Source organism: Fulvivirga ligni, assembly GCF_021389935.1.
In the GTDB taxonomy this organism is placed as follows: domain Bacteria; phylum Bacteroidota; class Bacteroidia; order Cytophagales; family Cyclobacteriaceae; genus Fulvivirga; species Fulvivirga ligni.
Window position 1 is genome coordinate 5,660,626 of the sequence record NZ_CP089979.1, and the last position, 186,875, is coordinate 5,847,500.

Below are 186,875 nucleotides of genomic sequence, written 5' to 3' on the forward strand. Positions count from 1 at the left end.
GATTTACGTTAAACGATGGATCAGCGGTAGAAAAACAGAAAGTAGAGGAAATTCAGACTATTGAACTAGGCTACAAAGGCAAATTAAATAACAGATTATATACTGACATTAATGCTTACTACAACAAATCCAAGAATTTCCTAAGCCCGGTAACCGTAGTTGGAGTAGCCACCGAAAGGGGTGATCAACCTATGTCAGAGGTACAAGATGGCTATGGTGTATACGGCGGACTAGTAGCCACTTACGTGAATTTTGGAGAAGTAAACACGTTTGGCTTTGATATAGGATTGAACTACCAATTGATGAATCATCTAACTCTTGATTTCAATTATTCATTCTTCGATTATTCTGTGGATGAAGATGATCTGGACAACGATTTTGACAAAGATGGGAAGGTAACTAAACTTGACATTCTGGTTAACTCTCCCAAGAACAGAGCAGGATTAGGGTTAAACTACTCAGGTAATAAGTTTTTCGGAACCGTCTTCGCGCGTTGGGTTGAAGAATATGATTACTTCTCTAGTTTCCAAATTGCTGCCAAGTCGCAACCTGAGTTGAGTTACCGTGGAGTTCCTATCAAGGAAAATGCTAGAAGCGCTGATACCTGGAACTATGGTCCCTTAGGAGGATTTGTAGACGTAGACCTCTCTTTAGGCTATCATATTATTCAGAATAAGCTAAGCTTATCAGGACAGGTGACCAACCCATTTGATGCAGAGTTCAGAGAATTCACTGCCTCTCCATTCATAGGCCGATTATATAGCGTACAGCTGAAACTGGACTTACCAGCGATAAGTAAAAAAACAAGCAAGTAAAAAGAATCCCAACCAACCTTTAATAATAATTGGTATGCTGTTCTTATGAGTCTTGAACTCTAAGTATAGCGTACCTTTTTTTATAGTCCCCCATCCAGAAAACTACCCTATTGTATTTGAGAGGAATTCTCTACTGATAAAAGTAGCTCCACATCAATTTCAAAACTTCGGATTTGCTACCTAATTGGTTGTATTTTAAGGTGCCTTAGAGAAATCTAATAGATGATAAAGACAGCAGCTAGGTCTTAGAAGAAAAGATATTGGAATGTAATTACGATTCAGAAAACCGACAGTGTCTTAGGTTGGCTGGAAGGTATTCCTGACATGGTTAAAATCAAAAATCTACTCCATATAAGTACAGAGTAGACAGTTAATCTTAATTGAACGTTAGTTCTGAGAAATGAATAGGCCAGTAAAGAGGAGTAAAATTACTCCTCAAATAATGCCTTTATCTTTTGAAATTTACTTTCGTAATTCTGCTTTTTTCTATTGATGAATAGCGTTACACCAATTAGTGATAACATTACAAATGCGATAGAGCTTCCAGCAAACTTCAGCACCGTCATACGCTCAGCTTCTAATTTAGCCTGCTTCACTTCACGGTGATGCGCTTCCACCTCTTTATCAAGCACTACCTGCAGCTTTTTAAAATCCAGCTGATCAGCTAACTCTGCTTTCAATTCTTCTTGATGCTTACGAAGATCCTCAACTCTAAAAATATCCTGATGATCCACTCTGGCATTTTCAGACACTAGAGCTCTTTGAGATTTAGAAATGAGGTCTAATGTACTTACGAAATACTCATTAATCACCTCTTTATCAGCTAATTCAATAGCTTGATTAAAAACTTCAATAGCTTTTTTATGATTTCCCTGTAGTTGGTAGAATTCGCCTTCTATGTTACGGCTTTCAATAATTGACTTTTGACTTAGATTAATTTCACCTTGCAATTTCTTTCCTTTAGATATCCAATTGCTAGCTTCGCTGAAGTCCCCTTTATACATATAAGCGTTGGCGAGGTTATCATATGTCTTATATTTCTGCTCACTTGATATTTCTGAGAAAGCTAAGGCTTTTCGATAGTTTTCTATTGCTTGATCATATTCTTTTTCTAGGTAATAAATATTACCAAGCTCTGTATAAAATACCGACAAATCTTCACTATTATCAGTATTAATGTTAATCACCTTATTTTGAAATACTTTCGCATCATCCCATCTTTCCAGTTTCAAGTAGCATGTCGCAATATTTGAATACGCATATGAAAGGTATTTGAAATCTTTTTCATTATGATAAATTTTAGCTGACTTTTCAAAATAAGGAAGTGCTTGATTATATCCTTCCACTTCCAAAAAGATCAGTCCTATGCTGTTTAATGCATCTGCTACTCTAACAATATCATCAACTTGAGAATACAAATCATAAGCAATTAAGTAATGATCAAGCGCTGCCTCATGATTACCATCTTTTCTTAATAAAGATCCCTTCACAAATTCTGATCGACCTTGATACTCAATATTTTCAACTTCTATCGCAAGTGTGTTTAGTTTATCAATATAAATTAGAGCGGTTTCAGGATCGGATGATTTATAACTTTTGTATAAATTGAAATAAACATCCATGCGATTCAAATCAGTTAAATTAGGATCATTTAATAATCCTTCCAGAGATTGTGCATCCTCCGGTATTGTGTTGATGGAAACATCATCACTTTGATCAGCACAAGCACTAAAACAAAGTGCTATCATCAAGTACACAAATATCTTTCGTGGGTTTAGGTTAGTCATTACTTTAATATTAGGTTGACACTGACTAATTAATTTATTTATAAGTTGATCTAATTTAGGCTTATCCATCTCTATCAACTTCATGCCCCTCATTCCCATGAGGCTCTGTATTCTTAGGATTTACATCCCCGTTAGGATCACTACAAGACGCTAAGCAAAAGCTAGATATGGCAGCTACAAAAAGTATTCTTTTTAAAATTCTCATAGTATCGTTAATTTAATTTAGTGACATATTTTACAATATAGCTAAATATTTATTATTTGTCACAATATATCCATAACAGGTAAAGCCACTTATATACCATTTGAATTAAAAGACTAGCTTCGAACTTAATCTCTCTCAGCCACCTGACCTTCGTCCCCATGAGGATCAGTATAGGTTTGGACATCTTCTCTTTCGCCAACAGGCTCACCCTCATTACCATGTGGATCAGTATAGGCTTGAACATCTTCACGTTCACCAACTGGCTCTCCCTCATTACCTGATGGAGTAGTATATTTTTCAGATTCAAAATTCGGATCACTACAAGATGTGGCTAATGAAAAAAAGCCCGCCATAGCGACAATAATAAATACCTTAGATAAGATCTTCATTTTCATACAGGTTTAGTTGAACTCTTAATGCTCGAGGTGCAGTTGAGATACACAACGATAACATAAATATAATAATTAATTTAATTAGTTATATTCTCAGTGGTCCCGGCATATGTTCACGGGGTCATTTATTTCACATTTTGCAACTTTCTCTCTTATTTAATTGCAAAATCTTACGTCTACTCCATTTTATTATGAATTTAAATGTCAGCCAGAGAAGCTCAAAAACCGTTAAATAAAGCCATAAGGCTGACTAACTACTATGTCTAGCCCGTAATTTGGGGTATTTATATTACCTGACTTAGTAAATGATAATTATGCTCAAAGTGTGATAGAGTGGAGGAATTTAAAAAAAGGCTCTGCATAGCTCCTCCTCACTGATATTACTGAAATATTCGCTGCTTTTAAGATCATTTAGCGTACTTGAAACCACTTCTTCTCGGTGTTCCTTTCCTATTAAAGCTTCTATTATAGGTTCTATGTCTTTATTTACAAAGTAATCTCCATAGATCTCTAAAGCAGTAATTATGCCTTTATCCACATTCATATGTACCTCCACATGCCCTCCAGGAGTTTTAACTCCGTGCTTTAAGGCATATTTCGGAGAATGTCCAAAGTTCCAGTCCCAGGTGCTATATTTATCATCAGCTAACTTTTGTATCGCTGCCTTATCAGCTTCTGTTAGCACATAAGGTTGAGCATCAGGGTACATATTTATGATATGATCCATAACCAATTTTCTAAACTGATCTACTCCGATATCTTCCTTCAAGTGTGATGAAATGTTCGTAACCCTGCTGCGAACCGACTTGCGGGCCTTATCCTGGAATTTCAGAGGGTTCACTTTCAGTGCATCTGAAATATCCTTTATCTCAGAAGAATATAATAGTGTTCCGTGATGTAAAACCCTTTTCCTTTGATGGAATATGTGCTCAGCATTCCCTGAAAACTTCTGATCATTAATTAGTATGTCATTTCTCCCAGAAAAATGAGCTTTTACACCCAAAGAGGCTAGCACATCTATAATGGGTTGGTTATACTTTTTAAAATCTACCTTCGCTCCCTCTTCACCAAAACCCATGATGAATGTATAATTGATATTACCCAAATCATGAAAAACTGCCCCTCCCCCGGTTAGCCTTCTCACCACCTTAATGCTTTTCTCTTTTACATGATCTACATTAATCTCAGCGATAGTATTCTGATGTTTACCTACTATGATTGCATTATCATTCCGCCAAAGCATGAATATATTTTCATCGAAATTCTTTAGAAAATATTCTTCGACGGCCTGATTAAAATAAGGTTCTATGCTGGGGTTATCTATGCATATCATAATTTAAATATTTCATAATACAACTTAGGAATGTCTTGCGGCTAATTAATCAGATACAAGTTCTTCTACCTTATTCCTTATACTCTCCATATTCTTTTCGGAAAATCCTGTAAACACCGACCTGACAATACGATTCTCGTCTAACAAAACAAAAAACGGCACTCCTTGAACCCCATATTGCTCAAGCAAATTAATATCTGGCAGTAGGTATGGATATTCAATACTATTCTTTTTTAAGTACTTACTAATTGCATCTTTATCATTTCTATACACTTCAATACTTATCACCGAAAAGCCTTTGTCAACAAATTCATTTTGGATTTTCTTTAACCTTGAAAGCGATAAATGGCAGGGCCCACAACTAATAGATGTAAAATCGATCAGAATTACTTTTTCACTCACCCCCTGGAGAGGAAACTCTCTGCCGTCAAGTTTTCTCAACCCCAATTCAGGTGCTTCATCTCCTATATTAATGGTAGGCTTACTGATTCTTTCATTTTTTATGCTGAAATTTTGTGGAATTTCGGCTAAAGCATCGATCGGGTTCATATTTGATTTACCGATTTGACTTTTAACAATTTCCACAATAGAGGCATGATGCTCTTGTTTACGATAGAGTTTGTAAGGGAGTAAAGATTTTTTATCAAACCAAACAGTATAAGTAGAATTAGCATACCCCTTTCTTCCCTGCACAACTATTAGATTACCCTGAACTTCAATTCTATGAGAATTAAACTGAAGATCTATCTGCAATATACTATCATTATCGGCCGTTACTTTGTATCGATGTACTTCCTTCTCAATGTCAACTTCTCCTTCATCAGAATTTTGCCACAAAATTTGCTGATGACCACGACCTGGATACAAAAAATACTCTAAAAGCGTTTGCACCTGTAGATAAAATGCAGCGTGTAAGACAAACCTTTCCTCTGGTTTTATAATGACGTCTTTTAAGATTACTTCCTTTTTTGACCAGTTAAAATCCGCAACAAACTTGCCATCGTATACCTGAGTCACCAAGGTCGTGTCATTCAAAAACCTTTTATAAGTGTAACCCACCACTGAGTCTTCCAAATTTCTATAGCCTTGAAATTTCTCAACATAACTGTACACAAAATTAGTGGTATCAAAAGGCGCTGAATCTTTACCGTTCAATACATATTCACAATTTTTTATTTGAGACAACTCATTTATAGCATTCTGCAAGAACTCACCAGGCTGTTGAGCGCATAGATTAGTTGCAGGCACTGCAATACATAAAACTGCAAATAGAGAAAAACGATAAAGACTTAACATATTAGCATTTATATTTTATGCCAATATAATATTAAAATATAAGAATCAATTACTGACTTACACTCTAAGAAAGCTCATCAATCTTCACTTTTTTGGTGTTTTCTGTCACCAAAAAGTCATTCTTAGATTTATGCATGGTAAGGATAGCTTTAAGCTGTTCCATCATGAAAATGTGAGATTTAGACAGTGCTCTCCAAATATCTTTAGAGGCACCTGCTAGTTTTAGTACCCATACAAAATTAACAAAGAACATGAATACAGAGAAAACGAGCACTGCTGTAAGTATTGGTGCTACAAAAAGACAAGCTACAGCAAGAAAAAATGCCGCTGCCATAAGTAGGAACAAGGGAGGAAGTCCACTATAGATACCAAATAGCATTTTCACGAATCTTAGTCGGAAGAAACCACTAAGAATGATACCCAAAGAATATCTTAAATTAATAAAGTATGATTTGAACCATCTAATTCTCTGATTCTTTATCTGATCTTTATTCTCAAGTTTTTCATCATACACGATAGCTTCGTATTCATAAGCTATCTTATGACCTTGCTCAATAATATAGTTAGCAAAATATTTATCCTCTCCATATATCACACCCTGCTCCTCTTTTTTGGTTATATCACCATAAAGAAACCCCTTCAATAATGAGGTTGTAAAAGCCATTCCCGAACCTGATAAGGTAGAGGATGCTCTTAAGCGAAATGGAACATATTTATCTACATAATTATGATACATTTCACCAGCTGCATCTAAGGCAGCCACTGTTGTATCTAAATTTTTCGCCATTCTTCTACCCTGCACAGCTTCGTAATGGTATCGAAATGTGTTTATTTTTTTAAGAAAATCACTTTTAATGAGGTTGTCAGGATCAAGTATAATAGAGGTATCATGATCTCTTACATAACTCTCTACAGCATATCTGATGGACTTTAATTTTGAGTTCAGCGGAGCACCAGGTACAGCAATAGTTAGCTTTTCATTTGGTGCTATATCAATTTCTTTATCGTAATTATCCACTACCAAATAAATATGATAGTTAGAGTAATCCGATCGATATATGGAGTCTAGTATTTCAGAAATAGTATTAATGCTTTTATAAGCTGTAATGATGAGAGCCATATCCTTTTCTACCTTCTCTTCGGGAAAGGAAATTTTAGGCATGACTAAAGAAAAGAGAGTGGTTAAGAAACTGAATAATAATAAGAAGGCAATGATGACAGTAAGTACTGTAAGAAATATAATCATACTTTTTTCAATTGTTAGAGGCTATGCAGCTTATGCTGAAAAGCACTCTTGTCTCAAATTTTAAACAAACTCAATTCTAAAGTCTCTTATTCAAAGTGACCTGAGTCCTCTCAATTTAGCAAAACTAATCAAAACTCAGAGTTGATACCTTTTAAGGTATTTTTAATTTTTAACACTAAATATATTGATTACTTAAAAAGTCTCAGCAAGAATTAAACACACTTTGAACAGAATGGTTAAAACCACCACCGGCGTTCAATGAACTGCTATATCTACAGTTTGAATACTACAATGAGAGCAAACATAACCTCGTAACGGCTAACATAATATAAGTCGAAATTATTAGACCTTCCGCCAATTGCTTGGCAACAAGGTTTTATCAAAACTGAAAATGCCATGAGAAAAGCAATAAAGTAACCACTGAAAACAAATACTTACAATTAATTTCTTATTGAATTATAAATAGTTAAATTAAATATTAGTATTTAAATATTATTGATAATGTAGGATAAAGGAACCATCAACCAACCCCCTTAATGCTATATCAAGATTTTTCATTGAACGTGGACAATTGTGACAGAGAGCCGATTGATCAACCTATGGCTATACAAGACTATGGGCACATGTTGGTTTTTCTCGAAGCTAATCCTAACTACCTTTTTGCAGCAAGTGAAGGGAGTATAGAACTCTTTAATCTTAATTCAAGTCAAATGTGGTCCACCCACGTTAAAAGATGGCTACCTTCTTCGCTGTTAAAACTTCATCAAAACATTGATAATTACAAAGCCTCAGTTATTCATAATCCTATTCTAATCAAAATTGATAAGAATGATTGGAATGCCATCATACACCATTGTGATGACAAGCTTTTTATTGAGTTAGAGCCTGTTCGGAGCGATAAGAAAGAATATTCATTTCACAGCATGATAAGAATGGTGTCTGACCCATTAACGTATATAAATTCTGAAGAAATGGCTTGCCGTGAGCTAGTTACGCAATTAAAGAGAATTACTGGCTACAATCGAGTAATGATTTTTCAATTTATCGCTGACAATCATGGACATGTGATAGGTGAAGCCAAAGATGAAGGGCTCGAGTCTTTATTAGGCCTACATTTCCCTTCATCAGACATCTCCACTGAGGTGAGGGAATCCTTTCTATCTAATAAAAGCAGAATTGCTCCAAACCTTCAATTAGATACAAAAAATCTGGTCTTTAATCCTGATGCTGATGAATCAGAGCTATATATCAATTTTTCAAACTCAGAATTAAGGCCTATACCAGATTCCCAGGCTGAATATCTGACAAGGATGGGAGTCATCTCTACCTTCACCGTTTCGATAATTTCTAATAACAAATTATGGGGAGTCATATCATGTCATCATTTAAGCCCTTACTTCTTATCCTATAAAGTGCGTAAAGCCTGTGAAATCATTGCTCAGCGATTCATTCACAGGTACACTGAAATTACAGAAGAGAAAAGGGACAAGGTTCTTGCTAAAAATGACAAAAATATCAATCGGCTTATAAGCAGCATAACTATTGACAAGGACATTGAAACGCAGCTCTTTGATGAAATTGACAAGATTCATTCTAGTCATATAGCAGATGGAGTAGCTGTAATAGGTTCTAATTCAGAAATAAGCACCATGGGTCTGGCTCCTGGCACCGATCAGCTTTTAAAACTAAAAAAATGGTTTTATGATAGTAGAATTAACTTTTTCATCACCGATCAAATAGTCAATGACCTGCCACTGAACCTTCAGACTGACAAGCTTATTAGCGGCTTGATCATGGCTCAAATAGGTGATTTTAATGATGCTATGGTCCTATGGTTCAGAAAAACAGAAACACAAAGCACCATTTGGAGTAATCCACCTGAAACTAATAACCGAACTAGCGTTAAACCAAAATCTTTCAAGAGATGGCAACAATTAGTTGATTCTCAGTGCGCTCCATGGAATGAAGCTGATATTATTTCTATTAAAAAATTACATGAAGCTCTTCTTCTAAAAGACACCCAAAGAAAAGCTGATCACGCTAACAATATGAGAAATGAGTTTGAGAGACTTACATATATCGCTGCACATGATTTACAGGAGCCTTTGAGAACCGTAACGAGCTATCTCACCCTAATTAAGGAAGATTTAGAGCAAAGTGATGAGGATAGCAGTTCTGCCTATATAGAGCGAGCATGTGAAGCTGCCAATAGGATGAAAATGATGGTAAGTGACATGCTTACATACAGTAAAATTGGACACAGCACCAGCATAGAATGGGTGAGTATACCACGAGTTATCAACGAGGTAATGAATGACATGATGGATATGATTAATGCAAAAGATGCATCTATCAAATGTGGTGCTTTACCTGAGATAAACGGCTCACACTATGAGATATTCCAACTATTCTACAACCTAATTAACAATGCTATTAAATACCAACCGAAAGGTAATGTGCCCATCATAAACATAAAAGCTAAGAGAGAAGGTAATTATTCTATCATAGACATCAAGGACAATGGTATTGGGATAGACAGTAAAAACACGGAGAAAATATTTCTTATGTTCCAGCGCCTGCATCGGAAAGATGAATATAGCGGCACTGGAATTGGGCTTGCTCAGTGTAAAAAAATTATGGATTCTCTCAAAGGAGATATCTGGGTTACGTCCACCTTAGGGCAAGGCAGTACTTTTCATTTAAAAATTCACGAATCTAAAATAAAGCATTAATGGACCTGATCTTATTAATAGATGATGATAAGGATGATAATTTTCTTCATACCAGAACTATCAAAAAAAGTGATATCACTAAGGAAGTTGCCTCATTTTTAGATGCGGAAGATGCTTTAGCATACTTGAAATCTGCAGAAACTAAAAAGCCAGATTTAATATTTTTGGATATAAATATGCCAAAAATGAATGGATGGGATTTCTTAAATGAATATACTAAACTTCCAGATGACAAAAAGGGCTCTATTGTAGTAATGCTCACAACCTCCGTTAACCCGGATGATAAACATAAGGCACTGAGCTTTCAGAATGTGGTTTCCTACACTAATAAACCTCTAACTCAAATGGAATTGTTGGATCTTATTAAAAAAGTAAGGCCTTAGAGTATTATAATTTTTTTTCTGTATAAGAATCATAAATAATTTTTCCATCCAGATAGTCAAAAGCTATTTTCATAGAATCAGATTGAGGAATTTCTATATGATAAACTTTATCAAAGGGAACTTTGGGAAAGTTTTTAATAGTATCTCCATTTTTAAAGAAGTACATATCAATTATGAGGGAGTCATAATAATATAGCGCAGACCTGAATTGCTGGCCAGAAGGATAATAGCTTATGGAATTCTGATGCTTTTTACCTTTTTTATATCTGGTTTCTGCAGCCTTCCGTGCATAATCATAGTAATCGACTCTGAGTTGCTCTTTGTTTTTCTTTTTGTGGTATCTTGTGATGAAATAACTATTTTCAGGCTTAGGAAATCTTTCAGGAGCATTTTTAAATACGAAGTAAGTACCTATGGCTCCTATAATAATTGCCCCCAATAAGGTAACTGAAAATATTCGGGATTTAGCCGAATGGCGTTTTTCTCTTTGTAAATGAAGTCTAACCCGCTCTTTTACATCATCTTTATTAATGTGATCAGGCTCCTCCTCTGCAGATCCTGCAGTAAGTATATCTTTTAATGACTTCCTGCCTTTCCTCACCTCTCTATTATATTTTAGAGAATCATTCATACCCTTTAAAAAGCCACCCATCATAATTATCGTAAGATTTGATTGTTGATAAAACTATAAATAATATCACTATCAGTCAACACATTGAACATTCGAAATAAAAGATGCAAATGTGTACAACAAAAAAAACCGGAACTAAAAGCTCCGGTTTTCTATATTCTTTAGATCTATTTTAATGATCAGCTTCACAGCTACATCCTACTTTCATATAGCTTTCAGCAGTTTCGTGCCAATCGAAAGCTTGGTTGTACTTATTGTTTTCCCAGTAGAATTTAGTCCTGGATTTCTCGTGATTTCCCAATTCATTCATGGTGTTGGCATCATATAAACGGCCATTAACCATAGTGTATATAACTGTATTACTGTTAGTTATACCTTGAAGAGGATTCTTATCCAAAACAATTAGATCAGCAAGTTTACCTTCTTTCAATGATCCAACTTGCTCATCAATACCCAGATAGTTTGCTCCGTTAATAGTGGCGGCCTTTAAAGCTTCCATATTACTCATTCCCCCTTGCTTTAGCATCCACAGTTCCCAGTGAGCGCCCAGGCCATGAAGCTGTCCGTGGGCTCCAAGGTTCACTTTCACACCATTATCAGCTAATGCTTTACAGGTTTCTGAAACCAGAATATGGCCATTTTTATATTCCTCTTCAGGTGCCATAGTTCTGTATCGGGACCTGGAATCAATCATTCCTCTAGGATAGAAAGTAAGGAGTTTCTCATCTTCCCAAACATTATAGTTCTGATAGAAATAATACTCACCATTCAGACCTCCGTAATTTACAATCAAAGTTGGTGTATAACCTGTATTGCTATTTCCCCAAAGCTCTAAAACATCCTTGTAAACTGGTGCTACTGGAATGTTATGTTCTATTCCAGTGTGCCCGTCCATGATCATGCTCATGTTATGATAGAAAGTGGAGCCACCTTCAGGCACCACAAGCATGTTTAGCTCTCTGGCAGCTTGAATTACCTGCTGTCTTTGGTTTCTTCTAGGCTGGTTATAACTCTTCACTGAAAAAGCGCCGAAAGCTTTAGTTCTTCTCAATGCGGAGCGAGCGTCTTCAAGGTTATTGATCTTCGCTTTAAAATCGCCATCGGCACCATAAAGGATAATACCTGTTGAGAACAGTCTTGGACCGCTCATTTCCCCAGACTTGATCAGCTCTGATAAGGCAAAAACTGTTTCAGTATTGGCCGAAGGATCATGCGCAGTAGTAACACCATAGGCCAGATTCGCATATAGAGGCCAGTGTTTTTGCGGTGTGATACCATAACCAAAAGCACTTACGTGAGCATGCACATCTACCAACCCAGGCATGATGGTTTTGCCCTTCACATCATACACCTTAGCTCCTGCAGGAATAGCGGTAGAAGCATCGCCAATGGCTTCTATTTTATTGCCATTAATAACGATTATACCATTTTCAATTACCTGCTCACCTTCCATGGTGATAATGGTAGCCCCAGTAAAAGCTACATATCCATCAGGATTAAAAGATCTGGCATTCAGTGCCACCTTCACTCCTACTGTATCAATGGGAGGAATGCTGTCTGGAGAACCTTCAAGGAAGGTAAATCTTTCTTTGATGTCATTGGTAAAGTATTCGTCACCTAAAGTCCAATGGATTTTCTTGCTATCGGCTGACCAATGGAGGTTAATGCCGGCATCACGCGTGATAGGAGCAACTGGCACAGATTTACTATTAGGATCAATGTCCAGCGTTTTACCAGTTAAAGGAAGCGGCGCAATGTATGCTTTATGTAAGTTAATGAATGCCACCCACTTATTATCCGGACTTGGAATAAGACGGTTGGCATACTTAGACTCCACATGTGTATGCTCATCATTACCTGCCAGATTCACACTTTTCAGCCTTTTAGTTAAGTTTCCGAAGAAATAACCACCCGTTTGGAAGAAAATACGATCTCCTTTTACACTGAACTGAGGATACTCACCATCTTCTGTCACCAGCTTAGCTTGCCCCCCATCCGCTGAAATAGTATAGATCCCCGAGTTTTTATCAAATGTGCCACCCAAAATGCTGTTGCCTGATTCTTTCACAAAAACCACCCTTTTGCCATCTGGAGAGATCGCAGGAGTACGGTATATCCCCTTTTCATTGGTGATACTAACTGGCTCTTTCTTTTTACCTTTTAATGAGATCTTCTTTACAGCTCCCATAGCTTCATCATCCCATGTTACATAAACCAGGGTACTGCCGTCAGCCGAGAAGACTGGCTCAAACTCAAACTCCTTGGCCGTGGTAATTCTCATGGGAGCGCCGTTAGGTAATTCTTTTTTATAAAGATGCCCTAGAGCATTAAATACCAGCCATTTACCATCAGGGGACGTGATAGCATTTCTGATATCTTTCACCTCAAATTCATCAGAGTCAATATCTCTTTTAAACTTGAGTGCTTCGGCTATTTTAATCGTATTTTGTACTTCAAAAGGTATATCTGCAACTTGAAGTGTACTTACATTAAGCTTTTTGATTTTACCTTCAGCCCAGAAATAGATATACTGATCATCTGGAGACCAATCGAAGTTAGGGTAAGTACCAAAAATAGCCCATGCCTCTTGCTGATCCTTATTTAATTTGTCATAAATAGGCCATTCTTCACCTGTAGCCAGGTCATGAAGAAAGAGTACGGTTTTAGTTCTTACTCGCTTTACGAAAGCTAAATATTTACCATTATTAGAAATGGTAGGTCTGCAGGCACCACCTGGTCCGCCGGTGATGGTTGTAGTTTCACCATCTTCAATTCCATAGCGTTTTACAGCATATATCTGGCTATTAGGGTCTTTGTTATACTGAAAATAACCCCCTGGATAAACATCTTCACAGTAATATAAATATTTGCCATTTGGCGACACATACGGCTCATTTACATCTTGCTGATCATTCTTTCTTTTGGTAAGCTGCATACCACTACCGCCTGTAATGTGGTACATCCACATTTCACCAGCACCTAAACTACGGCCAGAGGTAAAGTGCTTTCTGGCAATAAGATAATCACCATCAGGAGTCCAGACAGCATTATTTAGCAGCCTAAAATCTTCTTTTGTAATCTGCTTAGCGTCAGATCCATCTGTATTCATTACCCAGATATTATCTCCTCCACCGGCATCGCTGGTGAACGATATTTTCTTGCCATCCGGGCTAAAGCGAGGCTGCACTTCGAAGGGCAAACCTGATCTTAGGGCCGTTGCCTTTCCTCCCGCGGCTGGCATAATGTAGATATCACCGAGTAAGTCAAAAGTGATCTGACTACCATCAGGACTAACATCCAGATTCATCCAGGTCCCTTCTGTGGTAGAAAGTTCCATTTCTTTAAAATTCCACTCACCTTCAGGTTCGGCTACATTCCATTCTTTCTTGTCCTGGGCGCCTACCATACCGGCGATGCATAATAACACACTGAGGTATAAGTATTTCATATTTAGGTTTTTGTTTTAAAAAAGATTTGCAATATAATGGTTATCAATTAAGTAAGGAAAGAAGTATTTATGAGCGGTCATGGTATGTTATAACCTCCAATACCTTAATCTTCCTCAAGGCCCATTTCCTTAAGTTTTTGGTCCAGCTCCTGAGCTTGTCTAAGACTAGTTTCGTAGCCACGAATTTGCTGATCAAGCAACATGATATACCCCATGTACAGGTTTATAAATTTAAAATTTCTGAGCGCTTCTGTGTTCGACTTATTTTTTTCAAAGAAATTAAAATTGTCAAAAAAGAAAGGGGTAACAAAATCAGTGGAGTAATCCAGAAGCAACTTTTCCATGGCAACAGCATTATCGAATGCGGCGTACGTAGAAATGATCTGATTACGGATATCTACTTTTTGAAGCAGCTCAAACTGACCTGAAGCTTTAATGTTCTCCATAGTAGTATTATTAGGGTAGAATTGGGCGAAAGTCATCAGATTTTTAGATAAGCCATAAATATCTGCATTGGCCAGCTTGGTGTCTGATGTTAAGACTACTCTCCCACTGTCAATGTCCTGTTTCTTATTTTTACATATCTCGATGATACTTGCCAGGTTGTCGATATTCTCATCATTCTCTTCTTTAAAACTTTGCAGGTAATTCTTTAATTCGGAATTCTCTTTGATGGATTCATTCCAGGTATTCAACTTAAAGGCAATTGTGATTCCTATAATTACAATTAGCAGATCAAGTAATTTAGACTTCCAGTCAATGGTTGATTTATGTTTTCCCATCTTACATTACAATTAGATCTCTTAATCTAATCATTTTCTAACTTTTTTAGAGAGAAAGACATATGGATTAACGAACTATTCTGGACTAATAATAAAAAACAGTATTCATTGATTAAAGCCAACGAATACTGTTTTACTTTAATTAGCCAATAAATCTAAGTCCGACGTAACAGAAGCGTCAAGATTGGACAATGATGGCTGACCATTTTGGAAGAAGCTCACTATATCATCCGCAACGTGCTTAGGGAGTCCCCAATGCAAGTTGTGGCCGACCTCTAAATCATCTTTCCCGGCCCTTTTATACGTTTTGAAAAACACTGGGACTGAAGACTTGCTTTGAGCTTTGCTCAGGGTTGCCTTCACCAAATCCTGATCTGGGTGTTCTTGAAAAATAGCATCATCACCACCCCATATGACCATTACAGGTCTATCGATGTCACTGAGGCGATCACTATGATCTACATTGGAAAGCATCTCCAATGATTTATACCAGGTTATCAGCGGTGTATTCACCGTTTCAGTATAAATTTCATTTAAAAAATTCTGATCTGCTCTGGCTTCGGTCACCCAGTATTGCTTTAAGAAATCGGCTACACTATCACCCAAATCCGATGGTGTCAATTTATCCAACTGACTGCTCCAATGATCATTAGCTTTCTCTTCAAGAATTTGCTTCCATTCTCCATACAGCATGCTTTCACTTAAAAACTGCTGTACTACAGGGTTCTTATCTGTACATGTGAATGTGCCAATAAGAATTACATCTTCAACTTTATCAGGCCGAGCCAGAGCAAAATCCTGAGCGATAATACTCCCCATAGAATGGCCTACCAGATGCACTTTATCTATGTCTAGTTTAGCCAGCAAACTCAGAATATCATTTCTAAAATCGCCTATTTCATAAGACTGATTCTCAGGTACTGAAGTACTTCCATGGCCTCTTAAATCAGGCGCTAGTATACGCAAAGATGTATCTTGGTCGACTATTTGATCAATCACCTTTTTAAACGACCTTGAGGTATCTGTATAACCATGCAACAGCAAAATCACCTCTCCTTTTGGATTACCCGCATCAATATAAGCCATAGAAATACCTGTGGAGAGCTGCAGGCGAGATTTAGCCATTTCAAATCCGTCTACCACCGGCTTTGTAAAACCGATTAAGACAGACATTGTCAAAACTACTTTTAGATAGAAGTTCATGACTTTGCAGACTGATCTGAAACATCCTTAAACATCAGCATATCTTTTATTCTGGCAGAGGCACCATCATAAAAGCCTGTTTCATTTTCAAAGCCTTTAGGATTTTTAAAGGTGCCGAAAATGATGTCATATAGCGATATGTCAGAGTAATTATAAGCGTGAATTCCTCTGGCATGATGCAATGCATGGGCCTCTGGTCTTTGTATAAAATAACCGATCCATTCAGGGGTTTCAATGTTACTATGCTGAAATACCGATAAGAAGGTGGTTCCCAATATAATAAGTGTAGATGCTTCCGGCGTGAAACCAGCTAAAACCACCAAGCATAAACTACCCAGAAATGTGAAGCCAATCATATCCATAGGACTGAAATAAAAAGCGCCATAAGTATCCAGGCGCTCGGCACTATGATGCATCTGATGAAAGACCTTCCACAAATTATCATTTTTGTGCATCGCAAAATGCCAGGCATATAAACCCAACTCATAGATCATAATACCTACAATAGCACCCCACCAGCTCCCCAAAGCTGTAAGGTCAAACACCTGATACTCGGCCAGATACTGATCCCAGATCATTGGTAAATAAGAAGACAAAAAGAAGAAAATGGCAAATGAAACCATACCCCTCAGCTTCCAATTTTTAACATAGGGCAACTGACGTGCAGGAAACAAAGCTTCCCACAACATAAGACTACCATACATAGCAAATACAATTAAAGACACCGAATCCAATACCAACTCTATTGGCGTCGGTAGATTACTCAAACTTTCCATAATATTTAATTAGTTAATAAATTATGGTCAGCACCTGCGCAGGATTATGGCTGACAAACTTGAGTACAAAACTATATTGGGGATTTACTAAAGCGTAATTATACCAAAGATGTGAAGTTTACCACTAGCAGATAATAGGTGAACACCTCAAAAATACAGGTTAACATGAGGTAGACAAAAGATGTAAAATACTGATAATCAAATACTAAGAAATGGATGACAGAAACTCAAACAAGTCGTCTTCCTGGTTAATATCCAGCTTTTTTCTTAATCTATATCGTGCTGTTTTAGTGCTTTCGGGTGAAATGCCCAGAATACGGGATGACTCTTTGATGGATAAATTCAAACGACACAGGGCCGCCACTTTGAGATCATTACCACTTAGGTCTGGATATTTGCTTTTTAATGACTTGAAAAAATCATCATGGACCTGTTCAAAGTGAACTTTAAAATCTTCCCATTCACTATCCACAGATCTGTTCTGCTGAAGAATCTTTTCCATTTGCTTGAGAAGTTTCTCCTGCTCCTGAGGTTTGGCTGCTTTAATCTCTTTCAGCTTATCCTGTAGCTCTTCAAAAATTTCATTCTTCTGAACAAAGTTTAGCGCATATGAGGTGAGCTCCTTGTTTTTATCGTGAAGTTCACTAGATAATTCAGATTGCTTAAGCTTTTCATTTTCCAGCTTTATCATGGCCAGATCGTTTTCTGACTTTAAAAGTTCTTTTTCCCTTTTACTTCGCACCTTCAAACTCTTCACCAGAAAAAAGGCTAACAGTGATATTATCCATATACCTCCGATTAGTACCCATTTTATCATGTTGTTGAGCTCATCACTTTCCTTTAGGTATTCAAGTTCTAAATCTTGCTCAGTCAATTCATTTTTAAACTCAATTGCTGCCACCTGTTTCACCTTAGTACTGTTAAATAGTGAATCTTTTAAATTAATGTAGGAGTCATAATAGTAAAGTGCACTATCATAAAACCCTTGCTGCTTCTTTAGGTTTTTCAGCTCTATTAAGGCCTCTAATTTGTAATGAGAAAGTGCTTTTTTATCGGCCCGCCCCAGTGCTAACTTCAAATGCCCATCTGACATTTCATCTTCTCCTCGCAGCCTTAAAAGTTTACCAAAGAGGATTAGATTACTTATCAACCCATCTTCATCATTAGCTTCCCTGCCTTTTTGGATAGAAATCCTTAAATGATGATCTGCCAGCTCTAACTTACCTTGATTGATGTATAGCTTTCCTAATCGGTTATGAGCTTCTGATATTCCATAGGCAAAGTTATTTTTAGTATGAATGTCCAGTGCATTCTGGAGGTATTTTTCAGCGTCGTAGTAATAGCCCTGCTCCAAAAGAAGTGTTCCTAACTTGGTGTAAGTGGTGGCTACCCTTCCTGTGAGATTTAGTTTTGAAAAAATGGTAATCACCTGATTATAAAGCTCAAGAGCCTTTTCGTAGTCATGTATTTCGGCATATACCATTCCCGTATTTAAGATAGCATTAGCCATACCCTCCTCATCCTTGAGCACTTCATATTCGTCAGTAGCGGCATATAAGTTCTCTAAGGCCACACGTGGCTGCCCTATAGTCCAATACGCAACACCCAGCACTCTATGAGCAAAAGCACGTCCCTCCAGATATTCTAATTTTTTAGCAAGCTCCAAAGATTTTTCAGCATACTCGATCGACTTTTTAGAGTCTATAATCCAGTATTCATAGCCAATATGGTTAAGTAAGTCTACTTTTTGTGAGGATTTAGGGGCAGCTTTAGCTAATTCTTGCTGTAAAGAATCCATTGAAGACTGTGCAAGGGTGTTAGTCTGATATACCAGACAGAGGAGCAAACCGATGATTCTTACTTTCATGCTAACATAAAAGTAAAAAAATTATAATTCCTCTGGTGAATTTTATAAATAAATTGATTGCTATTACGTGCTCAAATCCAGAGTAATAGCTCTTCTTTCATTTCTATCTTCATTGCCAGTGACGATGCTTTCAACCAGCTCTGGCATTTCTTCTGGCGGCAGAACATAATCCGGATGATCATAAATAATGCTTTTTAAAGGCATACTCTCAAAAATGGCAGTACTAGGATCTTGTACCAAAACCACTCCGTTGTTTTTTTCAATGCATTTACAACCTTCGGTGCCATCACTACCGGTGCCGGACATTACAATACCAATCATCTTTTCCTGTAAATGACCTGCCAGAGCTGTAAAGCTTATATCAATGGTTTTATTAATTAAATCATCGTCTTCACGCTCTACCAATTTAAATTTATTTCCCTTTAGTCTCACCGAATGTGATGGCGGACATATGTAGATTTTATTCCCCACTAATTCCATATTTTCTGTAACAACTACAGATTCCACAGGAGTAACCTGTGCCAAAATTTGAGGCAATAAACTTTTATGCGATCTTAAAGAATGCTGGATTATGACATAAGCTTCTCCGCTGGATGCATCTAAGTTAGAAAAATATGATTTGAGAGCCTCCAGACCACCTGCCGAAGCTCCTATCCCGATAACATAAGTGAAATTTTCCATAACATGTTTGTTCATAAGAGCACCTACCATTTCTTATATAGATGCAATTACAAATAAATTGCTCAATATTTATGCCTCAAATTATTGTAACAACTTTGATGAGCCCAATGAAAACAGATATTTTAGTAAAACTTAAATCGAATCTTCCATCTATGCCCCGGCTCTATCTCATCGTATTGTTCTCATTAATATTCATAACTGCCCCATCTATGGTAAGTGCTCAACTATCATTACCTGAAATTTTTAGTGACAACATGGTTCTGCAGAGAGATAAGGAAATTCCGCTTTGGGGCAGCGCGGCTGCTGGGTCACTCATTACAGTAGAACTTAATGGCGTTCGACAATCTACCACTTCAAACGCTGACAAAAGCTGGGAGCTTCATTTTCCAAAACAAAAGGCCGGTGGTCCACACTTGCTCACCATATATCAGGATTCAATAGCAGCCATTTCCTTCAAAAATGTGCTCATTGGAGATGTTTGGGTGGCTTCAGGACAATCCAATATGGAATGGCAAGTACAACAAGCCAAAGATGCTTCAGAAGAAATCAAAAATGCTCAACATCCTGAAATACGCTATTTCAAGGTTGATCATGCGAAAAGGACACAGCCTCAGGCTGATGTAGCTGGTGGATCCTGGCAAGCGATAGATAGCAATACGGTTAAGGAATTTTCGGCTGTAGCCTACTATTTTAGCAGAAAGATTCAAAAAGACATCAACATCCCCATTGGCATCATACAATCGACCTGGGGCGGAACCCCGGTTGAGGCCTGGACCAGCAAGGAGCAATTACTTTCTTCTCCTGCTGCCCGGAACAGAACGTTGGCCAATGACACCATTTCTGAGGAGCATTTCGTTAAAGATAGCTTGGACTTGATCAGGTTCTGGAATATTGTCTATACCCCTGAGAAAAAAGTGCAGAAAGAGATTATAAAACGAAACTATAATGACGAGGACTGGTCCATTATAAAAATGCCCTCTACGCTAAAAGATGGAGCAATTTCTTATTACGAGGGCATAGTTTGGCTAAGAAAAGAGGTCACTATACCTCAATCTATGATGGGTAAAGACCTGACCATCAGCCTCGGGCATCCTGAAATGAACTACACACTATTTTTTAATGAAGAAAGAATCTGCAAAAATGTGTGGAATGCTAACGAAACACATGATTACCCCATTCCCAAAACCCTGGCTAAAAAGCATAAGAATATCATTACTATTAGAATGGCCTATTTGTGGGGTGGTGGCGGTTTCAATCCACCAGCAGATGAAATGTACATTTCTGATGGAGATAGCAAAATAACCCTCAGCGGCGACTGGAAATACAAAAAAGGTTTGGAGCCTGCTATTCCTGAGATAATGAATTATCATCAATACCCGTCCTTTTTATATAACGGCATGATCAACCCCATTATTCCATATGGCATTAAGGGCTTTATCTGGTATCAAGGGGAGAACAATGTGGAAGCCGCTAGCGATTATGCAGAGCTATTTTCGCTGCTCATTAGTGACTGGCGAATAAAATGGCAGCAAGGTTATCTACCTTTTATATACGTGCAGCTAGCCAACTACATGAAGGAGAATGAAAAACCATCTGAGAGTGATTGGGCGCTGTTAAGAGAGGCTCAAACCAAAACACTCAAACAACCTAATACTGCAATGGCTTGTATTATAGACATTGGTGAGGCAGCGTCTATCCACCCTCTAAATAAGCAGGAAGTAGGCCGCAGGCTGGCATTGCTGGCGGAAAGCATGGTCTACCAGCAAAAAGTACAGGCCTACGGCCCGATATATAAAAATCATAAAATTGAAAAAGGTAAGATTATCATCAGTTTCTCTGAAATAGCAGATGGTCTTGCCATCAGTGAAGGGACAGAGTTAAAGGGTTTTGCCATAGCCGGAGCAGACCAAAAATTTTATTGGGCTAAGGCCGAAATCAGAGAAAACGAGATAGTGGTATCTAGCGATGATGTTCCAAATCCTATTGTGGTGAGATACAATTGGGCTGATAACCCCAATGGTAATCTGACCAACAGCAGCGGACTACCTGCGATACCTTTTAGAACTGATGACTGGGTTAAAAAAGAAAAAAGTGGAGCAGATAAGGAGTGAGTTTGAAGTGCATGGCCCTATGCCAGATAATGATTGGCAGCTATTCGCCAGCAAGCTGAAAAAAGTGGAACTGAAAGCTAAAAAGCCCTTACTAAACGTTGGAAAGATCGAGAATTACCTGTCATTTATAGAGAGTGGCACCGTACGTCTTTACATTCCACAAGATGAAAATGATCTTACATTCGGTTTTGTCTTCGAAGGAGGATTTGTAAGCGCTTATGATTCCTTTCTTACTCGCACGCCATCATTGTATGCCATAGAAAGCATCACTACAACTGTCTTATGGAGAATTAGTTATGATAATTTACAAACCATTTATCAAGAGACTAGCGTAGGCAATCTCATCGGGAGAAAAGCCAGTGAGAATCTGTTTCTCATTAAATCCAGAAGAGAACTATCATTCTTAACCCAAAGTGCGGAAGAAAGATATCTGAGTCTTTTCTCCGAAAGGCCAGAACTCATCAGACAGATTCCGTTAAAATATATAGCCAGTTATATTGGAGTAACTCCCCAAGCATTAAGCAGAATAAGGAAGCGCATTTCTTAACCCAGGTTCATTGCCTTAGAGTGTATATTATTCAAATTTTGTAAGTAAAAAGATGAAACCATTATATGTACTCCTAGGCTCATTTGCTATCAGCAACCATATCATTTTCATAGTTAATAAAACCATGAACTGGTCTTTGGCAGGCAATATTGCTATGGGCATTATGCTCATTTTCACGGCTATCGGTCATTTTGCTTTCACCAAGGGCATGTCAGCCATGATTCCTGATTTTACACCTTACAAAGCTCCTTTGGTTTACCTCACCGGGATATTGGAGATAATTCTGGCTGTAGGCCTACTGATTCCTCAATACAGAAAAGCTACCGGTATAATATTGATAATATTCTTCATTCTCATACTACCAGCAAATATTAAAGCTGCCGTTGAAAATATAAATTATCAGACAGGAGAGCATGACGGCCCTGGATTATCATATCTATGGATCAGAATACCCATGCAGGTACTTTTTATAGCATGGGTCTTTTTCTGTGCTGTTAAAGATTAATTTACTTTTTCAAACGCAATGGCCTGATTAAATGTCTTCACTATCTGGTCATAGTAAAACTTTATCCTCGGGTATTCATGAGACTCATAAACGGCCTTTTTAAAGCTATATGAAGCTTCCGTAAACACCTGATTGCCATCTTGCTTATAAGTAATGTTAACCAAAGCCAGATCATCCACCACATTGTAGCCTTCTGGAAGAGATACTGGTTGATACCCATCTGGTATTTGAATAGAAGAACTGTATTTTATGACTTTGGCGTATTCCATATCCACAGGATAAGTGCGGGTCTTCTGTTGCAGCCTGTTTCTCTGAATGGGCATTTCGAGAAAAGGTTTTACTACTATCCTGGAAGCAATGACATCTACATCACTATTTCCTTTTACCACCATGGTATATGGAATATCATTTCTATCATAATTCATGGTCGAAACCTCATCCACATTTTTAAAACCCTTATCCAGAAACGCATCTTTTAATTTCGACTCGTCATCATCGTAACTGAATTTATAATTAAATGCCTCATATTCATTCGCCTGCAAATTCACAGAACATTCTGATTTCAGTGTTTCCACATTAGGAATAATAGTGAACTGGGCTGATAAAAAACTTGGGGCATTGTTTTCAAGACTTACCCAAAATGGCTTATCCTCTCTGATTACCAATCCTTTTTCATTCAGACACCAAATGGGTAGCTTGTCATATGATACAAAACTTTGGGTGCCATCCGCCAAGAACATATTATCATCTGCCTCAACTAGTACCGCCGTGTAATTAAAGAAATGGTCAAACGGATAATCCGCTGCAATTTTACCATGACTACGTGTGCTCAGGATTACCGGAGAGGCAGTAATTCCAGCCTGACGAAGCAGACCTATTAAGAACAGGTTAATCTCCCCACTGGTACCGGAACGTGTTTCTAAAAGCTCCTTTGGCGAATGATATGCATATTCTGTAAACGTCTTGTTCCAATTGATATGTTGGCGAACATAGTCAACCAGTACTTTTGCCTTCTGCTTATCGGTTTTTCCTGCTAAATTCAAGTCTTCCAATATGTCTTTAGCCTGTTTTTGAGCTTTCTTTACATACTTCCCAAAATTGTCATTATCAAGCAGCTCTTCAGTTAACTTGGGCCAGGTAGAAATAATTTCTTCACTACCACCAGTAGGTCTATGAAATTTGGCCAGCTGAAAATCCAGCTTCATGATATAATCATTTTTAGAGGTAATGAATCCTTCATCTTTAAATGCAGGCACATCTTTCATTACATAGGTGTGAATTACATCCTTAAACTTGAAACCATTTCCCATAGTCTGACCATAAGCTTCAGAAACATTACCATACTTCCGCTCCACTCTGCCCACTTCTGAATTCTGATAGTCAAATTTCTTTATCCCTTGTGCTATGAAAACATATTCGTAGAAGGGAATCATATTTACTTTATACTCACTATATATGGTCGGGATCTCATCTTGAAAGGTCCAGTCTGGCATTTTGCTTCTAAATGGCGTTTCCAGCACGTACTTATATTCAATTACAGAACCTTCTTTCACATCTGGGAATGCAAATTTCATCACCTTCCATCTGTCATTAATGGTCTCTTCGTAAATGGCTTTTTTAGAAAGCTCTTTAGTGGTAATCACACCATTTTCCTCATTATAGGTGTAAGCTTCAATGCTTCTCACTATTTCGGTTTTCCCATACCCATCAACATAATAAGGGATGGAAATCTCTGCATAATGCATTGCAGAGGCTTTAAATATTTTTATTCTCTTTATTTCCGTGAACTCTATGTTATAATTACCATCCAGGAACACTGAGTGTCCTACGTTAAATAAGACCACAGCATCCGCTTCCGGGTCCTTTTCATAGAATTCCAGATCCATCTCCGGACTTCCAATCACAGAGAATCGCTTGGACAGTTCCTGTGATTTACCACTGATCACAATTGTGAAAAGAAAGACAGCTAAGAATAAAAGTCTCTTCATATTTATGGTGTTATAACGGCTGCAACCTTCTTCTCCGCAGCTTCTATATTTTCAAAAAATTCGTAAAATTTTGGATATTCAGCCAGGGAATATGTCCGGGTGTAAAGTTCAAATCGGCGAACAAAAAGTATCTGATTACCTTTTTTCTCACATTTTAAAGAAAAACTTCCGTAATCAGAATCCACTGATACTGGGGCAGGTATCTCTACTTTTCCGGACTCTAACCACGACAAGTTATAAACCATAGAGTCTAGCTGATTTACAGGATAATTGATTTTCACTGGTAATTTCCGGGAGGCCGGACGCTCAAACGAAAGGTTCATGGTATGAGGTTGCACTACCTTCATTCCTGCAATATCCTGCACCTGATCTTTTACCTTACAAGTTAAATTGGCTCCGATATATGTACTATCTCGGTGGTTTTCAGTTAGTTCGAAATTTTCCAATTCGGTACCTGAATTATGAACAACTCGAGATAAATATTTCTGCTGATCTGCCGCATTAACATTTCTATTTAAGGCATTGTACTGCTCAAAAAATGCTCCTGTCAAATGCTTTTTTATATGCAATTCTCCATTACCCTCATGATCTAATGTATAGTTATAGGTAGTAGCGCTCATGGAATTGTCTGAAGTCAAAGATGGTGTTTTCACAAATTTGGAGTTACTACCATCCACCACAAAAGCATATCTACCTTGAGTAAAGGTTCCCATATAGTTAAAGGGATTGATCTGAGACGTATTCTCAAGCCATACGGTATCTTTCTCAAAGGGCACCATGAGCACAACATGATTAAACTGCTGACTTGGAAAATCAAAATCCACATCATCAAACTTATCCCCCGCGTCAATTAAGGTGTAGTAAGAATTTATACCTACATAAGACAGCATAGCCTTCATATAAATAGTTAACCCTTTACAGTCTCCATACTTTTTATCACAGACATAGCTGGCGGGAAATGGCTTCAATCCGCCTGTTTCAAGGCTTACGTTGATATATCTGGTATTGTCCTGAAGATAATGGTATAAGATTTTTACAATTTCCTTTCTATCACTTACGCCCTTTATCAGTTGATCTATCTTTTGCTGTTCTGATACTGGTAGTTCTTCCAGTTTGTAGATCAAATCATTGATCCAAGTACCAAATGAGCTCCAGGAGTTCTGATAGCCCATGGTTTCATAATAAAATTTGGCTGGCACCAACTTTACACTTGGCGCTATCTCAGTAATTAATGGGCTAAATTTTTCATATCCCTCAAATGCTGGTAAGTCGTGTGCCTCCCAGGTTTCAACCACCTCTCCGGCAAAGGTGGAATCATATTTTAGCTCCGGTGAAAAAGATTTTAGCACCTTGAAATTCTTCGGATAATGAAGGGATAGTTTGGCGTTTTTCACCGAGACATTTGACGAATAGTAAGGTAGCCAATGGGCGATATAAAAATAATCTTTAGTGGTCCGCTGGTATTTGTACTCTAATCTGTAAGGATATTCATGACCTTGAAGTGTAAACTCCAGCACCAACTGATCATCATGAAAGGTATCTGTGGTAAGATCACTATGAACTGAAATATCTTTTTTCTTGAGTTTACGAGTAATATTTCCTCTTGTATCAAGAATATTTGCTTCTAAAAGATCTAAGCTCTCATCTTTAGAATATGGTAGACTTACCTCTCCGAGCCAGTTATAATCACTACTATAAATTTCATAAGCTACAGACACCTGCTCCACCATATCACCATTGCTTTTGATGATAATATCTGTATCATAGTTCAGTAATATAGCATCTGACTGAGCAAAGGATTGCCCGGCAATGAAAAACAATGCCATTACAACTAAAAATCTCATAAAGCCTACCTATTAAACCTCAAATATTGCACCTCTAATAGTTAAAACAAAATTTTATTAAAATTTTCACATTACTTTATTGAGAGATTATATTTTAGGTTAAGCCCTCACACTATGAAGTCGCTCTGGTCCAGCCCTTTAGATTAGTATTAACTGTTAGTCGCAATCTCTTAACAAACCGTTAACCCCACATTTTTGGCACAGCTGATCCACCATGCTAATTTCGGCACTTGAAATACCACGTGGATTTTTTATTAATCAATCTTAACCCAAATGTCTGAGTACCTATATAAGCTAAGGCCTGCCTAAAAAGCACTTCGGCATTTAAAACAAATACCAAATCAATGCAAAATCTGAATCGTATTTCATTATTCAGCAAGGCTATATTTGCCCTGTGCTTTATCACCATCATTTCATGTAAAGACAGTATGCTGGAAGAGGTCAGCTCTACTAAAACTGAACAGGAATCAGTCTTAAATAAAACAAGCTCTACAGCTCGCTTTTCTGATGACCTGGCTAAAAGATGGGCACCTATTCACTACATGGATGTAGACGCTTCCGGCACTTATGCTGAAGGCGGGAAATCTGATTACATTTCGGCTATTAACTATGATGGCGACTGGAATGCACTTAACAACTGGGAAAACGTATCTGCTTACGGCAATTCTCTGTATGCTCATGTATACTATTCTGTAGTAGAAACCTCTACGCACTGGTACCTTATATATGCTTTCTTTCACCCAAGAGACTGGACAGACAATCCTTTTTTATACAGCCTGGATCAGCACGAGAATGATCTTGAGGGTATTTTAATGATGGTTCAAAAGAATGGAAGCACATATGGGTCATTACAAGGTGCGGTTACAGTGAGTCATTCTGATTTCTATTCATACACTACTTCAGGTAGTCCATTAACCAATGGTAAAGAGAATATTGATGGCACATTACAATTAGCTAACCACGCTGGAGCTATGCACCCGGTAACTGCGCAAGAAGCTAAGGGTCATGGTCTTAAAGCATGGCCTCAAAATAACATCAACGGTGATGGCATCATCTATTATCCTTCTATGAGTGATGTAGCTCAGAAACCAGCTGACAATTATGATAACTATGTAGAATATAAGCTGGTAAACATATTTGAAAATGGCGGACTTTGGGCTCAGAGATTTAACACTAACCTTTTTTATAATGCAGGCGGTGGCTTTAAAGGAAACAACTTTAAAGATGGCGGCGCTAATGCTCCCTGGGCCTGGAATGATGGTAATGATGGAATAGTTCAAGGAGGTGAAATGGCTACTGATCCGGCCAAACTTTTTGACAATTACTTTGATGGCATCGGCAATATATCGCATGTGTATACCAGCAATACTTACAACCCGAATGGCGGCGGTGTAGCCACTCTTTATCAGGATTGTGACTTTAAAGGCTATGCTGTATCTCTTCCGGTGGGTGATTATACACTTGGCCAACTAGAGAGCTTAGGATTATCTAATGATGATGTTTCTTCTTTAAGAGTAGAAAGCGGTTATAAAATAGTTTTATACTGGAATAATAACTTTTCAGGAAGCACACTTACCAGAACTTCTAATGACAACTGTCTTGGAAATGAAGGCTGGAACGACGAAGTGAGCTCAGTAAAAGTAATGCACCAGTAAGCATTTTCTTTAAATAAAATTAGAGTTTCACAGCATTTTAATCGGGTAAGACCGCTACCTGATTGAAAGCTGTGAAACTCTTGTATTTTTAAACATGACAAAGACAAAGGTTTTACATGCCCTCCTGATCTTGGCATTAGGATTTTTCTTTTCTTACTGCACCTCTCCTCAAAAAGAGCTAGCACACCCCACACTATTGAGAAGCCCCTATTTACAGTGCGCCTTCCAGGATAGCATTACTATTTTATGGCGAACGGACACCGCCGAAATATGTCATGTAGAATATAAAGATGACTCAAGTTCCGAATGGCAAAAAGCAACCGGTACTACCAGGCTTACCAACACGGGAATAACTGAAAATGAGGTGGTTATTAAAAACATTCTGCCTAACAGTAAATATGATTACAGAATATTCTCCAACAACATTCAACTGAAAAGCTCTGAGTCCTATTGGTTCCGGTCACCCATTGCTGATAATGATACTTCCTTCACTTTCTTTGCTGTGGGTGATATAGGTGAGCCTGTAGATTATGGCGGAACACCTGATGTTTTGGCCAAAGCCCTGGCCCCACATATCGACTCATTAGAATTTGGTGTATTATTAGGTGATATTGTTTATCCTGACGGCCGCAGTGAACTGTATGACGAAAACCTTTTCCAATACTTTGATCAGGTATTTCCATATGTACCGACCTATGCGCTACTGGGCAACCATGATTGGCATGAACCAGATAGCAATTATGTAAAAGAATGGAAACTACCTCATAATGAGCATTATTACAGTTTCAACTATGGTAAAGTGCATTTTATAGCACTCGACACAAAATTTGGTGAGCTCTATGAGTATGAAAAACAAGTAGAATGGCTGAAACAAGACCTTAAAAGCCGCCCTCAAAATAGCGAATGGACACTGGTATTATTACACCATAATGGTAAATCATGCACCTACAAGCAAGACTATGAAAATGTGATGAGCCTTTATCCTGTTTTTGATTCTGCCAGGGTAGATCTTGTGCTCAATGGTCATGCCCACACCTACGAAAGGTTGAACCCAATGGATGGCGAAGGAATGCCGATAGCCGAATATATTGGTAAAATCGTTACTTATGAAATGCCTAAAGGCTTTATCAGCATTACAGTAGGCAGCGGCGGAAAGTTACGAGGAATAGGATCGGACCCAACTCCTTACACTCCAGACCCTGAGAATTGCCGACATCCTAATTTGGTAGCCAAGGCCGATCACCTGTGGGCTTATTTACAGCTAAACATTTGCGGAACAACGCTTAAAGCCAAAGCTCTGGGCACAGAGACAGGTAAAATAGTTGATGAATTTACCATCATAAAATAACCTTTTGCTCATAACTATTGGATAATGAAATCTGACCTTTTAAATTGAGTCGCTAAAATTATTGGTATATGCAAACGGCCATTTTCACTTTGATAGGCACAATATTAGGAGGTCTGATTTCTTATTTTTTACAAAGGCAAAAGTTTAATCATGACTTACAAATAAGACGTGAAGCCGATAAAACTGATTTTATAGCAGAAACTACGGCCCGTCACTTCCTGAGTCATAAATCATATACAGATCGTTCTTTTGATACTTTAAAGAAGCATTTGGGCGGCTTTGAAGATGATGAACTACGCAAAATACTGGTACGTGCCGGTGCCATTAGAGACTACCGCAGCGATGGCTCAGAATGGTGGCGACTACTCTCCAGAATGGATGAATATATTGAAAAAAAGAAGGCCGAACAGGACTAATAGACCAAAGTAAAAAGCACGATAAGCACACAAAACAAGGCCGAATAAAAACCTATTGCTTTAAGCATCTTCATACTTACACTTTTATCCGCACGGATATTTTTTATAGCCGCAGCATCGAGTAAAAATAAGATTAATGATTCCATAGTGTTTTTCTTTACTAGTGTGATGAGGCCATGGTTTATTACAAATTATTTTATCACAATATCATATTTACCCAACAGACCGGCCAGTGACTCCTTAGAAAATTTGGTCTTTTTAAGCTTATTGTTCTCAGGATCAATCATAAAGTTAAAAGAGGTGGTCATGTCTGATTTATCAAGATTAGTTCGGTCAAAAGTAGCTCCTGCAAAATCACACTCATGGAATAAGCTCTCAGACATATCAGCCTCTACCAAATCCACTTCATGCAGTGAACAGTGGGCAAGCCGGGTTTTCTTTAATGACTTTTTATAAAATGATGAGAAGTTTAAAAGGCAATTTTCAAATGATACATCGAAAAGAAAGTCATTGCAGGCATCAAAGTGAATACCCATCAGTTTACAGTTTTTAAACCGCACTTCTCTTAATGCCACATCCGCCATTTTCACATTGCTGAGGTCACAGCCATCAAAATCGCAATCCATAAAAGTAATACGGCTCAGGTCAGCCTCTGAAAATATACATTGGGTGAAACTACAACCGTCATATTCGGCAGCTTCTAATCCTCGGGTAAAATCTTCTCCTTTAAAACGTTGATCCTGAACCGTATCCATTATCCTTATTCTTTTATTACCATATCAATACACATTACCGCAGCTAAAATAAGTATACGCAACGGATGATCCTGCGGCACTTTCTCATCTATTTGAAGCATGTAATTATCAGCAGTAGTAAAGAGCTCCTTCCCTATACCTGCCCATTTTTTGTTGATTCTGGCAAACTCTTCATTGCCACTTACGAATTTAAAATCCCAACTGGTCCACTTTCCTTTCAACATGCACAACTCTTTTTCGTTCGCATCCAGCACCTTGAACTTCCCGCCTATAGAGAAGAACTTCTGTTTGAATTTACCCACCAGCTTATCCTGGCCGTCATACACCTCCACAGTACTTAAAAAAAGAGAAATACCTCTACGAACGCTCAGCACTTTTTCACCAGTTCTGGTCTTGATTTCTACATGAAAAGGAGTCATCCTTTTATAATCAGTAAACCTGAACATTTTGGTAAAAAAATTAAGCCCATCCTCTCTACAGGTCATGATCATCTCCTGAGTCTGAGGATTGTAAATATCATAGTTATTGGCCGCTTTAAACATGCCCACATGCTCTTTAATCAAGAACAGATTGTGGTTTAACACTGGATTCATGTAATAAGATTTGAGGTTTCAGAATAGAAAAACTATCCCTTTAGTAAGTTTTAAAGCGTGCAATCTAATACAAAAAAGTAAGAATCAATATTAAATTTGAGGGAGTGCAACTATGACTCCGACTTAAAAATTAACCACATTTTGCTTGGCGCAATGCTGTAAGTTCACAAATAGCCCAAATGATGAGAAAATGAATGGGTGACTGATTTCTTATTCTAAATGAGTTATTCAATACCGTGTTAGAGACACTTGTCAATTCGCTAACTGCCCGCTATGCCGTTTAGTTGATGTTGGACGTAGCTTTTTAGTTAATATTTTCGCCATGTAATAGTTACAAAGTAGAATAACTGCAGGAACAGCTATAATTGAAAATCTGCTTATGAATATCAACATGAGCGTCATAGCTAGCCCTGTCAAAATGAATAGCGATAAAAAGTGAAAAGTCAAAGTTTTGATATTAGCACTTCGAAAGTAGAACAAACCGAATGTAAAAAAGGTCAATGTTAATTGAAGCAGGATTGGAGGAATAAACCATAAAGGATCCCCTTTAAACTGAATATGAGTGTCAATGATAAATTCTTTGAATGCTATTTCGTTTTGCTGTTGATCGTTAGTCAAATCTGATAATTGAAGTGACTGCATTCCTATTGGAGAATAAAAATAGAGCTGTGTTGTCGGTCGATATTTGGTAAAAAAACTGAATTCACCGAATTCATCGTGCTGATATACGCCAACAAAAAGAAAAGAAATTACAAGAAATGTAACCCCTAAAAGTAAGTATATGTATCTCTTAATCATCTAACTGTTACCTATAACGTTTTAGACAAACTGCATTTTAATGCAGTTTAGGTTTTGTTGTGTACAAGTTTTACTTCTTGTCAAATTTTAATGAAACCTTTGGAAATTGAGCATCCATAAACATTTTGCTTCTTCCGTAAAGGCTTATTTTTCCAACTTTATCGAAAACGTTTATTTGTCCTTGAGCATTTATCAAAACCTCATCACCACAAATACCGCTTTGATGATTTTCGTTTATGTACTCCCAATTGCTCTCTATTTCGTCCTTAAACACGATTGTAAATGCTGGTTGAGTATACTCGATTAAGTAGTTGCCATCGTCCATCTGCCTTGGGTTGAAATCAGGGTGAGAATTGTAGATCTTATCCAAGGTCAGTTTAGCCGATGATACTATATCGGTTTCCCATTCGCTTCTTCTTAGGGCATAGAACCACTTTGTTTGACCCAAAACTAACGTATCACCTTTAACAAAGGTAGTAGTCGGCATATCATCTACAAATCCATTAATGTAGGTGTCAATAAATTCCTTGCCACTTTCCATCTCTGTTAAACCTTGTCCAATTTCTCCGACTTTTTGATCAGTATAATCATAGAATACTCTATGACTTAGTTTCCACCCTTTAGGAAGATTAAATGATACGTTTTCTTCTTTGATGACTGTAAAGACTGTCATCCATATTTGCTCTTTCTTATTTTCTTTTTCAGTCATGCAGTAATTGATGTCAACATCCATATAAGAGACACATAACATTCTCTTATCTCTTTAATGGGTCAATCTAATTAATTTAATTTTTAAAATGAATAGCAGGGTTTAATCAATGGCTGACTGATTTCCTATTCTAAATGAGTTATTCAATACCGTGTCAGAGACACTAGTGATCATTGAAAAGTTCGTAGTCACAGACTACGAAAAGCTAGCGTTTTAATATTATATATAATCATCTATTTCTGGTATTATTGGACGGAAAAATGATTTCAATTTTTTAAGACTTTCTTCGGTTGTCCCATAGATTTTAATTATATCAATTGGACGCTTTCCGGTATTATCCATTAAATTAATATTTGCGCCATTATCAATAAGTAGCTTTAATTTTTCAATGTCTTCAGGATAAGGTTGATCCCTCTCACTTTGAATCATGCCATCTATTACATAATCAAACATCAATCTGGTTGGATTCCCCATGTCAATATTAACATCAGCTCCTTGATCTATAACAAACTGTAAAACTTCTGTTTTATCTGAATTTATTGCTGCTATAATTGGTCTTGTGTCATAATCATATTTCACATTTATATCTGCGCCCATCAAAATTAATCTATTTGCTTCATCTAGATTTCCTTGATGAATATATCCACTGAGTCCTATATTTTTATCCATTTTATTGGTCAGATCAACATCTAGTTCATCACCTGATGCTTAATAATTATACTTTTTAATGACTTACAACGTTTAATTTAAAATGCGTTTTAATGCATTTTCACATAGTGCTGTGGTGTCTTTTACTTTTCTTTTAGTTTAGTTTCAGTTCTCTGGATAACAATATTCCCTTTTTCATCTAATTCATTTGCATGCTTAACCTCAACAGTTAATTCATCACTGATAAGCAATTTCAGTGCTGCCTTAGATTTTTCTCGAAGGATATTCCAATCATCTTCATGTTTTTCCATTTCAAACCAAAATTCATCGTCTTTTTCTTTACTCCATTTGTCAGTGAGTGAGTCGAAAACCTCTGAAACCCGCATGCACTATACACATTGTTAGGGTGTCGTTCTTCTATTCACATAATTTCTTCAATTCCTTTTTATTCTCTACCCTTTTTAGTGTACTTATATTATCCATTAAAAAGTCTCGAATATCTTCAAATTTTTGGTCAATAAATTGAGGACTTGCTAATCCAAAAATCTTGTCGTCCATAATAATACATGCAAATAATTGATTTGATACTTCTTCATTCATTCCATCAGGCATCTTGTACCACCAAATAAGGACATCCTTATCACTTGATAATGGGGCTTTTTGCATCTGTGCCTCAAGTTTTGTTTGGAACTGTCTCGACATATAATTTACTTCACTTGAAACATAATTTGCGAGAATCTGTAATTCTGTTAATGATTTTCCTTCAATCACATAATTGGCAGTATCAACTATCAAATATTGAAGAGCATACATATCCACCGATATTACATTTTTTCTTTCAGTAGTTTTTACATCGCCTAGTATCTTAATAGTATAAGTTGATTTATCTTTTTCGATAATCCAGAATGCTTTTGTTGAATCACATCTCTCAACTGTCTGTCCAAACAAATTGCAAACTGTTAGAATTAACGTAATTGCACCAAATAATTTCTTCATTTTTTCCTTTTTTAAAACCAGGTTTATCTCTAATTAGTAATCATTTCTAATATCAATTTTATGCTCTATTCTTCCAAACTGTGTCTTAATGAATGCACCCTAACGATTTGTATATGGCAAGTAGGGCAGTAAAAAGCACTGAACTATCGAGTTGCTCCGAGCCAAATGGTTTATTTTGTTTTTAATTTATTCATTCTTAAAAGCCAAATCAATGATTTGGCGGTGTTTCAAATAACTATGTTTGGTAACGCCAAGGCTAGCCATCAGGCCGGGCACTTGTTTGCGTTTTCTTTTCAAGTTACAATTTCCTATCGTTAGAGCAACTAGCTTCCAGGCTCTGTTTTCCACCCGGTTGTGGCTAGCTGATGTTGTAGGCTGGCTTTGCTTCTCAAAAACTCGATCAGGCTAATTAGATTATTATTGATTTCCTGATTCGAATTCCATTCAAGTTTTTTATCCCCTAATTCAAATTGGCAGAACAATCCATCTAGCGTAATTCCGCCCCAATTGGTTAGCTCCAAATCTAATTTTAATAGCCCTTCAAGCTTATTTAACTCAACTGGATTCAATGCTATATCATGATTTGTAACTGCGAGTCGATCAAGATTATAAATCCCTTTGTCAAATCTCTTATTGTCAAATTCAGCGTTCCAGATTGCGAGTTTCAGGCTGCTTGTTTTTCCTTCAAATTGAGTAATTGAAAATGCATGAGTCAGAAGCTGTCCAAGTTCAATGTATTGGAATCGCAAACGTTGAGATTTAATATCTTTTCGGTTTGACAATTCTTCAATTATCTGATTCCAGTATTCTGTTCTGCTATTTGAGAATTTTTCCATTCTAATTTGCTAGCCTACAACATCCGTATAAGAGACACAAAACATTCCCTTATTTCTTTTATGGGTCAATCTAATTAATTTCATTTTAAAAATGAATAGCAGTGTTTTGTGAGCCTTTTAATATCCTTTAATAATTGGCGGCTGTGCTAAAAAATGTAATAATTATACCACCATGCCAAGCATGGCAGCAACAGGTGTAAGATTTATTGTTCTTGACTTAATCTGAATAAAAGTTCGTGAAGCTCTAGTTGTTCGCACTGGTACTCGTTAATAGTACCATATTCAAAATAATCGGATATATTAAAGCCTTCTTCTATGTCATTATACCAAATAACTTGTGAACCAAGAATTGCAACTACCCAAAAGCCTTCTCCTTCCTGACCATATTCATTTTCTTACCATTTTACTAGTGGAATTTGAATGAAGCTCCAGAAATGTTGAATTTGGTTGTTTAGCCTATTTTCCGACTGTTTGATTAAGTCGAGCACTTCCTCTTTTGTAATTGGAGTCCATTCCATAAAAAAATAAAATTTTGATCAAATTACCGTGTCAGAGACACTAGTGATCATTGAAAAGTTCGTAGTCGCAGGCTACGAAAAGCTATGAACAGCTAATATTAATTGAAATGCTTTTGATGTAATTCCCCTCCACCCTGGCTCAAACACTAATAAGAAAGCATTAGTGAAACCGCTGAAACTACCAGGCTCATTACAAACATGGTAAATGGCACTAGCATGATCAGCTTTACATAGGAAGGAAATACGTCGAGCATGGTCCTTAGTTTTTGAAAGTAAGGGGCACGCTTAATCCATCTGTGTAAGCCAAAGAGAATGGCTGCTGTAAATAAAGAAATGGGAATTATAAGGACCTTATAATAACCCACATCTCCTTCTAATAAGATCATAGGTTAGAGAAATTATACTCTAACCTACGAATTTTTCACTAAACAAATCAAGTATTTTTAGCTATTCGCTTCTCAAAGACTTCACGGGATTAGAGCGTGCTGCCCCCCAAGCCTGGTTCGCCACTATCATTACTGCAAAGGCAAGTGCTATGCAACCAGTGGCTGGGAACACCCACCAATCAATGTCTGTACGGATGGTGTAGCGCTGCAAATATGAGTTGAGCAGCCACCAGGCTAATGGTGCAAAAATCACGAAAGAGATGATCACCAGCTTAGAAAACTCTGCCGAAACCAGCGCTACCAAACTGCTCACTGATGCACCCAAGACTTTTCTTATGCCTATTTCTTTAGTACGCTGCTCTGCTGTGAAACTAGCTAAACCAAACAGCCCCAACCCAGTGATGAATATGGCTAGGCCGGCAAATATGGCCGCTAGTCTACTAGTAAGATTTATGGTGGTAAATTTCTTGGCAAAGTCCTCATCTACAAAGCGATACTCAAATGGATAGGCCGGATTATACTTTTCAAAAATAGACTTTACCTGAGCTACTGACGCCTGCAGATCGTTAGTTTTGCTGAGCCTCAAAGTAACCAAATTATCGCTCCACTCTCTATCAATTACTATAAACATGGGTTTTACAGGATCATAGGGAGAACCCATAAGCGTATTATCCACCACACCTATTAATGTTCTTTTACTGCCCCATAAGTCAAGCTGAGTACCAATCGGCTCTTCCAGATCCATTAAATCTAAGGCTGCTTTATTGATAACTATGGCTGAAGTATCGCTTTTAAAATCCTCTGAAAAATCACGTCCTTCCAGCACTTTGATGCCCATCGTTTTAGTATAGTCATACTCAGTGGCAATGGTGGTGAAGATCACTTTTAAATCTTCCGGCTTACCGGGCCAACCAAGAAAGTTATTAGAATTGATGGAGGTAATAGAACTATTAGACTTTGTAACCGACTCTACCAGTCCTGAACTTTGAAGTTCTAACTTCAGTGGCCGGTAGTTCTTTATCATTTCATTGTTCATAGGTATGCTAAGCAAATTTTCCTGCTCATACCCTAAATCTCTGCTTTGTACTAGCTGTATCTGCTTATAAATCACGGCAGTACCGATGATGAGCAATATGGCAAAGCCAAACTGTAACGTAACCAAAACCTTTCTGGGTGTACTGGCATTTTTACCTACTTTAACTTTCCCCTTCAGCACCTTAACCGGCTGAAAAGAGGATAAGTAAAATGCCGGATAGCTCCCAGCCACAACACCTACCAGGACTATAAAGCCCAATGAAACCATCCAAAATTCCAGAGATAAATAATCTATAGTTAAATCCTTCTCTACCAGCTGATTATAATAAGGCAATAGAAGTTGAGAAACCAGAATAGCTAAAACATAGGAGATGAAGGTAATAAAAACCGATTCGCCTATAAATTGAAGTATCAATTCTATTCGTCCAGAACCTACGCTCTTTCTTACCCCTACTTCTTTTGCCCTTCTCTCAGACCTTGCAGTGGCCAGGTTCATGAAGTTGATACAGGCAATCAACAAAATAAACACCGCGATAATGGTAAATAATTTAACATAATCGCCCATACCCCCGGTGGCTTCGCCATTTTCAAAATTTGAATTGAGCCTCCACTCTGATAATGGGAGCAAGAAAAATGTTCTAGGCATATCATCCTGACCATTTTCAGTAAGCATAGGCGCTACTGACTCACTTACAGCCTCTTCATGGTCCGCATCATCAATTTCCACATAAACCTGAAAAGAATAGTTACCCCAGTTATCCTGATTATTTACTACCCATTCTTCCACAATAGCTCTAAATTTCCAGGGGAAGAGATATTCAAATTGAAAAGAAGAATTACTAGGGATATCCTTTAAAATTCCTGTAACCTTCAAATCATTTGCATCATCTATTCGCACCAATTTACCCATGGCGTCTTCCTTACCGAACAAGGCTTTCGCCAAAGATTCTGTAATAACTATGGAATAAGGATCATCCAGAACGGTAGACGCATCTCCTTCTAATAAAGGGTATTCAAACATTTCCAGGAATTCCTCACTTACTGCATAGCCATCTTTATTGAACCTGGTGTCTTCCCATTTCAGCAAATGTGTACTCCCCCACCCTGCTACAGCAGAATTAACAATGTTCACATGCCTATCCTTCAGTGCTTCATACGTAGGTAGCGGCACCGAACGCCAGCTATTAATCTTGCCATCAAAGTCTGCATTAGCCCATACCTGATATAGCCGATCTTCCTTTGGAATGAATTTGTCAAATGATGTCTCATGCTGCACCCATAGAAGTATTAGCACCGCACAAGCTATACCTATGGCAAGACCAGTGATGTTAATAAATGAATAAACACGATTTTTAAGGAGGTTGCGAATAGTAACCAGTAAGTAATTCTTAAGCATGGTGGTCGATTTTTTTAAGGTATACTCAAGATTTTCAGAATGGTAACAAAAAACCGCTGAAAATCAAGTTCGCTTAAAAGACCAGTGCTCTATTTAAAGGTTGCATGCATTTCAGGAAATAAATTATTTCCAATCCACATTCAGCTGTTGTAGTGAATTTTTAAGAAGGGGAAGCGAATCTTTGGCTACAATCTGAGTATTGATAGTCATGGATTTATCATCAGTAGACAGTATGTAATCGCCAGCAAATTCTCTTATCTGTTTAATTTTATCTAAAGCCAGCTTTTTACCAAAAGGACCATTTTCATTGATGAATCCGTTTTCTATGGTAACGTACTTAAAATATCTTTGATAAAAATAAACTGAAAACGAAATCAATGAGAACAAACACCAGGAAATTATATTGCCGGAGAATTGCTCTCCCGAAACTATGGCAATGACAATGGGAAGTGCCAGAAAAATGGCAGAGTATAAAGTTATGTTAATATGTTTTTTACTATATGCGATTCTCATACCCTTAAATTAATAATTTTTGACAATAAAATATAACTCAAGTCAATCTATTTATCTTCTTCCTATACTAAATCTCTAACTATCAGCTGTTAATTGAGTATTTTTGCTGGCGTTGATTCTATATTAGAAACTTATTAGTGGGTCAGAATGTTCGATCATCATGCCTAAGACTGTGTTATTTAATCGAGATGAAGTACTGGAAAAAGTCACCGACCTTTTCTGGAGAAAGGGCTACAATGGCACTTCCATGCAGGATTTGGTGGACACCACTGGTCTGAACAGATCCAGCCTGTATAATTCCTTTGGTGACAAGTATCAGCTGTATATGGAATCTTTAAGTCACTACCAGTGCCATCAAAGCGAGCTATGGCAGAATTACATAAAACAACAGGAATCACCTAAGGCCGCCTTAATTAACTTCTTCCAAAGCATACGCGATGGACTGATGGAAGAGCAAAATCATAACGGCTGTTTTTTGGCCAATTGTACCTCCGAATTAAGCAGCGTAGATCCACAAGTGCATGAGTTTTTAGTAAGCAATAAAGAAAAGCTGACTAGTTTCTTTACGAGTCTGATTAAGAAAGCACAGCAACAGAACGAAATTGATCCTTCTAAAGACGCTAAAGCACTCGCCCTCTACTTATTCTCTAGTATTCAAGGGCTTATGATCACCAGTATGATTGCGAAAGAATGTTCTGAAATTCAGATCATTACAAAACAAATATTAAACAACCTCTAATTTTTTTCATCTTATTTGAAACGTTCATTTCAATATACCGTTATTTGAAATGAACATTCCAAATAAAATTAACTATGAAAAGATTAGAAGGAAAAGTGGCTTTAATCACTGGTGGCAATAGCGGAATAGGCTTAGCTACCGCCAAGCTTTTTGTACAAGAAGGTGCCAAGGTGGTAATCACCGGCAGAAGACAAGAAGCTCTGAATGAGGCCATTAAAGAAATAGGTGGAGATGCGGTGGCTGTACTTGCAGATGCTAAGGACATTCCTGCCAACAAAGAGGCGGTAATAAAAACCGTAGAAGCATTCGGAAACATAGATATTTTGTTTCTAAATGCTGGTGTAGCTAAGTTCTCACCGATTTTAGACATCACCGAAAATCACTTTGATGAGCATTTTAACATTAATGTAAAAGGGCCATTCTTCACCATTAAAGAAGCCCTTCCTTATATGAATGAAGGAGGTGCTATCATCAGCACTACTTCCGTGGTAGGCCAGAAAGGTTTCAGCGGATCAGGGGTGTATTCTGCCACCAAAGCAGCACTAAGATCATTAAGCAGAGTATTGGCTAATGAGCTGGCTGAAAAGAAAATCAGAACGGTAAGTGTAGCGCCCGGCCCTATAGAAACTCCAATCTTCAGTAAAATGGACATTCCGGCAGATCAGGTAGATGAAATGGGTAAAGGTTTTGCACAACAAGTGCCTCTTGGTAGAATGGGTAAATCAGAAGAAATAGCAAAAACAGTTCTGTTTTTAGCTTCTGATGACGCCTCTTTTATCAACGGAGTTGAGTTTGAAGTAGACGGCGGCTTAAGTCAGGTTTAGCATTTATAAATAAGTAAATCCTGCGCTTACGCCGGATTTACTTATTTCATATTGGTGTAATATTTTAAATTTTAATAAAAATAATCATATAAATTACGGTTCATCTCACACGCCTACATGATTTTGTCCTATTGGTATGTCTCCACCTCGCCATCCTCCACAGTGATCTGATTGAATTTTAGCAGAAATCATTCATCGCTAGGCAATTAATCGGATTGCTTTTTTACTGCCTTTAATGTTCAGGAACTTTATCTAATACACTTAAATACAATCTGAATGGACACATTAAAAGGTAAAGTTGCTCTAATTACTGGCGGGAATAGTGGCATAGGCTTAGCCACTGCGAAATTGTTTATAGAAGAAGGCGCAAAAGTGGCCATAACCGGTCGGCGGCAAGAGGCCTTGGATGAAGCTCTGGAAAAAATTGGAGGCGATGCCATAGCCATACTTGCAGACGCGGGCAATCTTGACGCTAATAAAACAGCTATCCACAAAACCATAGATACTTTTGGTCACCTGGATATTCTTTTTCTGAATGCAGGAATAGCCAAATTCAGACCCATAGGACTCATCTCTGAAGATCATTTTGATGAACACTTCAACATCAATGTAAAAGGGCCATTTTTCACTATCAAAGAGGCGCTTCCCTTCATTAATCCCGGTGGTGTAATTATTAGTAATACCAGCGTAGCAGGATGCAAAGGTTACACCAATACCAGCGTATATGCAGCCACCAAAGCGGCGTTAAGATCGCTAAGCAGGGTGCTGGCTAACGAGCTGGCTGAAAAAAATATAAGGACTATAAGCATAGCGCCCGGGCCGGTGGAAACTGAGATATTCAGGAAAATGAATTTGAGCAGCGAAGAATACGACGCCATGGGTCGAGGGTTCACCGAGCAAGTACCATTAAAGCGGTATGGCAACTGCGATGAAATAGCACAATCGGTACTATTTCTGGCTTCAAGCGGAGCCACCTTTATCAATGGGATAGAACTAAATGTAGATGGTGGTATGAGTCAGGTTTAATGGGTTTAGTGCCTTAAAACATTCTTTTTAAGGCACTAAATCTTATTCATTCTCTCTAAAATACTCGAATGCATCTATAATGTCCAGATAAACACCATTAAAGCCAGCGGTTAATATTTTATCCAAATAGGCATTTTCATTTCCATAAATTACTTGTTGCCATTCTTCTTGCCAGTATCTCACTTTATAATTCCCTTCCCAATCCGGATTTTCCGCAGCAATAAATTTAGGGTTGCCAACCTGCCATGATTCATTCCAATAATATCGATAATCTTCAGCTTCCCCAATGCTCATATAACATAGCAGCAAACGCTTACCACCATTCTTCTTCGTTCTTATTTGCTGCAGTTCCTGAGTGTTAAATGCTTCTTCATTATGAAAAAGATCCATGATTACAGCATCATAATTAGTCTCGGCGATAGCCCCTAAAAAATCAGCCTTAGTATTATAATTCTCGCTATTGATCAGATAGAGAAAATTCCTAGCCTCTGAAATGTTGGTAATATCATCATCATTCTCATTATAAGGAGTTTGTGGGTATGCTGGAATACTATTGAGATCACGCTCATCTGCTGCAAATGAAATAAAGCCATTGGCCTCATTCTTTGCATACGAATCGTCCATTTTAGCTGGGGTTGAGCAATAATCTGTGGTGAGAACTTCTACTCCATTTTGCTCGAACAATAGACAAAAATCTAATAAATACTGCTTCTCATCTTCAGGAGTTTGTTCATCATCATTATCATAACCATAAAACATATCCTCCCTGCCGGTGGCATCAATGGCATTGACATAGTCCATTTGCACGTCGTTCTCCACATTACCAAACTCGGTAATTAATTCCTGACCATTTTGTGGTATAACTATAAAATTAGGATCAGAAGCTTTAGCATACTTACTGATGCCGATTACAAAATCTCGCATTTCCTGATCATACAGAACAATCCCCAATTGCTCGGGGCTGTCACTATCGCCGCACGAAGTAATTGAAATAATGGAGGTCAATAATAAGCTGATAGATAAGGATTTAGATGTTAATCTCATAGACATTAAAAACAGTTTAATATGATATTAGAAACTTGAAACGCCTCTAATATCATATTATTACTTTATCAGAAGTTATAAGTAACCGATAACATCCAGCGCTGTTTGCTCTCAATACTGGCCACATCATCGCTATTAAACTTCTGGCTTAGAGGATACTTATAATTCACCCCAACGGAAATTCTCTTCACATAGGTTTCTAACCCAGCGGTAAGCAGCATAGCACTTCCACCTGTGTTGGCCTGTAGTACTTCACCATCCTGATGCCTTTCAGCACTTTCATAATACAGACCTGCATTTGGCAATAAGGCTACGCTTTTCACATTTTGCCAATAGAAAAACTGACCGGAAGCATGAAACTGATTCCCAAATAGATAATCATCTGAATTTCTGGTATTTATCTTATAACCTGTCTCTGCGTTAAACCCTATTTTATTATACCGTACGGTGTATACAGAGGACAGTAAAAAATCGGTGCTCCCCGTGCCCAACTGAAAGTTTCTATTAACCAGGACACCATTATCCTGAAAATCATTTTCTCCGGTGGGTAGCTTTACTCCTCCCCCGACCATCCAGGTGTGTTTCAACATTTTCTGATCGTCATCACCGGTATTTAAAATCATGTAATTAGCCAATAATGTAACGTCACCCAAGCCGCTATTACTCACCTTCTGCTCGGTGCCATCCATGTTATTATAGCCATAAGGAACGAAGGCCATTACCTGTAATTTCTTGCCCACATAGAACCTGCCCCACAACTCTACTTTGCTATAGGTATCATGAGAATACTCCTCATTTAAGTATTCGCTGTTATGATTCATGTGTGCATAAAATTTAGCCTGACTCCACCGGAGACCGATGAAATTTTTATTATACTGAGGCAATATTCCAAAGTAATTGCCGCCCAAAGAACAGCCACAAACATCACAAGCTTTAGCGGATGTTAATGCCAGCCCGATGAGTAGACATATGATTATGATATATTTTTTCATGCTTGAATTAGTTAGGATCAAAAAACCTGGAATCGCTGACAAACTCACGATCAGTAAGGGTTTTCAAAAAAGTGATAATATCTGATTTCTCGTCATCCGATAGCCCGATGCCCGGCTGTTCACCTTCTTTCAATAATGACGCATCCAATGTTTTACTGGGCTTCACCCGTCCTGCATAATGGTCAAGCACTTCTTCCAAAGTGCTGAATCTACCATCATGCATGTATGGGTTGGTGAGCTGCACATTTCTTAATGATGGTACTTTAAACTTGCCTTCATCTCCCTCGTATTCCGTGATTCTGGCTCGGCCCAGGTCATTGGTGAAATCATTATCAAGGCCATTATTTCTAAAGCTTTCATCAGTAAATAATGTGCCGCTATGGCATTCGGTACAGTTCTTTTCAAATAGCAACATGCCTCTGCTTTCGGCAGCAGTAAGCTCATATTCACCTCTGAGATATTTATCATAAGGCGATTGATCTGAGACCAGCATCATCATAAACTGAGAGAGCGCGTGGAGTACCTGTTGGCTATCAATGGAGTCTTTTTGAAAAACATCATTGAAACGGGACCGATATTCTGGTAGCTCATTGAGCTTTTGAACTACTCCGGCTACCGTTTCATCCATCTCCAGCTCATTGGTAATAGCATTTACCGGCACAAAGTCCAGATGATTCACCCCACCATCCCAAAAGAAATGATTTTGAAAGGCCATGTTAAATATTCCTGGAGCATTGCGCGTGCCATGCCTGCCTTCTACCCCTACACTTAAGGTGTGTACCGGATCGGAAAAAGCTTTTAAGGGCTGATGGCATGTACCACATGACACAGTACCATCACTAGAAATTCTGGTTTCGAAAAACAGCATTCTTCCTAGTTCAAAGCCTTTTTCTGTCACCTCATTATTATCCAAAGGGTAAACCATTTCAGGAAAATAATCGGGTGCATCTAATTGCCATGAAGCCTCCACCTCTTCACTGGAAGAGCAGGCTGTGAGCCAGAATAATACACTGACGCACAGCACTCTCCATAGGTTGTTAGTCCGCATGAATGTGATCTAAGACAAAGGCATTGACATAATTTTCTGCTATCTCAGCCGCTGCTGCAGGAGAATGTCTGCTGGCATTTGAGCTAAAGTCTATTACGTTAGGGCTGTCAAAGAATTTCTTCACATCTACTACAATATGCGCTTGTGGCTTAAGATTAGAAGCTATGGTAAACTCACCAGACAAAGTGGTCATCTTAATGTTATCTACCAAGTTTGGGTTGTCAGGGTCTGACTTATAGCCGCCCATATGATACTGAAGCACCTGACCATCTTCTGTAGATTCTGGTGACTCACCCTCAAATTGCATAAAAATGTAGCCCATATTCCAGCCCCAAAACATGTTATTAGTTACATCAAGGGCTCCGGTTTGTGCCCCTTCCTTAACGCGATCGGCATCTACACCAATGGTGAAGGTAAAACCAGTGTAATCACCCTCAGGTATATCTGATAAAGTAATTTCTGTACTAGCTGGCTGTGATTCATCCACCAAATAGTAACCTTCTGCGCCGTCTTCTGAAAGTGGCATGGTGAAAGAGGTACCATCAGCGTTATGCAAAATGAAGTTGCTGATATAGTATCTCAGCTTAGTCACTTTAAAGCTTTGATCCAGGCTATTCATATATGGATAATCGGTAGTGTTGAGTGAAAGGTTAGTTCCTGCAACTCTGTTATCAAACTCGATAACCATTTCACCAGAAGCAGCATTATTCTCACCGCCATCATCATCCCCACAAGCTATGAATAAAGGAAATAGAAGAAGTATATATAAATATTTTATCGTTTTCATGTGTATTTAGTTAATTATCATTGATCACATTCAATGCCGCACAAGTCTGTTCAGCCTTAAATTGAAGGTCAAAAAAACTCCTGCCATTGAAGTGAGTTGCTACAAATAGAAAGTACAAAGCATGCATCATTGCCTGCATTTATCTGCTACCTGAAGCAAAATATTTAAATTAGAATTACAGTAAACAATTGATTATAAACCGTTTACCGATGACTTTGAATCAAAACGAAATTCTACAAGTCTGTAAATTATACTTTTGATAAAGCCTATAAATCTGAAATGAATAATTAGCTTTTAACCCCGGGGTGGGACAAAGAAATCCGAAATAAATGAAGAGACTAGCTGGTCAGCGTAGGTGGTATTGCCTTCATCATGGGTAATACGAAACTCACGATCCTGTAAGGTCAGGAAATCATGAATGCAATAAACAGACGTTTCCACTTTCAGTCTTTGAGGTGCGGTAGACTTACCAGCCTCCTGATCAAAAACCACTTGTAAATCTTCTTTAAGAACGCAGCTACCACGACAAACCGTGATAGGTTCATAGCGATTTTCACAAAGATTAGCTGCAATGTAATCTTGCTGAATTTTGAAAGCCATGTATACAATAGGTGCTTGAAAGGCCTGTATAAATAACAGCCCGGCTAATACATATGCTCCTATGATACTTGCTAACTTCATGGTTAAGCTGCAATATTAAATCAGGAATTTTTAACCACAAATAAAGAGCAGTGGATTTTAAATTATTCCTGACATAAATCATCTAAATCTTTCCCAATGTTGAAGGCCTTCTGCAGATGAGCTTCTCCTACCTGGTCCATATCCAGTGTTCCTCCCAGGATAATCATCTGTTTCTTTTCAAATCTATTTCCTAAACGGTCATCTACCATAACATTTCGCATGCTCTCTGCTATGCCTATTTGGTCTAGAAATTCATTGGGATGACCAGCGGTACATAAGGCCAGCCCCAGCCTGGGCTTATTCATCCTGATCAGTTTATGACCCTGCTCATCATAGCCGTAGGCATAACCCACTGTGTAGATCCTATCAAACCAGCCCTTTAATTTCGCAGGACAGTCGCTCCACCATACAGGATAAACGAAAATGATGACATCAGCCCATTGGATTTTCTCCTGCTCTATCTGCACATCTACAGGTATCGGCAGATCAGTATTAGCAAAACCCTCCCGCTCATACTCTACCTCCGACATATCCGATTGAAAACCCATCTCATACAAATCTGACACTTCTACAGCGTGTCCGCCTGCCTTTAGACCATCTACAAGATGACTCAAAACCTGATAAGTAAAGGACTTTTTACTGGGGTGAGCGTAAACAATAAAAGCTTTCATGGTTAGTGAATTATACCTAGCGACAGTTTTACTTCGAAGACTTCTGGAAACCACTGGTTATGGTTATCTCCTCTTTCTTGTTGATTTTTACGAATGTTAGGGTTATAAATTCTTATGCTTTCCCTATAGAAACGATTGATTTTAATGGAACCCGATAAATTCAAAGAGTATTTCTGTTTTAAGATAAATAGACAATGAGCATTAATTTCAGTATATAGATTATAAAACCGCAGGTGACGATCATAAGTACTTTCATTAGTTGGCCGAGAAAAATAGGAAGTATATTCTGGAATTAACCCAATTGAAAAATATGGCAATAAACTTCCATTATTAGTTAATGGAATACCAAATTCGTATTTAATAGATATATTAGTCTCCTTTATTTTCGTGTCATAAACATATCTTCCACTATTTACTCCTTCAAAATACTTTTCCTTTAACCATATTTCTCTGACCGAAATCCCGTGAATAAAAGATTTCTTGGTAATAAAAGTGACACCCAGATTAGGCCTGATATTAAAATCCGATTCCAAAGTAGTACTGTCCATATTTAGAAAAAATGCAGTAGCTCCCACTTCGTAAATTTTCTTTCCTGCCAGATTTTGGGCTTGAACTCCATAAATAGTAATTAGCATTAAAAATGCTGCAATGCGTATTCTCATTTTATTCTGTCTCCTTTGGATTAAATGCCGTGAAAGCCTGATAAGCCGCCTTATGAAGGATTGTTGCATGGTCTTCTTCTAATATGGGCTGAAAGTAATACTCCAGCTTATCATTTCCAGAATTTTTTATGGCCGATACTAGCTCCTCTGCCACTTTATGCATGGTAGGGTGCTCTTTTCCTAAAGAGACGAAAATCCTCTTTTCCAGCTCTTGATGAGTTTTAAAATATGAAGCTGCTTTACCTATCATTTGCTCCTTATCCCACCATAATGAAGGGCTCACTATGATGTAATCGTCAAATAAATCTGGCTTTTTCATTAAAATTTCGGTGGCTAAAAGTCCGCCCAGAGATTGGCCTATTATGGTTTTATCAGAGTTAACCTTGTAGTTTGCCTCGATAAATGGCTGTAATTCTTCACTTACAAATTGAATAAACCTGGGTGATCCTCCACCGGTGGGCAGGTCTCTTAAATCAAGATCGTCAGTGCTGGGATAGGTGAAATCCCGGTAACGATCTACATTAGCAATTCCTACTACAATACTTTTGGGCATGAGATTGTACATATTCATAAACTGAACCAGCCCTGCTATATGCGGAAAGTCCTCATTTTGAGAACCATCCAAAACATAAATGACAGGATAAGTTTGAGTAGAATCAGGGTGGTAGCCTTGAGGCAGATAAATGTTCAAGGTCCGCGTTTCATCTAAAGCCTTAGACTCTAATCTTTCTATCACCCCAAACGGAAATACCTCCTTACCTTGATACCTGGGCTCCAGATCTTGTGCTTTTGAATAGAATCCAATAAAAAGCAATAAGCAGCAAAAACAATTTTTCATAAGTATATTAATATTATGCCAATATAAGTGATTTAGAGCATATATCATTAACTATCCTAAATTGACTAGACCGATTTGATTTCTAAAACGTAAGCATTATTATTTCCACCTGCCCATCCTACAAAAACCCTCCTATTTCAGCGGCATTTAAGATTATACTAATTTTTTAGCTAAACCGTTATAGCGTAGACTATTACAATTTTTAAATAGATTATTGATAGTCTCTTTTAATTTTTTAGATTTAAGTAAATATTACTCAGATGTAATGCTACAGAGGCCAACCTCACATACTACTGCACCTCATAGCCAAACCTTTGAGCAGATATACCATAAGCATATTGATGCCTTGTACCATTATGGTATTAAGTTCAAAGCCAATCAGCAATTGGTGGAAGACTGCATACAAGATTTGTTTGCGGACCTATGGCAACGCCCTGAAAGCCTGTCAAGGGTTAAAAACATGCGCCCTTACCTGCTCGGTGCATTAAGAAGGAAGTTACTAAAGAGAATTTATGCTGAAAAAGAAGCGCCTTACCCTGAAGAAGAGCTGAATACTTTTTTTGAAGTTAGATTTGCTGATAACAGTGAGGTACAAAAGCTTTTTGATCAGGAACACCTTCTGATAATACACTCGGCTTTTTGCAAGCTTACAGAAAAGCAAAAAGAGGTGATTTATCTCCGTTTTTACAATCAGCTCAGCTTTGAAGAAATAGCAGAGGTGATGTCTGTTCAAACCAGAACTATTTACAAGCTATCCCATAGAGCGCTCACTGTTCTGAAAGAAGAGCTTGGTCCATACTCTTCTGCCCTACAGGTTTTTATATTGCTACTCAATCAATAATTCACCTCAGAATTATAAATATTTTAAAAATCATTGGTCTTTATTTAAAATAATAAAAAAGTGAAATAAATTTCATTTTGCATGGGGCACAAATCAGGGTGAGCTGGTACTACCCATTAACCACAACCTGAACCCATGAAAAACCAACGCTACGACCACTATCAGCTCTATGATTTTGTGCTCGACGATAGATTCATTCAATGGACTAACGGCGCAGAAGATCATTTCTGGGACCAGTACCTGATTAACTTCCCTGAAAAGAAATACATTATTCAGGAGGCTAAGCTCATATTACAAGCGCTGCAGGTACCAGAGTCACCACTATCTACAGATAAGAAAAATAGCCTTTTAACCAATATTTACATGCAGGTAGGCTACTCAGCCAGTGACCTGAAAAAGAAGGACTCTATACTTAGAGCCAGTTGGAAATATGCCGCCAGTATCTCCTCTATTCTGCTCATTGTGAGTCTGGCATATTATTTCCTGGCCATAGCTCCTTATCAATATTATTCTACCCAATTCGAGGAGACCAAATCCATACTATTACCGGATAGTTCTGAAGTAATCATCAATGCTAATTCTTCTCTGAGAGTAGCTAAAAACATGCAAAATGCGGAGGTAAGAGAAGTTTGGCTGGAAGGTGAAGCTTTCTTTAAAGTCTGCAAAAAGAAACACGATCGGGAAGGCAGCATTTTTATTGTGCATGCAGAAAACATGGATATCCAGGTGCTAGGCACTCAATTTAATGTGAAAAGCAGAGATGGCAATTCTAGTGTGATATTAAAGAAAGGAGCGGTTAAGGTAGCCAACACACACACCAGCGAAAATCTACTGATGGTTCCTGGTGAGGAAGTGACATTGCATCACAAGCAAGATAAACTACAGAAGCATTCTCATAATACCACCGAGGAACTGGCATGGAAAGAAAATAACTTCATTTTCAATAATGAAAGCCTGGAAACGGTAGCGCAACAGATAGAAGAATACTATGGATTTGAAGTGGAATTTGAGCACGACTACCTCAAAGATTACATTTTCACCGCCACAGTTTCAAGAAATGACTTTCCTCTTTTAAAAACACTGTTAGAGGAAGCCTTCCAACTCAAAATCTCAAAAGAAGACAACACCCTTTTCATACACAAAACCAACAACGGACCCAATTAAAACTTCATGATAAACGGTCATACACTTAACAATTAAAACTAAAACGATTACTATGAAACCTAACCTAATCTTTACCCGAGGGGCTCTTCTGGTAATGGTGCTGTGCCTACTGGCTCCGCCCTTGCTGCAAGCCCAAATGCCAAATAGTTATTTAGATGATGCCAATGCGGTGGCCTGGCATAGCGCATCAGATACTGACCATGCTTTTGATGTGATTCCATCACAAAACGAGCAAGTTTCGCTAGATAGCTTTTTATCTGAACTGGAAGAAAAATACACCGTGAGCTTTGCTTATGACGGCAATTTAGTAAAAAACAAAAAGGCCGAATCTTCTAAAGATAAGAACGAAAGCCTGGATCAGCTGCTGAAGGAAGCTCTGGCTCCGCATCACCTTAAATTTAAAAAGGTGAATGACAGGTACTATATTATTCAGAAAGAAGAAGCACCCAAGGCTGAGAAAATAGAAGCCTCTAAAGATCAGGCCTTTGCCAAGCCTCAGCTACCCCACCTTGTGGCATCTAAAGATGCGAGACCTATCACATCTGCTTTAGACCAGACCATTACAGGTAAAATCACTGATTCCGAATCAGGAGATCCTCTACCTGGTGTGAATATTCTGGCTCAAGGCACTTCTACAGGGGCAGTTAGTGACATAACAGGCGCCTATACCTTGAAAGTAGCTGATGATGTGAATACCCTTATCTTTTCCTACATAGGATATGTAACCCAAGAGGTGAAAATTAATGGAAGAACATCTATTGATATCGCTTTAGCACCAAATGTACAATCTCTTAATGAAGTAGTGGTAGTAGGATATGGTAAGCAAAAGAAGTCTGATGTAACTGGAGCTATAGGAATGGTGAGCTCAGAAGAATTACTTAAGGCGCCAGTTAACAATGCCTTACAAGGCTTGCAAGGAAAAGTAGCTGGTGTAAATGTATTCTTAAACTCAGGCTCACCTACCAGCAGCCCAAGAGTTTTGATTCGTGGACTAGGTACCATTAACTCTAATGCCTCCCCGCTTTATCTGGTTGATGGTGTGGTAATGGAAGACATTCAATTTCTGAATCCTAATGACATTGAAAGCATGGAAGTGCTAAAAGATGCCTCAGCCACAGCAATTTATGGTGCCAGAGGTGCAAATGGTGTCATTATGATTACTACCAAAGGAGGAGCAAAATCTAACGGTACTGTAGTAGCATATGATGGTTATGTGAGTTTCGGTACTCTTAGAAAGAAAATGGATCTACTCAATGCTGAAGAATGGCTTGAAGTAGTAGAGACGGGTATGGAAAATACGCCTAAGTATAGACCTGGCATTGAGCCTCTGTTTACCAAAGATGACCCAAGATTATTTGACGCCAACGGAAATCCTCTATATGACACTGACTGGCAGGAAGAAGCTACCAGAACTGCAGTTTCTACTAACCATCAGTTTTCTGTTCGTCAGAAAACAGAAAATTCATCTTATGGAGCATTCATTAATTATGCCCACATGGAGGGTATCATGCTTAACAATGACCTGGATCGATTATATGGTAAAATCACTTATGAAGGCAAGCCTAAAAAATGGTTGACTTTCGGTTTTAACCTTTTAGCTAACTACACCAAAGAAAATGAGTTTGATGAAGGTGGTGGCTATCAAATGCCTAGAAGAACTATGATAGAGATGCCTCCGATCTTCCCTGTGAAATTCCCTGACGGTACCTGGAGCAATAGCCAGATGATTACTGATGCTTACAACCTGGAGGCCATGGCTAACCCGGTACATGTATTAGAAACACAGGATAGATTAAGAAAAAGAACTCAACTTTTCGGAAATACTTATTTCGAATTTCAGCTGGCAAAAGGACTTAGTTTAAGAACTCAATTAGGTTTTGATAAGCATGACAGGTTGTTCCAAAACTACAGCCCGAAAGATCTATTGAATATATCCAACCCACTTGGAACAGCTTATCAGGGTAGCACCCATGTCCTTTACTGGCAGGAAGAAACATTCCTGAACTACAACAAAGATATTGGTAAGCACAGAGTAAGTGGTGTGTTAGGCTTAAGCTGGCAAAGAAGGACAGAAGAAGGCTTCGGCATTACCACCAGAGATTTTGCTGATGACTCCTTCAGGTTCAATAACCTCGGTTCGGCCAGCCAGCCAGACGCCCCAGGATCTTACTATGATGAGTGGTCGTTAAACTCTTACTTCCTAAGAGGTGGCTATACCTATAATGATAGATACATGCTGACCTTAACCGGTAGAATAGATGGCTCATCACGTTTTGGAGAAAACAATAAGTATGGATTTTTCCCTTCTGTAGGTTTGGGTTGGATGCTTACTGAAGAAGGCTTCTTAAGTGGATCTAGCTTCATTAACGTCTTAAAACTGAGATCTAGCTATGGTATTACTGGTAATACTGAAATCCCTAATTATCAGTCGCTTGCAACTGTATCATCAGGAACTTTATTACTTAACGGACAGCGTGTAACTCAAAGCTGGGTGAACAGGCTTTCTAACCCTAACCTGGAATGGGAAAAGACACATCAGTTTGATATCGGGTTTAACCTGTCTATACTGAGTTATAAAGTGTCATTAGAGTTTGATTATTACTACAAGCTTACCACTGACCTGCTTCTGGATAGGCCATTACCTCAGACTACTGGCTTCGGTGGAGTGAGAGATAATATAGGCGAAGTTTCTAACCGTGGTGTAGAAGTAATGCTAAACACTACTAACATAGAAAGCAGCAAGTTAAGCTGGACCAGCACTTTAAACTTCAACTATAACCGAAATAGAATTGAAAAGCTTGGAGAAAACAATGAAGACATTTTCCCAGGTCCTAACTGGGTTTCTGGTAGCCAAACCATCTTGAGAGTAGGTGAACCATTAAGCTCATTCTGGGGATATGAAAGAATAGGCATCTGGGGAACTGACGAAGCTGAAGCAGCAGAAGATGCTGGTGCTGTACCTGGTGAGGCCAAAAGATCTGAGGAACAAAAAATCATAGGTAACGGACTGCCTAAATGGACGGGAAGTTTCATCAATAATTTCACTTACGGAAACTTCGACCTTACGCTAGATCTGCAGTTTGTATATGATGTAGACATCTTACAGCAGTATTATCACTCTACTGAAGACCGTTCAGGAATTGCCAACGGACTAAGAACCATACTTACTGAAGGATGGACTCCAACTAACCAAAATACAATGGTTCAGGAAATCAGAAACCAGGCCTATGCAGGACAAAACAGCCAGGTAGATAGCAGATGGATCGCTGATGGATCTTACCTGAGAGGAAATCTTATTCAGCTAGGTTATAATGTAAGAAATGGCTGGACAGAAAGAATGCAAATCAGAAACTTAAGAGTTTATGCCAGTGTGCAAAATGCCTTTGTGATCAACTCGAAAGATTTTCAAGGACTTGATCCGGAATCTACCTCCTGGGGTGGAAATCAGTGGGGACAGAATATGTTCTTTTTCCAATACCCACGCCCTAGAACTTACACTTTAGGAGTAAACCTTCAGTTTTAATTTTTCCTGATCTAAAAAACACAACAATGAAAAATATATTCAAAATATTCATCATACTCCTTACAGGTAGCTTAATGACCGCCTGTGACGATTTCTTAGAAGAGAAACCCCGGGATGAAATTAGTCTGGGACAGTTTTTCTCCGAGCCTTCTCATGCTCAAAATGCAGTGAACTCCCTATACCGCATTGGTGCACCCATGATGTACGGAAGCGGTGGTGTATACCAAGGTAAAAGAGCCATGTACGGACCCTATTTGTCAGGATTCTTTGATAATGAATATAAAGGACAGGAGCCATATATTGGCCACGCACAGCAGCTATCCTTTACTTCAACTAACATTGACGGTTTCTCTAACGGCATATGGTCAGACCTTTATCTGGCAATCTCGAGAGCCAACAATGCCATTAAGTACATACCTGAAACACCAGGTTTAGCAGAAAGTGATGCCAATAGACTGCTGGCCGAAGCTCGTTTTTTCAGGGCTTATGCTTACTATTTTCTGGTTCGTCTTTATGGTGAAGTACCATTAGTTGAAGAGCCTTATGAATCACTAGAAAATATCTATGTAGCAAAAAGCCCATTGGCAGATGTGTATGGTCTAATAGAGAATGACCTGCTATTTGCGGTAAACCAAGGTGGACTTTCAACTGCATCTATGGTAAACAACGGATATAGAATAACCAAAGGGGCAGCTCAAGCACTTTTAGCTGAAGTATATCTTACCATGAGCGGATTCCCTTTACAATCAGATCATTATGCCGAAGCAGCCACTATGGCCAAAGCTGTTATCAATAGTGGATCCTATTCTCTCACTCAGCATGATACTGAAGCTGGAAGCATAGACATGGAAAACTCTGCCTATAACAAAATCAGGCGTGAAGAAGCTTTAAGTAATGAATACATCTATATGGTTGAATATCTGGTAGGTATTTCTACTACAGAATATCCACAATGGTCTTATCCGGTGGCGTATGCTGGTGATGTAGAGTATTCTATCACCAATGGCGCATATCAGCCCGTAGAGGAGTTTATGTGGGGCTATGACGCAGACAATGACCTAAGAGCTCAAAATAAGCAGTTCTTCCATACCACACTCAATGACGATGAAGGAAATGTCTTATCTACCTTTGAGCCTACGCCATACATTTGGCATGATGATCAGGCATTATTTCAAACTGCCACTTCTGGTAAAGATGCCTTAGCCATCAGCTATGCAGACGTTTTACTGATTGCGGCAGAAGCAATAGCGGAATCAGAAGGCGTTAATGCTGAAGCTGCTGGCTACCTGGCTGAAGTAAGAGGCAGAGCTTACTGGAAAGAAGATATGGCTGACATTGAAACAGACCTTAGTGGCTTGAGCGCCAATGATTTTGTGGAAGAAGTATGGAAAGAGAGATATAGAGAACTAGTATTTGAGTTCCCTTTATGGTTCGATATGATAAGAACGAGAACTTATCCATTAACCAGCAATGCGGGTGATGGTGAAATTACTTTTGTGCCTTTGGTAGGACAAGAAAATACCTGGGGTAAAACCTTCCAGGAGAAGCATCTATTCATTCCAATACCACAAAGAGAGATACAAAGAAATCCTATGTTGCAGTAGGGGTTTATATTTTAGTAAGTGGACGCCATTTCTAAGAAGGAATGGCGTTTTTTTTTAAGCACTTCACACTGAAAGTCAATTAGTGAGAATCTATCTAATAGAATTTGAATAATGCAATAATTAGAAGGCATTAGGTAGTTGCATATCAATTCCGAAAGCGTTCACGGTATGCAAAGGCAGGTAGAATTCAAAGCAATCTGAATTCTACCTTAGTAAAATTAAGGAATAGGGAAAATTCCCGGATCATTACCATCAGGATCAACAAATGGATCACTATCATCACAAATACCATCATTATCATTGTCTTCACATAAACCTCCTCCTCTATCGGGATCAAAATCTGTAGAGACAAAACAATTTCTTACTGAAGACATGTAAGTATCTCTTAATGTACAACCGGATGCAGGACTCACATTGGCAATTTGAACATGAACTGATGTGTTTTTGTAACTTTTACTGAGATTAGAAAACACTGGTTGACCACTAGATTTAGTAGCGTTAGCTGGGATTTTTAGCAATGCGACATCAATAACTGTATTATCTGCAGTTATATAAACTTCGACGGTTCTTTGGTAAGGAACAGAATAAGTACCTCCTGTGACATATACATAATATTCACTACCCAATGTTCCATCTGAACTATAACAATTACCCCCTGAATACAAAGCAGACAATATATAGCAATCGTCTGTCTGAGAAACTGTTGACTGAGAATAAGCAAATTGACACACAACAAGAAGAAGAACTAAAACATTAATTATTTTCATAAAATTTACTTTATAAATGTTAAATCCATAAGTTAACAAAATAAATTTTATTGAAAAAATTACATTTGCTATTCCCCCTCCATCACTCCAAAGGCGGCCTCTAATTTCTTCTTCGAATTTCCATCTGATATGAGAATTAAATAATCGCCCGCCTGAATTTGCTGCCCTTTGCTCGGGTTTTTAATGACTTTGTTATCCGAAACCATTCCTATAGCTACAGCATTAAATTCTTCTTTCAGCTGATGGAAAGCATCCAAATAATCGCCACCGGCAAATCGATTAGACTTTAAAATTCGGTATTGTTGAATATCAGAATCTCCGTCCGAAATACTGGTAGTGATCAAATCCTCTGTATATGAGGCCACTGACGGTTCAAAAATGTAGCTAGCCACTAACCTTGAGGCCACTTCTGACTGCGCTATTACATAGCGAATACCGGCATTCATAAAAGTATCTTTTAGCGCAGGATTAGCACATGTAACAACAATGCTGCATTGCTGATAAGCTTTCTTCAGATTCAGCACAAAAACCAGCGTTTCAGTATCTTCTTTAAAATTCACAAAAACACCGTTTGACTTATTCAAATTCACCTTTTTATAGGCCTCCATGTTATGAAAGTCAGCAAACATGCAGAAGCAATTATCCGATGGAAAAATGTCTTTAATAATATCTACATCCGCCTTTGAGTCTACCACAAAAGCAATTTTATGGCCCGAATTAAATATCTGCTCTGCTACTTGTCGGCCAAACTCATTCCAGCCGATAATTACATAATGACCTTCAAAGTCTGTACCCCAGAAACCGTACTTTTTCTTTTCCATATACTGATTAAATTTACTGGTGATCTCCCCTATAACATAGCCCAGCACGCCTATACTACCGATAATTAGAAATAATCCTATTACTTTTCCAACAGGCGTAACAGGATAAAAGTCGCCGTAGCCCACCGTAGTAAGCGTAACGATGGCATACCAAAAGGCATCTGATATACTTTTTATGTTAGCATCTGGAGATTTTTGCTCTACAACACCTATCAGGCATATTACACCCACATAGGCAAGAAAAGCTAATATGTAATATCTCCATTTTCTCATTATTCTGGTGTCTTTAACGGTGCACTCTCAGTAATCTCCTCAGTTTCCCATTTCAACTCCAAACCCATTACTGCTACCTGCTCCTTAAACTCCATAGTTTTCATATGATTACAACCACTAAGTTCTACATAACTCCAGCCACTCTGAGGGAAAGTATGAATGGCCAGATGAGATTCAGCTAAAAGCCATATGGCAGTATAGCCTTGCACGGGAAAGAAATACTCAGAGAAATTAAGCACATTGAACTTTGTAGAAGCTAACAACTTATCAAAGGTAATCTTTAAGGTTTCAGGCTCTATAGTTTTCACCCATAGCCTGAGACTATAGATTTTGGCGGGTAATGATTTGTGTTCTGGAGTCTGATTCATATTAATATAAGTCCCAGTTTCCTTTCAAATAATATTTATAAAGCACAGGATTGTGAATTCTGTTTACTTCTACAGAGTCAGTATTTCCCACGTAAATCCCTTTTCCAAAGGAGGTTACCAGCTGCATAGCCTCATGGTCTATCCATTTGGTATCGACATCGAACTCAAGCCTTTGCAGCGTGCCCTTTAAATCTTCATAGGGCGATTGTTTCTGCCCAAGACTCCAACCCCACTCACCCATAGTAACCACCTGATTATGAAGTGGAACTGTATTAAAACCAGCCTCCTCCATAGTCTTAACTATGCATTTAAAAGCTCTGGTGGCAAAGTAAGGACTTGCAGCTTGTGTCACTATTACTCCCTGAGGTCTTAGCAACCTATAACAGCTTCTGTAAAACTCGTAACTATAAAGCCGCCCCAATTCTACAGTTCGTGGATCGGGTAAGTCAATAAAAATGGCATCATAAAATGACGTGTCCTTCTGAATGAATTGATAACCATCTGTATTTATCACGGTAACCCTGTCATCCGACAGAGAATTCTGGTTTAGACCGGTGAGAATAGGATTCGTTTTAGCCAGCTCCGTCATGGCAGGATCCAGATCTACCAGTTTAATATTCTTTACCGTTGGGTATTTCAATATCTCTCGCGCTGCACAGCCATCGCCACCACCAAGCACCAGTACATTTTCAGGGTGCGGATGCAAAGTAAGTGCAGGATGTATCAACGGCTCATGATACATAATCTCATCTCTGGTAGAAAGTTGCTGATTACCATTTAGATATAACCAGTAGTCATCTTTCCATTGAGTAATCACAATCCTTTGATATGGTGTTTGTTCTGTAAACACTACTTTATCTTTATACTTGGCCTGTTCTCCGTATAGGATAATCGGCTTCGTTATCACCAACCCTACCACCAGCACTATCAATATAGCTCCACCAGAAGGGATAAGGAGTTTTTTATCTGCTGCAGACATCACCTTTTTCAAGGAGACTATCAGTAAAAGCGCAACTAAAAGATTCACCAGGCCCAGCACAAACGGAGTATACATCAAACCTAAAAATGGCAAGCCTATGAAAGCGAAAAACACCCCTCCCAGCAAACTGCCGTAGTAATCGTTCTCCAGAATTCCTGAGATATTATATTTCAGTTCCTCAAATTCATTATTGATCCGAACCACCAGCGGCACCTCCATCCCGATGAGCATACCAATACCTATGGAAAGTATATAGATCAAAGACTCATATGAGGTACTATAGGCCGACATGGTATACACCAGTAATGGAGCAAAAGACACCAATAATGACAAGGCGAATTCCACCAGCAAAAACCACTTTAGAAGATGCTGATTAAAGACTTTGCTAATTCTACTTCCCAACCCCATGGAAAAGAGCATGAGAGAAATAATCATAACCCACTGAAAGATAGAATCTCCCAGAAAGTAAGTTGCTAATGTTGATAATATATATTCAGCCACCACACCGGAAAAACCGGTAGCAAAGATGGCCGCCTTCAAAAGTGTTGACCTACGGGCGATCATACGCTATTCATTCCCTTCAAATATCAGTTTAATTCTTCCTGGCTTACAGACACCAGGTAATTAGCACAGAACCTCCAATGTAAGCAAAAGCCTCAATGATGGCAGCTCCTACATTTGGTTTTTCCTGGTTTACTATTTCATCGGTTAATTTTTCACCGGGTAGCAAAATTTTATCGGTGATATACCTCATTACTGGTAATAACAATAAACCTACCACTACTTCAAGGCCAGCTTCGCCCAGCGTTTCGCCCCAGCTTTCAAAATCTCCCATAAGTCCGAACTTTATGAGGTTAGCCATGGCGATGATAGCTCCTGCAAAACCAATTCCTACTGCTACATTATCTTTTTCAATGTGCTCATGGATGTCATACGGTGTGATAAGGTTATACACCCAGCCCACCAATAGTAATGCTACCTGACCTAACAACCAGAATACAACGGCAGAGATAATTCCACCTACCAGGCTGTTGCTCTCACCAGTAACCGCACCAAAAATGATAAGACCTGATGCTATAGAAACAGCTCCTTCTACTACCCCAGTACCTGCATTTTGATCCTCAATAATCTCTTTTCTTACTGAGAACTTACTCAGCAAAATCTTATCCGTGATCACAATGGAGATGTTCAAGAGCACAATAGCCAGACCACCATAAACAGAAATGACCATTACATCATTCCAAAGGCCTTGAGATGGCCCCACAATGGCACTACCAATAGCTATAAGCAGACCTACAAAATAGCCTACATGCGAAAGGCTGAAAGCCAAGTTATCTTTTTTAACCAGCTCTTCCTTTACGTTGATAGATCTATGGAAAAGTTGATAAACGAGTTTGCCTATTAGAAAGAATAAAAAGGCCAATGCTATATAAATAATGGCCTCGTATACTACAAATGAAAATTCAGAAAGACTCATGTCAAAGTGTTGGTTTCAGGTGAAATTTATTTACCAAAGCCTCCGCTTCTGGATCTAAAAGAAGACCCGCTGGATGATCTGGAAGAACTACGCGATGTCTTGCTGTAGCTGCTGCCCGAAGAATAACTTCTGGATTTAGTGGCTGATGCCGATCTTGACACCTGACTTCTCACCTTACTTTTAAAGGTAGATGGCTTAGACCCCCAAGTAGTAGTTTTTCCTGTATTTGAAGATGTATAGCTTCTGGTACCATAAATAGTTCTTCCTGACGGACCATAATATGAACGACCTCTGCCGTAATAACCTCCGTAATAATCATCCCAATAGGCCCTTCTGGCCGGGTATGTCATTAAATTAAACATGGAAGAAAGGAAAGCATACTTGCCATAGAACTCCCAGAATGAAGACCCATTTCTTTCTACCCAATGGCCGTACTGAGGATTACCCACATAATTAGTATAGCCTGCCGGCGCAGCTTCTTTATGCACTACACCATCTTTTTTAGAGGCAATCTCCATACCCATATCATTCAGATGCTGCTCAAAAAACACATCTGACACGGGGTACCATTCTGTTTCCTTGGCTGTAACAGAATCACCTTCATTAGATACTATTCTATATTTATGCTTATACTGAGAATCATCCGCATCCATATCATATAGGATAATGGAAAAGTCCTGCTTATCTGATAGGGACTTGATGATATCGTCCAAAGGAGACTTTTGCCAGTTTTCCAACTGTGATGACTGTCTGTATTCGCTATCACTACGTCGACCAGAACAGGCTTTGATAATCACAAAACCTATGATCACTGCAATGATAATTTTTGCTAATCCGTTGTTCATTTAATTAAGCTTTTGCAACACCACTTGAGTATTGCCTTAGTTACAATTATTCCTGTAAGTGTTCTTCCTTTATTTCTTGTGCTATTTTATAAGCACCATCTACTAATATTTCCGCCAGATTTTCAAGCCCTTCGAATACATATTGCAGATATACAAACCTGTCTTTCAACTCGTCAGTGCCTGGTTTGTAGTAGTAATCAATGCCCTTATCAAAATTGGCAGTAATGTTTTGTCCGTAGAATTCATTAAAATCCTCTACACCCATTAAAAAGTTTTGATGTACAGAATAGAACTTACTTATTTTCTTGAAAGTCTGAATATCAATCTCTTTCAGCACACCACTGTTCATCAGAGAATTGATAATAAGAATCTGCCAGTAATCACCGTAAAGATTATACTTCGAAGGCAGATTTCTATCAGCGATCAAGCTGTCCATCTGCATATCATTAGCCTTCAGTGTCATTAAAAAGCCTTTAGCATTTTCACGTTTTCCGGACTCGTAAAAGCTCATCAGATCTTCATAAATGGCTTGATATACTTCTCTTTTTCTGGCTTCTTCTGCCTTTCTGTCTTTGTATTCATTAAGAAGGAAAGCACAAAAAACGCCGGCAAAGACAATGACAAACTCAAAAAGATATTTAAATATGGTGCGCTTAACTGACATCAATTGCTATTTGTCGCTAGCAGGCAATATATTCGAAATTTCAAATTCATCAATATAATACCCGGCAGAAGCTTCAAAATCCTTCTCACCCCACTGCTCTATCGTAACCAGTGTTTCACCGGCCTGATCTTCATAATCCCAGCTAATGAATTCTTCCCACGAATCGCCTCTTCCTATGTCATGGAAATATCCCGGAGCCTCTTCTTCCAGAAGGTATCTTTTGCCATTATAATCAAAGCTGGTTGGCGGCTTTTGGTCAGATATAATCTGCTCTGCCACAGCATCTCCAAGCGCTCTGATTTTAATTTTCTCGCAGATAGACAGGATCAGTTCATCATCTTCTTCTAAAGAAAGAAAGACCGTTTTTTCTCCATTACTGATCTTATACTCTCGGGTGAAATAATTATCGCCCCAGTCATACTCATAGATGCTTTTCACCTCCCAGGTAGAAAGATCATAGTCGAACACAAAACCTACATCCAGATCTTGCACTCTTATATCAGTGCTGTCATAATGCGGCTCCTCTTCTTTCTTCTTAAAAAAATCAAACAGACCCATAGTTATCTAATTAAATTATTGGCCTTTATTTTTCATCTTCGCCTTCAACTCTTCTAATGAAGCTGATGCCTTAAAAGATTTCTCGTCTAGAGCAGAATCAATTTCATCATCAAGACTTTTGCTCTCATTAGCAATATCACCATAAGCTTCTGCCAGAGCCTCTTGCTGAGCCACTTTTTCTTTCATTTTCTCAAGCATACTCACCGTGCTGGAGCTATCTATTCCAGACATTTGCTTATTAATCTTCTGAGTAGCCTGACTTACTCTTGAGCGAGCCTTCAGTGTACGCAACTCATTTTCGTATCTGGTGATAGAAGACTTAAGTTTTTTCACGTTAGCATCTAGCTGAGAAATGTTAGTCTCAAATCTCTGTACCTCTTCTTCAGATCTTTTAGCACTTTCAGTAGCTTCTTCTTTTCTGGTAAGCGCCTCGGTAGCTAGTCTATCAGCTTCTCCCGGATCAATATCTCCTTTTTCAGCTCTCTGCAAAAGCATGATAGCCTTCTGCTCATATGAATTAGCCGTAGCTTTATGATCGTTCAGCTCTCTCTTGCTGCGAATAGCCATAGCCTTCACCTCTGCCAGAGCTTGTAAGCTCTTATCTAAATCAATCTTTAAATCCCTAATGCCTTGTTCAGTCATTTTGATAGGATCTTCTAACTTATCTATAGCTGCGTTAGTCTCTGCTTTACCTATGGTAAATAGTCTATTAAATATTCCCATGTCTAAAAAATTTTAATTTTTTGAAAATTCAATGATTTGCGAAGCATATTCGCTCAATAATAATTCGAGAGAGTTTAGCGTTCCTTCTAACTCATTCAGGTCCAGGTTTTCTAGTTGTAGCGTATCTCTGAAAAGTACCTTTGTACCAGTTTCATCCAACACAAACGCACCATGAATGATTTCTCTATTCTTCTTTAGCAGCTCTTCAAATAAAGCCTGAGATTTTTCCTGCACCTCAAACAAAAGGCCTTCTATTATAAGAATAGGATCTTCACAATCAATAATTAAATTAGCTATACCTGAGCCATCTCTTTCTACCACAAAGAGCTCATCATTAGCATCTTCCTGCAGAATAGTAAATTCAAGCTCTAATAAAAAGGATTTAACCTTGTCGAAATTTGCACTCATTTTTAGAAAAATTTTTATATAACAAGTTTATATATTTATCGAATAAGAACATAAGATTTTCAGCAAATTCGGGTTGCTGGTGATTTGGCAAGCTGAACTGCACTAGCGAATGATCAAAATCTGTTTTTCATCAGCTAATCCACCTCTTTTTTAGGTTAAGGTCCATAAATAAAAGCATAACCCAAGCAAAATCCAAACACTACTAAGCCGCCTTCTTTATTGCTGCCAAACGCGTAAGTAATGGTGGGTGAGAATAATTCACAAACACATAGGCCGGATGTGGATATAGGTTACTCAGATTATCCACTGACAATTTCTTAAGCGCCGTACCCAGCGCCTCTCCGTTATAAGTTTCAGCAGCATAAGCATCAGCCTCAAACTCGTTCTTTCTACTTAAAACATTCATTGCTATGCCTAAAAGTTTGGAAATTGGAGAGTAAAGCATGCCAAAGGCCAACAGATTCAAATGGATACCTAGTTGCTCAGCTCCCAAAGCCAGTGATAAGTTTTCATTATAAATCATTAAAGACATCACATAAAGCATAACTCCTACTTGAAGTATAGAAAGTATAAAACTTAGCACAATGTGTTTCTTTTTGAAATGCCCTACCTCATGAGCCAACACTGCCACCAGCTCATCTGTGGTATGATTATTTATGAGCGTATCATAGAGCACAATCTTTTTCTTCTTGCCTATGCCTGAAAAGAAAGCATTAGCCTTGTTAGAACGCTTAGAGCCATCTATTACAAAAATGTTATCTAATGGAAAATTAACCGTGGCACTGTAATCTTTAATAGCAGATTTTAAATCACCGTCTTCAAGAGGTGTTAACTTATTAAACAGCGGAAGAATAAGCGAAGTATAAAACATATTAGCACCGAATATAAATAGCGCCGCCACACCCCAGAAATAAAGCCAGAACTCCGCTCCAATATTCAATATCAGATAAAGAAGCAACCCGATCAGACCTCCACCAACTATCGCAGTAAGTGCATAACCCTTAATTTTATCTATGACAAAAGTTTTAGGTGTTGTTTTATTAAATCCAAAACGCTCTTCTATCACAAAAGTGCTATACCATTGAAATGGAATATTAATGACATCAGACACTACGTACATAAGCCCGAAATAAGCCAGCGAAAGCCACACTTCATTATCGAAATACGGTCTTAGCAATGTATCCAAATAACCAAATCCTCCAAGACTCAACATAAGAAATGAAATGATAAAACTAAAAGAGCTTGTTAGGAATGAAAATCGCGTCAAAGTCTTCTTATACTCTAATGATTTTCGATACTTTTCTTCATTATAAAAGCTAGATATTTCCGGAGGCACTGTACTCTTACTTGCTTTCAGATTTGTGTAATCCAAAACCTGTTCCAGCACGAAATCGAAAGTAATAATTCCAAGTATGATATATAGTATAATCTGTGGTTGCATATCTGTTATTTAAAGACCAAATCTAGCAATTATTTGGCACTTCCAGTGATCCCATTTTGAGAAAATATCTCATTTCGAGAAAGTAAGCTATAAAAAACCCTCGCTTTTTAGGCCAAAATCAATATTTCCTGTCATGGTACATAATTTGGTATAGGACAATTACATTTTTTAAACTTAATGGCACGAGGTAATAATTTTTTCAAATCAATAATCAAAATACTTAGGCACCCCTACATAGTGCCTATAGTGGTTTTTATTCTTGGTGCCGTAACGATTCTCATAGAGGTTTTCCTACTCGTTTACTAGAGCTATTTAGAATCTTTTAAAATAGTATAGTTAGATTGTTTGATAAACGTCTGGCATGTACCTTTGACTGCAACTAATTGTTACAGCTTAAATATCAAATTACACAAATGAGTTGGTTCACAAACGCTATTTCTAGCACCCTGGGAAGAAAGCTTCTCATGGCTTTAACAGGATTATTTTTAATCATCTTTTTAGTGGTACACCTGATTGGTAATTTCCAGTTATTACATCATGATGATGGACAGGCATTTAACGTGTATGCCAGCTTCATGACGTCAAACCCGCTAATAAAGACAACATCTTACTTACTTTATGCCACATTTATCATACACATTGTATGGGCTATTATGCTTACTGTGCATAATAAAAAAGCCCGTCCTGTAGGATATGCGGTATCTAGAAGCTCTACTAACAGCACATGGAGCTCAAGAAACATGGGTTTATTAGGAACTATCATCTTTATTTTCCTTGTAATCCACTTGAAAAACTTCTGGTATGCCATGCACTGGGGGCCAATCCCTTCAGTATCTTATGATGGCGAGTCTTATAGAAACCTATATGATGTTACCAGCAAAGCTTTTTCAGTGTGGTACATCGTGGTATTCTATGTAGCTTCTATGATTGCACTCATGTTCCATTTATATCATGGCTTTAGCAGTGCATTCCAGACTTTAGGATTAAATCATCCAAAGTACAACCCGCTGATAAAAGGAGTAGGATATGCATTTGCAATCATAGTTCCAGCACTATTTGCTGCTATTCCTATTATCATGTTTTATCAAAGTATGTAAAAAAGAACTATTAAAAGCTTGATAGATGAAATTAGATTCTAAAATACCAGAAGGCCCTATAGGCGAAAAATGGTCAAAGCATAAATTCAATATTAAATTAGTAAACCCTGCTAATAAGCGTAAGTACGATATCATCGTAGTAGGTACGGGATTAGCAGGAGCTTCAGCAGCTGCATCATTCGGTGAGCTGGGTTATAACGTAAAAGCATTTTGCTTTCAAGATAGCCCTAGAAGAGCACACAGTATAGCAGCCCAAGGAGGTATAAACGCCGCTAAAAACTATCAAAACGATGGTGACAGTGTATTCAGACTTTTCTATGATACTGTTAAAGGTGGTGACTACCGTTCTAGAGAAGCAAACGTACACCGTTTGGCTGAAGTAAGTGTAGATATCATAGATCAGTGTGTAGCGCAAGGAGTACCTTTCGCTAGAGAATATGGAGGTTTACTTTCTAACAGATCTTTCGGTGGAGCGCAGGTTTCCAGAACGTTCTACGCCAGGGGTCAAACCGGACAGCAGTTATTATTAGGAGCTTACAGTGCACTTAGCCGTCAGATAGATAACGGTAAAGTAAAAATGTACACCCGCTCTGAAATGCTTGATTTGGTAATGGTAGATGGTAAAGCCAGAGGAATTGTTACCAGAGACCTGATCACAGGAAAAATTGAGTCTCACAGTGCTCACGCAGTAGTTTTAGCTTCTGGAGGTTATGGAAACGTATTTTACCTTTCTACTAACGCCATGGGATCTAACGCTACAGCAGCATGGAGAGCTCACAAAAAGGGAGCATATTTTGCTAACCCTTGCTTCACTCAGATTCACCCTACTTGTATCCCTGTTTCAGGAGACCACCAGTCAAAATTAACTTTGATGTCTGAGTCTTTGAGAAATGATGGTCGTGTATGGGTACCTAAAGAACAGTCTGACGCTGAAAAAATCAGAAAAGGCGAATTAAAAGCCACTGATTTACCAGAAGAGAAAAGAGATTACTACTTAGAAAGAAGATACCCTGCTTTCGGAAACCTTGTACCTCGTGACGTGGCATCTCGTAATGCTAAAAACGTATGCGATGAAGGTAGAGGGGTAGCTAAAACAGGTCTTGCCGTTTATCTTGACTTTGCTGACGCGATCAAGAGAGATGGAAAAGATACTATCGCTAGCAAGTATGGTAACTTATTCGATATGTATCAGCAAATCACAGGAGAAAATCCTTACGAAATGCCGATGAAGATATACCCTGCTGTACACTACACTATGGGTGGCCTTTGGGTAGACTATAACTTAATGACTACGGTAGACGGTCTATATGCACTGGGAGAATGTAACTTCTCAGATCACGGTGCTAACAGACTAGGAGCCAGTGCATTAATGCAAGGTCTTGCTGATGGTTATTTTGTAATACCATACACTATCGGTGATTATTTAGCTAAAATGCCTTATGATAAAGTTTCCACAGATCATGAAGCATTCAAAAAGGCTGAAGCTGACGTAACTGAGAAAATAAACACACTACTTTCTATAAAAGGAACCAGAACTGTAGATGACTTCCATAAAGCATTAGGACACATCATGTGGGAATACTGCGGAATGTCTAGAAACGAAGAAGGTTTAAAGAAAGCGAAAGTAGAAATACAGAAGCTTAGAAAAGAATTCTGGGAAGATGTAAATGTTATCGGTGGAAATGATGAATTAAACATCAGTCTTGAAAAAGCTAACCGTGTAGCAGACTTCCTTGAACTAGGTGAATTAATGGTAGATGATGCCCTATACAGATCAGAATCTTGCGGTGGTCATTTTAGAGAGGAGTCGCAAACCGACGAAGGTGAAGCGAAGAGAAAAGACGATGAGTTTTCTTTTGTTTCAGCATGGGAATATAATGGCCCGGAAACACCTGAAACATTAAACAAAGAAGACTTAGTGTTTGAGAACGTTAAATTGACCCAAAGAAGCTATAAATAAGTATAGGGATATATCCCATTAACTTTTAAAAGTTTTAATATGAAAATCACATTAAAAGTTTGGAGACAGAAAAACGGTAAAGAAAAAGGCGCACTTGCCACCTACCAACTGGATGATATATCACCTGATATGTCTTTTCTAGAGATGTTTGATGTCTTAAACGAACAATTATCAAGAAAAGGAGAAGAACCTATAGCCTTCGATCATGACTGTAGAGAAGGTATATGCGGAGCTTGTAGTATGTATGTAAATGGAAAGCCTCACGGACCTAAGCAAACAACTACTTGCCAGCTACATATGAGAAGCTTTAAAGATGGGGATACTATTGTAGTAGAACCATGGAGAGCTCAGGCTTTCCCTGTAGTGAAAGATTTAGTGGTGGATAGATCTGCTTTTGACAGAATAATTTCATCTGGTGGTTATGTATCTGTAAACACTGGTGGCGTACCTGACGCTAACGAAATTCCTATTCCAAAGAAAATTGCTGATGAAGCTTTTGATGCAGCAACATGTATTGGATGTGGAGCTTGTGTGGCAGCATGTAAAAATGCTTCAGCTATGCTATTCGTAAGTGCTAAGGTTTCTCAGCTAGCTATGTTACCTCAGGGTAAAGTAGAAAGCAAAACCAGAGCAGAAAGGATGGTAGCGCAAATGGATGAAGAAGGTTTCGGAGCATGTACTAACACTGGAGCTTGTTCTATAGAATGTCCTAAAGGCATCAGCCTTGAAAACATTGCTCGTCTTAACAGAGAGTATTTCGGAGCTAAAGCAAAATCAGACAATCTATAAGTCTGAAAATAAATAAAACAAGGAATCCCCATCTGAATAAGTTGGGGATTTTTTATTTCCAGGGGTAATTGAATAATTAATCACATTGATTATATTCAATTCATGAAAACAGGAAGACTAGAAGCTTTTAGCGATGGTGTACTAGCAATCATCATCACCATTATGGTTCTTGAAATGAAAATACCTCATGGAGCAGATATTGAAAGCCTAAAGCCACTGCTTCCGATAGTAATCAGCTACATTCTCAGTTTCATTTATCTCGGGATTTATTGGAATAATCACCATCATATGCTTCATGTTACCTCCAAAGTGTCAGGAGGCATTTTATGGGCTAATCTTCATCTTCTGTTTTGGCTTTCGTTAATACCATTTGTTACCGGATGGATGGGTGAAAACAACTTCGCTCCAGTGCCTATGGCTCTTTACGGCGTAAATTTACTAATGGCAGCCATTGCTTATGCCATTTTACAACGCACCATCATTAACAAACAGGGCCCTGACTCTATCATTGCGAAAAGCGTAGGTAAAGATTTGAAAGGTAAACTGTCTCCGGTAATTTATTTAATAGCCATACCAGCGGCCTTTTTAAATCAATGGATTTGTGGCAGCCTCTACTTTCTGGTAGCCTTAATATGGATTGTGCCTGATAAGCGCATTGAAAAGAACATCACTGACTAATCAGCTTTTCGTAACCGTTTCTGGCATATACTTGAATACCAAGAAAGCAGAAACAAAAGCAGCTACACCAGTGACGATAAACGGCAATTCAAAAAATTGATTCACCAAAACACCGGTTATTAACGGTCCTACGGCTATCCCCATGGCAAAACCCATGGTGATTATACTCATCTGCCTACCCTCACCTCCTTTTCTTGAAAGATCGGCAGCCAGTGCAAATGCTGGCGCAGCAATACCTGCAGCCGCTATTCCTTGAGCTAGTCGCAAAATAATGAGTTGATACATTTCCTGAACCTCTCCCATCAAAATAGTACTGATAGCCATGAGCACCAGACCTCCAAGTATAAAGGGCCTCCTACCCTTTTTATCAGACAAATGTCCCAATGGCACTTGAAACAATAAGCGCCCCACCATAAGCATGCTGAAGGCAACACTAAAACCAAAAGCAGTGATATCAAGTCGTTCATTAAACTGATTCTCAAGTGTGGTCACCATAGAGAAGCAACTTGCCATGGTAAAAGTGGCCAGAGCACCGGTAAGAATTCCAGGCGTATATAGTGACCAATCGAAAACACCAGATTTCTTTTTAGAATCCACATTATCTACATGCACCTCCTTCACCCATATTAAAACCATCAAAACCGACAGAAACACAAAGCCAGCACCAGCTATGAATGCCGCATCAAAACCATGATTCACTTGCAGATATCCACCAATGACCGGACCTATGGCAAAGCCAATCATCCTACTGGTACTGTACACGCCCATAGCTCCTCCCCTGGTCTCTTTATTCGAAACAGCGGTTATGATAGATAATGAAGCAGGAATAGTAATCGCTACACCCACGCCCTGCATGATTCTAAGTAAGAGTAAATGCAGAAAATTCTCAGCAAGCATAAAGCCCAAAGTACCTGTGCCAATAATAATCATTCCTATGATGATCAGCACTTTCCGCTTATTTAAAGAATCGCTTAAAGAGCCCATCAAAGGTTGACAGAGAGATGTAACGAAACCAAAAATGGAAATCAACAATCCTACTAAAACGGGCGTAGGCATATCAATATGTTCCGTTGGAATTTTGGCCACATAGATAGGAATCATAATAAACAAAATACTGTTCCCCATAGCATCTGCCATCCTGGCAAATGAAAGTGCCAGTATAGTTTTATTCAATCCCAAAACCCGTTTCGTAATCTCCTTTATTTTCAAATCGCTACTTTTTAGTTATAACACTACTAAGTAAGACTTACCGCCTCAAATTGTTACCCAGGAAAGACATAATTATGCAATATTTACTACACCGGATATATGAGCATACCATCGGTATATATTATTTATTAGATTTGTTTCACCAAAACTAAAACACACTTAATTATGAAAACCAAACTCAGCGTATTAGCCTTATCAACATTGGCTATGCTTGCGTCATGCAACCAACCAAAAGGTGACGAAGCCTCATCAACAGATGCAGATTCTTCAGCCGTTGAAGCAGAAGTAACACCGGCACTCACCAAAGTATGGGAAACCGACACCATCTTGACTACCAATGAATCTGTACTCTATGATGAAGCCAACGATATACTTTATGTAAGTAATATCTCCGGAACACCTACAGAAAAGGACGGTGTAGGCTTTATTAGCAAATTAAACCCAGATGGTTCTGTTATAGAATTGAAATGGGCTACTGACGGCCTTAATGCTCCGAAAGGAATGACTCTTTTAAACAATAAACTATATGTTACTGATATCGATGCTTTAGTTGAAATCGATGTAACGGATAGCTCATCTGTAAATAGATATCCTGTTGAAGGTGCATCATTCCTAAATGATGTTACGCATTATGATAACAAAGTATACTTCTCTGACATGGGCACTGGCCAAATTCATGTATTTGAAGCCGGAAACATCAGCACCCTGGCTGATAGTGTAGAGTCTATTAATGGACTTACATTCAGCACAAATGGTGATATCTATGGTCTTGATGCTACTGGTCTACGTAAATACTCCATGGAAGGAGCCGCACCAGAAGTGATTAATGACGTAGTTACTGGTGGTGATGGACTGATTTTTATTAATGACACTACTTTCATTGCCAGCAGATGGCAAGGTGAAATTTATCTTATAAAAGGTGGTAAAGAGTACCCACTACTAGATACAAAGGAAGAAAAACTAAACACAGCTGATATAGGATACATTCCTGAAAAGAAGCTTGTATTAGTACCAACCTTCTTCGGTAATAAGGTTACAGCTTACGAGCTAACCTACTAAAAACAAATAGGCTGTCTAAAAAGTAACTTTTAAGTCAGATTGAGGCATTCAAAATCTTCATTCTTTTGAATAGGAAAACATTTCGAGTTCCTCAATGCGACATTAATTCATCTGAATTATACTTTTTAGACAGCCTTTTTATTGCTACTTCTTTTTCTCCTCTTTCAGCTTTATAATCTCTTTTTGCAAGTCTAATACTATAGATGCAAGCTGCTCAGTAGAAACATCATTACTTTCATTAGCATCAGGAAACTGCACGCTGATATAAGCCTTGCTAGACCAAACCTCCAGCACCTCCTCTCCAGCTATCTGATAAGGAGCATATTGCCTGTTATCAGACACAAGGAATAGCTTTCCTGTATCTTCCAGATAATTAAATACTCTTTTATAAACTATACCATCATTCTGAGTAACGAGAATGTAGGTTTTTCCATTTTTAATATCCCTGATATCATCCACATACTGACCAATAATAATAGTCCCTGGCAATATCGGCAACATAGAATCACCAGTAATTTCGAAGGCACGGTAAGTACCGCTCCCCGAAAGCATAGGAAGGTTGAATTTTGGCAACTCACGGATATACTCAGGATCTGCATATCCATTCAGATATCCTGCCGCAGCCTTTTGAGGTACGAGCTCAATATTTTCCTTTTGATCCTCATTAACAGTAATTGCTAATACCTCTTTTCCTCTTTTGAATTTGCTCACAATAAGCTCTTCATCAGAGAGCTTACTTACATCCTTATTAATTAATATATCTACAGACGTACCAAATATCTCTGCCATCTTTATGAGATTGCTTATCCTCGGATCAGCACGGCTCTCCTCATAGGCTCCGAGCAAAGAACGCTTTATTCCTATTCGCTCAGAAAACTGCTCCTGGGTTAAGCCTATTCTTTTTCGTAGATATTTGATATTGTCACTTATCAGACTCATTCCTAATTATTAAATACTACTATCGATTTTTCTCTCCTCTTTACAGGAGAAGCTAAGTTATATAAATGAGTGTGATAATAAACGTCTTTAGCCTCAATATATCTTACCTCTTCTTCTATCTGAGTTACCACCTCCCTTAAGGTAGAACCAAGATCAGCAAGCATATAACCGTGCCACCTGGCCTTATCCTCGGCCGACACTACAAATTTAATCTGACACCTGCCTGACTTTAATTTCTTGCTGTACAATTTAAGCTTATATCCGAATGTATTCATATTACTAATTTTATTAGCATTTGATTGCAATAAGTAAATTTTAAAAATACAATGCAATTTATTTTGCTAATTTTTTTAGTTAACACAGATTCACACAAGTCCTGAACATTTTACTTTCGGTATTTCTAGGGATTATTTTATCTTCACAATTACTAAATATGGAAGACAGCTACAAACATCGGGGCATGCGTAGGTCCCTCATAAAAATATTAGAAAACAAGGGCATTACTGATAAAAAAGTACTGAAGGCCATTAACACTATTCCAAGGCATTACTTCTTTGATAATGCACTTCTTGGCCATGCCTATCAGGATAAAGCATTCCCAATAGGAGAAGGACAAACCATTTCTCAACCTTATACGGTGGCTTTTCAATCTGAGAAACTGGAAATATCTCCCAATGACAAGGTGCTTGAAATAGGCACTGGTAGCGGGTATCAGGCTTGTGTATTAGTAGAAATGGGAGCTAATGTTTACACCATAGAATATAATAAAGTGCTATACGAAAGAACAAGGAAGTTTTTACCAAAAATGGGCTATACTCCTAAGTTTTTTTGTGGAGATGGTTCCAAAGGGCTGCCAAGATATGCACCTTATGACAAGATAATAGTTACAGCGGGAGCACCTACAGTTCCAACCAGCCTGATTAAGCAACTTAATATAAATGGCATTCTGATCATTCCTGTAGGAGATAGTTCAAAGCAGAAAATGCTTAAAATAACCAAAGTAGATGAGAAAAAGTTAAAGAAAGAAGAGTTCGATTATTTTAGCTTCGTACCTTTGCTGGGAGATGAAGGCTGGGGCTAAACCATTCTTTTTTTAGTTACTTTAATTATTACAATTTTTAGATGTCAAATAAGCACAAAAAATTCGTTCGTGAGTCTTATGTTACCATGACGGAATTAGTTTTACCTAATGATACTAACACGCTAAACAATCTGATGGGTGGGCGCCTCATGCACTGGATGGATATCGTATCTGCCATTGCCGCTCAGAAACACTCTAACAGAATAGTTGTAACGGCATCCGTTGATAACGTATCATTCGGGAAGCCGATTCAGTTAGGCAATGTAGTTACCCTAAAGGCGAAAGTTACCCGTGCTTTCAGTTCATCTATGGAAGTTCACATACAGGTAGAAGCTGAGGATATCCCTAGCGGAAAGAAATTTGCCAGCAACAGTGCCTTCTTCACTTTTGTAGCGGTGGACCAATCAGGAAGACCAATAGATATTCCAGAGGCTATCCCGGAAACTGATGAGGAAAAAGCCTTATTTGACGGAGCCTTAAGAAGAAGACAATTAAGATTAGTTTTAGCAGGTAGAATGAAGCCCGATGAAGCTAAAGAACTTAAATCTATCTTCAATTTAAATAAAGAGTAAAAGCATGGAAGATAATTCATTTTTAAAATTCTTCATCACCGAACCTGTTTACCACATCCAGGGTGAAGAGATAATACAGAATAAGGTAGAAGAACCTGAAATGAAAATATCAAAACCTGAGTCCGAGCCAGAAATTATAGAAGAAGCTCCTAAAGAAGAAATTAAGGAAGAAATCAATCAACCTATATCCATTAAGGGTTCTAACGCTAAAAATGTCATCATTATAGTGAATGAACCAGAGGTCGAATTTATATCTGATTCTAATGAAGACTTTCTGGGCAAAATTCTAAAGGCCGTAAAGCTTGATATTAAGGAGGTTGGTTTAATAAATGCTGCTAATAACCCTGGACTTAATCAGCATAATTCTATGGACCTGGAAGGCAGCAAATTCCTGTTATTCGGAATAGAGTCTGCGAAGATCTTCAAAGACAACTTCCCTCATTATCAAATCATTGAGTTGGAAAGCAAGCAATTCCTTAGTGGAAACTCGCTTTCAGAAATTGCAAAGGATTCAGAACTTAAAAAATTACTCTGGACGGCTCTACAAAAACTCTTTTTGTAGTTTCTAAAAATGAATTTTATTTCATTATATAGTTTGTTATTATATATTTGTTAAGACTCCAAAGGGCATAAGGCCCTTTTTTTGATTTTTTAATAACAATCAATCTTAACCTTTTCTAGTAATGAACATGATCATTTACCTTGTCCCCCTTCTCGGACTTTTGGGGCTCATTGTTATGTTAGTTAAATCGTCTTGGGTGAAAAAACAACCTGCAGGAGACGAAAAAATGCAAACCCTCGCAAATCATATCCGAGAAGGCGCACTAGCCTTCCTAACTGCAGAATATAAAGTTTTAGCCATCTTCGTTGTCATTGCCGGCGCTTTACTTGGCCTGATTGCCAGTTTGGTAGAAACCACGCATTGGTTCATCGTAATTGCCTTCGTTATCGGAGCCTTCTTTTCAGCAGTAGCTGGAAATATAGGCATGCGAATAGCTACCGCGGCCAATGTAAGAACAACGCAGGCCGCTAGAACAAGCTTACCTCAAGCATTGAAAGTATCTTTCACCGGCGGCACGGTAATGGGCCTTGGTGTAGCAGGACTAGCAGTATTCGGACTTAGCCTTTTATTCACCTTTCTATTCTTTTGGTTTATGGGAGGAAAATGGACTGCTAATGGCGTGCATGACATGACCATGGTACTAGAAGCTCTGGCAGGATTTTCTCTTGGAGCAGAATCAATCGCCCTTTTCGCAAGAGTTGGAGGTGGTATTTACACTAAAGCAGCAGATGTTGGCGCTGACCTGGTGGGAAAAGTAGAAGCAGGCATACCAGAAGATGACCCTCGAAATCCTGCTACTATCGCAGATAACGTGGGAGATAATGTAGGTGACGTAGCTGGAATGGGCGCTGACCTTTTTGGCTCTTATGTAGCCACCGTACTTGCCTCAATGGTACTTGGAAATTATGTTATTAGAGACATGGGCGGATCCATAGATGACGAATTCAATGGCATCGGCCCTATCTTACTTCCTCTAGTTATTGCTGGCCTGGGCATTGTATTTTCTATCATCGGCACCTTCTTCATTAACATAAAAGACAATTCAGCTAAGGAAAGTAGTGTACAAGGAGCCTTGAACATGGGCAATTGGAGCGCTATCATACTTACAGCGATAGCATCATTTTTCCTAATCCCTATGATGTTACCTGAAACCATGCAGATGAGCTTTTTCGGTGTAGGCATTGTGGACGTAAGTGCAATGAACGTTTTCTACGCTGTACTTGTGGGCTTAGCTGTAGGTGGTTTAATATCCTATTTCACCGAATATTACACAGGCCTTGGCAAAAAGCCAGTGGTAGACATTGTACAAAAATCAGCTACTGGTGCAGCCACTAACATTATTGCCGGCTTAGCCACAGGGATGATCTCAACATTTGCCCCTATTATATTATTTTCAGGAGCCATTTGGGGTGCTTATGAACTAGCTGGGTTTTATGGAGTTGCTATAGCAGCATCAGCCATGATGGCCACTACAGCAATGCAATTAGCAATAGACGCCTTCGGTCCTATCGCGGATAACGCAGGTGGTATCGCAGAAATGAGTGAACTACCAGATGAAGTAAGAGAAAGAACAGACATTCTTGATTCAGTAGGAAATACCACAGCAGCCATCGGTAAAGGTTTTGCCATCGCATCAGCTGCATTAACTGCATTAGCACTCTTTGCCGCCTATGTGACATTTACAGGGATAGATGGAATTAATATATATAAAGCGAAAGTTTTAGCTGCCTTATTTATTGGAGGTATGATTCCAGTAGTTTTTTCAGCCTTCGCCATGAACTCAGTAGGTAAAGCTGCCATGGAAATGGTAAAAGAGGTGAGAAGACAATTTAAAGAAATACCTGGCATCATGGAAGGTACGGGTAAGCCAGAATATGGTAAGTGTGTGGACATCTCGACTAAGGCTGCCATTAGAGAAATGATGATACCTGGAGCCATAACTATTATTACTCCTATTATTATCGGTTTTGTTATGGGACCAGAATCATTAGGTAGCTATATGGCTGGGGTTGCAGTATCAGGAGTATTGTGGGCTATCTTCCAAAATAACGCTGGTGGTGCTTGGGATAACGCCAAGAAATCCTTTGAAGCAGGTATCGAAATAGATGGTCAAATGACCTACAAAGGCTCCGATGCTCACAAGGCCGCAGTAACAGGAGATACAGTAGGTGATCCATTTAAGGACACTTCAGGTCCTTCTATGAACATATTGATTAAGCTTACTTGCCTGGTGGGGTTAGTGATAGCACCAATCTTAGGAAAGGTTTATGGTGATGAAATGACACCTCACGAATCAAAAATTCAGGAAACCAAAAAAGAAATTAAATTAACTGCAAATGAAGTCCATCAGGATGACTTTTCAGTGAACTAATTCTAATAGCACTAAATATTAAAAGGACTTTACCCAAAGTCCTTTTTTTATAACCAAAACATTTTAGCATGATGTACATTATATATAAAGTGTTTTATTTTATATACCTAAACCATAAAAGCATTCACAATCAACAACTAAACTGGTTTGTTTTTGCTTATTTTGTGTAACATCACTTGTAAAAACTACTATGATCAAAAAAATCTTGCTATTATTACTGCTTATATTTCCATTCATTACTAATGGTCAAGATATTCTGGGGAAGTGGAAGACCATAGACGATGAAACCGGAGAAGAAAAATTGTGGTGGAGATCTATAAAAGAGATGGAAAAGTCTTCGGAAAAATCGTTAAGCTTTTTAGAAACGAAGGTCAGGATCCTGATCCCGTTTGCACAGAATGTCCTACAGACGATCCGAGGTACGGAAAAAAAATAATTGGAATGGAAATCATCAAAGATCTTCGCAAGGATGGAGATGAATATGTTGATGGCACAGTATTAAAACCTGACGAAGGTCAAATATATAAATGTAAAATATGGTTGGAAGACGGCAAACTAAACATTCGTGGATATTGGGGGTTGTTTTATAGGACTCAAGAATGGGTAAAAGCCGAGTAAGCCATATAACATAACTTAATTTATGCGCTTAAAAAATAATTTTTTAACTCTTAGAGTAAAGCACGGGTTACCAGATAATATTTACTTGTATAAAACATCAGAGCTCAATGAAGGACAATGAGGTTTTCGAACGGATATGCCGTGGTGAAGAGAATGCCTTGGAGTATCTTTATAAGAAATACTATAGGATGATGACTAAACTTGTCATCTCTAATAGTGGTACTGAGCAAGAAGCTAAGGATATTTATCAGGATGCTCTTGTAGTATTTTGGCAAAAAGCTACAAGTGGCAATTTGGTGCTTACTTCTAAAATCAGTACATACCTCTACAGTATTTGTCAAAATCTGTGGAGGAAGGAGTTAGACAGAAAAAGACGTCTCTCCCATGAAGAAAAAGATGGAGAGGAATACATTGATGTTGATACTGCCGAAAGATCTAAGATCATTACCGACTGTATAGGACAACTTGGTGATACATGTAAAAAAGTGCTGATGTTTTACTACTTTGACGGGTTATCAATGCAGGACATAGCTGACAAGCTAGGTTTTGCCAACACTAATACCGCCAAAACCAAGAAATACAAGTGTAAAAAGAAATTAGATGAACTAGTCAAATCTCAATATTCTGAGAGCGACTTTCTTGATTAACGAAATATGAGCAAAGTAGAACAAATTGATGCTTATTTCGGAAACGAAATGACTGATGCCGAGATGTTAAATTTCGAAAACTCAGTTCATAACGATCCGTCTCTAAAAAAGGAATTTGAATTTCAGCAAGAAATCGTGAATTCCCTAAGAGAAGCTAGAAAAGCAGAGTTAAAGGCTATGCTAAATGCAGTGCCTGTATCAGGTGGAATGTCCACTGGAAGCTCTCTGTCATTAGGTAAGGTGGTCTCTATGGTGGCTGCTGTAGCTATCTTAGGTACTAGCGTTTACTTCATCGCTGATTCAGACAAAGGAGTTCAGCAAGAAAAAGCAATCACCCCGACCATTAAACAAGAGCCCGTATTAGAGCCCGCTAAAGAAGTAGCTACTTCTTCCATTGAAGAGGAAAGTAATACAGACCTTAGTGAAGGTGCAGCCGCTGACATGATAGCGGAAGAAACAACTACTACAACTCAGGAACCTTCTGCTCCTCTAAGAGAAACAGAAACCGTGGCAGCAAAAGCTAACGAAGCAAATGAAACCAACACTAACAAGGTTACAGCTTCTGAAAGCAAGCCGGTAGTGGTAACGAAACCGAATTTTAATAAACCAGATGTTTCCAGCTTTGGAACTGTCCCGGACAAACGAGATAGTTTGGAAGCACCGGGAGGTAATTTGGCAGGAAATAGATATAAGGAGCAAAAAGGAGTAGAAGTGGAAGTGGAGAATGGAAGTAGAAAGTATGACTTCCATTACCAGTTTAAAGATGGTAAGCTTTTCCTTTATGGTGACTTCGATCATAATCTTTATGAGATCCTGGAGATCAACGCTAATAGCGATAAGTCATTATTCTTATTCTATCAAAGCAAATATTATTCGCTAGATAAGAGCCAGGCTAAAACTACATCGCTTGAAGCTTTAACTGACTCTAAGCTCATCAACAGATTAGATAGCATCAGATCTCAAGACTAATTGAGAATTCGATATGACTAGTCCTAAAATAGATTGACACTATTTTAATTAAAAATTAATTAAGAACCACAGGATATTCTTCTGTGGTTTTTTCATGTATTTGATTTGGGGTTTTCATATTTAAACTCAAATGAGGTCTTATGTTATTGTAGGTGTTAATAGATTCACTTAAATAGCGTTCTAATTCTTCCACAGTTTTACATTGATGGATCAAGAATTCTCCCTTAAGAATTCCGTTTACACGCTCTGCTAATGCATTCTGATAACAGTCATATCCTTCAGTCATAGAAGGAGTAACTCGGTTATTTTTTAGTTCTCTTTGATATATTTCAGAACAATATTGTAAACCTCTATCGGAATGATAAATAAGGTCTTTGGTTGTTTTTCTACTTTTAAAAGCTTTTTTTAATGCTTTCACGACACTTTCTGCATTCATATCATTGCTTAAATGGTGGCCTACAATTTTTCTTGAGTACGCGTCTGTTACCAATGAGAGGTAATGTGTCCCCTGATCTGTTTTTATATAGGTGATGTCACTTACAAATACCTCTTCTGGTCTACTCAGCTTTCTGTTTTGATACAGGTTAGGATGCTTGCGAAGCCAATGTTTTGAGTGAGTCGTTTTTGTGTAATTTTTCTTTGGTTTAACCAACATCCTTTCTCTTCTTAAGTAATCAAACAGTCCATCTCGACCTATTTTTACTCCATTTTCAACAAAGTCAGCTTTGAGTAAAGCATATAGTTTGCGTGTCCCTAAGCGAGGCATTAACCTTCTTTTGTTCTCAACTAGTTGTTTTACAAGTAGAAGATCAGACTCTCTTTCAAGCCATGCTTTTTCGTGCTGGTAAATAGTTTGACGGCTTATCCCGAACAAGCGGCAAGCATGAGCTAAACTTAGCTTTCTTTCTTGCTGGAGTTCTCTTGCTGTCCGGGCAAGTGCTTTTTTCTGATCGCTGTTCCAAACTCTTTGTCTGATATGTCGATCATTCTATTTAAAACTAGGTTTCTTGCTTTTTCATCTGCAAGTTCTTTTTCCAAACGCTTGATTTTTTGTGCAGGAGTTTCTTCTGAATTTGGCATCTTTTTAAAATGGATATAGGGTTGACTCCAATCTAATCGTCCATGCTTTCTTAACCAAGTTAAAACCGTACTTCTTCCTTGAATACCATAACGCCTTTGTGCTTGCTTATAGGTCAGATCGCCCTTTTCTACTAAATCTACTACTGATAATTTAAAGCCTAAGGTATAATCCCGTTGGGTACGCTTTTTGGCTTTTTCTGAATTCTTTTTGTCCTGTTTCATTATAAGTCTGGTTTATGTCAACTTATTTCAGGACGGGACAATATAAAATAAAAAGCCCCTGATAACCTCAGGGGCTTTTTTATTTACTACGCATGGTTTTATTTTGCGCTTCGTTTAATAACTTAACTCACAATTATTAAATTTGGGTTAATCAAATAATCTGCGTGGAAAAAGATAATAAAAGTAAGAAGAAGAAAAAGCTAGGAAGTTACCCTTATACAAGCGTCGTATTCAGCATTACGCTGGCTCTTTTAGTGATAGGTTTATTTGGTTTACTCATCTTACACACTAATCGTTTATCAGAGCTGATCAAAGATAATATTGAATTACAGGTATATCTGGATAAAGATATAACTGATAATCAACGTATCCAGATCCAGAAAACTCTTTCATCTAAGGATTACGCTTCTGAAAAAGATGATGAGGTACAAATCAGTTTTGTTTCTAAAGAAGAGGCCGCTGAAGATTTCATTAAAGAAACCGGCGAAGATTTCAGTGATTTCTTAGGTGAAAATCCACTGAGGGATGCCTATTCGCTAAAAATATCTCCAGAGTATCAAAACAGCCAAAAGCTAGATTCCATTCAACAGGACATTGAAGCTATAAATGGAGTTTTTGAGGTTGAATATCAGAAAAATGTAGTTGATTCTATTAATGAGAATATCACTACTATCAGCCTATTGTTAGTTGGTTTTGCTGTTATCCTCCTATTAGTGGTTATCATCCTGATCAACAACACCATCAAGCTCGCACTATTTTCACAGCGCTTTCTTATCAGAAGTATGCAATTAGTAGGCGCCAAAGCATCATTTATACAAAAACCGTTTTTAGGAAGAGCCACAATGCATGGCCTTATAAGCGGCATTGTAGCCAGTGCTTCATTATATGCATTGATGCAATATGCCTATAGCGAATTCCCTCAGCTGGAAAACCTTTATGAGCCTGAAAAGATATTAATACTTTTTGCTACATTACTTTTTGCCGGCGCTGTTATTGGCTTCTTCAGCACATTAAGGGCCGTAAAAAAATACCTAAGAATGTCATTAGACGAACTATATTAAAACATGGATAATAAGAGTAAGCTTCCTTTTGGAAAAAAGAATTATAGATTAATGTTAATTGGGCTGGCTGTATTAGTAGTTGGCTTCATCATTATGAGTGTAGATTCAGAGCCTTTCGGCTTCGGATTTTTAGGACTCACCTTAGGTCCTATCACCGTTATGGCCGGATTTATTATTGAGTTAGTAGCTATTCTTCATAATCCAAAAGAGAGTTAATGAGTCTTCTTGAAGCAATTATCCTTGGAATCATCCAGGGACTTACTGAATTTCTACCTGTAAGTAGCAGTGGCCATATTGAGATTGGCGCTTATCTGCTCAACGTTCAGTCAAGTGACAACCTACTTTTCGCGATCATAGTTCACGCAGCTACTGCACTAAGTACGATAGTGATCTTTAGAAAAGATATTATTGAGATCATCAAAGATCTCTTCAAATTTGAATGGAACGAGTCTACTCAATTTGTAGCTAAGATTGCGCTAAGTATGATCCCAGTGGGTATCATTGGCGTGCTATTCGAAGATAAGATCGAGGCCCTTTTCGCTGGAAACATAGCCTTTGTGGCTTTTATGCTACTGATCACTGGTTTTCTTCTTACTATTACCTACTACACAAAAGACGGAACTAAGAAAGTAACATTTGGAAGAGCTATAATTATTGGTCTGGCTCAAGCTATAGCCATTTTGCCCGGGATTTCTCGTTCAGGAACTACCCTAGCCACATCTTTATATTTAGGTGTGGAGAAGTCAAGAGCTACCAGATTCTCATTTCTTATGGTTCTCCCTCCTATTTTAGGGGCAGCATTATTAAAGACATTAGACTTCATAAAAGAGCCCGAGCTGGCTGCTGGTGATATATCAGGAGTTGCTCTCATCGCTGGCTTTATAGCCGCTTTTGTGTCAGGCCTATTAGCTTGCCAGTGGATGATAAGAATTGTAAGACAAGGCAAACTTATCTACTTCGCAGTTTACTGTATCATAGTAGCACTAGTAGTTTTATCAGTCGCTTATTTGTAATGGATAATCAACAACCGGAAGGTTCTGTCATACTCATTGACAAACCATTAGAATGGACATCTTTTGATGTAGTGAAAAAGCTTAGATATGCCCTAAAGGTTAAAAAAATTGGGCATGCCGGTACTCTAGACCCATTAGCCACAGGATTACTCATCTTATGCACTGGTAAAATGACTAAGCAAATAGAAAAGTACCAGGGACAAGAAAAAGAATACACTGGTAAATTCTATTTAGGAAAAACCACCCCTTCTTATGATCTTGAAACTGAAGTGGATAGTGAAACTTCTATTGACCATTTAACATCTGATCAAATCCATCGGGCCACTGAGGCTTTCACCGGAATTATAGAGCAAACCCCACCTATCTACTCTGCAATTAAAGTAGACGGAAAAAGAGCTTATGAAGGAGCACGTAAGGGAGAAGAAGTGAAGCTTAAATCACGAAATGTAGAAGTTAAATCTTTCGAAATTACTGCTATTGACTTGCCTGAAGTGCATTTTAAGATCATATGTTCTAAAGGCACATATATAAGAAGTTTAGCTCACGACTTTGGTCAATCACTTGGAGTTGGCGCTTATCTCTCCGAACTTCGCAGAACAAGAATCGGCGATTTCAAGGTAGAAGACGCCCAAACAATTGAAGAGGCAACAAAAAGGGAATGAAGATATACCACGGCATAGAAGATTTCAAAAAGCTTGATTATGCAGTAGTAACCAGCGGCACATTTGATGGTGTTCACATCGGCCACCAAAAAATTCTAAAACGTATCAATGAAATAGCGAAAGCCAATCAGGGCGAATCGGTTCTGATCACTTTCTGGCCGCACCCCAGATTAGTTTTATACCCTGACGACACTGATCTTAAATTACTCAACACGTTCGAAGAAAAAGCCGAGCTTTTAAAGAAAGAAGGTATTGACCATCTACTAAGAATTCCTTTTACAAAAGAGTTTTCGAATCTTACTTCAGAGGAATTTATCAAAAAAGTTTTAGTAGATACCATCGGCACCAAGAAATTGGTGATTGGATATGATCATAGGTTCGGAAAAAACAGGGAAGGCAGCTTTGAACATTTAAAAGCCAACTCTGGCACATATGGCTTTGAAGTTGAAGAAATCTCCAGACAGGACATTGATAATATTGGCGTAAGCTCCACTAAAATTAGAGAAGCGCTTTCTGAAGGAAATCTGGAAGTAAGCAATGCTCTGCTAGGACGTCCATATAGTCTCAATGGCCGTGTAGTGAAAGGAGAAAAGTTAGGTAGAATGATCGGCTTCCCTACCGCAAACATAGAAGTTGATTTTAGACACAAACTAATACCTGCTGATGGCGCTTATGCTGTACAGGTAAAGTATGCTCATAATTTATATAACGGCATGCTAAACATAGGATACCGCCCCACGGTTTCTGGAACAAGAAGGACTATTGAAGTAAACATATTTGACTTTAACCAGGATATATATGGAGAGTCAATTTTGATTAACTTTATTGGTCGTATAAGAAACGAGATGAAGTTTGCAGATATTGACGCTCTCACCCACCAATTGACGCAGGATAAAATAACAGCTGAAAGAATTTTAAAAACGTGAAACTGTAAACGCTATGAACCCTCAGGAAAATCTAAAGAAATTATGGTCACCCAGTAAAGAATTTATAGAAAACACCAACCTACAGGATTTTACTTCATGGCTCAAACAGCACAAAAACCTGTCATTTAAAGATTACTCTGCCTTATGGCAATGGTCTACTGACCACCTTGAAGATTTTTGGGGTGGCCTTTGGGAATATTTTGACATTATGGGAGGCCATTATGAGTCTGTACTTTCAGGTTACGAAATGCCCTTCTTTAAATGGTTCGAAGGATCGAAGCTAAACTATGCTGAGCACATTTTCAGGTCATACACTGATGAACGACCTGCAATTATTGCCAAGCGAGAAGGTTCCGAGGCGCAAGAAATCTCATGGAAAGAGCTAAGAGAAAAAGTAACAGCGCTCCACTATCAATTAAAAAGCTGGGGAGTAGAATCTGGTGATCGCGTAGTGGCATATGTGCCTAACTGCATAGAAGCTACCATTTCTTTTCTTGCGGTCAACAGTCTTGGTGCTATTTGGTCGAGTTGCTCTCCGGACTTTGGTCTCAGCTCAGTCATAGACAGATTCGAACAAATCCAACCGAAAGTATTAATAGCTGTAGACGGCTATAGATATGGAGGAAAAACCTTCGATAAAACCGAGGTGGTTATTGAATTACAAAGATCACTCACCTCTGTAAAACACACGCTTTTAATTCCATATATCTCAGCCGAAAATCCATCGCTAGAGAACTGCGCATTATGGAATGATATTGCACCAACTACTCAACCGTTCGAATTTACCCGAGTACCGTTTGATCACCCCATATGGGTACTATATTCTTCAGGAACTACAGGAATACCAAAGGCCATCACCCACAGTCAGGGAGGCATTCTCATGGAACACTATAAGTACATGACCTTTCATCAAAACGTGAAACCTGGAGACCGATGCTTTTGGTTCACTACTACCGGTTGGATGATGTGGAACTATATTCAAAGTGCTTTATTATGCGGAGGGACGGTAATTCTATACGACGGCAGCCCAGCTTGGCCAAAAATTGATGCATTATGGGAGCTAGCTCAAGAGCTCAAAATAACTCACTTGGGCACCAGTGCGGGCTATATTGTAGCCAATATGAAAGAGAAAATTAGACTAAGTGAGAAATATGATTTATCAGCTCTGGTATCGATAGGCTCAACTGGTTCTCCCCTTCCTCCTGAAGGTTTTGATTATGTTTACGATCATATAAAATCTGACATTTGGCTCACTTCTATGAGTGGTGGTACAGATGTATGTAGTGCTTTTGTAGGGGGCATTCCCACATGGCCAGTTTATGTAGGAGAAATACAGGGAAGAGCTTTAGGCTGCTTGCTTGAAGCATATAGCCCAGAGGGAAAACCTGTGGAAGACGAAGTAGGTGAAATGGTTATTTCTAAACCTATGCCCAGCATGCCGGTCTTTTTCTGGAATGATGATAATTATGAAAAATACCAAAGCAGCTATTTTGAAATGTTTCCAGGAAAGTGGAGACATGGCGATTGGATTAAAATAACACCACGTGAGGGTATCATCATTTTTGGGAGGTCAGATGCCACACTTAATAGAGGCGGAGTCAGAATAGGTACCAGTGAAATTTACAGAGCAGTAGATCACATCCCAGAGATTAAGGACAGCTTAATCATCTGCATTGAAAAGAAATCAGGTGACTTTTACATGCCACTATTCGTGGTTCCCCAAGATAACCAGACTCTGACCCCAGAGCTTAAGAAAAAAATTAATTCGACAATAAGAAGTCATTATTCTCCAAGGCATGTACCTGATGAAATCATAGCTGTGAAAGATGTTCCTTATACCATTAGTGGAAAGAAAACTGAAGCCCCGGTAAAAAAGGTGCTGATGGGTATGGATATCAAATCTGCTATGAATAAGGATGCCCTAAGAAATCCTGAATCAATGGATTTTTTCATTAATCTATCTCAAGAATTGAAGGAGGATTAAAGCATATGCATACCTTTGTAGTTTGATAAAACAAAATATAGATGAAGAAGTCAGAAATCAATTTCACTGTAGAGTTAGATGCAGATAATATACCTGAGAGAATAAAATGGGATGCTACAGAAAAGCCTGATGGTCAGATTGACGATACTAAAAGCATAAGCGTTTCTTTATGGGACGATGTTCAGAAAAATACTATGCGTATAGATTTATGGACTAAAGATATGCCTGTAGACGAAATGAAAAGATTTTACGTTGACTGCCTGGGTGGAATGGCTCAGACTATTTTAAGAAGCACTGGTGACGAATTTATGTCAACAGAAATCAATGATCTTTGCGAAAAACTAGTGGAACATCTTAAAAGAGAGGCAGAAGGAAACTAAACTGCCAGTATTAAAAATCCGCAACCGTTTCCGAAAAAATATTATGCATGCTTAATATTTAAGAGAAATTCTTGTACATTGAGTTAGATTTAGCTGAGCTACACCCCTCAGCTATTTTTTCTCATGATAACCTATCATTAACTCAATGACTATGAAAAAAATTTTTACTCAGGGAATACTTCTCATTCTCTGCTTTTTAGGGAGTATTCATTTCTCTTTGGCACAAAGCACCACTATATCAGGTAAGGTAACTGATGGTGAAACAGGTGATCCTTTGGCCGGTGTAAACATTATTGTAAAAGGTAAGGTAATTGGTACCATCACATCTACAGATGGTAGTTATTCTTTAACAGTGAATGAAGCCCCTCCTTTTACATTAGTATATTCATTTATCGGATATTCTTCTCAGGAAAAAGAAGTGACAGGAGGAGTCTCCACTATAGACATTTCACTTACATCCGGTACTATGCTAGGCCAGGAGGTGGTGGTATCTGCATCCAGGGTCGAAGAAAACATTCTGGAATCTCCTGTTTCCATTGAAAAAATGGACATCAGAGCGATTCAGGAAACTGCAGCCCCAAGTTTCTACGATGCCATTGCCAATCTAAAAGGTATAGATGTAAGTACTCAAAGTATGACTTTTAAATCAATTAACCCTCGGGGTTTTGGTGCCAATGGTAATAATAGAATTGTTCAGCTTATAGACGGTATCGATAACCAAGCTCCAGGACTTAACTTCCCTGTGGGAAATATCGTGGGTATAAGTGATTTGGATTTGGAGAGTGTGGAAATACTTCCAGGTGCCGCCTCTGCATTATATGGGCCTAATGCTATCCAGGGTATAATACTTATGAATAGTAAAAGTCCTTTTGAATATCAAGGACTTAGCGCCATGGCTAAAGTGGGTGTAAACCATGTTGATGGTGAAGACGATGATATGTCAGTGTATAATGACTATTCATTCCGCTATGCAAAGGCTTTTAACAATAAGTTCGCTTTCAAAGTAACCGCTTCATATTTAAGAGCTAACGACTTCAGAGCGGTAGATTACAGAGACCAAAGCAACATTGTAGAAACTAGTGCTAACTATGATCCAAGCCAGCCTGGATACAGAGATAACAATAGAGTTTATGATGGAGTAAACGTATATGGTGAGCCTTTAGTAAACTTAGGTAGCGTAGCTGATGGCGTAATTGCAGGAGGCGGCGCAACCGGTGCTCAAATTGCAGCAATAAGACCTTTAATTCCTAATGGTGAAGAGGGAAACTTCACTCCACTAGGATTCTCTGAAAGAGAGTTTGCTGACAATACTACTGAAAGTTTAAAATTTGGTGCGGCTTTGCATTACAGACTTACTGATGAATTAGAGCTAATTGGCCAATATAACATTGGATTTGGTAGTACGGTGTACACCGCAAATGACAGATTCGTTCTTGATGACTTTTCTATCTGGACAGGTAAATTAGAACTTAGAGGATCTAACTTCTTCTTAAGAGCATATACCACACAAGAAGATGCTGGAGACAGCTATGCAGCTAACACTCTAGCTTCTCTCATCAATGCTGAAACTTATATACCAGCTTATTTCCAAAACTGGGTTGGTGCTCGTACGTCAGGTCAATCTGTTGAAGCGTCTCATCAATACGCAAGAGCTAATACTGATAGATTAACCGTTGGTTCTGCAGAATATAATGAAGCCTTTGATAGATTAAGAGAAACACCAATTTCTGAAGGTGGAGCTAGATTCCTGGACGAAACAAGCCTCTATCATGTAGAGGGTATGTATAACTTTGCCAATCAGATCAAATTCGCTGAAATCATTGTTGGGGGTAACTACAGACAATATTCACTAAGCTCTGGAGGAACCTTATTTGCTCTGGAAAATATTGATTCAGGTGATGAATTCGGAATCAGCGAATTTGGCGGATACATTCAAGTGAAAAAATCAGTTGCCGATGAGAGGTTAGATTTAACTGGCTCAATGAGATATGACAAAAATGAGTATTTCGACGGACAGATATCACCAAGACTATCAGCTGTTTACTCCTTAGGTGAAAAGAAAAACCACAATCTTAGAGCTTCTTATCAAAGAGGATTTAGAATACCTACCACACAAGATCAATTTATCAATCTTGATGTAGTAAGCAGAAGGTTAGTAGGTAGTAATGAGTCTTTGGTAGATCAGTTCAATTTCAGAACAAATTCAGTTTATAACCTAAAAGACATTCAGGCAGTAAGAAACGGTGAGATGTCAATCGATCAGCTTCAGCCATGGGATGATTTTGAATTTGAAACAGAGAAAGTGAGCACTTATGAATTGGGCTACAAGAGCTTAATTAGCAATAAGCTAATGGTAGATGCTTATTACTATTATAGTAGCTATACAGACTTTATCACAGAGGTTGATCTCATTCAAACAGCTAGCGGAAACACTAATACAGGAGGAGCTACACCTTTATATTCTGGCCCTGCAGCATCAAAGCAAGAAATTGTAGATGGTTCTGTCGCTACAGCAAGATATGGCTTTGACGTTAATTCTGATGAAACAGTGAATGCTCAAGGCTTTGCTATTGGAGTTGATTACTCTTTACCAAAAGGATACCAAATAGGTGGTAACGTAGCTTACAATGAATTAATTAATGCTGATGAATTACAAGAGAAGGGCTTTAATGCATTCTTCAATACACCTGAATGGAGATACAACATTAAATTTGCTAACAGAAGAGTAACTGACCATTTTGGATTTTCTGTTAACTACAGGTGGCAAGATGCATTCTTCTGGGAAGCTTCGTTTGGAGAGGGTGTAATCCCTGCATTTGGAACAGTTGACGCTCAGGTGAGCTACAAGCTACCAAGCCTTAAGTCTACCCTAAAATTAGGAGGATCTAACATTCTTAATAAGAGGTATACTACTTCATTTGGCAACCCAAGAGTTGGTGGTATTTACTACCTAAGCTTAACGTTTGACCAATTTTTCAACTAATTAATAATTGAGAAAATGAAAAACATTAAAAATATTGCTATTGCTACAATGGCAGCCACACTCATTTTTTCTTGCGACACGGAAGAAGATTTGATCGAAAAAAGGATTCAAGATAATACCATAGAGATAAGCTATTCAAGTGGAGACGCAGACTTCTCAAATTATATTTCGTTGGGAAATTCTCTGACAGCGGGTTTAATGGATGCGGCCTTATACACTGAAGGCCAAAACAGTTCATTTCCAAATATCATTGGTAACCAGTTGATTAAGGCCGGTTTTAGTTCAGAATTTAATCAGCCAGATATTAATGCTGTGAATGGTTATAATATCAGTTTGAATAGTGACCCTCAAACTGCCACATTTGGAAAGTTTATTCTGGATACATCAATTCCAGGTCCGGTACCCACAACACCTGGAGATGTAATAACAGCCTTCGGTGGCGATAAGACATCCCTTAATAACTTTGGTGTTCCTGGAGCTAGAACAGCAGACTTACTAACTCCAGCATTAGCTGCTAACGGATTTTATGCAAGATTTGCTACTGTACCTGGTCAATCAACCGTATTAGGTGATGCATTGGCTACTGATCCAACTTTCTTCACTTTATGGATAGGGAACAATGATGTGCTTAACTACGCTTCAAGCGGTGGTGTTGGAGATGCTCCTCTTGCATTCTATTCCCAATCACAATTTACTGCAGACTATTCATCAATCATTGGACAATTGGCAGGTAAAGGAGCAAAAGGAGTTGTGATAAACATACCTCCAGTCCTTTTGATTCCATATTTCAGGGCTGTGCCTTACAATCCCGTTCCATTGGATGAAGCCACGGCAGGACAGTTAAATGCAGGTTATGCAGAATATAACGGAGGTCTCCAGTTAGCTAAAATGGGTGGCTTCATCGATGAGGCGGAAGCTGAAAGACGTACTATCACTTTTGCAGCTGGTCAGAATGCCTTTGTAATGGTAGATGAAGATTTAACGGATTTATCAGCATTAGGACTTCCAAACTATCGTCAGACAGAACCCACTGATTTAGTTCCACTACCTACTTCTACTGCACTACAAAGTGGTATAGGTACCCAGCAACCTGCTGGGGATCAGTATGTACTTACGCTAGAGGAACAAACTGCAATTATTACAGCAAGGGCAACCTATAATGGAGTAATCCAAGGTATAGCTGCTTCGGTTGATGGGGTGGATATGTTTGACATTCAGCCTTTATTCGCTGATCTTGCCGGTCTTACGCCTGAACTTGCCGCCCAGCTAGCGCTATCAACGGAAGCTCAAGCTGCATCTGATGGAGTACAAGGAATCTCTTATGAAAGCGTTACCATAGCTCCTGATTTCAGCCCCTCTGGATTGTTTTCAACGGATGGCATACATCCTAACCCACGTGGTCATGCCATCTTAGCAAACTATCTGATCGACTTCATTAATGAAAAGCATGATTCCAATATTCCAAAAGTTAATTCCACAACATATAGGACAGTGTTATTCCAATAAGGAGTCTTAGTTATACACAAAAGAGCCCTCACCCAAAAAGTGAGGGCTTTTTGTTTATAAAGCGGAAAAAACATGCATGGAGGAACTAATGATACGGCATATTAATTAAGGAGTAGGCTATTCTTTCAATCCAATAAAATATTAAGAGAAGTTAATATTACATCTTCTAATATCTCAGTAGCCAAATTGATATCTTAATTATTAATGACAGGAAACACCAAAATTCCATCAGTCCCTTCAAGCTTTGAAGAAATAGTCGAATCACTGGAAGATATGATCTATGAACTGGATCATGCCGGGTGTTTTAAATATGCCAATAATAGTTTAGCCAAGTACTCTGGATACTCGAAAGAAGAGCTTAAGAAAATAAGGTATTTTGATATTGTAAAGGAAGACCAAAGAAATGACCTGGTTCAATTCTACAAACGCCAAAGAGATACCAAAACCAAAGACTCATATTACGAGTTTGCCATGGTGGCCAAAGATGGCAGCCTCATTTGGGTAGGTCAGAATGTAAGGATGATTTTTCAAGATGATATCGTTCTATCCATTCGGGCTGTGGCCAGAAACATTAATCAACTGAAAGTTACTGAAGATAAGCTGAAGCATAACGAGAGTCAACTAGACGAGCTGCTGGCTCATATAGACCTCTTCAACCAGATCACCTTATCTAATCACATTAATGATACCGAGCAGATCAATAGAGCCATAGAAATATTGGCTACCTATTTTAACATGCCTTTGGCTGTGATCAGCAAAATAGAAAATAATATACTAGAGGTCATTGATTCTTACGCCACACACCCGAGTATGGCCATTGATAAAAATAAGATCTATGACTTAAATGATACATATTGCCATATCCCCTACCAAGAGAAGAAGATAGTAACCATTGAAAATATTTCTGCCTCCAACCACACGATCAGACCTGGGATTGCAGATTTTAAAATAGAATGTTTTATAGGAGTACCAATATGGGTCAATGGCATGTGTTATGGCACCTTTAGTTTACTTTCTCCAGATAAAAGACCTCTCCCCTTCAACAAGAGAGAAATTGAGTTTATTTGGCTTGTATGTAACTGGCTAGGTAATACCATTGAAAAGTTAGCCTATGAAACTCAGCTACAAAAGCAATCAGCTCTACTTAGCCAGGCTCAATCCATGGCTAATATAGGTCACTGGGAGATTGATTTAATTAAAAACACTATGTTCTGGTCGAGCATAACCAAGCAAATTCATGATGTATCGCTAGATTATATACCAACACTGGAAAAAAGTATCGACTTCTACGATGAGCAGTCAAAGCCCATTATGAAAGAGCTACTTTCCAGAGCCATCAAAACTGGTGAAGGTTGGGATATTAAATTAGGAATTATCTCAGCCAAAAAAAATCGGACCTGGGTACGTTCCATTGGCACTGTAGAATGGAAGGGAGATCATGCAGTAAAAATTGTTGGTGTCTTCCAGGATTTCACCAGAGAAAAAGTGCAGGAAGAAGAACTTCTATATGCTAAGGAAGAGGCAGAAAAAGCTTCCCAGGCAAAGGCCGACTTTCTTTCGGTGATGAGTCATGAAATACGTACACCGCTGAATGCAGTAATAGGCCTGAGCCATATTCTACTAGAAGAGGAGCCTCAAAAACATCAGCTGGAGAATTTAAATACCTTGAAATTTTCTGCTGAAAATCTGCTGGCCTTAATTAATGACATCCTCGATTTTAATAAAATAGAGGCTGGCAAGGTGTCTCTTGAGTTAATAGATTTTAATCTTTTAAATATACTTAATGGCATAAAGCAATCTTTGGTTTTAAGGGCTAAGAAGCAAAAGGTGGATATCCACCTACGGATCGATCCTAAAGTTCCGGAGTATGTAGTGGGTGATTCCACCAGGCTCAGTCAAATTCTCAATAACCTTTCGGGTAATGCCATTAAGTTCACCAATGAAGGTTCCATTACTCTATCCGCCCATGTTACCGAAGATCATGGTGATACCGTAGACATTGAATTTTCAGTGAAAGACACTGGTATTGGTATAGCTCCTGATAAGATCAATAACATTTTTGATCAGTTTACACAAGCTGAGAAAGAAACCACCAGAAAGTATGGCGGCACTGGTCTGGGCCTAGCTATCACAAAAAAACTGACTCATCTCATGAACAGCGAAATAAAGGTAGATAGCACACTTGGAGAAGGCTCTAATTTTCATTTTACCATAAGTTTTAGAAAGAGCGATTATGGTATTCAGAAAGAGTCTTTCAATAATTCTGAAGATATTGATGCCCAGTTAAAGGACCTGAAGGTTTTGCTGGTTGAAGACAACATGATCAATCAGATGGTGGCTATGAAGTTTCTTAGAATGTGGGGAATAGCCGTAGACCAGGCTGAAAATGGTAAAGAAGCACTTTACATGGTGGCCAACAATGCGTATGACCTGATTTTGATGGATTTGCAAATGCCTGAAATGGATGGTTATACCGCTAGCCGACAGATTAGAAGAATGAGTGAGAAGCATGAAGAGATACCTATCATTGCGCTTACTGCCTCAGCCCTTTCAGATATTCGGACAGATGTTATGAACGCCGGGATGAATGACTTCGTATCTAAACCATTTAATCCCAGAGACCTGCAAGAGAAAATATTATTTAATATTAACAGAGAGTTTAGACAACCGCCACTTACCGAAACTACAAAGGCTCCAGCAAAACCCCAGTTTATTAATTTAAATAAGCTAGAAGCCCTGGCGGACAAGAATATTCCTCTAATGATCAAGCTATTACAAACCTTTATCATAGAATTAGGGAAGTTTAGAGATCAGTATATTAAGGCATTAGTTAATAAAGACCTCGAGGATATTGAAGCCACTCACCATAGAATATTGCCTACCTTAAAAATGCTGGAAATCAGGCTACTAGATGAGCAGATCAATAAAGGCAGAGAGCTTCTTCAAGACAAAAAGTATGATAAAAAAGCTGCTAATAACAATGCTAGAAATGTAAAGCAGCTCAGCAACACTATTATTGATCTGTGTGAAAAAAGATTAAAGGCCCTTATATAAGGACCTTTTTCAAGATTGCTTCTGTGATCATATAAGTAGGCTTCACCCCTTCTAATCCAAGACTACCTGAAGCCAAAGTGCTTCCCGTAACCAACGGATTATCAGATGCATAGTAGGCGTACCTCACTTTTACATTCTCATCTATACTTTTTCTTATTCTGGCAGCAGATTGTATTGCCTTTTGATAATGGGCACCTTCCATTTCAAGACCCACCGCATTCCAAGTAGAGGTAAGGAAGTGGTTAAGTACATCTCTGTTTTGTAAAGAGGTACCTAGCACGGTGATCATTGTTCCTACATAAGTAGAAATCTTACCCTTAAACTCATCCGGATCCAGATCATTCTCGATTGGATAGTTATCTGCAGTACCTTCAAAAACATGTGCTGTTGGCAACATAATATCACTCTTGTTTCCTGTAAGGATACCTGCTTTACCCATAATAGAAACAGACTTAATATTTAAATCATGAACCTTTGTACCTTCTTCATAAGGCTTTAGCAATTCGTCCATACACTCAAATGCCTGCTCGCCAAAAGCATAATCCATTACGATAAGAACCGGAGGCTCAATCATAGATGCCGGCCTGATGGCTTTTGGCAATTTCTCCAAATCAAATTTCTCCAGGTCAAAAATCTGTACAGAAAGATTAGTTCCTGACTGATCCTGAATTTCATGCATACCATGTTCAAGAGCATGTTCATGAATGCTCCTTCTCATATCACCATTCTCTTCTTTACTAGTAAGTGTGGCCAGTTCTTCTAAGGAAGAGAAGTTTTCATCTTCTAAAGCACTCTCTCCATAAATAGCGTTGAGGAAACTGTGCAGGTTGGCACTAATAATATGGATTGGCCTTTTATGCAAGCCTTTTCCATGGATATAAGATTTAATTTTCCTTGCCCATTTCTCACCATAAATATGATGACCAATGATCTCTCTGAGCTTAGAGCTAAATGTAATTTCTTTATCAAGCCCCTCAAGAGCTTCATTTATAGCTGTTTGGCCTAACCAATAAACCAAATGGTAAAGGCTATTACAGTTTTTACAGCTATTAAATTTCTCAATAGCCACTTGTGTTTCTTTGATGGTTCTACCCAGGAAGTTACTCAGGTAAACAGCAGCCTTTTTCTCGTCAAACTCCTCTCCTGCCTCTTCAAGTTTTACTATTTCTTCCAGACGATACCAGTCATCTATAATCCTTCCTTTTTGATCTAAAGAGTGGTTTTTAATTTTCTCGCCTTCAATGAATAAGAATGTAAGGTGGGTAAGAATATCATAAATATCACTCTTCCCTCTGGTCATTTCTATGTACATTCTTTCCTCATCTATTCGGAAGCAGTTTCTTCGTCTTTTCACAGGAATCATAGCCACATGCCCAGCCTCCTCGTAACCTTCTCTGGCCACAAGCTTAATGAACCGACATTCTTCTATGCCTTTCGGCAATCTTTCAATTACATATAATAATCCATCTAATTCCACCTTGCTTGGGTCTGCCACCGTACCGTATATTTCCGGCTTCAGTGTATAAAGTGCCTCAATCAGTGACTTACCTGAAACCCCTAATGGCTTATAACTTCCTCTAATGAGAAAATGCCTCATGGTGATATATAATCTTTCTATGGCTGCGCGCGATTCTCTTGTTCTTTCTTTTGATCCTGTCATAGCTAATAATTCATCTTTAACGAAACTACTTAAAATTCCACTAGATCACTCTATGAAACCTTAAAAGCATGCAAAGTTAATAATGCCGTAATTCTTTGGCATTGTTTTTAAAGTTAATAGCGCATGGAACCAACAATTATTTACCCCAGCAAGTCTAGAAGTGACATTCAACATATAGAAAGCATCGCTAATTTATTAGATAGCAAATTCACCATTCCCGGCACCAAAATTAGATTTGGACTAGATCCTATACTCAGCCTATTTCCAGTGGCCGGTGATCTTATTACCTTTCTCATCAGTGGTATGCTCGTGTGGCACATGTCTAACCATGGAGCCAGCCAAAAGGTGGTAGTGAAAATGGTAAGAAACATTGCTCTCGACACCCTGATAGGTGCCATACCTATTGTAGGAACCGTATTTGATGTATTCTACCGATCTAATAATAAGAACGTTAAGCTCTTAAAGGAATACTATGAAGAAGGGAAGCACCAGGGATCCGGTAAAGGAATAATTACCACATGGTTAATTATCGGGAGCATAGTTTTACTGATCGTATTATTCGCCGTAGTGAAATTAATGGTAGAATTCTTCGAATGGTTATTCTAAACCCAGCTCTTCTCTTTCAGGTGAGCAATAGCTTCTTTAGAATGTTCCATTACGAGAAAATCTATTGGTAGTTTAGCTCCAATAGCTTCCACTTCCTTTAGTCTTTCATCACCATCTACATGCCTTATGTAGATGGCTTTCACCTGCTTGGGGTATTTTTCATATATCGAAGCATAAATTTCAGGATCCTTTTGTCCGCTATCTCCTATGAGTATAAATGGTAGCTCAGGATACATAGCAAGAATATCTTCAATATAGCCGATCTTATATTTATCGGTACTGTGCTTGAACCACTTATCGTTATCTAAACCCAGATTTCTCAATAAAAACGGGGCCTTTGGAATATTATGATGCTTACAGAATTTAACCAGCAAATCATAAAGGTTATAAGAGCTACCGGAGATGAAAAACAACGGATTCTTATTCTCTTTAACGATTAGATTATAAAGCTCTTCTACCCCTTTAAATGGCGTTCTGCTTTCAGAATTATACTTTAAGAGCGTGTATATCTTCTTTAGTGAGTTAGTAGCATGCGACTGAATAATAGTATCATCAACATCGGATATAACACCAAAATCAGCTTCCTGATTACAAACCAATATTTCGCCCCTGGCCGATTTCATAAAGTCTAAATCAAACGGCATAGACTCAATCTCCAGGATCACCTCATTCCAACCGTTTTCCAAATCTCCCTGCTCATGGTGCATGCAAAGTTCGAAGTAACCGTCTTCATCTGCATAGGTATGTGCCTGATTGCCAGCCATAGTAGCGCTAATCTGCACATGCGGAATCTCATCACTTTCATAGCGAGATACTATCTTTTTCAGATTCGTCCAAAGGCTATCACTTTCCTCATGATCATCATGAATAATAGGCTTCTTCTCCATCACCCGGCCTCGTATCAGACTTTTCTCGCCATTGCTATAACCCAAAAAAGGATATATTATGACTTTATCAAACAAGCCAAGCTTCTCTTTAGCACTTAGCTTTGCTTCATCTAACTTATTTTCGAATTGGTTGGCCTTTGCTTTCTTACTCATATTCTTTCAACACACCAAGTACGTGGATGTTTGACTATGTGGAAGCCACTATTCAATTATGAGGTAGTATTTTCCCATTAGGTAACATTAAAATATAAAGATTTCACAGAGGAGAGAGATTATGACACATGGTTTGGAAGGATCTGAACTTCTGCTCAGTAGTCTCTCTGTATAGATTACAATAAAAAAAATTAAAATACTTTTTTCACCCATAAATTAGGGCAGTGTTCAAGTTGAAAAAGTGATTTTTCATTACAATTTCCAAGATCATATTCATGCGTTTGTAAGTAAAAACACCTACAAAATTAGGTAAAAACACCTACTATAATACCGGAATCAATTATAGAAAAAAAGCTTTATTTTACGTAAATTCATAGAAAAGGCAGTGTATGGATGGACCTTATAATTCAATAAATCTCCCAGAGAACCAATCAGAATCGTCAAGATCTGAGTTGATGCAATCAAATATTGTGAAAGACAAAATCCAATACATATTAGAAAACACACTACAGCGTGAAACTTACAAAAAGCTAGGTTCGGTAGATGAAAAAGTAGCCTTTTTCAAAGAGCACTTTATTTTGAGAGACCATGAGTCAAAGCATCTACTAAGTTATTTCGATTGCAAGCACGCAGAGGATTTTGTAGATCAGGTTGAAAAAATGATTCTTGATATAGAAAGTGAAACTGCCTAGTCCTTCTTGCTCCTATCCTCGATCTGTTTTAAATCAATAAAAAAACCGCATCAAAATAATGCGGCTTAGTTTCTCTTTATGAAGTTTACATCTTAACTCATAACGTGAGCACCATCACTGATATTCACATCATAAAAGTCTATATCAATATCAAACTTAGCTTTATACTGAGCTGATAATTCTTTTTTAAAGGTTTCTCTGTATTCGTTCTTCACAATATTGATAGTGCAGCCGCCGAAACCACCACCCATCATTCTTGAGCCTTTTACCTCCTCTTTTTCATTGGCAAAATCAGCCATAAAATCTATCTCCGGACAAGTGATTTCATACTCAGTTTTCATAGCATGCTGAGCTGAAGCCAAAATATCAGAAACTTCATCCAAATCATGTCTTTTCAAGGCATCACAAAAGTTTTCTACTCTTTCATTCTCTTCTACCACATACTTGCATCGCAAATAAACCACACTGTCAAACTCTGCTTTATGCTCCTCTAACATTTCCATAGTAACATCTCGCAAAGAAGTTACTTGTGGGTAATGCTTTTTAAGAATTGCCACACCTTCCTCACACTGTGCTCTGCGCACATTATATTCAGAGCTTGCCAAGTTATGACTCACATTGCTATTGCAGAGTAAAAGGCTGTAGGCATTTAATTCCAAAGGAAAGTAATCATACTCTAGAGAACGACAATCCAGCAGTATTACCTGATCCTCTTTGCCCATGGTGCTAGCAAACTGATCCATAATTCCACACATTACACCTACATAATTATGCTCAGCTTTCTGAGATGCTTTAATCAATTCTTCTTTAGAAAGGTTTAGATCAAATAATGTATTCAAACCTATAGCCGTACCACACTCTAATGCCGCTGAAGAAGACATACCTGCACCTTGAGGAAGATCACCGCTGAAAACCATGTTAAAACCTTCTACTTCGGCTCCCAATCCAATCAACTCTGAGGAAGTGCCTATGATGTAGTTATACCACTGCTGCTCTACCTTGAAAGTGGGCTGTTTTATATCAAAACTAAAATCCTCCTGCTGATCTACTGATACTAACCTTGAAGTATCGCCTTCGCTTTTACCAAAGGCCATGTAAATTCCTTTATCTACGGCTGCAGGAAGTACAAATCCCAAGTTATAATCAGTGTGCTCACCTATTAAATTAATACGTCCTGGTGATCTCACAATGAGCTGAGGAGCCTCACCAAACTCTTTTTCATAAGTAGATTTAATTTTTTCTAGTATTGTTGGATTCATGAGTGTAGTTTTAACAATTATAGCCAATATTAGCAATTTAAAGCTGAAACCCAATTATTTTAAACGTATTTTTTACGCTTATTTTTTAAAACCGTTTTTCACGCGTAGTTTAAAGATCAACAAAATTAATGACTATGTATAATGCCGACCAGATGTGGGTAGCGATTGACTGCCTGGTATTTGGATATGATGTACAAGAAGAAAAATTAAAAGTCTTACTGTTCAAAAGAAAAATAGAACCCTTCGCGGGTCAGTGGTCACTTATAGGTGGCCTGGTGCACTATGGTGAAGATATTTACTCATGTGCTGAGCGTGTACTTAAAGAGTTTACCGGCTTGGAAAATGTATTTCTAGAGCAACTACACACCTACGGAAAGGCCCAAAGAGATCCGGGAGGTAGAGTAATTTCTATACTTTATTGGAGCTTGATTAAACTAGATCAGCTTTTTAAAGATATAGCGCAGGCGCACGGTGCAAAATGGTTTGATGTAGATAAACTACCAGAAATGATTTTGGACCACCCCAGAATGGTGGAAAATGGAAAGGACAAACTTAAATTTCAGGCTAAGAATGCGCCTTTGGGATTTGAATTGCTGCCTGAAAACTTCACCATGCCGCAATTACTACAATTGTATCAAGCCATTTATGGTCAACCGTTAGATGATAGGAACTTTAGAAAGAAGATTTTATCTACCAAACTTTTGGTAAAGCAAGATAAGAAGGATAAATCCGGATCAAAGAAAGGGGCCTTTTTCTACCAATTTGATAAAGAGAAATATCAAGAGCTAAGAGATAAGGGCTATCATATAGAATTTGCCTTGAAGTAAAGCATTATCTGATATCCATTACACACCTAAACCCAGTATGGTTAAGCCCTGAATCCCGGCTAGATTTCATTCGTCGGGCTACACGGTATCCGCTACAGTAGCTGTCATTGCAAAGAAAAGAGCCTCCACGCATGACATATTTAGGCACTAAAGGCTCATCTGGATCAAAGGATTCTCTAGGTCCGGTAGGGTTGGAAGCCAATCCCTCATTTTTCATAGCCTGATAAGTATTTACATGATATTTATCTGAGCACCATTCCCATACATTTCCCGCCATATCATATAAACCATAACCATTCGCTGGGTAAGACTTTACGGGTGCAGATTCTTCATACCCATCTTCCTTGCGGTTTTCGTATGGGAAAAACCCTTGCCAGAAATTCGCTTTATCATAAGCCTTCTCTACGGATACATTACCCCAAGGGTATTTTACGTCATCTAGTCCACCCATTGAAGCCCACTCCCACTCTGCCTCTGTTGGTAATCTCTTTCCGGCCCATTGGGCATAAGCCTGAGCGTCCTCCCAGGCAACATGCACTACGGGATAATTCATTTTATCTTCAATATCACTTCCCGGCCCATGCGGATGTTGCCAGTTGGCTCCAATTACCCATTTCCACCAAAGAGAATAGTTGGTTAAGTCTACTGGCCCATCTGTGGATTGAAATACCAGGGAGCCGGCCTTCAGTAAGGAATCTGCTGGTTTTGGCGTGCCGGGTGCAAGTTGACCTTTCAGCTCTTCCCAATCAATGTCTCGCTCTGCAATAGTTTTATATCCGGTGGCGTCAACAAATGCTTTAAATTCAGCATTGGTCACTTCCGTTTCATCCATGAAGAAGGCTGAAACCTGAACATCATGTCTTGGAAATTCATCTTTATCTGCCTGATCTGACTTACCACCCATCTCAAAAGTACCGTTGGGAATAAATACCATCCCTTCTGGAACCGAGTCTGGCTTTATGACTTTTTTGTTCTGTGCGTGTTGACTTATCGTATTGTGCTTACTTTCTTTCTTTTCATTAGTGCTACAAGAAAGAAGTAATACAGATATGCTAATTAGTGCAAGAATCTTACTCATATTCCAAAACTATCAAACAGCTGGCTTATACTTAAAGATTTACACTGGTTTTATCAGATAGCTTTTGAAGCGCAATGGCATAGGCTCCTAATGCAATGGCCTTACTGGTACCCAACCTGGATTTACCAATGGGTATTCTTTTATCCGCCATGTAAGTGACCTTTCGACCTGAGAATGGCACTTCTACTTCTTTCACATTATCTCGAAGGAATTTTTTAAGAAGGTCTGGCTGTTCCACATCATAAACCTTAGAGGCCAATCTCGGCATTTGATCGCCACTGACGTTTTCAATAGTTCCATTCATGTGCTGAAGAATTTTATCAGCTATTAATGAATAAGCACCTGAGATTCCTCCTCCAATTACAATTACCCCATCAATCAAGGTGATGGCATTAGCCAGTGATTCGGCTATGGCAATGGCCATTTCATCAAATGCAAACAAAGCAGCCTCCTGATCACCTTCAGTTTTACCTGTGGCAATGTCATAAATATCTTTTGGGGTATGCAGTTCTTCGATTCCCGTTTTCTCGGAATAAACGCGCTGTACCGCTCTTATACTCACTCCTTCTTCGGCTGTAAGCCTGGTATTCTTAAAGTTACGCATCGCCCAGATTTCTCCAGCGGCAGAGTTATCCCCTTCACAAAGTTGGTTATTCACCACTATTCCTCCACCAAATCCGGTGCCCAGGGTGATGCCAAGCAAGTTTTGATATTTCTTACTGATACCCTCATTACACAATTGCTCATTGATATAAGGGAGAAATCCAGCCATAGCTTCTCCATAAGCAAACAGATCACCATCATTACTAATAAAGGCTGGTATTTTAAAATGATCTTCCAACATAGGACCCAGCGCTACTCCACCGCGAAAGGCCGGTAAGTTGGCTAAGTCACCAATTACACCAGATTTATAGTCTGAAGGCCCCGGAAAGGCAAAACTAATGGCTGCCGGCTCATTTGGAAGCGCCGCCTTCACCTGTTCGAATCCTTTTATTAGGGTTTTGAGACATAGCTCCAGATTTAGAGCATTTGAAGGCAATACGATATCCTTCACCACTTGTTCTCCATATTGAATAGCAGAAAAAACAAAATTTGTCCCCCCTGCATCCAGAGTCATCACCGTCCTGTCATCATGAGATATGTCCATCAGAGTAGTTGCTTTTCAAAGGTTAATGTAAACTAGACCCAAATTTAATCAAAAAATCGATTTAGCATGAATAATTTTATACAACTTCACTCCACAGAAACCTCTATGAGGCAAAATGATTTTAATAATGGTATATTTGGGTTATATTGAAGTAACATGAAGAAAGACAAATTCTCTATTAAGGACATTGCAACCAGCTTAAACATTTCAAAAACTACTGTTTCATTTATTTTAAATGGAAAAGCCAAGGAAAAAAGAATAAGCGAGGCTTTGGTAGAAAAAGTGTTAAAATTTGTGGACGAAGTTGGGTACACGCCTAACCAATTTGCCCAGAGCTTACGTACTGGTAAAACGAAAATACTCGGATTGATGGTAGAAGATATCAGCAACCAGTTTTTTGCCAGCATAGCCAAGCAAATAGAGGAAAAAGCATATGAGCATGGTTATAAAATCATCTATTGCAGTACCGAAAACAACAGTCAAAAAGCACAGGAATTTCTTCAGATGTTTCACCGCTTAGGTGTAGATGGCTACATCATTACTCCTACTCTAGCCCTTACTGATGATATTAAAAAATTGGTAGATGGTGGTGAAAACATCATTTTGCTAGATAGAAATATTGAAAGTATTGAGGTAGACTATGTGATGGTAAACAATGACCATAGTACCTACGAAGGTACCAAGCACCTGATAACAAATGGGTACAGAAAAATAGCCTTTGTAACCATACAGTCTAACCAGCCACAAATGCTCAGCCGTAAAGAAGGTTACGAGCGTGCTATGACGGACTATGCCCTAAAACCTGTCACCCATGCCATCCCATTCCGACAGGACTATGTAGAGTCAGTAGAGGATTTAAAGAAAATTTTCCAAAAGGAATCAGACATCGATGCTATCCTTTTCGGCACTAACTACTTGGGAGTGAGCGGACTAGAAGCCATCGCACAGCTTGACCTTAAGATCCCAGAAGATTTGGCCGTGGTCTCTTTTGATGATAATGACCTTTTTAGAGTAAGTAAGCCATCCATTACAGCCATAGCTCAACCTATAGATACAATCTCTGAAACTATCATTGGTAAATTATTAGAGAAAATAGACAGCAAGGATAAGAATAATGGCAGCGAAGGCACCTTCCTTCCTACCAAGCTGATCATCCGGGAATCATCTGCCAAAAAATAAGACATTTTACAGGTTAGCGTTCCAACGATCTTTCAAGATAAAGGGTCATATTAAATGAACGCTAAATTAACCTAGAATGCAAACTCATAGTCTCAGATCATATTTAATGATCTGTTCAATATTATTTATCTCATTGTCTCTTACGGCTTGTCTTGACACTGATGATCCTACAATTGATTATACTCCCGTAAGTGGCATTGCCATATATCAGGGTGTGCCTGATGTATCGATGACCATTAAGCTTGATAGTCAGAAAATTTCTACCTCTGAGTTTAAATTTGGCAGCTATTCTAACTACTACCGCTACGAAGCCGGCACCAGAAAATTTGAATTTTTGAATTTCAGTAATAATGATTCACTTACCAGCTTAACCTACTTCTTCGATGAAGGTAAATTTTATTCTATTTATCTCACAGGTGAAGATGACGACATAAGACCTTTATTGCTTAAAGATGAAGCTATTGAAGACGGACAAGGAAAGGCCATTATCAGATTTGTAAATCTTATCCCTGATGCTGATCGCTTAAGCCTAAAGATCAAGGCTGATGAGAGTAATTTATACAACAACGTGGTGTTCAGAGGCTACACTTCCTTTGCTCCTGTCGATAGTCAACCAGCGATTTTTGAAGTATTGAATGAAAATGATGAAGTTGTAGCCACCGCTACCAGCACTCAGCTCTTAGTAGGAAAGTATTACACTATTATTTGCCAGGGCTATGAAAATCCTGAAGATGACCAACCTGAAGCAAGCATTAAAATCTTGACTAATAGCTAAGTGTACACAAAGATTATAGCACGATCGAGGGGGCAGGCATTATGTTTGCTCCCTTTTTCATTATGAAATATCTAGCAATCATAACCGCCCTGTTCATCACATCGGCATGCACCTCTAAAAAAGATATTAGTGGATGCTATGAAGGTAATATTAAAAAAGACACTGTAGCGCTAACTTTAAACACAGATGAGCAGTATACAGGAACTTTAACCTATAACTTCTTTGAAAAAGATGATAACACAGGAACTGTAAAAGGTGAGCTGCACGGTGACTCCCTGCTTCTCATGGATTATACTCATAATTCTGAAGGCCAAGAATCTGTTAGGCAAGTAGCTTTTATCATTAATTCTGATGGAAGCCTTACCGAGGCGCATGGTGAGATGATCAACGAAGGAGAGAAGTTAATATTTAAGGATAAATCTCAATTAAATTCAGAACATTCCTTTACTTTAAGAAAAAAAGACTGCGAATGATTCTCATTCTGTATGCATCTGTTGCAGATCCTATAGAAACCCAGGTATTTGATCATTATTTCTTTCAACTGAACAGTACTGACCAACATCGTGTAAAGCGGTTCATACGCTGGCAAGATGCTCATGCCACCTTGGGAGGGCGAATCTTATTAAAATTAGGGGCTGAGCAACTTGGCATCACTAACCTTCAATTATCTGATCTTCAGGCCACAAAGAATGGAAAGCCCTTCTTAAAAGAGCTACAATTCAACATTTCACACTCCGGAGATTATGTGGTTTGTGCTTTATCTCTAGCCACTGGTATGGGTGTGGATATAGAACAAGCCAAGCCCATGTCATTCGAAGATTTTCATAGGCAATTCACACCTAGCGAATGGAATAAAATAAATAATCAACCTGAGACTTTCTTTGAACACTGGTGCGCTAAGGAGGCCTTTATTAAGTTGGAAGGGAGAGGTCTTGAAATACCATTAACTCAAGTAGAGCTCAAGGGAAATGAAATATTCTATGATGGTGTTGCCCATCCAGTACAATTCTTTAATCACCTTGATGGTTATAAAATGGCTATGGTAACGGAAGAAGTAGAGGCATTTGAGCTAAAAGAAATCGATTTTAACGATCTTCGCAAGTCAATTAAACATCAATAAACAAGTACACGTTAACTTGTTAATAATACAAATCAACAAACCATGAGAAAGATATTACTCTTCATATTTCTGGCATTACCAGTAGCTATGACTCTGGCCGCCCATAACGAGCCAGGAGATAAAGATAAGCCATCTAAAAAAGCTGAACTTAAAATGCCTGCGGGATTCACAGCTTCAATAATGGCTGAAAACATAGGTCAGGCAAGACATATTGCCGTAACACAATCCGGCCAGGTGTATGTAAAACTCAATAGACCTGTGAATGGTAAAGGTATATTATTACTGGATGACAAAGACAAAGATGGGACCATGGAAACTGTCATGTCTTTTGGAAACTATGGAGGCACAGGCATCTACCTGGACAACAACTATTTATACGCTTCATCTAATAGTGAGGTATTTAGATATAAGCTTGATAAAAATCAGGTGGTGACTAACCCTGATTCTCCGGAGAAAATTGTAACTGGCTTGAAAGATAAGAGACAGCACAACTCAAAATCTATAGTACTAGATGGCGCCGGCAATATCTATGTAAATATAGGTGCTTACTCTAATGCCTGCCAGGAAAAAGACCGAACTAAAGGATCTCCAGGTATGGAGCCATGCCCCATTCTTGATTCTGCTGGTGGCATCTGGCAGTTTAAGGCTGACCAGCTTGACCAGTCTTATGGTGAAGGCACGCGATATGCTACCGGCCTAAGAAATGTAGTAGGACTTGACTGGAACAAGGAAACGAACAGCCTTTTCGTGACGCAACACGGCAGAGATCAGCTTCATGATCTATTCCCAGAAATGTATACCACAGAACAATCAGCGGTTTTACCAGCGGAAACTTTGTACGAAATGGAAAAGGGTGACGATGCCGGTTGGCCATATGTTTACTATGATCAGATACAAAAGAAGAAAATTTTGGCTCCTGAGTTTGGTGGTGATGGTAAAAAAACCGGAGCTAAGAATGCTATTGATCCTGCTTTAGCCTTTCCCGGGCACTTAGCACCTAATGGCCTAGTATTCTACACAGGTGATCAGTTCCCTGAAAAATATCAAAACGGCGCATTTATAGCTTTCCATGGCTCATGGAACAGAGCTCCTGAGCCTCAGGAAGGATATTATGTAGTATTTGCTCCATTTAAAAATGGGAAGCCTACCGGAGAATGGGAAGTATTTGCTGATGGTTTTGCAGGTGCAGATAATATAGCTTCTCCTGGTGATGCTAAGCACCGCCCATGTGGACTTGCCATAGGACCAGATGGCTCCCTTTATGTATCGGACGATGTGAAAGGCAATATTTATAAAATTGAATACAAGAAATAAACGAATGAAGAGAAATATAGGATTTACCGCTGTAGTAGCGCTTTTTGGCCTATTAATATTAACAGCTATGAAAACTCATCCTCAGCAAGAAGGAGGCTTAGAGAAGAGTATAGCAAGGGGAAAATTGGTTTATGAGCAAAACTGTCTTTCTTGCCATCAGGCAAATGGTGGTGGAGTGCCGAACATTGCACCCACACTAAGCCAGACCACCTACGTGTTGGAAGATAAAAAGAAGTTGATCCATATTGTTTTAGATGGGTTTAATGAAGATGTAGAGATTAACGGTATGTATTTCTCTAACCCGATGCCTTCTTTTGATGCACTATCTGATCAGCAAGTGGCTGATGTGCTTACTTATATTAGAAACAATTTTGAGAACAAAGCTGAAGCTATTACAACCGCCGAAGTGAAAGCTGAAAGAGGAAAGTAACCTCAATTATAATATACTGAAGTCATGTTAAAATATTTCAACATGGCTTTTTTTATATCCTAACCTCTAGGCTGCTGTCTTCGGCGTCCCAACAGTCTCCCCTCTCTAAACGCTTCAGATAAAGCAACCGGTATTTCAGCTTCTGCTTGTATCACCTTCGCTTTAGCCTCCTGAATGCGCGCGATCATTTCCTGCTCCTGGGCTATAGCCATGGCTCTTCTCTTTTCAGCCTTTGCATTAGCTACGCTAAGATCTGCCTGTGCCTGATCTATCTGTAGTTTTGCTCCTATATTCTGACCTATATTGATATCTGCAATATCAATTGATAATATTTCAAAAGCAGTACCTGCATCTAATCCATTGGCTAATACCCTTTTAGAAATTTCTTCCGGCCTCTCCAATACTTCCAGATAACTGGCAGTGGCACCTATTCTGGAAATAATTCCCTGTCCCACTCTGGCCTGAATGGTGGCTTCACCAGCACCACCCACCAGGGTTTGAATGTTTGTTCTAACGGTAACCCTGGCCTCCGCTATCAGCTGAATACCATCAATAGAAACAGCTGTGATGGCCGGGACCACGATAATATACGGTGTAACCGACACCTGTACAGCCTGCAACACATCCCTACCAGCCAGATCGATAGCCGCGGCCTGCTTAAAGTTCATTTCAAGATTTGCCTTATCTGCAACAATCAAAGCTTTAATAACATTTTCCAGATTGCCATGAGCCAGATAGTGCGTCTCCAACTGACTGGTAGTCACATCCTTTATGCCTGCCTTCGTTGCCAGTATTAATGATCTGACGATGAGTTTAGGAGGCACCTTTCTGAACCTCATAAATACCATATCAAAGAGATTCACCTTTACTCCGGAAAAAGTAGCTGTAATCCAAAGGTCAATAGGGAAGATGAAAAACAATAACCACAGCCCAAACAGGATACTGCCAATAATAATTAAAGTAAAAGTGGTCATATAAGTAAATTCTTAAAACAGATACCTAATGTAATTGAAGTTATTTTACTTTTGGTTAAAAAAGTGAACTATATTGTTAAGTCTTAGTAAACTCGCTAAATAAATAATTATTTCAGTTTCTTTATTATTGCTCAACTGGTTTGAAAAAACGAAAACTAATTTTCCTAATTCTTCTAGTGGTATTAATCATTGGATTTATTATACCTCAGAATCTACAGATGCCAGTGCAAGGCGCCAGTAGTTCTGATTATAACTCTAAATCATTTTGGTATTATCCATGGGGCAAATCTGTTACCCATAAAGGAGTGGATATCTTTGCCAAAGATGGCACTAAAATTAATTCCTCAACTAAGGGATTAGTGCTATATTCTGGAGAGATTATGATGGGAGGAAAGACTGTTTTGGTGCTTGGCCCAAAATGGAGGGTTCACTATTATGCTCACCTCAAAGATATTAAAACAAGTATTTTTTCTTTAGTTGGTACACAAGATGAAATAGGAACAGTTGGTACAAGCGGAAATGCTAAAGGAAAATCTCCCCACTTACATTATTCCATTGTTACATTATTGCCATACATCTGGAGAATTGACGATGACAGGCAAGGATGGAAAAAAATGTTTTATTTGAACCCAATTGAGTATCTGCAATAATTCTTTAATGGCAGTGCCAAAATAACACTGCCACCTTAAAATGTTTACTTAGGCACATGCCTGGCCATAAACTTTTCAGAGTCTTTATTCCACTCATCAAGTAAGTCAGATCTCTTTTTGTTGAGTTCTTCATTAACGGCATTCACCTTATTTACCTGCGCATTGTAGTCCTTAAGCATGGAGTTATACTTATCAACATCTTCCTGCGTGCGATTTGCTGGCTTTTTAGCTTCTACGTATTTAGATATTTTCTCAAACTTCTCCTGAATCAACACCATATCCGAATACACCTCTAGCTTTTTATCGGATTCATCCTGGTAAAACCTCATCAGTTTGGCACCAATCAACTTAATGGCAGGATCTCCCTTATAGCTTCCGATTTCTTCAATCTGTTTGAGGCCTTCGGTAGAGAATGTATTTAAAGTATTTTTATCCTGTTCAAAAGCTCCAATATCGTCATCTTTATAGTCTCTGAGCACGTACATCTCTTGCTTATAGCTCTTAAAGAAGATGAGGTATATTTTATTATAATAATCCATGGTCTCAGATGCCTCCTCTATCTTCTGCGATTTTTTAGACTGCTCCCCTTCAACAAGATTAATATTATGCTTCTGCGCAAATACTGACTGAGCACTATCCAGCTCATCAAAAACGGCCGACAATTTCTCACCAGCCTCCTTCTTGGCTCTTAAATAAGCTTCCATAGCATCATAAGACTCTTCAGCTATTTTTTCAAGATCTACAATCTTTCCATAGTTTTCCTGCAGAATCAGCTGAGACATTGTGAGGTACTTCACAAGAGCATCACGGAGGGTAGCATCTCCTTCATAGGTACCCGCCTTTTTTATACTGTAACTTGCCTTTTTCATGGTAGCAATGAGTTCTTGCCTTCGTTTATCTACCTTCCGAGCATTTCTACCGTGTGCAGAAGCCTTTAGATAACTCCACGTATCATTTTGAATACTACCGTTCTCCTCTGCCAGTCTTGACATATATTCACCAGCACTTTCCTGAGCATTTACCTGAAAGGCTATAAATAAAAATACCAGAACATAAACATGTCTTGCGTTCATTATTTGTTAGTTTTTAAATTGATAAAGTCAGATAATATATTGAATGATTCCCAAACGTAAAGATCAGTTTCTACGTCATCTTTAGCTTCATTATAACGCCTCCGCAGTACTTCATCCAGCGAGACATCAAAGGCTGCAAATTCAGGGATTTTCACGTCAAATGAATTATGATAGTAGATGGCTCCGGCACTAGTCAATTGTACTATCCATTGATTAAGATTTTTGATATCTTCCTCATAATGACTCTCATCCAGCCTAATAGCAAACTGTCTTCCTTCTTTCAGATTCTCATTGAAGGCCAATATACTGTCATATGCTGGCAGAGCAGATAGTCTCATCGCGCTACTATCTTCTAGCTGTCTTAGAGAAAGATCAGCCCTTTCTACAGTTAAAGAGGTGAGTTTCCTCAATCGTAAATAATTCTTAAGCTCATTTTCCTTTATAATCAAATGCTTGAAAACATCTTCCATAGGAATGTCCGGAATTACACCTTCACCCTGATAGCTGTACCCTGTTACTCTATGCAATACTTCGCGCGTAACATTTACAAAGTGCTTGTTTCCTGTACCTATCACAGGCATAGTTTGCTGTGAAGTAGACTTACCATAAGTTTCAGAACCTACAATAATGGCTCGTCCGTAATCTTGCAAAGTACTAGCAAAAACCTCTGATGCTGAAGCACTTGCTTCATTCACTAATATTAGCAAAGGTCCATCATAAGCCATCCCTCGGGTAGGGTCTTTAACCTTGTTTACTTCACGATCTCTATTTTCCAAAGTGAAAAGTGGCCCCTCATTAATGAATAATCCGGACAAACGAATGGCCTCTTCAATGGCTCCTCCTCCATTAAATCGTAAATCCAAAATTAAACCCTCAATCTTCTCATCCCTCAGACTAATTAGCTCTTTGGCCATATCATCGGTAAGGCCTCTGATCCGCTGTCTATCATCCATAGCGGTATAGAATGAAGGAATAGCGATGTAGGCCATCTTTCTATTTTTTTCTAAAATCAGAGTATTTAAAGTATTATCATATTGCTCAATTACTCCTCTTTCTAACTTAATTTCTCGTTTTTCATTATCATGACTTAAACTCACAACAATGTTTTTATAAGAACTTTGAAGTAATGTAGCATTTAGCTCATCTACATCAATGCAATCTAGATTTATGACCTCTCCATCGGCAATAATTCTGAACACAATGTCCCCTTTTTTAATTTTTCCCTCAGCCCAAACTTGAGTACCAGGAATAGTCTCATCTACCTGCAGTTGATCCAGCATATTCCAATCTAAAGTAAAACCATACCCGAGCACTTCTGTACTTAAGTCAAAATTAAAGAGCTCTTTATCGTCTGGACTTAAATAAAGTGAATGAGGATCATAGGATAAGGCAATGGCCATGAGGTAATCTGAAAAGAGCTTTTCCTCCAGACCTTTATCTGGTGATTTCAACTGCTCATATTCACACAAAATTCCTTCTTTAGCTGCTTCAAATAAGGCATGATCAGATAACTTCTGTAGAGGATCATTATTCAGCTTCGCCTGTAAATATTGTTGCTTGATATTAATATCTATCACTTCATTTATATCAGCACTTCGCTCATGATTGGTAGGTATGCTAAACGTGGCTTTATCAAATCTGGACACATCAGCCAGCTGTAGATTTTTGATATGAATTATAATATCAGACAGTCTTTTATCATAAGCATTCAAAATCTCATTAAACGGGTAGCAATCATCAGCCAGGATGGCCTCATCCAGCTGATCCTTCAGGTGCCCCAACTTCATAATATCATGCGATGAAAAGACCACTTCATCCGGATCTAAATTCTGAATAAAAAGCTCGAAAATATCCTGTGATAGGCGATCATCCAGCGTTCTAGGCTGGTAATGATTAGCTTCAAATGTTTTCACCACCTTACCGGGAAGGGTACACTTATCCTGCGCTTGCAGAAAATAAGGAATGAAGAGAGTAAAGAATAATAAAATTCGCTTCGAGATCAACAAAACGTGAGATTTAAAACCAAAACATAGACAACGGGCCGCAACTAACTCAATTATAAGTAAAAAAATAAATTATAGAGGAATTATTTCATTAATTTAACCAGGCTGGCTCATAATTAAAATAGCTCTCCCCCATTTTATGCCGATAAAATTCATGTTCAAATTCTTCAGTGTGCTAATCATAGCCCTTATTCATTTGATATGGTGTTATTTCACGGACTATCATCTTTCATTATGGATTGCGAGTAATACCCAAAATGTAGACCTACTCACTAGTGCCTTTGATCATTTACACTTGAATACATGGAACTCTATTTATAGCGGGCCTAATAATTCCTTGCATATAATAAAGACCATTATCATTGCCTTAGGCACGGGTTCTTTCACCTATTTTACTATTAATAGAATTTATATTGGTAAAAAAACTGAGTGGTTTGTAGTAATTGGATTAGTATTCCTATGGTTTGGAAAAATACCTATTCCTGTAGAAGAATCGACATTTATAGCTACCTATAGTGCTTTGTTGGTTTGGTAATATAAACTATGCCATCTGCATAACCGTCAAAGCTACTAATACCGCTACTGTAGAAGAACTAAGAAGTAATATGGTCACGATTCTTTTAGAGCCCTGTCGTTTCGCCATGCGAATAATGGAAAAAATAAGGCTAAAAACCAGAATCAGAATTAGTGGTATAGTGATCAATTCTGCCATTGAATTGAACAAAATTGAATGAATCTGATAATATGAAAATGATACCAGAACAGCAAAAAAGACAACTGTCAATGCCAGTATCGTCATTAATGATCTTTCAAATTTCTGTGTATTCATTATTTATTGACGGGTTAAAACCGTATTGATTGAATTCAATATATAAAAAAAACCGCACCAATAAAATTGATGCGGCTCTCCTTAAGATATTTAATACCTAATTAAGCAGTTGCTTTTGCATAGTTTGCTTCCACTGCTTTCCAGTCTAGTACATTCCAGAATGCGCTGATGTAATCAGGTCTTTTGTTTTGGTATTTTAGGTAGTAAGCATGCTCCCAAACGTCAAGTCCTAAGATAGGAGTTCCTTGCTGCTCAGCTACATCCATCAAAGGATTGTCCTGATTTGGAGTAGATGATACTGCTAGCTCACCGCTTGCATCTACTGATAGCCATGCCCAGCCTGATCCAAATCTTGTAGATGCTGCGTTAGCAAACTCTTCTTTGAAAGCCTCAAGGCTACCAAATTTCTTATCAATAGCTTCTTTCAAAGCTCCGCTTGGTGCTGTAGCCGGAGATGGAGATAGGATGTTCCAGAACAATGAATGGTTGAAGTGACCACCACCATTGTTTCTTACCCCTCCACCAAACTTGCTTACATTTTTCATTAAATCTTCTAAAGACTTTCCTTCAGCATCAGTTCCTTCTACTGCTGCATTAAGTTTAGCCACATAACCACCATGGTGCTTAGAATGGTGGATTTCCATAGTTTGTGCGTCTATATTGGCGTCCAATGCATCATATGCATATGGTAATGCCGGTAATTCGAATGCCATAATTACAATCTTTTTATGTTTTACAATGTTATAACTTATCAAAGGCAAGCATTTTCAGTATTATGCTTGCTTCATATAGACAAAATTATTTAATTTGAATAATTAAACAAGTAATCACTTGGAAAAATATTTAAATTTAGACGCATATCATCTGAACCAGGCTCAGCAGCAGATCCTCATCTCGCTTAAGCTCAATGGACCGCAAACCGCGGCCGCGTTGGCTAAAGAGCTGAAGATCACCAATGAAGGTGCTAGGCTGCACTTATTGAAACTGGCTGAGAGCAATCTGGTAATCGCTGAGCAGGAGTCTAAAGGTGTAGGTCGTCCTACTTCCATTTTTAAAATTACCGACAGAGGTTCCATTCTTTTCCCGGATGCGCACGCTGACCTTACCGTGCAGCTGCTGCACACCATTAAAGAAGAGCTGGGAACTGAAGCGCTGAACAAGCTGATCTCTGCCCGAGAAAAGGATTTTACCAAAAAGTATAACAGCGCCATGCAACATGAGAAATCACTGGAGCAGAAGCTAAACACACTGGTAAACATGAGAACTCAGGAAGGATATATGGCCACCTGGGAGAAAAATGCCGATGAATATTTACTGGTAGAAAACCACTGCCCTATCTGCTCTGCGGCTAAAGAATGTGAAGGCCTCTGCCGGGCAGAACTGAATAACTTTAAAAATGTGCTTGGCGATCAGGTAAATATTGAAAGAGCCGAACACATTGTGAAAGGCGACAGACGCTGTGCCTACCGAATAAAGCCTAAAAGTCAGAATTAGTTACAAAAGCAATTTTCTTACTATCGGGCGACCAGCTCGGCACATTCATGGTTCCCTGTCCACCATAGATATAGCCAATCACCTTGGGTTCGCCACCTTCATAAGGCATTAAGCGCAGTAAACAGTGTTTATAAAAAGGATGATCTCCCGGATCTATGTCTTTAGGAAAAGAAATGAAAACAATCCACTTTTTGTCCGGGCTAATATGTGGAAACCAGTCATTATATTCATCAAAAGTGAGCTGTGTTTGGTTCTTGCCATCGGCATCCATTCTGTATAATTGCATGCGCCCACTTCTGGCTGAGTTAAAAAAAATGTACTTGCCATCAGGGCTGTATTCCGAGCCATCATCCAGCGTTTTATAGTTGGTCAATTGAGTTTCTTTGCCTGATGAAACTTCTACCTTATAAAGATCAAATTGCCCCTTTCTCTCCCCCGTGAAGAGCATGAATTTCTTATCCGGTGACCAGCCATGAAAGTAAGAGGCACCCAGCCCAAGTTTAGTAACTCTTTGAGGTGTAGAGTCTCCCTTTACCGGTAGATGATAAATAGTAGAAGCCCCTTTATTTTCCTCCGCATGATGGCTGATACCAATCTCTTGGCCATCAAAAGTGAGGACGTGATCATTATTGTTATTGGTGGCAAAGCCTGTATTTAACAGTGAAATAGAATTATCTTCCAGATGATATTTATACAATCTACCCTTACTGTTATAGATCAAGTCTTCACCATCTATTGTCCAGTTCGGAGCCTGGATAGAATGTGCCGAGGAATATAATATTTGTCTGGATCCAGTTTCTACATCCATCACCTCCAAATGACTGCCGATGTAGTCTTTATAAGCCGTCCACCCTTCTTCTACGGGTTTAACAATTCTCACATTTCTAAATACCGCTGTTTCCACAATTTCAGGATCGTGAGAGCATACATATAACCCTACATAAACCTCTTTATCCAGGCTCACATCGGTTAGCTCCACTACCTGCAACTCTTTACCAAACTGAGCGGTAGACATAATGAACTTGCCGCCTCTCCTTTCTAACTGAATCACCTGAGGCATAGTATCCGGAGATTTTACTTCATCCGTTTCACCATCTGTAGTTTTTCTGTATTGTAAAGAAGTGAGTCCATCTCCATGAACAGCTGCATTTACCTGAGGAGTATTCCCGGCCAGGTCATTCTTTATTATCCATCCGGCTTTTCTATGCTCATTCACACCACTTCCCATAAAAGAAACTTCAGCCCGAAGTATAAAATCACCCTGCAAAGTGGTCCATAAGAAATGAAATTCATCATGATCTCCCCACATATTAGTGCCAGAGCCACCGATGGTATAAGTCTGATCCTTAGCATTATAACTAGCAAAACCATGATTCTTCACGGCACCGACATCTCCATGAGCATCAAAAAGGCCTATTTTATTTTGGGCAGTAGCCCAGGAAGTTGCGAACAGGAAAAGGGTGATCAGGTAGAGTTTCATGATTGAAAGATTTTTTATAAACAGTAGTGTTTAAATTTAATCCTTCAATCATGAATAAACTAATCTAAAGATAAGTTAACTGGCCTTTCTGTAGTTAAGAATAGCCCACGCATTAAATACAATGGCAAAACCCGCTACCACCAAAAGCTGAAAGCCGATATCAGCCAATCCACTTCCTTTCAACACTACCAATCTCATCACCTCAATAAAATAGGTTAACGGATTGGCGTGTGCAATGACCTGCGCCCACTCTGGCATACTCTCAATAGGCGTAAACAGCCCGCTCAGCAGATTGAAGATCATGATAAAGAAAAACGACAATGACATGGCCTGCTGCTGTGTGGAAGAGTAAGTAGAAATCAATAACCCAAGTCCTAAAACGGCCACCAGATATACAAACAAGAATAAGTATAACACGGCAATATTGCCTAAAGGCACTATTCCATAGACCAGCCAGGCGATCAACAGACCTAAGCTAAATACCACAAAACCAATAACTAAAAATGGTATTAGCTTACCTAAAATAAAATGATGCTTCCTCACCGGAGTAACATTGATCTGCTCAATGGTGCCTATCTCCTTTTCCTTCACAATATTCAGAGAACACATAATAGTTCCCACCATGGTAACCAGAAAAACCAGGATTCCTGGAACCATAAAGAACTTATAATTCATCAATGGATTATACCAGTTGATAGTTTCCACACCGATAGTGGTTGCCTGACTAAATCTGCCCGGCTGGCTCCAGTCAAGCCGGATTTCATTGTTGAAATCGCGAATGATATTGTTCAAATAGCCACTGCCCACCAGAGCTTTGGTGCCGTTGATGGCATTGGCCGCCAGAAACAGCTGCTCTTTGTTATCGCGAATAAGGTTTTTCTCAAAATGCGGTGGAATCTCCAGCACAATATCGGCATCATCGGTCTCCACCAAATCCAGCGCCTGAACGTAAGTAGCCGTTTCTTCGGCCAGCTCAAAATACCCTGACGATAATATCTTATCTGTTATCTGATGCGAATAGTCAGAATGATCATGATCTACCACCGCTAGCTGAATGTGCTTCACTTCATAATCGGCCGCCTGAGGTAAGATGAGCAACTGCATTAAAGGAGCCACCAGAATCATGCGTAAAATGGCAGGGTCTCTGAAGATCTGCCTGAATTCCTTTTGTAGTAAGAATCTTAATATCCTCATGACAATCTGATTTTGAATTTTTTAATACTTAGCAACAATAGAAAAACAGTCATACCTACCAGTATCAGGGTTTCCTTCCAGAGATCGGCTATGCCCAGCCCTTTGATCATGATAGACTTCACTATGATGTAAAACCACCTGGATGGCACCACATTGGAAACCACCTGCAACGCTACCGGCATATTTTCTACCGGAAACATAAACCCACTGAGTAAGAGCGTGGGTAGCATGGTGGCCATGAGCGACCCAAACATGGCCGTTTGCTGCGAATCTGAAATAATTGAAATCAGTAGCCCTAAAGCCAATGAAGTAAGAATAAACAACAGGCTTTCAGCATAAAGCAAAAAAATGCTGCCTCTCACACCCAGCCCCAGAAACACCCAACTGAGCACCAGAATGGAGGTCACATTCACCAAAGCGATGACCAGATAAGGAATAAATTTTGACACGATAACCATCAACGGCTTAAATGGTGAAACCAGCAATATTTCCATAGTCCCCATTTCCTTTTCCTTTACAATGGCAATGGCCGTCATCATTACACAAACCAACATCATGATCATGGCCATCATGCCAGGAATAAAAGTATATTCACCCTTTAACTGCGGATTATAAAGCATTCTCTGATCTGGTATGATCTGATAGGGCACGGATGAATTCTTCATCAAATCCAGTTGGTAGTCACTAATTATGGAAGTGAGATAATTACTGATTGTATTTGCCGTATTGATGTCGGAAGCATCGGTAATCACCTGAATATGAGCCGAATTCAAATGTTTCAGGTCTCCTGAAAAGTTCTCAGGAAACACGAGTGCCGCTTTAATTTCACCTCTTTTAAAAACATCTTCCAGCTCCTTTTCAGAAGATAAGTTGATGGCAATATCAAAATAATCGCTGGCCGCTACTTTGTCTACAATCTCCTTAGTATCAGCATCTTTAGAGTAATCTATTACGGCCAATTTAGCATTTTTCACTTCTGTGCTTAGCGCAAAACCAAATAATACGATCTGAGCAATAGGAAGCCCAAACAGCATGAGTAATGTTTTTCTATCGCGAAAAACGTGATAGAATTCTTTTCTTATAAATGATAATAGCTGCTTCATTTTTCTTAATTAATCATCTCCTCTTTTTGCTCCACGTGCCAGCGTACGGAATACTTCGTCCATAGAGTCCGCGTTAAACTGCTTCTTCAAACCTGTGGGTGTGTCCAGCGCTTTAATATCACCATCTACCATGATGGAAATGCGATTACAATATTCTGACTCATCCATGTAGTGGGTAGTCACAAATATGGTGGTGCCTTTGGAGGCGGTTTCATAAATCAGGCTCCAGAACTGACGGCGGGTTACGGGGTCTACGCCACCGGTGGGCTCATCCAGGAACACTATTTTGGGTTCGTGAATAACGGCCACTGAAAAAGCCAGCTTCTGCCTCCACCCCAGAGGTAGTTCCTTCACCAGCTTTTTCGCCTCTTTTTCCAGATTAAGCTGATCAATCAACTGCTGACTTTTTTGCTTTATCTGCTGATTGGAAAGGCCGTAAATACCAGCATACAATCGAATATTTTCCAGCACCGTAAGGTCTTCGTAGAGGGAGAATTTCTGGCTCATATAACCAATATTTCTTTTTATTTCATTGCGCTGGTGGTAAACATCAAAGCCTGAAACTATGGCACTACCAGAGGTAGGAATAGAAAGGCCGCATAACATTCTCATGGCGGTGGTCTTGCCTGCTCCATTCGCGCCTAAAAAGCCAAAAACCTCGCCTTTATACACTTCGAATGTTAAAGCATTAGCTGCTGTGAAGTCACCGAATTTTTTGGTGAGCTGCTCCGTTTTAATTACTGCTTCTGCCATGGTTATTGGGTTTTTAAAAGTTGAATGAAACAATCTTCAATACCTGCATCTATCTTTTTGATTTCAATATCATGATGCCCCTTATCTTCCAGGAATTTTTGTAAGCCCTGCTCCGGCTGCGCTGCTTCGTCTTTAAAGGTGAGGTGCACATATTCGCCAAAAGCATAGCTGCTGCCAGTGTTTTCATATTGCTCCAAATCCTGAAGCAGCTGGTATTTGGCATTGGGGCTATTGTCTATCTCTGACTTTACCGCATACAGTATTCCCTGGTACGATTTCGAAATATTATCAGGTGTATCAATAGACAAGATCTTACCGTTTTGTATCAGGGCAATTCTATCGCAGAGGTTAGCTTCATCCATATAGGGTGTAGAAACTAATATGCTGATGCCCTGTGCTTTTAACTTTTTCAGCATTTCCCAAAACTCTTTCCTTGAGACGGCATCCACACCTGTAGTTGGCTCATCCAAAAACAGTACGGAAGGCTTATGAATAAGCGCACAACACAGTGCCAGCTTCTGTTTCATACCCCCCGAGAGCTTGCCTGCCCTTCTATTTTTAAAAGGCTCCAGCTGCTTGTAAATATCCTCCACCAAATGATAGTTCTGCTCTATGGTAGTATTAAATACCGTAGCGAAAAAATTAAGATTCTCTTCAATGGTAAGATCCTGATAGAGAGAGAATTTACCGGGCATGTAACCCACACGCTTTCTTATCTCCTTATAGTCTTTTACCACATCATACTCATCTACAGAAGCCTGCCCGTCATCTGCCAGCACCAGGGTGGTAAGCACGTGGAAAATACTGGTTTTCCCGGCACCATCCGGCCCAATCAACCCGAATAACTCCCCACGATCTATTTCAAAAGACGCCTGATCCACCGCAGTGACTGTGCCTTTTTCATAGGTGAGGGTAATATCCTTTAAGACTATACTTTTCATAGTCCTTTAATCTTTCTGCGTACCTGGAAGATTCACGCCACCGTACATGCCTATTTTAAGGTATCCGTCATTTTTCACCTTCACCTTCACAGCGTAAACCAAATTGGCCCTTTCCTCTTTTGTCTGAATGGTCTTTGGAGTAAACTCCGCCTTATCGCTGATCCAGGTGATCTCCCCTTTATACTGTCTGTAATCATCTTCATCCTTATCGATAAACACATCCACCTGCTGATTTAATTTAATTTGGCTCAACTGAGTACCTGAAACATAGGCCCTTAGAAAAAGTGAGCTGATGTCTGCTATTCTATATAGCGGCTTGCCTGAGTTGACCACTTCCTTTTCTTCTGCGTAAGTAGTAAGCACTGTACCATTCACCGGATTGATCAGTCTGCATTTTTCCAGTTGGTCATCCATCTGATCAATCTGCACCTGCAATGGATTTGCCTGAGCATTAATACTTTCCGTAGTAATGTTGAGCGAAGATCGCTGTGCATGGATCTGTTTTTTCAGCACATCCACTCTGGAGTTTGCATCATCTAGCTGTTGCTCAGTAGCGGCGTTTTCTTTAGCCATGTTAGCTATTCGCTTCTGGTCTTTAATGGCAGCTTCTAATTGTATCTGTAATGATGCCAACTGCGCACTAACATCCGGTCTTTGAGCCAGAGCGGTTTGTATTTGAGCTTCCAACTGCTTCTTTTTAAGATATAGCTGGGTACTATCTACATATCCAATGTACTGATTAGCCTTCAACTTCATTCCTTCTTCCACAGTAAACTTTTCCAGCACACCATTGGCTTCCGCCGAAATAACGGTTTCCGTAGCCTCAAAAGAGCCCGATGCATCAAATTCTGTATCGTTATTAGCACAAGAACCAAGCAGTAATGTAGCTGTGATTGCAAATAAAAAATATCCTTTCATTGGTATTAAAATTAATTTCCTGATGTTGTTTTAAAGTCGTATTGAGCTTGTAAAAGCTGTATTTCGTGTAGCACCTTATTCTGACGTGCCTTGTCAGCTGCATTGGCTTGCTGCAAAAAGTCCGTTACCGTAATGGCTCCATTTTGCAACTGCACCTCAGCGGTATGCGCCACCTCCTGTCTGAGTTCAATGATGGTATCATCAGAGGCAATGAAGTTTTCAAGCTTTTCTATTTCAGCATCCTTCTGCTGCAGGTTGAGCTGAGTATTAAAAAGAAATGCATGTTTCTGAGTATCAGTCACCTCGCTTTGAATTGTGAGGAGCTGTCTTTTATTAGAAGAGGTGTAAAAATTAGTAAGATTCCACGTGAGCTTAAGCCCTCCTAAATAGTAGGATGAAAAGTCTGGCGAAAGCATATTTACCGGAGAAGGACTACCGAAACCACCCTGAAAGAAGAGGCCGAACTTAGGCAGATTATTAGCCGAAATAAGGTCATTTTGAATCAATAGGCTTTCCTGCTGAGTTTTATAAACCGCCAACTCCGGACGCTGAATTTCAAATGAATTATTTAAAGGCTGTGGCTTCACTAAATGAACTGTGGAGTCCAGCGGCATGGCAATAAAAAGTGCGAGCATATCAGCATAACCTTTTTTATTGGCAAGCAACTCAATGATCTTCTGATCTACCTCCAGTAGCTCCGCCTTCAGCTCCGAGCCACTACTCTTCAGCGACATACCATTTTTTATACCCGAATTAGTTCTGTCTAATGCCGAGCGGATGTCACTCCGTAAAATACCGGTTTGTGATATCTGCTCATCGATAAGCAGTATCCCGAAATAAAGCTGGTTAACGCGCTCCTTCAATTTATACAGCTCTACTTCCAGATTTTGAGCGTCCATGGCCGATTTTACTTCTTCCGATTTCTTATTCAACGAAACCGTTTTTAAATCCGTAAGTGGCTGATAAACTTCCGCATAGATCTTATACTGATCTTTATTCAAGGTAGGAATATCTGCTCCTGGTGCGCTAATAGGAATCTGAGTTACCTCAGATTGATAAGTAGCCTGCCCGTTTACCGATACCTGTGGCAAATATCCTTTAGCCGCATTCTCAACGGTGTACTCTTCCGTTTTTGCCAGCAGTTCTCGCTGTTTGGTTAGCGGATAATTCTTTTCCGCCAAGTCATAGCATTCGGCCAGGGTCAAAGTACTTGCCTGACCATAGCTTAACATTGGGGCCATCAGCATAATGCAGGTGTACCATAGCAAAATGGCCTTGTTTGTATTATTGTTTGATTTCATAATTAAATTAATGATTTAATCATTTGATTAAATTTAGTGCAAAAAATTTTTATTTTAAATCCAATTATTAAAATTTATTGGCCATTTTCCTTATGCTATCTGTGTTGACCAATAAATTTGTTATTTCATATTAAACATACGAGTCATCCACACTGGAATGAGCTCTTTACGCTCTCCAACCAGTTTTTCAAATTCGTCATCTTCCAAACCAATAACTCTTTTTAAAATGGGCGCTCCTAAAAATGGAAACAGGATTAAACCAATGCAGTTGGCCATCACATGCATCTGGTGAGTAGCATCCATTTTACCATTTTCAATCTCTTCAACCAGCTGCTTTTTAAGGAAAGAGTTACGAGGATCCACACCTTGCTTCATCTTACTAAAAAAATCACTCTGCGGATTTCTACCCTCATTAATAATGAATAACGGCAAATCAGGATTATTCTTAATCAGATCGAAATATTCAGTAGTCATTCTACCAAACTTTTCTTCCAAGGTAGTGGTCTCATCATTCACCACCAGCGCCATTCGCGAAAAGAATTCACCCATGCTTTCCATAATAATCATATTAAAAAGCATCTCTTTACTGCGATAGTAGTAATTTAGCAAAGCCAGGTTTAAGCCTGCCTCCTCGGCAATGTCTCTGGTCTTAGTAGCAGCAAACCCCTTCTGCATGAATAACTTACGTGCTGCTTCTTTGATTTTTAATTCTGTTGTAAGATCCTTCTTTTTTGCCATAACAGGCCAAAGGTAATAGATTTAATCAAATGATTAAAACAAAGAACTAGAAATATCTTTACGAATTTCTTTTATGTAACTTTTGAGTTACATATATTTACGTAACCCAAAAGTTACATAATATGAAAAAGGAGATTATTCAAACCTGGCACTTTCCACATCCGCCCGAAGTCATATGGGAATACCTTACTACCCCGGAACTACTGGCGCAGTGGTTGATGAAAAATGATTTTAAAGCTGAAGTGGGCCATAAGTTTCAGTTCAATGCCGAACCCAGAGTTAAAGTCGGTTTCGATGGCATTATCTATTGTGAAGTTTTGAAAATAATTCCTAACCAATTTCTATCTTACTCCTGGAAAGGTGGTCCTGGCAAAGGCAAAATAACGCTTGATTCCGTGGTAAGCTGGACCTTAACCGCTAAAGATGGAGGCACCGAACTACTTCTTGAACATAAAGGCTTTAAGGGCGTAGGCAATTTTATTACTTACCTTATCATGAACAAGGGCTGGGCCGTTAAGGTAAAAGGAAGATTAACCGATCTTTTAAAAACCATAGACCATGAAGCGTAGTATAACGGACCCTTTCCATGCCATTTCAGACCCAAGTCGCAGGGAAATGCTTATGCTGCTTTCTAAAGACAGTATGAGCATCAATAGCCTGGCCAATAACTTCGACATGAGTAGGCCAGCAGTTTCAAAGCATATTAAAGTACTGTACTCATCTGGCTTTATTTCCATTGAAGATATTGGCAGAGAGCGATATTGCATCCTTAATCAGGAAGGATTCACACAACTCCAGGAATGGATCAATTACTTTGACGAGTTCTGGAATAGCAAGCTTAAAAAGCTGGAAATTTTATTACAACAAAAATCAAAAGACCAAAAATAAATATGCAATCAATAGAATTACTTTCTGTTCCCGTAACAGACCAACAACGAGCCAAGGAGTTTTACCTTAAGATGGGACTTGAATTAGTAACAGAAGCTCCTTTTCAGAACGATCAACTATGGATACAACTCAAATTTCCTAATGGGGGTCCGGATATCACCCTGGTAAACTGGTTTGAAAAAATGCCAGCTGGCAGCTTACAGGCCGTAGTGATAAAAACGGATGACATAGTTAGCGATGTGGAAGCCTTAAATGGTAAAGGCATTGAAACAGGAACCATTGATGACACCCCCTGGGGTAAATTTGCTTCTGTTAAAGATCCTGATGGCAACTCATGGAGCCTACATCAGGGTTAAATAAAATGACAACAAAAAAGGTGACAGCTTCACAGCTATCACCTTCCTTGTTTGTTTTGTATAGGTTTTAATTACTTCTATTGCACCGCCTCTAACAACTTCACACCAGTGTCTCCCAAATGCTTAGTTAAAATCTTCTTATAAGAAACACTATTGGTATAACCACCATTAGCAGAAAAGAATTCCTCCATCAATGGTTGCCAATCGCTATTCATAGGCATAATAAATCCGAACTGCTCTGATGATTTATCACCTACAGGATGACGCTTCAATGGCTTTCTATGTGCCACTGCATCAAGATAGAAGGCTAAATCAAGATACGAAAAAGATTTTGGATCTTGTAATACTTTTTCTTCGGCCTCTAAACTGGAAGAAACATAAGCTATTTTCATAGCCGAAAAATATTGCTGCTTGATCGTCAATAATCTCTTCTCATTCAAAGTACCTTTTGCCGTATAAGCCGTTAAGCCAGCAAAAGTTGTAGAAATGTTGCTCAGGTTAGTCAACGTAGGCACATTAGGCTGAGTGATAAGAATAGCATTGTTCGTGATGAACGGAGGGCTATACTTTAACACCTTTTTTCTAGCATCAGTAATAGTAATATTACCTAAGCCAAATACACCACCTGAGCTGGCTTTTACCTTATCAAACATGCCGCTAAAACTGGCTCCATCTCCCACATATTTTGCAGTTAGATTTACGCCTTTAGTTTTATTTACATAGTCTACAAAGTCTTTCATAATGTCGATACAAATACCAGTAAGATGTCCTGACTGATCTTTGTATACAAATCCCGGAGTTTCCACATAGGCCAATGATATTGTTCCTGCTCCAGATGCTTTTACCTGTTTAAAGGTATCTCCTTTGTACTGGGCCTGCACCGCAGAACTCAATACTAAAAGAACGACCAAAAGGCCGATTTCACGTAGGTTCAAAATTCGTTTCATAGGTAGAGTTGTAAGTAAAATAAACAGCCATATTAATTAATAAGGTCTTACAAACCTACTTTTTAGCGATGAAAACGATTTAAAGAGGGTTGAACCTCAAAATATACCTACCCCACCTAATTTTATCACCATTTTAGAGTTTCCTTATTTAAAAATGAAGCTATCCCTTTCTTGCAATCGTCGCTACCTCTGGCCTTGGCATTTTTTTCAGCCGCATAGTCCAATCCTTCTCTTAATTCCATCTCTTGCACTTCGGCAATCATCTGCTTAGTGAGCCCCATAGAATGGCCACTATTTTTAGTGATCAGCAGCTCGCAAAAGGCCTCCACTTCAGCATCTAAAGATTCTGCTGGTATCACTTTATTTAATAAGCCAAAGTCCTTAGCCTCCTCTGCTGAATACAGTTCACCCGTAAGCAATAATTCTTTACTTTTCATCTCGCCTATCTTCCTTAGCAAAAACACTTTTACTATGGCCGGGATAAAGCCAATCCTAACCTCAGTGTAACCAAACTTAGCTTCAGGAACCGCAAAAGTAAAATCACATACAGCTGCTAGCCCACAACCACCGGCTATAGCGTGACCCTGCACTTTAGCTATAACTACTTTTTTAAGCGTATATATCTGGTAGAAAAGCTCCTTGAGGTGATTAGAATCATTTAGATTTTCCGTGTAGGTATTATTTTGCAACTGCTGAATATAGGCCAAATCTGCTCCGGCACAGAAAGCTTTGCCCTCAGCACCCAGCACGATCACTTTAACTTCAGCATCTTCATCAGCCATTTTAAATGCCTTTTTCAATTCAGTTACTACGTCATAACTTAAAGCATTCCTTTTCTCTGGGCGGTTAAGAATGATATTCCCTACCCTACCAGACTTTTCATATTTTATAAATTCCATTTTACAGTATTATTTCAAGAGCTCCATTTTGCTTTACAGAATAATAATCAAGACCGAGTTCGTCCGCATCTTTTATCATTTCCGTATGCTTTCTATTACTTAAAGAGCCGTCTAGCACTAATTGTTTATAATCAAAATTATCAATTAGCCACTGTAAACCAAGGTTAAAGTCTCTACCAATTACAACATAATCAACATTAAGTCTTTTTGGCGTGCTGGTCTTTCCGTCTAGTTTCTTGTTAAGAATCAAAAAAGTGTGTTGATCCCAGCTTATCATTTCAAGATTAGCATGTTTACGATACCCACTTTCTAATCTGCTGGGTTCCAATTTATGATGAAATATCTGATTGCCTGATGTATGAAAATTAACCTCTGAAGGATTTAACAAACTGTCCCTGTAAACACATAGCGCATTGCCTTGCATAAAATCTATGGCTGTTCCTTCCTTAATATGGTAAACAAATACTTTTGACTGCTGTGCCTGATGAATCAGCACTATTCTCACCACACCAAACGCCAAAGCCATAAATAACCCGAAGCGAGCATATTTTAGCTTTTTAAAGTGAAAGAAGAGCAATACACTCAATATAATTACAATTAACAGAAGTACCTCAACCCCAGATAATTGTATATTTTGAATCTGCGAAAAGGGCCATTTTTTCATACTTAAAAGCGCTGCATTTAAACCAAACACAAGCCAATAGGTAGCCTGCCCCACCAGAGCAGCTACAGCAGACCACCAACTTACGGCCAAAATTAAAAGCGTACCACTTAGTATAAGAAATGCGGCTGGAATAACTATTAAATTAGAAAGGAAGAAGTACGAAGGAAACTGATGAAAATAATATAAACCTAAAGGAAAAGTAGCCAGTTGTGCGGCGAGAGAAACTGCGGTTATACCCCAGATCTTATCGACCAGCCAACTATCTGGAAGGTATAGATTGTAGAGCCTTGGTTGCAAATACACTATACCTAACACTGCCAGATATGACAATTGAAAACCCACCGTAAATAAAAGAAATGGATTAAATAGCAACAGAAAAAACGCCGATGCAGCCAGTGAATTATAAATATTGGTCTGCCTTTTCATGGCATTGCCTAGAATAATGAAGGTAAACATAGTGACAGTTCTAAGCACAGAGGCTGAAAAACCTGTGACCATAGCATAACTCCAAAGCACCAGCAAACTGATAACTGCAAGAATCCATTTACCAGCTTTATAATGCTGTAATTTCCCCAGCAGGGTAAGAAGAATAAGATAAATAATACCCACATGCAATCCCGACACTGCCAACACATGCATGGCCCCTGAAGCAGCATAAGCTTCTTTCACCTCGTTATCAATATCATCCTTTAGCCCCAAAGCCAGCGCTCTGACGATAGCACGCTCTCTATCTCCCACCACATATAATTTTAGCTGCTCATCAGCCCATGTTCTAATATCGTAGCTGTATTTCAGAAAGAAGTTGGGAACCTGTTGATTTATCAACCAGTAGCTGCCTCTTTCCACAAAGCTTTGATGGTAAATATTCTGATAGGCAAGAAACTGTTTATAGTTAAACGCATGTGGATTTTTAGGACCTTCAACTATATGAGGTCTGCCTTTGATCAAAAGCCTATCTCCATAGTGAAGTAAAGTGTCCTTTCGGAGATATAGCAAAATGGTAGCCTCACCCGCCTGCCAACCATGATCGGTTCTATATTGAAGCAGCTCAGCTTCGTATTGAAAAGTATTTGTTTTCTCTTCCGCAGGGCCATTGATTTGAACGGTGTAATAGCTGATATCATTTTGATTATGAAGCAGATGATCAGCATTCAGACTTTCATTATACATGACCACAGTTAACCAACCCAGAAAAAAGGTAGCACTAAAACCAGTCAGAGCCTGCCATTGATGATAATAAAAGAAGTTCTTACGGATAGTGACATTTAAAATAATATATAGCCCCATGGATAGCAGCACAAAAAGAAAGATAAGCTCTCTATCCAGATCAGTGGCATAAATACCAAAAAGTATCCCGATGATGAAGCTGATAGTTAGTCTGACGAAAGCATAGGGTATCCACTGGAGCATACCTTAAGTTAGCACCTGTGATGAGCAGAATATTAGCAATATCGCCCTATTTCTGACACGGGTATAATTAAAAGTGCAGCTTCATACCTTCATGCGAAGCCACAAAGCCAATGGACTCATAAAACTTTAACGCTTCCGGCCTTCTTTTATCGGTAGTGAGCTGAAGCAGATGCGCTCCTTTTTGCTTTGATCGGACAATAGCATAATCGAACATTTTGCGGCCTATACCCATTCCCCTGTGTGTTGATTTTACCCTCACAGCCTCAATTTGAGCTCTGAGGCCTCCTTTATAGGTGAGGTATTGAAGAAAGCTGAGTTGGAAGGTGCCTATAATTTCACCTTCCAGCTCAGCTACATATAATTCTTGATTGGTATCGGATTGAATTTTCTCAAAGGCACTAATATATATTTCATCTAGCTCCCCTGAGAAAGATTCACGCTGAGCTCCAAGTTCATCCTGAAAAAGAAGTTGCACAATGTCATGTAAGTCCTTCCTTTCAGCCTGCCTGTAGCTCAAATCCATTACTTCACCATTTTTTGGTGCTCAATGTCGCATTCCATAAATCGCTCACCCTCAGGCTTAAAGCTGAACTTTTCGTACAAGGGCATCGCCGTTATTTGTGCGTTGAGGTAAACCTTTTTACCACTTGTTTCTGGGATTGTGGCCACATGATCTAACACTGCTTGCATCAGGCAACTACCCACTCCTTTTCCTCTAAAAGGCTTTCTCACCGCAAATCTTTCCAGCTTCACACCATCAGTAGTTTGCCTCCAACGGGCCGCTCCACAAGGCTCTCCGTCATACCGGGCTATAAAGTGATATGATGTCTCTTCAAATTCGTCATACTCTTCATCGCTCGGCACATTTTGTTCATCTATAAAAACCTCTTGTCTTATAGCATACGCCTGATTAAGCGTCTCTTTGTCTTCTATCAACTCCGCTTTTAGCATTCTCTTCTTTCTTTTCGTAGGCATCATATGCCGAAATAATACTCTTAACTATTTTATGACGAACCACATCCTTGCCGTCAAGCGCTACAAACCCAATTCCTTCGATATCCTTAAGTACTCTCACAGACTCTATGAGCCCGGACTTTTGCTTCTTAGGCAAATCTATTTGAGATGTATCACCAGTGATGATCACCTTAGAATTAGGGCCCATCCTGGTAAGAAACATCTTGATCTGCATAGGTGTGGTATTCTGAGCTTCATCCAAAAGTATGAAGGCATTATTCAGCGTTCTACCACGCATGTAGGCTAATGGCGCAATTTCGATGACATTATTCTCCATGTAGTACTTCAGCTTTTCTGAAGGCACCATATCAAACAGCGCATCATAAATTGGCCTTAAGTAAGGATCTAGTTTTTCTTTCAAGTCACCTGGTAAGAACCCGAGGGTCTCCCCTGCCTCCACAGCCGGTCTGGTAATGATGATTTTCTTTACCTGCTTATTTTTTAAAGCCTTCACGGCTAATGCCACAGATATATAAGTTTTACCGGTACCGGCAGGTCCTAAAGCAAATACTAAATCATTATTCTTAACGGCATATACCAGCTTTTGCTGATTTAAGGTCTTAGGTTTTATAATGAAGCCTTTAGTACCATAAATGAGCACTTCATCTTCGTCTGGAAGCTTGTCTTCAGCCTCCTTGGTGAGGTAAGTCTGAACGTTCTCTTCCGTAACTTTTCCATACTTATGATAGTGGGCTATGAGCGAATTGAGGATATCATTGATTTGAAGAATTTCTGTAGTACTTCCTTTTATTCTGATCTCATTTCCTCTTGAAACAATCTTGCTTTTTGGGAAAGCTGAAGCAACTTCAGTGATGTTTCTATTTTGTACTCCCAGGAAATCTATGAGGGAGATGTTTTCCAGCGTAATGACTTTTTCTACCAAATGCTAATTAATTTTAAATCGAATTTTTAATGGTTAAATTTTACGTAATTTTGCCCTATACAAAAATACACAATAACAATTGTCGTTCAAAACAGGTTGTTTACAATTAATTATTGTTAAAAATAACATAACCTACAGAATACTAAAAACCCTTATGCTTTTATGGCAATAATCACCTTTTTGTCAGATTTTGGAGAGAGTGACCACTATGTATCAGCCGTTAAAGCGAAAATTTTATCCATCAATTCGGGGATAAATATTGTAGACATAAGCCACCAAATCACTTCTTGTGATATAGCCCATGCCGCTTATGTTTTGAAAGCCGTGTTTAGAGATTTTCCAAAAGGCACTGTGCACCTGGTTGCCGTTAATACCATAGGCCAGGCCGGGGATAAATACCTGGCAATAGAGCTGGATGGACACTTCTTCATTGGTACAGACAATGGCCTTTTTGGTTTGATTAGTGAATCAGAACCAAGGTTTCAGGTGGATATCAATTCTATAGCATCCATTCAAACTACTTTCCCTGAAAAACAGGTATTTGCGCCAGCAGCAGCCAAGCTGGCCAGCGGTAAATCTTTACAGGACCTGGGCCGACCGCTACCGCAAATCAAGCGCATGCTGGGAAGACATTTAAAGGCCAATAAAAAGCAAATAGCCGGGAATATTATCCGTGTAGATCATTATGGCAACCTGATAACCAATATTGATAAGCGAACTTTTGATATATTGAGCAAAGATAAACGCTATAGTGTTCACTTTAGCCGTGAGAGTGTAAGCCGTATTAATGAAAGCATGAACCTGGTAGAAGCCGGTGACGTATTCACCATATTTAATGATCAGGGATATTTGGAAATAGGCATTAACCAGGGCATAGCATCAGAACTTCTGGGCTTAGGCTATGACAGCCCGGTCATCATCAACTTTGAAGAATAACGCTATGCTGATACGAATAGTAAGAATGACTTTTAAACCTGAGTCAGTAGAGACTTTTTTAGAAGTTTTCAATAGCAGCAAAAACAAGATAAGATCATTCCCGGGCTGCAAACACCTGGAATTACAAAGAGATTACCATAACCCAAATGTTTATGCCACATATAGTCATTGGGAAGATGATCAGGCATTAGAAAACTACAGGCATTCGGAATTATTTAAAGGCGTATGGGCACAGACCAAAATTCATTTTGATGATAAGCCGATAGCCTTTTCACATAAGGTAGTCGAGAAATTATAAAGTCTACTTTTTAGGAGGTTTTTGATCACCGCCATGGAAAAATTTGAGATAAATAATGATTCCACTGATGGCCACAATAATACCAAGCAAGGTGAACTGCACAGGGCTGAACTGATAGCCTAACATCATTACCGCTCCAACAATACAAATGGCTCCCAGTATTACTGCCACCACACCTAACGCATCCTTCATAGTAACCCCAACAGGATGGGTATAATTTTGTTAACCAAAAAGCAGATAAATATTGGGAAATATGAAATCTTTAAACATCTTTGCATCCCAATTCCGAAAGCCGTTTTAGAACAGCTTTTACAAAAATGCCCAGATGGCGGAATTGGTAGACGCGTTGGTCTCAAACACCAATGTCTTCGGACGTGCCGGTTCGACTCCGGCTCTGGGTACTGAAAAGCCTGATAATCTACTGATTGTCAGGCTTTTGTGTTTTAAAGGGGGACACTTTAGGGGAAATATTTCAGCAGCTCTTCTGATTTATAATTTCTTTTTTTCGTACTCTTACGAAAAATTTCCATTTATATAACATATGCAAAAAGTCATATTACTCCTGACGGCTCTATTTATTTCGAGCGCATCATTCGGTCAAAAAATTAAAGTTTTAAATTTCGGCACCTTCCACATGGGGGGCACTACCGATGCTCATAAGGTAGATTTCGACGAAGCGAATAAAAAAAATAAGGAAGAGACCTATAAAATAGCTACTATGCTGGCCGAATTTAAACCCACAGTAATCTGTGTGGAAGTGGTGCCATCTGAAAGTGAAGGTATTAACAAAGATTATCAGGCGTACTTGAAAGACCCTAAGCATAAAGCTAATTATTTTGGTGAAATAGCACTCATCGCCTATCCTTTGGGCAAATTAAGCCGTGTTAAAACCATATATGGTATAGATGAACAGACAACAGCTCCATATAATTATAACATAGGCAATGAACTACAAAATCAGGTAGATAGCACTACCTCTCAAGAATATTTTGACATGGTAATTAAGGAGTTCTATAGCAGTGATTCCTTGTCAACCCTTGATAAACTTAGATATTACAATACGCAAGATTTCTGGGATAAGTCTATCAATATTAATGCTGACATGCTAACACACAGCTCTACCCCTGGTCATTTTGAAGGTGCTGATGAAGCTGCCAAGTTCTACAGAAGAAATTTGAGAATCTACAGTAATCTAAATCAAATACCTCTAACCGAGAAGGACAGGGTATTTATCATTATGGGCAATACACACACAGCATTTCTAAATGAATTTCTGAAAAGAAGTCCGAAGTATGAATTAGTTGAGGTCCAGGATTATCTAAAATAAGACAGCGTGAGACCTTTCTTACTTACGTTTACCTGTTATTTGCTTTGTTCATGCGGTACAGGTTTAAAAGTAAAAAAAGAGAAACTACAACCCATTCAGGGCCAATTTTCCCTCACCTTAGTTAACCAGGCCAATAAAACCAGTAAGTCAAAAGATGGGCCAATTGAAGGCCCATCCTTTTTAAAATTCTTTGGTTTACCCAATAGCCCTTGCGACTCAGTGAAATTGACTCTTGATAATAATCAGCAACTCACCATCAGCTATCAGGATAGCACCGTAATCAGGACACTATCATATAACACCAAACTCCGGAAAGGCTACCTTGAAATCTCCAGCGTAGATAAAAAAATTAATATTCCACCACTACTACCCATCTTCTATAGTCGTGTGAAAACTGACAGAAAAAGGATAGGGATAACCACCCAGCATGAACTTGTTTTAGATCATAAATGGGAGGACTTTGGAAGCATTTTATTTCTATTAGGTGGCGCAGGAGGCAGAACTCAGTACTTTTTCCCATACAACGACCATTAACACCCTAATCTCATATGAAACAGTTTTCACTATTCATTTTAGCCTTAGTCCTCCTTCAGTCATGTACACCTTCAGAAAAGGTACAACCTCAGGTGCTGGAAGAAAATGCCTACTTCGATCTAAAAAAAGCTGATTTCAATGAGAATGTGCCCAAGCTATATTCTAAAAATATTGAATTTGATGATGTTAAATATGACAGTGCCAGAGACGGTGCTTACACGGACGACACCCTCCGATATAAGATTGTTAATCAATTTTTGAATGAAAATAAATTAACTATACCCGAGAAGCATTTCGGCTTTCTTTACAAAAGTCCTGAGATGGATAGCATGGCCTTTTTTAATGACATTTACTTCAAGAAGATAAATATTCTAACAGATACAGCGAAAAAACCCATAGCATATTACGCTGAAGCTAAGCTGAAAAAGAAAAAGCAGCAACGAGCATTTATCGATTCACTGAAATCTGAATATGGCAAACCCATACACTCATTCTGGATAAGCAGTGAATTTAATCTTTGTGTCTATGAATGGCGATTAAAGGACCGCACCATTCAGGTTGAAACTTCTTATGGAAGAAGTTATGAGACCGATTTCGACTCTAAATCCATGGTGCAAAACGATTATTTTTTGATAGACATGGTCATCATGCGAAACAGCCAAAGGAAAAATATCCAGCAAGCCCACTACTTTGTACTGCCTGAAAAAGTCTTATTCTATGGTGAATATTATAAACCGAAAGATCTAAAACTAGACTCGGCTGTTTACTTTAATGATGACTTCCTTCTCTATTCTACCGATGAAAAAATCTTATCAGAAGAGGACAATCTTCATAGCATAACACGATCTGAAGATTATGAGTATGATGACTCGGAAGATGCTGATAACTCTGAGGAGATTGAAGATGCTGTAATGTAAGAAGGTATTTGAAGAGCATATTATAACATCAAAAGACTATTATAATATGCTCTTTTATAAATGATTAGACTTTTAACTCCGGATAATCCCCCCAATGCTTCACCTCCTCATCCCATACTGCATCTAATGCAATGGCCACACACTTTGCAGTAGTACCGCCAGTGATTACATTAGACTCGGGCTGTTTTTCATTATGAATGGAATCTCTAAAATCTACGAGTGCCTGCCTGGTGGGATCATCTCCATTGGCTTTGATGGGAACGCTTTCACCTTGCTCCCAGGCTTTTAAGGTGGCTCCTGAAACTCCATCTACTAAACCCAGCTCTTGGGGATTTCTTGATTCCAGATAGATTTTTCCGGTGGTGTAATTCAATAACATGGTGCCTTTGCTGCCCAGTACTTTGATTTGATAATCTTCAAAGCCGTTGGTAGTAGTGCAAGAGAAGTTAGCATCAAGGCCGTTGGCATATTCCATGGAGAGGTGAATGTTATCATAAGTCTCCCGGCCGTCATTCCAGTGATCTATACCTCCGAAACCAACTATCTTAGCCGGCAAAGAACCTGAAGTCCAGTTGACGAAGTCTATTTGATGAGACATTAATTCTGCGATCAAACCACCAGAGTATTCCTTATACATCCTCCAGTTGATCAGTCGCTCCCATTTTGGATCGGGCACCTGCCTGCGCCAATCGCCATTACGGTTCCACTGGCAGCGATAGGCTGTAATATCACCAATATAACCAGACCTGATGATCTCACGCGCTTTGCGATAAAGCTCGGAGCTATGATACTGATGCCCCGTCTGGAAGATCAATTTTGGGTTAGCCTGTGCTTTAGTGATAGTTTTCTGAATCATATCAATGCCTCGCATCATGGTTTTCTCACAATACACATGCTTGCCGGCATCCAGGGCATCGTAGGCCATATTCCCATGTAAGGCGAAGGGTGTGGAGATGATCACTGCCTCCACATTTTTATCGTTCAATAATGCCTTATAATCAGTATAACTCCTGGCCTTTGGAGCCAGCGCTAGACCTTCCTTCAGTCGGAAAGGAATGACATCACAGCAGGCGACAATCTCCATCCCATCAATACTATTGACCAGACTTTGTAGCCCCTGCCCTCTCGATCCTGTTCCTATAATACCTATTTTCAGTGGCTTAGCGGCCGCCCTAAATGACGACAAGCCAAGACTTAACCCGCCTAATGCCAAACCACTGCCTATTACAAATTTTCTTCTATTGATTTTACTATTCATCACAATCCTTTTCTTAAACCTTTGGCTCCCATCCTGGCTCGTAAGTTCTGCCCCACATCTGCATGGCCTCCTTCAATTTACCTTTCCCATCAAGGTGAATCACCTTGCCCAGCTTCTGAGACATATTCCCCAAGTGACAAAGCATATTACTCTTAGCTCCATCTTCAATAGGAGAATTGAGCGTTTCACCTTTTCTTATTCCATTCAAAAAGTTAGTCATGTGATAAACATCCAGGGCACCGGCACCTACAGTATTGGTGGTAGCACTGGTCTTCTCTTCCTTCATTACTTTCATTTCTTTACCATCATTGGAATAAAGAGTAGAACCGTTTCTGGTGAGAATAGCATAACCGTCTTTACCATAAATGGCCGCACCTCTATCCAAACCGTACAATTTGGATGGGTTGCAACTTTTCCCTTCCCATGAGATCATCTTATCTTCTCCAAATTCAAAATTGGCTATCTGAGTATCATAAAACTGCCAGTCGTCATGAAAATGGTAGCGACCACCTGATGACGAGGCCTTTGTGGGATATTCTACGCCCAATGCCCAGCGGCAGATATCCAGCTCATGGGTTCCGTTATTATTGATTTCACCTGTACCCCAGTTCCAGTTCCAATGCCAATTGTAATGCACCCAGATATCTTCAAAATCCTGCCTTGGAGCTGGTCCTTGCCATAATTCCCAGTTGAGCCAATCAGGAGTAGGCACTTTTTTAGCTTTTCCGATAGGACCACGAGCATTAGCATACCAGGCCTTACCATAATATACATCGCCAATGGCGCCACTATGAATATCTGAAATGCACTCAATGGAGGTAGGTGCGCTTCGTTGCTGGTTTCCCATCTGCACCAGGTGCTTATATTTCTTCTGCGCCTCCACGATCAGCTCACCTTCCCTGCAGTCATAACCACATGGCTTTTCTACATACACATTTTTGCCTGCCTCAAGCGCCATAATGGCCATAGGAGCATGCTGATGATCAGGGGTAGCAATGGCTACAGCATCAATATCTTTGTTCTTGATCATTTCGCGGAAATCCTCTATTTCTTTAGGCTTATCCTTGGAGCCTACACTGGCAAGAACTCCTTTGTAATCAGCAAATTGACGCTTATCTACATCACAAATATATCTGATGGCTGTATTGGGAGAATCTGAAATGGCAACGCCGAGCGCTTTCCCTCTACCATGCAACCCTGCCACGCCAAAATTGATTCGGTCATTGGCACCTATTATTCTATTATAACTAGACGCGGAAAATGCCAGTGAGAGCCCAGCTGTTCCTAATGCGCTTTTTTTGATAAATGTTCTTCTGGACTCCATAATTATAATTCTCTGATTTTAATACTTCTGAAACTTACTCTATTGCCATGATCCTGCAGCAGAATGCTACCTTCAGGCCATTTCCCGAAGTTATCCCACTTTTGATATTTGCTGTAGTTTACCAGCGCCTGGAACATTTGAGAGAACCTGTCATATTCCACTACTTTTTCATTGTTCAGCCAGTGCTCTACTTTACCGTTTCTAGAGACAATACGAGCCTTATTCCATTGGCCTACTCCTTTAAATTGTTTCCCTCTACCGGGTGTAGTAAGGTTATCTGCAGCGATGAGATCATACAGGGAACCAACAGTTCTGTTTCCCATAACTCCAAGCTTAGCATCTGGATGTTTTTCATCATCGAGTACTTGAAACTCACAGCCAATGGCAGAACCTGCGCCTTTATTTAAGGCCGGATCTACAAAATATTTAATGCCGCTGTTGGCTCCTTCTGTTATCTTAAACTCTACCTCCAGTTCAAAATCACCATATTTCTTTTTGGTGACAATATCTCCACCTCCGGTAGATTCACCACCGTCTGAGGCCAAGACAGTAAGCTCACCATTTTCCATTTGCCATCCTTTTTCAGGAAACTCATCCAGTTTGGCACCTCTCCAACCAGAAGTAGTTTTACCATCCCACAGCAAATACCAGCCATGAGATTTTTCCCAGTCTGTAAGTTGATTTTTTAGATAACTGATCTGTGGTACCGTGGGGTCTGCATCCCATACATGGTCTGCCACATCCGTGGTTAAGATTTTGATATTCTTCCATTTCACCAGAAAGCCTTTTTCAGCTTCACCTATGCTATGCACCTGCAAGCCGATGTGGCCTTCCGAATCAACATCATCGATAAGGTAGCTGCACATTTTGCCATTGATGTAGGTTCTTATTTCATTATCAAGACATTCAATGCGTATTTTATTCCAGGCTGCAAGTACGAAAGCATCCTGAGCCTGCTGATTCATACTTAAAGGATAAAGCCAGCCTCTCCGCTGCTCGTCATAAATTCCTCCTGAGAAATTACGAGCACTTGGATCGATCTCGAATTGGTAGCCATAAGTAACATCATTGTCTTTTAGATGGCTTCTTATCTGAATTCCTGAATTAAGATGGTTTGGAAGAAGTACCTCCAGCTCTAAGATGAAATCGGAATAGGTTTCTTTAGTAAATAGGAAAGTATTGGGCGAGTTGGTAACGGCAGTTCCCGTAATCACACCATCCTCTAAAGCATAGGTGGCATTACCGCCATGTTTTTCCCAGTTTTTTAGGTTTTTGCCGTCAGACAGTGATTGCCAATTTTGACAGAACGCACCATAGGCGATCAGTTGACAGAGCAACAGTAGTTTAAGTTTCATAGATTGATTAGCGTTTTTAATGAGACTCTTAATTTAGATAAAATATGTCTCAATTGCTTAACCAATCAGAAATAATCGTACATAATACGGTTAACTATAGTACAAACTGAAAACTGATCCCCGAAATACGTCTTTTAGTTATTCCTTATTTTCAGCCTTAGCTTCAATCATCGCGACCTGCTCTAACGCATTCTCATTTTTCGGTTCTAATTCCAACACCTTCTTATAATAAGTTAATGCCTTATCTTCATACCCCATCTTAAGCAAAACCTCCGCGTAGCTATCATAAACATTTGGGTTATGCTTGTACAAATAAGTATTTAGCATGAACACGAAAGAGGCTCTATCCAGATCTGAATCCATATATACATATCCAAGAGTATTCAGTTCGTTTACTTTACCCACCAAATGATATATTTCATAGAAGTGATCATTGATGTGAGCATTAATAGAATCCATAGATTGCGTATTCAATAAATTCATGATGTATGTGGCGGCTCTGTAATTTGGCTGTGAAGGGTATCCCAAAGCAATCTGCGCCACATCCGTTACCATATCAGTAGCAGGACTCTCTACAATTCGGCCAATTTCTTTTCCATCTCTTTTAAATAAGAATACTGGCACCCGGTGTATATCCAAGCCCTTCTCTTCTCCATTAGGTCCTTGCTTATATTTGCCCTCAATATCAGAATCATATAAAGCTGTAAAGGTGAGCTGACTACGTTTGAGCCCAAGCTCATCCCATAGTTTCACAAATTTGGGCAACCAGTTTCTACTATCTCCGCACCAGGTTCCCATGAATATATCTACGTTCACCTTTTGCAGATTCTTTTTCCAGCTAGTATCCTTCAGGGCAGGATCGAATTCATTGTAATTAGAGACATACCATTTATTGTAAGTGGTGTCGTTTTCGAGATCTGAAATTTCAAATCGACCGCACAGGTGTTTTTCGCCTTCGTCATTTTTATAAGTACAGGTTTGCGCTGTGACTTGCTGAATTGATATAAAAAGAACAATGCAGAATAAGGTGATTTTTGATGTCATGTAATTAAGGTATAGATGATTAACTGCCTCAATATGACTTCAATTCATTAAAAAACTATTACTTTTTATGAGATTAACACATTATTAACACCTTTGCCTGGTATTTAAAGAATGATGCTTTGAAAATATGTCAATTATGTAGCCTCTCAAACAATCATTTTAACAACATTTCAATAAATCAATTGAAATTTTAAAAACCATTTAAATATTCAATCAAATCATTGATAAAATTTGACAATATAGGCCGTTTAGTTAACTTTGAAATATCAATTAACGAATTGATCTACACTGTAGGGTGATGAAACAGGCAGACATGCCCTCCGGTCTCGAGGGTGGGGGTCACGGGATAAATTCTTTTAGAGTATCCAATAACACTATAAGTACTAACCGCTCCGTGGAGGTTCGAATCCTCCCTCTACAGCAACAAAAAAGGCAGCTCAATGAGCTGCCTTTTTTTATGGCGTCGATTTAGTTATTTCACAATTTGAAAGGCTCTGGCAGATGATTGCACATTCCATTTCTCTTCTCCATTATACCATACCTTAGTGCAGATCTCAAAGTTTTCTCCTCTCTGTATTTCACAGGCCAGCGTGCCCCTGTCATCTTCACCCCATTGAATATAGGTCACAGGATCATCCTCAGAAATAGCAGTATTAGGAAAAACTCTCATTACATATCCTTCACCCACCTCATTTTTATAAATTTTGAAACCCTTTGGAGCATCCATATTAGCGTTAAAATAGACTTCTTCTTCTCCATCTATCAAAAAGACTAAATCAATATCACTTTCTGAATATGCATTAGGATTACTAGGGTCTAGCAGGTCGTTTCCATCCATATCTACCACTGTCATGGTTATATCTATATCTACTACCGCAGCATCTTGTCCTCCTGGCTCATCTTCTGAGCAGGAACTCAATATTAGTAAGGTTAGCATACTAAGAATGAGCGAGTGTTTGAGTATTTTTTTCATAGTTGTATAAATTGATGATTGTAAGCTAATGAATTTCCGCATTAAAAACTGTGTGCAAATTCAACACAGTTCCATTTTAGTATAGACCCCAAAATGAATAAAAAAGTTGGAATTAAAACTATTCCCCCTTAAAATAATCACATAACCACATTTAACATAAAACACACTAAAAATCTACGGCTAAGTGAACAACAAGTACACAATCGTTTGTTATGATGGTATAATTGTGGCGGATTATTGTTAAATTAATTAGCTTCGTACAAACTACTGTTAATGAAAGTATTATATCTGGTTCTTATTTTCACTGTTTCGTTGATATTTTCAGGACAAAGCCAGCAAATCGGCTTTAAGGATATAGACGAAAGCCAGGTGAGTCCATGGTATCCTAACATTGATTTAGAGTACCAGGGCACCTATCATTTCGGTGATTCAGAACTGGAATCCACATTGGTTATTGTAATCACGTCGGAAGATAGCTATGCTCAGATCAGATCCAAAACATGGTCAGTAGCTAAAAAGCAGTATTATTACGAATTCAGGAATCTTGACAGCGTTAAAATCATTGAAAACCGCTTTTTCTCTTCTCAAACTAAAGGCGAATTTGTAATCTACAAGCAGGACAATCAGATGATTCGTACGCTAAAAGTGGATAACCCTTGGAGTGAGGTGGTAGAGCCCGGCAACTATGAGCTAGGCTATAAATACGGATCTGTCAAGCGGTATTATGATGGCGATTATATCAAAGGATCCACTGAACTGCTCACCACAAGAGAACTTGAAGCCCTACCTACCGCAGAACTTGAGCTGCTTAAAAACGAGATCTACGCCAGATACGGCATGAAATTTAGCGACAGAAATCTCAAAAAGCACTTCAAACAAAAAGAATGGTATACAGAGCAATATGACGATGTAAATCAATTCTTAACAGAGCTTGAGAAGAAGAATCTGAGGAGTATAGAAGCCGTTGAAACTCGCAACACTGCACAAATAGACTAGACATGATCACATTATATCAGGTAGATGCTTTTGCTGAAAAGGTATTTACAGGCAACCCCGCGGGAGTTTGCATTTTAGAGCATTGGCTTGAAGATAAGCTCATGCAAAATATTGCAGCTGAAAATAATCTGGCAGAGACCGCCTTTGCTGTTAAAAACCCTGACGGGTATGATATTAGATGGTTTACTCCAATGGTAGAAGTAGATCTGTGCGGGCACGCTACTATGGCTACTGCCCATGTAATTTTCAATTACTATGATCACCCTACTGATATCATCAAGTTCCAATCTAGAAACAGCGGATCTCTGGAAGTGGCAAAAAATCATGATCAGTTGACTCTTAATTTCCCTGTGGATGAGCTCCATGAGATTGAACCACTGCCTGAATTCAAGAAATGGCTGGGCAAAACTCCGTTAGCCTTTAAAGGGAAATCAGACTATTTGTTGGTCTTGGATAGCCAACAAGAAGTTATAGATGTAGTGCTGAATAAAGAATTGATGAGCACCGTAGATGCAAGAGGATTTATTGTTACCGCACCTGGAGATTCTACAGATTTTGTTTCTCGCTGGTTCGGTCCATTAGTGGGTGTGGACGAAGATCCGGTAACAGGTTCAGCTCACACAACACTTACACCCTACTGGGCTAAAAGGCTAGGTAAAACAGATCTTAGTGCCAGACAACTATCTAAACGAGGAGGCTCTTTACAATGCAAGCTTGATGGTGACAGAGTATACATGAGCGGCAAAGCCATCACCTACTTAAAAGGGGAAATTTACGTTTAGGCGATTTACTTATCGAGTAATGTGACTTCATAAATCTTTGGCCACATCTTACCTGTTATAAGCATTTTCTTAGTCTCAGGATTATAGGCTATGCCATTCATTTCCTGAGCTTTAGGGTTAATGGCTCTAGCTTCCTGAGCGAAGGCATCGAACTTGAGAACACCTTTTACCTCGCCATTAGAAGGATCGATTTTTACTATTTTATTAGACAACCAAATATTAGCATAAACAAAGCCATTGATATACTCTAGCTCGTTGAGACTATCTCTAGGCACTCCGTTTTGCATCACTCCGATGGTCTTCTTCACCTTTAAAGATTCAGGATCAAGCACTTTAAGATAGCTGGTACCATCACTCATGTAGAGGTCGGTGCTATCTGAAGTAAGCCCCCAGCCTTCCTGACCTGGAATTTGGAATCGGCCTAGCTCCTCAAAGGTGTTGAAATCATAGATAAAGCCAACCCTTGATTTATAAGTGAGTTGATAAAGCTTGTCATTTAAAACACATATGCCTTCTCCAAAAAACTGAGTCTTATCCAGCTCTACCTTCACATCAATTTCACCGGTTTGCATATTCACCACACCAAAAAGAGATCTGGTGTTTGATAAAGATTTTGGCGAACCGGTGCTTTCAAAAAGCTGACCATCATAATATTGAAGACCTTCTGTAAAGGCATTCACATCATGTGGATAGAAGCCTGAGTATACTGTTTCTAAAGTGGGCACTGCATTGACTACAGTCTGGGTTTTCTTCTCCTCACTTTTTTTATTTTCACAAGACAGTAAACCAAGCACACACAACGCAACTAATATTCTCTTCATAGGGCTTAACTCATTGAAATTAAGCCCTGAAATTAAGCCAGTGGGTTGAAAAAGACTAGTGTGGCAGCTTATCTTTTACTAAACCATAGAAAAAGGTGCCGAAAACAGCAGATATCATTACTACTATGAATACAGTAAAACCTTTACCAATTAGAATATACATAGGTCCAGGACATGCTCCTGTTAGCGCCCAGCCTAATCCGAAGAAAATACCACCGAACAAATAGCGCTTCCAGCCTTTATCTTTTGGTGGCACATGAATGAAGTTGCCATACATATCCTTTGACTTCAACTTTTTAGCTAAAGCCAACAATATCATTCCCGTAACCACAGCAGAACCAATCACGCCATACATGTGAAATGACTGAAACCTGAACATTTCGTATATTCTATACCATGAGATTACCTCAGCCTTTATGAGAACTAGACCAAACGCGATTCCTAGAATTAAAAACTTTAAGTATTTCATTATAAAGACACGAAAATTGGGATTAGAAAATAAGTACTAATAAGGCCGCCGATAAAAAAGCCAATCACAGCAATTAATGAAGGTAATTGCAAGCTACTCAGCCCAGTGATAGCATGTCCGGAAGTACATCCACCAGCATAGCGAGCTCCAAAACCAACTAAAAATCCTCCAAACACCATAAAAATGATTCCTCTCAAAGTAAGAAGTTGATCCCAGTCGAAAATTTCGGCAGGCTCCATCGTAACACCTGGGTTACTGATACCCATGGCTTTAAACTCCTGAACCACAGTTTCATCCAGCACCATTGCATTAGGATTATTAAGCCAAACTGCGGCTATTATACCACCCAGAAACGCTCCCAGAACAAATACTAAATTCCAGTTTTGCGCTTTCCAATCGAACCTGAAAAAATCTGCAAATCGTCCTGCTCCACCAATACTACACATGGAACGGAAGGTAGATGAAACTCCAAAAGTTTTGCCCGAATAAAACATCAGATACATGATAACGGCAATCAAAGGTCCGGCCACATACCAGGGCCAGGGACTAACTAAATATTCAACCATTCTTAATATTAAATTTCAAAAAATACTTCAGCCAGTATAATGTATACCCCCATACATAATACAAACCATCCAAAAATTGCTTTCAAATGTTTATTAGAGATTTTTTTGGCAATGGCCATTCCTATGAAGATCCCCGCCACAGCAATGAGGGAGAACTCCAACAGAAAGACCCAATCAATGACTCTTTCAGTGACATCACCTAAAAACCCTATTAAAGACTGACTTGAAATGATAAGTAATGAAGTGCCAACGGCTGATTTCATGGGAATACCCGCTAATAACACCAATGCAGGAATAATCAGAAAGCCGCCTCCTGCACCTACTATTCCGGCTATTAAACCTACCACTAACCCCACTACAACCAACATATACGGGTGAGTGTGAGTGGCTTTTTGTTGATAACCATCTCCTCCAGCCCGGATCATAGAAAAGGCAGCTAATATCATAAGTACAGCAAATAATATCATCACTGCGACTTCTTTAGTAAGCTCAAATCCGTTTATTTCTAATATCTGACTGGGAATAGCTGGAACAATAAACTTACGGGTTATAAAAACCGATATCATGGAAGGGATAGCAAAGGTGAATGCAGACTTAAACTCCAACATGCCCTTTTTAATAGCATTAATAGCGCCTACACCCGCTGAAACTCCAACCACAAATAAAGAATAGGCCGTTGCCAAAATAGGGTTAATGCCAATAACGTACACCAGTAATGGCACTGTTAAGATTGAGCCTCCTCCCCCGGTAAGACCTAAGCTTAAGCCTATAAGAACGGCTGATAAATAACCTAAGAATATTTCCATATCATTCAAATCTAATTCAAAGGTAGTAGGCCGTTAGTTATAGTTTAGTAACAAAAATCACATAGCCTTAATAGCTGGTATCAGTAATCTTTGTTACTCCTCTATAAGTCCAGTAAATGATTGATGTGTAACCCAATACGAAGGGTAACCCAATACAAGCAAGGATGAACATGGTCTTTAAAGTATAATCAGAAGAGGCCGAATTATAGATATCCAGATTGTACTCTGGAGAAAGGTTTGAAACCATCATATTCGGAAATAAACCTAAGGCAAAGAATAAGATAATCGCCATCATCATCAGCGCTGAAGATACAAAGGCATTTAGAGGCTTACTTTTAACCAGAGATCTATGAATATTTAGTATGGCCAAGGCGTTTAATACCACCACGATCCACGCAATTACAGACACAATTATTTGATTATGAGCAATTAGCGGATGTGGCTCATCAATGTGTTCTATCAACCCGAAAGAGAAATTTGCCAGCATTTCAGGCCTTTTTAGCATAGTAAAGAAGGTGGTGATGGCATAGAAGGGCACAAAAATATAGTACGCTCTGAAAGCCCATCTTTTCACTCTTTCTTTCAATTGGCCTTCTGTTTTTAAGTTGAGATAGATGGCCCCATGCATACTGAACATAATAAGATTAAATACGCCAGTGAGCACCGTGTACGGACTTATCAAATCAAGAAAAGAGCCCTGATACTCCATGTCACTCCCAATTTTGAAGCCCATAATAACATTTCCGATGGCTACGCCGAATAAAAGGGCAGCAAAGATAGACCCTATGGAAAAGGCCACGTCCCAGAATTTACGCCAACCTTTCATATCTTCTTTGCTCCTGAACTCAATAGAAACAGCCCTAAAAATAAGTGCGAACAGCAAAATCATAAAAGGCAAATAAAACCCTGAAAATGCAGTAGCATATACATGCGGAAATGCCGCAAATAAAGCTCCTCCAGCTGTTACTAACCACACCTCATTCCCATCCCACACAGGGCCAATGGAGTTCAACAAAATTCTTCTGTCATGATCTCCTTTCGCAAAAAGATGCAATGCTCCTACTCCAAGGTCAAAGCCATCCAGAATAGCATAACCGGTTAGCAAGAAACCAACGATAATAAACCATAGAACCTGATAATCCATATTATTTAAGGCTTTCGTTTAGTGAATCAAACTGTTCATGTCTTTCTCTATAATCTGTCTCCATTTGAGCATGAGACTCAGGACCATGCTTTATCTCCTTATTTAGCACATAAAGCCATACAAAAAGCAAGAGTAAGTATACAAGTCCGAAAAGGATCAAAGAGGTCCATACTTCAGGGGCTGAGACAGCTTTGGAAATTCCATCTTCCGTTCTGAGTAATCCATATACTAACCAGGGCTGCCTGCCTCTTTCCGCAGAATACCAACCAGCCTGATTGGCTATTACCGGAAGGATTACGGAAGCTACAAAAAGCTTTAGAAGCCATCGTTTGTTGAACAGGCTTTTCCTCCACCTGAAGAATAGTGCCAATAAGGTTATCCCAATAAAAAACATTCCAAGTGCTATCATGATATGATAACTCTGAAATACATGGTTTACCGGCGGCCTATCTTCTTTTGCAAACTGATCTAACCCTTTCACCTCATAATCAAAATCCCAGCTTAGCAGGTAACTCAAAGCTCCAGGCACCGCTATCCCATGAGTGGTCTCTGTTTCCTCATCTACATAACCCATCAGATACATGGGGGCATTTTCTTGGGTCTCATACAAACCTTCAAAAGCGGCCATTTTTGCCGGCTGATGTTCATAGGCCACATGCGCACTGATATGCCCTACCCATGGTTGTAACAGAGAAGCGCAGGCCGCTACTATTAGCGCTATGGTGAAAGACTTTTGAGCGAACTCCAAATGTTTTTTCTTCAATAAGAAATAGGCAGAAACAGAAAGCACCAAAAAGGCTCCTTGAATAAATGCGCCTACAATAGAATGCGCAAAGCGCGACATGGATGATGGACTGAATATCACCTGCCAGAAATCGGTGATCACGGCTCTTGTAAAGCCATTCATATCCTGTACCAGCTCATAGGCCACAGGTGTTTGCTGCCAAGAATTAGCCACTATTATCCAAAAACCAGACATGATAGAGCCTAAGGCAACCATCATGGTGGCAAAAAGATGAAAACCTGGCTTTACCTTATTCCAACCAAAAAGTAAAACTGCCAAAAATCCTGACTCAAGGAAAAAGGCAAAAATACCTTCGGCAGCCAACGGCGAACCAAAGACATCACCCACAAAACGTGAATAAGTAGCCCAGTTAGTTCCAAACTCAAACTCCAGAACAATGCCAGTGGCCACCCCCACTGAAAAGTTAGCAGCAAAGATTTTAATCCAAAACCTGGTGATTACTTCATACACTTTCTTTTTCGTGAAGTAGTATAAAGATTCAAACACCACCAGCAACAAGCCCAGGCCTATACTAAAAGGTGGAAATATGTAATGAAACATGGCTGTGAATGCAAACTGCAGTCTGGATAAGTCTTCTACACTCATGATCTGGACTTTTTGAGGTAAATAAAAAGGGCTCCTATCCCAAATAGAAGCCCAATAATGCCTTTTATGATTTTTTTCGAGGGTACCGCCCCAATGGTGTCGGGCAATAGCGGCAACCGAACCAAGACATAGTATATAACTATCATGGCTAACACATAGATAAACAAGGTTTTATGCTTCTCCACTATACTCGAAATTTATTACACGCCTCTAATTTAGACCTCAACTCTTGAAACACATTCTATTTTCAGGATTTAATTCACATAAATTTAATTGGCCAAATTTTTAGCTAAACCCAACTGCTTTTTAACTTGCAAACGCATTTATTTAATCAGGAAAAATGAAGAAAAACATACTATATCTAGCAGCAACAATTCTACTTATTAGCTGTGGAAAAAAGACTGAAGAGAAACACGAAGAAACAGTAGCTAAAGCACCAGAAATAACCATCTCAAAAATTGCTTTTGGCTCATGTACACATCAGCATGATAGGCTTCAGATGTGGGATGAGATAAGAGAACAAAATCCAGGTCTGATAATTCTTACCGGAGATAACATCTACTGCGACACCCATAGTATGGACACTTTAAAGAAAGAATATGACTTTCAAAAAAACAGACCTGATTATCAGGCCATGGTAAAAAGCGCCCCTACCATTGGTATATATGACGATCATGACTTTGGAGTTAATGATGGTGGAAAGATGTATCCGCAGAAAAAAGAGAGTAAGGCATTGCTGCTAGATTTCCTCGATGTGCCCAAGGATAATGAAGTATACAACCATGAAGGTGCCTATCAGTCATATACCTATAATGATGGGAAGCTAAAAGTGATCTTATTGGATACTCGCTATTTCAGAGATACCCTGGAGATTGACACCCAAACCGCTGCTCGCTATCTGGCCAATGCTGAGGGTGATATTTTAGGTGAAGAGCAATGGACATGGCTAGAGAAAGAGCTCAAAGAAAGTAAAGCCGACATTAACCTGATCATCAGCAGCATACAGATTATACCTGAGGAGCATCTTTATGAAAAATGGGCCAATTTCCCATCTGCCAGAAAAAGATTTTTCGATTTGATCAGTGCTACTCAACCGAAAGGAGCCATACTAATCAGCGGTGACAGGCATATGGCTGAAATATCGAAAATAGAACTGGAGAATTTACCTTATCCACTATACGAAATCACCTCTAGTGGCCTCACTCACACCTGGTCAAAAGAGAATCCTGAAGCCAACAAATATAGGGTTGAGAACAAGATAGTGAAGAAAAACTATGGTGTGTTGGAATTTAAATACCAAGATAATAAAGTTCAGACAACGATTGAAATTAAAGGAAACGCAGATAGTACGTTTTTAAGACATTCTTTCCTTTTGTAAATATTTGAAATGAGTTAAATAATGGTTATAATGGGTTATTGTAAATTAATCATTAACCCATTTCACCATGCTCTTCAGTACATATCAAAGTGGTGGAAATTATGACGAAATGTTCACCACGGAAGGTGAATGCAGAGACCACTATGTAGCTTTTAAAACGGCCTTAGAAAACATCCCTAAAAAGAAGCTTTATAGGCTTCAGCATTCTACCGACAAAGCCCAGATGGCCATGGGTATGACCTTTAATGTATACCATGACCAGGAAGGCTTAGAGAAAATTCTTCATTTAGACATCGTGCCCAGAATTATAAGCGGCAGCGAATGGAAGAAACTAGAAATAGGCTTGGAGCAACGTATCTGCGCCCTCAACCTATTTCTCCAGGACATTTATAATGATCGGAAGATTCTTAAAGACGGAATTGTTCCGAAAGAGCTCATTCTTTCCAGCAAAGACTATCTTGAACCACTAGTTGGCTTTACCCCTCCTAAATCTATCTGGTGCCATATTACAGGAACCGATTTGGTAAGAGACCAAAAAGGAAACTTTTATGTTTTAGAAGATAATCTTAGATGTCCCTCTGGCGTCTCCTATTTATTGGAGAGTAGGGAAATTGTGAAAAGAGCATTCCCGGAGTTATTTAATAAACTGGGTGTAAGGCCGGTATCTGATTACCCTATCAAGTTATTAAACATGCTACAGTCACTCACAGGCAAAGAGAGACCGACTGTAGGATTACTTACACCTGGAGTTTACAACTCTGCTTATTTCGAGCACTCATATCTGGCTCAGCAAATGGGAGTAGAACTAGTAACCGGAGCCGACTTGCTAGTGCAGGACAAAAAGGTTTATATGCAAACCACCAAGAACCTACAGCAAGTAGACGTTCTCTACCGCCGCGTAGATGATACCTTCCTGGATCCGCTTACTTTTAACCCTGCCTCTATGCTTGGAGTACCCGGACTATTCGATGCCTACAAGGCCGGGAATATTGCCCTGGCAAATGCACCCGGCACCGGCGTGGCCGATGACAAGGCTGTGTATTCATATGTACCTCAAATCATAAAATATTATCTGGATCAAGATCCTATTTTAGAAAATGTACCTACTTACTTGTGTGAGCAACAAGACCACAGGCAGTATGTACTGGATAACATCCATGATCTGGTAGTGAAAGAAACCAATGCAGCAGGCGGCTACGGCATGCTCATAGGTCCTAAGTCCACCAAGCAAGATCATGCAAGATTCAGAGATCTTATTAAAAATAATCCGCGAAACTATATCGCACAACCCACACTCTCGCTATCTACTGTTCCAACTATTTCTGACGAAAATATAGAACCTCGTCATGTTGACCTAAGACCATACATTCTCTACGGAGATAAAATAGAGGTTTTACCAGGTGCACTCACCAGAGTGGCATTGGTAAAAGGCTCTCTTGTGGTAAACTCGTCACAAGGTGGGGGCAGTAAAGATACCTGGGTGTTATATGATTAAAAATATGTTAAGCAGAGTTGCAGACTCCATCTACTGGCTAGGTAGGTATTTGGAAAGAGCCGAGAATTATGCACGTTTTATTGATGTAAACTATAACCTGATGCTAGACCTGCCTCCAGGTATGGATGAGCAGTGGGAGCCTCTTATAGCAGTAACGGGCGATCTGGAAAATTACAAAAACAGATACACCCAGTCTGATCGGAAAAATGCCATTTATTTTCTAGCCTTTGATGAAGAAAACCCCAACTCCTTACTTTCCAGCATTACCCGAGCCAGGGAAAATGCCAGGGTGGTTAGAGAAAACCTTACCAAGGAAACATGGGAGAAACTGAATGAGGTTTACCTGCAAGCCAAACAAGGTTATAAAGCCAAAATATGGAAAATGGATGATCCCAGAGGTTTTTTCATTCATATAAAATACTCCATCCAGCTGCTCTACGGTATCGCTGATAACAGCGTGGCCAGAACAGAGGGCTGGTACTTTAACAAGCTGGGACATTATTTAGAAAGAGCTGACAAAACTTCGAGGGTTTTAGATGTAAAATACCATATCCTACTTCCATCTCCTGAAGAAGTGGGCTCGCCACTGGACTACCTTCACTGGATGGCTCTATTGAAGTCAGTAAGTGGCTTCAACACCTATAGAAGAGCCTATGGAAAAATAGTACCCAATGGCGTAGTAGAATTCCTCATGCTGGATAAATATTTCCCCAGATCTATTTTCTTTTGTCTTACTGAAGCTGAAGAATGTTTATACAAAATTTCAGGTTATTCTGGCAAAGGATACAGCAACAGCACCGAGAAATTAATGGGTAAATTGAGGTCCAGGCTAGAATATGCCGATGTAAATGAGATCATCAAAGATGGCCTCCACGAATATATCGATGAGCTTCAGGCAAAAATTAATGACATTTCTAATTCTGTGCACGATAATTTCTTTTTAATAAAAGATAATTTCATACAGCAACAAACTATAGAAGAATAATGACATACTGTCTAGGAATAAAAACAAGGGAAGGCATAGTAGGTCTGGCGGATACCAGGATCACTTCAGGTACAGAAACTACCACCGCAAAAAAGATTTTTACGGTAAATAAAAAGAAGCATTCTTTCTTTATTATGACCTCAGGGCTTAGGTCTGTAAGAGATAAGGCCATTACATATTTCAAGGAGATTGTAGAAGAAGAGGACGAGAATTTTAACAAACTCTATAAGATAGTAAACAAATTCGCTGACCAGATCAAAAGAGTAGCCACGGAAGACAAAGAGTCTCTGGAGCAGGCTGGCATGTCTTTCAACCTTTTCTCCATAGTGGGTGGTCAGCTAGAAAAGGACACTGAACCTAAGCTTTATCTTTTGTACCCTCAGGGAAACTGGATAGAAATAGGTGAAGGAACTCCTTTCGTAATTATTGGCAACACTGGCTTTGGCAATCCCATATTAAAAAGAGCACTTCATTACGACGATGATATGAAGTTTGCCCTCAGAGTAGCTTTCTTGTCATTTGATGCCACCAGAATAAGTGCCAATGATGTGGATTTCCCAATAGACACGGTCATTCTTAAAAATAACAGCTTTGATATAATAGAACATCGGTTTGATGATAAGGAACTGGGCCAGCTATCTGATGCATGGAATACACGCATCAAAAATGGCATCTCAGATTTATCTGCTGATGTGCTGAATTCGGCCTTCAAGCCAGAAAATAACCGTACTATTAAAATGATGTAACCATATGCTTTTAAATATTGAGCATCACACAGATTACCACTATGAAGAAGCGGTTTTTCTGGAACCACACTATTTCTACCTTAAACCACAAAGCAGACCCCACCTTGACCTTAAATCTTTTGAGGTCAAGGTGAAGCCTTATCCTACTGGCATTTCTGAAAGATTAGACGCTGAAAATAACGCTTACATCCAAACCTGGCTAAATGACAAAACGGATCATTTTAATGTAACTACCATTGTTACCTTAGAGCTTAAGGAACACAATCAATTTAATTTCCTACTAGATCCTGTTATCACTTTAAGTGTGAAGCAAATTTATAATGATGGGGAAATGAATTTTCTTCGCCCATACCTTCAATTTGAAGATGAAAAGGAGGTCAATCAGTTTGCACTGCAATTTGCTGAAGCAAAAGACTATGACCCTATATCTTTTATGACTTCCATTGTAGAAGAAATAAGTGAAAAATGGGATCATACTATAAGGATGGAGCAGAACATTTTGCCTATTGAAAAGTGCTTCAAAGAACAGAAGGGTTCATGTAGAGACCTAGCTATAATGCTTATTAACATGCTGAGATCTATGGGATTAGCTTCCAGGTTTGTGAGTGGATATGCCTACAATCCTGACTTAGGAGATGGCCATGAACTGCATGCCTGGGTAGATGTTTTGCTTCCTGGTGCAGGTTGGGTAGGTCTTGACCCAAGCCTGGGATTATTTACTAACGAAACCTATATTCCTTTAGCCACCAGCTATACACCTGAAATGACTATGCCGGTAAAAGGTACGTACAGAGGAAAGGTAAAATCATCATTAGATACAAAAGTTACCATAACCGAAGCGTAGAGAATTTTAGACTATAACCTGAATTTTATTCCTTCCAAGCTTTACCTGGCCGCTTCTTTCCAGCTGTTTGAGTAATCTGGAAATCACCTCCCGGGTGCTATTTAACTCAAAGGCAATTTCCTGGTGAGTAATATCAAGCTGATGAGAATTTCGGGCTGATGATTTATCAACAAGATAAGTCCATAAACGCTCGTCCATTTTATGAAAGGCTATTCCATCTATAGTATTTAACAATTCCTCAAAACGAGTTCGATAAGTATTCATAACAAAATTCTTCCAGCTCTTGAATTTACTTGTCCACTCATCCATAAAATGAACAGGAATGAGAATCATATTGGAATCCTCCTCTGCTACAGCTCTGATCTGACTTTGCTCATTGGCCATACAGCAAGTTAATGAAACGGCGCAGGTCTCTCCTGCCTGTAGATAATAAAGGAAAAGCTCGTGCTCATCTACACTCCTTCTCATGATCTTTATAGCACCATCATAAAGCAACGGCATACTTTTAATAGACTGACCATACTCCATTATCTTCTCCCCGGCCTTCACCTGAGACAACTGACCATTTTCAGAAATCAGCTTTATCAAAGCTTCTTCAGATAATTCAGGAAAGTATTCCCTAAGAATTTGCTCTATCTCCAATGATGCTTTTTCTTTCATAAGTCCTAACATTTCATAAAATTACTAGCTCTAAATTAAGGGATTTTCATTTTTTTAAACATTTTTGTGAGACTATGATCTCTAAATTGTGTAAGTTTTGGGTATGAACATGAACAGACATATCGCTGTTCGCATATTCGCACTACTCATTTCTCTACAAATCCTCAATATCAGTGTAAATGTGAGCGACAATATTGTGGGTAAATCCACCTTATCAGTAGCCTATTTTAACGAGATTGAATCTGTAGTGGAATTAGTGGCTGAGGTCATCCTTGACGATAAAGATGCTATTCCTGAAACTCAATTACCTGGCGGAGCCCTGGGCTTTGAGGAAGAAGAAGAAAAAGTACAGTTTTACGATGAATCTTCTTTCCTAACCAAAGCCCCTGTGTTATATGAAGATGGCATCCTTTACAAAAAAGGAGATTACGAGGAATCATTAAGTATAGAAAACCACATTTTTGAAGTAACTACTCCACCCCCGGAGGCATAAGCCAGTACTCAGCATTAATCATTGAAGCTATTTAATTCAATGACTCATAAGAACTTTTACATCATGAAGCCATCAATAAATGATGAGCTTATTCATGCGTGCTTTGACATGCCAATCATCTCATTAATAGAACTTTAAAAATGAAGAATAATATCTTTTCAACCTTAAAAAGTGATTTACCCTCAGGTCTGGTTGTATTTTTAGTAGCCCTACCTCTGTGTTTAGGTATAGCCCTGGCCTCAGGCGCACCTCTTTTCTCAGGCCTTATTACAGGTATCATAGGTGGTATTGTAGTAGGAGCTTTAAGCGGATCTCATGTGAGTGTATCCGGCCCTGCTGCGGGATTAACTACTATAATACTGGCCGCAATAAATACCTTAGGCTCTTTTCAAGCATTATTGATGGCTGTAGTCATCGCAGGTATTCTGCAGCTCACATTAGGCATTATAAAAGCAGGCATAGTAAGCCACTTTTTTCCATCGTCAGTAATTAAAGGAATGTTAGCGGCCATAGGTATAATCCTGATATTGAAACAAATACCTCATGCTGTGGGATATGACGCGGACTATGAAGGCGATATTTCTTTCTTCCAGTTCGATGGAGAAAATACGTTTTCAGAATTAACCAAGGCTCTTGAGTTATTCGAACTTGGAGCTGTAATCATTGCAGCAGTTTGCTTGATTATACTTATCCTATGGGAGCAGCCGGCGCTCAAGAAAAATAGTTTATTCAAAATACTTCCTGGAGGCTTAGTAGCAGTAGTAGTAGGTGTTGCAATGAATCAACTTTTTATAGGCTCAGAATCTAAACTTTCTCTTTACAACGACCATCTGGTAAATTTACCGATAGCCACAGACTTCAATGAATTCCTTGGGTTATTTACTTTACCGGATATTTCAATACTTACTAATTGGCAGGTTTATTTAACTGGAGCCACCATAGCTGTAGTGGCGAGTTTAGAAACATTACTTTGTATAGAAGCCACAGACAAGCTAGATCCCTACAAAAGAATCACCTCTACTAACAGAGAGTTAAGAGCCCAAGGTATAGGTAATATTGTTGCTGGTTTAATTGGCGGACTTCCCATGACATCAGTAATTGTAAGAAGTTCTGCAAATATTGACAGTGGAGCCAAGAGCAAATTATCAGCCATTATTCATGGTATATTACTTTTCGTAACCGTCATATTTATACCTCAAATACTAAACATGATTCCGCTTGCTGCATTGGCCGCGATATTATTAGTGGTGGGCTATAAACTTGCAAGAATATCACTGTTCAAGAGAATGTATGAATTAGGATGGAATCAATTCATACCATTCATTATCACTATCTTAGCAATATTATTCACCGACTTACTTATCGGAATAGGCATAGGTATGGGAGCATCTATCTTCTTTATACTAAGAGATAACTTCAGATCATCTTTTGAGTTTAACAGTAAAGGTGAAATAGGAAATGGAGGTAAAAAAATTATCATAGATTTGCCTGAAGAAATGACTTTTCTAAACAAGGGAAGCATGCTAGCTACTTTACGAGATATACCAGAAAACTCTGATGTGGTGATTGATGTAAGCAAGAGCCGAATCATAGACCATGATGTAAAAGAGGTAATTCAAAATTTTCAAGAAACAGCGAAACATAAAAACATTAATTTAGAACTAAAAGGTAACGAGACATGGAAAAAACATATAATAGGCTAATTGAAGGAAATAAAAAATGGTCAGATGAGAAGTCCGGCATTGATCCAGAATTTTTTAAGACCCTCTCACAAGGCCAGTCTCCTGAATTTTTATGGATAGGATGCTCAGACAGTAGAGTACCCGCCAACGAAATCACCGGCACTAATTCTGGAGAGATTTTCGTTCACAGAAATGTGGCTAACCTGGTAGTTCACACAGACATGAACTTTTTAAGTGTTCTTCAATATTCTGTAGAGGTTTTAAAGGTTAAGCATATTATTGTATGCGGTCACTATGGCTGTGGTGGTGTTCAAACAGCCATGACTAACAATGACGCAGGCCTTGTAAACAACTGGTTAAGAAACATTAAAGATGTTTATGACAAGTATCAGATTGAGCTGGATAACATTACTGACGAAAAAGAAAAAACCAACCATTTGGTAGAGCTTAACGCTATTGAGCAAGCCTACAACCTGGCAAGAACATCCATTGTACAAAACGCATGGAAACAAAGAGAACTTCATGTTCACGCCTGGGTTTATGGTTTAAGCACTGGTAGAATTAAAGAATTAGGTGTTACGATTACCGGTCCACAAGACTTACCTAACATCTACCAATACAAATAAAATCTCCACATCGGAAGAATATGAAAGAGGATGCCCAACAGCATCCTCTTTTCTTTTTTATAGCTTTACGGAACACTTCTATAACAATAATTCGTTACATTTAAGCAACAGGCTTTATTGAATATGAAAGGGAAGAAACTCATTATTACGGCATTAGCAATTGGTTCAATTATCAGCTTTTTCGCGTTTACCTCACCAGGTCAGCGATACTTCGAAATAGCTAAAAACCTGGAAATATTCTCGTCCTTGTTTAAGGAGGTGAATGGCTATTATGTAGATGAGGTAAACCCTAATGAAACCATCAAAATAGGGATAGATGCCATGCTGGCTTCGCTGGATCCCTATACCAATTACATTCCTGAAAATGAAATAGAGGATTACCGGACCCAAAGCACAGGGCAATACGCTGGAATAGGTGCCATTACGGGTCGTATGGATGGAAAAATCATGGTAATCATGCTCGTAGAAGGTTTTTCAGCAGAGAAAAAAGGGCTACAAATAGGCGATCAGATCATAGCTGTCGATGGCATTGATGTAACTCAAATGGACAGTGAACAGATTGGTGAGCTGATGAAAGGACAGGCTAATACTTCTGTTTCACTTACAGTAAATAGATATGGACAGGATACGCCAGTTACTTTAGAGCTAAAAAGAGAGAAAGTTACGATAAAGAACGTTCCGTATTACGGCCTGGTAGGTAAAGACATAGGCTACATTAAACAAACTCAGTTCACCATGCACGCCGGCAAAGAGGTTAGAGATGCCTTAAAAGAACTAAAGGATAAAGGAGCAAAAAAAGTCATTTTGGACCTACGTGGCAACCCTGGTGGTCTGCTTATGGAAGCTGTAAATATCTCTAATGTTTTTATTCCAAAGGGAATGGAAGTAGTGAGTACCAAAGGCAAAATCACGGAAAATAACGCTTCTTATAAAACACTGAGCCAACCTGAAGACACTGACATTCCTTTAGCCGTGCTCATTAGCAGCGGTAGCGCTTCTGCTTCTGAAATTGTAGCTGGCACTATCCAGGATTATGACCGTGGCGTGATCATAGGCGAAAAATCATTTGGAAAAGGATTAGTGCAACAGACTCGCCCCCTCTCCTATAATGCTCAACTTAAAGTTACCACCGCAAAATATTATACTCCTAGTGGCAGATGTATCCAGGCGCTAGATTACAGCCATAGAAATACAGATGGCAGTGTTGGCAAAGTTCCAGATTCATTAAAAAGAGAATTCTTCACTAAGAACCATAGGTCTGTTTTTGATGGCGGAGGTATAGATCCAGATGTTGATGTGGATCATAAAGACGTGGCACCTATTACCTATGCTTTGTATGCTGATGGGCTGCTATTTGATTATGCCACCATATACCACAGTAAGCATCCGGAAATAGCCAGTGCTGCTAATTTTTCATTGACTGATGAGGAATACGATGCTTTTATTTCATGGCTTGATAATCAAGATTATGATTACTCTACCAGCGCAGAAGAGACCCTTTCAGAACTTACTGAATATGCTCACAAGGAAAAGTATTACCCCGAGATAGAAGATCAACTTTCTGCCTTGAAAAATACACTTATGAAAAGTAAGGCCAATGACCTGAAGGATCATAAAAGTCAGCTAAAAGCATTGCTTGAAGAAGAAATCACATCCCGGTACTATTTAGAAAGCGGTTCCATTGAATCCACTTTTGATCATGATAGCGACATCAAAGCTGCAGTAGAACTATTGAATGATAGTGAGAAATACAAAGCTATATTGGCAGGTTCTTAATCTGCCAATACTCTTCTAGCTCCCATATAACGAGCGTTATAATATCTGTGAGATAAACTGTCGATAACTACGCCTCTACCAGTAGAACTGTGAATAAAGCTGATTTTACCATCAGTATTTTCAATAGCTATGCCTACATGTCCTACTCGGTTAACTCCCTTAGTTGGACTTTTGAAAACAAGCAGATCGCCCTTTCTAATTTCATCAGTAGAAATTTTCTCTCCGTGCTTTGACTGGAGAATAGAAGAAGCCGGTAGTTGTATATTGAACTGTTTGAAAACATAGCAGGTAAATCCTGAACAGTCAAAAGATCCTGGTCCTTTGGCCGCATACCTGTAAGGCACCCCTTGAAGCGTCATGGCCAGGTTTACTATACTATCTCTTTTATTTTTAAGAGAAGCCTCCACCATACCTTTCACATCTTCAAGCGTATCTAGCACTGATATCTCTGGTTCGTAATACGCCTTTAATAAATCTGAATTTTGCGATTTATTAATTTTCATGGCACTATTAATTAGAAATATAACAGCCAGTACTACATAGAATAATTTCTCTTTAAGAAGCCTTTTAAGAAATTCCATATTAGGTCATTAGTTTTTATTCCAAGGCTATAAACAAAAAGCAGGCGAAATAATTCCCGCCTGCTTTTAAAAATTTGTTGTTTATTAGATGATTATCTTAAGAAAAGCATTTCTCTGTACTTCACTAGAGGCCAATCCTCATCATCTACAAGCATTTCAAGCTTATCTACAGCATAACGGATAGTGTCAAAGTATTTACCTTTCACATCATCACAGTATCCGATAGATCTCTCACGTAGATCCTCAACTTTATTCAATCTCTTTCTTTCCTCGATCATGTTATACACTTCTTTTCTTAGTGTACCGATGTATCCAGAAACAGACTCAATAATATTCACCACCTCTTTATTGTCAATCTTCAGGGCACTTAAGCCTTCAGCATTTTTCAATAATTTATTTTGGTAAGCAATAGCAGTAGGAATGATGTGGTTAAGTACCAAATCTCCCATCACTCTAGATTCAATCTGAATCTTCATGATATAGTTTTCCCAACGGATTTCGTTTCTTGCTTCAAGCTCTATATCGTTAAGCACTTTGTGCTTAGCAAACATTTTTCTTGTCTTATCAGTAAGGTAAGCATCAAGCGCTCTTGGAGTATCTTTAATGTTAGATAAACCTCTCTTCGCTGCTTCTTCAACCCACTCATCAGAGTATCCATCTCCTTCGAAACGGATTGATTTTGAATCTTTTATGTACTTTCTAAGTGTAGACACAATGGCCATTCTCTTTTCAGCACCTTTTTTCATTTCCTTCTGAACGTTCTCATAGAACTCAGTAAGCTGCTCAGCCACAATAAGGTTAAGCACTGCCATAGGCGAACCTGTGTTTTCGTTACTACCTACCGCTCTGAACTCGAACTTATTACCTGTGAAGGCAAATGGAGAAGTTCTGTTTCTATCAGTGTTATCAAGTATAATGCTTGGTATTTTATCAATACCTAACTTCATATACATGTTCTCACCTTTTTCTACTTTAATGTTACCCTTCTTCTCTAGCTCATCAAGAACAGAAGTAAGCTGAGAACCGATAAATACAGACATGATAGCAGGAGGAGCCTCATTAGCACCTAATCTGTGATCATTACCTGCAGAAGCAATACTAGCTCTTAAAAGATCTGCATGCTCATATACCGCTTTAATAGTGTTGATAAAGAACACCAAGAAAAGTAAATTCTCTCTAGCACTGTTGCTAGGCTGGAAAAGGTTAGTACCAGTGTTAGTGATTAAAGACCAGTTATTGTGCTTACCACTACCATTAAGACCTGCAAATGGCTTCTCATGGAATAAAACTTTAAGACTGTGTCTCTCAGCAACTTTATTCATGATATCCATAAGTAGCAAGTTATGATCTGTAGCTACGTTAATATCTTCAAAAAGTGGAGCCACTTCAAACTGACTTGGCGCTACTTCATTATGTCTTGTACTTACAGGAATTCCTAATCTCTGAGCCTCCACTTCGAAATCGCGCATGAAATCATAAATACGAGGAGCAATAGATCCGAAATAGTGATCATCTAACTGCTGACCACGAGCTGGGTTATGACCAAATACGGTTCTTCCTGCCATTACTAAGTCAGGACGGTTAGCATAAAGAGCTTTATCTACCACAAAGTACTCTTGCTCACATCCTAATGATGCTTTTACGCGAGTAACTTTTTTATCAAACATTTGGCACACTTTGGTAGCTGCTCTATCTACTGCCTCCACTGCTTTTAAAAGAGGAGCCTTGTTATCCAGCGCTTCTCCTGTGTATGATACGAATACAGTAGGAATACAAAGCGTATTACTGTAAACGAACATTGGAGAACTAGGATCCCAAGCCGTATAACCACGGGCTTCGAAAGTACTTCTAATACCTCCGTTAGGGAAAGATGATGCATCTGGCTCTTGCTGAACTAATGCACTACCCTTAAATTTTTCAATACCTGAACCTGCGTCAAAGAAGGTATCGTGCTTTTCTGCAGTAGAACCTGTTAAAGGCTGGAACCAGTGGGTATAATGGGTAGCACCTTTAGAAAGAGCCCAAGACTGAGCCGCTGATGCAATAACATCTGCAGTATCAGGGTCTATTTTAGTACCTTCCTGGATAGACTTTTTAACTTTTTTATAGATATCGGGAGAAAGCAATGCCTGCATCTGCTTTAATCCGAAAACATCCTTGCCGTAGAACTCGGAAATCTTACCAGGAGATTGTACCTCTACTTTAGGACGGTTGTTAGATAATTCTAATGCTTTAAAGCGTAAATGTGCCATATTGGTTTATATGATTATTAATTATTTACTAAAATTATTAAATATTTCAATTTAATTTTTCAAAACTGACCACTTTTCTTGTTTTAGGGTCTGTTTCTCTCCAAAAATAAAGATAAAAAGCACCAAAAAATAAAAAATGAGGTAAAAACAAAGCAGATTTAAGTTTCTGCAATCGTTTTAATTTTAATTGAGCTTTTTATTACTCCAGAGTTATTAATTTATTATTCAATACTTACCTGAAGATTAACCCTTTATATTTTCATTAATGATTACGTTCAAGCTCGTTCTTTATTTCATTTAGGCATATTAATTAGATCATCATGGGGTTGCACTAGCTTACTACCTTGGCATCAAAACACTGAAATGATGCAAGGAAGAAGCAGAGCACTACTTATCATTGTTATTCTAATACTATTTATAACGTCCACGCCCTTTCTATTTATTCAGAAAGGAGATATAGTACTTTGGATAACTCATCATTACACTCCCTTTCAAGACTGGCTCTTCTCAAGGGTCACGTTAGTGGGTGATGGCCTGGCTGTACCTATAATGATTATAATTCTCTGTTTTGTAAAATTCAAGCATGCCATTACCATGAGCCTCATAGGGATAGCACATGCTTTAATCATTAACATATTTAAAAGAGGCTTATTTCATCACGCCCCAAGACCGAAAAATGTATTACCAAATGAACTGCTTCATTTTATTCCGGGTGTAGATGTTCATGGCATCATGTCATTCCCTTCCGGTCATACTACCACGGCCTTTGCCATTGCCTTCTTCGTTTTTCTAATCACCGATAAAAAAGTTATAGGTTACATCAGCTTGTTTGCTGCCTTAATGGTAGCCTATTCAAGAATGTATTTGCTACAACACTTCTACATGGATGTATTCTTTGGCGCTTACTTAGGCTCTTTAATCGCCTATGGCAGTTATATTTTACAAGACCGCATAAAATTACCAGGCTGGGCCGAATACAGAATATTTATCAGGATTGCGGGCTCCAAATCACAAACGGAGGCTGATGAACCGCAAACCGCTAATTCTTAAATTCGAAGATCATAGTAGTGTGGTTTTCAAAAAGGTCCTTCTGCTGAAAAACGAGTTGAAAATCCTGATCCGTTAAAAGGTCTGTAGCCTGATCTTTTCTGGTGAGTATAATGAAGGACTCAGGCCCTTGTTTTAATCTCTGCAAGTCAGCCGTTGAATTGATCGGTGGAATAATCTTTTGAGCATTGAACACAAACGAAGCATTCATCCTACCATAATAGTACACCTCTTTTTGCTGCCAGATATCTTCACTAGCTAAAACAGGATTCTTTGCATCCAGCTTAGGAAAAATCAAATAGTTAAACGCCTGAAACCATAGCAATCCGGAGATAACCAATGACATGAACATCCGTTTGTAATCCTTTTTAAAAGCAAATATCATAGCGATAACAGCACCAAAACTGAACACCAAAAGCCAAAGCGACAACAGCTTTAAATCTGCTATGGACTGATCATTTTTCATAGCCAGGTAGCCGGCAACGGGAAGTGATATGGCAATGAATGCAAATACCAAAACACTACTTTTCACACCTTTCAGTGAAGCAGAGTAATTAGTCACTAACTGATCAAAATAGTAGCCGAAAAGCAACGACAGAAAAGGCAAGGCTGGAGAAATGTAGCTAGGCAGTATAGTTTGCGAAAAAGAAAAGAACAGCACTGTGCTACAACCGGCCGCAAGAGCTAAGCTGATCAAAGGATTTGCATATCTGCTCTTCCAGGCATTTTTCAAAACCTGAATAATAAACGTACTAAAAGGTAAAAGAGACAATAATGCTACAGGAATAGCCAGCAAAGGAAGACCACCGTGTCCTTCCATGGTAGACGTATACCTACCAATGTTATGCTTGAAGAAAAAAGCTTCGATCCATTGGCCATCCGTAGCTTGATATACCATAAAATACCACGGCACAGCAATTATTAATATCAACAAAGCCCCTAGCAAAGGTCGCATTCGCCAAATAGCTGACCATTTCAATTGCTTTGATAATATTAGATACACAAAAATTGACAACCCTGGTAAAACAATAGCCACTGGCCCCTTCACTAACACCCCCAAACCTACTGCACCATAGCCGATAATAAAATGTATCCATTTTTCGGTCCTATTGTAGCGATAGAGATAAAATGTAGCCGCAGTAACCAGAAAGATCAAATATGGATCTGGCACTGCCAAATGAAACTGCAGCGGCAGCTGCAATGAAGCTAGCATAACTAGGGATGCATAAAAAGCACTACGCTCACCCAATTCTCGCTTTCCAATCATAAAGACCAGCATAACCGTAAACACACCCATAAGGGCAGAAAAAAAGCGTGCTGAAAATGGATTCGCTCCACCGAACAGTGTATAGGAGAGCATCATAAAATAATAGTGCAATGGAGGCTTATCAGTACGCAGCTCGTCATTAAAAGTTGGCACTATAATATCGCCTCTGTGCAGCATCTCTCTGGCACAGGTAGCATTTTTTGCTTCGTCCAAAATATAGATGGAATTACCCCAGATATTGGCATAAAAAACCACTATTGACAGGGCTGCAATTATTAGAAATTTTGTATTCAAGATAGTACAAATTGTGCAGTGTAATATTATGGTTATAATGACTTAAAATAGCCTCCCTTTTATGAAGTTATTATGAATATTTATTAACAATTATATAACCATTTTTCAGACACTAAGCCTTACAAACCCACGTAATTAGCAGGTAAACCTCGCTAGTTATGAAACTATCAGTAGTTGTTACTCTGCTAAATGAAGAAGATAATATTCAACCATTATTGACTAACATTTCAAAGGCTTTAACAGGCCATGAATACGAGATTATTTTGGTTGATGACGGCTCTACTGATGGCACCGTCAGAAATATTAGAAAACATGCTGATGAACATGTTAAGCTGGTGATATTCAACAAGAACTATGGGCAAACTACAGCCATAGCCGCCGGCATTGATTATGCCAGTGGAGATTATATTATTACCATGGATGGCGATCTTCAAAATGACCCCACCGACATACCTGTTATGCTTGAAAAGCTAGAAGCAGAAGGATGGGATGTAGTGGCGGGTTATCGCAAAAACAGGCAAGATGGAATGCTTTTACGCAAGATTCCCAGCAAGTTAGCCAACGCCCTGATAAGAAAACTTAGTGGCGTACATATCAGAGACTATGGATGCACCTTAAAAATATTCACCAAGCAAGCGGCAAAAGAGCTGGATCTTTACGGAGAGCTTCATAGGTTCATTCCTATTTTGGCTAAATTGAAAGGCGCGAAAATCACAGAAATGGCCGTTAAGCACCACCCCAGAATACATGGAACATCCAAATACGGCATAGGCAGAACCTTTAAAGTCATCAGTGATCTTATCCTTATGCTATTTTATCAGAAATACTTCAGAAGACCGATCCACCTTTTCGGTCCTTTAGGCATTATTGCTTTGGCCGTTGGAGGGCTAATTAATTTTTATTTACTGGTAGAGAAATTACTTGGAAAAGACATTTGGGGAAGGCCATTATTAATTTTGGGTGTATTAATTTTGCTAGCTGGCATCCAGTTTATTACTTTCGGCCTCATCGCTGAGCTAATGATGAGGATTTACTATGAATCTCAGAACAAAAAAACTTACAGCATTAAAGACATATTTATCGGAGAAAGTAAAAATACCTCCATACCTCAAACTACTATTTAAAGCGCTGGTAAGTGGCATAGCTATTTACATAGCATTCAGCAAAATTAACATTGAGGAAGCTACATCTGTAATTTTACACAGCAACATTTATTGGCTCCTCTTAGCTTTTCTCCTTTTCAATCTGTCTCAATGGATCAGTGCATTTAGATTAAAAGCACTTTTAGAGGAACTAGAAATATATGCTTCTCACTGGTACCACATCAGATTGTTTTATTTTGGCATGCTTTATAACATTATTTTGCCCGGAGGTGTGGGTGGAGATGCTTACAAAGTTTTTCTATTAAAGGACCGGTTTAACAAAAAAGGCAGATCCATCTTTTCCGCCATTTTTCTAGATAGATTATGCGGGTTAGTAGCCTTATTTTTCCTGGCTATGATACTGGCAGTAATTTTAGACCTGCCATTTGAGTTTAATTTCAATTACATTCTCATAGGCGCGGTAATTATAGCCTACCCAGCCTATTATATCTTTTACAAGTACCTGTTCAAGACCTTTAAGCAGATTTATATAAAGGTTAATTTCCTGGCTATTCTCATGCAGGGAACACAAATAGTCTGTGCGTATTGCATTCTACTAGCGCTGGGAGCTGATTCCTATTTCCTTACTTATTTGATGATATTTTTGCTATCTGCCATAGCCACCATCATCCCCATTACACTAGGAGGCCTCGGAATGAGGGAAATTGTATTTGTGTATGCGGCTAAGTTTTTAGTTTTTGATGAGGAGACGGCAATTGCTTTATCCCTGATTTTCTTCCTCATCACTACACTTTCTTCACTAATGGGCATTTTCGTGAATATGAAAGCTAAGCCTCAGCCGGAGGTAGTAATAAATGAAGCCTGAGGTTATCAGGCTCCATTCTACTTTGTTTTGTTTAGGCTTTCGCCTCTTCTAAAAAGGGATAATCGGTGTACCCTTTTTCATCTGCGGTGTAAAAAGTATTAGGATCAGGATCTGCCAATGGCGCATCTTTCTCCATTCTTTCTACCAAGTCAGGATTAGAAATAAATGGTCTTCCAAAGGCTACTAAGTCACCTTTTCCATCCTCTAAATCCTGTTCTGCTCTTTGTTTATCATAGCCTCCACTAAGAATATATGTTCCTTCGAAAGCATTTCTAATTTTTTGTTTAATTGAATCTGGCACTTCTGGCGCTCCCATAGCAGAATGATCTACCACATGAATGTAGGCCAATCCTAACTCACTCATTTTCTGAGCGATGTATACAAATGTTTCCTCCACACCATCAAAGCTTCCCGTATCATTGAAAACTCCATAAGGAGAAATTCTCACACCTACTTTATCCGCTCCAATTTCTGCTACTATTTTTTGAGCAACCTCTGTCAAAAATCTGCTTCTGTTTTCAATGCTGCCGCCATACTCATCGTCTCTATCATTCACGTTGGCATTAATAAACTGCTCTATCAGATAGCCATTGGCCGCGTGGATTTCCACACCATCAAAACCTGCTGCTACAATATTTTTAGCCGTAGACACATATTCCTCAATAGCCTCATCTATATCAGCCTTAGTCATTCTTTTAGGCTTAGTGTGCGACTTCGGCCCTTCCTTATCAGTATACATCTCTCCTGATAACGTAACATCCGTAGGGCTTAACACCTCAGCCTGCTCTGGTAAGTTCAGGTCATGCCCCACCCTACCCGTATGCATGATCTGCATAAAAATAGCGCTACCTTCAGAATGAACAGCTTTAGCAATATTTTTCCAGCCATCGAACTGCTCCTGGGTGAAAGCACCCGGAATTCTTGGGTATCCCAATCCATTAGGAGATGGAGATACTCCTTCGGTAATAATTAAACCAGCACCTGCTCTTTGTTGGTAATATTTCACCATTAAGTCATTGGGCGCATTATTATTTACAGCTCTGGAACGTGTCATTGGTGCCATCACCACTCTGTTTTTTAAGGTAATATTACCTAATTTATAATCGGAGAATAATTTCAAACTCATATTGTTATTCTATTATTGTTTAAACATCGAAACAATAATGAAAACGAACCAGATAAGCGAAGGTTACAGATAAAAGAGATTTATATTTCGAAGATTTTCTTAAATACCTGATGGTGAACCATATTGAAACTCCAATACTTTCACTTTTTCACCACCTTCAGATACTGTGACAACATACAGATTATCATAGTCTGCATCATCTAGCTGCTGGTATTTTTCCTTTCCAATAAGTGCATTTATTGTATTCGGAATGGTGTTAGAATGGCCCACAACCAAAATAGTTTTCCCTCCTTCTTTCATAAGCTGCTTAGTAAACGACTCGATGTCAAAGGGATTGTAACTTGTTATTTTTAGTTGATGATCCACTGCCACCTTCTGCACAGTATTGACAGTGCGCTTATATTCAGTGGAGTAAATAGCATCCAGCTCTGTATGTTTAAGGAATTCCAGCAGGGCCTCGGCTCTTTGAATACCGGCCGTATTTAAATCAGGATCCTTCGTACCATCATTCCCCTTTTCAGCATGACGCACTAAAATAATGGTGGTAATTCCATCTTGAGCTGAGGCAGCCCCAAACGAAAATGAAATTAAAAGGAATAGTATGAGCTTCTTCATTCTTTGTATTTAGCTTGAATATCATCTGGCACTTTACAGTTTTGCCAATTTCTAGTGTCTGTTATCACAAAAATTTTCCAGCCCTTTTCTGACTTAAATAAATGAAAAGCGTCTACGCCACAATGGCTAAATTTATTCCCGGCGTAAAAGGCATATTTAGTCCATACTTGAGCCAAAGGGCCATCTATTCTTACTTCGGCACCCCAAATCTCTTCGTTGTAATCTACATCATGTGGTGTGCCTACGGCAGATAAAAACTCATCCAAATTACCTTTAGACAACACAGGTTTTCCATTTCTATCTGTAAAAGCAGTGTACATACGCGCAGTATCCACAAAAGCTGAGTGCACCATAGCACTATCGGCTTCTTTCATGCCTGTGAATAGTGCATCTATAACTTTTAATACTTCCTGCTCCTCTGCCGCTTTATCCTGACTATAGCTACTAGCAAAACACAGACTTGCTAATAATATTAAGATGATCTTTTTCATATTATGAAATTACAATATGCTTTTAACTTATTGAATTTGAATTACACAAGAGGTAAAGTGGCGCTGTTGGAATGTGAATTATAATGTTAACTTTACTTTGCTAAACCTTAATTCCATGTTACGTATTTCCGGCTTTATTTTAATCATTCTATCCTTCTTTTCTACATGGGCTCACGGCCAATATCTTGACAGCCTTGAATTAGAACTTAAAGATGCGAAGGGAAAAGACAGAGTAAATGTACTCAATGAACTATTCATAGTTCACAACCAGCTCAACCCTGAACAAGCATTGGAATACGCCACTTCTGCATTAGAGCTAGCTACCGAAATTGATTACCCGAAAGGAAAAGCCGCTGCTTTAAATAACTTAGGTATAATCTACAAAAACCAAGGTGTCTATGCGCGTGCGGTAGAATTTTACATTGAGTCATTACGCATAAGCGATGAGATTAATGACCAAAAGGCGGAAGCTTCTACCATGAATAACTTGGGTACCGTTTATTCTTTAAGAGGAGATTACGATAAGGCCCTTATCTATTTCGTAGAATCTTATGAAATTTTCAAAACGCTTGGTGATGAGAAAAGGTTAGTGGGAGCACTTAACAACATAGGTAATGCCTATAATGACAACGGTAAAGAACAGCAAGCCCTGGAGTATTTCAACAAGGCCATTGTATTATCAGATAGATTAGGGCTTAGTTTCACTACATCAAACCCGCTGAATAACATTGGTAATATCTATTTCTACAATAAGGACTATGACCAAGCTATATCATATTATGAAAAATCTCTGGCCGTTGAAGTGAAGGGGAAAAATCTGCTAGGCCAGGCTCAGGCATTAAGCAATATAGCATCTACACAACTGGCCCAAGGTCAACTTGCAAAGGCCGAGAATACCTTTTTAGAATCAGAAAAGTTAGCTGATTCCATCAGTGCCTACCCCATCCTTGAGCTCATTTATGAAGGTTTGTCAAAAGTTTATGCTGCTCAGAATAAATTTGAAATGGCTTACAAAACACGTCTTAATTATGATAAGATTAAGGACATCCTATACACCGAAGAAAGCAGCAAAAAACTAGCTCAGTTAGAGGTGGCCATTGAACTGCAGCAAAAAGAAAAACAACTAGAAGTACTGCGCCAGCAAGATGCCATCAACTCATTGCAGATAAAAAACAGCAGAATCGTTATTCTACTCAGTGTAATGGGCGTTATTATACTACTTGGTGGAGTTATTGTATTTATGAAACTCAGAAAAGCGAAAGTACAGATATGACCATAGAAGAAGCTCAATCTATATTAACCGACCTTACGAAAGGTGAAAGTTTGCTTAGACATGCGCGGAGTGTAGAAATAGTGATGCGAGCCTACGCACAGAAGTTAGGTGAAGATGAAGAAGAATGGGCTGTAACAGGTCTCCTACATGACGCTGACTATGAAAAACACCCTGAAGAACATCCGAATGTAATAGTAAATCAGTTGAATGAAATGGGGGAAACGAAGATTGCACATGCTATCTCTGCTCACTACACCAAATGGGGTGTATCCTATACTAACACACTGGACAAAGCTTTACTTGCTTGTGATGAACTTACAGGGTTTATCATTGCCTGCTGCCAGGTAAGGCCCGAAGGTATTAACACACTGAATTCCAAGTCTGTGATTAAGAAGCTGAAGCAAAAAAGCTTTGCCGCAAAAGTAGAACGAGATGAAGTGCAGGCCGGAGCTGACATGCTCGACGTACCCATGAAAGAACACATAGATTTTATTATAGAAGCTTTAAAGCCTCACAAAGAAGAGCTCAAGATAGGTTGATAATTAACCTATCTTTTCTTTCACAGCTGCCACATTCTTTTTGGAGTTACCTATAAATATTTCTCCATCAATTATGAATACTGGTCTTTTCAGAAATGTATATTCTTCTAAAATATAAGCTTTGTAATCCTCTTCGGTTAGCTGCTTTTCTTTCAGCCCCAGCTCCTTATACTTTCTAGCCACTCTGCTAAAAAGGTCCTCATAGCTGCCTGCCAAAGCTTTCATATCTTCTATTTGCTTTTCAGTAATTTTCTCAGTTTTAATGTCTTGATACTCAAACTCATCACCTATTTCAAGCTCCTTAATGATCCTTTTGCAAGTGTCGCAGGTAGATAAATAATATACTTTTTTCATTTTTATTTATTAGCTTTTCGCATCAAAGCTAAGGCATCTGATTATCAAGCCAAATAGTTATTTGGTTTTAATCAAAGCTATAATTATTTTTAGCCTAATGAGTAAAGTAATATCCTTTGTAAGCAGAAAAGGGGGGACAGGTAAAACCACCAACGCTATTAACTTAGCCACAATGCTCCATAATCTTGGGCATAACGTAGCCTTAATAGAAACTGACACTAACTATACCCTTAGTACTTTAAGGAAAATGGAGGTGTATAAATCTGGCGCTAATGGCAAGTCTCTTTTTGAGATCATGGGGTCTAAAGACGAAGAAATTGCCGAAGAAATAAAAAACCTTAAAGCAGAAAAAGGGTATAACTATATTATAGTAGACAGTGCAGGTAAGCCCACAGACGAAGGCATAAAGAAGTTATGTCTGGAAAGCGATGCTGTGATAGTACCCACCAGCTTAACTCAAAACGATTTACTGGTTACTTACCAAACTGTTACCGATTTATCTCCTGCAAAAGAGCTTAATCAGAACCTTAAAATTCTGATTCTCCCCAACAGGATTCACAGTATGACTAAGAGTAAAACCATTCAGGAAGCCATGAGCAACCTGGATGCTAAAATCTTAGACGTAGCAGTACCACAAAAGAACCTTTATGTGAATTTCAGCACCATTTTAGCTGAAAAAGAATACATGAACATCACCCAGGCAATTATTAAAGAATTGTAACCATGGCTAAAAGAAAAAACCCTCTTTCCGACCTAGACGCCTTTCTTAAACAAGAAGCCTCATCTCTGGTTACTCCAGAAGGCTTAAAAAAAAGATCAACCTACCGCTAGCACTGAAACGCAGGAAGCCCCTACTAAAGAAAAGCTCGTAGAGCTTTTAGTAGCTCTTGGCGAATCTGAAGGTGCTAATTTTTCAGACACACTCTACTATATAATTAGAGAAACATTAGATACCCTAGGCACTCATTCTTCCGAAGATAAAATGCTTTTAAACACCGTTTTATACCTTAAGAATAAGCCTAACTGGAAAGTAAGTCTGGAAGATTATTGGAGCAAACAAAAACACTAATAATCAATATTAAAATATAGCCTTTCTCTTACTTGAAAACCCTAGTTTTGTAAACGTTTTTTATCAAATCTGATATTACGCTTATGAAATTTGGAACCAAAGCAATACATGCAGGCGTAGAGCCTGATCCTTCTACAGGTGCTATTATGACACCTATTTTCCAGACTTCCACCTATGTGCAAGCATCACCTGGAGATCATAAAGGATACGAATATTCCAGAACCCAAAACCCTACCAGAGATGCGCTTCAAAAAAGCATTGCTGCACTAGAAAATGGACAGCACGGCCTTTGTTTTTCATCAGGTTTAGCTGCTATTGATGCGGTTATTAAACTTCTAAACCCTGGAGATGAAGTAATAGCAGCCAATGACCTTTATGGTGGCACTTACCGACTATTCACTAAAGTTTTCGCTAAGTATAAAATCAAATTCCACTTTGTAAGTATGGAAAAAGCTGATTCTATTGAAGAATTAGTGAACGAAAACACCAAACTCATCTGGGTAGAGACACCTACTAACCCTATGATGAACATCATAGATATTGAAGCCGTAGCTGCTTTAGCTAAGAAAAAGAACTTGCTATTAGCAGTTGACAACACATTTGCTACTCCTTATTTACAAAATCCACTAGACCTGGGTGCTGACATAGTTATGCACTCTGTAACCAAATATTTAGGTGGTCACTCAGACGTGGTTATGGGAGCTTTAGTGGTAAATGATGATAAGCTCAACCAGGATCTTTCCTTTATTCAAAACAGCTGTGGTGCCACTCCCGGACCGCAAGACAGCTTCTTGGTACTGAGAGGTATAAAAACTTTACATATAAGAATGCAGCGTCACTGCGAGAACGGCAAACAAGTTGCGGAATTCCTGAAAGATCACCCGAAAGTAGAAAATGTTTATTGGCCAGGGTTTGAATCTCACCCTAATCATGAGATTGCAAAAAAACAGATGAAAGACTTCGGAGGTATGATCTCTTTTACACTAAAAGGAGATAATAAAGCTGAAGCCTTCAGAATTATGGAAAGCTTTAGATTCTTTTCTTTAGCAGAATCACTTGGTGGGGTAGAATCAATGGTAAATCACCCTGCTACCATGACACATGCCAGCATACCAAGAGAGGAGCGACTTAAAATAGGCTTACTAGACTCTTTAATAAGATTAAGTGTAGGAATAGAAGAGGTTGAAGATCTAATAGCTGATTTAAAAGCAGCTTTAGCCTAAGCTTTGATTTCCTTTAATTGAAGAAAGGGCAGTGGGAAATTTCAGAACGAACTCACTGCCTTTTCCATATTCTGAAATGAGTATTATCTCACCTCCTAATTTGTCAACCAGGTTTTTAACTATCGCTAAACCTAAGCCATTAGAACTTTCTCCTGCGGTAGGCCTTGCACTAAGCTTAGTAAATTTCTTATACAAATTCTTTTTGTCGCTTTCGCTAAAACCCTGACCAAAGTCTTTTACTGATATCACGAAGAAATCTGCATCTCTGGCTGCACTCAAGATTACCTTTGTATTAGAAATTGAGAATTTAATGGCATTGGATAGCAGATTATCCAATATTCTGGATAGATAAAGTCTTCCTGAGCGAACTTCAATTTCCTCTTCTGGCAAATGTACTTGAAGTGATACATTTTTGGTCTCGGCATCAGCCACAAAGCCATGATACTTTTCAGTGAGCAACTCGTTAATATTCACCAGCTTCACCTCATCCAGATCTCTATCATCTTCAAAAGCATTGATTTCTAATAGATCTTTAATCAGGTCTAAACCAGATTTGGCTACCTCCAACTGCATCTTAAGCAATGACTGCTGCTCCTCATTCAGTTCAGTACGTCCTAAAACCTGAGCCAACCCCTGGATTCTCGCAAAAGGTGATTTCAAATCATGCGCCACCACGTTAATCAGGGTGTCCTTCTCATTGTTTAAAGTGAGCAAATTCTTATTCTGATCTCTTAGCTGATCGTTCTGATGATTTATTTTTTCATTCTGGCTTTCAATTTCATTTTGCTGCTGCACAATCTCCTTATTCTTCTGCTCCAGACTTTCATTAATAGCTCTCCTCTTCTTACCTGTTAACCATAAAATAATGATTAGAAAAAGCGCAGTAGCAATCACAGCCACTAGCACTATATTAGCCAGTCTTTGTCGATCAATTAAGGCCTGGTCCCGGGCTTGTAGTGTTTTCAAAAGCTCATTTTCTTTTTCCCTTTTCTCCAGCTCTAATCGAGCTTCCATTCTCTCTATGTTACGCGCCATAGCGGCATCGTTTAGCTTACCATTGAGCGCATGATATTTTTTAAAATTATCGAGAGCGCATCCATCATCATCTCTGTTTTTACAGATAAGAGCAAGGTACTCGTAGATTTCAGCATTCACAGCCAAATCGCTGGAGTCAACCACTATTTCTCTTAAAACTTTTTCAGCTTCTGAATATGCTGATCTTTTATACAAAATCTTAGCCATCAAGAGTCGAACCCTCACCTTAAGATTCTCATTTCCAGACATTTCTGATGTTCTTAAGGCCTTATTAGCGTAGGTGTGGCTACTGTCATATTTCCCTTGCACAAAGTAAAGATCAGCAATACCTAATTCTATACCGGCTGAACTAATGGCATCACCCAACAACTCTGATTTGCTTAACGCTTCAAAATAGTAATCATGAGACTCCTGATAATCACCCATCTGCTGATTAATCTCCGCCATCTCTTTCAATATGGATATTTGACCTGTCAGATTTCCGAATTCCCTCCGAATAGCCAATGTTAGAGAAGACATCTCTAAAGCTTTCGTGTAATTCTCATGCTGTTCATACAGCTCTGCCAGACTTTTATAACTGTATCCTAATCCCTGCCTGTCCCCTAACTCTTCAAATATTTTCTTAGCACGATGGTAATAATCATAGGACTTTAAAAAATCTCCCTGAGTCATGAACAAACGCCCAAGGTTATTTAAGGCATGGGCGTATTGAGATGAGTCTCCATAATTTAAACCTTCCTCTGCGGCAAGTGTATAGAAATCAAACGCTTTTATTTGATCCCCTTTATAGTAATAGGCTACTCCTTGATAGTTATAGGCTTTTGAGAAATTATTGAGGGCAGTTTTGGGCTGAGAAGATATTATTTCAATGGCCTTGTCTGTATAGAAAAGTGTGCTGTCAGGAAAAGACTTCCGGTATTCCCAGGCCAACTCATTATAAACATCAACCTTCTGCTCATCTTCAGATGCTGATTTAATTAATGAGGTTAAACTATCAATGCTGCCCAGGTTCTGAGCGTGACTTAAGGCTGATACGAATAAAAGAACAAATAAAACTAATACCTTTTTCATCTGATTTTAAAACTTCTGAGCCACCTATCTCTCCGCCATACAAAAGTATCTAATATGATAATAATATCCCTTAAAATACGGCATTGATTTAAGCCCTATGACTTAAATCACATAAAATATAGCATCACAAATATTGAAATTAACTTATTGATTTACAATTAATTACAATTTATTTTCCGAGTTTGGCACCATCCTTGATTAATGCCTATCGTAATCAAACAGTAAATGCCATGAAAAAATTATTACTTATAGCTGTGTTCATGATAGGAATTTCATTGCATAGTCAAGCTCAGACTTTTATAGCCTCTTTTGGCGTATCTCATAGTTGGGGAGTACCTCATAGAGTTTCATCACTAGTTTTTGATCATTACCATGGTTATGAGTGGGTACACACTAAGCGTCAATACGTTCATGGACAATTATTCTTTGATGTAATACTACAACAGAACGATTTCTTTGTAGAACTAAGACTTGATAACTATGGTCATGTAGTAAGAAGAGAATACGTTGATTATTACCCACTGCATGATCATATCTGCGGTAGCTACTGCGGATTCTACAGCAATTATTACAATAGCCATTATAATAACTGTCATGCACACCATCACCATGGCCATAATCATGTGATTTATAGTAGACCTGCTACAAGAGTAGTTTACAGACAACCGAGAACAAGAGTAGTATATAGAAATCCTGCACCTCAAGGTAGAGCTAGAGTAGAATCAAGACCTGCACCTAGAAGCCAGACGAGAGCTCGTACAAGTACTCCTGAAAGAAGAGGAAGAAACTATGATAGAAGTAAATATGAAAACCATCATAGCAACAGCTCAGGAAGAAACAGTTCTGGTAGAACTAGCACAGTAAGTAGAGGTTCTTCATCTCACGGTAGCAGCTCTGGTAGGACATCCACTTCCAGAGGCGATAGTCACAGAGGCGGATCTGATAGATCATCTGGTAGCCGATCATCTAATAGAGGATCAGAAAGATCTTCCAGAAGAGGAAATTAAAGAATAAGGGCTGATGAAATTCATCAGCCCTTATTTTTATCTTGTGGTTTTCGTATAGGTAAATGTTTTACCTTCCCTTTCTAAAACCAACTCATTTGAGGTTATACTTGCAATATGATTCTCATTGACCTCAGTTCTATGATCCACAACTGTACCTAAATCCAGATCGGTCAACAGTATCCCATGATCCCCTGGAGGTTCTGAAGTTAATATTAATTCACCATCATTCAGATCATATAAAATAGTTACAGAGGAGTAAGTAATCTCATCATTTTCAAGCATCCAGTGCCCACTAAGCTGAGATGACAATAATTCATAAGGATTATACTCCAAAGGAATTTGGAGATTAAGCACAAAAGTACGGTCTCTACTGAAGATGAGTTCTTCACTTCTGGAGCCACTATTAAGCACCCACTTGCCGTTCATAAGTATATCTACTTCGGCATTGTCGTCATCGCCACATCCTATAACCATAAGCAGGCAAAGACTTGTCAAGATTAGTAATTTGGTTTTCATAGCTTCTTACAAGCCATTCAGTCAATTATAGAAGTAATATTACGATAATTATTTCGTATAATATTTACATTTATAATAAATAAATTTACACTGAGATTTATTACCTATTCAACAACTCCTGATATCTCTCCACATACTGCCCTACCTGAAATCCATCCATTAAAGCATGATTAACGTGTATTGACATAGGCATGATGTGCTTACCATCCTTCAAGTGAAGTTTACCAAAAGATATTTTAGGGCAGCTGTCCTGGTGAGAGAAACTTCTGGCATGAGAAATAGAGGTAAAGTTCAGCCATGGTAGTGAAGAATAGTGAATAACATTTTCAGATGAGGTAGATGGAATAAGATCTGAAGTACTTTGAACACGCTGAATCTCCTCCTTGGCCTTCTTTTGAAATTCCATGTAATCATCATAGAAATCAATATAAGCAAAACCAAATGTTCCGTTTTCCCTATTAATAGTGGGGGAAGCATGCACCTGATCGAAAACAAGCACTGAGTCACCGTCAATTCTATATTTAAACTCCTCTATGCTATTGGCCACAACTAATGAATTATGGAGATAGTACAGAAAAAAAGAAAACCCCTCTTTCTTAGCCACAGAGTAAGCCTTAGTGCAATCCAGCTCTACAGTAACACCAAAAAACGGTTCATCAAAGCTTCTAAAAAACTGAAAATGCTCTCTCCTATTCCAGGTATTGATATCTAGTCTACGTGTCATGTCTTTATCTTCTATCAACTGAATATATACATCTCATTCATCTTTTCAATTCTTCCGCTAACAAAAAAATATATGAAAGCATTATATGACCATCTGTTAACTATCTTTATACTAAACCAATGAATACGCTATGCAAGGAATGTTAAAACCTGAATCATTAAAAGGAAAAACCATTATAGTTACTGGTGGAGGTACCGGTTTAGGCCGATCTATGGGCAAATATTTTTTAGAACTTGGAGCTAATCTGGTGATTTCCAGCCGAAAACAAGAAGTTTTAGATCAGGCAGCTCAAGAACTAGAAGACGAAACTGGAGGTAAAGTATTACCCATAGCCTGTGATATCAGAAACTACAATGAAATAGAAAATGTATTAAAAACCACTGAAGAGAAATTTGGCCAGGTGGACGGCGTGCTCAATAATGCGGCAGGGAACTTCATAAGTCCTACAGAGAGATTATCCCATCGAGCTTTTGATATAGTGGTTGATATTGTACTTCGAGGCACCTATAATTTCACTTTAGCCACAGGCAAAAACTGGATAGAGAAAAAGCAGACTGGTACTTTCCTGAATATTGTAACCACCTATGCCTGGACCGGATCAGGATACGTTGTACCCTCGGCTTGTGCTAAGGCAGGTGTACTAGCTTTAACGCGATCTCTAGCGGTAGAATGGGCAAAGTATAATATTCGTTCAAATGCCATTGCCCCTGGGCCATTCCCCACAGAAGGTGCATGGAAAAGATTATTTCCTGGAGATGTGGCTGAGCAAATTGATCCATTAAAAAGAATTCCTCTTAAACGTTTTGGTGAACACCAAGAATTGGCGAACCTGGCTGCTTATCTAATGTCTGATTACTCAGCCTATGTAAATGGCGAGGTAATTACCATAGATGGTGGAGAATGGCTAATCGGAGCTGGTGAATTCAATGGATTGGAGGCCGTACCGCAGGACATGTGGGACGAATTAGAAAAAAACAGAGCTAAAAAATAACATCATTTAACATCATATTTAATGCTCAGTCGATCCTTCGGCTGAGCATTTTCTATATTTGTACCTCGACACATTCTTTATTGCATGCTTGAAAAAAGATTAGCACAACAATTACAATTAAGAAAAGATCAGAAGTCATTTAGACAATTGATCACGCCATCAGGACTAGTTGATTTCTGCTCAAATGATTATCTGGGATTAGCAAGATCTACTGAACTCTTCTCCATGATTCAAGAGCGTGCTGATATCATTAAAAAGAATGGTGCTGCTGGCTCACGTCTGCTTTCTGGTAACTCTTCTCATATAGAGAATACGGAAAACAAATTAGCAGATATTTTTAAATCCGAAAAGGCATTAATATTCAATTCTGGTTACAATGCTAATCTGGCGGTGCTTTCATCCATACCTCAAAAATCCGACACTATCATTTACGATGAAAAATCTCATGCTTGCATCAAAGATGGTGCTCGACTTAGCCTGGCCAATAGATATAGCTTTAAGCACAATGATATAGATGATCTACGAAAAAAAATATCAAAGGCCACTGGACAGGTTTTCATAGTAGCAGAGTCAATATACTCTATGGATGGAGACGAATGCCCATTAAAAGATATTGTAGACCTAGCCGAAAAAACCGGAGCTGAAATCATCTTGGATGAGGCTCACAGCACTGGAATCTTGGGCAACAACGGCAATGGATTGGCAGGCACATTAAACCTTCACAATAAAATTTTCGCTCGAATTTATACATTTGGTAAAGCCATGGGTATACACGGCGCAGCTCTTGCAGGTTCACAAACACTCATAGATTATACCGTGAATTTTGCCAGACCATTTATTTATACTACTGCACCTTCTCCACATCAAATTGCGGCTATTGATGCGTCTTTTGATTACCTGAATTCAAACAATAGTCATAAACAGAAGCTAGAAAATAACATAAGATTCTATAAAGAACAGATTCAGAAAATTTCCGGACTAGAATCACTCCCTAGCAACCACCCTATTCAAGGCATTATCATACAAGGGAATCAAGCAGCACGAGCGGCAGCTGAACAACTTCAGAAAAAAGGACTTGACGTGAGAGCAATTCTTTCTCCTACTGTAAAAAAAGGTTCTGAAAGATTGCGCATTTGCATACATTCTTTCAACACATCTGATGAAATCTCCCTTTTGATTGATAGCTTAGCAGCATTATAATGAATTATTTCGTATCAGCCATCGGGACGGACAGTGGGAAAACGCTTGCGTCAGCTATTTTAACGCAAGCTCTTAAGGCAGATTACTGGAAACCTATTCAAGCCGGAGAACCCACCGATAGTAACACCATTAGAAATTGGTTAGGAGATAGGGTTAAAGTGCATCCTGAAGCCTATTATCTAAAAACACCAGCTTCTCCACATTATGCGGCAGAAGTAGATAATATTAGGCTAAGCATTAATAACCTTAAATGCCCTCTTACTCAGAACAACCTTCTTATTGAAGGCGCTGGCGGACTACTTGTTCCGCTTAACGAAACTGAGAAAATGATTGATCTCATTCCTCATTTTAAAGCGGAATTAATATTGATTGCCAACGTTTATCTGGGAAGTATTAATCACACTTTGTTATCACTAGAAGCAATTAAATCTAGAGGCATCAAGCTTAGAGGTATCATTTTTAATGGTCCGGATGTAAAGTCTACCAAAGACATCATTATGAGCCATACTAGCGCTCCATGCTTATTACACATCTCTGAAGAAAATGTCATAGACGGTGCCGTTATCAAAAGGTATGCTGCTGAATTAAAAAAGAATTGGGATGAATTGGATTGAAAGAGATAAAAAAAGTATTTGGCACCCGTTTACACCTTTATTAGGAGTAGATGATCCTTTATATATTGAATCTGGTGAAGGAGCCTATCTTATCACCGAAGATGGCTCGAAAATTCTAGATGCCGTATCTTCCTGGTGGGTAAATCTTCACGGACATGCTCACCCGCATATTACAAAAGCAATTGCCAGACAGGCCAATGCATTAGAGCACGTTATCTTTGCTGGCTTCAGTCACAAACCAGCCATTACACTCGCAGAGAACTTATTAAGTATATTACCTGGCAATCAGGATAAAATATTCTATTCTGATAACGGTAGCACGGCAGTGGAAGTAGCCTTAAAAATGAGTTTCCAATACTGGTATAATAAAAATGATATCAGACCTAAGGTTATAGCCATAGATGGTGCATACCATGGAGATACATTTGGGGCCATGTCAGTTGGGGAACGTGGGGACTTCACCAAGCCTTTTACAAAGCACCTCTTCGATGTTGAGTTTATTGATTTTCCTACTGCTGATAATGAAGCTGAGGTGCTTAAGCATTTCAAAAGCTTAATCGACACTCAAGAGATAGCCTCCTTTATATTCGAGCCCATCGTTCAGGGAGCCGCAGGTATGAGAATGTATAGCGCAGAACTACTAGATCAACTTATTGCTTATGCCCAGAAAAATCAGGTCTTATGCATCACTGATGAAGTAATGACCGGCTTTGGCCGAACCGGAAAACTATTCGCTTGCGATCATCTCCAAAACAAGCCTGATATATTTTGTCTTTCTAAAGGGCTAACTGGTGGGGCTATGGCATTAGGAGTTACATCCTGCACTGAGAAAATACTCAATGCATTCAAATCAGAAGATTTATACAAAACCTTTCTTCATGGCCACTCATTTACAGCTAACCCCATTGCTTGTGCCGCAGCTAATGCTAGCTTCGATTTGTTAATGGAGGAAAGCTGTATGCAGAATATCGAAAGAATATCTGATAAACATAAGACCTTTAGAGACAAGCATACTGGCAATTCAAAAATCAGAGATATCAGATCCAAAGGCACCATATTGGCGTTGGAATTCTATACTGATAAAGACAGCTCATATTTTAGTGAAATGCGGAATAAGCTTTACCCTTTTTTCCTAAATAAGGGCATTTTACTGAGGCCACTCGGTAATTTAATATACCTTATCCCGCCTTACATTATCACTAATGAAGAGCTGGATAAGATATACTCAGCCATTGAGGAATTCTTATCTTTAGATTAAAGACTACTTCTCCTTTCTTCCATTCAGGTATTGCTCCAGCTTAGCTTTTAGCTCAGGACTACCATTGGTATATTGTGGAGAGTTGCCTTCCTTTTCGGGGAATCTCTCAACATGTAGAGTCTGAGTAGGAAATGCAAAGTTCACACCTAGTACTTCTGCGAGTCTCACCACTTCTAACAGAACCTCATGTCGAGCTCTCAATTCATCTGACCAGCTAGGCACTTTAAAGAAGATATAAAACAAAACATTTAATGAAGAATCAGCCATGTCATTAAAATGAATTTCAAAATAGTCCTTTCTGGTATCAGGGTGTTTCTTCACAATCTCTTTCAGGCCCTCTACAAACACTTCTATTAATTCTGGAGGCGTATCATATGTAAGAGCAATATTGGTCATAAAGCGCCTATAAACTCTTAACCCATGATTATCAATCATTTGGTTAGTAATGATACCGTTTGGAATATACATCAGAGAATTTCTAAATGTTCTAATTCTGGTAGATCGGAAACCTACTTCTTCCACAGTACCATCTACATTGCCACTGGTTATCCAGTCCCCTACCTGAAATGGTCGGTCTACAAAAATCATAAGAGAGCCAAAGAAGTTCTTAATGGTATCTTGAGCAGCCAAAGCAAAAGCTAAACCTCCAATAGATAAACCTGCGATTAGACCAGTAATATCGAATTCGAGATTATCAAGTATGAACAACCCACCTACAATAATCACAAAAGTCTTAAGCACCTTTCTAAGTAGAGGCACCAATTGATCATCAAGCGTACTTTCAGTCTTATCCGCAAGCTTTCCTAAGTAAATACTCACAATGTCAACCAGCTTATATAAAAAGACAATAGCGAATATTGGCCATATTGCTCTCAAGCCCAATATCACATATTTGCTCATGGCGATTGGTAGCTGAAGAACTGGTACCAATAAAATGAGTAAGGGGAAAATCACTAGAAAACTAATAGGTCTGGCTACCGGCACAATCACTTCATCAGCAAGCTTTTTATACCCAAGTCTAAGAAGCAATTGAATGATCAACTTCTCAATAAGGAAGGTGAATAATTTATGAAGCACAAAAGCCAACACGATGAGAATAAGTATCCCAAGCATTTGCCACACATATAAGCCCATTACCTTTTTACTACCGAAAGAAGGTAATAATTCCAGAAGCTTATCAGTACCGAAGGGATACACCTGCTTGTGCCATTGTGGAATACCTCTAATGGTCTTTTTAGAAAAGTACCATTTATTACCCACCTTCTCTACATATAGGTCAGGATACTTCTTAGTAAGGTAATATCTGGATTTATTAGAAAGGCTATCCACATAATTTGGAACATGCGGCACTTCATCTAAATCTACGTAAATGGCATCCCCATCAAGTATTTGTTTCAGTTTTATAGCCAGTCGTTCCGCTTCCTTCTGAGTTACCAATTCAGGATTAAAAGTCTTCGCAGCTATTTCAGGATGATTGTTATCATCTTGCAAAAAGTATAGATGGGTGTAAATAGTATTATAAGGAGTAGCCAGACTGTACTCAAGCGGATCACTATCTTCGCTCTGTCCAAAACTTATAAAAACGATAAAAAATGTAAAAAGAAGGGAAAGGTTAATTTTTCTCATTATTAAAACTCACTGATTTTAAATGAATTACCAGATACGCTATACACGTGGTATTTCTTTGTGTTCTCAAAAAATAGAGTGGCGATTTCATGCTCACTATCAAGCGGCTGAGCATTAACTAGTTCGCCTGCCTGGTCATAAATATAGGTAAAGCCTTGCTGCTCGTCTGTAATCACATAGATTTTATTATCTAGGCTAAAGTTATAATACTGGATGATCAACTTACCAGAGCTCAGGTAATCCTTAGAAAGCACCTCCTTACGATCAGCATCGAGCAAAGTAACTCTTCCCATGTCTTGTCTGGAAATTAGATAATCTTTTCCTAAGGCATCAGGTACTAACTGAAATACTGTTTCTCTGCTTGGCTGATAAAGCTGATCCGTCCTCATCACTTTTCCTTCCAAATTAAATTGGATCAACTTTCCATCGTTAGATAATGTGGTTACAATAGTCTTAGAAAAATCAGAACCATATTGAATAAAAGGTTGCGTTTCCATTTTTGAATTAAGTTTCAATGGAAATCCTTTCATCATTTCACCTCGTCTATTCAGTACACTCACGACGCCATCCTGCTGAATCGCTACAATACAATCCCTTCCTCTTACCCTCAAATGAAAAGGCTTTGTACCCAATTTACCTGTAATCTTTCGTGGCGCCCATCCTTCTAGAGTAACACCTTCTTTATTGTAAAGAAAAAGATCGCCTCTTTCTGTTGCTACCAAAAATCTATACCTCAAGCTCTTATCATAATCTACAACTGAAGCGTATTGTATATTATCTCCCTGGGTCCTCACAGGATAGCCTTCGATATAATTACCCAATCTATCTATGATGTGTAACCCATGTGATGTAGCAAAGAAATACTGAAGCTTACCATTTTTATAATAATCTACCTGCTCCACATCAGAAACAATAGGTTCACCTATAGAATCCGACCATAAAACTTTTCCTTCCGTTGAAATCAATGATATATCATAAGACGAATCCTGTATAAGGGTTTCAAGTGTATTACTAACATGATTTTTAACCACAAATGGCTTGCTAATGATAGGCTCACTATGATTCACTGCCAATAATGCTTCTACATATTGATTTTGAGCAATATGCTCTTGCTTTTCAAATGACATGGCCAAACTTGTGTAGAAGCTGTCATCAAGCCGGCTAAATTGCAAAGACCCTAACCGAAAGCCTTTTATAACATAACTATTATTCTCAGCAAACTCCTTCCAAGACGACTCTAAGCCTACCAGCATATCATTCCAGCCAGTCACAGTACTAAAGACAAAATTGATATTTGATTCTTCTAAATTACTATCAATGAATTTGTTGAAGGAAACAGATCTGCCCCATGTGTTTTCATTTTCGATATCAGTAATCAAACTTTTTATGGCTTGAATGTTACTTCCAAAAACGATATATTCATCTATGAAAGAAAAGAAACATTCATCAAATCCTTTAAACGCAGGCCCAAAGGCATATTGAGGAAACTCAGATACATCCAATTCCTTTATATTATACAGTGAAAACTGCTCAGTGTAAACCGTATCATTATTGACCTTCGCTAGTGTTTCCGCGAACTTGTTAAGGTCCTTCAAAGCTTCATTTTCATCTTTATACTTAACATACACAAGTTCTGAAGCTTCACTATTGCTGAAAGATTGCAGAGAAGCTATCGCCACCTCTGAGCCCAGCCATTGATAAAGATCTGAGAATTGAAAATCATTTTCTTTTTCAAATTTTGCTCTTTGTGTTAAAAACTGAGCGTCATATTTCTTCCAATACTCTTGAACCTTACTATGCCATTCGGAAGGATCTGACAGTGTGTATTGAAGGAACTTGGTAGTCTGATTTGAAACAAAATATTTGATATTAGAGGAGGATGGCTCTTGGTTCTGAAACGTAGTCAGAAAATCCTCAGGAGAGCTATTTGAAAACCCATTAAATAAGATCTTGTCATCATCTACAGATACATCCAAAAAACTAGATTTCCCGAAGTGATTTAACTTCTTCACTTGACCTTTAGCATTTGAAGCCTGAAAGATATTAATGAACTGAGCGAAATTTGGAATACTTATATAAACATTGCCATCATCCTTAGCTAGCTTAGGCATTTTAGTCAGCTCCTTATTCATAGTGATGAAATTATAATTTACATCACCATTCATAAGCCTAACCACATCTTCAACTAAAAATGGAGTAAAGCTTCCAATAAATACATTATTATCTATGAGATAAGTAAAGGTTTCAGTACCCTTCTTTAATTCCGATAGTTTTAACCCCTGATAAATTCTAGAACTTGATATAATACTTTCATCGGCCTCAAAACCCGACACAATCTCAGAGGCAATCTTTTGACTCTCCTTAGTAGTCAGGTCAATGTAATAAGTATAATCAAAAGAGTTTTTACCAGTAACATGTAAAGAAATCAGAGAACTGGAATTCTTTATTAATTTATCAAGTTTTCCATCATGCCCTCCAATGCTATCTAGTAATTCAAGCCTGGATTTGATATTATGAAATTCTTCAATTTCATTGAAAGATTCCCAAATAGGAGTTTCTAATAGATGGTTCCATCTATCTACCAGATTTCTAGATTCAAAAACCAATACCGCATTATCCGGTATCTTTTCCCAGAGATCCACCTTACCTTTAAAAAAATCCTTTTGAATGTATATATATGCTGAAGCAGCTATAATTACAAGAACGGTTACTACAAGAGCTATTCTCTTCACTGATATTAATCTTTTATTGCAAATTAATAGAAAATGCAAGACTTAGCAGAATGTTGACGCCTATATCTGAGTGGTATAAACAAAAAAACCCTTACTAAAGCTAGTAAGGGTTTTGATAAAAACTGGCAACGACCTACTCTCCCACATGTTATTGCAGTACCATTGGCGCTGTAGGGCTTAACTTCTCTGTTCGGAATGGAAAGAGGTGGACACCTACGCTAGAGTCACCATAAAATCTTAAATATTTTTGACAGTATTATGAAAGAATTAAGAACTCGAACTTGTTCGGTAAGGCCAATGGCCCTAGAGAAAGTTTACGGGTAATTAGTACTGCTCAGCTTTGACATTCCTGTCTTTACACCTGCAGCCTATCAACGTTATCGTCTCTAACGTCCCTTATAAAGAAATCTCATCTTGAGGTGGGTTTCGCGCTTAGATGCTTTCAGCGCTTATCCCTTCCCAACATAGCTACCCGGCAATGCAGCTGACACCACAACCGGTACACCAGAGGTTAGTCCATCCCGGTCCTCTCGTACTAAGGACAGATCCTCGCAAATTTCTTACGCCCACAACAGATAGGGACCGAACTGTCTCACGACGTTCTGAACCCAGCTCGCGTGCCACTTTAATGGGCGAACAGCCCAACCCTTGGGACCTTCTCCAGCCCCAGGATGTGACGAGCCGACATCGAGGTGCCAAACCTCCCCGTCGATGTGAGCTCTTGGGGGAGATCAGCCTGTTATCCCCAGAGTACCTTTTATCCTTTGAGCGATGGCCCTTCCATACGGAACCACCGGATCACTATATCCGTCTTTCGACCCTGATCGACTTGTTGGTCTCACAGTCAAGCTCCCTTATGCTATTGCGCTCTTCGCACGGTTACCAAGCGTGCTGAGGGAACCTTTGAAAGCCTCCGTTACTCTTTTGGAGGCGACCACCCCAGTCAAACTACCCACCAAACACTGTCTCTGTAAACAGATTAGGCATCACGTAAATAAAGGGTGGTATTTCAACAATGACTCCACCATGCCTGGCGACACAGCTTCAAAGTCTCCCACCTATCCTACACATCATTTACACAATGTCAATGTTAAGCTATAGTAAAGGTTCATGGGGTCTTTCCGTCCCGTTGCGGGTAAGCGGCATCTTCACCGCTACTACAATTTCACCGAGCTCGTGGCCGAGACAGTATCCAGATCGTTGCACCATTCGTGCAGGTCGGAACTTACCCGACAAGGAATTTCGCTACCTTAGGACCGTTATAGTTACGGCCGCCGTTTACTGGGGCTTCAGTTCAATGCTTCTCCCGAAGGATAACATCCCCCCCTTAACCTTCCAGCACCGGGCAGGTGTCAGGCCATATACATCATCTTTCGATTTCGCATAGCCATGTGTTTTTGCTAAACAGTCGCCTGGATCTTTTCACTGCGGCCTCTCTGCCGAAACAGAGGAGGCGCCCCTTCTCCCGAAGTTACAGGGCCATTTTGCCTAGTTCCTTAGCCACGAATCACTCGAGCACCTCAGGATTCTCTCCTTGACTACCTGTGTCGGTTTGCGGTACGGGTACCATTAACATAAGTTTAGAAGTTTTTCTTGGAAGTCTGATTAGGGCTACTATCCACGCTCCCGAAGGATTGTGGTACTATCAGGTTCAGCTAACAATACGGATTTGCCTATATCGTCAATACCTACACCCTTTAACGTACTATTCCGTCAGTACGCGAGCCTTTCACTACTCCGTCACTCCATCACTGTTAACGGTAGTATGGGAATATTAACCCATGGTCCATCGACTACCCCCTTCGGGTTCGCCTTAGGTCCCGACTAACCCTGATCCGATTAGCGTTGATCAGGAAACCTTAGTCTATCGGTGGGCGGGTTTCTCACCCGCCTTATCGTTACTTATGCCTACATTTGCTTTTCCATCCGCTCCAACATGGCTTACGCCACACCTTCGCCGCTGATGGAATGCTCCCCTACCACTTGTCCATAAGGACAAATCCAAAGCTTCGGTAGTATACTTTATGCCCGATTATCATCGATGCTCTGTCGCTCGACCAGTGAGCTGTTACGCACTCTTTAAATGAATGGCTGCTTCCAAGCCAACATCCTGGCTGTCTCGGCAACTGAACGACCTTAGTTCAACTTAGTATACATTTTGGGACCTTAGCTGTTGATCCGGGTTCTTTCCCTTTCGGACAAGGACCTTAGCACCCTTGCCCTCACTGCAGAGTAAATCTAATAGCATTCGGAGTTCATCAGGATTTGGTAGGATGTGACTCCCCCTAGTCCTATTGGTAGCTCTACCTCTATTAGAATAAACCTCCACGCTGCTCCTAAAAGCATTTCGGGGAGTACGAGCTATTTCTCAGTT

Annotated in this window: 177 protein-coding genes, 1 tRNA gene and 2 rRNA genes (2 of these 180 only partly in view); 82 read left to right on the forward strand and 98 right to left on the reverse strand. The window is 38.9% G+C overall.

All coding sequences use genetic code 11. The annotated features are described in order from the left end of the window. Positions 1–815, forward strand: the final stretch of a protein-coding gene (locus tag LVD16_RS23910) for a TonB-dependent receptor (RefSeq protein WP_233770823.1). It extends 1,642 nt beyond the left edge of the window; 815 of the gene's 2,457 nt are visible here — the last part of the coding sequence; its start codon lies beyond the left edge, outside the window; the stop codon is at positions 813–815. Between the two features lie 428 nt (positions 816–1,243). On the opposite strand, the gene LVD16_RS23915 is transcribed toward LVD16_RS23910, so the two are convergent. The 6 genes from LVD16_RS23915 to LVD16_RS23940 all read right to left on the reverse strand — a co-directional run bounded on the left by LVD16_RS23915 (position 1,244) and on the right by LVD16_RS23940 (position 7,074). Continuing rightward, a complete protein-coding gene (locus tag LVD16_RS23915; protein WP_233770824.1) occupies positions 1,244–2,602 on the reverse strand; it encodes a tetratricopeptide repeat protein in 1,359 nt (452 codons plus the stop codon). 61 nt (positions 2,603–2,663) lie between these two features. After that, positions 2,664–2,807: a hypothetical protein gene (locus tag LVD16_RS23920; protein ID WP_233770825.1), complete on the reverse strand. Its 144-nt coding sequence runs from the start codon at positions 2,805–2,807 to the stop codon at positions 2,664–2,666. 125 nt (positions 2,808–2,932) lie between these two features. Further along, positions 2,933–3,196, reverse strand: a complete 264-nt coding sequence (locus LVD16_RS23925; protein ID WP_233770826.1) for a hypothetical protein — start codon at positions 3,194–3,196, stop codon at positions 2,933–2,935. A gap of 346 nt (positions 3,197–3,542) precedes the next feature. Next, complete coding sequence (gene lplA / locus LVD16_RS23930) at positions 3,543–4,532, reverse strand: lipoate--protein ligase (protein ID WP_233770827.1); 990 nt, start codon at positions 4,530–4,532, stop codon at positions 3,543–3,545. Between the two features lie 45 nt (positions 4,533–4,577). Beyond that, positions 4,578–5,828 carry a TlpA family protein disulfide reductase gene (locus LVD16_RS23935; RefSeq protein WP_233770828.1) on the reverse strand — a complete coding sequence of 417 codons (1,251 nt, stop codon included), beginning with the start codon at positions 5,826–5,828 and terminating at the stop codon, positions 4,578–4,580. A 64-nt stretch (positions 5,829–5,892) separates the two neighbouring features. Continuing rightward, complete coding sequence (locus LVD16_RS23940; protein WP_233770829.1) at positions 5,893–7,074, reverse strand: glycosyltransferase; 1,182 nt, start codon at positions 7,072–7,074, stop codon at positions 5,893–5,895. 536 nt (positions 7,075–7,610) lie between these two features. On the opposite strand from LVD16_RS23940, the gene LVD16_RS23945 reads away from it, so the two are divergent. Beyond that, the gene (locus LVD16_RS23945; protein WP_233770830.1) at positions 7,611–9,806 is read left to right on the forward strand and encodes an ATP-binding protein; all 2,196 of its coding nucleotides are present in this window, start codon (positions 7,611–7,613) and stop codon (positions 9,804–9,806) included. Next, complete coding sequence (locus LVD16_RS23950) at positions 9,806–10,189, forward strand: response regulator (RefSeq protein WP_233770831.1); 384 nt, start codon at positions 9,806–9,808, stop codon at positions 10,187–10,189. Before LVD16_RS23945 ends, LVD16_RS23950 begins: the two co-directional genes overlap by 1 nt. Before the next feature lie 4 nt (positions 10,190–10,193). Here LVD16_RS23950 and LVD16_RS23955 read toward each other — a convergent pair whose 3' ends face one another. The 7 genes from LVD16_RS23955 to LVD16_RS23985 all read right to left on the reverse strand — a co-directional run bounded on the left by LVD16_RS23955 (position 10,194) and on the right by LVD16_RS23985 (position 19,577). After that, positions 10,194–10,820, reverse strand: a complete 627-nt coding sequence (locus LVD16_RS23955) for a hypothetical protein (RefSeq protein ID WP_233770832.1) — start codon at positions 10,818–10,820, stop codon at positions 10,194–10,196. A gap of 172 nt (positions 10,821–10,992) precedes the next feature. Further along, entirely contained in the window at positions 10,993–14,268 is a 3,276-nt protein-coding gene (locus LVD16_RS23960) for an amidohydrolase family protein (protein ID WP_233770833.1), read from the reverse strand. Between the two features lie 104 nt (positions 14,269–14,372). Further along, the gene (locus LVD16_RS23965) at positions 14,373–15,050 is read right to left on the reverse strand and encodes a hypothetical protein (protein WP_233770834.1); all 678 of its coding nucleotides are present in this window, start codon (positions 15,048–15,050) and stop codon (positions 14,373–14,375) included. A 138-nt stretch (positions 15,051–15,188) separates the two neighbouring features. Further along, entirely contained in the window at positions 15,189–16,223 is a 1,035-nt protein-coding gene (locus tag LVD16_RS23970; protein ID WP_233770835.1) for an alpha/beta fold hydrolase, read from the reverse strand. Positions 16,224–16,249: 26 nt separating this feature from the next. Further along, positions 16,250–17,029 carry a sterol desaturase family protein gene (locus LVD16_RS23975; protein WP_233770836.1) on the reverse strand — a complete coding sequence of 260 codons (780 nt, stop codon included), beginning with the start codon at positions 17,027–17,029 and terminating at the stop codon, positions 16,250–16,252. A gap of 205 nt (positions 17,030–17,234) precedes the next feature. After that, complete coding sequence (locus LVD16_RS23980) at positions 17,235–18,896, reverse strand: tetratricopeptide repeat protein (RefSeq protein ID WP_233770837.1); 1,662 nt, start codon at positions 18,894–18,896, stop codon at positions 17,235–17,237. Positions 18,897–18,959: 63 nt separating this feature from the next. Next, positions 18,960–19,577 (reverse strand): chemotaxis protein CheB, encoded by a 618-nt coding sequence (locus LVD16_RS23985; protein ID WP_233770838.1) that lies wholly within the window; start codon positions 19,575–19,577, stop codon positions 18,960–18,962. Positions 19,578–19,684: 107 nt separating this feature from the next. Between LVD16_RS23985 and LVD16_RS23990 the strand changes: the two genes are divergently transcribed. Genes LVD16_RS23990 through LVD16_RS24000 form a run of 3 tightly spaced genes read left to right on the forward strand, consistent with a single transcriptional unit; the run spans position 19,685 to position 22,740 of the window. Beyond that, positions 19,685–21,688 carry a sialate O-acetylesterase gene (locus LVD16_RS23990; protein WP_233770839.1) on the forward strand — a complete coding sequence of 668 codons (2,004 nt, stop codon included), beginning with the start codon at positions 19,685–19,687 and terminating at the stop codon, positions 21,686–21,688. Then, entirely contained in the window at positions 21,669–22,235 is a 567-nt protein-coding gene (locus LVD16_RS23995) for a Crp/Fnr family transcriptional regulator (RefSeq protein WP_233770840.1), read from the forward strand. The genes LVD16_RS23990 and LVD16_RS23995 overlap by 20 nt, the downstream gene beginning before the upstream one ends. Positions 22,236–22,287: 52 nt before the next feature. Further along, positions 22,288–22,740: a DoxX family protein gene (locus tag LVD16_RS24000; protein ID WP_233770841.1), complete on the forward strand. Its 453-nt coding sequence runs from the start codon at positions 22,288–22,290 to the stop codon at positions 22,738–22,740. Here LVD16_RS24000 and LVD16_RS24005 read toward each other — a convergent pair. Together LVD16_RS24005 and LVD16_RS24010 are read right to left on the reverse strand one after the other, a co-directional pair. Continuing rightward, on the reverse strand, positions 22,737–24,728 hold the full coding sequence (locus tag LVD16_RS24005; protein ID WP_233770842.1) for a DUF3858 domain-containing protein: 1,992 nt from the start codon (positions 24,726–24,728) through the stop codon (positions 22,737–22,739). The genes LVD16_RS24000 and LVD16_RS24005 overlap by 4 nt on opposite strands. A 2-nt stretch (positions 24,729–24,730) precedes the next feature. Further along, positions 24,731–26,572: a DUF3858 domain-containing protein gene (locus LVD16_RS24010; protein WP_233770843.1), complete on the reverse strand. Its 1,842-nt coding sequence runs from the start codon at positions 26,570–26,572 to the stop codon at positions 24,731–24,733. Positions 26,573–26,916: 344 nt separating this feature from the next. Here LVD16_RS24010 and LVD16_RS24015 point away from each other — a divergent pair, with 344 nt between their 5' ends. The 3 genes from LVD16_RS24015 to LVD16_RS24025 all read left to right on the forward strand — a co-directional run bounded on the left by LVD16_RS24015 (position 26,917) and on the right by LVD16_RS24025 (position 29,991). After that, on the forward strand, positions 26,917–28,227 hold the full coding sequence (locus LVD16_RS24015; protein ID WP_233770844.1) for a beta/gamma crystallin family protein: 1,311 nt from the start codon (positions 26,917–26,919) through the stop codon (positions 28,225–28,227). Between the two features lie 94 nt (positions 28,228–28,321). Beyond that, positions 28,322–29,575, forward strand: coding sequence for a metallophosphoesterase (locus LVD16_RS24020; RefSeq protein WP_233770845.1), 1,254 nt, complete (start codon positions 28,322–28,324; stop codon positions 29,573–29,575). Positions 29,576–29,643: 68 nt separating this feature from the next. Next, positions 29,644–29,991 carry a hypothetical protein gene (locus tag LVD16_RS24025; protein WP_233770846.1) on the forward strand — a complete coding sequence of 116 codons (348 nt, stop codon included), beginning with the start codon at positions 29,644–29,646 and terminating at the stop codon, positions 29,989–29,991. A 191-nt stretch (positions 29,992–30,182) separates the two neighbouring features. Here LVD16_RS24025 and LVD16_RS24030 read toward each other — a convergent pair whose 3' ends face one another. From LVD16_RS24030 to LVD16_RS24075, 10 genes are all read right to left on the reverse strand, one after another. Further along, positions 30,183–30,746, reverse strand: coding sequence for a pentapeptide repeat-containing protein (locus LVD16_RS24030; RefSeq protein WP_233770847.1), 564 nt, complete (start codon positions 30,744–30,746; stop codon positions 30,183–30,185). 5 nt (positions 30,747–30,751) lie between these two features. Next, positions 30,752–31,339, reverse strand: a complete 588-nt coding sequence (locus tag LVD16_RS24035; RefSeq protein WP_233770848.1) for an LURP-one-related family protein — start codon at positions 31,337–31,339, stop codon at positions 30,752–30,754. A gap of 868 nt (positions 31,340–32,207) precedes the next feature. Continuing rightward, positions 32,208–32,888 carry a hypothetical protein gene (locus LVD16_RS24040; RefSeq protein WP_233770849.1) on the reverse strand — a complete coding sequence of 227 codons (681 nt, stop codon included), beginning with the start codon at positions 32,886–32,888 and terminating at the stop codon, positions 32,208–32,210. Positions 32,889–33,065: 177 nt separating this feature from the next. Further along, the gene (locus LVD16_RS24045; protein WP_233770850.1) at positions 33,066–33,515 is read right to left on the reverse strand and encodes an ankyrin repeat domain-containing protein; all 450 of its coding nucleotides are present in this window, start codon (positions 33,513–33,515) and stop codon (positions 33,066–33,068) included. A gap of 122 nt (positions 33,516–33,637) precedes the next feature. Then, positions 33,638–33,880 carry a hypothetical protein gene (locus LVD16_RS24050; RefSeq protein WP_233770851.1) on the reverse strand — a complete coding sequence of 81 codons (243 nt, stop codon included), beginning with the start codon at positions 33,878–33,880 and terminating at the stop codon, positions 33,638–33,640. Between the two features lie 31 nt (positions 33,881–33,911). After that, positions 33,912–34,490: a hypothetical protein gene (locus LVD16_RS24055; protein WP_233770852.1), complete on the reverse strand. Its 579-nt coding sequence runs from the start codon at positions 34,488–34,490 to the stop codon at positions 33,912–33,914. A gap of 323 nt (positions 34,491–34,813) precedes the next feature. Continuing rightward, on the reverse strand, positions 34,814–35,326 hold the full coding sequence (locus LVD16_RS24060; RefSeq protein ID WP_233770853.1) for a hypothetical protein: 513 nt from the start codon (positions 35,324–35,326) through the stop codon (positions 34,814–34,816). 664 nt (positions 35,327–35,990) lie between these two features. Beyond that, positions 35,991–36,230 carry a hypothetical protein gene (locus LVD16_RS24065; RefSeq protein WP_233770854.1) on the reverse strand — a complete coding sequence of 80 codons (240 nt, stop codon included), beginning with the start codon at positions 36,228–36,230 and terminating at the stop codon, positions 35,991–35,993. A 61-nt stretch (positions 36,231–36,291) separates the two neighbouring features. After that, positions 36,292–38,661: an ABC transporter permease gene (locus LVD16_RS24070; RefSeq protein WP_233770855.1), complete on the reverse strand. Its 2,370-nt coding sequence runs from the start codon at positions 38,659–38,661 to the stop codon at positions 36,292–36,294. A 123-nt stretch (positions 38,662–38,784) separates the two neighbouring features. Next, entirely contained in the window at positions 38,785–39,174 is a 390-nt protein-coding gene (locus LVD16_RS24075; protein WP_233770856.1) for a hypothetical protein, read from the reverse strand. Positions 39,175–39,334: 160 nt separating this feature from the next. Here LVD16_RS24075 and LVD16_RS24080 point away from each other — a divergent pair, with 160 nt between their 5' ends. From LVD16_RS24080 to LVD16_RS24090, 3 genes are all read left to right on the forward strand, one after another. Then, on the forward strand, positions 39,335–39,913 hold the full coding sequence (locus LVD16_RS24080; RefSeq protein ID WP_233770857.1) for a TetR/AcrR family transcriptional regulator: 579 nt from the start codon (positions 39,335–39,337) through the stop codon (positions 39,911–39,913). A 74-nt stretch (positions 39,914–39,987) separates the two neighbouring features. Continuing rightward, a complete protein-coding gene (locus LVD16_RS24085) occupies positions 39,988–40,737 on the forward strand; it encodes a glucose 1-dehydrogenase (RefSeq protein WP_233770858.1) in 750 nt (249 codons plus the stop codon). A gap of 276 nt (positions 40,738–41,013) precedes the next feature. Next, positions 41,014–41,763 (forward strand): glucose 1-dehydrogenase, encoded by a 750-nt coding sequence (locus tag LVD16_RS24090; protein WP_233770859.1) that lies wholly within the window; start codon positions 41,014–41,016, stop codon positions 41,761–41,763. Positions 41,764–41,805: 42 nt separating this feature from the next. On the opposite strand, the gene LVD16_RS24095 is transcribed toward LVD16_RS24090, so the two are convergent. From LVD16_RS24095 to LVD16_RS24130, 8 genes are all read right to left on the reverse strand, one after another. Beyond that, a complete protein-coding gene (locus LVD16_RS24095; RefSeq protein ID WP_233770860.1) occupies positions 41,806–42,807 on the reverse strand; it encodes an endo alpha-1,4 polygalactosaminidase in 1,002 nt (333 codons plus the stop codon). A gap of 68 nt (positions 42,808–42,875) precedes the next feature. Continuing rightward, entirely contained in the window at positions 42,876–43,799 is a 924-nt protein-coding gene (locus LVD16_RS24100; RefSeq protein WP_233770861.1) for a transporter family protein, read from the reverse strand. A 7-nt stretch (positions 43,800–43,806) separates the two neighbouring features. Next, a complete protein-coding gene (locus tag LVD16_RS24105) occupies positions 43,807–44,847 on the reverse strand; it encodes a cytochrome-c peroxidase (RefSeq protein WP_233770862.1) in 1,041 nt (346 codons plus the stop codon). After that, positions 44,837–45,634, reverse strand: coding sequence for an MbnP family protein (locus tag LVD16_RS24110; RefSeq protein ID WP_233770863.1), 798 nt, complete (start codon positions 45,632–45,634; stop codon positions 44,837–44,839). The genes LVD16_RS24105 and LVD16_RS24110 overlap by 11 nt, the downstream gene beginning before the upstream one ends. Before the next feature lie 294 nt (positions 45,635–45,928). Next, entirely contained in the window at positions 45,929–46,315 is a 387-nt protein-coding gene (locus tag LVD16_RS24115; protein ID WP_233770864.1) for a hypothetical protein, read from the reverse strand. 62 nt (positions 46,316–46,377) lie between these two features. Then, positions 46,378–46,986 carry an NAD(P)H-dependent oxidoreductase gene (locus LVD16_RS24120; RefSeq protein ID WP_233770865.1) on the reverse strand — a complete coding sequence of 203 codons (609 nt, stop codon included), beginning with the start codon at positions 46,984–46,986 and terminating at the stop codon, positions 46,378–46,380. A 2-nt stretch (positions 46,987–46,988) separates the two neighbouring features. Beyond that, positions 46,989–47,648, reverse strand: a complete 660-nt coding sequence (locus LVD16_RS24125; protein WP_233770866.1) for a hypothetical protein — start codon at positions 47,646–47,648, stop codon at positions 46,989–46,991. 1 nt (position 47,649) lies between these two features. After that, a complete protein-coding gene (locus tag LVD16_RS24130) occupies positions 47,650–48,486 on the reverse strand; it encodes an alpha/beta hydrolase (RefSeq protein ID WP_233770867.1) in 837 nt (278 codons plus the stop codon). A gap of 265 nt (positions 48,487–48,751) precedes the next feature. On the opposite strand from LVD16_RS24130, the gene LVD16_RS24135 reads away from it, so the two are divergent. The 4 genes from LVD16_RS24135 to LVD16_RS24150 all read left to right on the forward strand — a co-directional run bounded on the left by LVD16_RS24135 (position 48,752) and on the right by LVD16_RS24150 (position 55,618). Next, positions 48,752–49,327: an RNA polymerase sigma factor gene (locus LVD16_RS24135; RefSeq protein WP_233770868.1), complete on the forward strand. Its 576-nt coding sequence runs from the start codon at positions 48,752–48,754 to the stop codon at positions 49,325–49,327. Positions 49,328–49,462: 135 nt separating this feature from the next. Beyond that, positions 49,463–50,491, forward strand: a complete 1,029-nt coding sequence (locus tag LVD16_RS24140; protein WP_233770869.1) for a FecR family protein — start codon at positions 49,463–49,465, stop codon at positions 50,489–50,491. Between the two features lie 52 nt (positions 50,492–50,543). Beyond that, a complete protein-coding gene (locus tag LVD16_RS24145) occupies positions 50,544–54,014 on the forward strand; it encodes a TonB-dependent receptor (RefSeq protein WP_233770870.1) in 3,471 nt (1,156 codons plus the stop codon). 26 nt (positions 54,015–54,040) lie between these two features. Continuing rightward, positions 54,041–55,618, forward strand: coding sequence for a RagB/SusD family nutrient uptake outer membrane protein (locus LVD16_RS24150; RefSeq protein WP_233770871.1), 1,578 nt, complete (start codon positions 54,041–54,043; stop codon positions 55,616–55,618). Positions 55,619–55,836: 218 nt separating this feature from the next. Here the strand turns inward: LVD16_RS24150 and LVD16_RS24155 are convergent, their stop codons facing one another. The 11 genes from LVD16_RS24155 to LVD16_RS24205 all read right to left on the reverse strand — a co-directional run bounded on the left by LVD16_RS24155 (position 55,837) and on the right by LVD16_RS24205 (position 64,942). Continuing rightward, positions 55,837–56,292: a hypothetical protein gene (locus LVD16_RS24155; protein ID WP_233770872.1), complete on the reverse strand. Its 456-nt coding sequence runs from the start codon at positions 56,290–56,292 to the stop codon at positions 55,837–55,839. A gap of 161 nt (positions 56,293–56,453) precedes the next feature. Then, complete coding sequence (locus LVD16_RS24160; RefSeq protein WP_233770873.1) at positions 56,454–57,479, reverse strand: potassium channel family protein; 1,026 nt, start codon at positions 57,477–57,479, stop codon at positions 56,454–56,456. Beyond that, positions 57,479–57,847 carry an S-adenosylmethionine decarboxylase gene (locus tag LVD16_RS24165; RefSeq protein WP_233770874.1) on the reverse strand — a complete coding sequence of 123 codons (369 nt, stop codon included), beginning with the start codon at positions 57,845–57,847 and terminating at the stop codon, positions 57,479–57,481. Before LVD16_RS24165 ends, LVD16_RS24160 begins: the two co-directional genes overlap by 1 nt. 1 nt (position 57,848) lies before the next feature. Further along, the gene (locus LVD16_RS24170; RefSeq protein WP_233770875.1) at positions 57,849–59,390 is read right to left on the reverse strand and encodes a polyamine aminopropyltransferase; all 1,542 of its coding nucleotides are present in this window, start codon (positions 59,388–59,390) and stop codon (positions 57,849–57,851) included. Between the two features lie 43 nt (positions 59,391–59,433). After that, the gene (locus LVD16_RS24175; protein ID WP_233770876.1) at positions 59,434–60,303 is read right to left on the reverse strand and encodes a DUF350 domain-containing protein; all 870 of its coding nucleotides are present in this window, start codon (positions 60,301–60,303) and stop codon (positions 59,434–59,436) included. A gap of 26 nt (positions 60,304–60,329) precedes the next feature. Next, positions 60,330–61,148: a hypothetical protein gene (locus LVD16_RS24180; protein WP_233770877.1), complete on the reverse strand. Its 819-nt coding sequence runs from the start codon at positions 61,146–61,148 to the stop codon at positions 60,330–60,332. Between the two features lie 46 nt (positions 61,149–61,194). Beyond that, complete coding sequence (locus LVD16_RS24185; RefSeq protein ID WP_233770878.1) at positions 61,195–61,812, reverse strand: hypothetical protein; 618 nt, start codon at positions 61,810–61,812, stop codon at positions 61,195–61,197. A 6-nt stretch (positions 61,813–61,818) separates the two neighbouring features. Further along, a complete protein-coding gene (locus tag LVD16_RS24190; RefSeq protein ID WP_233770879.1) occupies positions 61,819–62,370 on the reverse strand; it encodes a DUF4178 domain-containing protein in 552 nt (183 codons plus the stop codon). 15 nt (positions 62,371–62,385) lie between these two features. Beyond that, complete coding sequence (locus LVD16_RS24195; protein ID WP_233770880.1) at positions 62,386–63,093, reverse strand: PspA/IM30 family protein; 708 nt, start codon at positions 63,091–63,093, stop codon at positions 62,386–62,388. A gap of 12 nt (positions 63,094–63,105) precedes the next feature. Then, positions 63,106–63,501, reverse strand: a complete 396-nt coding sequence (locus LVD16_RS24200) for a YbjN domain-containing protein (protein WP_233770881.1) — start codon at positions 63,499–63,501, stop codon at positions 63,106–63,108. A 202-nt stretch (positions 63,502–63,703) separates the two neighbouring features. After that, positions 63,704–64,942 carry a M48 family metallopeptidase gene (locus tag LVD16_RS24205; protein ID WP_233770882.1) on the reverse strand — a complete coding sequence of 413 codons (1,239 nt, stop codon included), beginning with the start codon at positions 64,940–64,942 and terminating at the stop codon, positions 63,704–63,706. A 413-nt stretch (positions 64,943–65,355) separates the two neighbouring features. On the opposite strand from LVD16_RS24205, the gene LVD16_RS24210 reads away from it, so the two are divergent. The 4 genes from LVD16_RS24210 (at position 65,356) to LVD16_RS24225 (ending at position 69,466) form a co-directional block, all read left to right on the forward strand. Beyond that, positions 65,356–66,039, forward strand: a complete 684-nt coding sequence (locus tag LVD16_RS24210) for a succinate dehydrogenase cytochrome b subunit (protein WP_233770883.1) — start codon at positions 65,356–65,358, stop codon at positions 66,037–66,039. 25 nt (positions 66,040–66,064) lie between these two features. Then, positions 66,065–67,999: a fumarate reductase/succinate dehydrogenase flavoprotein subunit gene (locus LVD16_RS24215; protein WP_233770884.1), complete on the forward strand. Its 1,935-nt coding sequence runs from the start codon at positions 66,065–66,067 to the stop codon at positions 67,997–67,999. A gap of 39 nt (positions 68,000–68,038) precedes the next feature. Further along, on the forward strand, positions 68,039–68,788 hold the full coding sequence (locus tag LVD16_RS24220; protein ID WP_233770885.1) for a succinate dehydrogenase/fumarate reductase iron-sulfur subunit: 750 nt from the start codon (positions 68,039–68,041) through the stop codon (positions 68,786–68,788). 102 nt (positions 68,789–68,890) lie between these two features. Beyond that, positions 68,891–69,466, forward strand: a complete 576-nt coding sequence (locus LVD16_RS24225; RefSeq protein ID WP_233770886.1) for a TMEM175 family protein — start codon at positions 68,891–68,893, stop codon at positions 69,464–69,466. On the opposite strand, the gene LVD16_RS24230 is transcribed toward LVD16_RS24225, so the two are convergent. Further along, positions 69,467–70,639: an MFS transporter gene (locus tag LVD16_RS24230; protein ID WP_233770887.1), complete on the reverse strand. Its 1,173-nt coding sequence runs from the start codon at positions 70,637–70,639 to the stop codon at positions 69,467–69,469. A 201-nt stretch (positions 70,640–70,840) separates the two neighbouring features. On the opposite strand from LVD16_RS24230, the gene LVD16_RS24235 reads away from it, so the two are divergent. Next, a complete protein-coding gene (locus LVD16_RS24235; protein ID WP_233770888.1) occupies positions 70,841–71,734 on the forward strand; it encodes an NHL repeat-containing protein in 894 nt (297 codons plus the stop codon). Between the two features lie 144 nt (positions 71,735–71,878). On the opposite strand, the gene LVD16_RS24240 is transcribed toward LVD16_RS24235, so the two are convergent. Both LVD16_RS24240 and LVD16_RS24245 read right to left on the reverse strand, forming a co-directional pair. Continuing rightward, the gene (locus LVD16_RS24240) at positions 71,879–72,673 is read right to left on the reverse strand and encodes an XRE family transcriptional regulator (RefSeq protein ID WP_233770889.1); all 795 of its coding nucleotides are present in this window, start codon (positions 72,671–72,673) and stop codon (positions 71,879–71,881) included. Between the two features lie 2 nt (positions 72,674–72,675). Beyond that, entirely contained in the window at positions 72,676–72,948 is a 273-nt protein-coding gene (locus LVD16_RS24245; RefSeq protein ID WP_233770890.1) for a hypothetical protein, read from the reverse strand. Positions 72,949–73,133: 185 nt separating this feature from the next. Here LVD16_RS24245 and LVD16_RS24250 point away from each other — a divergent pair, with 185 nt between their 5' ends. From LVD16_RS24250 to LVD16_RS24280, 7 genes are all read left to right on the forward strand, one after another. After that, positions 73,134–73,754 carry a protein-L-isoaspartate(D-aspartate) O-methyltransferase gene (locus tag LVD16_RS24250; protein WP_233770891.1) on the forward strand — a complete coding sequence of 207 codons (621 nt, stop codon included), beginning with the start codon at positions 73,134–73,136 and terminating at the stop codon, positions 73,752–73,754. 41 nt (positions 73,755–73,795) lie between these two features. Next, positions 73,796–74,326: an acyl-CoA thioesterase gene (locus LVD16_RS24255; RefSeq protein ID WP_233770892.1), complete on the forward strand. Its 531-nt coding sequence runs from the start codon at positions 73,796–73,798 to the stop codon at positions 74,324–74,326. A gap of 4 nt (positions 74,327–74,330) precedes the next feature. Further along, entirely contained in the window at positions 74,331–74,888 is a 558-nt protein-coding gene (locus LVD16_RS24260; protein ID WP_233770893.1) for a hypothetical protein, read from the forward strand. A gap of 121 nt (positions 74,889–75,009) precedes the next feature. Continuing rightward, the gene (locus LVD16_RS24265) at positions 75,010–77,259 is read left to right on the forward strand and encodes a sodium-translocating pyrophosphatase (RefSeq protein WP_233770894.1); all 2,250 of its coding nucleotides are present in this window, start codon (positions 75,010–75,012) and stop codon (positions 77,257–77,259) included. A 306-nt stretch (positions 77,260–77,565) separates the two neighbouring features. Then, positions 77,566–77,877, forward strand: coding sequence for a DUF2147 domain-containing protein (locus LVD16_RS24270; protein WP_233770895.1), 312 nt, complete (start codon positions 77,566–77,568; stop codon positions 77,875–77,877). A gap of 107 nt (positions 77,878–77,984) precedes the next feature. Beyond that, the gene (locus LVD16_RS24275; RefSeq protein WP_233770896.1) at positions 77,985–78,524 is read left to right on the forward strand and encodes an RNA polymerase sigma factor; all 540 of its coding nucleotides are present in this window, start codon (positions 77,985–77,987) and stop codon (positions 78,522–78,524) included. A 6-nt stretch (positions 78,525–78,530) separates the two neighbouring features. Then, positions 78,531–79,493 (forward strand): hypothetical protein, encoded by a 963-nt coding sequence (locus tag LVD16_RS24280; protein ID WP_233770897.1) that lies wholly within the window; start codon positions 78,531–78,533, stop codon positions 79,491–79,493. A 55-nt stretch (positions 79,494–79,548) separates the two neighbouring features. Here the strand turns inward: LVD16_RS24280 and LVD16_RS24285 are convergent. Next, positions 79,549–80,795 (reverse strand): IS3 family transposase gene (locus LVD16_RS24285; protein ID WP_370687625.1). Its coding sequence is split into 2 segments (ribosomal slippage): positions 79,549–80,444 and positions 80,444–80,795, totalling 1,248 coding nucleotides; the frame shifts between segments, so codons are not numbered across the junction. 164 nt (positions 80,796–80,959) lie between these two features. Here LVD16_RS24285 and LVD16_RS24290 point away from each other — a divergent pair. The 10 genes from LVD16_RS24290 to LVD16_RS24335 all read left to right on the forward strand — a co-directional run bounded on the left by LVD16_RS24290 (position 80,960) and on the right by LVD16_RS24335 (position 94,364). Then, positions 80,960–81,856, forward strand: coding sequence for a cell division protein FtsX (locus tag LVD16_RS24290; protein WP_233770899.1), 897 nt, complete (start codon positions 80,960–80,962; stop codon positions 81,854–81,856). 3 nt (positions 81,857–81,859) lie between these two features. Further along, entirely contained in the window at positions 81,860–82,072 is a 213-nt protein-coding gene (locus LVD16_RS24295) for a DUF3098 domain-containing protein (RefSeq protein WP_233770900.1), read from the forward strand. Beyond that, complete coding sequence (locus LVD16_RS24300; protein ID WP_233770901.1) at positions 82,072–82,869, forward strand: undecaprenyl-diphosphate phosphatase; 798 nt, start codon at positions 82,072–82,074, stop codon at positions 82,867–82,869. Before LVD16_RS24295 ends, LVD16_RS24300 begins: the two co-directional genes overlap by 1 nt. Then, positions 82,869–83,531 (forward strand): tRNA pseudouridine(55) synthase TruB, encoded by a 663-nt coding sequence (truB, locus tag LVD16_RS24305; protein ID WP_233770902.1) that lies wholly within the window; start codon positions 82,869–82,871, stop codon positions 83,529–83,531. Before LVD16_RS24300 ends, truB begins: the two co-directional genes overlap by 1 nt. Further along, positions 83,528–84,457 (forward strand): bifunctional riboflavin kinase/FAD synthetase, encoded by a 930-nt coding sequence (locus LVD16_RS24310; protein ID WP_233770903.1) that lies wholly within the window; start codon positions 83,528–83,530, stop codon positions 84,455–84,457. Before truB ends, LVD16_RS24310 begins: the two co-directional genes overlap by 4 nt. 13 nt (positions 84,458–84,470) lie before the next feature. After that, positions 84,471–86,441 carry an acetoacetate--CoA ligase gene (locus LVD16_RS24315; protein WP_233770904.1) on the forward strand — a complete coding sequence of 657 codons (1,971 nt, stop codon included), beginning with the start codon at positions 84,471–84,473 and terminating at the stop codon, positions 86,439–86,441. Positions 86,442–86,482: 41 nt separating this feature from the next. Then, entirely contained in the window at positions 86,483–86,821 is a 339-nt protein-coding gene (gene gldC, locus LVD16_RS24320) for a gliding motility protein GldC (RefSeq protein ID WP_233770905.1), read from the forward strand. A 151-nt stretch (positions 86,822–86,972) separates the two neighbouring features. Further along, on the forward strand, positions 86,973–89,804 hold the full coding sequence (locus LVD16_RS24325; RefSeq protein ID WP_233770906.1) for a TonB-dependent receptor: 2,832 nt from the start codon (positions 86,973–86,975) through the stop codon (positions 89,802–89,804). A 15-nt stretch (positions 89,805–89,819) separates the two neighbouring features. Next, on the forward strand, positions 89,820–91,310 hold the full coding sequence (locus LVD16_RS24330) for an SGNH/GDSL hydrolase family protein (RefSeq protein WP_233770907.1): 1,491 nt from the start codon (positions 89,820–89,822) through the stop codon (positions 91,308–91,310). Positions 91,311–91,514: 204 nt separating this feature from the next. Next, positions 91,515–94,364, forward strand: a complete 2,850-nt coding sequence (locus LVD16_RS24335; protein ID WP_233770908.1) for a response regulator — start codon at positions 91,515–91,517, stop codon at positions 94,362–94,364. Here the strand turns inward: LVD16_RS24335 and LVD16_RS24340 are convergent. Further along, positions 94,357–96,024 carry a DUF6909 family protein gene (locus LVD16_RS24340; protein WP_233770909.1) on the reverse strand — a complete coding sequence of 556 codons (1,668 nt, stop codon included), beginning with the start codon at positions 96,022–96,024 and terminating at the stop codon, positions 94,357–94,359. The genes LVD16_RS24335 and LVD16_RS24340 overlap by 8 nt on opposite strands. 123 nt (positions 96,025–96,147) lie before the next feature. Between LVD16_RS24340 and LVD16_RS24345 the strand changes: the two genes are divergently transcribed. Beyond that, entirely contained in the window at positions 96,148–96,630 is a 483-nt protein-coding gene (locus LVD16_RS24345) for a DUF4112 domain-containing protein (RefSeq protein WP_233770910.1), read from the forward strand. On the opposite strand, the gene LVD16_RS24350 is transcribed toward LVD16_RS24345, so the two are convergent. Beyond that, entirely contained in the window at positions 96,627–97,670 is a 1,044-nt protein-coding gene (locus tag LVD16_RS24350) for an App1 family protein phosphatidate phosphatase (protein ID WP_233770911.1), read from the reverse strand. The two genes, LVD16_RS24345 and LVD16_RS24350, sit on opposite strands and share 4 nt — an antisense overlap. Positions 97,671–98,125: 455 nt before the next feature. Between LVD16_RS24350 and LVD16_RS24355 the strand changes: the two genes are divergently transcribed. Continuing rightward, the gene (locus LVD16_RS24355) at positions 98,126–98,362 is read left to right on the forward strand and encodes a hypothetical protein (RefSeq protein ID WP_233770912.1); all 237 of its coding nucleotides are present in this window, start codon (positions 98,126–98,128) and stop codon (positions 98,360–98,362) included. A gap of 92 nt (positions 98,363–98,454) precedes the next feature. Here LVD16_RS24355 and galK read toward each other — a convergent pair whose 3' ends face one another. Then, positions 98,455–99,621 (reverse strand): galactokinase, encoded by a 1,167-nt coding sequence (gene galK, locus LVD16_RS24360; RefSeq protein ID WP_233770913.1) that lies wholly within the window; start codon positions 99,619–99,621, stop codon positions 98,455–98,457. Positions 99,622–99,755: 134 nt separating this feature from the next. Here galK and LVD16_RS24365 point away from each other — a divergent pair, with 134 nt between their 5' ends. Beyond that, positions 99,756–100,448 (forward strand): NUDIX hydrolase, encoded by a 693-nt coding sequence (locus LVD16_RS24365; RefSeq protein WP_233770914.1) that lies wholly within the window; start codon positions 99,756–99,758, stop codon positions 100,446–100,448. 4 nt (positions 100,449–100,452) lie between these two features. Here LVD16_RS24365 and LVD16_RS24370 read toward each other — a convergent pair whose 3' ends face one another. Together LVD16_RS24370 and LVD16_RS24375 are read right to left on the reverse strand one after the other, a co-directional pair. Continuing rightward, positions 100,453–101,526, reverse strand: a complete 1,074-nt coding sequence (locus LVD16_RS24370) for a formylglycine-generating enzyme family protein (RefSeq protein ID WP_233770915.1) — start codon at positions 101,524–101,526, stop codon at positions 100,453–100,455. 31 nt (positions 101,527–101,557) lie between these two features. Further along, positions 101,558–102,673 carry an ROK family protein gene (locus tag LVD16_RS24375; RefSeq protein ID WP_233770916.1) on the reverse strand — a complete coding sequence of 372 codons (1,116 nt, stop codon included), beginning with the start codon at positions 102,671–102,673 and terminating at the stop codon, positions 101,558–101,560. Between the two features lie 156 nt (positions 102,674–102,829). Between LVD16_RS24375 and LVD16_RS24380 the strand changes: the two genes are divergently transcribed. From LVD16_RS24380 to LVD16_RS24405, 6 genes are all read left to right on the forward strand, one after another. Further along, a complete protein-coding gene (locus LVD16_RS24380; protein WP_233770917.1) occupies positions 102,830–103,852 on the forward strand; it encodes a LacI family DNA-binding transcriptional regulator in 1,023 nt (340 codons plus the stop codon). A 106-nt stretch (positions 103,853–103,958) separates the two neighbouring features. Then, on the forward strand, positions 103,959–104,627 hold the full coding sequence (locus LVD16_RS24385) for a DUF4397 domain-containing protein (RefSeq protein WP_233770918.1): 669 nt from the start codon (positions 103,959–103,961) through the stop codon (positions 104,625–104,627). A gap of 62 nt (positions 104,628–104,689) precedes the next feature. Next, on the forward strand, positions 104,690–105,100 hold the full coding sequence (locus LVD16_RS24390; protein ID WP_233770919.1) for a hypothetical protein: 411 nt from the start codon (positions 104,690–104,692) through the stop codon (positions 105,098–105,100). After that, on the forward strand, positions 105,097–105,747 hold the full coding sequence (locus LVD16_RS24395; protein ID WP_233770920.1) for a 4'-phosphopantetheinyl transferase family protein: 651 nt from the start codon (positions 105,097–105,099) through the stop codon (positions 105,745–105,747). The genes LVD16_RS24390 and LVD16_RS24395 overlap by 4 nt, the downstream gene beginning before the upstream one ends. A 42-nt stretch (positions 105,748–105,789) precedes the next feature. Further along, positions 105,790–107,061, forward strand: coding sequence for a PQQ-dependent sugar dehydrogenase (locus LVD16_RS24400; protein WP_233770921.1), 1,272 nt, complete (start codon positions 105,790–105,792; stop codon positions 107,059–107,061). 4 nt (positions 107,062–107,065) lie between these two features. Continuing rightward, positions 107,066–107,491: a c-type cytochrome gene (locus LVD16_RS24405; protein WP_233770922.1), complete on the forward strand. Its 426-nt coding sequence runs from the start codon at positions 107,066–107,068 to the stop codon at positions 107,489–107,491. A gap of 59 nt (positions 107,492–107,550) precedes the next feature. On the opposite strand, the gene floA is transcribed toward LVD16_RS24405, so the two are convergent. Next, complete coding sequence (floA, locus tag LVD16_RS24410) at positions 107,551–108,465, reverse strand: flotillin-like protein FloA (protein ID WP_233770923.1); 915 nt, start codon at positions 108,463–108,465, stop codon at positions 107,551–107,553. A 140-nt stretch (positions 108,466–108,605) separates the two neighbouring features. On the opposite strand from floA, the gene LVD16_RS24415 reads away from it, so the two are divergent. Then, the gene (locus LVD16_RS24415; RefSeq protein ID WP_233770924.1) at positions 108,606–109,115 is read left to right on the forward strand and encodes a M23 family metallopeptidase; all 510 of its coding nucleotides are present in this window, start codon (positions 108,606–108,608) and stop codon (positions 109,113–109,115) included. Positions 109,116–109,159: 44 nt separating this feature from the next. Here LVD16_RS24415 and LVD16_RS24420 read toward each other — a convergent pair whose 3' ends face one another. Beyond that, positions 109,160–110,188 (reverse strand): LIC11966 family surface protein, encoded by a 1,029-nt coding sequence (locus LVD16_RS24420; protein ID WP_233770925.1) that lies wholly within the window; start codon positions 110,186–110,188, stop codon positions 109,160–109,162. Next, a complete protein-coding gene (locus LVD16_RS24425; protein WP_233770926.1) occupies positions 110,188–112,191 on the reverse strand; it encodes a S41 family peptidase in 2,004 nt (667 codons plus the stop codon). The genes LVD16_RS24420 and LVD16_RS24425 overlap by 1 nt, the downstream gene beginning before the upstream one ends. Positions 112,192–112,345: 154 nt before the next feature. Between LVD16_RS24425 and LVD16_RS24430 the strand changes: the two genes are divergently transcribed. After that, positions 112,346–112,726, forward strand: a complete 381-nt coding sequence (locus tag LVD16_RS24430) for a hypothetical protein (protein ID WP_233770927.1) — start codon at positions 112,346–112,348, stop codon at positions 112,724–112,726. A 395-nt stretch (positions 112,727–113,121) separates the two neighbouring features. Here the strand turns inward: LVD16_RS24430 and LVD16_RS24435 are convergent, their stop codons facing one another. Then, entirely contained in the window at positions 113,122–113,733 is a 612-nt protein-coding gene (locus tag LVD16_RS24435; protein ID WP_233770928.1) for a superoxide dismutase, read from the reverse strand. 118 nt (positions 113,734–113,851) lie between these two features. Between LVD16_RS24435 and LVD16_RS24440 the strand changes: the two genes are divergently transcribed. After that, complete coding sequence (locus tag LVD16_RS24440; RefSeq protein ID WP_233770929.1) at positions 113,852–114,514, forward strand: helix-turn-helix transcriptional regulator; 663 nt, start codon at positions 113,852–113,854, stop codon at positions 114,512–114,514. Here the strand turns inward: LVD16_RS24440 and LVD16_RS24445 are convergent. From LVD16_RS24445 to LVD16_RS24480, 8 genes are all read right to left on the reverse strand, one after another. Further along, positions 114,498–115,994: a TolB family protein gene (locus LVD16_RS24445; RefSeq protein WP_233770930.1), complete on the reverse strand. Its 1,497-nt coding sequence runs from the start codon at positions 115,992–115,994 to the stop codon at positions 114,498–114,500. The two genes, LVD16_RS24440 and LVD16_RS24445, sit on opposite strands and share 17 nt — an antisense overlap. A gap of 75 nt (positions 115,995–116,069) precedes the next feature. After that, entirely contained in the window at positions 116,070–117,188 is a 1,119-nt protein-coding gene (locus LVD16_RS24450) for an ABC transporter permease (RefSeq protein ID WP_233770931.1), read from the reverse strand. Continuing rightward, on the reverse strand, positions 117,185–118,291 hold the full coding sequence (locus tag LVD16_RS24455; RefSeq protein ID WP_233770932.1) for an ABC transporter permease: 1,107 nt from the start codon (positions 118,289–118,291) through the stop codon (positions 117,185–117,187). The genes LVD16_RS24450 and LVD16_RS24455 overlap by 4 nt, the downstream gene beginning before the upstream one ends. Positions 118,292–118,300: 9 nt before the next feature. Next, positions 118,301–119,044, reverse strand: a complete 744-nt coding sequence (locus tag LVD16_RS24460; RefSeq protein ID WP_233770933.1) for an ABC transporter ATP-binding protein — start codon at positions 119,042–119,044, stop codon at positions 118,301–118,303. 2 nt (positions 119,045–119,046) lie between these two features. Beyond that, positions 119,047–119,985, reverse strand: coding sequence for an ABC transporter ATP-binding protein (locus LVD16_RS24465; RefSeq protein WP_233770934.1), 939 nt, complete (start codon positions 119,983–119,985; stop codon positions 119,047–119,049). A gap of 6 nt (positions 119,986–119,991) precedes the next feature. Next, positions 119,992–120,903 carry an HlyD family secretion protein gene (locus tag LVD16_RS24470; RefSeq protein ID WP_233770935.1) on the reverse strand — a complete coding sequence of 304 codons (912 nt, stop codon included), beginning with the start codon at positions 120,901–120,903 and terminating at the stop codon, positions 119,992–119,994. 11 nt (positions 120,904–120,914) lie between these two features. After that, a complete protein-coding gene (locus LVD16_RS24475) occupies positions 120,915–122,204 on the reverse strand; it encodes a TolC family protein (protein WP_233770936.1) in 1,290 nt (429 codons plus the stop codon). Between the two features lie 120 nt (positions 122,205–122,324). Next, the gene (locus LVD16_RS24480) at positions 122,325–122,942 is read right to left on the reverse strand and encodes a TetR/AcrR family transcriptional regulator (RefSeq protein ID WP_233770937.1); all 618 of its coding nucleotides are present in this window, start codon (positions 122,940–122,942) and stop codon (positions 122,325–122,327) included. Positions 122,943–123,064: 122 nt separating this feature from the next. Between LVD16_RS24480 and LVD16_RS24485 the strand changes: the two genes are divergently transcribed. From LVD16_RS24485 to LVD16_RS24495, 3 genes are read left to right on the forward strand one after another with little or no spacing between them, the layout of a single operon-like run. Beyond that, positions 123,065–123,511, forward strand: coding sequence for an SRPBCC family protein (locus LVD16_RS24485; protein WP_233770938.1), 447 nt, complete (start codon positions 123,065–123,067; stop codon positions 123,509–123,511). Then, positions 123,501–123,830 carry an ArsR/SmtB family transcription factor gene (locus tag LVD16_RS24490; RefSeq protein ID WP_233770939.1) on the forward strand — a complete coding sequence of 110 codons (330 nt, stop codon included), beginning with the start codon at positions 123,501–123,503 and terminating at the stop codon, positions 123,828–123,830. The genes LVD16_RS24485 and LVD16_RS24490 overlap by 11 nt, the downstream gene beginning before the upstream one ends. A gap of 2 nt (positions 123,831–123,832) precedes the next feature. Beyond that, positions 123,833–124,186 carry a VOC family protein gene (locus tag LVD16_RS24495; RefSeq protein WP_233770940.1) on the forward strand — a complete coding sequence of 118 codons (354 nt, stop codon included), beginning with the start codon at positions 123,833–123,835 and terminating at the stop codon, positions 124,184–124,186. A gap of 77 nt (positions 124,187–124,263) precedes the next feature. Here the strand turns inward: LVD16_RS24495 and LVD16_RS24500 are convergent, their stop codons facing one another. From LVD16_RS24500 to LVD16_RS24525, 6 genes are all read right to left on the reverse strand, one after another. After that, positions 124,264–125,133, reverse strand: coding sequence for a substrate-binding periplasmic protein (locus LVD16_RS24500; RefSeq protein ID WP_233770941.1), 870 nt, complete (start codon positions 125,131–125,133; stop codon positions 124,264–124,266). Between the two features lie 125 nt (positions 125,134–125,258). Then, the gene (locus LVD16_RS24505; RefSeq protein ID WP_233770942.1) at positions 125,259–126,032 is read right to left on the reverse strand and encodes an enoyl-CoA hydratase/isomerase family protein; all 774 of its coding nucleotides are present in this window, start codon (positions 126,030–126,032) and stop codon (positions 125,259–125,261) included. Position 126,033: 1 nt separating this feature from the next. Continuing rightward, positions 126,034–128,106 (reverse strand): ComEC/Rec2 family competence protein, encoded by a 2,073-nt coding sequence (locus tag LVD16_RS24510; protein WP_233770943.1) that lies wholly within the window; start codon positions 128,104–128,106, stop codon positions 126,034–126,036. 67 nt (positions 128,107–128,173) lie between these two features. Continuing rightward, positions 128,174–128,629: a GNAT family N-acetyltransferase gene (locus LVD16_RS24515; protein ID WP_233770944.1), complete on the reverse strand. Its 456-nt coding sequence runs from the start codon at positions 128,627–128,629 to the stop codon at positions 128,174–128,176. Further along, positions 128,629–129,057 carry a GNAT family N-acetyltransferase gene (locus LVD16_RS24520; RefSeq protein WP_233770945.1) on the reverse strand — a complete coding sequence of 143 codons (429 nt, stop codon included), beginning with the start codon at positions 129,055–129,057 and terminating at the stop codon, positions 128,629–128,631. Before LVD16_RS24520 ends, LVD16_RS24515 begins: the two co-directional genes overlap by 1 nt. Further along, positions 129,017–130,003, reverse strand: coding sequence for a PhoH family protein (locus tag LVD16_RS24525; protein ID WP_233770946.1), 987 nt, complete (start codon positions 130,001–130,003; stop codon positions 129,017–129,019). The genes LVD16_RS24520 and LVD16_RS24525 overlap by 41 nt, the downstream gene beginning before the upstream one ends. Before the next feature lie 162 nt (positions 130,004–130,165). On the opposite strand from LVD16_RS24525, the gene LVD16_RS24530 reads away from it, so the two are divergent. Both LVD16_RS24530 and LVD16_RS24535 read left to right on the forward strand, forming a co-directional pair. Continuing rightward, the gene (locus LVD16_RS24530; RefSeq protein WP_233770947.1) at positions 130,166–130,939 is read left to right on the forward strand and encodes an SAM hydrolase/SAM-dependent halogenase family protein; all 774 of its coding nucleotides are present in this window, start codon (positions 130,166–130,168) and stop codon (positions 130,937–130,939) included. Continuing rightward, the gene (locus LVD16_RS24535; protein WP_370687626.1) at positions 130,929–131,237 is read left to right on the forward strand and encodes a putative quinol monooxygenase; all 309 of its coding nucleotides are present in this window, start codon (positions 130,929–130,931) and stop codon (positions 131,235–131,237) included. The genes LVD16_RS24530 and LVD16_RS24535 overlap by 11 nt, the downstream gene beginning before the upstream one ends. Positions 131,238–131,240: 3 nt before the next feature. Here the strand turns inward: LVD16_RS24535 and LVD16_RS24540 are convergent, their stop codons facing one another. After that, complete coding sequence (locus tag LVD16_RS24540) at positions 131,241–131,429, reverse strand: hypothetical protein (RefSeq protein WP_233770948.1); 189 nt, start codon at positions 131,427–131,429, stop codon at positions 131,241–131,243. Between the two features lie 127 nt (positions 131,430–131,556). Here LVD16_RS24540 and LVD16_RS24545 point away from each other — a divergent pair. The 4 genes from LVD16_RS24545 (at position 131,557) to LVD16_RS24560 (ending at position 134,015) form a co-directional block, all read left to right on the forward strand. Continuing rightward, positions 131,557–131,638 (forward strand) — tRNA-Leu (locus LVD16_RS24545). 140 nt (positions 131,639–131,778) lie between these two features. Further along, the gene (locus tag LVD16_RS24550) at positions 131,779–132,564 is read left to right on the forward strand and encodes a DUF5694 domain-containing protein (RefSeq protein ID WP_233770949.1); all 786 of its coding nucleotides are present in this window, start codon (positions 131,779–131,781) and stop codon (positions 132,562–132,564) included. Between the two features lie 6 nt (positions 132,565–132,570). Further along, positions 132,571–133,098: a hypothetical protein gene (locus LVD16_RS24555; RefSeq protein ID WP_233770950.1), complete on the forward strand. Its 528-nt coding sequence runs from the start codon at positions 132,571–132,573 to the stop codon at positions 133,096–133,098. Positions 133,099–133,112: 14 nt separating this feature from the next. Then, a complete protein-coding gene (locus tag LVD16_RS24560; RefSeq protein WP_233770951.1) occupies positions 133,113–134,015 on the forward strand; it encodes a hypothetical protein in 903 nt (300 codons plus the stop codon). Between the two features lie 64 nt (positions 134,016–134,079). Here LVD16_RS24560 and LVD16_RS24565 read toward each other — a convergent pair whose 3' ends face one another. The 5 genes from LVD16_RS24565 to LVD16_RS24585 form a co-directional block, all read right to left on the reverse strand. After that, the gene (locus LVD16_RS24565; RefSeq protein ID WP_233770952.1) at positions 134,080–135,273 is read right to left on the reverse strand and encodes a Gfo/Idh/MocA family protein; all 1,194 of its coding nucleotides are present in this window, start codon (positions 135,271–135,273) and stop codon (positions 134,080–134,082) included. Between the two features lie 13 nt (positions 135,274–135,286). Beyond that, positions 135,287–136,597 carry a Gfo/Idh/MocA family protein gene (locus tag LVD16_RS24570; protein ID WP_233770953.1) on the reverse strand — a complete coding sequence of 437 codons (1,311 nt, stop codon included), beginning with the start codon at positions 136,595–136,597 and terminating at the stop codon, positions 135,287–135,289. Positions 136,598–136,599: 2 nt separating this feature from the next. Then, positions 136,600–137,952, reverse strand: coding sequence for a 3-keto-disaccharide hydrolase (locus LVD16_RS24575; protein ID WP_233770954.1), 1,353 nt, complete (start codon positions 137,950–137,952; stop codon positions 136,600–136,602). Positions 137,953–138,090: 138 nt separating this feature from the next. Continuing rightward, positions 138,091–138,996, reverse strand: a complete 906-nt coding sequence (locus LVD16_RS24580; protein WP_233770955.1) for a thioredoxin family protein — start codon at positions 138,994–138,996, stop codon at positions 138,091–138,093. 472 nt (positions 138,997–139,468) lie between these two features. Continuing rightward, positions 139,469–139,969, reverse strand: a complete 501-nt coding sequence (locus tag LVD16_RS24585; RefSeq protein ID WP_233770956.1) for a hypothetical protein — start codon at positions 139,967–139,969, stop codon at positions 139,469–139,471. Between the two features lie 273 nt (positions 139,970–140,242). Here LVD16_RS24585 and LVD16_RS24590 point away from each other — a divergent pair, with 273 nt between their 5' ends. Further along, positions 140,243–140,965 carry a YARHG domain-containing protein gene (locus LVD16_RS24590; protein ID WP_233770957.1) on the forward strand — a complete coding sequence of 241 codons (723 nt, stop codon included), beginning with the start codon at positions 140,243–140,245 and terminating at the stop codon, positions 140,963–140,965. 2 nt (positions 140,966–140,967) lie between these two features. After that, a complete protein-coding gene (locus LVD16_RS24595; RefSeq protein ID WP_233770958.1) occupies positions 140,968–141,747 on the forward strand; it encodes a PhzF family phenazine biosynthesis protein in 780 nt (259 codons plus the stop codon). A 5-nt stretch (positions 141,748–141,752) separates the two neighbouring features. Here LVD16_RS24595 and LVD16_RS24600 read toward each other — a convergent pair whose 3' ends face one another. The 6 genes from LVD16_RS24600 to LVD16_RS24625 form a co-directional block, all read right to left on the reverse strand. Further along, positions 141,753–142,568 carry a glutaminyl-peptide cyclotransferase gene (locus LVD16_RS24600; RefSeq protein WP_233770959.1) on the reverse strand — a complete coding sequence of 272 codons (816 nt, stop codon included), beginning with the start codon at positions 142,566–142,568 and terminating at the stop codon, positions 141,753–141,755. A 55-nt stretch (positions 142,569–142,623) separates the two neighbouring features. Then, the gene (locus LVD16_RS24605; protein WP_233770960.1) at positions 142,624–143,037 is read right to left on the reverse strand and encodes a DUF6691 family protein; all 414 of its coding nucleotides are present in this window, start codon (positions 143,035–143,037) and stop codon (positions 142,624–142,626) included. Then, positions 143,037–143,603, reverse strand: coding sequence for a YeeE/YedE family protein (locus tag LVD16_RS24610; protein ID WP_233770961.1), 567 nt, complete (start codon positions 143,601–143,603; stop codon positions 143,037–143,039). Before LVD16_RS24610 ends, LVD16_RS24605 begins: the two co-directional genes overlap by 1 nt. Positions 143,604–143,611: 8 nt before the next feature. After that, on the reverse strand, positions 143,612–144,409 hold the full coding sequence (locus tag LVD16_RS24615; protein ID WP_233770962.1) for a sulfite exporter TauE/SafE family protein: 798 nt from the start codon (positions 144,407–144,409) through the stop codon (positions 143,612–143,614). A 67-nt stretch (positions 144,410–144,476) separates the two neighbouring features. Continuing rightward, positions 144,477–145,553 carry a cytochrome d ubiquinol oxidase subunit II gene (gene cydB / locus LVD16_RS24620; protein WP_233770963.1) on the reverse strand — a complete coding sequence of 359 codons (1,077 nt, stop codon included), beginning with the start codon at positions 145,551–145,553 and terminating at the stop codon, positions 144,477–144,479. A gap of 1 nt (position 145,554) precedes the next feature. After that, positions 145,555–146,943: a cytochrome ubiquinol oxidase subunit I gene (locus LVD16_RS24625; protein ID WP_233770964.1), complete on the reverse strand. Its 1,389-nt coding sequence runs from the start codon at positions 146,941–146,943 to the stop codon at positions 145,555–145,557. A gap of 340 nt (positions 146,944–147,283) precedes the next feature. Between LVD16_RS24625 and LVD16_RS24630 the strand changes: the two genes are divergently transcribed. The 5 genes from LVD16_RS24630 to LVD16_RS24650 all read left to right on the forward strand — a co-directional run bounded on the left by LVD16_RS24630 (position 147,284) and on the right by LVD16_RS24650 (position 152,391). Next, positions 147,284–148,321 (forward strand): alkaline phosphatase D family protein, encoded by a 1,038-nt coding sequence (locus LVD16_RS24630; protein ID WP_233770965.1) that lies wholly within the window; start codon positions 147,284–147,286, stop codon positions 148,319–148,321. Between the two features lie 67 nt (positions 148,322–148,388). Next, positions 148,389–149,816 (forward strand): circularly permuted type 2 ATP-grasp protein, encoded by a 1,428-nt coding sequence (locus tag LVD16_RS24635; RefSeq protein ID WP_233770966.1) that lies wholly within the window; start codon positions 148,389–148,391, stop codon positions 149,814–149,816. A gap of 4 nt (positions 149,817–149,820) precedes the next feature. Then, positions 149,821–150,801: an alpha-E domain-containing protein gene (locus tag LVD16_RS24640; RefSeq protein WP_233770967.1), complete on the forward strand. Its 981-nt coding sequence runs from the start codon at positions 149,821–149,823 to the stop codon at positions 150,799–150,801. Then, the gene (locus LVD16_RS24645) at positions 150,801–151,547 is read left to right on the forward strand and encodes a proteasome-type protease (protein ID WP_233770968.1); all 747 of its coding nucleotides are present in this window, start codon (positions 150,801–150,803) and stop codon (positions 151,545–151,547) included. Before LVD16_RS24640 ends, LVD16_RS24645 begins: the two co-directional genes overlap by 1 nt. 4 nt (positions 151,548–151,551) lie before the next feature. After that, positions 151,552–152,391 (forward strand): transglutaminase family protein, encoded by an 840-nt coding sequence (locus LVD16_RS24650; RefSeq protein ID WP_233770969.1) that lies wholly within the window; start codon positions 151,552–151,554, stop codon positions 152,389–152,391. 6 nt (positions 152,392–152,397) lie between these two features. On the opposite strand, the gene LVD16_RS24655 is transcribed toward LVD16_RS24650, so the two are convergent. Continuing rightward, the gene (locus LVD16_RS24655) at positions 152,398–153,051 is read right to left on the reverse strand and encodes a Crp/Fnr family transcriptional regulator (protein WP_233770970.1); all 654 of its coding nucleotides are present in this window, start codon (positions 153,049–153,051) and stop codon (positions 152,398–152,400) included. A 109-nt stretch (positions 153,052–153,160) separates the two neighbouring features. Here LVD16_RS24655 and LVD16_RS24660 point away from each other — a divergent pair, with 109 nt between their 5' ends. The 4 genes from LVD16_RS24660 (at position 153,161) to LVD16_RS24675 (ending at position 157,628) form a co-directional block, all read left to right on the forward strand. Then, the gene (locus LVD16_RS24660) at positions 153,161–153,544 is read left to right on the forward strand and encodes a hypothetical protein (RefSeq protein WP_233770971.1); all 384 of its coding nucleotides are present in this window, start codon (positions 153,161–153,163) and stop codon (positions 153,542–153,544) included. A gap of 140 nt (positions 153,545–153,684) precedes the next feature. Continuing rightward, the gene (locus LVD16_RS24665) at positions 153,685–155,247 is read left to right on the forward strand and encodes a SulP family inorganic anion transporter (RefSeq protein ID WP_233770972.1); all 1,563 of its coding nucleotides are present in this window, start codon (positions 153,685–153,687) and stop codon (positions 155,245–155,247) included. Continuing rightward, on the forward strand, positions 155,223–155,852 hold the full coding sequence (gene can, locus LVD16_RS24670; RefSeq protein ID WP_233770973.1) for a carbonate dehydratase: 630 nt from the start codon (positions 155,223–155,225) through the stop codon (positions 155,850–155,852). Before LVD16_RS24665 ends, can begins: the two co-directional genes overlap by 25 nt. 123 nt (positions 155,853–155,975) lie before the next feature. Beyond that, positions 155,976–157,628, forward strand: a complete 1,653-nt coding sequence (locus LVD16_RS24675; protein WP_233770974.1) for a S41 family peptidase — start codon at positions 155,976–155,978, stop codon at positions 157,626–157,628. Here the strand turns inward: LVD16_RS24675 and LVD16_RS24680 are convergent. Both LVD16_RS24680 and LVD16_RS24685 read right to left on the reverse strand, forming a co-directional pair. Beyond that, the gene (locus LVD16_RS24680; protein ID WP_233770975.1) at positions 157,625–158,209 is read right to left on the reverse strand and encodes a C40 family peptidase; all 585 of its coding nucleotides are present in this window, start codon (positions 158,207–158,209) and stop codon (positions 157,625–157,627) included. The genes LVD16_RS24675 and LVD16_RS24680 overlap by 4 nt on opposite strands. Positions 158,210–158,301: 92 nt before the next feature. Then, positions 158,302–160,461, reverse strand: coding sequence for a glutamine synthetase III family protein (locus tag LVD16_RS24685; RefSeq protein ID WP_233770976.1), 2,160 nt, complete (start codon positions 160,459–160,461; stop codon positions 158,302–158,304). 363 nt (positions 160,462–160,824) lie between these two features. On the opposite strand from LVD16_RS24685, the gene LVD16_RS24690 reads away from it, so the two are divergent. After that, positions 160,825–161,511: a phosphatase PAP2 family protein gene (locus tag LVD16_RS24690; RefSeq protein WP_233770977.1), complete on the forward strand. Its 687-nt coding sequence runs from the start codon at positions 160,825–160,827 to the stop codon at positions 161,509–161,511. Here LVD16_RS24690 and LVD16_RS24695 read toward each other — a convergent pair. Next, on the reverse strand, positions 161,501–163,069 hold the full coding sequence (locus tag LVD16_RS24695; protein WP_233770978.1) for an ArnT family glycosyltransferase: 1,569 nt from the start codon (positions 163,067–163,069) through the stop codon (positions 161,501–161,503). The genes LVD16_RS24690 and LVD16_RS24695 overlap by 11 nt on opposite strands. A gap of 158 nt (positions 163,070–163,227) precedes the next feature. On the opposite strand from LVD16_RS24695, the gene LVD16_RS24700 reads away from it, so the two are divergent. After that, positions 163,228–164,193, forward strand: a complete 966-nt coding sequence (locus LVD16_RS24700) for a glycosyltransferase family 2 protein (protein WP_233770979.1) — start codon at positions 163,228–163,230, stop codon at positions 164,191–164,193. After that, positions 164,105–165,037 carry a lysylphosphatidylglycerol synthase transmembrane domain-containing protein gene (locus LVD16_RS24705; protein ID WP_233770980.1) on the forward strand — a complete coding sequence of 311 codons (933 nt, stop codon included), beginning with the start codon at positions 164,105–164,107 and terminating at the stop codon, positions 165,035–165,037. The genes LVD16_RS24700 and LVD16_RS24705 overlap by 89 nt, the downstream gene beginning before the upstream one ends. Before the next feature lie 31 nt (positions 165,038–165,068). On the opposite strand, the gene LVD16_RS24710 is transcribed toward LVD16_RS24705, so the two are convergent. The 3 genes from LVD16_RS24710 to LVD16_RS24720 form a co-directional block, all read right to left on the reverse strand. After that, positions 165,069–166,163 (reverse strand): alkene reductase, encoded by a 1,095-nt coding sequence (locus tag LVD16_RS24710; protein WP_233770981.1) that lies wholly within the window; start codon positions 166,161–166,163, stop codon positions 165,069–165,071. Positions 166,164–166,262: 99 nt separating this feature from the next. Beyond that, the gene (locus LVD16_RS24715; RefSeq protein ID WP_233770982.1) at positions 166,263–166,778 is read right to left on the reverse strand and encodes a SixA phosphatase family protein; all 516 of its coding nucleotides are present in this window, start codon (positions 166,776–166,778) and stop codon (positions 166,263–166,265) included. Next, positions 166,775–167,269 (reverse strand): nuclear transport factor 2 family protein, encoded by a 495-nt coding sequence (locus LVD16_RS24720; protein WP_233770983.1) that lies wholly within the window; start codon positions 167,267–167,269, stop codon positions 166,775–166,777. Before LVD16_RS24720 ends, LVD16_RS24715 begins: the two co-directional genes overlap by 4 nt. A gap of 115 nt (positions 167,270–167,384) precedes the next feature. Here LVD16_RS24720 and LVD16_RS24725 point away from each other — a divergent pair, with 115 nt between their 5' ends. Together LVD16_RS24725 and LVD16_RS24730 are read left to right on the forward strand one after the other, a co-directional pair. After that, positions 167,385–168,542 (forward strand): tetratricopeptide repeat protein, encoded by a 1,158-nt coding sequence (locus LVD16_RS24725; RefSeq protein ID WP_233770984.1) that lies wholly within the window; start codon positions 167,385–167,387, stop codon positions 168,540–168,542. Then, a complete protein-coding gene (locus LVD16_RS24730) occupies positions 168,539–169,081 on the forward strand; it encodes an HD domain-containing protein (RefSeq protein ID WP_233770985.1) in 543 nt (180 codons plus the stop codon). Before LVD16_RS24725 ends, LVD16_RS24730 begins: the two co-directional genes overlap by 4 nt. Positions 169,082–169,084: 3 nt before the next feature. Here LVD16_RS24730 and LVD16_RS24735 read toward each other — a convergent pair whose 3' ends face one another. Then, positions 169,085–169,435, reverse strand: a complete 351-nt coding sequence (locus tag LVD16_RS24735; RefSeq protein ID WP_233770986.1) for an arsenate reductase family protein — start codon at positions 169,433–169,435, stop codon at positions 169,085–169,087. A 97-nt stretch (positions 169,436–169,532) separates the two neighbouring features. Here LVD16_RS24735 and LVD16_RS24740 point away from each other — a divergent pair, with 97 nt between their 5' ends. Together LVD16_RS24740 and LVD16_RS24745 are read left to right on the forward strand one after the other, a co-directional pair. Next, on the forward strand, positions 169,533–170,156 hold the full coding sequence (locus tag LVD16_RS24740; protein WP_233770987.1) for a nucleotide-binding protein: 624 nt from the start codon (positions 169,533–169,535) through the stop codon (positions 170,154–170,156). Positions 170,157–170,587: 431 nt separating this feature from the next. Then, positions 170,588–171,727: a cystathionine gamma-synthase gene (locus tag LVD16_RS24745; RefSeq protein WP_233770988.1), complete on the forward strand. Its 1,140-nt coding sequence runs from the start codon at positions 170,588–170,590 to the stop codon at positions 171,725–171,727. Here the strand turns inward: LVD16_RS24745 and LVD16_RS24750 are convergent. Further along, entirely contained in the window at positions 171,719–173,833 is a 2,115-nt protein-coding gene (locus tag LVD16_RS24750; protein ID WP_233770989.1) for a tetratricopeptide repeat-containing sensor histidine kinase, read from the reverse strand. The genes LVD16_RS24745 and LVD16_RS24750 overlap by 9 nt on opposite strands. Before the next feature lie 230 nt (positions 173,834–174,063). Here LVD16_RS24750 and LVD16_RS24755 point away from each other — a divergent pair, with 230 nt between their 5' ends. Further along, on the forward strand, positions 174,064–174,840 hold the full coding sequence (locus tag LVD16_RS24755) for a hypothetical protein (RefSeq protein ID WP_233770990.1): 777 nt from the start codon (positions 174,064–174,066) through the stop codon (positions 174,838–174,840). Positions 174,841–174,876: 36 nt separating this feature from the next. Here the strand turns inward: LVD16_RS24755 and LVD16_RS24760 are convergent, their stop codons facing one another. After that, entirely contained in the window at positions 174,877–175,356 is a 480-nt protein-coding gene (locus tag LVD16_RS24760) for a hypothetical protein (RefSeq protein WP_233770991.1), read from the reverse strand. Positions 175,357–175,456: 100 nt separating this feature from the next. Beyond that, positions 175,457–176,080 (reverse strand): chloramphenicol acetyltransferase, encoded by a 624-nt coding sequence (locus LVD16_RS24765; protein WP_233770992.1) that lies wholly within the window; start codon positions 176,078–176,080, stop codon positions 175,457–175,459. Positions 176,081–176,210: 130 nt separating this feature from the next. On the opposite strand from LVD16_RS24765, the gene LVD16_RS24770 reads away from it, so the two are divergent. From LVD16_RS24770 to bioA, 4 genes are all read left to right on the forward strand, one after another. Continuing rightward, a complete protein-coding gene (locus LVD16_RS24770) occupies positions 176,211–177,071 on the forward strand; it encodes an SDR family oxidoreductase (protein WP_233770993.1) in 861 nt (286 codons plus the stop codon). An 84-nt stretch (positions 177,072–177,155) separates the two neighbouring features. Continuing rightward, on the forward strand, positions 177,156–178,271 hold the full coding sequence (locus LVD16_RS24775) for an aminotransferase class I/II-fold pyridoxal phosphate-dependent enzyme (RefSeq protein ID WP_233770994.1): 1,116 nt from the start codon (positions 177,156–177,158) through the stop codon (positions 178,269–178,271). Then, entirely contained in the window at positions 178,271–178,885 is a 615-nt protein-coding gene (gene bioD / locus LVD16_RS24780) for a dethiobiotin synthase (protein WP_233770995.1), read from the forward strand. Before LVD16_RS24775 ends, bioD begins: the two co-directional genes overlap by 1 nt. Next, complete coding sequence (gene bioA / locus LVD16_RS24785) at positions 178,872–180,143, forward strand: adenosylmethionine--8-amino-7-oxononanoate transaminase (RefSeq protein WP_233770996.1); 1,272 nt, start codon at positions 178,872–178,874, stop codon at positions 180,141–180,143. The genes bioD and bioA overlap by 14 nt, the downstream gene beginning before the upstream one ends. Before the next feature lie 3 nt (positions 180,144–180,146). Here the strand turns inward: bioA and LVD16_RS24790 are convergent, their stop codons facing one another. The 4 genes from LVD16_RS24790 to LVD16_RS24805 form a co-directional block, all read right to left on the reverse strand. Next, a complete protein-coding gene (locus tag LVD16_RS24790; RefSeq protein WP_233770997.1) occupies positions 180,147–181,769 on the reverse strand; it encodes a mechanosensitive ion channel family protein in 1,623 nt (540 codons plus the stop codon). A gap of 2 nt (positions 181,770–181,771) precedes the next feature. After that, entirely contained in the window at positions 181,772–184,501 is a 2,730-nt protein-coding gene (locus tag LVD16_RS24795) for a DUF3352 domain-containing protein (protein WP_233770998.1), read from the reverse strand. A gap of 120 nt (positions 184,502–184,621) precedes the next feature. Further along, a 5S ribosomal RNA gene (gene rrf / locus LVD16_RS24800) occupies positions 184,622–184,733 on the reverse strand. Positions 184,734–184,805: 72 nt separating this feature from the next. Next, positions 184,806–186,875, reverse strand: a 23S ribosomal RNA gene (locus tag LVD16_RS24805); it runs 818 nt beyond the window's last position.

Excerpts from the sequence above, each read along its gene's own strand:
- LVD16_RS23915 (WP_233770824.1), bottom strand. The coding sequence starts at position 2,602 with ATGACTAACCTAAACCCACGAAAGATATTTGTGTACTTGATGATAGCA.
- LVD16_RS23920 (WP_233770825.1), bottom strand. The coding sequence starts at position 2,807 with ATGAGAATTTTAAAAAGAATACTTTTTGTAGCTGCCATATCTAGCTTT.
- LVD16_RS23925 (WP_233770826.1), bottom strand. The coding sequence starts at position 3,196 with ATGAAGATCTTATCTAAGGTATTTATTATTGTCGCTATGGCGGGCTTT.
- lplA (WP_233770827.1), bottom strand. The coding sequence starts at position 4,532 with ATGATATGCATAGATAACCCCAGCATAGAACCTTATTTTAATCAGGCC.
- LVD16_RS23935 (WP_233770828.1), bottom strand. The coding sequence starts at position 5,828 with ATGTTAAGTCTTTATCGTTTTTCTCTATTTGCAGTTTTATGTATTGCA.
- LVD16_RS23940 (WP_233770829.1), bottom strand. The coding sequence starts at position 7,074 with ATGATTATATTTCTTACAGTACTTACTGTCATCATTGCCTTCTTATTA.
- LVD16_RS23945 (WP_233770830.1), top strand. The coding sequence starts at position 7,611 with ATGCTATATCAAGATTTTTCATTGAACGTGGACAATTGTGACAGAGAG.
- LVD16_RS23950 (WP_233770831.1), top strand. The coding sequence starts at position 9,806 with ATGGACCTGATCTTATTAATAGATGATGATAAGGATGATAATTTTCTT.
- LVD16_RS23955 (WP_233770832.1), bottom strand. The coding sequence starts at position 10,820 with ATGAATGATTCTCTAAAATATAATAGAGAGGTGAGGAAAGGCAGGAAG.
- LVD16_RS23960 (WP_233770833.1), bottom strand. The coding sequence starts at position 14,268 with ATGAAATACTTATACCTCAGTGTGTTATTATGCATCGCCGGTATGGTA.
- LVD16_RS23965 (WP_233770834.1), bottom strand. The coding sequence starts at position 15,050 with ATGGGAAAACATAAATCAACCATTGACTGGAAGTCTAAATTACTTGAT.
- LVD16_RS23970 (WP_233770835.1), bottom strand. The coding sequence starts at position 16,223 with ATGTCTGTCTTAATCGGTTTTACAAAGCCGGTGGTAGACGGATTTGAA.
- LVD16_RS23975 (WP_233770836.1), bottom strand. The coding sequence starts at position 17,029 with ATGGAAAGTTTGAGTAATCTACCGACGCCAATAGAGTTGGTATTGGAT.
- LVD16_RS23980 (WP_233770837.1), bottom strand. The coding sequence starts at position 18,896 with ATGAAAGTAAGAATCATCGGTTTGCTCCTCTGTCTGGTATATCAGACT.
- LVD16_RS23985 (WP_233770838.1), bottom strand. The coding sequence starts at position 19,577 with ATGGAAAATTTCACTTATGTTATCGGGATAGGAGCTTCGGCAGGTGGT.
- LVD16_RS23990 (WP_233770839.1), top strand. The coding sequence starts at position 19,685 with ATGAAAACAGATATTTTAGTAAAACTTAAATCGAATCTTCCATCTATG.
- LVD16_RS24000 (WP_233770841.1), top strand. The coding sequence starts at position 22,288 with ATGAAACCATTATATGTACTCCTAGGCTCATTTGCTATCAGCAACCAT.
- LVD16_RS24005 (WP_233770842.1), bottom strand. The coding sequence starts at position 24,728 with ATGAAGAGACTTTTATTCTTAGCTGTCTTTCTTTTCACAATTGTGATC.
- LVD16_RS24010 (WP_233770843.1), bottom strand. The coding sequence starts at position 26,572 with ATGAGATTTTTAGTTGTAATGGCATTGTTTTTCATTGCCGGGCAATCC.
- LVD16_RS24015 (WP_233770844.1), top strand. The coding sequence starts at position 26,917 with ATGCAAAATCTGAATCGTATTTCATTATTCAGCAAGGCTATATTTGCC.
- LVD16_RS24020 (WP_233770845.1), top strand. The coding sequence starts at position 28,322 with ATGACAAAGACAAAGGTTTTACATGCCCTCCTGATCTTGGCATTAGGA.
- LVD16_RS24025 (WP_233770846.1), top strand. The coding sequence starts at position 29,644 with ATGCAAACGGCCATTTTCACTTTGATAGGCACAATATTAGGAGGTCTG.
- LVD16_RS24030 (WP_233770847.1), bottom strand. The coding sequence starts at position 30,746 with ATGGATACGGTTCAGGATCAACGTTTTAAAGGAGAAGATTTTACCCGA.
- LVD16_RS24035 (WP_233770848.1), bottom strand. The coding sequence starts at position 31,339 with ATGAATCCAGTGTTAAACCACAATCTGTTCTTGATTAAAGAGCATGTG.
- LVD16_RS24040 (WP_233770849.1), bottom strand. The coding sequence starts at position 32,888 with ATGTTATGTGTCTCTTATATGGATGTTGACATCAATTACTGCATGACT.
- LVD16_RS24045 (WP_233770850.1), bottom strand. The coding sequence starts at position 33,515 with ATGGATAAAAATATAGGACTCAGTGGATATATTCATCAAGGAAATCTA.
- LVD16_RS24050 (WP_233770851.1), bottom strand. The coding sequence starts at position 33,880 with ATGCGGGTTTCAGAGGTTTTCGACTCACTCACTGACAAATGGAGTAAA.
- LVD16_RS24055 (WP_233770852.1), bottom strand. The coding sequence starts at position 34,490 with ATGAAGAAATTATTTGGTGCAATTACGTTAATTCTAACAGTTTGCAAT.
- LVD16_RS24060 (WP_233770853.1), bottom strand. The coding sequence starts at position 35,326 with ATGGAAAAATTCTCAAATAGCAGAACAGAATACTGGAATCAGATAATT.
- LVD16_RS24065 (WP_233770854.1), bottom strand. The coding sequence starts at position 36,230 with ATGATCTTATTAGAAGGAGATGTGGGTTATTATAAGGTCCTTATAATT.
- LVD16_RS24070 (WP_233770855.1), bottom strand. The coding sequence starts at position 38,661 with ATGCTTAAGAATTACTTACTGGTTACTATTCGCAACCTCCTTAAAAAT.
- LVD16_RS24075 (WP_233770856.1), bottom strand. The coding sequence starts at position 39,174 with ATGAGAATCGCATATAGTAAAAAACATATTAACATAACTTTATACTCT.
- LVD16_RS24080 (WP_233770857.1), top strand. The coding sequence starts at position 39,335 with ATGCCTAAGACTGTGTTATTTAATCGAGATGAAGTACTGGAAAAAGTC.
- LVD16_RS24085 (WP_233770858.1), top strand. The coding sequence starts at position 39,988 with ATGAAAAGATTAGAAGGAAAAGTGGCTTTAATCACTGGTGGCAATAGC.
- LVD16_RS24090 (WP_233770859.1), top strand. The coding sequence starts at position 41,014 with ATGGACACATTAAAAGGTAAAGTTGCTCTAATTACTGGCGGGAATAGT.
- LVD16_RS24095 (WP_233770860.1), bottom strand. The coding sequence starts at position 42,807 with ATGAGATTAACATCTAAATCCTTATCTATCAGCTTATTATTGACCTCC.
- LVD16_RS24100 (WP_233770861.1), bottom strand. The coding sequence starts at position 43,799 with ATGAAAAAATATATCATAATCATATGTCTACTCATCGGGCTGGCATTA.
- LVD16_RS24105 (WP_233770862.1), bottom strand. The coding sequence starts at position 44,847 with ATGCGGACTAACAACCTATGGAGAGTGCTGTGCGTCAGTGTATTATTC.
- LVD16_RS24110 (WP_233770863.1), bottom strand. The coding sequence starts at position 45,634 with ATGAAAACGATAAAATATTTATATATACTTCTTCTATTTCCTTTATTC.
- LVD16_RS24115 (WP_233770864.1), bottom strand. The coding sequence starts at position 46,315 with ATGAAGTTAGCAAGTATCATAGGAGCATATGTATTAGCCGGGCTGTTA.
- LVD16_RS24120 (WP_233770865.1), bottom strand. The coding sequence starts at position 46,986 with ATGAAAGCTTTTATTGTTTACGCTCACCCCAGTAAAAAGTCCTTTACT.
- LVD16_RS24125 (WP_233770866.1), bottom strand. The coding sequence starts at position 47,648 with ATGAGAATACGCATTGCAGCATTTTTAATGCTAATTACTATTTATGGA.
- LVD16_RS24130 (WP_233770867.1), bottom strand. The coding sequence starts at position 48,486 with ATGAAAAATTGTTTTTGCTGCTTATTGCTTTTTATTGGATTCTATTCA.
- LVD16_RS24135 (WP_233770868.1), top strand. The coding sequence starts at position 48,752 with ATGCTACAGAGGCCAACCTCACATACTACTGCACCTCATAGCCAAACC.
- LVD16_RS24140 (WP_233770869.1), top strand. The coding sequence starts at position 49,463 with ATGAAAAACCAACGCTACGACCACTATCAGCTCTATGATTTTGTGCTC.
- LVD16_RS24145 (WP_233770870.1), top strand. The coding sequence starts at position 50,544 with ATGAAACCTAACCTAATCTTTACCCGAGGGGCTCTTCTGGTAATGGTG.
- LVD16_RS24150 (WP_233770871.1), top strand. The coding sequence starts at position 54,041 with ATGAAAAATATATTCAAAATATTCATCATACTCCTTACAGGTAGCTTA.
- LVD16_RS24160 (WP_233770873.1), bottom strand. The coding sequence starts at position 57,479 with ATGAGAAAATGGAGATATTACATATTAGCTTTTCTTGCCTATGTGGGT.
- LVD16_RS24165 (WP_233770874.1), bottom strand. The coding sequence starts at position 57,847 with ATGAATCAGACTCCAGAACACAAATCATTACCCGCCAAAATCTATAGT.
- LVD16_RS24170 (WP_233770875.1), bottom strand. The coding sequence starts at position 59,390 with ATGATCGCCCGTAGGTCAACACTTTTGAAGGCGGCCATCTTTGCTACC.
- LVD16_RS24175 (WP_233770876.1), bottom strand. The coding sequence starts at position 60,303 with ATGAGTCTTTCTGAATTTTCATTTGTAGTATACGAGGCCATTATTTAT.
- LVD16_RS24180 (WP_233770877.1), bottom strand. The coding sequence starts at position 61,148 with ATGAACAACGGATTAGCAAAAATTATCATTGCAGTGATCATAGGTTTT.
- LVD16_RS24185 (WP_233770878.1), bottom strand. The coding sequence starts at position 61,812 with ATGTCAGTTAAGCGCACCATATTTAAATATCTTTTTGAGTTTGTCATT.
- LVD16_RS24190 (WP_233770879.1), bottom strand. The coding sequence starts at position 62,370 with ATGGGTCTGTTTGATTTTTTTAAGAAGAAAGAAGAGGAGCCGCATTAT.
- LVD16_RS24195 (WP_233770880.1), bottom strand. The coding sequence starts at position 63,093 with ATGGGAATATTTAATAGACTATTTACCATAGGTAAAGCAGAGACTAAC.
- LVD16_RS24200 (WP_233770881.1), bottom strand. The coding sequence starts at position 63,501 with ATGAGTGCAAATTTCGACAAGGTTAAATCCTTTTTATTAGAGCTTGAA.
- LVD16_RS24205 (WP_233770882.1), bottom strand. The coding sequence starts at position 64,942 with ATGCAACCACAGATTATACTATATATCATACTTGGAATTATTACTTTC.
- LVD16_RS24210 (WP_233770883.1), top strand. The coding sequence starts at position 65,356 with ATGAGTTGGTTCACAAACGCTATTTCTAGCACCCTGGGAAGAAAGCTT.
- LVD16_RS24215 (WP_233770884.1), top strand. The coding sequence starts at position 66,065 with ATGAAATTAGATTCTAAAATACCAGAAGGCCCTATAGGCGAAAAATGG.
- LVD16_RS24220 (WP_233770885.1), top strand. The coding sequence starts at position 68,039 with ATGAAAATCACATTAAAAGTTTGGAGACAGAAAAACGGTAAAGAAAAA.
- LVD16_RS24225 (WP_233770886.1), top strand. The coding sequence starts at position 68,891 with ATGAAAACAGGAAGACTAGAAGCTTTTAGCGATGGTGTACTAGCAATC.
- LVD16_RS24235 (WP_233770888.1), top strand. The coding sequence starts at position 70,841 with ATGAAAACCAAACTCAGCGTATTAGCCTTATCAACATTGGCTATGCTT.
- LVD16_RS24240 (WP_233770889.1), bottom strand. The coding sequence starts at position 72,673 with ATGAGTCTGATAAGTGACAATATCAAATATCTACGAAAAAGAATAGGC.
- LVD16_RS24245 (WP_233770890.1), bottom strand. The coding sequence starts at position 72,948 with ATGAATACATTCGGATATAAGCTTAAATTGTACAGCAAGAAATTAAAG.
- LVD16_RS24250 (WP_233770891.1), top strand. The coding sequence starts at position 73,134 with ATGCGTAGGTCCCTCATAAAAATATTAGAAAACAAGGGCATTACTGAT.
- LVD16_RS24255 (WP_233770892.1), top strand. The coding sequence starts at position 73,796 with ATGTCAAATAAGCACAAAAAATTCGTTCGTGAGTCTTATGTTACCATG.
- LVD16_RS24260 (WP_233770893.1), top strand. The coding sequence starts at position 74,331 with ATGGAAGATAATTCATTTTTAAAATTCTTCATCACCGAACCTGTTTAC.
- LVD16_RS24265 (WP_233770894.1), top strand. The coding sequence starts at position 75,010 with ATGAACATGATCATTTACCTTGTCCCCCTTCTCGGACTTTTGGGGCTC.
- LVD16_RS24275 (WP_233770896.1), top strand. The coding sequence starts at position 77,985 with ATGAAGGACAATGAGGTTTTCGAACGGATATGCCGTGGTGAAGAGAAT.
- LVD16_RS24280 (WP_233770897.1), top strand. The coding sequence starts at position 78,531 with ATGAGCAAAGTAGAACAAATTGATGCTTATTTCGGAAACGAAATGACT.
- LVD16_RS24295 (WP_233770900.1), top strand. The coding sequence starts at position 81,860 with ATGGATAATAAGAGTAAGCTTCCTTTTGGAAAAAAGAATTATAGATTA.
- LVD16_RS24300 (WP_233770901.1), top strand. The coding sequence starts at position 82,072 with ATGAGTCTTCTTGAAGCAATTATCCTTGGAATCATCCAGGGACTTACT.
- truB (WP_233770902.1), top strand. The coding sequence starts at position 82,869 with ATGGATAATCAACAACCGGAAGGTTCTGTCATACTCATTGACAAACCA.
- LVD16_RS24310 (WP_233770903.1), top strand. The coding sequence starts at position 83,528 with ATGAAGATATACCACGGCATAGAAGATTTCAAAAAGCTTGATTATGCA.
- LVD16_RS24315 (WP_233770904.1), top strand. The coding sequence starts at position 84,471 with ATGAACCCTCAGGAAAATCTAAAGAAATTATGGTCACCCAGTAAAGAA.
- gldC (WP_233770905.1), top strand. The coding sequence starts at position 86,483 with ATGAAGAAGTCAGAAATCAATTTCACTGTAGAGTTAGATGCAGATAAT.
- LVD16_RS24325 (WP_233770906.1), top strand. The coding sequence starts at position 86,973 with ATGAAAAAAATTTTTACTCAGGGAATACTTCTCATTCTCTGCTTTTTA.
- LVD16_RS24330 (WP_233770907.1), top strand. The coding sequence starts at position 89,820 with ATGAAAAACATTAAAAATATTGCTATTGCTACAATGGCAGCCACACTC.
- LVD16_RS24335 (WP_233770908.1), top strand. The coding sequence starts at position 91,515 with ATGACAGGAAACACCAAAATTCCATCAGTCCCTTCAAGCTTTGAAGAA.
- LVD16_RS24340 (WP_233770909.1), bottom strand. The coding sequence starts at position 96,024 with ATGACAGGATCAAAAGAAAGAACAAGAGAATCGCGCGCAGCCATAGAA.
- LVD16_RS24345 (WP_233770910.1), top strand. The coding sequence starts at position 96,148 with ATGGAACCAACAATTATTTACCCCAGCAAGTCTAGAAGTGACATTCAA.
- LVD16_RS24350 (WP_233770911.1), bottom strand. The coding sequence starts at position 97,670 with ATGAGTAAGAAAGCAAAGGCCAACCAATTCGAAAATAAGTTAGATGAA.
- LVD16_RS24355 (WP_233770912.1), top strand. The coding sequence starts at position 98,126 with ATGCAATCAAATATTGTGAAAGACAAAATCCAATACATATTAGAAAAC.
- galK (WP_233770913.1), bottom strand. The coding sequence starts at position 99,621 with ATGAATCCAACAATACTAGAAAAAATTAAATCTACTTATGAAAAAGAG.
- LVD16_RS24365 (WP_233770914.1), top strand. The coding sequence starts at position 99,756 with ATGTATAATGCCGACCAGATGTGGGTAGCGATTGACTGCCTGGTATTT.
- LVD16_RS24370 (WP_233770915.1), bottom strand. The coding sequence starts at position 101,526 with ATGAGTAAGATTCTTGCACTAATTAGCATATCTGTATTACTTCTTTCT.
- LVD16_RS24375 (WP_233770916.1), bottom strand. The coding sequence starts at position 102,673 with ATGGACATATCTCATGATGACAGGACGGTGATGACTCTGGATGCAGGG.
- LVD16_RS24380 (WP_233770917.1), top strand. The coding sequence starts at position 102,830 with ATGAAGAAAGACAAATTCTCTATTAAGGACATTGCAACCAGCTTAAAC.
- LVD16_RS24385 (WP_233770918.1), top strand. The coding sequence starts at position 103,959 with ATGATCTGTTCAATATTATTTATCTCATTGTCTCTTACGGCTTGTCTT.
- LVD16_RS24390 (WP_233770919.1), top strand. The coding sequence starts at position 104,690 with ATGAAATATCTAGCAATCATAACCGCCCTGTTCATCACATCGGCATGC.
- LVD16_RS24395 (WP_233770920.1), top strand. The coding sequence starts at position 105,097 with ATGATTCTCATTCTGTATGCATCTGTTGCAGATCCTATAGAAACCCAG.
- LVD16_RS24400 (WP_233770921.1), top strand. The coding sequence starts at position 105,790 with ATGAGAAAGATATTACTCTTCATATTTCTGGCATTACCAGTAGCTATG.
- LVD16_RS24405 (WP_233770922.1), top strand. The coding sequence starts at position 107,066 with ATGAAGAGAAATATAGGATTTACCGCTGTAGTAGCGCTTTTTGGCCTA.
- floA (WP_233770923.1), bottom strand. The coding sequence starts at position 108,465 with ATGACCACTTTTACTTTAATTATTATTGGCAGTATCCTGTTTGGGCTG.
- LVD16_RS24420 (WP_233770925.1), bottom strand. The coding sequence starts at position 110,188 with ATGAACGCAAGACATGTTTATGTTCTGGTATTTTTATTTATAGCCTTT.
- LVD16_RS24430 (WP_233770927.1), top strand. The coding sequence starts at position 112,346 with ATGTTCAAATTCTTCAGTGTGCTAATCATAGCCCTTATTCATTTGATA.
- LVD16_RS24435 (WP_233770928.1), bottom strand. The coding sequence starts at position 113,733 with ATGGCATTCGAATTACCGGCATTACCATATGCATATGATGCATTGGAC.
- LVD16_RS24445 (WP_233770930.1), bottom strand. The coding sequence starts at position 115,994 with ATGAAACTCTACCTGATCACCCTTTTCCTGTTCGCAACTTCCTGGGCT.
- LVD16_RS24450 (WP_233770931.1), bottom strand. The coding sequence starts at position 117,188 with ATGAGGATATTAAGATTCTTACTACAAAAGGAATTCAGGCAGATCTTC.
- LVD16_RS24455 (WP_233770932.1), bottom strand. The coding sequence starts at position 118,291 with ATGAAGCAGCTATTATCATTTATAAGAAAAGAATTCTATCACGTTTTT.
- LVD16_RS24460 (WP_233770933.1), bottom strand. The coding sequence starts at position 119,044 with ATGGCAGAAGCAGTAATTAAAACGGAGCAGCTCACCAAAAAATTCGGT.
- LVD16_RS24465 (WP_233770934.1), bottom strand. The coding sequence starts at position 119,985 with ATGAAAAGTATAGTCTTAAAGGATATTACCCTCACCTATGAAAAAGGC.
- LVD16_RS24470 (WP_233770935.1), bottom strand. The coding sequence starts at position 120,903 with ATGAAAGGATATTTTTTATTTGCAATCACAGCTACATTACTGCTTGGT.
- LVD16_RS24475 (WP_233770936.1), bottom strand. The coding sequence starts at position 122,204 with ATGAAATCAAACAATAATACAAACAAGGCCATTTTGCTATGGTACACC.
- LVD16_RS24480 (WP_233770937.1), bottom strand. The coding sequence starts at position 122,942 with ATGGCAAAAAAGAAGGATCTTACAACAGAATTAAAAATCAAAGAAGCA.
- LVD16_RS24485 (WP_233770938.1), top strand. The coding sequence starts at position 123,065 with ATGAAAAAGGAGATTATTCAAACCTGGCACTTTCCACATCCGCCCGAA.
- LVD16_RS24490 (WP_233770939.1), top strand. The coding sequence starts at position 123,501 with ATGAAGCGTAGTATAACGGACCCTTTCCATGCCATTTCAGACCCAAGT.
- LVD16_RS24495 (WP_233770940.1), top strand. The coding sequence starts at position 123,833 with ATGCAATCAATAGAATTACTTTCTGTTCCCGTAACAGACCAACAACGA.
- LVD16_RS24500 (WP_233770941.1), bottom strand. The coding sequence starts at position 125,133 with ATGAAACGAATTTTGAACCTACGTGAAATCGGCCTTTTGGTCGTTCTT.
- LVD16_RS24505 (WP_233770942.1), bottom strand. The coding sequence starts at position 126,032 with ATGGAATTTATAAAATATGAAAAGTCTGGTAGGGTAGGGAATATCATT.
- LVD16_RS24510 (WP_233770943.1), bottom strand. The coding sequence starts at position 128,106 with ATGCTCCAGTGGATACCCTATGCTTTCGTCAGACTAACTATCAGCTTC.
- LVD16_RS24515 (WP_233770944.1), bottom strand. The coding sequence starts at position 128,629 with ATGGATTTGAGCTACAGGCAGGCTGAAAGGAAGGACTTACATGACATT.
- LVD16_RS24520 (WP_233770945.1), bottom strand. The coding sequence starts at position 129,057 with ATGCTAAAAGCGGAGTTGATAGAAGACAAAGAGACGCTTAATCAGGCG.
- LVD16_RS24530 (WP_233770947.1), top strand. The coding sequence starts at position 130,166 with ATGGCAATAATCACCTTTTTGTCAGATTTTGGAGAGAGTGACCACTAT.
- LVD16_RS24540 (WP_233770948.1), bottom strand. The coding sequence starts at position 131,429 with ATGAAGGATGCGTTAGGTGTGGTGGCAGTAATACTGGGAGCCATTTGT.
- LVD16_RS24550 (WP_233770949.1), top strand. The coding sequence starts at position 131,779 with ATGCAAAAAGTCATATTACTCCTGACGGCTCTATTTATTTCGAGCGCA.
- LVD16_RS24560 (WP_233770951.1), top strand. The coding sequence starts at position 133,113 with ATGAAACAGTTTTCACTATTCATTTTAGCCTTAGTCCTCCTTCAGTCA.
- LVD16_RS24565 (WP_233770952.1), bottom strand. The coding sequence starts at position 135,273 with ATGAATAGTAAAATCAATAGAAGAAAATTTGTAATAGGCAGTGGTTTG.
- LVD16_RS24570 (WP_233770953.1), bottom strand. The coding sequence starts at position 136,597 with ATGGAGTCCAGAAGAACATTTATCAAAAAAAGCGCATTAGGAACAGCT.
- LVD16_RS24575 (WP_233770954.1), bottom strand. The coding sequence starts at position 137,952 with ATGAAACTTAAACTACTGTTGCTCTGTCAACTGATCGCCTATGGTGCG.
- LVD16_RS24580 (WP_233770955.1), bottom strand. The coding sequence starts at position 138,996 with ATGACATCAAAAATCACCTTATTCTGCATTGTTCTTTTTATATCAATT.
- LVD16_RS24585 (WP_233770956.1), bottom strand. The coding sequence starts at position 139,969 with ATGAAAAAAATACTCAAACACTCGCTCATTCTTAGTATGCTAACCTTA.
- LVD16_RS24590 (WP_233770957.1), top strand. The coding sequence starts at position 140,243 with ATGAAAGTATTATATCTGGTTCTTATTTTCACTGTTTCGTTGATATTT.
- LVD16_RS24595 (WP_233770958.1), top strand. The coding sequence starts at position 140,968 with ATGATCACATTATATCAGGTAGATGCTTTTGCTGAAAAGGTATTTACA.
- LVD16_RS24600 (WP_233770959.1), bottom strand. The coding sequence starts at position 142,568 with ATGAAGAGAATATTAGTTGCGTTGTGTGTGCTTGGTTTACTGTCTTGT.
- LVD16_RS24605 (WP_233770960.1), bottom strand. The coding sequence starts at position 143,037 with ATGAAATACTTAAAGTTTTTAATTCTAGGAATCGCGTTTGGTCTAGTT.
- LVD16_RS24610 (WP_233770961.1), bottom strand. The coding sequence starts at position 143,603 with ATGGTTGAATATTTAGTTAGTCCCTGGCCCTGGTATGTGGCCGGACCT.
- LVD16_RS24615 (WP_233770962.1), bottom strand. The coding sequence starts at position 144,409 with ATGGAAATATTCTTAGGTTATTTATCAGCCGTTCTTATAGGCTTAAGC.
- cydB (WP_233770963.1), bottom strand. The coding sequence starts at position 145,553 with ATGGATTATCAGGTTCTATGGTTTATTATCGTTGGTTTCTTGCTAACC.
- LVD16_RS24625 (WP_233770964.1), bottom strand. The coding sequence starts at position 146,943 with ATGAGTGTAGAAGACTTATCCAGACTGCAGTTTGCATTCACAGCCATG.
- LVD16_RS24630 (WP_233770965.1), top strand. The coding sequence starts at position 147,284 with ATGAAGAAAAACATACTATATCTAGCAGCAACAATTCTACTTATTAGC.
- LVD16_RS24635 (WP_233770966.1), top strand. The coding sequence starts at position 148,389 with ATGCTCTTCAGTACATATCAAAGTGGTGGAAATTATGACGAAATGTTC.
- LVD16_RS24640 (WP_233770967.1), top strand. The coding sequence starts at position 149,821 with ATGTTAAGCAGAGTTGCAGACTCCATCTACTGGCTAGGTAGGTATTTG.
- LVD16_RS24645 (WP_233770968.1), top strand. The coding sequence starts at position 150,801 with ATGACATACTGTCTAGGAATAAAAACAAGGGAAGGCATAGTAGGTCTG.
- LVD16_RS24650 (WP_233770969.1), top strand. The coding sequence starts at position 151,552 with ATGCTTTTAAATATTGAGCATCACACAGATTACCACTATGAAGAAGCG.
- LVD16_RS24655 (WP_233770970.1), bottom strand. The coding sequence starts at position 153,051 with ATGAAAGAAAAAGCATCATTGGAGATAGAGCAAATTCTTAGGGAATAC.
- LVD16_RS24660 (WP_233770971.1), top strand. The coding sequence starts at position 153,161 with ATGAACAGACATATCGCTGTTCGCATATTCGCACTACTCATTTCTCTA.
- LVD16_RS24665 (WP_233770972.1), top strand. The coding sequence starts at position 153,685 with ATGAAGAATAATATCTTTTCAACCTTAAAAAGTGATTTACCCTCAGGT.
- can (WP_233770973.1), top strand. The coding sequence starts at position 155,223 with ATGGAAAAAACATATAATAGGCTAATTGAAGGAAATAAAAAATGGTCA.
- LVD16_RS24675 (WP_233770974.1), top strand. The coding sequence starts at position 155,976 with ATGAAAGGGAAGAAACTCATTATTACGGCATTAGCAATTGGTTCAATT.
- LVD16_RS24680 (WP_233770975.1), bottom strand. The coding sequence starts at position 158,209 with ATGGAATTTCTTAAAAGGCTTCTTAAAGAGAAATTATTCTATGTAGTA.
- LVD16_RS24685 (WP_233770976.1), bottom strand. The coding sequence starts at position 160,461 with ATGGCACATTTACGCTTTAAAGCATTAGAATTATCTAACAACCGTCCT.
- LVD16_RS24690 (WP_233770977.1), top strand. The coding sequence starts at position 160,825 with ATGATGCAAGGAAGAAGCAGAGCACTACTTATCATTGTTATTCTAATA.
- LVD16_RS24700 (WP_233770979.1), top strand. The coding sequence starts at position 163,228 with ATGAAACTATCAGTAGTTGTTACTCTGCTAAATGAAGAAGATAATATT.
- LVD16_RS24705 (WP_233770980.1), top strand. The coding sequence starts at position 164,105 with ATGAATCTCAGAACAAAAAAACTTACAGCATTAAAGACATATTTATCG.
- LVD16_RS24710 (WP_233770981.1), bottom strand. The coding sequence starts at position 166,163 with ATGAGTTTGAAATTATTCTCCGATTATAAATTAGGTAATATTACCTTA.
- LVD16_RS24715 (WP_233770982.1), bottom strand. The coding sequence starts at position 166,778 with ATGAAGAAGCTCATACTATTCCTTTTAATTTCATTTTCGTTTGGGGCT.
- LVD16_RS24720 (WP_233770983.1), bottom strand. The coding sequence starts at position 167,269 with ATGAAAAAGATCATCTTAATATTATTAGCAAGTCTGTGTTTTGCTAGT.
- LVD16_RS24725 (WP_233770984.1), top strand. The coding sequence starts at position 167,385 with ATGTTACGTATTTCCGGCTTTATTTTAATCATTCTATCCTTCTTTTCT.
- LVD16_RS24730 (WP_233770985.1), top strand. The coding sequence starts at position 168,539 with ATGACCATAGAAGAAGCTCAATCTATATTAACCGACCTTACGAAAGGT.
- LVD16_RS24735 (WP_233770986.1), bottom strand. The coding sequence starts at position 169,435 with ATGAAAAAAGTATATTATTTATCTACCTGCGACACTTGCAAAAGGATC.
- LVD16_RS24740 (WP_233770987.1), top strand. The coding sequence starts at position 169,533 with ATGAGTAAAGTAATATCCTTTGTAAGCAGAAAAGGGGGGACAGGTAAA.
- LVD16_RS24745 (WP_233770988.1), top strand. The coding sequence starts at position 170,588 with ATGAAATTTGGAACCAAAGCAATACATGCAGGCGTAGAGCCTGATCCT.
- LVD16_RS24750 (WP_233770989.1), bottom strand. The coding sequence starts at position 173,833 with ATGAAAAAGGTATTAGTTTTATTTGTTCTTTTATTCGTATCAGCCTTA.
- LVD16_RS24755 (WP_233770990.1), top strand. The coding sequence starts at position 174,064 with ATGAAAAAATTATTACTTATAGCTGTGTTCATGATAGGAATTTCATTG.
- LVD16_RS24760 (WP_233770991.1), bottom strand. The coding sequence starts at position 175,356 with ATGAAAACCAAATTACTAATCTTGACAAGTCTTTGCCTGCTTATGGTT.
- LVD16_RS24765 (WP_233770992.1), bottom strand. The coding sequence starts at position 176,080 with ATGACACGTAGACTAGATATCAATACCTGGAATAGGAGAGAGCATTTT.
- LVD16_RS24770 (WP_233770993.1), top strand. The coding sequence starts at position 176,211 with ATGCAAGGAATGTTAAAACCTGAATCATTAAAAGGAAAAACCATTATA.
- LVD16_RS24775 (WP_233770994.1), top strand. The coding sequence starts at position 177,156 with ATGCTTGAAAAAAGATTAGCACAACAATTACAATTAAGAAAAGATCAG.
- bioD (WP_233770995.1), top strand. The coding sequence starts at position 178,271 with ATGAATTATTTCGTATCAGCCATCGGGACGGACAGTGGGAAAACGCTT.
- bioA (WP_233770996.1), top strand. The coding sequence starts at position 178,872 with ATGAATTGGATTGAAAGAGATAAAAAAAGTATTTGGCACCCGTTTACA.
- LVD16_RS24790 (WP_233770997.1), bottom strand. The coding sequence starts at position 181,769 with ATGAGAAAAATTAACCTTTCCCTTCTTTTTACATTTTTTATCGTTTTT.